Origin of the sequence: Jannaschia marina, assembly GCF_013404595.1 — a bacterium.
Lineage (GTDB): Bacteria > Pseudomonadota > Alphaproteobacteria > Rhodobacterales > Rhodobacteraceae > Jannaschia > Jannaschia marina.
Genome location: NZ_JABVAX010000003.1, coordinates 1 through 225,894, shown reverse-complemented (window position 1 = coordinate 225,894; position 225,894 = coordinate 1). Strand labels below are relative to the sequence as shown.

At 68.9% G+C, this 225,894-nt stretch carries 212 protein-coding genes, 1 tRNA gene and 1 pseudogene (1 of these 214 only partly in view); 100 read left to right on the top strand and 114 right to left on the bottom strand.

Annotation, left to right across the window (positions count from 1 at the left end; translation table 11 throughout):
- From HSX43_RS07510 to HSX43_RS07500, 3 genes are all read right to left on the bottom strand, one after another.
- On the bottom strand, window positions 1-733 hold the 5' portion of the coding sequence (locus HSX43_RS07510; protein WP_179379488.1) for a fumarylacetoacetate hydrolase family protein. 116 nt of this gene lie to the left of the window's left edge; only the first 733 of its 849 coding nucleotides appear in the window; its start codon is at window positions 731-733; its stop codon lies beyond the left edge, outside the window.
- A 54-nt stretch (window positions 734-787) separates the two neighbouring features.
- On the bottom strand, window positions 788-2,563 hold the full coding sequence (locus HSX43_RS07505) for an IlvD/Edd family dehydratase (RefSeq protein ID WP_235962558.1): 1,776 nt from the start codon (window positions 2,561-2,563) through the stop codon (window positions 788-790).
- Window positions 2,564-2,642: 79 nt separating this feature from the next.
- Entirely contained in the window at window positions 2,643-3,383 is a 741-nt protein-coding gene (locus tag HSX43_RS07500; protein ID WP_179379486.1) for an SDR family oxidoreductase, read from the bottom strand.
- A gap of 81 nt (window positions 3,384-3,464) precedes the next feature.
- On the opposite strand from HSX43_RS07500, the gene HSX43_RS07495 reads away from it, so the two are divergent.
- Window positions 3,465-4,334: an NAD(P)-dependent oxidoreductase gene (locus tag HSX43_RS07495; RefSeq protein WP_179379485.1), complete on the top strand. Its 870-nt coding sequence runs from the start codon at window positions 3,465-3,467 to the stop codon at window positions 4,332-4,334.
- Here HSX43_RS07495 and HSX43_RS07490 read toward each other — a convergent pair.
- Window positions 4,318-4,989: a GntR family transcriptional regulator gene (locus HSX43_RS07490; RefSeq protein WP_179379484.1), complete on the bottom strand. Its 672-nt coding sequence runs from the start codon at window positions 4,987-4,989 to the stop codon at window positions 4,318-4,320. The genes HSX43_RS07495 and HSX43_RS07490 overlap by 17 nt on opposite strands.
- A gap of 173 nt (window positions 4,990-5,162) precedes the next feature.
- Here HSX43_RS07490 and HSX43_RS07485 point away from each other — a divergent pair, with 173 nt between their 5' ends.
- From HSX43_RS07485 to HSX43_RS07435, 11 genes are all read left to right on the top strand, one after another.
- Complete coding sequence (locus tag HSX43_RS07485) at window positions 5,163-6,188, top strand: TRAP transporter substrate-binding protein (RefSeq protein ID WP_179379483.1); 1,026 nt, start codon at window positions 5,163-5,165, stop codon at window positions 6,186-6,188.
- A 147-nt stretch (window positions 6,189-6,335) separates the two neighbouring features.
- Window positions 6,336-7,172: a TRAP transporter small permease subunit gene (locus HSX43_RS07480; protein WP_179379482.1), complete on the top strand. Its 837-nt coding sequence runs from the start codon at window positions 6,336-6,338 to the stop codon at window positions 7,170-7,172.
- A gap of 1 nt (window position 7,173) precedes the next feature.
- The gene (locus tag HSX43_RS07475; RefSeq protein ID WP_179379481.1) at window positions 7,174-8,802 is read left to right on the top strand and encodes a TRAP transporter large permease; all 1,629 of its coding nucleotides are present in this window, start codon (window positions 7,174-7,176) and stop codon (window positions 8,800-8,802) included.
- A gap of 10 nt (window positions 8,803-8,812) precedes the next feature.
- Window positions 8,813-9,607: a hypothetical protein gene (locus HSX43_RS07470; RefSeq protein ID WP_179379480.1), complete on the top strand. Its 795-nt coding sequence runs from the start codon at window positions 8,813-8,815 to the stop codon at window positions 9,605-9,607.
- Window positions 9,604-11,106 carry a UxaA family hydrolase gene (locus HSX43_RS07465; RefSeq protein ID WP_179379479.1) on the top strand — a complete coding sequence of 501 codons (1,503 nt, stop codon included), beginning with the start codon at window positions 9,604-9,606 and terminating at the stop codon, window positions 11,104-11,106. The genes HSX43_RS07470 and HSX43_RS07465 overlap by 4 nt, the downstream gene beginning before the upstream one ends.
- Window positions 11,103-12,149: a Gfo/Idh/MocA family protein gene (locus tag HSX43_RS07460; protein ID WP_179379478.1), complete on the top strand. Its 1,047-nt coding sequence runs from the start codon at window positions 11,103-11,105 to the stop codon at window positions 12,147-12,149. The genes HSX43_RS07465 and HSX43_RS07460 overlap by 4 nt, the downstream gene beginning before the upstream one ends.
- Window positions 12,146-12,967 carry a shikimate dehydrogenase family protein gene (locus HSX43_RS07455; RefSeq protein WP_179379477.1) on the top strand — a complete coding sequence of 274 codons (822 nt, stop codon included), beginning with the start codon at window positions 12,146-12,148 and terminating at the stop codon, window positions 12,965-12,967. The genes HSX43_RS07460 and HSX43_RS07455 overlap by 4 nt, the downstream gene beginning before the upstream one ends.
- 13 nt (window positions 12,968-12,980) lie before the next feature.
- Window positions 12,981-13,865 carry a phytanoyl-CoA dioxygenase family protein gene (locus HSX43_RS07450; protein WP_179379476.1) on the top strand — a complete coding sequence of 295 codons (885 nt, stop codon included), beginning with the start codon at window positions 12,981-12,983 and terminating at the stop codon, window positions 13,863-13,865.
- Between the two features lie 3 nt (window positions 13,866-13,868).
- A complete protein-coding gene (locus tag HSX43_RS07445; protein WP_179379475.1) occupies window positions 13,869-14,750 on the top strand; it encodes an NAD(P)-dependent oxidoreductase in 882 nt (293 codons plus the stop codon).
- A gap of 1 nt (window position 14,751) precedes the next feature.
- Window positions 14,752-15,666 (top strand): DMT family transporter, encoded by a 915-nt coding sequence (locus HSX43_RS07440; RefSeq protein WP_179379474.1) that lies wholly within the window; start codon window positions 14,752-14,754, stop codon window positions 15,664-15,666.
- A gap of 1 nt (window position 15,667) precedes the next feature.
- The gene (locus tag HSX43_RS07435; protein ID WP_179379473.1) at window positions 15,668-16,258 is read left to right on the top strand and encodes a LysE family translocator; all 591 of its coding nucleotides are present in this window, start codon (window positions 15,668-15,670) and stop codon (window positions 16,256-16,258) included.
- 2 nt (window positions 16,259-16,260) lie between these two features.
- Here HSX43_RS07435 and HSX43_RS07430 read toward each other — a convergent pair whose 3' ends face one another.
- From HSX43_RS07430 to HSX43_RS07385, 10 genes and pseudogenes are all read right to left on the bottom strand, one after another.
- Window positions 16,261-17,085, bottom strand: coding sequence for an alpha/beta hydrolase (locus tag HSX43_RS07430; protein ID WP_179379472.1), 825 nt, complete (start codon window positions 17,083-17,085; stop codon window positions 16,261-16,263).
- 16 nt (window positions 17,086-17,101) lie between these two features.
- The gene (locus tag HSX43_RS07425) at window positions 17,102-17,803 is read right to left on the bottom strand and encodes an ABC transporter ATP-binding protein (RefSeq protein ID WP_179379471.1); all 702 of its coding nucleotides are present in this window, start codon (window positions 17,801-17,803) and stop codon (window positions 17,102-17,104) included.
- Window positions 17,800-18,537, bottom strand: a complete 738-nt coding sequence (locus tag HSX43_RS07420) for an ABC transporter ATP-binding protein (RefSeq protein ID WP_179379470.1) — start codon at window positions 18,535-18,537, stop codon at window positions 17,800-17,802. Before HSX43_RS07420 ends, HSX43_RS07425 begins: the two co-directional genes overlap by 4 nt.
- Before the next feature lies 1 nt (window position 18,538).
- Window positions 18,539-19,480, bottom strand: a complete 942-nt coding sequence (locus tag HSX43_RS07415; protein WP_235962557.1) for a branched-chain amino acid ABC transporter permease — start codon at window positions 19,478-19,480, stop codon at window positions 18,539-18,541.
- Complete coding sequence (locus HSX43_RS07410; RefSeq protein WP_179379469.1) at window positions 19,480-20,409, bottom strand: branched-chain amino acid ABC transporter permease; 930 nt, start codon at window positions 20,407-20,409, stop codon at window positions 19,480-19,482. Before HSX43_RS07410 ends, HSX43_RS07415 begins: the two co-directional genes overlap by 1 nt.
- 50 nt (window positions 20,410-20,459) lie before the next feature.
- A complete protein-coding gene (locus HSX43_RS07405; RefSeq protein ID WP_179379468.1) occupies window positions 20,460-21,629 on the bottom strand; it encodes an ABC transporter substrate-binding protein in 1,170 nt (389 codons plus the stop codon).
- A 52-nt stretch (window positions 21,630-21,681) separates the two neighbouring features.
- A complete protein-coding gene (locus HSX43_RS07400) occupies window positions 21,682-22,920 on the bottom strand; it encodes a flavin-dependent oxidoreductase (RefSeq protein WP_179379467.1) in 1,239 nt (412 codons plus the stop codon).
- Window positions 22,920-23,384 (bottom strand): cupin domain-containing protein, encoded by a 465-nt coding sequence (locus HSX43_RS07395; RefSeq protein ID WP_235962556.1) that lies wholly within the window; start codon window positions 23,382-23,384, stop codon window positions 22,920-22,922. Before HSX43_RS07395 ends, HSX43_RS07400 begins: the two co-directional genes overlap by 1 nt.
- Window positions 23,385-23,465: 81 nt before the next feature.
- Window positions 23,466-24,668 carry a kynureninase gene (gene kynU, locus HSX43_RS07390; protein WP_179379466.1) on the bottom strand — a complete coding sequence of 401 codons (1,203 nt, stop codon included), beginning with the start codon at window positions 24,666-24,668 and terminating at the stop codon, window positions 23,466-23,468.
- Window positions 24,665-24,868 (bottom strand): annotated as a pseudogene (locus HSX43_RS07385) (tryptophan 2,3-dioxygenase family protein); the annotation flags it as partial. The pseudogene HSX43_RS07385 and the gene kynU, both read right to left, overlap by 4 nt.
- Window positions 24,869-25,168: 300 nt before the next feature.
- Between HSX43_RS07385 and HSX43_RS07380 the strand changes: the two are divergent.
- Window positions 25,169-25,405 (top strand): Lrp/AsnC family transcriptional regulator, encoded by a 237-nt coding sequence (locus tag HSX43_RS07380; RefSeq protein ID WP_179379465.1) that lies wholly within the window; start codon window positions 25,169-25,171, stop codon window positions 25,403-25,405.
- Here the strand turns inward: HSX43_RS07380 and HSX43_RS07375 are convergent.
- The 8 genes from HSX43_RS07375 to HSX43_RS07340 all read right to left on the bottom strand — a co-directional run bounded on the left by HSX43_RS07375 (window position 25,300) and on the right by HSX43_RS07340 (window position 32,285).
- A complete protein-coding gene (locus tag HSX43_RS07375; protein ID WP_179379464.1) occupies window positions 25,300-25,872 on the bottom strand; it encodes a hypothetical protein in 573 nt (190 codons plus the stop codon). The two genes, HSX43_RS07380 and HSX43_RS07375, sit on opposite strands and share 106 nt — an antisense overlap.
- Window positions 25,873-25,886: 14 nt before the next feature.
- A complete protein-coding gene (locus HSX43_RS07370; protein WP_179379463.1) occupies window positions 25,887-26,663 on the bottom strand; it encodes an enoyl-CoA hydratase-related protein in 777 nt (258 codons plus the stop codon).
- A gap of 60 nt (window positions 26,664-26,723) precedes the next feature.
- Window positions 26,724-27,233, bottom strand: coding sequence for a DUF2087 domain-containing protein (locus HSX43_RS07365; protein WP_179379462.1), 510 nt, complete (start codon window positions 27,231-27,233; stop codon window positions 26,724-26,726).
- Window positions 27,234-27,409: 176 nt separating this feature from the next.
- Window positions 27,410-27,865 (bottom strand): cytochrome c-type biogenesis protein, encoded by a 456-nt coding sequence (locus HSX43_RS07360; RefSeq protein WP_179379461.1) that lies wholly within the window; start codon window positions 27,863-27,865, stop codon window positions 27,410-27,412.
- Window positions 27,862-29,832, bottom strand: coding sequence for a heme lyase CcmF/NrfE family subunit (locus tag HSX43_RS07355; RefSeq protein WP_179379460.1), 1,971 nt, complete (start codon window positions 29,830-29,832; stop codon window positions 27,862-27,864). Before HSX43_RS07355 ends, HSX43_RS07360 begins: the two co-directional genes overlap by 4 nt.
- Before the next feature lie 79 nt (window positions 29,833-29,911).
- The gene (locus tag HSX43_RS07350) at window positions 29,912-30,415 is read right to left on the bottom strand and encodes a holin family protein (RefSeq protein ID WP_179379459.1); all 504 of its coding nucleotides are present in this window, start codon (window positions 30,413-30,415) and stop codon (window positions 29,912-29,914) included.
- The gene (locus HSX43_RS07345) at window positions 30,406-31,017 is read right to left on the bottom strand and encodes a holin-associated N-acetylmuramidase (RefSeq protein ID WP_179379458.1); all 612 of its coding nucleotides are present in this window, start codon (window positions 31,015-31,017) and stop codon (window positions 30,406-30,408) included. The genes HSX43_RS07350 and HSX43_RS07345 overlap by 10 nt, the downstream gene beginning before the upstream one ends.
- 65 nt (window positions 31,018-31,082) lie before the next feature.
- Window positions 31,083-32,285, bottom strand: coding sequence for a cytochrome b/b6 domain-containing protein (locus tag HSX43_RS07340; protein ID WP_179379457.1), 1,203 nt, complete (start codon window positions 32,283-32,285; stop codon window positions 31,083-31,085).
- 138 nt (window positions 32,286-32,423) lie between these two features.
- On the opposite strand from HSX43_RS07340, the gene fabD reads away from it, so the two are divergent.
- The 15 genes from fabD to HSX43_RS07265 all read left to right on the top strand — a co-directional run bounded on the left by fabD (window position 32,424) and on the right by HSX43_RS07265 (window position 45,490).
- The gene (fabD, locus tag HSX43_RS07335; protein WP_179379456.1) at window positions 32,424-33,362 is read left to right on the top strand and encodes an ACP S-malonyltransferase; all 939 of its coding nucleotides are present in this window, start codon (window positions 32,424-32,426) and stop codon (window positions 33,360-33,362) included.
- Between the two features lie 13 nt (window positions 33,363-33,375).
- A complete protein-coding gene (gene fabG, locus HSX43_RS07330) occupies window positions 33,376-34,113 on the top strand; it encodes a 3-oxoacyl-[acyl-carrier-protein] reductase (protein WP_179379455.1) in 738 nt (245 codons plus the stop codon).
- Between the two features lie 267 nt (window positions 34,114-34,380).
- Window positions 34,381-34,614 carry an acyl carrier protein gene (locus HSX43_RS07325; protein ID WP_179379454.1) on the top strand — a complete coding sequence of 78 codons (234 nt, stop codon included), beginning with the start codon at window positions 34,381-34,383 and terminating at the stop codon, window positions 34,612-34,614.
- A gap of 219 nt (window positions 34,615-34,833) precedes the next feature.
- Window positions 34,834-35,643: a glutamate racemase gene (locus tag HSX43_RS07320; protein WP_179379453.1), complete on the top strand. Its 810-nt coding sequence runs from the start codon at window positions 34,834-34,836 to the stop codon at window positions 35,641-35,643.
- A 9-nt stretch (window positions 35,644-35,652) separates the two neighbouring features.
- Window positions 35,653-36,108, top strand: coding sequence for a cytochrome c maturation protein CcmE (gene ccmE, locus HSX43_RS07315; protein WP_179379452.1), 456 nt, complete (start codon window positions 35,653-35,655; stop codon window positions 36,106-36,108).
- A 4-nt stretch (window positions 36,109-36,112) separates the two neighbouring features.
- Entirely contained in the window at window positions 36,113-36,973 is an 861-nt protein-coding gene (locus HSX43_RS07310; protein WP_328795170.1) for a DMT family transporter, read from the top strand.
- A gap of 203 nt (window positions 36,974-37,176) precedes the next feature.
- Window positions 37,177-38,313 carry an OmpP1/FadL family transporter gene (locus tag HSX43_RS07305; RefSeq protein ID WP_179379451.1) on the top strand — a complete coding sequence of 379 codons (1,137 nt, stop codon included), beginning with the start codon at window positions 37,177-37,179 and terminating at the stop codon, window positions 38,311-38,313.
- 112 nt (window positions 38,314-38,425) lie between these two features.
- On the top strand, window positions 38,426-39,343 hold the full coding sequence (locus HSX43_RS07300) for a DMT family transporter (RefSeq protein WP_179379450.1): 918 nt from the start codon (window positions 38,426-38,428) through the stop codon (window positions 39,341-39,343).
- Entirely contained in the window at window positions 39,340-40,194 is an 855-nt protein-coding gene (locus tag HSX43_RS07295) for an ATPase (protein WP_179379449.1), read from the top strand. Before HSX43_RS07300 ends, HSX43_RS07295 begins: the two co-directional genes overlap by 4 nt.
- Window positions 40,195-40,226: 32 nt before the next feature.
- Window positions 40,227-41,144 carry a homoserine O-succinyltransferase gene (locus tag HSX43_RS07290; protein ID WP_179379448.1) on the top strand — a complete coding sequence of 306 codons (918 nt, stop codon included), beginning with the start codon at window positions 40,227-40,229 and terminating at the stop codon, window positions 41,142-41,144.
- 418 nt (window positions 41,145-41,562) lie between these two features.
- Window positions 41,563-42,516, top strand: a complete 954-nt coding sequence (locus tag HSX43_RS07285) for an alpha/beta fold hydrolase (RefSeq protein WP_179379447.1) — start codon at window positions 41,563-41,565, stop codon at window positions 42,514-42,516.
- A complete protein-coding gene (locus tag HSX43_RS07280; RefSeq protein WP_179379446.1) occupies window positions 42,509-43,333 on the top strand; it encodes a hypothetical protein in 825 nt (274 codons plus the stop codon). The genes HSX43_RS07285 and HSX43_RS07280 overlap by 8 nt, the downstream gene beginning before the upstream one ends.
- Window positions 43,334-43,380: 47 nt before the next feature.
- Window positions 43,381-44,253 carry a polyphosphate kinase 2 gene (gene ppk2, locus HSX43_RS07275; RefSeq protein ID WP_179379445.1) on the top strand — a complete coding sequence of 291 codons (873 nt, stop codon included), beginning with the start codon at window positions 43,381-43,383 and terminating at the stop codon, window positions 44,251-44,253.
- A complete protein-coding gene (locus tag HSX43_RS07270; RefSeq protein ID WP_179379723.1) occupies window positions 44,246-44,863 on the top strand; it encodes a TetR/AcrR family transcriptional regulator in 618 nt (205 codons plus the stop codon). The genes ppk2 and HSX43_RS07270 overlap by 8 nt, the downstream gene beginning before the upstream one ends.
- A gap of 300 nt (window positions 44,864-45,163) precedes the next feature.
- A complete protein-coding gene (locus HSX43_RS07265; RefSeq protein WP_179379444.1) occupies window positions 45,164-45,490 on the top strand; it encodes a hypothetical protein in 327 nt (108 codons plus the stop codon).
- Between the two features lie 57 nt (window positions 45,491-45,547).
- Here the strand turns inward: HSX43_RS07265 and xseA are convergent, their stop codons facing one another.
- Complete coding sequence (gene xseA, locus HSX43_RS07260) at window positions 45,548-47,110, bottom strand: exodeoxyribonuclease VII large subunit (RefSeq protein WP_179379443.1); 1,563 nt, start codon at window positions 47,108-47,110, stop codon at window positions 45,548-45,550.
- Window positions 47,111-47,146: 36 nt separating this feature from the next.
- Window positions 47,147-47,350, bottom strand: coding sequence for a hypothetical protein (locus HSX43_RS07255; RefSeq protein WP_179379442.1), 204 nt, complete (start codon window positions 47,348-47,350; stop codon window positions 47,147-47,149).
- A 132-nt stretch (window positions 47,351-47,482) separates the two neighbouring features.
- Here HSX43_RS07255 and purD point away from each other — a divergent pair, with 132 nt between their 5' ends.
- The 3 genes from purD to HSX43_RS07240 all read left to right on the top strand — a co-directional run bounded on the left by purD (window position 47,483) and on the right by HSX43_RS07240 (window position 49,682).
- Entirely contained in the window at window positions 47,483-48,742 is a 1,260-nt protein-coding gene (purD, locus tag HSX43_RS07250; protein WP_179379441.1) for a phosphoribosylamine--glycine ligase, read from the top strand.
- Window positions 48,739-49,107, top strand: coding sequence for a DoxX family membrane protein (locus HSX43_RS07245; protein ID WP_179379440.1), 369 nt, complete (start codon window positions 48,739-48,741; stop codon window positions 49,105-49,107). The genes purD and HSX43_RS07245 overlap by 4 nt, the downstream gene beginning before the upstream one ends.
- 233 nt (window positions 49,108-49,340) lie before the next feature.
- Window positions 49,341-49,682, top strand: coding sequence for a hypothetical protein (locus HSX43_RS07240; RefSeq protein ID WP_179379439.1), 342 nt, complete (start codon window positions 49,341-49,343; stop codon window positions 49,680-49,682).
- A 140-nt stretch (window positions 49,683-49,822) separates the two neighbouring features.
- Here the strand turns inward: HSX43_RS07240 and HSX43_RS07235 are convergent, their stop codons facing one another.
- Window positions 49,823-51,205: a M20/M25/M40 family metallo-hydrolase gene (locus tag HSX43_RS07235; RefSeq protein ID WP_179379438.1), complete on the bottom strand. Its 1,383-nt coding sequence runs from the start codon at window positions 51,203-51,205 to the stop codon at window positions 49,823-49,825.
- Window positions 51,206-51,358: 153 nt separating this feature from the next.
- Between HSX43_RS07235 and HSX43_RS07230 the strand changes: the two genes are divergently transcribed.
- The 6 genes from HSX43_RS07230 (at window position 51,359) to HSX43_RS07205 (ending at window position 57,660) form a co-directional block, all read left to right on the top strand.
- Window positions 51,359-51,916, top strand: a complete 558-nt coding sequence (locus HSX43_RS07230) for a 5-aminolevulic acid synthase (protein ID WP_179379437.1) — start codon at window positions 51,359-51,361, stop codon at window positions 51,914-51,916.
- Between the two features lie 113 nt (window positions 51,917-52,029).
- On the top strand, window positions 52,030-53,256 hold the full coding sequence (gene hemA, locus HSX43_RS07225; RefSeq protein ID WP_179379436.1) for a 5-aminolevulinate synthase: 1,227 nt from the start codon (window positions 52,030-52,032) through the stop codon (window positions 53,254-53,256).
- 139 nt (window positions 53,257-53,395) lie between these two features.
- On the top strand, window positions 53,396-54,709 hold the full coding sequence (locus HSX43_RS07220) for a helix-turn-helix domain-containing protein (RefSeq protein ID WP_179379435.1): 1,314 nt from the start codon (window positions 53,396-53,398) through the stop codon (window positions 54,707-54,709).
- Window positions 54,710-54,787: 78 nt separating this feature from the next.
- Complete coding sequence (gene ispG / locus HSX43_RS07215) at window positions 54,788-55,921, top strand: flavodoxin-dependent (E)-4-hydroxy-3-methylbut-2-enyl-diphosphate synthase (protein WP_179379434.1); 1,134 nt, start codon at window positions 54,788-54,790, stop codon at window positions 55,919-55,921.
- 63 nt (window positions 55,922-55,984) lie between these two features.
- Complete coding sequence (locus HSX43_RS07210) at window positions 55,985-57,118, top strand: DNA cytosine methyltransferase (RefSeq protein ID WP_235962554.1); 1,134 nt, start codon at window positions 55,985-55,987, stop codon at window positions 57,116-57,118.
- The gene (locus HSX43_RS07205; RefSeq protein ID WP_179379432.1) at window positions 57,115-57,660 is read left to right on the top strand and encodes a GIY-YIG nuclease family protein; all 546 of its coding nucleotides are present in this window, start codon (window positions 57,115-57,117) and stop codon (window positions 57,658-57,660) included. Before HSX43_RS07210 ends, HSX43_RS07205 begins: the two co-directional genes overlap by 4 nt.
- A gap of 392 nt (window positions 57,661-58,052) precedes the next feature.
- Here the strand turns inward: HSX43_RS07205 and HSX43_RS07200 are convergent, their stop codons facing one another.
- Both HSX43_RS07200 and HSX43_RS07195 read right to left on the bottom strand, forming a co-directional pair.
- A complete protein-coding gene (locus HSX43_RS07200; RefSeq protein WP_179379431.1) occupies window positions 58,053-58,742 on the bottom strand; it encodes an RraA family protein in 690 nt (229 codons plus the stop codon).
- 100 nt (window positions 58,743-58,842) lie between these two features.
- Window positions 58,843-59,781 carry a hypothetical protein gene (locus HSX43_RS07195; protein WP_179379430.1) on the bottom strand — a complete coding sequence of 313 codons (939 nt, stop codon included), beginning with the start codon at window positions 59,779-59,781 and terminating at the stop codon, window positions 58,843-58,845.
- Window positions 59,782-59,918: 137 nt separating this feature from the next.
- Between HSX43_RS07195 and infC the strand changes: the two genes are divergently transcribed.
- From infC to HSX43_RS19930, 3 genes are all read left to right on the top strand, one after another.
- A complete protein-coding gene (gene infC / locus HSX43_RS07190; protein WP_328795221.1) occupies window positions 59,919-60,503 on the top strand; it encodes a translation initiation factor IF-3 in 585 nt (194 codons plus the stop codon).
- A gap of 146 nt (window positions 60,504-60,649) precedes the next feature.
- Entirely contained in the window at window positions 60,650-61,090 is a 441-nt protein-coding gene (locus HSX43_RS07185; protein WP_179379429.1) for a universal stress protein, read from the top strand.
- A gap of 45 nt (window positions 61,091-61,135) precedes the next feature.
- Window positions 61,136-61,780, top strand: coding sequence for a methyl-accepting chemotaxis protein (locus tag HSX43_RS19930; RefSeq protein ID WP_179379428.1), 645 nt, complete (start codon window positions 61,136-61,138; stop codon window positions 61,778-61,780).
- A gap of 5 nt (window positions 61,781-61,785) precedes the next feature.
- Here the strand turns inward: HSX43_RS19930 and HSX43_RS07175 are convergent, their stop codons facing one another.
- From HSX43_RS07175 to HSX43_RS07160, 4 genes are all read right to left on the bottom strand, one after another.
- Window positions 61,786-62,346 (bottom strand): sugar O-acetyltransferase, encoded by a 561-nt coding sequence (locus HSX43_RS07175; protein WP_235962553.1) that lies wholly within the window; start codon window positions 62,344-62,346, stop codon window positions 61,786-61,788.
- Window positions 62,343-63,134, bottom strand: coding sequence for an FAD binding domain-containing protein (locus HSX43_RS07170; protein ID WP_179379427.1), 792 nt, complete (start codon window positions 63,132-63,134; stop codon window positions 62,343-62,345). Before HSX43_RS07170 ends, HSX43_RS07175 begins: the two co-directional genes overlap by 4 nt.
- A gap of 10 nt (window positions 63,135-63,144) precedes the next feature.
- Window positions 63,145-65,508, bottom strand: a complete 2,364-nt coding sequence (locus HSX43_RS07165; protein WP_179379426.1) for a xanthine dehydrogenase family protein molybdopterin-binding subunit — start codon at window positions 65,506-65,508, stop codon at window positions 63,145-63,147.
- A gap of 136 nt (window positions 65,509-65,644) precedes the next feature.
- Window positions 65,645-66,130: a (2Fe-2S)-binding protein gene (locus HSX43_RS07160; protein WP_179379425.1), complete on the bottom strand. Its 486-nt coding sequence runs from the start codon at window positions 66,128-66,130 to the stop codon at window positions 65,645-65,647.
- A 96-nt stretch (window positions 66,131-66,226) separates the two neighbouring features.
- On the opposite strand from HSX43_RS07160, the gene HSX43_RS07155 reads away from it, so the two are divergent.
- Window positions 66,227-66,688, top strand: coding sequence for an NUDIX hydrolase (locus HSX43_RS07155; RefSeq protein WP_179379424.1), 462 nt, complete (start codon window positions 66,227-66,229; stop codon window positions 66,686-66,688).
- A gap of 9 nt (window positions 66,689-66,697) precedes the next feature.
- Here the strand turns inward: HSX43_RS07155 and HSX43_RS07150 are convergent, their stop codons facing one another.
- The 6 genes from HSX43_RS07150 to HSX43_RS07125 form a co-directional block, all read right to left on the bottom strand.
- On the bottom strand, window positions 66,698-67,669 hold the full coding sequence (locus HSX43_RS07150) for a molybdopterin-binding protein (protein ID WP_179379423.1): 972 nt from the start codon (window positions 67,667-67,669) through the stop codon (window positions 66,698-66,700).
- Window positions 67,666-68,619, bottom strand: a complete 954-nt coding sequence (locus HSX43_RS07145) for an XdhC family protein (protein ID WP_179379422.1) — start codon at window positions 68,617-68,619, stop codon at window positions 67,666-67,668. The genes HSX43_RS07150 and HSX43_RS07145 overlap by 4 nt, the downstream gene beginning before the upstream one ends.
- A 96-nt stretch (window positions 68,620-68,715) precedes the next feature.
- A complete protein-coding gene (locus tag HSX43_RS07140) occupies window positions 68,716-70,905 on the bottom strand; it encodes an OmpA family protein (protein WP_235962552.1) in 2,190 nt (729 codons plus the stop codon).
- Between the two features lie 253 nt (window positions 70,906-71,158).
- Window positions 71,159-72,403 (bottom strand): vWA domain-containing protein, encoded by a 1,245-nt coding sequence (locus HSX43_RS07135; RefSeq protein ID WP_179379719.1) that lies wholly within the window; start codon window positions 72,401-72,403, stop codon window positions 71,159-71,161.
- 55 nt (window positions 72,404-72,458) lie between these two features.
- The gene (locus HSX43_RS07130; RefSeq protein WP_179379421.1) at window positions 72,459-73,337 is read right to left on the bottom strand and encodes an AAA family ATPase; all 879 of its coding nucleotides are present in this window, start codon (window positions 73,335-73,337) and stop codon (window positions 72,459-72,461) included.
- A gap of 85 nt (window positions 73,338-73,422) precedes the next feature.
- Window positions 73,423-73,998 carry a YceI family protein gene (locus HSX43_RS07125; RefSeq protein ID WP_179379420.1) on the bottom strand — a complete coding sequence of 192 codons (576 nt, stop codon included), beginning with the start codon at window positions 73,996-73,998 and terminating at the stop codon, window positions 73,423-73,425.
- Between the two features lie 191 nt (window positions 73,999-74,189).
- On the opposite strand from HSX43_RS07125, the gene HSX43_RS07120 reads away from it, so the two are divergent.
- Together HSX43_RS07120 and HSX43_RS07115 are read left to right on the top strand one after the other, a co-directional pair.
- Complete coding sequence (locus HSX43_RS07120; protein WP_179379419.1) at window positions 74,190-74,483, top strand: Dabb family protein; 294 nt, start codon at window positions 74,190-74,192, stop codon at window positions 74,481-74,483.
- Window positions 74,480-75,601, top strand: coding sequence for an aminodeoxychorismate synthase component I (locus tag HSX43_RS07115; protein WP_208454524.1), 1,122 nt, complete (start codon window positions 74,480-74,482; stop codon window positions 75,599-75,601). Before HSX43_RS07120 ends, HSX43_RS07115 begins: the two co-directional genes overlap by 4 nt.
- A gap of 61 nt (window positions 75,602-75,662) precedes the next feature.
- Here HSX43_RS07115 and HSX43_RS07110 read toward each other — a convergent pair whose 3' ends face one another.
- The gene (locus tag HSX43_RS07110; RefSeq protein ID WP_179379417.1) at window positions 75,663-76,577 is read right to left on the bottom strand and encodes a PRC-barrel domain-containing protein; all 915 of its coding nucleotides are present in this window, start codon (window positions 76,575-76,577) and stop codon (window positions 75,663-75,665) included.
- A gap of 240 nt (window positions 76,578-76,817) precedes the next feature.
- Between HSX43_RS07110 and rpsF the strand changes: the two genes are divergently transcribed.
- The 5 genes from rpsF (at window position 76,818) to HSX43_RS07085 (ending at window position 80,995) form a co-directional block, all read left to right on the top strand.
- On the top strand, window positions 76,818-77,171 hold the full coding sequence (rpsF, locus tag HSX43_RS07105; protein WP_179379416.1) for a 30S ribosomal protein S6: 354 nt from the start codon (window positions 76,818-76,820) through the stop codon (window positions 77,169-77,171).
- A 12-nt stretch (window positions 77,172-77,183) separates the two neighbouring features.
- Complete coding sequence (rpsR, locus tag HSX43_RS07100; protein ID WP_179379415.1) at window positions 77,184-77,411, top strand: 30S ribosomal protein S18; 228 nt, start codon at window positions 77,184-77,186, stop codon at window positions 77,409-77,411.
- A 12-nt stretch (window positions 77,412-77,423) separates the two neighbouring features.
- Complete coding sequence (gene rplI, locus HSX43_RS07095; protein ID WP_179379414.1) at window positions 77,424-78,062, top strand: 50S ribosomal protein L9; 639 nt, start codon at window positions 77,424-77,426, stop codon at window positions 78,060-78,062.
- 158 nt (window positions 78,063-78,220) lie between these two features.
- Entirely contained in the window at window positions 78,221-78,931 is a 711-nt protein-coding gene (locus HSX43_RS07090) for a class I SAM-dependent methyltransferase (protein WP_179379413.1), read from the top strand.
- 99 nt (window positions 78,932-79,030) lie between these two features.
- Window positions 79,031-80,995: a bifunctional 2',3'-cyclic-nucleotide 2'-phosphodiesterase/3'-nucleotidase gene (locus HSX43_RS07085; protein WP_179379412.1), complete on the top strand. Its 1,965-nt coding sequence runs from the start codon at window positions 79,031-79,033 to the stop codon at window positions 80,993-80,995.
- Between the two features lie 72 nt (window positions 80,996-81,067).
- Here the strand turns inward: HSX43_RS07085 and HSX43_RS07080 are convergent, their stop codons facing one another.
- Window positions 81,068-82,573, bottom strand: coding sequence for a malonate--CoA ligase (locus HSX43_RS07080; RefSeq protein WP_179379411.1), 1,506 nt, complete (start codon window positions 82,571-82,573; stop codon window positions 81,068-81,070).
- A gap of 106 nt (window positions 82,574-82,679) precedes the next feature.
- Between HSX43_RS07080 and HSX43_RS07075 the strand changes: the two genes are divergently transcribed.
- Window positions 82,680-83,867, top strand: a complete 1,188-nt coding sequence (locus HSX43_RS07075; protein ID WP_179379410.1) for a PQQ-dependent sugar dehydrogenase — start codon at window positions 82,680-82,682, stop codon at window positions 83,865-83,867.
- Window positions 83,868-83,946: 79 nt separating this feature from the next.
- Here HSX43_RS07075 and tig read toward each other — a convergent pair whose 3' ends face one another.
- The 4 genes from tig to HSX43_RS07055 form a co-directional block, all read right to left on the bottom strand.
- Complete coding sequence (gene tig, locus HSX43_RS07070) at window positions 83,947-85,275, bottom strand: trigger factor (RefSeq protein ID WP_179379409.1); 1,329 nt, start codon at window positions 85,273-85,275, stop codon at window positions 83,947-83,949.
- A gap of 165 nt (window positions 85,276-85,440) precedes the next feature.
- Window positions 85,441-85,938, bottom strand: a complete 498-nt coding sequence (locus HSX43_RS07065; RefSeq protein ID WP_235962551.1) for a MarR family winged helix-turn-helix transcriptional regulator — start codon at window positions 85,936-85,938, stop codon at window positions 85,441-85,443.
- Window positions 85,939-86,028: 90 nt separating this feature from the next.
- Entirely contained in the window at window positions 86,029-86,301 is a 273-nt protein-coding gene (locus HSX43_RS07060) for an FAD assembly factor SdhE (protein ID WP_235962550.1), read from the bottom strand.
- Window positions 86,298-86,678, bottom strand: coding sequence for a helix-turn-helix domain-containing protein (locus HSX43_RS07055; protein ID WP_179379408.1), 381 nt, complete (start codon window positions 86,676-86,678; stop codon window positions 86,298-86,300). Before HSX43_RS07055 ends, HSX43_RS07060 begins: the two co-directional genes overlap by 4 nt.
- A gap of 76 nt (window positions 86,679-86,754) precedes the next feature.
- On the opposite strand from HSX43_RS07055, the gene HSX43_RS07050 reads away from it, so the two are divergent.
- From HSX43_RS07050 to HSX43_RS07015, 8 genes are all read left to right on the top strand, one after another.
- Window positions 86,755-87,957, top strand: a complete 1,203-nt coding sequence (locus HSX43_RS07050) for a pyridoxal phosphate-dependent aminotransferase (RefSeq protein ID WP_179379407.1) — start codon at window positions 86,755-86,757, stop codon at window positions 87,955-87,957.
- On the top strand, window positions 87,954-88,697 hold the full coding sequence (locus HSX43_RS07045; protein ID WP_179379406.1) for a DUF4344 domain-containing metallopeptidase: 744 nt from the start codon (window positions 87,954-87,956) through the stop codon (window positions 88,695-88,697). Before HSX43_RS07050 ends, HSX43_RS07045 begins: the two co-directional genes overlap by 4 nt.
- Window positions 88,694-89,095, top strand: coding sequence for a hypothetical protein (locus HSX43_RS07040; RefSeq protein ID WP_179379405.1), 402 nt, complete (start codon window positions 88,694-88,696; stop codon window positions 89,093-89,095). The genes HSX43_RS07045 and HSX43_RS07040 overlap by 4 nt, the downstream gene beginning before the upstream one ends.
- A 37-nt stretch (window positions 89,096-89,132) precedes the next feature.
- Window positions 89,133-89,549: an NUDIX hydrolase gene (locus HSX43_RS07035; protein WP_179379404.1), complete on the top strand. Its 417-nt coding sequence runs from the start codon at window positions 89,133-89,135 to the stop codon at window positions 89,547-89,549.
- Window positions 89,550-89,598: 49 nt separating this feature from the next.
- Window positions 89,599-90,381, top strand: a complete 783-nt coding sequence (gene xth, locus HSX43_RS07030) for an exodeoxyribonuclease III (RefSeq protein ID WP_179379403.1) — start codon at window positions 89,599-89,601, stop codon at window positions 90,379-90,381.
- 66 nt (window positions 90,382-90,447) lie between these two features.
- Window positions 90,448-91,491: an aldo/keto reductase gene (locus HSX43_RS07025; protein ID WP_179379402.1), complete on the top strand. Its 1,044-nt coding sequence runs from the start codon at window positions 90,448-90,450 to the stop codon at window positions 91,489-91,491.
- Window positions 91,492-91,493: 2 nt separating this feature from the next.
- Complete coding sequence (locus tag HSX43_RS07020; RefSeq protein WP_179379401.1) at window positions 91,494-91,937, top strand: GNAT family N-acetyltransferase; 444 nt, start codon at window positions 91,494-91,496, stop codon at window positions 91,935-91,937.
- A gap of 1 nt (window position 91,938) precedes the next feature.
- On the top strand, window positions 91,939-92,814 hold the full coding sequence (locus tag HSX43_RS07015) for a hypothetical protein (protein WP_179379400.1): 876 nt from the start codon (window positions 91,939-91,941) through the stop codon (window positions 92,812-92,814).
- 6 nt (window positions 92,815-92,820) lie between these two features.
- On the opposite strand, the gene HSX43_RS07010 is transcribed toward HSX43_RS07015, so the two are convergent.
- The 3 genes from HSX43_RS07010 to HSX43_RS07000 all read right to left on the bottom strand — a co-directional run bounded on the left by HSX43_RS07010 (window position 92,821) and on the right by HSX43_RS07000 (window position 94,762).
- Window positions 92,821-93,276 carry a DUF1499 domain-containing protein gene (locus HSX43_RS07010; protein ID WP_179379399.1) on the bottom strand — a complete coding sequence of 152 codons (456 nt, stop codon included), beginning with the start codon at window positions 93,274-93,276 and terminating at the stop codon, window positions 92,821-92,823.
- Between the two features lie 41 nt (window positions 93,277-93,317).
- Window positions 93,318-94,547 carry a glycerate kinase type-2 family protein gene (locus HSX43_RS07005; RefSeq protein WP_235962549.1) on the bottom strand — a complete coding sequence of 410 codons (1,230 nt, stop codon included), beginning with the start codon at window positions 94,545-94,547 and terminating at the stop codon, window positions 93,318-93,320.
- Window positions 94,548-94,677: 130 nt separating this feature from the next.
- Window positions 94,678-94,762, bottom strand: a tRNA-Leu gene (locus HSX43_RS07000).
- Window positions 94,763-94,893: 131 nt separating this feature from the next.
- On the opposite strand from HSX43_RS07000, the gene HSX43_RS06995 reads away from it, so the two are divergent.
- Both HSX43_RS06995 and HSX43_RS06990 read left to right on the top strand, forming a co-directional pair.
- Window positions 94,894-95,403, top strand: a complete 510-nt coding sequence (locus HSX43_RS06995) for a Hint domain-containing protein (RefSeq protein ID WP_179379398.1) — start codon at window positions 94,894-94,896, stop codon at window positions 95,401-95,403.
- A gap of 213 nt (window positions 95,404-95,616) precedes the next feature.
- Entirely contained in the window at window positions 95,617-96,114 is a 498-nt protein-coding gene (locus HSX43_RS06990; protein WP_179379397.1) for a Hint domain-containing protein, read from the top strand.
- Here HSX43_RS06990 and HSX43_RS19595 read toward each other — a convergent pair.
- Both HSX43_RS19595 and HSX43_RS19590 read right to left on the bottom strand, forming a co-directional pair.
- A complete protein-coding gene (locus HSX43_RS19595) occupies window positions 96,111-96,968 on the bottom strand; it encodes an NAD(P)H-hydrate dehydratase (protein ID WP_328795154.1) in 858 nt (285 codons plus the stop codon). The two genes, HSX43_RS06990 and HSX43_RS19595, sit on opposite strands and share 4 nt — an antisense overlap.
- Window positions 96,965-97,633, bottom strand: a complete 669-nt coding sequence (locus tag HSX43_RS19590; protein ID WP_235962548.1) for an NAD(P)H-hydrate epimerase — start codon at window positions 97,631-97,633, stop codon at window positions 96,965-96,967. Before HSX43_RS19590 ends, HSX43_RS19595 begins: the two co-directional genes overlap by 4 nt.
- 156 nt (window positions 97,634-97,789) lie before the next feature.
- Between HSX43_RS19590 and HSX43_RS06980 the strand changes: the two genes are divergently transcribed.
- The gene (locus tag HSX43_RS06980) at window positions 97,790-98,128 is read left to right on the top strand and encodes a P-II family nitrogen regulator (protein ID WP_179379715.1); all 339 of its coding nucleotides are present in this window, start codon (window positions 97,790-97,792) and stop codon (window positions 98,126-98,128) included.
- 35 nt (window positions 98,129-98,163) lie between these two features.
- Window positions 98,164-99,567: a type I glutamate--ammonia ligase gene (gene glnA / locus HSX43_RS06975; RefSeq protein WP_208454511.1), complete on the top strand. Its 1,404-nt coding sequence runs from the start codon at window positions 98,164-98,166 to the stop codon at window positions 99,565-99,567.
- 77 nt (window positions 99,568-99,644) lie between these two features.
- On the opposite strand, the gene HSX43_RS06970 is transcribed toward glnA, so the two are convergent.
- On the bottom strand, window positions 99,645-100,385 hold the full coding sequence (locus HSX43_RS06970; RefSeq protein WP_179379396.1) for an anti-sigma factor: 741 nt from the start codon (window positions 100,383-100,385) through the stop codon (window positions 99,645-99,647).
- Window positions 100,386-100,388: 3 nt separating this feature from the next.
- On the bottom strand, window positions 100,389-100,910 hold the full coding sequence (locus HSX43_RS06965; RefSeq protein WP_328795152.1) for an RNA polymerase sigma factor: 522 nt from the start codon (window positions 100,908-100,910) through the stop codon (window positions 100,389-100,391).
- A 145-nt stretch (window positions 100,911-101,055) separates the two neighbouring features.
- On the opposite strand from HSX43_RS06965, the gene pcaC reads away from it, so the two are divergent.
- Genes pcaC through pcaG form a run of 3 tightly spaced genes read left to right on the top strand, consistent with a single transcriptional unit; the run spans window position 101,056 to window position 102,694 of the window.
- A complete protein-coding gene (gene pcaC / locus HSX43_RS06960) occupies window positions 101,056-101,433 on the top strand; it encodes a 4-carboxymuconolactone decarboxylase (RefSeq protein WP_179379395.1) in 378 nt (125 codons plus the stop codon).
- Window positions 101,430-102,149 (top strand): protocatechuate 3,4-dioxygenase subunit beta, encoded by a 720-nt coding sequence (gene pcaH, locus HSX43_RS06955; RefSeq protein ID WP_179379394.1) that lies wholly within the window; start codon window positions 101,430-101,432, stop codon window positions 102,147-102,149. The genes pcaC and pcaH overlap by 4 nt, the downstream gene beginning before the upstream one ends.
- Window positions 102,146-102,694: a protocatechuate 3,4-dioxygenase subunit alpha gene (gene pcaG, locus HSX43_RS06950; protein WP_179379393.1), complete on the top strand. Its 549-nt coding sequence runs from the start codon at window positions 102,146-102,148 to the stop codon at window positions 102,692-102,694. The genes pcaH and pcaG overlap by 4 nt, the downstream gene beginning before the upstream one ends.
- A gap of 91 nt (window positions 102,695-102,785) precedes the next feature.
- Here pcaG and HSX43_RS06945 read toward each other — a convergent pair whose 3' ends face one another.
- Both HSX43_RS06945 and HSX43_RS06940 read right to left on the bottom strand, forming a co-directional pair.
- The gene (locus tag HSX43_RS06945) at window positions 102,786-105,233 is read right to left on the bottom strand and encodes a GcvT family protein (protein WP_179379392.1); all 2,448 of its coding nucleotides are present in this window, start codon (window positions 105,231-105,233) and stop codon (window positions 102,786-102,788) included.
- Complete coding sequence (locus HSX43_RS06940) at window positions 105,230-107,653, bottom strand: GcvT family protein (protein WP_179379391.1); 2,424 nt, start codon at window positions 107,651-107,653, stop codon at window positions 105,230-105,232. Before HSX43_RS06940 ends, HSX43_RS06945 begins: the two co-directional genes overlap by 4 nt.
- Window positions 107,654-108,009: 356 nt before the next feature.
- Between HSX43_RS06940 and aroQ the strand changes: the two genes are divergently transcribed.
- Genes aroQ through mnmH form a run of 3 tightly spaced genes read left to right on the top strand, consistent with a single transcriptional unit; the run spans window position 108,010 to window position 110,140 of the window.
- A complete protein-coding gene (gene aroQ / locus HSX43_RS06935; RefSeq protein WP_179379390.1) occupies window positions 108,010-108,444 on the top strand; it encodes a type II 3-dehydroquinate dehydratase in 435 nt (144 codons plus the stop codon).
- Entirely contained in the window at window positions 108,437-109,045 is a 609-nt protein-coding gene (locus HSX43_RS06930) for a nucleoside/nucleotide kinase family protein (RefSeq protein ID WP_179379389.1), read from the top strand. Before aroQ ends, HSX43_RS06930 begins: the two co-directional genes overlap by 8 nt.
- A gap of 42 nt (window positions 109,046-109,087) precedes the next feature.
- Entirely contained in the window at window positions 109,088-110,140 is a 1,053-nt protein-coding gene (mnmH, locus tag HSX43_RS06925) for a tRNA 2-selenouridine(34) synthase MnmH (protein ID WP_179379388.1), read from the top strand.
- 88 nt (window positions 110,141-110,228) lie between these two features.
- Here the strand turns inward: mnmH and selD are convergent, their stop codons facing one another.
- The gene (gene selD, locus HSX43_RS06920; protein ID WP_179379387.1) at window positions 110,229-112,391 is read right to left on the bottom strand and encodes a selenide, water dikinase SelD; all 2,163 of its coding nucleotides are present in this window, start codon (window positions 112,389-112,391) and stop codon (window positions 110,229-110,231) included.
- 147 nt (window positions 112,392-112,538) lie between these two features.
- On the opposite strand from selD, the gene HSX43_RS06915 reads away from it, so the two are divergent.
- Window positions 112,539-113,585: an ester cyclase gene (locus HSX43_RS06915; RefSeq protein WP_179379386.1), complete on the top strand. Its 1,047-nt coding sequence runs from the start codon at window positions 112,539-112,541 to the stop codon at window positions 113,583-113,585.
- A 15-nt stretch (window positions 113,586-113,600) separates the two neighbouring features.
- On the opposite strand, the gene HSX43_RS06910 is transcribed toward HSX43_RS06915, so the two are convergent.
- Window positions 113,601-114,608, bottom strand: a complete 1,008-nt coding sequence (locus HSX43_RS06910; RefSeq protein WP_179379385.1) for a LacI family DNA-binding transcriptional regulator — start codon at window positions 114,606-114,608, stop codon at window positions 113,601-113,603.
- Between the two features lie 161 nt (window positions 114,609-114,769).
- On the opposite strand from HSX43_RS06910, the gene HSX43_RS06905 reads away from it, so the two are divergent.
- From HSX43_RS06905 to HSX43_RS06880, 6 genes are all read left to right on the top strand, one after another.
- The gene (locus HSX43_RS06905; RefSeq protein ID WP_179379384.1) at window positions 114,770-116,263 is read left to right on the top strand and encodes a sugar ABC transporter ATP-binding protein; all 1,494 of its coding nucleotides are present in this window, start codon (window positions 114,770-114,772) and stop codon (window positions 116,261-116,263) included.
- A gap of 16 nt (window positions 116,264-116,279) precedes the next feature.
- Window positions 116,280-117,302 carry an ABC transporter permease gene (locus HSX43_RS06900; RefSeq protein ID WP_179379383.1) on the top strand — a complete coding sequence of 341 codons (1,023 nt, stop codon included), beginning with the start codon at window positions 116,280-116,282 and terminating at the stop codon, window positions 117,300-117,302.
- Window positions 117,303-117,331: 29 nt separating this feature from the next.
- Window positions 117,332-118,381, top strand: a complete 1,050-nt coding sequence (locus tag HSX43_RS06895; protein ID WP_179379382.1) for a substrate-binding domain-containing protein — start codon at window positions 117,332-117,334, stop codon at window positions 118,379-118,381.
- Between the two features lie 83 nt (window positions 118,382-118,464).
- Window positions 118,465-119,241: an ATP-binding cassette domain-containing protein gene (locus HSX43_RS06890; protein ID WP_179379381.1), complete on the top strand. Its 777-nt coding sequence runs from the start codon at window positions 118,465-118,467 to the stop codon at window positions 119,239-119,241.
- Window positions 119,238-120,359: an ABC transporter permease gene (locus tag HSX43_RS06885; RefSeq protein ID WP_328795147.1), complete on the top strand. Its 1,122-nt coding sequence runs from the start codon at window positions 119,238-119,240 to the stop codon at window positions 120,357-120,359. Before HSX43_RS06890 ends, HSX43_RS06885 begins: the two co-directional genes overlap by 4 nt.
- Before the next feature lie 53 nt (window positions 120,360-120,412).
- Window positions 120,413-121,549, top strand: a complete 1,137-nt coding sequence (locus tag HSX43_RS06880; protein WP_179379380.1) for a substrate-binding domain-containing protein — start codon at window positions 120,413-120,415, stop codon at window positions 121,547-121,549.
- 60 nt (window positions 121,550-121,609) lie between these two features.
- Here HSX43_RS06880 and HSX43_RS06875 read toward each other — a convergent pair whose 3' ends face one another.
- Together HSX43_RS06875 and HSX43_RS06870 are read right to left on the bottom strand one after the other, a co-directional pair.
- A complete protein-coding gene (locus HSX43_RS06875) occupies window positions 121,610-122,620 on the bottom strand; it encodes a LacI family DNA-binding transcriptional regulator (RefSeq protein WP_235962547.1) in 1,011 nt (336 codons plus the stop codon).
- A 35-nt stretch (window positions 122,621-122,655) separates the two neighbouring features.
- Window positions 122,656-123,672: a LacI family DNA-binding transcriptional regulator gene (locus tag HSX43_RS06870; protein WP_179379379.1), complete on the bottom strand. Its 1,017-nt coding sequence runs from the start codon at window positions 123,670-123,672 to the stop codon at window positions 122,656-122,658.
- 128 nt (window positions 123,673-123,800) lie between these two features.
- Between HSX43_RS06870 and HSX43_RS06865 the strand changes: the two genes are divergently transcribed.
- The 5 genes from HSX43_RS06865 to HSX43_RS06845 all read left to right on the top strand — a co-directional run bounded on the left by HSX43_RS06865 (window position 123,801) and on the right by HSX43_RS06845 (window position 128,872).
- Window positions 123,801-124,883, top strand: coding sequence for an ABC transporter ATP-binding protein (locus tag HSX43_RS06865; protein ID WP_179379378.1), 1,083 nt, complete (start codon window positions 123,801-123,803; stop codon window positions 124,881-124,883).
- A 34-nt stretch (window positions 124,884-124,917) separates the two neighbouring features.
- A complete protein-coding gene (locus HSX43_RS06860; RefSeq protein WP_179379377.1) occupies window positions 124,918-126,252 on the top strand; it encodes an extracellular solute-binding protein in 1,335 nt (444 codons plus the stop codon).
- Window positions 126,253-126,389: 137 nt separating this feature from the next.
- The gene (locus tag HSX43_RS06855) at window positions 126,390-127,304 is read left to right on the top strand and encodes a carbohydrate ABC transporter permease (protein ID WP_179379376.1); all 915 of its coding nucleotides are present in this window, start codon (window positions 126,390-126,392) and stop codon (window positions 127,302-127,304) included.
- Complete coding sequence (locus HSX43_RS06850) at window positions 127,304-128,176, top strand: carbohydrate ABC transporter permease (RefSeq protein ID WP_179379375.1); 873 nt, start codon at window positions 127,304-127,306, stop codon at window positions 128,174-128,176. The genes HSX43_RS06855 and HSX43_RS06850 overlap by 1 nt, the downstream gene beginning before the upstream one ends.
- Window positions 128,177-128,182: 6 nt before the next feature.
- Window positions 128,183-128,872, top strand: a complete 690-nt coding sequence (locus HSX43_RS06845; RefSeq protein ID WP_179379374.1) for a cytochrome b561 domain-containing protein — start codon at window positions 128,183-128,185, stop codon at window positions 128,870-128,872.
- An 11-nt stretch (window positions 128,873-128,883) separates the two neighbouring features.
- Here HSX43_RS06845 and HSX43_RS06840 read toward each other — a convergent pair whose 3' ends face one another.
- From HSX43_RS06840 to HSX43_RS06825, 4 genes are read right to left on the bottom strand one after another with little or no spacing between them, the layout of a single operon-like run.
- Window positions 128,884-129,216, bottom strand: coding sequence for a hypothetical protein (locus HSX43_RS06840; RefSeq protein WP_179379373.1), 333 nt, complete (start codon window positions 129,214-129,216; stop codon window positions 128,884-128,886).
- A complete protein-coding gene (locus HSX43_RS06835; RefSeq protein WP_179379372.1) occupies window positions 129,213-130,097 on the bottom strand; it encodes an NAD(P)-dependent oxidoreductase in 885 nt (294 codons plus the stop codon). Before HSX43_RS06835 ends, HSX43_RS06840 begins: the two co-directional genes overlap by 4 nt.
- Entirely contained in the window at window positions 130,094-130,597 is a 504-nt protein-coding gene (locus HSX43_RS06830; RefSeq protein WP_328795143.1) for a gluconokinase, read from the bottom strand. Before HSX43_RS06830 ends, HSX43_RS06835 begins: the two co-directional genes overlap by 4 nt.
- Window positions 130,594-131,361, bottom strand: a complete 768-nt coding sequence (locus HSX43_RS06825) for an SDR family oxidoreductase (protein ID WP_179379371.1) — start codon at window positions 131,359-131,361, stop codon at window positions 130,594-130,596. Before HSX43_RS06825 ends, HSX43_RS06830 begins: the two co-directional genes overlap by 4 nt.
- A 98-nt stretch (window positions 131,362-131,459) precedes the next feature.
- Between HSX43_RS06825 and HSX43_RS06820 the strand changes: the two genes are divergently transcribed.
- Window positions 131,460-132,497, top strand: coding sequence for an L-idonate 5-dehydrogenase (locus tag HSX43_RS06820; protein WP_179379370.1), 1,038 nt, complete (start codon window positions 131,460-131,462; stop codon window positions 132,495-132,497).
- On the opposite strand, the gene HSX43_RS06815 is transcribed toward HSX43_RS06820, so the two are convergent.
- A complete protein-coding gene (locus HSX43_RS06815; protein ID WP_179379369.1) occupies window positions 132,494-132,910 on the bottom strand; it encodes a GlcG/HbpS family heme-binding protein in 417 nt (138 codons plus the stop codon). The two genes, HSX43_RS06820 and HSX43_RS06815, sit on opposite strands and share 4 nt — an antisense overlap.
- Window positions 132,911-132,986: 76 nt before the next feature.
- Between HSX43_RS06815 and HSX43_RS06810 the strand changes: the two genes are divergently transcribed.
- Window positions 132,987-133,883 carry an SMP-30/gluconolactonase/LRE family protein gene (locus HSX43_RS06810; RefSeq protein WP_179379368.1) on the top strand — a complete coding sequence of 299 codons (897 nt, stop codon included), beginning with the start codon at window positions 132,987-132,989 and terminating at the stop codon, window positions 133,881-133,883.
- Here the strand turns inward: HSX43_RS06810 and HSX43_RS06805 are convergent.
- From HSX43_RS06805 to HSX43_RS06780, 6 genes are read right to left on the bottom strand one after another with little or no spacing between them, the layout of a single operon-like run.
- Complete coding sequence (locus tag HSX43_RS06805) at window positions 133,880-134,536, bottom strand: aspartate/glutamate racemase family protein (RefSeq protein ID WP_179379367.1); 657 nt, start codon at window positions 134,534-134,536, stop codon at window positions 133,880-133,882. The genes HSX43_RS06810 and HSX43_RS06805 overlap by 4 nt on opposite strands.
- Window positions 134,533-135,831, bottom strand: coding sequence for a TRAP transporter large permease (locus tag HSX43_RS06800; protein ID WP_179379366.1), 1,299 nt, complete (start codon window positions 135,829-135,831; stop codon window positions 134,533-134,535). The genes HSX43_RS06805 and HSX43_RS06800 overlap by 4 nt, the downstream gene beginning before the upstream one ends.
- Window positions 135,828-136,541, bottom strand: coding sequence for a TRAP transporter small permease (locus HSX43_RS06795; protein WP_179379365.1), 714 nt, complete (start codon window positions 136,539-136,541; stop codon window positions 135,828-135,830). The genes HSX43_RS06800 and HSX43_RS06795 overlap by 4 nt, the downstream gene beginning before the upstream one ends.
- Window positions 136,542-136,596: 55 nt before the next feature.
- Window positions 136,597-137,583: a TRAP transporter substrate-binding protein gene (locus tag HSX43_RS06790; RefSeq protein WP_179379364.1), complete on the bottom strand. Its 987-nt coding sequence runs from the start codon at window positions 137,581-137,583 to the stop codon at window positions 136,597-136,599.
- Complete coding sequence (locus HSX43_RS06785; protein ID WP_235962546.1) at window positions 137,580-138,848, bottom strand: NAD(P)/FAD-dependent oxidoreductase; 1,269 nt, start codon at window positions 138,846-138,848, stop codon at window positions 137,580-137,582. Before HSX43_RS06785 ends, HSX43_RS06790 begins: the two co-directional genes overlap by 4 nt.
- Window positions 138,841-139,701, bottom strand: coding sequence for an MBL fold metallo-hydrolase (locus HSX43_RS06780; protein WP_179379362.1), 861 nt, complete (start codon window positions 139,699-139,701; stop codon window positions 138,841-138,843). The genes HSX43_RS06785 and HSX43_RS06780 overlap by 8 nt, the downstream gene beginning before the upstream one ends.
- A gap of 125 nt (window positions 139,702-139,826) precedes the next feature.
- Between HSX43_RS06780 and HSX43_RS06775 the strand changes: the two genes are divergently transcribed.
- The 4 genes from HSX43_RS06775 (at window position 139,827) to HSX43_RS06760 (ending at window position 144,324) form a co-directional block, all read left to right on the top strand.
- Window positions 139,827-141,119, top strand: coding sequence for a hypothetical protein (locus tag HSX43_RS06775; RefSeq protein ID WP_235962545.1), 1,293 nt, complete (start codon window positions 139,827-139,829; stop codon window positions 141,117-141,119).
- Entirely contained in the window at window positions 141,116-141,859 is a 744-nt protein-coding gene (locus tag HSX43_RS06770) for a COG3904 family protein (protein WP_179379361.1), read from the top strand. Before HSX43_RS06775 ends, HSX43_RS06770 begins: the two co-directional genes overlap by 4 nt.
- Before the next feature lie 70 nt (window positions 141,860-141,929).
- Window positions 141,930-142,784, top strand: coding sequence for an SDR family oxidoreductase (locus HSX43_RS06765; RefSeq protein WP_179379360.1), 855 nt, complete (start codon window positions 141,930-141,932; stop codon window positions 142,782-142,784).
- Window positions 142,777-144,324: an alpha-amylase family glycosyl hydrolase gene (locus HSX43_RS06760; RefSeq protein WP_179379359.1), complete on the top strand. Its 1,548-nt coding sequence runs from the start codon at window positions 142,777-142,779 to the stop codon at window positions 144,322-144,324. The genes HSX43_RS06765 and HSX43_RS06760 overlap by 8 nt, the downstream gene beginning before the upstream one ends.
- A 12-nt stretch (window positions 144,325-144,336) precedes the next feature.
- Here HSX43_RS06760 and HSX43_RS06755 read toward each other — a convergent pair whose 3' ends face one another.
- Genes HSX43_RS06755 through HSX43_RS06745 form a run of 3 tightly spaced genes read right to left on the bottom strand, consistent with a single transcriptional unit; the run spans window position 144,337 to window position 147,828 of the window.
- Complete coding sequence (locus HSX43_RS06755; protein ID WP_235962544.1) at window positions 144,337-145,380, bottom strand: DUF1513 domain-containing protein; 1,044 nt, start codon at window positions 145,378-145,380, stop codon at window positions 144,337-144,339.
- Complete coding sequence (locus HSX43_RS06750) at window positions 145,370-146,308, bottom strand: imelysin family protein (protein WP_179379358.1); 939 nt, start codon at window positions 146,306-146,308, stop codon at window positions 145,370-145,372. The genes HSX43_RS06755 and HSX43_RS06750 overlap by 11 nt, the downstream gene beginning before the upstream one ends.
- Window positions 146,305-147,828: a di-heme oxidoreductase family protein gene (locus tag HSX43_RS06745; protein WP_179379357.1), complete on the bottom strand. Its 1,524-nt coding sequence runs from the start codon at window positions 147,826-147,828 to the stop codon at window positions 146,305-146,307. The genes HSX43_RS06750 and HSX43_RS06745 overlap by 4 nt, the downstream gene beginning before the upstream one ends.
- A 64-nt stretch (window positions 147,829-147,892) precedes the next feature.
- Here HSX43_RS06745 and HSX43_RS06740 point away from each other — a divergent pair, with 64 nt between their 5' ends.
- Window positions 147,893-148,279: a hypothetical protein gene (locus tag HSX43_RS06740; RefSeq protein WP_179379356.1), complete on the top strand. Its 387-nt coding sequence runs from the start codon at window positions 147,893-147,895 to the stop codon at window positions 148,277-148,279.
- Window positions 148,280-148,288: 9 nt separating this feature from the next.
- Here HSX43_RS06740 and HSX43_RS06735 read toward each other — a convergent pair whose 3' ends face one another.
- The 12 genes from HSX43_RS06735 to hemN all read right to left on the bottom strand — a co-directional run bounded on the left by HSX43_RS06735 (window position 148,289) and on the right by hemN (window position 161,493).
- The gene (locus HSX43_RS06735) at window positions 148,289-148,558 is read right to left on the bottom strand and encodes a DUF1289 domain-containing protein (protein ID WP_179379355.1); all 270 of its coding nucleotides are present in this window, start codon (window positions 148,556-148,558) and stop codon (window positions 148,289-148,291) included.
- Window positions 148,559-148,642: 84 nt separating this feature from the next.
- The gene (locus HSX43_RS06730) at window positions 148,643-149,914 is read right to left on the bottom strand and encodes an imelysin family protein (protein WP_179379354.1); all 1,272 of its coding nucleotides are present in this window, start codon (window positions 149,912-149,914) and stop codon (window positions 148,643-148,645) included.
- Between the two features lie 69 nt (window positions 149,915-149,983).
- A complete protein-coding gene (locus tag HSX43_RS06725; RefSeq protein WP_179379353.1) occupies window positions 149,984-150,136 on the bottom strand; it encodes a hypothetical protein in 153 nt (50 codons plus the stop codon).
- A gap of 196 nt (window positions 150,137-150,332) precedes the next feature.
- Complete coding sequence (locus HSX43_RS06720; RefSeq protein ID WP_179379352.1) at window positions 150,333-151,817, bottom strand: mannitol dehydrogenase family protein; 1,485 nt, start codon at window positions 151,815-151,817, stop codon at window positions 150,333-150,335.
- Entirely contained in the window at window positions 151,817-152,584 is a 768-nt protein-coding gene (locus HSX43_RS06715) for an L-iditol 2-dehydrogenase (protein WP_179379351.1), read from the bottom strand. The genes HSX43_RS06720 and HSX43_RS06715 overlap by 1 nt, the downstream gene beginning before the upstream one ends.
- The gene (locus tag HSX43_RS06710; protein ID WP_179379350.1) at window positions 152,581-153,585 is read right to left on the bottom strand and encodes an ABC transporter ATP-binding protein; all 1,005 of its coding nucleotides are present in this window, start codon (window positions 153,583-153,585) and stop codon (window positions 152,581-152,583) included. The genes HSX43_RS06715 and HSX43_RS06710 overlap by 4 nt, the downstream gene beginning before the upstream one ends.
- Before the next feature lie 32 nt (window positions 153,586-153,617).
- Window positions 153,618-154,451 (bottom strand): carbohydrate ABC transporter permease, encoded by an 834-nt coding sequence (locus tag HSX43_RS06705; protein WP_179379349.1) that lies wholly within the window; start codon window positions 154,449-154,451, stop codon window positions 153,618-153,620.
- 3 nt (window positions 154,452-154,454) lie between these two features.
- Entirely contained in the window at window positions 154,455-155,378 is a 924-nt protein-coding gene (locus tag HSX43_RS06700; RefSeq protein WP_407929365.1) for a carbohydrate ABC transporter permease, read from the bottom strand.
- A 175-nt stretch (window positions 155,379-155,553) separates the two neighbouring features.
- On the bottom strand, window positions 155,554-156,843 hold the full coding sequence (locus HSX43_RS06695; protein ID WP_179379347.1) for an ABC transporter substrate-binding protein: 1,290 nt from the start codon (window positions 156,841-156,843) through the stop codon (window positions 155,554-155,556).
- 95 nt (window positions 156,844-156,938) lie between these two features.
- A complete protein-coding gene (locus tag HSX43_RS06690) occupies window positions 156,939-157,964 on the bottom strand; it encodes a LacI family DNA-binding transcriptional regulator (protein WP_179379346.1) in 1,026 nt (341 codons plus the stop codon).
- A 79-nt stretch (window positions 157,965-158,043) separates the two neighbouring features.
- Window positions 158,044-160,071, bottom strand: a complete 2,028-nt coding sequence (gene paaZ / locus HSX43_RS06685; protein WP_179379345.1) for a phenylacetic acid degradation bifunctional protein PaaZ — start codon at window positions 160,069-160,071, stop codon at window positions 158,044-158,046.
- Window positions 160,072-160,152: 81 nt separating this feature from the next.
- Window positions 160,153-161,493 (bottom strand): oxygen-independent coproporphyrinogen III oxidase, encoded by a 1,341-nt coding sequence (gene hemN, locus HSX43_RS06680; protein WP_179379344.1) that lies wholly within the window; start codon window positions 161,491-161,493, stop codon window positions 160,153-160,155.
- A gap of 99 nt (window positions 161,494-161,592) precedes the next feature.
- Between hemN and fnrL the strand changes: the two genes are divergently transcribed.
- The 9 genes from fnrL (at window position 161,593) to ccoS (ending at window position 170,399) form a co-directional block, all read left to right on the top strand.
- On the top strand, window positions 161,593-162,324 hold the full coding sequence (fnrL, locus tag HSX43_RS06675; protein WP_179379708.1) for a transcriptional regulator FnrL: 732 nt from the start codon (window positions 161,593-161,595) through the stop codon (window positions 162,322-162,324).
- A gap of 93 nt (window positions 162,325-162,417) precedes the next feature.
- Entirely contained in the window at window positions 162,418-164,028 is a 1,611-nt protein-coding gene (gene ccoN, locus HSX43_RS06670; RefSeq protein WP_179379343.1) for a cytochrome-c oxidase, cbb3-type subunit I, read from the top strand.
- Window positions 164,029-164,032: 4 nt separating this feature from the next.
- A complete protein-coding gene (gene ccoO / locus HSX43_RS06665; protein WP_179379342.1) occupies window positions 164,033-164,869 on the top strand; it encodes a cytochrome-c oxidase, cbb3-type subunit II in 837 nt (278 codons plus the stop codon).
- A gap of 9 nt (window positions 164,870-164,878) precedes the next feature.
- The gene (locus HSX43_RS06660) at window positions 164,879-165,058 is read left to right on the top strand and encodes a cbb3-type cytochrome c oxidase subunit 3 (protein ID WP_179379341.1); all 180 of its coding nucleotides are present in this window, start codon (window positions 164,879-164,881) and stop codon (window positions 165,056-165,058) included.
- A 108-nt stretch (window positions 165,059-165,166) separates the two neighbouring features.
- Window positions 165,167-166,054 (top strand): cytochrome-c oxidase, cbb3-type subunit III, encoded by an 888-nt coding sequence (gene ccoP / locus HSX43_RS06655; RefSeq protein WP_179379340.1) that lies wholly within the window; start codon window positions 165,167-165,169, stop codon window positions 166,052-166,054.
- Between the two features lie 104 nt (window positions 166,055-166,158).
- Window positions 166,159-167,688 carry a cytochrome c oxidase accessory protein CcoG gene (gene ccoG / locus HSX43_RS06650; protein WP_179379339.1) on the top strand — a complete coding sequence of 510 codons (1,530 nt, stop codon included), beginning with the start codon at window positions 166,159-166,161 and terminating at the stop codon, window positions 167,686-167,688.
- Window positions 167,678-168,142 (top strand): FixH family protein, encoded by a 465-nt coding sequence (locus HSX43_RS06645; RefSeq protein ID WP_179379338.1) that lies wholly within the window; start codon window positions 167,678-167,680, stop codon window positions 168,140-168,142. The genes ccoG and HSX43_RS06645 overlap by 11 nt, the downstream gene beginning before the upstream one ends.
- Window positions 168,139-170,244 (top strand): heavy metal translocating P-type ATPase, encoded by a 2,106-nt coding sequence (locus HSX43_RS06640; RefSeq protein WP_179379337.1) that lies wholly within the window; start codon window positions 168,139-168,141, stop codon window positions 170,242-170,244. The genes HSX43_RS06645 and HSX43_RS06640 overlap by 4 nt, the downstream gene beginning before the upstream one ends.
- Window positions 170,241-170,399: a cbb3-type cytochrome oxidase assembly protein CcoS gene (ccoS, locus tag HSX43_RS06635; protein ID WP_179379336.1), complete on the top strand. Its 159-nt coding sequence runs from the start codon at window positions 170,241-170,243 to the stop codon at window positions 170,397-170,399. Before HSX43_RS06640 ends, ccoS begins: the two co-directional genes overlap by 4 nt.
- Window positions 170,400-170,408: 9 nt before the next feature.
- Here the strand turns inward: ccoS and HSX43_RS06630 are convergent, their stop codons facing one another.
- The 19 genes from HSX43_RS06630 to HSX43_RS06540 all read right to left on the bottom strand — a co-directional run bounded on the left by HSX43_RS06630 (window position 170,409) and on the right by HSX43_RS06540 (window position 195,410).
- Window positions 170,409-171,557: an acetate/propionate family kinase gene (locus HSX43_RS06630; RefSeq protein WP_179379335.1), complete on the bottom strand. Its 1,149-nt coding sequence runs from the start codon at window positions 171,555-171,557 to the stop codon at window positions 170,409-170,411.
- The gene (locus HSX43_RS06625; protein WP_179379334.1) at window positions 171,554-172,915 is read right to left on the bottom strand and encodes a bifunctional enoyl-CoA hydratase/phosphate acetyltransferase; all 1,362 of its coding nucleotides are present in this window, start codon (window positions 172,913-172,915) and stop codon (window positions 171,554-171,556) included. Before HSX43_RS06625 ends, HSX43_RS06630 begins: the two co-directional genes overlap by 4 nt.
- Window positions 172,912-175,203 (bottom strand): DUF3141 domain-containing protein, encoded by a 2,292-nt coding sequence (locus HSX43_RS06620; RefSeq protein ID WP_179379333.1) that lies wholly within the window; start codon window positions 175,201-175,203, stop codon window positions 172,912-172,914. Before HSX43_RS06620 ends, HSX43_RS06625 begins: the two co-directional genes overlap by 4 nt.
- A gap of 9 nt (window positions 175,204-175,212) precedes the next feature.
- Window positions 175,213-175,977 (bottom strand): enoyl-ACP reductase FabI, encoded by a 765-nt coding sequence (gene fabI / locus HSX43_RS06615; protein WP_179379332.1) that lies wholly within the window; start codon window positions 175,975-175,977, stop codon window positions 175,213-175,215.
- 54 nt (window positions 175,978-176,031) lie between these two features.
- Entirely contained in the window at window positions 176,032-177,933 is a 1,902-nt protein-coding gene (locus HSX43_RS06610) for a V-type ATP synthase subunit A (protein WP_179379331.1), read from the bottom strand.
- 1 nt (window position 177,934) lies between these two features.
- Window positions 177,935-178,621 (bottom strand): hypothetical protein, encoded by a 687-nt coding sequence (locus HSX43_RS06605; RefSeq protein ID WP_179379330.1) that lies wholly within the window; start codon window positions 178,619-178,621, stop codon window positions 177,935-177,937.
- A 3-nt stretch (window positions 178,622-178,624) separates the two neighbouring features.
- A complete protein-coding gene (locus tag HSX43_RS06600; protein ID WP_179379329.1) occupies window positions 178,625-179,287 on the bottom strand; it encodes a hypothetical protein in 663 nt (220 codons plus the stop codon).
- Window positions 179,287-179,730: an ATP synthase subunit C gene (locus HSX43_RS06595; RefSeq protein WP_179379328.1), complete on the bottom strand. Its 444-nt coding sequence runs from the start codon at window positions 179,728-179,730 to the stop codon at window positions 179,287-179,289. Before HSX43_RS06595 ends, HSX43_RS06600 begins: the two co-directional genes overlap by 1 nt.
- Window positions 179,727-181,523: a V-type ATP synthase subunit I gene (locus HSX43_RS06590; RefSeq protein ID WP_179379327.1), complete on the bottom strand. Its 1,797-nt coding sequence runs from the start codon at window positions 181,521-181,523 to the stop codon at window positions 179,727-179,729. The genes HSX43_RS06595 and HSX43_RS06590 overlap by 4 nt, the downstream gene beginning before the upstream one ends.
- Entirely contained in the window at window positions 181,520-182,116 is a 597-nt protein-coding gene (locus HSX43_RS06585; RefSeq protein WP_179379326.1) for a V-type ATP synthase subunit D, read from the bottom strand. Before HSX43_RS06585 ends, HSX43_RS06590 begins: the two co-directional genes overlap by 4 nt.
- Complete coding sequence (locus HSX43_RS06580) at window positions 182,094-183,452, bottom strand: V-type ATP synthase subunit B (RefSeq protein WP_179379325.1); 1,359 nt, start codon at window positions 183,450-183,452, stop codon at window positions 182,094-182,096. The genes HSX43_RS06585 and HSX43_RS06580 overlap by 23 nt, the downstream gene beginning before the upstream one ends.
- Window positions 183,453-183,851: 399 nt before the next feature.
- Window positions 183,852-185,216, bottom strand: a complete 1,365-nt coding sequence (locus tag HSX43_RS06575; RefSeq protein ID WP_179379324.1) for an HlyD family type I secretion periplasmic adaptor subunit — start codon at window positions 185,214-185,216, stop codon at window positions 183,852-183,854.
- A complete protein-coding gene (locus HSX43_RS06570; protein ID WP_179379323.1) occupies window positions 185,213-186,958 on the bottom strand; it encodes a type I secretion system permease/ATPase in 1,746 nt (581 codons plus the stop codon). Before HSX43_RS06570 ends, HSX43_RS06575 begins: the two co-directional genes overlap by 4 nt.
- A gap of 71 nt (window positions 186,959-187,029) precedes the next feature.
- Entirely contained in the window at window positions 187,030-190,233 is a 3,204-nt protein-coding gene (locus HSX43_RS06565; protein ID WP_179379322.1) for a beta strand repeat-containing protein, read from the bottom strand.
- A 348-nt stretch (window positions 190,234-190,581) separates the two neighbouring features.
- Complete coding sequence (locus HSX43_RS06560) at window positions 190,582-191,559, bottom strand: LysR family transcriptional regulator (protein ID WP_179379321.1); 978 nt, start codon at window positions 191,557-191,559, stop codon at window positions 190,582-190,584.
- A gap of 156 nt (window positions 191,560-191,715) precedes the next feature.
- Window positions 191,716-192,369, bottom strand: a complete 654-nt coding sequence (locus tag HSX43_RS06555) for a Crp/Fnr family transcriptional regulator (RefSeq protein ID WP_179379320.1) — start codon at window positions 192,367-192,369, stop codon at window positions 191,716-191,718.
- Window positions 192,370-192,548: 179 nt separating this feature from the next.
- Complete coding sequence (locus HSX43_RS06550) at window positions 192,549-193,343, bottom strand: methyltransferase, TIGR04325 family (RefSeq protein WP_179379319.1); 795 nt, start codon at window positions 193,341-193,343, stop codon at window positions 192,549-192,551.
- Window positions 193,340-194,809: an oligosaccharide flippase family protein gene (locus HSX43_RS06545; RefSeq protein ID WP_179379318.1), complete on the bottom strand. Its 1,470-nt coding sequence runs from the start codon at window positions 194,807-194,809 to the stop codon at window positions 193,340-193,342. The genes HSX43_RS06550 and HSX43_RS06545 overlap by 4 nt, the downstream gene beginning before the upstream one ends.
- Entirely contained in the window at window positions 194,796-195,410 is a 615-nt protein-coding gene (locus HSX43_RS06540) for a sugar transferase (RefSeq protein ID WP_235962543.1), read from the bottom strand. The genes HSX43_RS06545 and HSX43_RS06540 overlap by 14 nt, the downstream gene beginning before the upstream one ends.
- Before the next feature lie 284 nt (window positions 195,411-195,694).
- On the opposite strand from HSX43_RS06540, the gene HSX43_RS06535 reads away from it, so the two are divergent.
- On the top strand, window positions 195,695-195,850 hold the full coding sequence (locus HSX43_RS06535; protein WP_179379316.1) for a hypothetical protein: 156 nt from the start codon (window positions 195,695-195,697) through the stop codon (window positions 195,848-195,850).
- Here the strand turns inward: HSX43_RS06535 and HSX43_RS06530 are convergent.
- Genes HSX43_RS06530 through HSX43_RS06520 form a run of 3 tightly spaced genes read right to left on the bottom strand, consistent with a single transcriptional unit; the run spans window position 195,832 to window position 207,850 of the window.
- Window positions 195,832-198,324 carry a condensation domain-containing protein gene (locus tag HSX43_RS06530; protein ID WP_179379315.1) on the bottom strand — a complete coding sequence of 831 codons (2,493 nt, stop codon included), beginning with the start codon at window positions 198,322-198,324 and terminating at the stop codon, window positions 195,832-195,834. The two genes, HSX43_RS06535 and HSX43_RS06530, sit on opposite strands and share 19 nt — an antisense overlap.
- Window positions 198,321-206,063, bottom strand: a complete 7,743-nt coding sequence (locus HSX43_RS06525; protein ID WP_179379314.1) for a non-ribosomal peptide synthetase/type I polyketide synthase — start codon at window positions 206,061-206,063, stop codon at window positions 198,321-198,323. The genes HSX43_RS06530 and HSX43_RS06525 overlap by 4 nt, the downstream gene beginning before the upstream one ends.
- Window positions 206,060-207,850 carry a non-ribosomal peptide synthetase gene (locus HSX43_RS06520; protein WP_179379313.1) on the bottom strand — a complete coding sequence of 597 codons (1,791 nt, stop codon included), beginning with the start codon at window positions 207,848-207,850 and terminating at the stop codon, window positions 206,060-206,062. The genes HSX43_RS06525 and HSX43_RS06520 overlap by 4 nt, the downstream gene beginning before the upstream one ends.
- A 653-nt stretch (window positions 207,851-208,503) precedes the next feature.
- On the opposite strand from HSX43_RS06520, the gene HSX43_RS06515 reads away from it, so the two are divergent.
- From HSX43_RS06515 to HSX43_RS06500, 4 genes are all read left to right on the top strand, one after another.
- The gene (locus tag HSX43_RS06515) at window positions 208,504-209,928 is read left to right on the top strand and encodes a hypothetical protein (RefSeq protein WP_179379312.1); all 1,425 of its coding nucleotides are present in this window, start codon (window positions 208,504-208,506) and stop codon (window positions 209,926-209,928) included.
- A 128-nt stretch (window positions 209,929-210,056) separates the two neighbouring features.
- The gene (locus HSX43_RS06510; protein WP_179379311.1) at window positions 210,057-210,947 is read left to right on the top strand and encodes a glycosyltransferase family 2 protein; all 891 of its coding nucleotides are present in this window, start codon (window positions 210,057-210,059) and stop codon (window positions 210,945-210,947) included.
- Window positions 210,934-212,178: a glycosyltransferase family 4 protein gene (locus tag HSX43_RS19925; RefSeq protein ID WP_179379310.1), complete on the top strand. Its 1,245-nt coding sequence runs from the start codon at window positions 210,934-210,936 to the stop codon at window positions 212,176-212,178. Before HSX43_RS06510 ends, HSX43_RS19925 begins: the two co-directional genes overlap by 14 nt.
- Before the next feature lie 24 nt (window positions 212,179-212,202).
- Window positions 212,203-214,197 (top strand): hypothetical protein, encoded by a 1,995-nt coding sequence (locus HSX43_RS06500; protein ID WP_179379309.1) that lies wholly within the window; start codon window positions 212,203-212,205, stop codon window positions 214,195-214,197.
- Here HSX43_RS06500 and HSX43_RS06495 read toward each other — a convergent pair.
- The 10 genes from HSX43_RS06495 to HSX43_RS06450 all read right to left on the bottom strand — a co-directional run.
- Complete coding sequence (locus tag HSX43_RS06495; protein ID WP_179379308.1) at window positions 214,135-214,842, bottom strand: 4'-phosphopantetheinyl transferase family protein; 708 nt, start codon at window positions 214,840-214,842, stop codon at window positions 214,135-214,137. The two genes, HSX43_RS06500 and HSX43_RS06495, sit on opposite strands and share 63 nt — an antisense overlap.
- On the bottom strand, window positions 214,839-215,975 hold the full coding sequence (locus HSX43_RS06490) for a glycosyltransferase (RefSeq protein ID WP_179379307.1): 1,137 nt from the start codon (window positions 215,973-215,975) through the stop codon (window positions 214,839-214,841). Before HSX43_RS06490 ends, HSX43_RS06495 begins: the two co-directional genes overlap by 4 nt.
- A 4-nt stretch (window positions 215,976-215,979) precedes the next feature.
- Window positions 215,980-218,169 carry a GumC family protein gene (locus HSX43_RS19920; RefSeq protein ID WP_179379306.1) on the bottom strand — a complete coding sequence of 730 codons (2,190 nt, stop codon included), beginning with the start codon at window positions 218,167-218,169 and terminating at the stop codon, window positions 215,980-215,982.
- Window positions 218,166-219,362: a polysaccharide biosynthesis/export family protein gene (locus tag HSX43_RS06480; protein WP_179379305.1), complete on the bottom strand. Its 1,197-nt coding sequence runs from the start codon at window positions 219,360-219,362 to the stop codon at window positions 218,166-218,168. The genes HSX43_RS19920 and HSX43_RS06480 overlap by 4 nt, the downstream gene beginning before the upstream one ends.
- Before the next feature lie 357 nt (window positions 219,363-219,719).
- Window positions 219,720-221,132, bottom strand: a complete 1,413-nt coding sequence (locus HSX43_RS06475) for a mannose-1-phosphate guanylyltransferase/mannose-6-phosphate isomerase (protein ID WP_179379304.1) — start codon at window positions 221,130-221,132, stop codon at window positions 219,720-219,722.
- 427 nt (window positions 221,133-221,559) lie between these two features.
- Window positions 221,560-222,531 (bottom strand): ABC transporter ATP-binding protein, encoded by a 972-nt coding sequence (locus HSX43_RS06470; RefSeq protein WP_179379303.1) that lies wholly within the window; start codon window positions 222,529-222,531, stop codon window positions 221,560-221,562.
- Complete coding sequence (locus HSX43_RS06465) at window positions 222,528-223,508, bottom strand: ABC transporter ATP-binding protein (RefSeq protein WP_179379302.1); 981 nt, start codon at window positions 223,506-223,508, stop codon at window positions 222,528-222,530. The genes HSX43_RS06470 and HSX43_RS06465 overlap by 4 nt, the downstream gene beginning before the upstream one ends.
- Window positions 223,505-224,392 (bottom strand): ABC transporter permease, encoded by an 888-nt coding sequence (locus HSX43_RS06460; RefSeq protein ID WP_179379301.1) that lies wholly within the window; start codon window positions 224,390-224,392, stop codon window positions 223,505-223,507. The genes HSX43_RS06465 and HSX43_RS06460 overlap by 4 nt, the downstream gene beginning before the upstream one ends.
- Window positions 224,389-225,051 (bottom strand): ABC transporter permease, encoded by a 663-nt coding sequence (locus tag HSX43_RS06455; protein ID WP_179379300.1) that lies wholly within the window; start codon window positions 225,049-225,051, stop codon window positions 224,389-224,391. Before HSX43_RS06455 ends, HSX43_RS06460 begins: the two co-directional genes overlap by 4 nt.
- A 51-nt stretch (window positions 225,052-225,102) precedes the next feature.
- Window positions 225,103-225,894 (bottom strand): IS3 family transposase (locus tag HSX43_RS06450; protein WP_179379299.1); only part of this gene is annotated, 792 nt, incomplete at its 5' end.

Genomic DNA, 225,894 nt, shown 5'->3' with positions numbered 1-225,894 from the left:
GGGGCGTACCGGTGGAGATCACGTCGCCCGGATGCAGCGTCATCAGCTGGCTCAGGTGGCTGATGCACTCGGCCACGGTGAAGATCATGGTCGAGGTATTCCCCGTCTGCATCCGCTTGCCGTTCACGTCGCAATACATGTCGAGGCTCTGCGGGTCGCCGACCTCGTCGCGGGTCACGAGCCAGGGGCCGATCGGCCCGAAGGTGTCGCAGGATTTGCCCTTCGTCCACTGCCCGGTCAGCTGTGTCTGGAAGTGCCGCTCGGAGATGTCGTTGACCACGCAATAGCCCGCCACGTAGTCGAGCGCCTCCTCGGGCGTGACGTATTTGCAGGGCTTGCCGATCACCACGCCCAGTTCGACCTCCCAGTCGCCGTGGGTCGAATTGCGCGGCAGGACGACGTCGTCGTTCGGGCCGACGACGGCGGACGTCGCCTTGTGGAAGAGGATCGGATGCTCGGGGATGTCCGCCCCGGTCTCGGCCGCGTGGTCGGAGTAGTTGAGCCCGATGCAGAGGAACTTGCCGATCCCCGCAACGCAGGGGCCGAAGCGGACGGGGCCGTCGACTTTCGGAAGCTGCATGGCATCGACCTTCGAGAGGATCTCGAGCGACATGTCCGTCAGCGCCTCGTGGGCGATGTCGGCCACCTCTTCGGAGAGGTCGCGCAGATCACCGTTGTGGTCGATGAGGCCGGGCTTCTCGGCCCCGGGTTCGCCGAAGCGGCAGAGTTTCATTCATGATCTCCCTTGTCGGATCGCGTGAAGATAGTCACGCAAAATTTTGTTTTATCAGTGATTGTCGCGCGGCACGCCCTTTTGCGCCGTGGCGCGATAAACATCCGCCCCGCGCAGGACCATGCCCTCCGAGAGCGGGCCAATCCGATCGCGGAAGATCTCCTGCCAGGGGGTCTCGCTCTCGGGGGTGAAGGGGCGCGGCGGCAGCGCGGCGCGCCGTTCGGCCAGCGTGGCCTCGTCGACGATCATATCGGCGGTGCCCTTGCGCAGGTCGATGCGGACGCGATCGCCCGTGGCCACGAGCGCCAAGCCCCCGCCCGCCGCCGCCTCGGGCGATGCGTTCAGGATCGACGGGCTGCCCGAGGTGCCCGACTGCCGCCCGTCGCCGATGCAGGGCAGCGCGTGGATGCCCTTCTTCAGCAGGTACGCCGGCGGCCGCATGTTCACGACCTCGGCCGCGCCGGGATAGCCGATGGGTCCCGCACCGCGCATGATGAGGATGCAGTTCTCATCGATATCAATGGCTTCATCGTCGATCTTCGCGTGGAAATCCTCCGGCCCGTCGAAGACGATCGCGCGGCCCTCGAAGGCCTCGGGGTCATCGGGGTTCGACAGGTAGCGGTCGCGGAATTCCTTGGAGATGACCGAGGTCTTCATGATCGCGCTGTCGAAGAGGTTGCCTTTGAGGTTGAGGAAACCGGCCGCCTCGAGCATCGGTGCGTCGATCGGCTTGATCACGTCGGGCAATTGGCTCTGCAGGCCGTCGCAGTTCTCGGCGACCGTCTTGCCATTGGCCGTCATCGCGTCCGGGTGCGGCAGCATCCCCGCGGCGATCAACTGACCGGTGACGGCAGGCACCCCGCCGGCATGGAAATAGTCTTCGCCCAGATACTTACCGGCCGGCTGCAGGTTCGTCAGGAGCGGGATGTCATGGCCGAGCGCCTGCCAGTCGTCGTTGTCGAGCGCCACGCCCATGTGCCGCGCGACGCCGTTGAGGTGGATCGGGGCGTTGGTGGATCCGCCGATGGCGGAGTTGACGACGATCGCGTTCTCGAAGGCCGCACGGGTCATGATGTCCGAGGGCTTCAGATCCTCGTGCACCATCTCGACGATGCGCTTGCCGGTCTCGTAGCTGATGTGGCCGCGCTGCCGGTAGGGAGCCGGGATCGCGGCACTTCCGGGGAGTTGCATGCCCAGGGCTTCGGCCAGCGAATTCATCGTCGTGGCCGTGCCCATCGTGTTGCAATACCCGACGGAAGGCGTTGAAGACGCGACGATTTCCATGAAACCAGCATCGTCGATCTCGCCCGCGGCGTGCATCTCACGCGCCTTCCAGACGATGGTGCCCGACCCGGTGCGCTCGCCCTTGAACCACCCGTTCAGCATCGGCCCGACCGAGAGGGCGATGGCCGGTATGTTGACCGTCGCGGCCGCCATCAAAAGGGCGGGTGTGGTCTTGTCGCAGCCGATCATTAGCACAACGCCGTCAAGAGGATAGCCGTTGAGCGTTTCGGTGAGCGAGAGATAGGCGAGGTTGCGGTCGAGCGAGGCCGTGGGGCGTTTGCCAGTCTCCTGAATGGGGTGCACGGGCACTTCGAGCGGCACGCCGCCCGCGGCGATGATGCCGTCCCGCACGCGCTTGGCGAGCTCGATGTGGTGGCGATTACAGGGGCTTAGGTCGCTACCGGTCTGGGCGATGGCGATGATCGGCTTGTCGCCCTGCAATTCCTCGCGGGTAATGCCGTAGTTCAGGTAGCGCTCAAGGTAGAGCGCGGTCATCTCGCGGTTGTCGGGATTGTTGAACCACAGGCGGGAGCGGAGCTTGGTCATGGCGTCGGGCTCACTTTTTGACATTTCGTACAGACTTCGGACCCCGGTTTGAACGTTTTGTACAAAATCCGGGCCCCGGTCACTGCCCCGACCAGCCGCCATCGATGATGTGCGGATGGCCGGTGGTGAAGGCGCTCTCGTCCGAGGCGAGGTAGGTGACGAGCGCGGCGATCTCGGTGGCGGTCGCGACGCGGCCCATGGGCTGGCGGGCGACGAATTGCTTCATGGCCTCCTCCTCGCTGCCGAGCTGCTGACCGAGGGTCTTCACCCGGTCGTGCCAGGAGGGCGACTCGACGGTGCCGGGGCAGATCGCGTTACAGCGGATGCCCTGCTTGATGTAGTCGACGGCGACCGATTTCGTCAGGCCGATCACCGCGGCCTTGGTCGTGCCGTAGACGAAGCGGTTGGGCGCGCCGATGACCGAGGAGCAGGCCGAGGACATGTTGACGATCGACCCGCCGCCCTTCGCCAGCATGATGGGCAGCGCGGCGCGGATCGTGCGGAACATGGATTTGACGTTGAGGTCGAAGCCCATGTCCCAGTCGGCATCGCTCGCGTCGAGCGCGTTGCCGTGGTGGACGAAGCCCGCGCAGTTGAAGAGGACATCGGGCTGCGCCCGGCCCACACCGTCGAGGACGCTGGCGTCGTCGCGGGCGTCGAGCACGTAGGTCTCGCAGTCGAGACCCGACAGCAGATCGGCATTCACATCGGTCGCGAAGACCTCGGCCCCCTCGGCGATGAACATCTCGGCGGTGGCCCGTCCGATGCCCTGCCCGGCGGCGGTGATGAGGGCGCGCTTGCCCTTGAGGCGATCTGTCATCGGTGAACTCCGGTTCGAGGGGCCCGCTTGTGCATCGGGCTAAGTGGTTTCTAATGTGAGCGCAAACACGAAGGATGCCCCATGACGAAGCTCACCCTCCTCGGAACCGGCCTGATGGGCGCGCCGATGGCGCGCAACCTGTTGAAGGCCGGGCATGATCTGACGGTCTGGAACCGCTCGCGGGAAAAGGCCGATCCGCTGGCCGCCGACGGCGCGACGGTGCGCGACACGGCCGCCGAGGCCGTCGCGGGGTCTGGCATCGTGATCTCGATGCTCTCGGACGGGCCGGCGTCGGACGCGGTGCAGGAGGGGGCGATGGACGCCTTCGCCAAGGGGGCGATCTGGGTCGAGATGGGGTCGATCAAACCCGCGGAGGCGCGGGCCCACGCCGCGCGGTTCGCGGAGGCCGGCCTGGGTTACGTCGACGCGCCCGTCTCGGGCGGGACCAAGGGCGCGGAGGGCGCGACGCTCGCCATCATGGCCGGCGGCGACGCAGAGACCTTCGCGGCGGTCGCGCCCGTGCTGTCGGACCTCGGGCGGCCCGTCCACGTGGGCCCCGTCGGCGCGGGGCAGCTCTCGAAGCTCGCCAATCAGGCGATCGTGGCCTGCACCATCGGCGCGGTGGCGGAGGCGATGCTGCTCCTGCGCGAAGGCGGGGCCGACCCGGCGGCGGTGCGCGACGCGCTGAAGGGCGGTTTCGCCGACAGCACGATCCTGCAGCAGCACGGGGCGCGCATGACCGAGGGCGATTTCGTGCCCGGCGGGCTGACGAAGTTCCAGATCAAGGATCTCGACAACGTGCTGGACGAGGCCGGCGGCCTGAGCCTGACGCTGCCGACCGTTCAGGCGATCAACGACCGGTTCAAGGTGCTTCGCGACGAGATGGACGGGGGCGATCTGGATCATTCGGCGCTCTTCCTGCAACTCTGCGCGCTCAACGGTCTTCGCTGAACGCGCGGTCGGTGTGCCGCGCCTGATGGGCGTGGATCGCCGCGCGCAACGCCGCCTCGTCCTTGTCGGTCGCCGCGTCGACGATGGCCTGATGCTCGTGGATGATGCGGTTGAAGTAGCTCGGCACGCAGTGCGACTCGAGGCCGACCATCTGCTGGCGGAACTGCATGTAGACGTTGTCGAAGGTCTCCAGAAGCGGCGGCAGGCGGCACTCCGAGAGGAGCGTGCGGTGAAAGGCCAGCTCGGCATCCGACCAGATGCCGACGAAGGGAATGCGGTCCTCGGCGCGCGCGAACTGCTGCTCGATGTGCATGAGCCGGTGGTGCGCGGCGGCGAGCGCGGCCTCCCAGGAGATGCCCCCGTTCCTCATCGAGGCCACGGCCCCCTCCTGCTCGAGCAGGACGCGGAAGCGGGCGATCTCGGCGCGCTTCTGCACGCTGACCTGCCGGGCGCGAAAGCCGCGCTGGATCTCGAAATCGACGAGCCCGATCTTAGAGAGCTGCAGGAGGACGTCGCGGACGGTGTTGGCCGAACAGCCGTATTCTTGATGGAGCGACGACGGCATCAGCTTGGCCCCCGGCGCAAAGCCGCCGGTGAGCAGCCGATGCTGCAAATCGGCATAGATTTCAGGCGTTCCGATACGGCCGTCGGGCATGGCAACTCCCCCTGAAAATTTTGATATTCCGAAAAATGTCAGGTTGTCCACTGATTTTCATTTTCTCTGTTGCCATGCCGGGAATCGTCGTTAGGCTCCGGATCAGGCGATCCGTGTGGGAGACCCGGAGACCCGGGTTCGGATCGGCTCAACGACCTTTCAGGGAGGAAAACATGACGAAATTCACTCTGGCCGCGCTTGCGGCCGCGACCACGGCCCTCACGGGGGCGGCCGCCCTCGCGCAGGACAGCACGACGCTGCGCATCCAGACGCATTATGCGCCCGAGACGGTCTCGGGCCAGCTCGCGCAGGAGTTCTTCGACAAGGTCGAGCTGATGTCGAACGGCGAGATCCAGATCGAGGCCTTCTTCTCGGCCTCCGTCGTCGGACCGACCGAGACCTTCGACGCCGCGGCGACCGGCATTCTCGACTGCGACATGACGGGCGCGGGCTACCAGACCGGCAAGAACCCGGCCTTCCAGTTCGTGGGCGACATCATGGGCGGCTACGACACCCCCTATCAGCAGCTTTCGTGGCTCTACTTCGGCGGCGGACGCGAGGCGGCGGACCCGCTCTACAACCAGTACGACATGCAGCTCGTGGGCTGGTGGATCTACGGCCAGGAGAGCCTCGTCTCGACCTCGCCGATCGCCGGGCCGGATGACCTGCAGAACTGGAAGTTCCGCTCGCCCCCCGGCATGGAGACCAAGATCTTCGAGAAGCTGGGCGCGTCGCCCATCGTTATGGACTTCACCGAGATCTTCACCGCCCTCGAAACCGGCATCATCGACGGTGCCGACGCGTCGGGCATCGCCAACAACGTGGGCCTCGGCCTCTACGACATCGGCAAGCACACCAACTTCCCGGGCTTCCACTCGATGCCGTCGGACCACCTGGCCTGCAACAAGGCCGTCTGGGACGCCATGCCCGAGCACCATCAGCAGATCATGCTGACGGCGATGGACAGCCTCGCGCTGCGCACGGCGCTGACCTTCGAGAAATCGAACGCCGAGGCGGCCGCCCAGCTGGCCGAAGAGGGCGTGACGATCTACGAATGGTCGCCCGAGGATCTGCAGACCTTCCGCGACGCGGCGCAGTCCACCTGGCCCGAGTTCGCGACCACGCCGGAGGCCGAGGCCCTCGTCGAGGCGCATCTCGAGTACCTGGGTCAGCTCGGCCTCGTCTCGGGCTCCGAGTGATCCGGGCCTGATCCGAGCGAACGCGCGCGGCCCCGCCCCGGGGCCGCGCATCCCGACGGCCCCGCCGCAACGCGGGCCGGTCAGCCGTGCGGGCCCCGCCGAGAGGGCAAGGGCCCCGGCAGACGAACGACCCCAGGAGGCGCGCCGATGTCCGACGTCCACGAGACACCCAAACCGGAGCCGTCCTCGACGGCGATCGAGTGGATCATGCCGGTGCTCTTCATCCTGGTCTTCGGATGGGTCACCTGGAACGGGGCCAATTACATCATCACGCTCCCGGGCGAGGAGGCGACCCACGCCGCGCTGATCCGCCGCTACGGGACGCCCGACATCCTCGACTGGATCGCCCTGATCCTGTCGCCGCTCATCTTCGCCGCGGGCGTCGCCACCGTGCGCCGCGCCCCGATGGAATGGGAGGATTTCAGCGTTCCCGACCGCGTCAGCGTCTTCATCGGGCGCATCGCCATGATGCTCATCGCGATCCTCGTGGGCGTGATGTTCTACGAGGTGATCCTGCGCTACGCCTTCGAGAAGCCCACGCTCTGGGCCAACGAGATGTCGCTCTGGCTCGCCATCTTCATCTTCCTGCTCGCCGGGCTCTACGCGATGCAGCAGCGCAGCCACATCCGCATCTACCTCCTTTACGACGTCTGCCCGCGCTGGCTGCAGCGAGTCTTCGACGTCATCTCGACCGCGCTCATCGTGCTCTTCGCCTTCATGCTCTTCTGGGGCGGCTACGGCGAGGCCTCGGCCAAGTTCCTGCGGTGGGAGACCTTCGGCACGGCCTTCGACCCGCCCCTTCCGGCGACGATGAAGCCAATGGTGCTGATCGTCGTCGCGCTCGTCGCGCTCCAGGCGATCTTCAACCTCGTCCGCGACTGGAACAACGAACCGGTGATCCACACCGCCGCCGACGACATCGACGAGGACGAGCTGCGCCGTCTGCGCGAGAGCGTGGGCCAGACCGAGACGAAGGACAGCTGACATGGATATCGGAACGATCTCGCTGATCCTGCTGATCGCGCTGATGCTTCTGCTTGCGATCGGGATGCCGCTCGGCATGGCCTCGGCCGTGCTCGCCGTCCTCGTGCTCGTGCTGAAGTTCGAGCCGAACCTGCTGCTCGCGCCGTGGGAGTTCGGGGAGGGAATGCTGACCGGGCGCTTCGGATCAGGCCCACTCAATATCCTGGCCCAGAAAGTCTACGGGACATTAACCAGTTACGTCCTCATCTCGATCCCGCTCTTCATCTTCATGGCGGCCCTGCTGGAGCGGTCGGGCATCGCAAAGGACATGTACAACAGCCTGAACGTCTGGCTGAGCCGCACGCGGGGCGGCATCGCCATCGTCACCTCGATCATGGCGGTCATCATGGCGGCGATGTCAGGCATCATCGGGGGCGAGGTCGTCCTGCTGGGCCTGATCGCCCTGCCGCAGATGCTGCGCCTCGGCTACGACCAGAACCTCGCCATCGGCACGATCTGCGCGAGTGGATCCCTCGGGACGATGATCCCACCCTCGATCGTGCTCATCATTTACGGCCTCATCACCGAGACCTCGATCGTCGCGCTCTTCACGGCGGCCTTCGTGCCCGGTTTCATGCTGGCGACCTTCATCATCATCTACATCGTCATCCGGACGCAGATTAACCCGGCCCTTGCCCCCCTGCCCCCGGCCGACCCGAACGACCCGCCCACAGGCGAGAAGACGAAGCTCTTCTTCGCGTTCCTGTCGATCCTAGGCGCGGGCTTCACGGCGGCACTCTTCCTGCGCGCCGCGTTCTTCACGGTCACGGGGCAGAACGCCGTGGTCGAGGGCGTGGACCCGATCACCCTCGGCCAGCCCCATCACGTCCTCTGGACGGGCGTGGCACTCGCCGTCTTCCTTGGCCTGATCTTCTTCGTCTTCGGCAAGGCGCGCGCCGCCCGGGGCTGGAACATGGGCAAGGGTCTCGTCGCGCCCATCGTCGTCATCGGCGTCGTCATGGGCTCGATCTACGGCGGCATCTCGGGCATCACCGAGGCCGCGGCCATGGGTGTCGTCGCGGTCTTCGTGATCTCGATCTTCCGGGGCGAGGCCTCCTTCGATCTGATCTGGGACAGCCTGATGCGCACGCTCAAGTCGACCGGCACGATCATCTGGGTGACCATCGGCGCGGCCGCGCTGGCCGGGGCCTACACCATCGCGGGCGGCCCGACCTACGTGGCGAACCTCATCGCGGCGTCGGAATTGCCGACCATGGGCATCCTTCTGGTGATGATGCTCATCCTCCTCATCATGGGGGCCTTCATGGACTGGGTGGGCATCGTGCTCCTCATCATCCCGGTGTTCCTGCCGATCGTGCAGCGGCTGCCCATCGAGGAGATCGGACTGCTGGGCCAGGTGGATCCGAAGTATCTCTCGGTCTGGTTCGGTGTGCTCTTCTGCATGAACATGCAGGTGAGCTTCCTGTCGCCGCCCTTCGGCCCGGCGGCCTTCTACCTCAAGTCAGTGGCCCCGCCGCATATCTCGCTCACCGACATTTTCCGCGGGTTCCTGCCGTTCATCTGCATCCAGATCCTCGCGCTCTCGGTGCTCCTGATCTGGCCGCCGATCATCGAGGTGCTGCTCGACTAGGAGGTGCCGGGTGTACGACACACAACGGACCTACGCCGACCTGCGCGACGCGATCCGGCGCGCGCCTGCCGGCATGGTGCGGGAGGAGGCTCTTCGCCCCTGGCTCGACGGCGCGGGGTCGGAACGGCGCTGGCTTGCCGACCTGCGCGACAGGCTCGATGACCCGCCGGTCGCGCTGGAGGTCGAGACGTCCTGTCGTCTCTATGCCCTGTCGCGCTGCCTCGACGCGCTGATCCGGCGGCTGAGCGCGGAACCGGCGGACACCGGGCCGGACGCCTATGTCGCCCTGCTGACCGGCCTCGGCCTCGACATCGTGACGCCGGTGGCCTTCCACCCGTTCTGGTGCGAGATCCATCGCGTGATACAGGCCCCCGACCCGGATCGCCCCCCGACCCTGCGCCACGTCCACTGGCCCACGGCGATGCTCGGCCAGCTGATGATCCAGCGTGCCGGGGTGACGGCCCGCGCCGGGCGCGCCCATCTCCACAAGGCCCGGGCCGAAGGCGGCGTCCTCTACTGGTGTTCCGAGCGCAACCGGCCGCGCGCAGACCTATCGGACGGCTGGGGCCACAATTCGCAATGGGGCACCCGCCTGCGGGAGGATCACGCGATGCCCGACGTTCTGATCTACAACCTGCGCAACGACCCCGAGGTGGCGTCCCCCGATCCGCTGTCGGAGCTGTCGCCCCGCACACGGGCCGAATTGCTGCGCCATCGTTGCTTCGTGACCGAGAGCCCCGACGGTCACGACCACCCCGACCTCTGGCCCTACGACAGCAGCCTGACCGAGCCCCGCCACCCATGACCGACACGATCCGCCTCTCGCCCCTCGACAACGTCGTCACCGCCGTTCGCCCGCTCGAAGCGGGAACCCGGGTCGAGGGGGTGACCACGACCGCGCTCATCCCCGCGGGCCACAAGATCGCCACGGCCCCCGTGGCGGCGGGCGCGGCGCTGCGCAAGTTCGGGCAGATCATCGGCTACGCCAGCGTCGACATCGCGCCGGGCGACCACGTCCACACGCAGAATTGCGCCTTCGCGGCCACAGACGTGGACTACGAGTTCGGCACCGACCTCGCGCCCGCGACCCCGGCGACGGGCGACAGCTTCCTGGGCTACCGGCGCGAGACGGGCCGCGTGGGCACGCGTAACTACATCGCCGTCGTCACCAGCGTGAACTGCTCCGCCACCGCCGCGCGCCGGATCGCCGACGCCTTCGGCCCCGAGGAGTTGGCCGCCTATCCCAATGTCGACGGCGTCGTGGCCTTCGTCCACGGCACGGGCTGCGGCATGGCCGATGCGGGCGACGGCTTCGAGGCGCTGCAACGGGTGATGTGGGGCTATGCCCGGCACCCGAACCACGCGGCGGTGCTCATGGTCGGGCTCGGGTGCGAGATCAACCAGATCGACTGGCTGCTCGACGCCTGGGGCCTGAAGCAGGGGCCGACCTTCCAGACGATGAACATCCAGAACGTCGCCGGCCTGCGCCGCACGGTCGAGGCGGGCATCGAGAAGGTCCGCGCGATGCTGCCGATCGCGAACGAGGCCCGGCGGGAGCCCTGCCCGGCGTCGGAGCTGATGGTGGCGCTGCAATGCGGCGGTTCGGATGCCTGGTCGGGGATCACGGCGAACCCGGCGGTGGGCCATGCCTGCGACCTCCTGGTGGCGCAGGGGGGCACGGGCGTCCTGGCCGAGACGCCCGAGATCTACGGGGCGGAGCATCTGCTGACCCGCCGCGCCGTCGACCGCGCGGTCGGCGAACGCCTGATCGAGCGGGTCGAATGGTGGAAGGACTACACCGCGCGCAACCGCGGCTCGATGGACAACAACCCCTCGCCCGGCAACAAGAAGGGCGGGCTGACGACCATCCTCGAGAAGTCGCTCGGCGCGGCGGCCAAGGGGGGCACGACCCCGCTCACGGGCGTCTACCGCTACGCCGAGGCGGTGACGGCGCGGGGTTTCACCTTCATGGACAGCCCCGGCTACGACCCCGCCTCGGTCACGGGCCAGATCGCCGCGGGTTGCACGCTCGTCTGCTTCACCACGGGTCGCGGCTCCGCCTTCGGCTCGAAGCCCGCGCCGACGATCAAGGTCGCCTCGAACCAGGCGCTCTTCGACCGGATGCCCGAGGACATGGACGTGAACGCGGGCGACGTCCTCTCCGGCGCGGCTTCGGTGGAGGCGAAGGGCCGGGAGATCTACGAGACGTGGCTGCGCGTGGCGAGCGGGGAGGCCTCGAAATCGGAGGCCCAGGGCCTCGGGGACTACGAGTTCGTGCCCTGGCAGATCGGAGCGGTGATGTGACCCGTCTCCTCCTCGCCGGCACGGGCCTCATCGGCGCGCGGCACCTCGCCCATATCGAGGCGCATCCCGCGCTGACGCTCGCGGGCATCGTCGACCCGGATCCGGCGCGGCGCGCGCATCCCTCGGCCCCCGGCTTTCCCGACCTGGAGAGCGTCGACGTGCCGGTCGACGGCGTCGTCCTCGCCACGCCGACGGCAACCCACGCGCCGCTCGCCATCGCGGCCGCCCGGCGGGGCTGGCACGTGCTTGTCGAGAAGCCGGTGGCCGAGACGCTGGAGGCCGCCGACGCCATGATCGCGGCGGCGGAGGCGGCCGGCATCCGGATTCTCGTCGGGCATCACCGCCGCCACCATCCGCGCGTGGCCAGGCTGCATGAGATCGTGACCTCGGGCCGCATCGGCACGCCGGTCGCCGCCTCGCTCCTGTGGCTCATGCGCAAGCCCGACGACTACTTCGACGTCGGCTGGCGCGCGGGGATCGACGGGGCCCCGATCAAGCAGAACCTCATCCACGACGTCGATACGCTGCGCTGGCTCTTCGGAGAGGTCACGGAGGTCGTGGGCCTCGCCTCGAACGCGGTGCGGGGGGCCGCCCGGCCCGAAAGCGGCGGGGCCGTGCTGCGCTTCGAGGGCGGGGCGACGGCCACGCTCACCTATGCCGATACCACGCCGACACCCTGGGGCTTCGAGGCCGGCACGGGCGAAAGCCCCCACATCCCCCACACCGCGCAGGACAGCCTGCGCATCGCGGGCACGGCGGGCGGCGTCGAGTTCCCCTCGCTGCGGGTCTGGTCCGGGGCCGCGCACTGGAACGAGGAACCGAAACCGTCGGAAACGGAGGTCGAGGAGGCCGTGCCCCTGATCCGGCAACTCGAGCACTTCGCAGAGGTCATCGCCGGCCGCGCCGCGCCGATCGTCGACGCGGCGAGCGCGAAACGCACGCTCGACGTCATCCTCCGGATCGAGGGAACGGCCCTGCCTCTTCCTGCCGGAAATACTCCACGGGGGTCCGGGGGTGTGACACCCCCGGTGGCGGCCCGATGAACACCCTCGTCTGCGGCCTCATCGGCGAGAACATCGGCAATTCGCGCCTGTCGCGTGCGCTCGAGCTGATGTGCGCCGACGCGGGGATCGACTTCCGCTTCACGCTCATCGACACCAAGGGCGTCGCGGAGTTCGACTTTGACGCGCAGGTCGATCTCTGCCGCGCCGACGGCTGGACCGGGGTCACGGTGACGCATCCATGGAAGACCCACGCCGCCCGCTGGGCCGGGGACGCCATGGTCGCGGGCACGCGCGACCTCGGGGCGGCGAACACGCTGACCTTCGTGCCGCGGCGGGGACACAACACCGACTACACCGGCTTCCGCGCGGCCTACGCCCATGTGCTCGACCGCCCGCCGGGGGCCGTTGCCGTGGCCGGCGCCGGTGGCGTGGCGCGGGCGGTGGTGCCCGCGCTCGTGGAGCTTGGCGCGGGGCCGGTCCGGATCTGGGACCGCGACGCGGAGCGCGCCCGCGCGCTCGCCCGGGACACCGGGGCGGAGGCCATCGCGATCGAGGACGCGGCAGGGGCCGTCGCGGAGGCCGAGGGCCTCGTCAACTGCACGCCGATGGGCATGGCCCCCTACGGCGGCAGCGCCTTCGACAAGGCCTGGCTGGGGCCGCAGGCCTGGGCCTTCGACGCGGTCTACACGCCGACCGACACACCCTTTCTCATCGCCGCCGCCGATGCGGGGCTCGCGGTGATGACGGGCTTCGACCTCTTCCGCTTCATGGCGATGCAGAGTTTCGAAGCCTATACCGGCCGCGTCCCCGACCCCGCGGCCACCCTGCCGAAGCTCGATACCCTGCGGCCCCGCTGATGGAGGTAACGACATGGAAGTTCTGACCCAAGACCAGAAGGCGGCCTATGACCGCGACGGATATCTCGTGCTCGAGCGGCGGCTCTCGCCGACGCAACTGGCGACACTCCACGCCGAGATCGACCGCTACACCGCCAAGGCACGCGGCCTGACCGAAGGCACCGAAGAGCTTGACCTCGAGGACAGCCACACCCCCGACGCCCCGCGCGTCCGCCGCATCAAGCTGCCGCATACCCACTCCGAGGTGTTCCGCGACCTGATGGTCTCCGACACGATCCTCGCGCCCGCGCGTGACCTGATCGGGCCCGACATCCGTCTGCACACGACGAAACTCAACATGAAGGAGGCGGGGCACGGGGCAGCAGTGGAATGGCACCAGGACTTCGCCTTCTACCCGCATACCAACGACGACGTGCTGGCGATCGGGGTCATCCTCGATGACATGGGGCCGGAGAACGGGCCACTCTCGGTCTTTCCGGGCTCGCACCGGGGCCCGATCCACGACCATCACGAGGGCGGCTATTTCGTCGGTGCGATGGACCTCGGGCGCGACGGCTACGACATGGCCGACGCCGTGCCGCTCATGGGGCCGGCCGGGTCGATCAGCATCCATCACGGGCGGATCGTGCATGGCTCGGCGCTCAACACCTCCACGCAGGCGCGGCGGATCCTCTTCTACGAGATGATGGCGGCCGATGCCTGGCCGATCATGGGGTCGATGACGAAGTTTTCGGACCTCGCCGACTACGACAGCCGGATGCTCTGCGGTCAGTCACGGCAGCCGCGCCTCGCCGACGTGCCGGTGCGCGTGCCCCTGCCGGCACCGCCCATCGGCAAGACGATCTACGAAATCCAGAAGGGCCTGAAGACGCGGGCCTTCGAGACGATGAAGGAATAGGACATGGCGAAAATCGGGTTCATCGGCCTCGGCCTCATGGGGTCGGCAATGGTGCAGCGGCTCCTCGACTGCGGGCACGAGATGACGGTGCTCGGCAACCGTGACCGCAGCGGCGTCGAGGCGGCCCTCGCCCGGGGCGCGTCGGAGGCCGCCACCGCGCGCGATCTCGCGGCGGCCTCGGAGATCGTGATGCTCTGCGTCGGCACCTCCGATCAGGTGGAGGGCCGGATGCGCGGCGACGACGGCGTGATCGCGGGGCTCGCCCCCGGCACGGTGGTGATCGACTTCGGCACCTCCCTGCCCGGCTCGACCCGCGCGCTCGGTGCGGAGGTCGCGGAGGCCGGGGGCACCTACCTCGACGCGCCGCTCGGCAAGACGCCGAGCCACGGGCGCGAGGGGCAGCTCAACATCATGTGCGCGGGCGACAAGGCGGCGTTCGACAAGATGCGCCCCGTGCTCGACGACCTGGGCGAGAACGTCTTTCACCTGGGCGACCTCGGCAACGGGCACACGATCAAGCTCATCAACAACTTCTTCGCCATGACCACCGCCAACGCCATGGCCGAGGCCTTCGCCATGGCCGAGCGCGCGGGCGTCGGGCGGCAGGCCGTCTACGACGTGATGTCGGCGGGGCCGCTGCGCTCGGGCATGATGGATTTCGTGAAGGGCTACGCGCTCGACGGCGACCCGACGCAGCTCGCCTTCTCGGTGCGCAACGCGGCGAAGGACGTGGGTTATTACAAGGCGATGGCCGAGGAGCTCGGCGCGGCGACCATCATGTCGAACTGCGCGCGCGAGGCGCTGACCACCGCGGTCGAGGACGGGCGCGGCGACGACATGGTGCCGCAGATGGTCGAATTCTACGTCGACCGCTTCAAGGGCTGAAATGGCCGCACCCGCCCCCGTCAGCCACCTGGCCCGCGCGCGGGAGGACCGGCCGGGGCGCGGCATCCTGCTGATGCTGCTGGCCTACCTGCTGTTCGCGGGCACCGATACCTCGGTCAAATGGCTCTCGCTCGCCGGGCTTCCGGCGCTGCAGCTCGCCTTCATGCGGTTCGCCACGCACCTGGCGCTCTCGACGGGGCCGATGATCGGCTCGACGGATCACTCCGGCTGGACGGCCCCGCGGGCGCAGGCGCTGACGATGCTCCTGCGCGGCGCGCTCCTGATGCTGTCGACGGTGACGAACTTCATCGCGCTGCGCTATCTCGACCTCACGGTTTCGGCGGCGATCATGTTTTCGGCCCCGATCCTCGTCTGTGCGCTTTCGGTGCCGCTCCTGGGCGAGCGTGTGGGGCGCTGGCGATGGGGCGCGATCCTCCTTGGCTTCGTCGGCGTGCTGATCGTGGTGCGGCCCTGGTCGGCGGAGTTCCACTGGGCCGCGATCTTCAGCCTGACGGCGGCGACCTCGCTCGCGCTCTTCTCCATCCTGACGCGGCGGCTCGCCGGCGTCGCGGCCCCCCGCACGATGCAGCTCTATGCGGGGCTCGTCGGCACGCTCGTCCTTGCCCCGGTCGCGCTCTGGCTCTGGGAGACGCCGCAGAGCACGCTCGACTGGACACTCCTCTTCGCGGTCGGGGCCTTCGCCTGGGCGGGGCATCACTTCTTCGGGCAGGCGCATGGCTACGCCGAGGCGAGCGTGCTGATGCCCTTCAGCTATTCCTTCCTGATCTATCTCTCGCTGAGCGGGTTCCTCGTCTTCGGTACCCTGCCCGACGGCATGACGCTTCTCGGGGCGGGCGTGATCGCGGCGGCGGGGCTCGTCATCTGGTGGCGCGAGCGGGTGCCGCGCGGGGTCTGAGATGCTGACCTTCGCCGCCGCCGTCTTCTTCCTGATCGTGACGCCCGGGCCGGGCGTGCTCTCGACGGCGGGTGTCGGCTCGGCCTTCGGGGCGCGGGCGGGAACGCGCTATGTCGCCGGGCTCTTCATCGGGACGAACATCGTCGCGCTCGGCGTGATCTCGGGCGTGGCCGCCGTGCTGCTCGCCTGGCCGCCCCTGCGCGTGGCGCTCTTCCTCGCCTCGACCGGCTATCTGCTCTACCTCGCACTGCGCATCGCGACGGCCGGCACCAGAATCGCGATCATCCCCGCGACCCGCGCGCCGGGCATCCGCGACGGGCTGGCGCTGCAGGCGATCAACCCGAAGGCCTATGCGGTGAACACGGCGCTCTTCGCCGGTTTCACCTTCCTGCCCGACGCGCCGGCGACGGAGGCGGTGCTGAAGCTGCTGATCGTCAACGCGATCTGGCTGCCGATCCACTTTGCCTGGCTCGGCCTCGGCATCTGGCTGCGCAGCCTCGATCTGAGCGGCGGAGCGCAACGGGCGATCAACCTGGCCATGGCGGGGTCGATGCTGCTGGTGGTCGGGCTGGCGCTCTGGTCGCTCGTCTGACGCTAGACGGCCACGTCCCCGACGAACGCCTCGGTGATGGCGCTTTCGGCCTCGGTCAGCCCCTCGATGACCGAGAAATGATGGTGGTCGCCGTCCACCACCGCCCGCGTCAGGGCAAGGAGGCCGGGCCAGATCGCGTCGATAAGCCGGGTCTGGCGCAGGAACTCCGGCCGCTCTCCGCCCCCGACCCAGGCGGTCAGCCGGGTGCCCTCCATGGGGCGCAGGAGCGCCGGGCTCTCGGCGCTGGCCTCGGCCTCGTCGAGATGCAGCGTGGCGTTCATCTCCGTCTGCATGAGCGGCCGCAGGTCGTGCAGCCCGCTGATCGAGAGGACGTGTTCGACACGTTCCGCCACGCCGAGATCGAGGGGACTGTCGGTGCAGACGAGCCGGGTGACGAGGTGCCCCCCCGCGGAATGGCCGGCGAGCCGGATCGGCCCACCGACCCGCGCCGCGGCGACCGCGATGCCGCGCGCGACCTGCTCCGCGATGGCCGTCAGGCGGGCCTCGGGGGCAAGCACGTAGCCCGGCAGCGCCACGGCCCAGCCCCGGGCGGCTGCGCCCTCGGCCAGATGCGTCCACATCGCGGGTTCCGTGCGCATCCAGTAGCCGCCGTGGACGAAGACGGCGAGGCCGCGCGGCGGATCTTCGGGCAGCACGAGGTCGCAAACCTCTCGCGGATGCGACCCGGTCTCCAGCCGCTCGACACGGGCACGGGCGCGGAAGGCCGCGGCGGCCTCGCTCCAGAGCCCGGGCAGCGCGTCGGACCCCGGCACATGCGCCATGTTCGCATAGGCGTCATCCCAATCGTCGATCACGGGCGAATACATCGGCGGCTCCGTCGGCTCAGAGGTGGAGGAACTGTTCGACCGTGGCGCGGTCGGCGGCGAAATCGTCGGCGCTGCCGGTCCAGACGATCCGGCCCTTCTCGATCACGGCGTAGTGGTCGGAGATCCGCGCGAGCTCGCCCAGGTTCTTGTCGACCAGAAGGATGGTCAGGCCCTCGGCCTTGAGCCGGCCCAGCATCGTCCAGATCTCCTCCCGGATGAGCGGGGCCAGCCCCTCCGTCGCCTCGTCGAGGACGAGGAGGTCGGGGTTCGTCATCAGCGCACGGCCGATGGCAAGCATCTGCTGCTCCCCGCCCGACAGCTGCACGCCGTAGTGGGCGCGCCGCTCGGCGAGACGGGGAAAGGCGTCGAAGACGCGCGCCTCGGTCCAGCCATTCGCGCGGGGCCGCGCGGTGGCGCGCAGGTTCTCGGACACGGTGAGCGACGGAAAGACCTGCCGCCCCTCGGGCACGAGGCCGAGCCCCGCGCGCGCCATCCGGTAGGGCGCGGCCCCGGTCAGGTCTTCGTCCCCCACCTCAACCCGGCCGGAACTGGGCGACAGAAGCCCCATGAGACAGCGGATGGTCGTCGTCTTGCCCATGCCGTTGCGGCCAATGAGCGTCGTGACCGCGCCCCTGGGCACGGTAAGGTCGACGCCGAAGAGCACCTCCGCGCGTCCGTAGCCTGCATGCAGATCGGTGATGCGGGCAAGCGCGCTCATGCCTCGGCCCCGAGGTAGGCGGCGCGCGCGCCGGGATCGTCCCGCACCTCGGCCGGTGGACCGCTTGCGATGATCCGCCCGTCGACCAGCACCGAAAGACGGTCGGCGAGGCGGAACACGGCGTCCATGTCGTGCTCCACGAGGAGCATGGGCACTTCCGCGCGCAACTCGGCCAGAAGGTCGATGAGCGCCGCGCTCTCGGTCCGGCCGAGGCCCGCCATCGGCTCGTCGAGCAGGAGAACCTTCGGGCGCGCGGCGAGCGCGATCGCAAGCTCCAGAAGGCGCAGCTCCCCGTGCGACAGATCGGCGGCGCGGGCCTCCATTCGATCCGCGAGGCCCACGCGGGTCAGGACGGCGGCGGCCGCGTCGTTGAGCGCCGCGTCGCGCGCGGCCGGGGCGAAGAAGCGCATCGAGCCGCCCGCCTTGGCCTGGGCCGCGATGGCGACGTTTTCGAGGACCGAGAAGCTCGGCAGGATCGAGGTGATCTGGAACGTGCGCCCGAGGCCCGCCTGAACCCGCTGCCAGACGGTGAGGCCGGTCACGTCCCGTCCGCCGAGACGGACCTCGCCCGCGTCCGACCGCAAGACGCCCGAGATCTGGTGGATGAGCGTCGTCTTGCCGGCCCCGTTCGGACCGATGATCGCGTGACATTCGTTCGGGCCGAGGGCGAGCGAGATGTCGTCGCTGACCCTAAGCGCGCCGAAGCTCTTGGACAGGTGGCGGATCTCCAGCATCTCAGCCGGCCCCCTTTGCGCGCGGGGCCATGAGATCGGCGAGCCCGCCCTTGGCGTAGAGCACGAGGATGACGAGGAGCGGGCCGTAGATCAGCCGCCACTCGTGGAGCAGAGAGCTGAGGATTTCCTCCATCAGGACGATGAAGAAGGCGCCGAGCAGCGCGCCGTTGCGCGTGCCGAGACCGCCGAGGACGACCGCGACGATCAGGTCGCCCGACCGCTGCCAGGTGGCGATCGCGGGGCTCACGAATTCGGCGTATTGCATCATCAGAAGGCCCGAGACCCCGGCGATACAGGCCGCGATGACGTAGGCGACGAGGCGATAGCGCGTGATCGGGTAGCCCATGACCTCCGCGCGCTGCGGGTTGTCGCGCGCTGCGCGCAGCACCCGCCCGAAGCGCGAGAGCCCGATCCGGTGGACCCCGGCCCAGGTCGCCAGAAGGGTGGCGAGGACGAAGAAATAAAGCCCCTCCCCGTTCTGCACCACGTCGCTGCCGAAGAGGGTCGCGAGCGACCAGAGCGTCAGCCCGTCGTCCCCGCCGTAAGCCGCGAGAGAGGTGAAGGTGAAATAGATCATCTGCCCGAAGGCGAGCGTGATCATCAGGAAGTAGACCCCGCTGGTGCGCAGCGCGAGCGCCCCGGTGATCAGTGCCACGAGCGCGGTGACGGCGAGGGTGAGCGCGAGGAGGATCAGGATCTCCTCGATCCCGCTTTCGAGGGCGATGGCGGCCGTGTAGGCCCCCACGCCGATGAAGGCGGCGTGGCCGAGGCTGACCATGCCCCCCTGCCCGATGATGAGGTCGAGCGAGATGGCCGCGATGGCGAGCAGCATCGCCTTGATGAGAAGACCCATCAGGTAATCTGCCCCGACGAGCGGCAGTAGGAGCGGCAACGCGAGGAGCGTGGCGAAGATCGCCGCCCCGATCATCCGGTCGCGGGCCATCAGGCGACCACGCCCTTGGCCGGCAGGAGACCCTTCGGACGGAAGACGAGGATGGCGGCCATGAGGATGTAGATGAGCATCGAGGCCAGCGCCGGCCCGACCTGGTTGGCCATGGACGGCCCGAAGAAGAGCGACATGAGGTCGGTCGCCACGCTGCGCCCGAGCGTGTCGATCAGGCCCACGAGGATCGCGGCGACGAAGGCCCCGCCGATGGAGCCGACGCCCCCGATGATGATGACGACGAAGGCGATGATGAGGATGTTGTCGCCCATGCCCGGCTCGATGGCGAAGATGGGCGCCGCGATGATGCCGGCGAAGCCCGCGAGCATGGCCCCCACGCCGAAGACGACGCGGAAGAGCTGCGTGACGTTGACGCCGAGGGCGGCGACCATTTCGGGCGTGGTGGAGCCCGCGCGGACGAGCATCCCGATCCGCGTGTAGCTGATGGTCGCGAAGAGCCCGATGGCGACGGCAAGGCCCACGCCGATCGTGGCGAGGCGGTAGACCGGGTAGCGCAGCTGTTCCGTCAGCTGGATCGCGCCCGACAGGAAGGCGGGCGTTTCGATCGAGAGCGTCGTCGGCCCGAAGAGCACCTTGGCCAGTTCGTTGAGGAAGATGATGATCCCGAAGGTTGCGAGCACCTGATCGAGATGCGGGCGCGCGTAGAGGTGCCGGAAGACCGCGTATTCGAGCAGGAGCCCGATTGCGAGCGCCGCGAGGAGCGACAGCGGCAGGGCCAGCGCGAAGCTGCCCGTGAGGCCGGTGAAGGCGAAGATCAGGTAGGCCCCGACCATGTATTGCACGCCATGGGCCAGGTTGATGAACCCCATCACCCCGAACACGAGCGTGAGCCCCGCCGCGATGAGGAACAGCAGCAGCCCGTATTGCAGCCCGTTCAGGCAGAGGATGAGGAAGAGGGTCAGGGACATCGGTTCACGGCGTCATACGGGGCCGGCCGGGTCGGGCCGGCCCCGGGAGATCACATGTCGCACTCGGCGTGGAAGCTGTCGGCGTAGTCTTCCGCCACCGTGCGCACGAAGGAGGTGTGGAACTGCCCGTCCTCGCGCTTGACGATCTCGAGCTTGTGGAAGTCCTGCACCGGGTAGTGATTGTTGTTGAATGAGAAATCGCCTCGGACAGAGGTAAAATCTGCCGCGCGCAGGGCATCGCGCACCGCGTCCTTGTCGGACATGTCGCCGCCCGTCGCGGCCAGCGCGCTTTCGATCAGGTTGGCGGTGTCGTAGGCCTGCATCGCGTAGGACCCGGGGATGTAGCCGTAGGCCTCCTCGAACGCCGCGACGAACGCCGCGTTGGCTTCGTTCGGCAGGTCGGGTGCCCAGCTTCCGGCGGCGAGGAAGCCCACGGCCGCATCCTTCTGGCCGGGCAGCGTCGTCTCGTCGGTGGTGAAGACCGACATGAAGCGCATGGTCTCCGAGAGGCCCGCCTCGTCGAACTGGTTGACGAGGCGCACGCCCATGCCGCCCGGCATGAAGGTGAAGATCGCATCGGAGCCGGACGTCGAGATGCGGGCGAGCTCGGCCGAGAAATCCTGATGCCCTAGCGGGGTGAAGACCTCGTCGCTCACCGTGCCCTCGAAGGTCTGGCGGAAGCCGTCGACGTTGTCGCGCCCAGCCTGGTAGTTTGGGGCCATGACGAAGACGTTCTCGAAACCCTCCTCGTTGGCGATCAGGCCGCTGACTTCGGCGTTCTGATTGTTCTGGTAGGAGGTGGCGAAGAAGTAGGGGTTGCAGTTGCGGCCCGCGAAGGTCGAGGGGCCGGCATTCGGGCTGATGAGGAAGGTCTCGGATTCGACCACCGGCTTGAAGATCGCCTGCAGCATGTTCGAGAAGACCGTGCCGACGACAAAGTCGACCTCCTCGCGTTCGATGAGGGTGTTCGCCTTCAGGAGAGCGACGTCGGGCTTCAGCTCGTCGTCCTCGACGATCAGCTCGACGCCGAGGCCGGCCAGTTGCCCCTCCTTCTGATCGAGGGCGAGCTGGAAGCCGTCGACGATCTGCTGGCCGAGGGCCGCGGGCGGGCCCGACAGGGTCACCACCATGCCGATCTTGAGGTCTTCGGCGAGCGCCGCGGTGCTGGCGAGGAGCGAGAAGGCGAGTGTGCCGGCCCCGAGGTGTTTTATCTTGGTCATTTTGGTCCTTTCCCTGTCTTTACAGTTTTTTATGAGTTGTTCTTCATGTCGTCTAGCGCGCGTCGCCGGTGGCGAACCCCGCGAGTTTCGCATAGCCTTTCACGATGGCCTCGCGGTCCGCATGGCTCAACACGTCGTCGATATGGTCGAAGCCCGCGGGGCTGAGTTTCTCGACCTCGTCGATCACCCGTTCGGGCCCGCCGATGCGGTTCTGGCGCACGATCGCGGCCGTCTTCGGCAGGCGTTCGGCCTCGTAGCGGTAGAGCGCCTCGCGCGGGTGCCCGGCGGCGACGAAATGGTCGGCAAGGGCGCGCGCGTCCAGAATGGCCTGCGCCGCCCCGTTGGAGCCGACGGGATACATGGGATGCGCCGCGTCGCCGAGGAGCGTGACACGCCCGTGCGTCCAGCGCGGCAACGGATCACGATCGGCCATGGGGTATTCGTAGATCGCCCCGCTCGCCCGCACGAGCGCCTCGATGTCGATCCCGGGCACGTGGAAGCGCCGCGCATAGGGCAGCACCTTCGAGAGCGGCGCGCGCGTCGACCAGCTTTCGCGCGGCGGCGGCGTGACGCTCGGGTCGGCGATGCGCACGTTCACGACCCAGTTCGTCAGCTGCGTCTTCCCCTTTGCCGGTGCGATCGGATAGAGGACGAGCTTGCCCGCAAGTCCCCCCGCGATGGCCATGGTCTCTCCGTCCTCCCAGACGGGCCAGTCGGTCGCGCCGCGCCACATGGCGACGCCGTTCCAGCTGGGCGGCCCCTCGTCGGGGTAGAAGGCGCGACGGCCGGCGCTGTGGATGCCGTCGGCGCAGATCAGCACCTCGCCGCGCAGGTCGAGCGAGCCGGAGCCGTCGCGCGCGTCGGTGAAATGGGCGGTGACGCCCGCCTCATCCTGCACGAAGCCCGCGAGCCTGTGCCCGGTAATGAGGGCATCCGCGCCCAGACGCTCCCGCGCGGCGTCGTAGAGGACCTTCTGAAGCCGTCCGCGATGGATGGAGAACTGCGGGTGGGCATGGCCCGCGTGGATACCGCGCGGTTCGCGCCAGATTTCCTGCCCCCGCCGGTTCAGGTAGCGCAGCTCCCGCGTGCGCAGGCCCACGGCGTCGAGCCGGTCGAGGAGGTCGAGCTCCGCCAGCTCGGCGATGGCGTGGGGCAGCGTGTTGATGCCGACGCCGACCTCCCGCACCTCGGCGGCCTGTTCGACGATGGTGGCCGCGATGCCGCGTGCGTGCAGCATGAGCGCCGTCGTCAGCCCCCCGATGCCCGCGCCCGCGATCAGAACCCGCGCCATCAGCCCTCCGCGTCTTCGGATGGCGGCGGCGGCAGGAAGTCGATCGCATGGGCGGCGGAGACGGAGACGACCTCGGCCGGGTCGGCTCCGGGGCCGAGATTGTGGAGCGCCCAGAAGAGATCGTAGAGGCGCAGTGTCGGCGTCACCCAGAAGAGCGTTTTGATGGTCTGGTCGGACTTGTTGAAGATCCCGTGCGGCACGCCGCGCGGCAGGGTAATGAGATCCCCCGGCTCGCCCACGGCCTCCTTCCCGTCGAGCAGGAAATCGAAACGGCCTTCGAGGATGTAGAGATACTCGTCCTGATCCGGGTGGATATGGGGCGGAACGAAGGTGCCCGGCGGCAGGGTCGCGTGCCACGAGAAGCAATCCTCGGTGCGGGCCTTCGGCACGTAGGTCTGCCCCAGGATGTTCCAGGTGATCCCTTCGAGCCCCCGGCCCGACCCCACGACGCCCGCGTCCATCATACCCGATCCCCCTTCGTCATAACATGCCCCGCGGCGCATCATGCGCCAGAGGTGGCGCGGCGCGCCATGGAAAAATGCCCCTCATGTCACGCGCCCCGTGCGCCTGTAGGCCGGGTCGTCCCAGAGGCGGTCGTCGAGAACCGCCTGCAGGATGTCGACCGCGCCGCGCACGTCGCCCGCGTCGATGTAGAGAGGCGTGAAGCCGAAACGCATGATGTCGGGCGCACGGAAGTCGCCCACGACACCGCGCGCGATCAGCGCCTGCATCGCGGCGTATCCGTGCTCGAAATGAAACGACACCTGGGAGCCGCGCATCGCGGCGTCGCGGGGGCTCGCGAGCGTCAGGGCCGGGCAGCGGGCCTCGACCTCGGCGATGAAGAGCTCGCAGAGCGCAACGCTGGCGGCGCGCAACTCCGCCATGTCGACGCCCTCCCAGACCTTCAGCGCCTCCTCCAGCGCCGTCATCTGAATGACTGGCGGCGTGCCGACGCGCATCCGCTCCACGCCGGTCGCGGGGCGGTAGCCGCGCTCGAAGGCGAAGGGCGCATCGTGGCCGAGCCAGCCCGCAAGCGCGGGCTCGATCTCGGGCGCGATGTCGGGGCGGACGTAGATGAAGGCCGGCGCGCCCGGACCGCCGTTGAGGTACTTGTAGGTGCAGCCGACCGCGAATTCGCAGCCCGAAGCGGCGACATCGACCGGCATGGCCCCGGCGCTGTGCGCCAGATCCCAGAGCATGACCGCCCCCGCCGCCTGTGCCCGCTTCGTCATCGAGGCCATGTCGTGCATCCGGCCGGTGCGGTAGTCGACCTGCGTGATCATGGCGACGGCCACGTCCTCGCCCAGCGCGTCCATCACCGCCTCGGCCTCCACGATGCGCAGCTCGTGCCCCTGCCCCAGCTGCGCGATGAGGCCCTGCGCCATGTAGAGATCGGAGGGGAAGTTGCCGCTGTCCGACAGTATCACCTTGCGATCCGGCCGCATCCGGACGGCAGCGGAAAGGGCCTGGTAGACCTTGATCGACAACGTGTCGCCCAGAACCACCGTCCCCGGCTCCGCGCCGATGAGCCGGCCCACGGTGTCGCCCACGCGCATGGGCTGGCCCATCCAGTCGTCGGCGTTCCACCCCCCGATGAGATGGCCACCCCATTCCTCGGCCATCATCCGCGCCACCCGGTCGCCCACGCCCTTCGGCAGAGGCCCGAGGGAGTTGCCGTCGAGGTAGATCACCCCCTCGGGCAAATCGAAGCGGTCCTTCATCGGCAGGGTCCGCGTGGTGTCCTTCATAGCTGCCCTCTCACATGCCAAAGCTCCGGGAAGAGCTCGACTTCCAGCATCCGGCGCAGGTAGCTGACCCCGGCAGTCCCGCCGGTGCCGCGCTTGAAACCGATGATGCGCTCGACCGTGGTGACGTGGTTGAACCGCCACCGCCGGGCATAGTCTTCGGGATCGGCGGGCTTCTCCGCAAGCACGTAGAACACCCGGTGTCACCAAAGTCTTCGCTGTCTCGAAACGCTGGTCGCTTCGAGCCGGCTCGACCGAATTTGACCCCGGACGTGACGAAGACTGCCACGTCAGCAGGGCGCAGGGGCAACACCTGCGTCTTTGACGACAGAAGACACGGATTCCGCAGGCGCTTGTCACCGTCGCGGATGGTGCGAGCGACGCTCGCGCCCTACAACCAGACGTGCCGGAGCGTCTTCGCCGACGTGCTCCCGAAGACGCCGACCGGCGAGATTCAGCGGTGCTCCCCAAGGCCCCGCGACCAAGACCTGAGGAGAGGCCCGATGCATTGCGTATTCGTCCAAGTGAAATGCCGCCCCGGCACCACCTACAAGGTGGCCGATGCGCTCGCCCTGCGGGAGTTCCACTCGGAGATGTATTCCACGAGCGGGCAGTTCGACCTGCTCCTGAAGATCTACGTTCCCGAGGGGGAGGACGTGGGCAAGTTCATCAACGACAAGTTCGAGGGCATCCCCGCCATCGAGCAGACCTTTACCACACCGACCTTCAAGGCCTTCTGAGCGCCCGGCAAGTCAGGCAAAAATCGCGGAATATAGCAGCGATACGGCCCCACGGCAGGGCTCTGGCCAAGACCTGCGCGAACGGGATCCCGGCGCAGGACGGTACGCTTCGCATTGGCGGCAAGATCGGCGGGACGGACGAAGAGGTGTTCGGGAGCCACGATTTCATCGGCCGGATGGATCAGGCCCTGCGCGTCACGCAGCTGATATGATTTGTGCGCGACAAGCGCAAATACCACGCGCGGTAGCGAGAGTACGAGGTCGACCGCCGCGTCCCCGGCCGGCACTTTTCCGCGATGTAGATTCTGGTCGTCGCCGGGCTGATCGAGACGACGGCGATGATCGGTATGGGGTGAGAGCGCCGGAGTGCGCTCCTTGCGCCGGTCATCGTCGGGCTTGACCCGGCCACCCTGCCAAACGGCATCCCCGGACCGGAAGTGGGAGATGGCCGGGTCGAGCCCGGCCATGACTGCCCTCCGCCCTAGCGGCCCTCGAATTTCGCGGCGCGTTTCTCGAGGAAGGCCATCACGCCCTCCTTGAAGTCGCGGGAGTGCCCGGCCTCGCCCTGCAGCTTGGCCTCGAAGGCGAGCTGCTGGTCGAGGTCGTTCTCGTAGGAGCCGCGGATCGCGCGTTTCACGTTCCGGTAGGCGAGCGACGGACCGGTCGCCAGATGCTGGGCCCGCTCCTGCCAGACGGCCTCGAAGCGATCGTCGGGCACCGCCTCCCAGATCATGCCCCAGTCGCTCGCCTGCTGCGCGCTGACCGGCTCGGCGAAGAGCGCGGCTCCCATGGCCTTCGCCATGCCCATCTGCCGCGGCAGCCAGTACGTGCCACCCGCATCCGGGATGAGGCCGATGCGCGTGAACGCCTGCAGGAAGACCGCGCTCTCGGTCGCGATCACGACGTCGCAGGCGAGCGCGAGATTCGCCCCCGCCCCCGCCGCCGGGCCGTTGACGGCGGCGATCGTCGGGATCTGGCAGTCGAAGATGGCCTTGAGCATCGGCTCGTACTCGTCGCGCAGCGTCCGCTCGAGATTGAGGTTGTTCACGTTCGCCCGGTCGCCGAGGTCCTGCCCCGAGCAGAAGGCCTTGCCCTTGCCAGTCATCACGAGGACGCGCGCGTCCGTCTCGGCCGTGCGCACCGCGTGCAGGATCTCGGCGCGCATCTGCGTCGAGAGCGCGTTCATCACCTCGGGGCGCTGCAGCGTCAGCACGGCGATGCCGTCGCGTGTGTTCAGGCGGATCGTCTCATAGTCCATGGGGGCCTCCATCGCTGCCGCGACCCTAGGCGGGGACGCGGCGCGACGAAAGAGCCAACCCTACGGCACGACGAGACGGATGAGCGCACGCTGCGTCGGGTCCGGTCGACGGTTCAGGCGGCGGTATTCGCTGCCGTCGAGCGTCCGCGTCAGCATCCCCTCGCCCACCATCTCGCGCCGGATGCCGGCGGCGTCGCGGAAGGTGCAGAGCTCGTGGATCTCCTCCGAGATCTCTCGCTCGTTGCGCACGCTCTTCGGGTCGAGCCGGGCCCAGATCGGCCAGAGGCAGAGCATCCGCAGGCTCCGCTTCGTCGGCCAGCCGGTGAAGCGGCCCGCACTGTCGAAGCGCGCGGCGGCCCGGCGCACGCGCGCCAGATCGGGCGGCGTCTCGGCCGGGGTCTCCGCCCAGCCGTGGGCGGCCTTCAGATGCTGAAAATTGCGGTACCCCGCCGCCCGCGCGACCGCGTTCAGCGTCGTCTGATGCGGCGTGTCCGGCGAGAGCTGGTTGCGCAGGCTGCGTGCAAACAGGCTCACGTCCTCGATCGTGATGGGGATTGCGTCCCTCGGCATGATGTCTCTCCTGCCGTCGTCGGGCCTTCGCATGGAAGGTCGGGGGGTCGCCCTTGCCCGTCTGACGACGGATCGGATGCACCGTGGATCGAAAGGATCGCGTGTCGATGGGCAGGTTCAGCTTGGGCGGATGCCCGGCGACGCCTCGGTGAACTGCGGACCGTGCGACGGCGCTATCAGCTTCGCGGCCCCTCGTCCAGAAGGGCCTTCAGCCGCGCCTCCTCCTCGGCGTCGAGCGTATCGACGTGGCCGCGTTGCCGCGTGATGGCGACGCCTGCCACCGCCCCGCCGAGCAGCAGAAGGACGAGCGGCGCGATCCAGAGGATCACGTTCGCCCCGCCCTTCGTCGGTTCCAGCAGGACGTATTCGCCATATCGGGCCACGAGGTAGTCGATGACCTCCGCGTCGGTGTCGCCCGCCGTCAGGCGCTCGCGCACGAGGACGCGCAGCTCCCGCGCCAGCTCCGCCGTGCTCTCGTCGATCGATTCGTTGCGGCAGACGAGGCAGCGCAGATCCTGCGACAGCGCCCGCGCCCGCGCTTCGAGTGCCGGGTCGTCGAGCTCCTCCCCGGGTTCGACCGCATGGGCGGGCAAGGCCATCAGCAGGGAAAGTGCCGGCGCCAGTATCCTCATTCCGCGGGCACCCCCTGCGGCATCTTGCGGCGTGCGCCGGCGGCGACCCGGTAGCGCCGGTCCGAGAGAGAGACGAGCCCGCCGAGCGCCATGATGATCGACCCGCCCCAGATCCAGTTGGCGAAGGGCTTGATGTAGACCCGGACCGTCCAGCCGCCGCCCGTCTGCGCATCGCCGATCACGGCGTAGACGTCGCGCGCCACGCCGCTGTCGATGCCGGCCTCGGTCGTGGGCATCTGCGCAACCGGATAGACGCGCTTCTCGGGGTAGAGATGGCCGATCTCGGCGCCGTCCTCCCAGGCGGTGAGGTCGGCGCGCGTGGCGAAGTAGTTCGGTCCCTGCACGCGGGTGACGTCGTTGAGCACCACCTCGTAGCGTCCGATCGTCAGCCGGTCGCCGATGTCGAGGACGGCGATCTCCTCCTGCTCCCAGGCGGTCAGGGCAGCGACGCCGAAGATGGTGACGCCGAGCCCGCCGTGCGCGAGCGCCTTGCCCCAATCGGCCCCCGGAAGCCGTGTCACGCGGCCGAGCCGGTCCGACCAGCGGCCGCGCCCGGTGCGCAGCGCGAGGTCCACGATCGCGCCCGCGACGAGCCAGACGCCGAGCCCCGCGCCGAGCGGCCCGCCGAGCGACCGCCCCGTCTGCATCGCCCAGACGAGCCCCGCTACGGCGAGCGCGAGCAAGAGCGCCGGCAGCAGATTGCGCAGCACCCGGCCCCGGCCCCGCTTCCACGGCAGGATCGCGCCCACCGGCAGGAGCGCGGCCAGCGCGATGACGAAGGGCGTGAAGGCCGCGTCGAAGAACGGCGGGCCGACCGAGAGCGTCCGGTCGAAGAGGAGGTCCGCGACCAACGGCCAGATGGTGCCGATGAAGACTACAAAGCAGCTGACCGCAAGGAGGAGGTTGTTGACCACGAGCGCGGATTCGCGGCTGACGACGCCGAAGACACCCTTGGCCTGCATCACGGGCGCGCGCAGCGCATAGAGAAGGAGCGCGCCACCGGTGAAGAACCCGAGGATCATCAGGATGAAGACGCCGCGCTCCGGATCGTTGGCGAAGGCGTGGACGGAGGTCAGCACGCCCGAGCGCACGATGAAGGTGCCCACGAGCGAAAAGCCGAAGGCGAGGATGGCGAGCAGGATGGTCCAGGCCTTCAGCGCCTCGCGCTTCTCGACGACGATGGCCGAATGCAGGAGCGCGGCGGCGATGAGCCAGGGCATGAACGAGGCGTTCTCTACCGGATCCCAGAACCAGAACCCGCCCCAGCCGAGCTCGTAGTAGGCCCACCACGAGCCGAGCCCGATCCCGATCGTCAGGAAGAGCCAGGCCGCCAGCGTCCAGGGCCTTACCCAGCGACCCCAGGCGGCATCGACGCGTCCCTCGATCAGGGCGGCGACGGCGAAGCTGAACGCCATCGAGAGGCCGACGTAGCCGAGGTAGAGAAACGGCGGATGGAAGGCGAGGCCCGGATCCTGCAGAAGGGGGTTGAGGTCCTCTCCGTTGAAGGGCGGCGTCTCCAGACGGATGAACGGATTCGAGGTGAAGAGGATGAAGGCGTAGAAGGCGACACCGACACTCGCCTGCACGCCGAGGACGCGCGCGCGCAGTGTCGCCGGAAGCTGTCCGCCGAACCAGGCCGCCGCCGCCCCGAAGAGCGCGAGGATCAGCACCCAGAGGAGGAGCGACCCCTCGTGGTTTCCCCAGACGCCCGAGATCTTGTAGAGCATCGGCTTGTCGGTGTGCGAGTTCAGCACCACGAGACGCAGCGAGAAGTCGGACATCACGAAGGCATAGGTCAGCGCCGCAAAACTGAAGGCGACGAGGGCGACCTGTGCCGTCGCTGCCGGCGAGGCGACGGCCATCCAGCCGCTCCAGCCCTTCCAGGCCCCGATGAGGGGCACGACGGTCTGCACGATCGCGACGGCGAAGGCCACGATCAGGGCGAAATGTCCAAGCTCTACGATCATGCCCCCGGTCTACTCCACACGCCCCCCCGCGCCAATGGGGCGCGGCGCGGGGTCGCGGGCCGTACGGGTCACATCAGCGTCAGTCGCGTGCCTCGCTCCAGGCGCGCAAGGCGGCGTTATCCTCGGAACCTTCCCCGTCGCTGGCGTGCCAGGCGGAATGGACGGGCTCGGGTCGCGGAGCCGCCCGCCGGACGCGCACGTAGTGCAGCTCCCGCGCGCCGAAGTAGAAGCCGACGATCGCACCCAACAGCCACCAGAGCGGATCGGGCACGAAGGCGAGTCCCTCCATGCGCGCGGAAAACCCCAGCGGGTCGACCATCGCGTAGACGAAAAGCCCCAGCGTCCCCATGGCCAGCATCGGGCGCGGCAAACGGTTCAGCCCATCCACCACCCGGTCGAAGACCCCGCGCTTCGGCAGGGCGAACTCGTCGCCGAGCTGCTCGAGCGCCGCGCGCTGCGCCGCATGGCCGAGCCGCTGCCCCTCGGTCGCGTTCGGATGGAAGACCTCGGCGATCCCCTGTGCCGCGCGCCCCAGCGTCTCGACCGCGCCGGCCCCGCGGGTGAGCCCGCCGATCACGCCCACTTCGCCACCCGCGCGCGGTGCTGCGCCTCCGTCAGGTGGAAGCGCGGCGAGATGAACTCCTCCGCGCGGTTGATCCAGCCGCCCTTCCCGCCATCGCGGCGGCGCGCGTACTTGCGCGACGAGGGTCGCCGGTCGGCCAGCGCGTAGTACCAGTTGCGCCGTGCGATCCCGTAGGCATCGGCCAGATGCGCGGGGGCCTCGGCGGCTGCCTGCCGCGCGGCCGCGGCCGTCTCGGGCCCGATCCGTCCGTCGACCGTGACCTGTCGGCCCATGCGCCGGAGAAGCCGCTGTAGGATCTTCACCGCATTCGCGCCCGCGTTGACCTGCATATCGAAGACCGACGGCTGCAGCGCCTCGGGCAGCAGGTGGATACGCGGTTTCCGGAAGTAGTGATCGACGAAGATGTCGATCGCCCGGTCGCGGTCGAGCGCGCGCACGTCGGCGGTATCGACATCTCCGTCCCCATCGAGGTCGAGGCCGAGGCGACGCATCGTGTGGATCGTGACACCATGGTTGGTGGCCCCGCCCGGATCGTCGGGGTCGTTGACGTACCCGCCCTCGCGGGCGACGATTTCTTCTGCGATGGCGCGAACCGACTGCATGGTCCGACCCTCCCATGCTCGGTTGCGTGAGCGACGGAAGGTCGGGGCGAACGGTTAACGGCAGGTTACTCGGCGCGGACCGCCGTGAGCGCCACGTCCATCGTCACGCCGAATCCCACGCTCGATTCGTCGGGGTAGGCCGTCTCGCCCATCCCGAAGTCGCGCCGGTCGAGCCCGGCGGTGGCCGTCATCTCGGCCCGCCCGTCGGTCAGGTCGAGCGTGAAGGGCAGCGTGAGCGGCACCTCGACCCCGCGCAGCGTCAACGTACCGTCGGCGACATAGGCGTCCCCCTCGGGGCGCAACTCGGCCACGTAGGTCGCGGTCGGATGCTCGCCAGCGGCCAGGAATTCCGCGCCCGTCGCCTGATCCGTGACCGAGCCGAGCGTGAGCGAGCCGGTCGCCACCGAGACCTCGACCGTTCCGTTCGTGTCGTCGGCACGGGGCTCCGGGTCGAAGTCGATGGCCGCCTGCCAGTCGGCGAAGCTGCCGGTCACGGGCGTCCCGAGCTGCGTCACGGTGATCGAGAGCGTCCCCTCCTCCACCGTCCAGTTCGAGACGCCTGCGACCTCGGCCGTGCCCGTCGCCGCCGCCTCCCGGGACGGCACGAGCGCGAGCCCGACGCCCAGCGTCGCCAGCCAGACCGCGACGGCTCCGACGAGCGGCAGAAGATGGCTCCGCGCCGCCGACAGGGGCCCGGGGTCGGCCCCCTTCCACATCCGGGCGAAAGTCAGATCGCGGTCGAGGATGACATGCTTCAAGGTGCCGACAATGTGCAGGACGAGCGCGCCGACGAGCACCTTGACGAAGGTCGTGTGCAGCACGCCCAGCACCTTCGACAGCACAGCATCCGGCCCGAGGCCCGGCAAACCCTGCCCGAAGGGCCACCAGATCGGCGCGAAGCCCTCTGCCGTGGCGTGATGCGCCCAGCCCAGGAGGGGCACGATCACCAGCGAGCCGTAGAGCAGCCAATGCACGAGCGCGGCTAGCATCGCCTCCGCCCCGCCGTGGAGCGGGCGCGGACGCGGCTGGCTCAAGGCCCAGAGGATCCGCGCGAGCGCGACGAAGAAAATCGCCACGCCGACCGTCTTGTGGAATGAAAACAGCCAGGCCTTCCGTGCGAGCGCGGCGTCGGTGTCGAAGGGCGCGTCGTAGGCAAGCCTGCCGAGCACGAGCGCCGTCGCGATCAGAAGGGCGATCGCCCAGTGGAACCCGCGCTCGACCCAACCATAGGTCGAGAGGGTATTGGTCGCTTCGGTGCGTCGGGTCACGGGCGGTCTCCGTCTTGATCCGGTCAGAGCGTAGCACCTCGGTGCGCGCGCACCATCGGGGAATTGCGCACAGGACCCGTGCGGGCTTCACAGGGCCCGGCCGCGTCGTTAGACCGGCCCGAAACCAAGGGGGATCCGATGACCAGAGCTTTCGTCTTTCCCGGCCAGGGTGCCCAGACCATCGGCATGGGCCGCGATCTGGCCGACGCCTATCCGGCCGCCCGGGCCGTCTTCGAGGAGGTCGACGCCGCCCTGGGCGAAAAGCTGTCGGACCTGATCTGGTCGGGCGAGGCCGAGACGCTGACGCTCACGGCCAATGCCCAGCCCGCGCTCATGGCGACCTCCATCGCCGCCCTCCGCGCGCTCGAAGCCGAGGGGATCACGGTCGAGGGTCACGCGGCCTATGTCGCCGGGCATTCCCTCGGCGAATACTCCGCCCTCGTCGCCGCCGGATCGCTCAGCCTGTCGGACGCCGCGCGCCTCCTGCGGATCCGGGGCGAGGCGATGCAGAGTGCTGTTCCCGTGGGCGTCGGCGCGATGGCCGCGCTCCTCGGGCTCGGGTTCGAGGATGCACAGGCGGTGGCCGAAGAGGCCGCGGGTGACGAGATCTGCCAGGCCGCGAACGACAACGATCCCTCGCAGGTCGTCGTCTCTGGCCATAAGGCGGCTGTGGAACGCGCGCTCGACATCGCCAAGGCGAAGGGCGCGAAGCGCGCCATGCTTCTCCCGGTCTCGGCCCCTTTCCACTGCGATCTGATGGAGCCTGCGGCGGCCGCCATGGCCCGTGCGCTCGACGACGTGGCGATCGCGGCCCCCTCGGTGCCGCTCGTGGCCAACGTCACCGCCCGGCCGGTCACCGACCCGGACGTCATCCGCAGCCTGCTGGTCGATCAGGTCACCGGCTCCGTCCGCTGGCGCGAGAGCGTGGGCGAGATGGCGAACCTCGGCGTGACCGAGATCTGGGAGATCGGGGCGGGCAAGGCGCTCTCGGGCATGATCCGCCGCATCGACAAATCCGTCGCCACCCGCGCGGTGGGCACGCCCGCTGACGTCAACGCGGCGAAAGACGCACTTTAAGAAAGGCCCATAGATGTTTGACCTGAATGGAAAAGCCGCTCTCGTCACCGGAGCGTCCGGCGGCATCGGGGCCGAGATCGCCCGCGCGCTCCACGCACAGGGCGCGACCGTCGGCCTCTCGGGCACGCGGGAGGATCCGCTGCAGGCACTCGCGGGGGAACTCGGCGAGCGCGCCCACGTGCTGCCCTGTAATCTCGGCGACGCCGACGCCGTGACCGCCCTCCCGAAGGAGGCCGCGGCCGCGATGGGCAGCGTCGACATCCTCGTCAACAACGCGGGCATCACCCGCGACAACCTCTTCATGCGCATGTCCGAGGAGGAATGGGCCGATGTCCTGAACGTGAACCTCACCTCCGCCTTCCGGCTCTCGAAAGGCGTATTGCGGGGCATGATGAAGGCCCGCTGGGGCCGCATCATCAACATCAGCTCCATCGTGGGCGCGACGGGCAACCCCGGCCAGGGCAACTACGCCGCGTCCAAGGCCGGCATGGTTGGGATGGCGAAGTCGCTGGCCTACGAGGTGGCAAGCCGGAACATCACGGTCAATACCGTGGCACCGGGCTTCATCGCGACGCCGATGACCGAGAAGCTCACCGACGACCAGAAGGCCAAGATCAACGAACAGATCCCCGCCGGTCGCATGGGTACCCCGGCCGAGATCGCCGCCGCCTGCACCTATCTCGCCTCCGAGGAGGCGGGCTACGTCACCGGCGCGACGCTGCATGTGAACGGTGGCATGGCGATGCTCTGACCTTGCCTCGCCGAAACGTTATTTTCCGCCTTCTCAACACCTTCCCGCCCGTTCTTCGGCACCACAGGCAAGCCCCCGCCGCCGCCCGGCGGGGAGGCGCGAACGGGTCCGGCATCCGGACCACAAAGGATTTGCCATCGGAGTCCCCCGTGATATAGGCGGCGCACGCGAGCGGGGGCTCCCGCAGCCCGGACATCGGGCAGCCCGGCATGGGGCCACGGCCATGCACAATCGCCCGGATGGGCCACGAGATGATGAGGTAGAGATATGAGCGATATCGAGGATCGCGTCCGCAAGAAGGTCGTCGAGCACCTTGGCGTCGAAGAGGACAAGGTGACCGAGAACGCGTCGTTCATCGACGATCTGGGGGCCGACTCGCTCGACACGGTCGAGCTCGTCATGGCCTTCGAGGAAGAGTTCGGGATCGAGATCCCCGACGACGCGGCCGAGTCGATCCAGACGTTCGGCGACGCCGTCAACTTCATCAAGTCCAACTCCTGATCCGACCCGGATCGTCGGTTGACAGGTTTCGAAGGGCGCCCCGCGGGGCGCCTTTTTGTTTTCGGCTCGCCGTTCGCGAGGTCTGTCGGCGGTTTTTGCGCCGCGGCGTCCGGGCCCGATGGACCTCCCCCGATGTGGGTCGTATGGCTGGGCCGTGCGACACCGCCCCGGGCGGATCGCGGTTGATCTGCGTCTGATGGCGACGGAAGGATAGGCGACATGAGCGTGGGCATCTTCGACAGCGGCCTCGGCGGCCTGACGATCTGGGATGCCGTCACGCGTGCTCTGCCCGAGCTTACCGTCACCTACTACGGCGACAATGCCCACGCGCCATACGGTGTGCGCGAGATGGACGACATCCATGCGCTGACGAACCGCGCCGTGCACGACATGTGGGACAAGGGCTGCGACCTCGTGGTGCTCGCGTGCAACACCGCCTCGGCAGCCGCCCTGCGCCGGATGCAGGAGGCCGGGGTGCCCGAGGGCAAGCGCGTTCTCGGCGTCTTCGTTCCGCTGATCGAGGCGCTGACCGAGCGCAACTGGGGCGACAATTCCCCCCCGCGGGAAGTCGACGTGCAGCAGGTCGCGCTCTTCGCGACCCCCGCCACGGTGGCGAGCCGCGCGTTCCAGCGCGAGCTCGCCTTCCGCGCGATCGGCGTCGATGTGGAGGCGCAGGCCTGCGCCGGCGTCGTCGACGCGATCGAGGACGGCGACATGATCCTGGCCGAGGCCCTCGTGCGCAGTCACGTCGATGCGCTCCGCCGCAAGATGCCCGCGCCCCAGGCGGCGGTGCTGGGCTGCACGCATTACCCCCTCGTACAGGAGGCCTTCCAGCGCGCTCTCGGCGACAAAGTGAAGCTCTTCAGCCAGGCCGACGTTGTGGCCGCCAGCCTCAGCGACTATCTTGCCCGCAGGCCCGAGATGGCCCGCGGGGGCGCGGCCCGGATGTTCACCACCGGCGACCCCGAGACTGTCTCGGCCCGGGCGACCCAGTTCCTGCGCCGCCCCCTGACGTTCGAAGCCGCCTGAGGGATCGAGATGCGTTCCTTGAAAAAGACCCGCCGCATCCAGATCATCGCGCTGGCCGCCCTGGCGCTCGCCGGGTCCAGCGCGCTGATGATCTACGCCTCGCAGGACAGCTTCAATTTCTTCCGCTCTCCCTCAGAGGTGGCGGCCACCCCGCCGCCCCCGAACGAGACCTTCCGGATCGGCGGCCTCGTCGAGGACGGCAGCCTCGTGCGCGGCGAAGGCACGGCGATCACCTTCCGCGTGACCGACGGCGGGGCCTCGATCCCGGTGAGCTATACCGGCGTCCTGCCCGATCTCTTCGGCGAGGGTGAGGGCATGGTCGGCACCGGGCGCTTCGACGGCGAGGTCTTCGCCGCGACGGAGATCCTCGCGCGCCACGACGAGACCTACATGCCCAAGGAGGTCATCGAGGCGCTCAAGGACCAGGGCACCTACGTGGACCCGGACGCGACGCCCGAAAGCTGACCGCGTGACGCCCGAGACCATGCGCGCCGCCGTCTGGATGATCGGCAGCGTCCTCAGCTTCACCTCCATGGCGGTCGCGGGCCGCGTCGTCTCCACCGACCTCGACACCTTCGAGATCATGCTGTTCCGCTCCTGCGTCGGCGTCGTCGTGGTCCTGACCCTCGCCTTCGGAACGGGCCGCTGGCGCGAGATCACGACGCGCAACCTGCCGCTGCAGGTGGTGCGCAACATCACCCATTTCACCGGGCAGAACCTCTGGTTCCTCGCCATCACGCTCGCGCCGCTCGCTCAGGTCTTCGCGGTGGAATTCACCTCGCCGCTCTGGGTTCTGCTTCTCGCGCCGCTCATCCTGGGCGAGCGGGTGCGCCCGGTTCAGCTCGCCGTCGCCGCCATCGGCTTCGCCGGCGTGCTGCTGGTGGCGCAGCCCTTCTCCGGGAACGTGTCCATCGGCCTTCTCTGGGGCGGGCTCGCGGCGGTCTTTTTCGCGCTGACGAACCTGCTGACGCGGCGGCTGACGCGCGACGAGACCGTCACCGGCATCCTGTTCTGGCTGACCACGCTACAACTTCTCTTCGGCCTTGCCTGCGCGGGCTACGACGGCGACATCGCCCTGCCCACGGCCGCAACACTGCCGTGGGTCGTGATCATCGGCCTTGCCGGTCTCTGCGCGCATTGGTGCCTGACGAATGCTCTCAGCCTCGCCCCGGCCTCGACGGTCATGCCGATCGACTTCGCCCGCCTGCCGCTCATCGCGGTGATCGGCGCGCTCTTCTTCGCCGAGGCGCTCGACCCGCTCGTCCTTCTCGGCGGGGCGATCGTCTTCGGCGCGGCCTGGGCGAATCTGCGCCTCGCCCGCGCCGTCTGACCCGGGGCAGAACGGCGAATTGTTGCCGAGTTGCCGCAATTCGACCGGGTCCACTGGCAAAACAATCCGTGACGTAGGGTCCGATTTGACCGGATCGGTCCTATTCCCCAAGGCTCGAGACAGGACAGGCGCCCGGTCGGAGGAGGATCGCGGCGACGGCTGACATCGGCTCACACTCAGGGCCCACAAGGGAAGACAGCACAATGAACCGTTTCACGCTTGCCGCAGTGGCAACGATCGTCGGCACTGGCAGTGCCATGGCCGGCGGGCTCGACCGCTCCGGCCAGAACATCAACCTTCTGTTTGAAGAGGGCAACATCGCCGAGCTGACCTTCGGCTATGTCGCGCCCGATCTGTCCGGCGACGACGGTCCGCTGGCCGGTCCGCTGGCCGGGCGCTCGTCGGGCGACGCGGCCGGCAACTACTTCCAGGGCGCGCTCGGCTACAAGCAGGACATCAACGACCGGCTGTCTTTCGCGGTCATCGTCGATCAGCCCTATGGCGCGAACATCGCCTACCCGGCCTTTGTCCCGCCGGCCGGCGGCGGCAGCGCCCTCCTCGGCGGAACCACAGCGACGCTGGACTCGAGCTCGGTCACCGGCCTGCTGCGCTACAAGTTCAACGACCGCTTCAGCGTCCACGGCGGCATCCGCGCCCAGCAGATTAACGCCAGCGTCGACCTGCGCGGTGGCGGCTACGGCCCACTCAACGGCTATTCGGCCGACCTCGACGGCGACACGGCCTTCGGCTTCCAGATTGGCGGTGCCTACGAAATCCCGGAGATCGCGCTACGGATCGCGGTAACCTACTTCTCCGAGATCGACCACGATTTCGACACGCAGGAGAACATTGTCCCGGGCGTGACCTCCAACACCGAGGTGACGACGCCCGAGGCGGTCAACATCTCCTTCCAGACGGGTATCGCGAAGGACACGCTGCTCTTCGCCTCGTTCCGCTACGCCGATTACAGCGTCGTACAGGTCACGCCGACGCAGTTCGGAATCAACACCGGCGGGGCCAGCCTGACGAACATCGACGATGCGCGCGACTATACCATCGGCATCGGCCGCCGCTTCAACGACAAGTTCGCGGGCTCCGTCACGCTGAACTACTCGGACGGCGGGGCGGACGACCAGGTGTCGCCGCTGGCCCCGTCGAACGGCAGCTACGGCATCACGATCGGCGGTTCCTACCAGGTCAATCCGAACATCAAGCTCTCGGGCGGCGTCAACTACACCCGCATCGGCGATGCCGTGCCCACTGTCGCCGGTAACGAACTGTCCGACTTCGAAGACAATTCGGCGGTCGGTGTGGGCTTCAAGATCGGCTACACCTTCTGATCCTTCCGCACCGCACAGCACCACCGAGCGCCCCGCCCCGACCGGCGGGGCGCTTCGCGTTTGGCGCATGTTCCGGGTAGCGCGCAGGCACGACAATGCCTAGCCCTGCCCCATGAGCACCCGCGACATCCCCAACACGGCCTGGGCCGGCCTCGCCCTCCTCTCCCTCATCTGGGGCGGCAGCTTCCTCGCGATCCGCACCGCGCTCGACGAAATCCCCTTCGTCACCTCCGTCGCCTGGCGTGTGGGCGTCGCGGCGCTGGTCCTCTGGGTCTACGTCGCCCTCCGTCGTCTGCCCCTGCCGCGGGAGCCGCAGCTCTGGGGCGCGCTTCTGGTCATGGGCGTGCTCAACAACGTTCTGCCCTTCTCGCTCATGGCCTGGGGTCAGCTCTATGTGGAGACGGGGCTCACCTCGATCCTGAACGCGGGGACGGCGGTGTTCGGCGTCCTCGTCGCCGCGCTCCTTCTCTCGGACGAGCGGCTGACGCTGCGCCGCGCGGCCGGGGTCGGCATCGGCTTCTTCGGGGTCGCCACGGCGATCGGTCTCGAGAACCTGACAACGCTCGACCTGCGCTCGCTCGCACAGCTCGCCATCGTCGCGGGGACGCTCTCCTATGCCTTCGCGGCCGTCTGGGGGCGGCTCCGGCTGCAGGGCCTCGCCCCGCAGGTCGCGGCCGCCGGAATGCTGACGGGGTCTAGCCTCGTGATGGTGCCCGCGGCACTTCTCCTCGACGGCTTCGTCCTCCCGCGGGCCCCCACGACCTGGCTCGCCATCGGCTACTACGCGGTGATCGCGACGGCTGTGGCCTACCTGCTCTATTTCCGCGTCCTCGCCCGCGCCGGGAGCGGCAACACCATGCTCTGCACCCTCGGCATTCCACCGGTCGCGATCCTGCTCGGGGCCTGGGTGAGGGACGAGGTGCTCTCGCCCAACGTCTACCTGGGCTTCGCTCTGCTCGCCCTCGGCCTCGCGCTGATCGACGGGCGGATATTGCGCGTCTTCCGGGGCCGCGCTACGCCCGGTCCATGATCTACGACAGCCCCGAGGCCTGGCAGCAGGCGACGTCCAAGCGCATCTCCCTCTTCGGCATGTCCGGGCTGGGGAAGACCCACATCAGCCAGATCCTGCGCGAGGGCGGAGAGTGGTTCCACTACTCGATCGACTACCGCATCGGCACCGGCTACCTCGGCGAGCATATCAACGACGACCTGAAGCGGCACGCGATGAAGGTGCCCTATCTGGCCCGTCTGCTGAAGACCGACAGCCTCTCGCTGCGGCCCAATATCACCTTCGAGAACCTCTCGCCGCTCTCCGCCTACCTCGGACAGCCCGGGAACACGGCCAAAGGGGGGCTTCCCTTCGCCGAGTACGCCCGCCGGCAGGAGCTGCACCACCGGGCGGAGGTCAATTCGCTCCTCGATACGCCGCATTTCATCGAACGCGCGCGCGAGATCTACGGCTACGACAACTTCGTCTGCGACACCGGCGGCTCCACCTGCGAAGTCGTCGACCCGGACGATCCGGACGATCCGGTGATGCAGACGCTCGCGGCGCACACGCTCCCGGTCTGGATCGAGGGCACGCCCGATCACGTCGAGACCCTCGTGGCGCGCTTCGCGAAGGCCCCGAAGCCCATGTGCTACCGTCCCGCGTTCCTCAATGCGATGTGGGACGCCCATGGCGGCGGCGACGTCGACCCGAACGCCTTCGCTACCGCGACCTACCGCGATGCGATCACGGCGCGGCATCCGCGCTACGCCGCGATGGCCCGCAACTGGGGCATCACCGTGCAGGCGGCCGACGTCGCCACCGTCCGCGATGCCGCCGATGTGATGGCACTGGTGGCGGACGGCATTGGCAAAGCCCGGCGCAGCGCCTAACTCAGGTCTTCCCGAGAGCCCGGACCGACACGATGCCCATCACCCTGCCCCGCGACCTGCCCGCCTACGACGTTCTAGACGGCGAGGGCGTCATGGTCATGTCCGAGGATGCGGCCACGCGGCAGGACATCCGGCCCCTGCGCATCGGGCTCCTGAACCTCATGCCCATGAAGATCACGACCGAGACGCAGTTCGCGCGGTTGATCGGGGCCACGCCGTTGCAGATCGACCTGACGCTCATCCGCATGTCCGAGCATCAGTCGAAACACACCTCGCCCGCCCACATGGAGGAGTTCTACCGCCCTTTCCAGGCGGTGAAGAACCAGAAGTTCGACGGCTTCATCATCACCGGCTCCCCGATCGAGCACCTCCCCTTCGAGGAGGTGACGTATTGGGACGAGCTGCGCGAGATCATGGACTGGACGCAGACGAACGTGCACATGACCTTCGGCGTCTGCTGGGGCGGCATGGCGATGGCCTGGCACTTCCACGGGGTCGAGAAACATCTCCTGCCGCAGAAGCACTTCGGCTGCTTCCGCATCCGGAACGAAGACCCGGCCTCGCCCTACCTGCGCGGCTTCTCCGACGATTGCGTCATCCCCGTCTCCCGCTGGACGGAGGTGCGCCGCGACGCGGTGGAAGCGGCCGGCATGAAGGTCCTGCTCGGGAGCGACGAGACCGGACCCTGCCTCATCGAGGACGTCTCCCATCGCGCGATCCACATCTTCAACCACTTCGAATACGACAGCGACACGCTGCAGCGCGAATACGAGCGCGACGTGGCGAACGGCACGCCGATCAACGTGCCCGGCAACTACTACCCCGACGACGACCCCGCGCGCCGGCCGCTCAACCGCTGGCGCAGCCACGCGCATCTGCTCTACGGCAACTGGATCAACGAGATCTACCAGACGACCCATTTCGACATGGAGATGATCGGCCGCGCGTGAAGATCGCCACCGTCGCTTCCCGCGCACCGCACCCGGCCGCTTCTTCCCCGGGCCGCCGCCGGACGCCCGCCGTCCGTTCCGCGGCAGCATCCCGGTCGAGCTGCCGACCGTCATGCTGCTCGACGGAACGCCGGACGACGCAGCCATCGCCAGCGCCCGGACCGCACGGATCGCCGATCACCTGCGCGCCGCCGTTCCGCGGCCTGCCGGCCGACAAAGGCGGGGACAGGCGCATCCGGGATGCCGCCGGCGACCCCCTTCGCTCTGCGGATTTCGACCCGGGAGGCGCAACCACGCCGATCTCTTCGATCGCAGGCTGGCGGGCGCAGGCGCTTGTCCTACCTTTTCGACCGGAACGTTATACGCTGGAATGGGTGGATCCGGGGCCGCCCCTGCCGCCGACCACCGACGAGACAAAATGATAAAGCCCTTCTTCGCCGGTGCCGGCGCCACCCTCGGAACCCTGGCCCTGCACGGCCGCGCCGCCGCCCGCGAAGCCGCCTTCGAGGCCGCCTTCCCTCCCGAGGGCCGGATCCTCGACGTCGGCGGCGTGCCCGTCCATGCCGTCGTGCGCGGCACCGGACCCGATCTCGTGATGATCCATGGGGCCTCGGGCAACGCCCGCGATTTCACCTTCGACCTGATGGGCCGGCTCGCCGGACGCTACCGCTGCATCGCCTTCGACCGGCCCGGCCTCGGCTACACCGGACACACCTACGCGCGCTACGGCGCGCGCTTCGGCTCGGCGGCGGAAACCCCGGCGGAACAGGCCGCCCTCCTCGCCGCTGCCTATGCCCGCGTCGGCCGCGGCGCGCCCCTCGTCCTCGGGCACAGCTTCGGCGGGACCATCGCCCTGGCCTGGGGTCTCGACCACGCGGCGCGCGGGCTTGTCCTGCTCGGGGCGGCCTCGAACATCTGGGAGGGCGGGCTCGGGCCGCTCTACGCGCTCAACGCCTCCGCTCCGGGCGGCGCGCTGGCCGTGCCGCTGCTGACCGCGACGGTCTCGGAGGCGCGCCTGCGCCGGATCACCGCCGCGATCTTCGCGCCGGATCCGATCCCGGAGGGTTATTTCGCCCATGTCGGCGCGCAGCTGACCCTGCGGCGCGACAGCCTGCGCACGAACGCGCGGCAAGTGAACGGCCTGAAACCGCACATCGCCGAGATGGAAAGACGCTACGCCACGCTCGACCTCCCGATCGAGATCGTCCACGGCACCGCCGATACCATCGTGCCCGCCGACATTCACGCCAAGGTTCTCATCGACATGCTGCCGCACGGACGGCTGACGCTGCTCGACGGTGTCGGCCATATGCCCCACCACGCCGCGCCCGCACCCGTGATCGCCGCCATCGACCGGCTGCGGGATGCGTAGGCGCACGCGCCGGACGCTTCTCGGGTTCTTCCTGCCGCTCCTCCTCGGCTGGCCCACACATGCGGAGGCCGCGCCGCCGCCGGCCAAGGTCGAGCGCCTGATCTGCGTTCTCCTCCACCGGGAGTTCGAGCCCTATGCCCCGGGTCTCGCCCCAGAAGGCAGGATCCCCGCCGCCGCGCGTGCCGCAGAGGAAGTCGCCCGCGCCGCCCTCGGGTCCATGGATCTCGACGAGCGACGCCTCGTCTGGAACCGCAACTGCGCCGGCGCACCGGGACGCGACAACTGGGCCACGCTCTACGTGGCCCGCGACACGCTCATCCTACGGGTCGAAGACGGGATGCTGCGCGTGCTGGGTGAGATCGGCCCCGACTTCGTGCCCCGGCTGCGTGCGGCCCTCGACGCCGCACCGGCCGTCACCACGATCGGCCTCGCCAGCCCGGGCGGCAACATCGCCGCCGCGTTCGACGCCGCCGAGCTGATCCACGCGCGTCGGCTCGATACCACGCTCGTCGGCAACTGCGCCTCGGCCTGTGCTTTCGTCTTTCTCGGCGGTCGGGCGCGCACGCTGCCCGACGGGTCATGGCGGCTCGGCTTTCATCAGGCGGCCTGGCCCGACGGCACCGCGATCTCGTTCATGAATCTCATCCAGCTGCGCATGTTCGCGGGTGTCGGCGCGCGGGGCGTCGACGCGATCGAGGTGATGCGGTGGATCAACGGCACGCCACCCGACGCGATGTTCTATCCCGACCGTGCCGCGCTCTGCACCGCGGGCATCGCGCCGGTTCCGGGCTGCGGGCTCAAGGGCCCGGGCCGTTGACGCGCGGCCTCCGGCCTGCACAATCGCCGCCCAACAAGGAGACAGCGATGCCCAAGCCCTTCGATGCCGCCATCACCTGTTATTTCGAGGACGAGGCCCCCGCGGCGATCCGCGAGGCGATCGAGGGGGGCGACAAGAACGACGTCATCATGGACGCCTATCCCTACGACGACCGCATGGAGAAGGATCGCTATAAGGCGGAACTGGCTGCCCTTCAGATCGAGCTCGTCAAATGCCAGTCGTGGGTGCGGGACAACGGCGCGCGGGTGGTCGTGGTCTTCGAGGGGCGCGATGCGGCCGGCAAGGGCGGGACGATCAAGCGCTTCCGCGAGAACCTGAGCGCCCGCATCGCGCGGGTCGTCGCCCTGTCGAAGCCGACCGAGACGGAAGCCGGCCAGTGGTACTTCCAGCGCTACGTCGCCCAGTTGCCGACGGCCGGGCAGTTCGCGCTCTTCGACCGATCCTGGTACAATCGCGCGGTCGTCGAACATGTCTTCGGTTTCTGCAGCGAGGATCAGCGCGAACACTTCTTCCACCAGCTGCCCGCCTTCGAGGATATGCTCGTCGACGATGGCGTCATCCTCGTGAAGCTCTGGCTCAACGTCGGCCGGGCCGAGCAACTGCGCCGCTTCCTCGCCCGCGAAAGCGATCCGCTCAAGCAGTGGAAGCTCTCGGCGATCGACGTGAAGGGCCTCGCCAAGTGGGATGCCTACACCGCCGCCATCGGCGAGACCTTCGAACGGAGCCACACCGCGGTCGCGCCCTGGACGGTGGTGCGCTCCGACGACAAGCGCCGCGCGCGGCTGGGCGCGATCCGCTCCGTGCTGACCCGGATCCCCTATGCCGGGCGCGACGACAGCGCACTCGACATCGACCCGAAGATCGCGGGCGGGCCCGAGCTTTGGCTTGCCGGTGCCTAAACGCGGCTACCACCACGGCAACCTGCGCCAGGCGCTCGTGGATGCCGCCCTCTCGCTCATCACCGAGAAGGGGCCGACGGGCTTCACTCTCTCGGAGGCCGCGAAACTCGCCGGGGTGACGCCCGCGGCCGTCTATCGGCATTTCGAGGGCCGCGAGGATCTGATCGTCGAATGCGCGCTGCAGGGGCACGAGATCTTCGCCGACCTGATGGAATTCGCCTACAAGGGCGGCCAGCCTTCGGCCCTTGCCGCCTTCGAGGCCACGGGCCGCGCCTACCTCGCCTTCGCGCGGAAGTATCCCGGGCATTACATGGCGATGTTCGAGTCGGGCCTGAGCCGTCATGCGACCCCCGAACTCAGCCGCGCCGTCGGCCGTTCCCGCGGGATCCTCGAAATGGCGGCCGAGGCCCTCTCCCGCCATATCCCCGAAGACCGCCGCCCTCCGGCGACGATGTTCTCGTCGCACATCTGGGCCATGTCCCACGGCGTCGTGGAGCTCTTCGCGCGCGGGAACCCGGGCGGCAATGCGCCCTTCCCGCCCGAAGACCTGCTCGAGGCGGGCATCGGGATCTATCTGCGCGGGCTGGGACTGGTGAAACCCGATTCCTGACCACCCGCCTTCCCCCGCCTCTCATCCGAGTATTTGGAAAGCGCAGAAGGCCGGTTTGTTTCAAATCGTCCGCGGTTTTCACGCCGGCGGGAGAATGGGATCGCGGGCCGTGAGGGCGGTGCGGACGGGGGTAAGCTCTGTGCATGAGTGCACGCATTTTGCGCGATTCTCACGCGTCCGTTCATTGAAGGTGATGAACCCCGCCCGTAAATCTCTCACATCGGCAGGGCACACCGCCCCGCACACCCCAACCGGACCCGCCGCAACCACAGGGTCCACCGCATCAAAAGGACCAAGACCATGAAAACCCTCATCGCTTCCGCCCTCGTCGCCACCGCCGCCCTCGCCGCGCCGGCCGCGGCCCAGGTCGCCCAAGGCCCCGCCGCCGCGATCGCCCACTTCAACGCCGACTTCGACACCCAGGACGGCATCCGCGTGCTCAAGTCGGACGGCAACGGCGTCACCGTCTCGACCCGCTCGGGCGCGGCCTTCGGCCTCTTCAACGGCCAGGCCGACAGCCAGGACGGCGTCCGCGGGCTGAACGGCGCGACGGCCTATTCGGGCGCGCCCAGCGTCGGCGGCGACATCTTCGACCGCATCCGCGCCGAGAGCGCCGAAGGCGAGTAAGCCGCACTCAAAACTTGAACGGCCCCGCCCCGGCGGGGTCGTTCGCATTTCGAGGGGTCAGAAAAGGCTGCCCTGATCGGGCGGCGACGCCTTCGGGCCCTTGCGGGCACCGCGCGGGGCAGAACCGTCGGTCACCGCATCGAGCCGCTTGCGCCCCGCGAACTCGAGCGTCACGCGCCCCGCGGCCTGCGCGCCCGCGTGATCGAGCACAGCGTCGTCCGGCCCCCGCACCAGCACGTAGCCGCGATCGAGCGTCCGCTCGAAACTGAGGCTCTGCAGGAGACGGTCCAGCGCATCGAGTCGCGTGCGGAGTTGGCCCTGCCGCGCTCCGGCCCCGCGTGCGAGTTGCGCAAAACCGGCTTGCGCGGCCCGGCGTCCACGCTCGACGGCCCGCACCAGCGGTTCCGGGCGGAGACGGTCGGCCAGCCGTCGCGTCTCTCTCTCCCGCATCGCGAGCGCCCGGCCGACCGCAGGCCCGAGCCGGACCACGGCCTCCGCTAGCCGACGCCGCCCTTCAGTGAGACGCCCCCCGAGTGCCCCAGGCGTCACCCGTCCCTCCAGCCGCGAGAGCCGCACCCGGGCCTGCCCGGTGCGATTGCGCAGCGCCATCGGCAGGCGTTCCGCCGCGAGATCAAGCCGCTGCCGCGGACCGGCCAGCACCGCATCCGCCCGCGGCAGCCCGCGTGACAGATCGGCGAGCCGCTGCCCCTTGCCCGCCACGAGCGCCCGCGCGGCACGGGCCTGACGCAGGCCCAGCTGATCCACGTGCGCCATCAGGTCGAGCCGTACCGGCACCGCCATCTCGGCCGCCGCGGTGGGCGTGGGCGCACGGCGGTCGGCGGCATGGTCGATGAGCGTCGTATCCGTTTCGTGCCCCACGGCCGAGATGAGGGGGATCGCGCTGTCGGCGGCGGCGCGCACGACGATCTCCTCGTTGAAGCCCCAGAGATCCTCGATCGACCCGCCGCCCCGCGCCACGATCAGGAGATCCGGCCGCGGCAGCGCGCCACCCGGCGTCAGCGCATTGAACCCCCGGATCGCGTTGGCGACCTCAGGCGCGCTCGCCTTGCCCTGGACCGCGACGGGCCAGATCAGCACCTTTGACGGGAAGCGGTCGCGCAGGCGATGCAGGATGTCGCGGATGACGGCCCCCTGCGGCGAGGTCACGACGCCGATCACCCGCGGGAGGAACGGCAGCGCCTTCTTGCGCGACGGCTCGAAGAGACCCTCGGCGGCGAGCGCCGCGCGCCGTTTCTCGAGCATCGCCATGAGCGCGCCGGCCCCGGCGACCTCCATCGCGTCGACGTTGAGGTTGTATTTCGACTGTGCGCCGAAGGCCGAGAGCTTGCCGGTCACGACGACTTCCATCCCCTCCTCCGGCTCGACCGAGAGCTGGGCGATCTGCCCTTTCCAGGTCGTGCAGGCGAGAACGTTCCGATCGTCCTTGATGTCGTAGTAGAGATGCCCGGAGCGGGCGCGAAAGATACGCCCGATCTCTCCCTTCACACGGACCCGGCCGAAGCGGTCCTCCAGCGTGCGCTTCACCGCGCCCGAAATCTCGGAGACGGTGTATTCGGCCTCGTTGCGGCGGGGGCTCGGCTCGTCGATCAGATCGTCCATGCCCCACTTCTAGCCGCCGCCGCCACGGCCCGCCAGTCAGCCGTCGCCGCAGTCCGAGCAGCAGGTGCTGCAGGCGATCACGCTGTCGAAGGCGTCCTGCGCGCGGCCGAGCGCGGTGTCGCACTGCGCCGCCTCGCCGAGCGCCTTGCGCTTGTCGTCGTTCGGGAGGAACTGGCAGCTCTCGGCGTGCATCACGTGGCTCCCGTCGTCGCGGGTTTCCGTGTTGACGTAATACTTCATCGGTTTCTCCCGTTGCAGGTCTCGCACCTCAACGCGTCACGGGCACCCCGGGGTCCACCTCGGGCCGACAGCCGCTTGTTCTCGCCCCCCGGCGACCCTAAACCCCGGATGCGGCAAGAACAGGGGCACGACATGAACATCCTGATCCTCGGGTCCGGCGGGCGCGAACACGCCCTCGCCTGGGCGGTGCAGCAGAACCCGAAGTGCGACCGCCTCGTCGTCGCCCCGGGCAACGCGGGCATCGCGCAGATCGCGGAGTGCGCCGCGCTCGACATCCTCGACGGGGCGGCCGTCGCGGGCTTCGCCGACGAGGAGAGCATCGACTTCGTGATCGTCGGCCCCGAGGCCCCGCTCGCCGCGGGTGTTTCGGATGCGCTGACGGCCGCCGGGATCGCCGTCTTCGGGCCCTCGGCCGCGGCCGCGAAACTCGAGGCCTCGAAGGCCTTCACCAAGGAAATCTGCGATGCCGTCGGGGCCCCGACCGCCGCCTACGGCCGGTTCGACGATCTGGACGCGGCGCGCGCCTACCTCGCCGACCGCCCGCTGCCCATCGTCATCAAGGCCGACGGTCTCGCGGCGGGCAAGGGCGTGACCGTCGCCGCGACGCCCGAGGAGGCCGAAGGCGCGCTGACCGACATCTTCTCGGGCGTCCACGGGACGGCGGAGGTCGTCATCGAGGATTTCCTGCGCGGCGAGGAGGCGAGCTTCTTCTGCCTCGTCGACGGCGAGACCGTCCTGCCCATCGGGACCGCGCAGGACCACAAGCGCGTCGGCGACGGCGACACCGGGCCGAACACCGGCGGCATGGGGGCCTATTCGCCCGCGCCGGTGATGACGGCGGCGGTCGAGACCCGCGCACTGGAGGAGATCGTGCGCCCGACGATGGCCGAGATGGCGCGCCGTGGCACGCCCATGCGCGGTGTCCTCTTCGTCGGGCTGATGATCGAGGACGGCGCACCGAGCCTCGTGGAATACAACGTCCGCTTCGGCGATCCCGAATGCCAGTGTCTGATGATGCGGCTCGGCGGGCAGGCGCTCGACCTGATGCTCGCCTGCGCCGAGGGCCGGCTGGACGCAGCGCAGGTGCATTGGGCCGAGGATCACGCGATCTGCGTCGTCATGGCCGCGCGCGGTTATCCGGGGGCGTATGAGAAGGGCAGCGTGATCTCTGGCCTCGATGCCCTGCCCCGCGACAGCCGCAACATGGTGTTTCACGCCGGGACCGCGCGCGCCGAGGGCCGCACGGTCGCCGCCGGCGGTCGCGTCCTCGGTGTCACCGCCCGTGGCGACGCGCTGGCCGAGGCGCAGACCCGTGCCTACGCGATGGTCGACGCGATCGATTGGGAAGACGGCTTCTGTCGCCGCGACATCGGCTGGCGCGCCCTATCGTGACATGGCGCGGCCCGGCCCTTCTGGGCGCGCGCATCCTGATCGCCGCGCTCTTTGCGGCCGGAGCGGTTCAGAAGGCGGTCAATCCCGAAGCGGCACAGGCCCTTCTCGAGGGGGCGGGATTGCCCGGCGTCCTCGTCTGGCCGGCGCTTGCCTTCAACGCCGCCACAGCGCTCGCACTGCTCGCGAACTGGCGCGTCGCCCCGGTGGCACTCGCCCTCGCCGCCTATTGCGCGGTCACGAGTGTCTTCCACCTGATCCCCTCGGATCCATGGCAGATGTCGATCTTCGTCAAGAACTGGGCCATCGCGGGCGGCTGCCTCGCGCTTGCGGTGGCCGGTGCTGAACCCACCCGCTCCGGGCGCTGAAATCGGGCCCTTTCTTCACGCGCCGGTGTTCATGCGATCACGAGACGTGAGGGCGGTGCGCGCCTGTCGTTTTGATGTGCGCAGATGAACTGAAATCTCGCAAATCTCACGACTTCGTTCATTGAGGGTAAGGTTCTGCACCCGCATATCAGCGGCATCACCGGATCGCACAGAGCGACCGCACCCCTGAAGGCCCGCCGCAACCACCGGGCTCCGAACAAAGGACCGAAGACATGACCCTCAAGATCAAAGCCATCGCCGCCTCCACCCTCGTCGCGCTGAGCCTCGCCGCGCCCGCCACGGCCGACGTCGCTGCCGGCTCCGCCGCCGCCATCGCGCACTTCAACCAGACCGCCGACAGCCAGGATGGCGTGCGCGTCCTGAAGACGGGGGCCGGGGCCGCGGTCTCGACCCGCTCGGGCCAGAACCTCGAGGCCTACCGCGTCTTCAACCGCAACGCCGACAGCCAGGACGGTATCCGCGGCCTCAACGGCGCGACGCTCTACGACGGCACGCCGTCCCGCGCGGCTGCCATCTTCTCGGACATCGCCGCGGCGAGCGCCGAGGACGAGTAAACCCTTCGGCGCGCCCCGCCTCCCCCGCCGGGGCGCGCCCTCTCGCAACTCTCCGTTTCGCGGGGCATGACCCCGCGCCTCAGGTGCGTTGCGGCACGGTGGCCCTCGCCCGGATCGATCCGGGCGGGGGCCGCCAGTTTTCAGGCATCTGCAATTCGCCCGAGCACACGCGCCCAGCTGCGCACGCCCTTGTGGAAGCTCTCGACGTCGTATTTCTCGTTCGGCGAGTGGATCGCATCGTCGTCCCGCGCGAAGCCCGTCAGAAGCGACTCCATCCCGAGGATCGTCTGGAAATACCCCGCAATCGGAATCGAGCCACCGGCCCCGATCTGGCCCGCGCTCTCGCCCCATTCCTCGGCCAGTGCCGCCTCGGTGGCCGCGAAGATCGGGCTGTCGGTGTGCATCCGGGCGGCCGGGGCCGCGCCGTGGCCGGTGAAGGTGACGTGGCAATCGGGCGGCAGTTGCGCGATCACCCAGTCGCGGAAGGCGCCGCGCAAACGATCCGGGTCCTGCCCCCCGACGAGGCGGAAGCTCACCTTGGCCGAGGCTTCTGCCGGCAGCACCGTCTTGAATCCGTCGCCGGTGTAGCCCGAGGTGATGCCGTTGATCTCGGCCGTCGGCCGCGACCAGAGCATCTCCAGCCCCGAGCGCCCCGCCTCGCCCGCCGGATGCGACAGGCCGACCTCGCCCAGGAACGCCTCGGTCGAGAAGCCGAGCCGGTCCCAGGCGCTCTTGGTCTCGGCCCCCGGCTCGCCCACGCCGTCGTAGAAGCCGGGAATGGTCACCCTGCCCTGCGCGTCGTGCATCTCGCCCAGAATGCGGGTCAGCACGCGGGCCGGGTTGATCGCCGGACCGCCATAGATCCCCGAATGCAGGTCGCGGTCGGGTCCGGTGATCGTCAGCTCCTCCCCCAGAAGCCCGCGCAGGGTGGTGATGATCGCCGGCAGCCGGTCGTCGAAGAGCCCGCTGTCGCAGATGAAGGCGACCTCGGCGCGCAGCTCCTCGGCGTTTGCCTCGAGGAAGGGGATAAGCGACGGCGACCCCGATTCCTCCTCCCCCTCGAAGAGCACGGTGACGCGGCACGGTAGCTCGCCCGTTTCGGCCTTCCATTGCCGGCAGGCCTCGAGAAAGGTCATCAGCTGACCCTTGTCATCCGAGGCCCCGCGCGCCCGGATCACCCGGCCCTGTGGCGTCTCCTCGATGGCCGGGTCGAAGGGATCGCGGTGCCAGTGGGAAAGCGGATCGACCGGCTGCACGTCGTAGTGGCCGTAGAACAGTACGTGCCGCGCCCCCTGCCCGCCGTGCGCCACGACCATCGGATGGCCCGTCGTCGTGCGCTTGGAGGCCTCGAACCCCAGATGCGACAGCTCCGCCACAAGCCAGTCGGCGGCGGTGTCGCAGTCTTCCGCATTCGCCGGGTCGGTCGAAATGGACGGGATTCGCAGAAGCTCCATCAGGCGCTCCAGCGCCTGCGGCAGGTCGTCGTCGATGCGGGTGAGGATGGCGGGGATCGGGTCGGTCATTGGGGGCTCCGGGAGGATCGGCAGGTGTCACGCTTTCAGCGTGAGCGCGCAACGTGTCGGTGTCCAGCCTCGCGCACAGCCAAAAGCCCACGCGGATCTGGGCAAGCGCGCCGGGACGGTCTAGGTCAGGGAAACAACCAGACGGAGACCCCGATGCCGCGCCTGCCGCTTGCCGCCCTCGCCCTCAGCCTCGCGCTGCCCGCCTCCGCACAAGAGGCCCTCGATCAGGACGCGGCCAAGGCCCAGCTGTTCGGCACCCGCAGCGTGCAGGTCGCCATCACCGCGCACCCTTTCCTGAGCGAGGCCGATATCGGCACGCTGCGCGCGCTGCCCGGCGTGGCGCAGCTCAAGTACTACGGAGCAATGGCGGCGCATCCCTCCGAGGGGCTGCAGTCGGAGCGCACGCGCGGGGCGTTCAACTTCCACTCGATCGACGCGGCCCGCGCCGCGGCCGTCGCCGCCTGTGGCCAGGGCTGCGTCGTCGTGGCCGAAATCCTGCCGCGCGGATACGAGGCCGGCCGCTCCTTCACGCTGAACCAGGATGCGTCGAAGGCGGTCGCGGGTCGCGATTTCCGCCGCGCGGGCCAGAACGCCGCCCTCGCCATCAGCCGCAGCACCGGGGCCTGGGGTCTGGGCGACGGCCCCCAGGCCGCCATCGCCACCTGCGCCGCGGGCGGTGCAAGCGATTGTGAGGTCGCCGTGAGCCGTTGAGGGTTTGCGACAATCTGTATTCTGGATTTATTCCAACTCCGGGGCTATCTGCCCCGAAGCGCCGGGACGAACGGGTCCACCCGCCCTCCGGCAGCCCTGACGAGAGAGAGACCATGACGAACTACGCGGCCGCCCTCGACACGGCACTCCAGGCGCTCCACGACGAAGGCCGCTACCGCACCTTCATCGACATCGAACGTCGTCGCGGGCAGTTCCCCCACGCGGTCTGGACGCGCGCCGACGGCTCCGAGCAGGACATCACCGTCTGGTGTGGAAACGACTATCTGGGCATGGGCCAGCATCCTGTCGTCCTTGCGGCCATGCACGAGGCGCTCGACGCGACCGGCGCGGGATCGGGCGGAACACGCAACATCTCGGGCACCACGGTCTACCACAAGGCGCTCGAGGCCGAACTCGCCGACCTGCACGGCAAGGAAGCCGCGCTCGTCTTCACCTCGGCCTATATCGCGAACGACGCCACGCTCTCGACCCTGCCCAAGCTCTTCCCGGGGCTCATCATCTATTCAGACGCGCTCAACCATGCCTCGATGATCGAAGGCGTGCGTCGCAACGGGGGCGCGAAACGAATCTTCCGGCACAACGATGTGGCGCATTTGCGCGAACTCCTTGCCGCGGACGATCCGGCTGCCCCGAAATTGATCGCATTTGAATCGATTTATTCCATGGACGGGGATTTCGGCCCGATTGCCGAAATCTGCGATCTGGCCGAGGAATTCGGCGCGCTGACCTACATCGACGAGGTTCATGCCGTCGGGATGTACGGACCCCGCGGGGCCGGCGTTGCAGAGCGCGACCGCCTCATGCACCGCATCGACATCATCAACGGCACGCTCGCCAAGGCCTATGGCGTCATGGGCGGCTATATCGCCGCCTCCGCGCGGATGTGCGACGCCGTCCGCTCCTACGCGCCGGGTTTCATCTTCACGACCTCGCTCACGCCCTCTATCGCCGCCGGGGCCGCCGCTTCCGTCAAACACCTGAAAACAGACCAGAACCTGCGCGACCTGCACCAGGAGCGCGCGACCGTGCTCAAGCTGCGCCTGCGCGGCCTCGGCCTGCCGATCATCGACCACGGCAGCCATATCGTCCCCGTTCACGTGGGCGATCCGGTGAAGTGCAAGATGATCTCCGACCGCCTCCTCGCCGACCACGGCGTCTACGTGCAGCCGATCAACTTCCCGACCGTGCCGCGCGGCACCGAGCGCCTGCGCTTCACCCCCTCGCCGGTTCACACACCGCCCATGATAGATGCACTCGTGCATGCGATGGACGACCTTTGGTCGCATTGTGCGCTAAATCGCGCCCAGGCCGCAGGGTAACCATTCTCTCGCATTGTGAGCGTTTTGCTGCTACGCTAAGGCAGGCAGTAGGGGAGCGATGGGGAGTCGTTTTCCACAATCACAATCGGAAACGCGCACGATAAAGAGGCGCGTCCAGAGATTTAGGGGCAGGCCCATCATGTTTGGCCGGAAGTCGAAATTCCTATCGAAGGTCGAGAACCCGGACCGCGGTTACGACAGCTACGAGATGCGCCTCGGGGATGAGATGCGCGGCGAACGGGCCACACTCGGCAAGTCGCTCATGGACGTTCAGCGCGAACTGCGGATCAAGGCCAGCTATATCGCCGCCATCGAAAACGCCGACCTCTCGGCGTTCGACTCGCTCAGCTTCGTTGCCGGCTATGTCCGCAGCTACGCCCGCTACCTCGAAATGGACCCCGAGATCGTCTTCGCCCGCTTCTGCGAGGAATCAGGGTTCGGGGGCTTCTCCGCGCTCAAGCCGATGGAATCCGAGGCCTCGCGCCGGAAGGCGATGTTCGATCAGCCGGTGCCCAAGGCCCGCGGCCTCGCCATCGGGCGCGGCGCGCAGAAGGCGGCGAAGGCCCCGGTTCAGCCCGTCGACCCGATCCTCGGGGCCGGCAATCCCTTCGCCAACAAAGCCACGCCCGTCTTCGCGGGCTTCGAGCCCGGAGCTCTCGGCTCGATCGCGGTCCTCGTCGCGCTCGTCGCGGGGCTGGGCTACGGCGGCTGGACCGTCGTTCAGGAGATCCAGCGCGTGCAGGTCGCCCCCGTCGAGCAGGAGCCCGAGCTCGTGGCCGAGCTCGATCCGCTCCAGCCCAACACCCCGCAGCTCGAGGCCCCAGAGACCACCGGCGTCTCCGCCCCCTCCCAGGACGCGCTGGCGCGGCTCTACCGGCCCCAGGCCCTCGACGCTCCCATCCTGACGGCGCGTGACGCGCCGATCTCCACGATCACGCCCGGCAGCTTCGGGGCCCTCGCCTCCGCCGAACCGGCGGGTCTCTCGGGCCCCGACGCCAATCCCGAAGCGATCAACGCCTCCGTCAACACCGCGCTCGCCGAGGCGCTCGGCAATGCCACGCCGGGCGAAATCCCGGCCCCCAGCACACCGCGCGTACTGGCCGAGGCTCCGGACGCCGTCGTCCTCGTGGCCGTGCGCTCCGCCTGGGTCCGGGTTCGCTCGGCCGAGGGCGACACGCTCTTCGAGAAGGTGCTGGAGCCGGGCGAGACCTATGAGGTTCCCGTCGCCGAAGCCCCCGCGACCCTGCGGACGGGCAATTCGGGTGCGATCTACATGTCCGTCGCCGGACAGACCTACGGCCCCGTGGCCCCGGGCCCTCAGGTCGCCAACGCCGAAATCACCGCGGCCACCGTCGTCGAGAGCTACGAGGTCGCCGATCTGGACGGGGATTCGGACCTCGCCCGCGTCGTGGCCGAACTGTCGCTTCCCGCCGAAACGCCGACCGACGAATAGGCAGCGGGGCGCGCGCCCGGTTGCACCCCCCGCCTCCGGGGACTAGCTGTCAGGCAAGCCCTGTGAGCGAGGCCGGCCATGCACGACACCCTCCATTCCATCCGCCCCTGGCGTCAGATCGACCGCCGCAAATCCCGCCGGATCATGGTCGGCGACGTCCCGGTGGGCGGTGATGCTCCGATCTCCGTCCAGACGATGACGAACACGCTGACGACCGATGTGCCCGCGACGATCGCCCAGGTGCAGGCCGCAGCCGAAGCCGGAGCCGATATCGTCCGCGTCTCCGTCCCCGACGAGGCCTCGTCGAAGGCCCTCCGGGAAATCGTGCGCGAAAGCCCGGTGCCCCTCGTCGCCGACATCCATTTCCACTACCGCCGCGGGATCGAGGCCGCCGAGGCCGGGGCCGCCTGCCTGCGGATCAACCCCGGCAACATCGGCTCGCCCGACCGCGTGAAGGAGGTCATCCAGGCCGCCCGCGATCATCAGTGCTCTATCCGGATCGGGGTGAACGCGGGGTCGCTGGAAAAGCATCTGCTCGAGAAATACGGCGAACCCACGCCCGACGCGATGATCGAAAGCGGCCTCGACCATATCCGCATCCTGCAGGATAACGACTTCCACGAGTTCAAGATTTCCTGCAAGGCGTCCGACGTCTTCATGGCCGCCGCCGCCTACCAGGGCCTGGCCGAGGCCACCGACGCGCCTATTCACCTCGGCATCACCGAAGCCGGTGGCCTGACCTCCGGCACGATCAAATCGGCCATCGGGCTCGGCAACCTGCTGTGGATGGGCATCGGCGACACCGTCCGCGTCAGCCTCTCGGCCGATCCGGTCGAGGAGGTGAAGGTCGGCTACGAGATCCTGAAATCGCTCGGCCTGCGCCACCGCGGCGTGAACATCATCTCCTGCCCCTCCTGCGCGCGGCAGGGCTTCGACGTCATCAAGACGGTCGAGAAGCTGGAGACGCGGCTGGAGCACATCAAGACGCCCATGTCGCTCTCGATCATCGGCTGTGTCGTCAACGGCCCGGGCGAGGCGCTTATGACCGACGTGGGCTTCACCGGCGGCGGCAACGGATCGGGCATGGTCTATCTGGCGGGCAAGCAGAGCCACAAGATGTCCAACGATCAGATGATCGACCACATCGTCGAGCAGGTCGAGAAGCGCGCCGCCGAGATCGAGGCCGAAGGCGCGCAGGCGGCGGCGGAATAGCCCGCCGCACCTCGACAGGCGCGGTCCGCCGACCTACACAAGATCATGCCCCGCGACACCCGAATGCCCCCCAGATATGCCGAGTTCTTCGCGGGCGGCGGCATGGTGCGCGCGGCCCTGTCCGGCACCTGGGACTGCGCCTTCGCCAATGACATCGACCCGATGAAATGCGCAGTCTACGCCGACAACTTCGGCACAGACGGCCTCGTCGAGGGCGATGTGGCCACGCTCGACCCGATGCTCCTGCGGCAGCCGATCGACCTCTACTGGGCGTCCTCTCCCTGCCAGGATTTCAGCCTCGCCGGCAACGGCAGCGGCCTCAACGGCCTGCGCAGCGGCGTCTTCCTCACCTGGATCGACGCGATCCGCCCGGCGATCGAGGCGGGCCACGCGCCGGCCCTCATCGCCTTCGAGAACGTCATGGGCCTCGTCACCCGAAACGGCGACCGCGACTTCGCCGCCGTCGTCACGGCCCTCTCGGATCTGGGCTACCGTGTCGGCGCGCTCGAGATCGACGCCCGTGACTTCCTGCCCCAGAGCCGGCCCCGCCTCTTCGTGGTCTGCGCGCGCGACGACCTCGACGTCGCTGGCCTTACGACGCCTGCACCCTCGGGCCCGTACCACACCCGGCGGCTTGCCGAATTCGTCGTCCGGGCCCCCGCCGTCCTGCGCAAACGTTGGCTCTGGTGGCGACATGCCCCTCCAACGGCCCCCGCCCCGAGCCTCGCGCGGATGATCGACGCCGCGCCCGATACGCCCTGGTTCGACGCTTCGATGCGCCGTGCGCTCACCACGATGATGTCGCCGCCGAGCCTTGCGCGCCTCCGCTCCGCCCGCGCCGCCGGGGGCCTGCAGGTCGGCACGCTCTACCGCCGTGGCCGCCCCGACCCGGCCGGCGGCACGCGCCAGCGCGCGGAGGTCCGCTTCGACGGCATCGCCGGCTGCCTGCGCACGCCCGCGGGCGGCTCCTCGCGCCAGACACTGCTGCTCGTCGAGGGGCGCAAGCTCCGCGCCCGCCTCCTGTCGACGCGGGAGGCCGCGCGCCTCATGGGCCTGCCCGACGGCTACCGGATGCCCGCGAACTACAACGCCGCCTACAAGGTAGCCGGCGACGGCGTCGCGGTTCCGGTCGTCCGCTACCTCGACGAGACGCTGTTCCAGCCCGTCCTCGCCCGCGCGCTCCTGCCCGCCACATGAGCGCCGAACAGGCCTTTCGCAAACAGGCCCTCGCCGGCCTCACCGATGCCACCGGCGTCTACGCGCTCTGCGACCTCGACGGGCAGCCGATCTACGTCGGTCAATCTGTCGACGGCATCCGCAGCCGCGTCCGCCGGCACCTGACCTCGGCGCGCTCCGACGTGATCGCCAATCGCCAGATCGACGTCTGGGAGGTTGCCTTCGTGCGCGCCTGGGAAGTCGAGGGCCGTGCCGAGATCGCCGCGATGGAGCGCCGCGTCTTCGCCCATTTCGACGCGATCCTGCCCCTGATGAACGGGGCCGCGCTCTCCGATGCCCTGCCCGTCGATCCGCCACCCGAACCGGGCCAGACCGTCCAGGTCATCCCCGAGCGGGAGCGACTCGATCGGCTCACACCCGACCGTCGCCTCGCCCGACAGATCAACCAATATGAGCTGCTGGTCGACTACATCCTGACGGTCAAGAACGCCCCGCATCTGAAGAAATCCCTCGACGCGCATTTCTCGCGGCTGGTGCGATATCATCAGATGTTTCTGACGTAAGGCGTGATCGTATGGATGTGGGTCCAGTGCGAGTTCGGTCAGAGTGCTCTGTCGATCGCCTGGGCAGGGACAGACTGACAGAGGGTGAACCACCGAAGGCACCACCGGGTCCGGCCCGCTGGCTCTCGCGGCGGCACCGAACGGATGAACGTCCGGTCCGCGTCATGGCCCGCATGCCGGGGATCTCGTGAAGCGCAGCGTCATGGCCGACAATCCCGGAAGCCTCGGGGAGTAGGCGACGAGCGACCGTGGATGGATTCGCGACCGCCCGCCGAACGGCGGGACGGGCCACCTCTCTCCTTTCGGGCGAGCAACAAGAAATCCGCTATCGCCCACGGCAAGCTCGACAAAGGTACCGACGCGCGTCACGCGCGATGCCGCACGGCCTGCCCTCAGACCCACTCCACGTCGTCGCCACGCTCCAGCATCTCGGCGATGAGACCGAGCTCACAAAGTCCGTCCGCCACTTCTGCATCGAGCGCGGTCTCCGCCGCAGCCACATCCGCCACGGCGACGGTCACGGTGTCGATCATGCCGAAGGGGACGACGACCACGCCGTCCGCATCGGCGACGATCATGTCGCCGTTCTCCACCCTTTGGCCGCCGACATTGGCCGGCAGGCCCAGTGTCCCCGGCCCCCGCGCGACCGGCGAGCCGGGGGTCAGCCCCGCGCACCATGCCGGCAGGCCGACGGCGAGGAGCCCGGCGTGATCGCGCAAGGCACCATCCGTCACGAACCCCGCGGCTCCCGCGTTGCGCAGCATCCCCAGGGCACGGTCGCCGGCGGCGGCGCATCCGAGATAGCCCTCCGCGGAGGCCACGACGACGTCACCCGGCCGCACGAAATGGATCGCCGCAAGCGTCGCCAGAAGGTCGCCGGGCCGGTTGCCCGCCACCAGGGCCGGGCCGCAGACCGCCGCCTCCAGCCCGGGACACGGAGAGATCGCCGCCGCCATCGCCCCCGCCCCAAGCATCGCATCGAGCACGAACCCCGTGGGATACCCGCGCAACGCGTCGATCTGTTCCTGGGTGGGCCGGCGCAGGTCGCGCGCGATCCGCAGCGGCTTCGGTTCCTCGATCATCGCGACCTCCTCGCGGCAGGATGCGCGCGTGCCCCTCGGTCTGGCAACGAAAAAGGGCCGCGCGATGCCTCGCGCGGCCCTTCGACGATAGAGGTGACGATCACTCGATCTCGAGGCGAGTCTTCACCTGCTCGATCACGCCGTCGATAAGCTCCGGGTTGTCCCGGGCGGACTCGATCGCGGTGGTGAGCGACGTCTTGGCGAGCGCGTTCAGGTCCGAGCCGTCGACGTATTCGATCAACGCATCGGCATCGAAGCCTTCGGGCGTCAGCAGCGTGTCGAGATCCGCTTCGGCAGCGGCCGGAGCTTCGGTGCCCTCGGTCGCAGCATCGGCAGCCTCTCCGACATCGCCGGTCGAAGCTGTGGTTTCGGTCGTCGCCTCGGCGTCCGGGGCCGTCGTCTCTGTCGTTGCCGCCGTGTCGGCATCAGCCTCGGGCGTGGCTTCGGTCGTGACCTCCGCATCGCCGGAGCCCTCGGTTTCGCCGACGACCGCATCCGCCGCCGCGTCGGCTGCAGCATCCGCTTCGGCAGCCGCGGTTTCGGCGGCATCCCCGGCGTCGGCCGCGGCACCTTCGACGGCATCGGCGGTCGCATCGGCTGCCTCGCCTGCCTCGGTCACGGCCTCCTCCGTCGCGTCGGCGGCGACATCGGCGGCACCGGTTGCCGTGTCGGCCAGGCTCTCGGCGGCATCGGTGACCGCGTCGGCGGCTCCCTCGGTCGCCTCGGTCAGCGCGGCGGCCGCGCCCTCGACGGCATCCCCGGCCTCTTCGGTCAGTGTCGCCGCAGCTTCTCCGGCCTCAGCGGCGGCCTCTTCGGTGGCGTCCGCGGCGGCCTCGCCGGCGGCTTCCGCTTCGGCTGCAGCCGCATCGGCCGCCTCGCTCGCGGTTTCGGCGGTGTCTTCCGCGATCTCTTCGGTGGCGGTGGCGGCATCTTCCGCGGTCTGATCGACGGCGGTTTCCTCCGGCGCGCCGGACAGGAAAATCCAGGCAAGGGCCGCGACGACCAGAACGGCCAGACCGACGATAACATTACGTGACATGAGACTCTCCCCAAGGTGGTTGTGTGCACCCGCTCTTGCCGCATTGCCGCATCGAGGACAATCACCATGCAGGACCGGCTGCCGGACCGACGAATCGCCGCCCGTCCCGCCTTGAAGCGGCTCCGATCCGGCGCTAGATTAACGACCTAATTCAATATCCCGAAAGGACCACCACCATCGCCCGCAGACCCCATAACGCGCCCCCGCAGCGCGACACCGGCCCCCGCGTCAACGATCGCATCCGCGCCGTCGAGATCCGCCTGATCGGCCCCGAAGGCGAGAACGTGGGCGTCGTCAGCCCCTCGCGCGCGCGCCAGATGGCCGAGGATGCCGGGCTCGACCTCGTCGAGATCAGCCCGAATGCCACGCCGCCCGTCTGCAAGATCATGGATTTCGGCAAGTTCAAATACGAAACCCAGAAGAAAGAGGCCGAGGCCCGCAAGCGCCAGAAGACGATCGACATCAAGGAAGTGAAGTTCCGTCCGAACACGGATACGAACGATTACGACGTCAAGATGCGCAACGTGTTCCGCTTCCTCGAGAACGGCGACAAGGTGAAGGTCACGCTCCGCTTCCGCGGTCGCGAGATGGCGCACCAGAACCTCGGGCGCGAGCTTCTGGAGCGTGTGGCCGAGGACACCAAGGAGATCGGCAAGGTCGAGAACTTCCCCAAGATGGAAGGCCGCCAGATGGTGATGATGATCGGGCCGACTCAGCGTTAGGTCGCCGCTCGGAACAGGCATCGAACGGGGCACCTTCGGGTGCCCTTTTTCTTGCCCGCGATCGGGGCGACGATTGATATGGATCATGGCTCGGGCGGTCCGCACGGCGCATCTTCCGCCCAAAGAAATGACTGGAGGCACCCCCCATGTTCAAGACGATTCTCCTCGCCTACGACGGGTCCGAACACGCGGACCGCGCCCTGACCGCCGCCGCCGAGCTCACCCGCGCCCTCGGGGCCGACCTGCATGTGGTCAGTACGCCGGAGCCCGATATGCCGCCGGTCGTACTGGCCCCCTACGGGGCCATCGTCGACGCACCGCCGACCGACGCGCAGATCGCCGAGGCCGGGGCAAAGGTGACCGGGCAGGCCCGCGCCGCTCTCCGCAAGGAGGGAGTGGACCTGACCGACAGCCACATCCTGCGCGGCGATGCGATCGCGAACATCCTGTCGATCGCCGACGCCTGTGACGCCGATCTGATCGTGATGGGACGTCGCGGCCTCGGGACGCTGCGCGCGCTCGCCCTCGGCTCGGTCAGCCAATCGGTGACCCATCAGGCACGGCTGCCCGTCCTGACCGTCGCGTGACGGCGGATTAACCCCGTCTTGACGACTTTCTGGCAGGACGGTCCCATGACCGATCGCCCGCCAAGCTTCCGCGATATCGCCGCGACCACCTTCCAGGCGGTCGGCCCGTCGCGGATCGCCGTGCTCACGATCCAGGCGATGCGCGCGGACGATCTGACCTGCTCCGGCCGCCGCGCCACGCTGAAGGAAGCGGTCGCGCGGATCGAGCGCGCCTTTGCGATGCTCGACACCGGATTTGCCGCGGCGCTCGCGGCAGTGGGTTTCGAGGAGCCGCGGTCGCTTGAACGCGCCCGGGCCGAGGCCCGCTCGGTCGTCGCGTCAATCCGTGCGGCCCTGCCCGCCGATGCGCTGCCCACCCGCGATGCCCTGCCGGACCCGGAGGCCTATCGCACCCTCTGCCTCGACAGGGTCGATCCAACGGTCACGGCCTTCCTTACGCTGATGATCCAGGCGATGAACGACGCACAAGACCGCGTGGACACGGCGCACCGGGGCGAGGCGATCCGCGCGGTGCAAAGTGCGCGCTCCGTGGGCCGGTCCATCCAGATGGTCGCACTCAACGCCGCGATAGAAGCCTCAAACAGCGGGGCCGACGGGCGCGGTTTCATGGTCATCGCCGAGGAAATCAGAACGCTCGCGGATCGCACGCAGACCATCCTCTGCGAAGTTGCAGAAGGTCTTCGCAGCTAGGCCCGCTATTGGGATGCAGATCCCCCGATCGCGCGCTCCGGATTGCCCGCGACCCGAGCGCCGCTTTCCACGTCGCGTGTCACCACCGACCCGGCTCCGATAATCGCCCCTTCGCCGATCGTCACGCCGGGCAAGACGATCGCGCCACCCCCGATCCAGACGTTCCTGCCGATGACGACCGGGAGGCCGCGCTCGATGCCCTGGGCCCGGCGGGCGGCGTCGCGGTGATGATCGGCCGTGTAGATCTGCACGCCGGGGCCGCACATCGTCCCACCGCCGATGGTGATCATCGCGCTGTCGAGCAGGGTGCAGCCGGCGTTGAGATAGACGCCGGGACCGAGCGAGACGTTGACCCCGTAGGAGCAATGGAACGGCGCTTCGATAAAGACCCCCGCACCGACCTCGGCGAAGAGGCTGCGCAGCTCGGGAGCCATGGAGCCCCGCGCCTCGGGCGGAAGCGTGCCGTGGGCGTGGCAGGCGGCCCGTGCAGCCGCCCGCAAGCTCTCATAGGCGGGTGTCAGGCAGTCGTACCACTGCCCGCTCCGCATCACCTCCTGCGGCGTCAATGCGCGGCTTTGACCGCCCGTGCCGTCATCACCTTGACGAGATGGGCGCGATAGGCCCCGTCGCCGTGCAGGTCGGAAATCATGCCGCCCGCGTCCGGCGCGGAGAGCCCGGAGACCGCCTCGGCCGAGAAGTCGGAGGACAGGGCCGCCTCGGCCTCGGCCCAGCGGAAGACACCGTCCGACGAGGCCCCGGTCACCGCCACACGCACACCGTCCGAGAACTTGGCCACGAAGACCGCGACCAGCGGGAAGCGGGAGGCGGGTTGGATGAACTTCTCGTAGGCCGCCGCCTCGGGAACGGGGAATTTCACCTCGGTGATGATCTCGCCCTCGTCGAGCGCGGTCTCGAACATGCCCTGGAAGTAGTCATCGGCCGCGATCTCCCGGTCGGGCGTCACGATCACGGCGTTCGCGGCCAGGGCTCCGGCCGGGTAGCAGGCAGAGGGGTCGTTGTTAGCGAGCGAGCCGCCGATCGTGCCCCGGTTCCGGACCGCAGGATCGCCGATGCGCGCTGCAAGGGACGCGAGCGCCGGGAAGCCCGTAGCCTCACGCGCGACCGTCGCATGGGTCGTCGCGCCCCCGATGCAGATGCGGCCCGCGTCGTCGGTGCAGATGCCCTTGATCTCGGCCACGCCCGAGAGCGCGACCATCTTGCCGGCCATGGCAAGCCGGGCCTTCATCGTCGGCAGGAGCGTCTGTCCCCCGCCGAGCGCCTGTGCCTCGTCGTCCTTGAGGGCCGCGACGGCCTCCTGCAGGGTCGACGGTTTCACCAGTTCGAAATCGTACATCTCTGTCTCCTTAACCCTGCATCGCCGCCCAGACCTTCGCGGGCGTCAGCGGCATGTCGATATGGCCCACGTCGTGCCCGGCGGAGGCCAGCGCGTCGATGACGCCGTTGACGATGGCGGGCGGCGAACCGATGGCACCCGCCTCGCCACAGCCCTTCACCCCGAGCGGGTTGTGCGTGCAGGGCGTCTGGCAGGAATGGTCCACCTGGAACATCGGCAGGTCCGAGGAGCGCGGCATGGAGTAGTCCATGTAGCTCGCCGAAAGGAGCTGCCCCTCCTCGTCGTAGGCGCAGTTCTCGAAGAGCGCCTGACCGATGCCCTGCGCGAGACCGCCGTGGACCTGACCCTCGACGATCATCGGGTTCACCACATTGCCGAAATCGTCGGCTGCCGCGAAGGACAGGACCTCCACGCGTCCCGTCTCCGGGTCGACCTCCACCTCACAGGCGTAGGCCCCGGCCGGGTAGGTGAAGTTGTTCGGATCGTAGAAGGCCGTCTCCTCCAGCCCCGGCTCGATCTCCTCGAGCGGGTAGTTGTGGGGCACGTAGGCGGCGAGCGTCACGTCGCCCCAGGCCATCGACTTGTCGGTGCCGGCGACGGTGAATTGTCCGTCCTTCAGCTCGATGTCGCCCTCGGCGGCCTCCATGATGTGGGCCGCGATCTTCTTCGCCTTGGCGATGATCTTCTCGGTCGCGCGCACCATCGCGGAGCCGCCGACGGCCAGCGAACGGGACCCGTAGGTGCCCATGCCCATCGGGGTGTTCGCGGTGTCGCCGTGGACGATCTCCACCTGGTTTTCGTCGATCCCGATCATGTCGGCCACGACCTGCGCGAAGGACGTCTCGTGCCCCTGTCCGTGGCTGTGGCTGCCAGTCATCACGACGAGGCCGCCGGTCGCGTTCACCCGCACCGTCGCGCTCTCGTAGAGGCCGGCGCGGGCCCCCAGCTGCCCGACGAGGGACGAGGGCGCGATGCCGCAGGCCTCGATGTAGCAGTTGAGCCCGAGCCCGCGCAGCTTGCCGCGGCTCTCGCTCTCCTTGCGGCGCGCTTCGAAGCCGTCGCGGTCGATCATCTCCAGCAGGCGATCCATCGTCGCGCCGTAGTCGCCGGTATCGTACTCCACGGCGACCGGCGTGGCATAGGGAAACTCGGTGACGAAGTTCTGCCGGCGCAGGTCGACAGGGTCGACGCCCAGCTCCCGCGCGGCCTTGTCGATGACGCGCTCCAGCTGGAATGTCGCCTCGGGGCGTCCGGCCCCGCGATAGGCATCGACGGGCACGGTGTTGGTGAAGACCGCCTTCACGTTCACGTAGATGAGCGGCGTCTTGTAGTTGCCGGCCATCAGCGTGCCGTGCAGCCAGGTCGGGACAGAGGGCGCGAAGGTCGAGAGGTAGGCTCCCATGTTCGCGTGGGTCTCGGTGCGGATCGCGGTGAAGTTGTTGTCGGCATCGAGCGCGAGTTCGATCTTGGTGACATGGTCGCGGCCGTGCGCGTCGGACATGAAGGCTTCCGACCGCGAGGCCGTCCACTTGACAGGGCGTTCGCAGGCCTTGGCCGCGAAGGTGCAAAAGGCCTCCTCGGCGTAGTGGAAGATCTTGGTGCCGAAGCCGCCGCCCACGTCGGGGGCCACCACGCGCAGCTTGTGCTCGGGGATGCCCAGCACGAAGGCCCCCATCAGGAGGCGGATGACATGTGGGTTCTGCGACGTGGTGTAGAGCGTCGAGCTGTCGTCGTGCGCGGCGTAGTCGCCCACGGCCACGCGCGGCTCCATCGGATTGGCGACGAGGCGGTTGTTGACGAGCTCGAGCGTCGTCACATGCGCGGCCTCGGCGATGGCCTTGTCCACGGCCTCCCGGTTTTCCTCCACGAAGCCCCAGTCGTAGCAGAGGTTCGAGGTCAGATCGTCGTGAACCTTCGGTGCGCCGTCGGCCAGCGCCTTCTTCATGTCGATCACGGCCGGCAGGTCGGAGATGTCGACCTCGATCGCCTCGCAGGCGTCACGGGCGATGGCCGCGCTCTCGGCGACGACGGCGGCGATCGGGTCGCCGACGTGGCGCACCTTGCCCTCGGCCAGGACGGGGTGCTTCGGCTCCTGCATCGGGTTGCCCTGCCTGTCGGTGATCTGCCAGCCGCAGGGGATGCCGCCGACGCCCTCGAAATCCTTCGCGGTGAAGACGCGCACGACGCCCTCCATCGCCTCGGCCGCGCTCGTGTCGATCCCGTTGATCGTCCCGTGCGCCACGTCCGAGCGCAGGAAGGCCACATGGGCCTGCCCGGCGACGTTGATGTCATCGGTATAGCGCCCCTTCCCCGTCAGAAAGCGCACGTCCTCCCGGCGCTTGGGGCTCGCTCCGATTCCGGTGTCCTTCGGCATCTCTTCTCTCCTCCCGATGGCGCGGGGGGCCCAGGCCTCGCCCCGCTCTGGCTGTCAGGTTGGGGGGCGCGGCTCCTCCCTTCCGCGCCCCGAGGGGTTCCTCACCGCATCCGGTGACCCGCCCCTGTCTCTTGCGTCACTCGGCGGCGACGGGGGCGACGTCCTGCCCCGAAGCGGCCATGACCGCCTTCACGATGTTGTGGTAGCCGGTACAGCGGCAGATGTTGCCTTCGAGGTAATGGCGCACCTCGGCCTCGGTCGGCTTCGGGTTCTCCTTGAGGAGCGCCGCCGCCGACATGACCATGCCCGGCGTGCAGAAGCCGCACTGGAGACCGTGGTAGTCCTGGAACGCCTGCTGCACCACGCCGAGCGAGCCGTCGGCATTCGCCATCCCCTCGATCGTCGTGACCTCCGCGCCGTCGAGTTCCTGCGCGAGCGCGGTGCAGGCCTTCACGGCCTCGCCGTCCACGTGCACGACGCAGGCTCCGCATTGCGACGTATCGCAACCCACGTGCGTCCCCGTCAGGCGCAGCCCCTCGCGCAGCCATTCGACGAGGAGCGTGCGCCCCTCCGCCTCGGCCGTCCGGGTCTTGCCGTTGACGGTCATGGTGACCTTTGCCATTGGTCGTCCTCCCTGTTCTTGCCGCGCAGTCAAGCACAGCCGGCGGCCTCTGGGAACCGGACAATTTCGCCGCGCCGCAGCCAAACCGGAGGACCCGTGCCAGAGATCCCGATCCGCGCCTTCATCGTCTCCTGCGTCGTCCTCCGTCCGGGGCCGCGGGGGCACGAGGTTCTGCTGATGCGCCGCATGCAGACGCTCGCCGGAGCCTGGTGCCAGATCGCCGGCAAGATCGAACCGGGCGAGACCGCCTGGGCCGCCGCGTTGCGCGAGATGAGGGAGGAGACGGGCCTCGTGCCCAACACCTTCTATTCCGGCGACTGCCTGGAGCAGTTCTACGAGGCCGACCGGGACGCGATCACCGTCGCGCCCGTCTTCGTGGCCCTCGTCGGGCGCGAGGCCGAGGTCACGCTGAACGACGAGCACGACGCCTTCGAGTGGCTCTCCTTCGAGTCCGCGCGCGACCGCGTCGACTTCGGCGGCCAGCGGCGGATCCTCACCGAGATCGAGGAAAGCTTCGACCGCCGCCGTCCGCCGGACTGGCTGCGGATCGGGATCTGAAAGCGCGCGCTACCCCCGCTCCCGCGGCTGCGGGCGCGTCGGGATCTCGCCCAGCAGCCCGCCCACGCCCATCGCCGCGATGTCACCGCCCGCGACCGGCACACCGCAGACCACGCGCTCCAGCACCCAATCGGCTCCGTTGAGCGCCGGCGAGCGGGCGCAGCCCGGCAGGCCGATGACCGACGCGTCCCCGAGATCGCCCAGAAACAGCAGGTTGCCCGGATCGACCGGCATCCCGAACCGCGTGAGCCGCCCGCCCGCCGCCCGCAGGGCCGCAGGACCGACATCGGCCGCATCCGACGTCGCCGAGGCCGTCAGGATCAACCGCAGCGGTGTCGCGGCCCCGGAGAGCGCGGCGGCAAGCCGGTCGGACGCATGGGCCACTTCGGTCACCTGCGCGTCAACACCGAGACGCGTCAACCGGTCGATCACGGGGGAGAGCTTCGGGGCCGCGTCGCCCGGGAGCCGCGTGACGATCAGATCGGCCCGGCCCACCACCGGCGCACGCAGCGCGAGTGCTCGACCGGCCGTGCAGACCGTGGAGACGACCTCGCCCGGCACGGCGAAGGGGATGATCTTGACCGTCGCGACCATCGTGCCCGACGCAACGCGCTGCCACTCCGGCAGGGTGGCGATCGTCACGTCCGACGACACCGCATTGACCGCGTCGATCCGCGCGCGGTCGATCTCCACGATGCCCGACGCAGTCGCATGGATGTTCGCCCGCCCCGTAAAGGCCGGTCGCACCTCGAGCCCCGCTCCCGCGACCGCAGCCGCAACCCGCGCCGCAGCCGCGTCTTCGCCCAGATCGCCCGGCTCCATGCGGGCGACGACGACCTCCGGGAGACCGGCCTGTCGCAGGCGGAGAACGTCCGCAGCATCGAGCGCACGTCCCTTGCGCAGCCGCTCGCCTGGCAGCACGACGGAATGGGCCAGCACCGCCCCTTCCGCCGCCTCCACAGGAACCGGTCCGAACTTCATGGCCGCCGGAGCGCCTGCGTCATCGCCGCCAGCACGGCGACGGCGATCTCGCCCGGCGTCTTCGCTCCGATGTCGAGCCCGACCGGCGCGTCGATCCGGTCGAGCGCCGGCCCGAGGTCCGAGAGCCGGTCGCGGCGCTTCGCATGGGTCCGCGTCGAGCCGAGCGCGCCGACGTAGAAGGCCGGGCTGTCGAGGGCGATCCGCAGTGCCGGATCGTCGAGCTTCGGATCGTGCGTCAGCAGGACGACGGCCGAGCGGGCGTCGGGCGCGAAGGCCGCCATCGCCGCGTCGGGCCAATCGTGGACGAGCGCCGTGTCGGGGAAGCGATCGGCAGAGGCGAAGGCCTCGCGCGGGTCGATGACCGTGACATCGTAGCCCGCGATCCGCGCCATGGGCACCAGTGCCTGCGCGATGTGAACCCCGCCGACGACGGCCAAACGCAGGGGCGGTGCATGGAGCGTCACGAAAGTTTCTTCGTCGGCCTCGAACCCGCTGCGGTCGTCACGCAGGCGCTCCGCCACCTCGTCCACCAGAAACGCGCGCCCGTCGCCGAGTTGCTTCACCTGCCCCACGGCCTCGCCCCGCGCGCGCCGGGCCACGAGATCCTCCAGCAGGTCGACCGTCAGCGCCCCGCCAACCGGTTCGAGCAGTACCCGGATCCGTCCGCCACAGGCCAGCCCGACGGCAAAGGCCTCGTCGTCGGACACGCCGTACTCCAGAACGCGGTGGTCCAGATCGCCCATCGCATCGAGCGCCTCGGCGACGACCGCCCCCTCGACGCAGCCGCCCGAAACCGACCCCACAAGCTCCGCCGCCTCGGAGATCGCCAGCTGCGCGCCGCGGGGACGCGGCGCGCTGCCCCATGTCTCGATCACCGTCGCGAGCGCCGCCCCCTTGCCCGCACGGGCCCAGGCCAGCGCCGCCTCGGGCGCGCCGTCGATCATCGCCATAGCCGCTTCATCCAGCCGAAACCCCCACGCCCGCAGCATATGCAAAAGGCCCGCCCCCGGAAAGGGACGGGCCAGCGTCTTGCAGGACGGGGCCGCTCAGTTGGCGGCGGCGGTCTGCAGAAGGTTGGTGATCTGCCGCACGGTCGCGCGGCGATTGGCTTCCTCGTCGGCCTGGGTCTGCACCTTCAGGAAAGATTCGCCGTATCCCTGCACGACCATGTTCTCGACCGGGACACCGAAGTATTCGTTCAGCGCCAGCGCGAGGCTCTCGGCCCGACGGTCGGAGAGAGCGAGGTTGTAGGCCGCGTCGCCGACGGCATCGGTGTGCCCCTCGACCAGGAAGACCTCCCGCGGGTTCTCCTCGATCGCGGCCAGCACCTCGTTGGCGAGGCCACGCAGGTTACCGGCCTGCTCCGGCGCGATCGCGGCCGAGCCGCTGGCGAAGGTCACGGAGCTGACCTCGAAGGCCGGCGCGAGCGCGCGCACCTCGGCGATATTGCGCACCTGGGCGAGGCTGAACCGGCGGTCCACCTGCTCCTGCTGACGCAGGGCCGCGGCGAGCGGGTCCTCGCTGTCGGTCGACCGGCTCGACACCACCGGCTCGGGCAGCGTCGCCACGTCGACCGGCTCGACCTCGGCGGTGTCGTCGATCAGCAGGTAGCGCTCGCCGCCGTCCGTGATCAGCTCGCGTCGCAGCACACGCAGCGAGGCATCGCGGATCGTAACGACACGACTGCCGTCCTCACGCAGCACGGTCTGACGGGTGGAGCCGTCGTCGAAGCGCTCGGTGCGGACGTTGGAGCCCGGGCGGCGCAGCAGCACGTCATCGTCCTTCAGGACGCGCAGGCCGCCGTCTTCCTGTTGCACGACGACGCGGTCGCCGGAGTTCGACACGACCCGGGCCCGGTTGTTCTGGTTGACCAGAACAGCCCCCACGGCCAGAGCGCCGAGCGCGCCGAGCAGCAGACGATCGTTGTCGTCGAAGCCGTCATCGTCGTCGTCCTCGGTCACCACGGCCTGCGTCTCGAAGTCCTGGTCGGACGTCCGGACGTCCTCCTCCGCGACGACCTCTTCCTGCACCTCGGCATCGGCCGAGGCCTCGTCACCGGCCTCTGCAGCCGCGGCGGCCGCCGCCGCGACGCTTCCGCCGCCGAGCAGGGTGCCCAGCGCGGCTTCGGCCTGCTGACGCGCACGCTCCTGTTCCTCGCTCAGTTCGGGCTCGGGGCGGGAGGCGACTTCCTCGGCGATCTCGCTTTCGGTCTCGGTCTCGACGAGGGGCGTCTCTTCCGTGGCGGGCGCATCGCCCTCTTCCTCGGCGACGGCTTCGGTCTCGGCCTCCGTCTCGTCGGTTCCCGTCTCCGCATCGGCAGCGGACTCCGTGGATTGCTCCGTCTCCGTCTCGGCCTCGGCGTCGGTCGCCGCTTCGGCCGCATCCTCTTCGGTGGCGTCCTCCTGCCCGGCATCCGCTTCCGCGGCTGCCTCGTCTTCGGTGGCAACTTCCTCTTCTGTGGCGGCCTCGTCGGTGGCCTCTTCATCGGCCGGCGCGTCGGCGGCATCGGAGGCCGCTTCATCCTCGTTCGCCGTTTCGGCGTCGGCGGCAGCATCGCCGTCCTCTGCGCCGTCGACCTCTGCGCCGTCGACCGTCTCGGTCTCCGCTTCGGTTTCCGTTTCAGCTTCGGAAGCCGCTTCGGCGTCCTCGTTGGCTTCGGACTCGGCTTCCGCCTCTTCGGCGGCTTCGGCCTCGGCAGCGGATTCGGCCTCCGCAGCTGCCGCAGCCTCTTCTTCGGCCTGACGTTCTGCCTCTGCTGCGGCTTCCGCTTCTGCCTCTGCTTCCGCCTCTGCCGCAGCTTCCGCCTCGGCCTCTACTTCGGCAGCCGCTTCGGCTTCGGCCGCTGCCTCTTCCTCGGCCTGCGCCGCGGCTTCCGCTTCTTCCTCGGCCTGGCGTTCGGCCTCGGCCGCCGCCTCTGCTTCGGCTTCCGCTTCGACTTCCGCTTCCGTTTCAGCCTCCGCTTCTGTTTCAACTTCCGCGTCGGCCTCCGCTTCTGTTTCAACTTCCGCGTCGGCCTCGCTCTCTTCCGACGCGTCTTCGGACACCTCGGGCGTGCGCTCGGCAACGCAATTGGCGAGACCCTCGGCGTCGGATCCGAATTCAGCCGTACAGGCCGCAATGATCTCATCCGCCGTCTGCGCGGCGAGAGGGGCCGCGAAGCCCGGGACAAGCATGGACACGCTGGCGGCGAAGGCCACCGTGCGGTTGAAGGGGGTTCGGCGGTTGAGGCGGGGCATGGAAGCCTCCTTGTTGTCAATGTCGTGCAGAACAAACACCCCCTGCATGGCGCAGTTCCAAATCACCCCGCCGTTATCCGATAGCACGCCGATCGTCGCCGACATGGCTCCGAGAGCGCAGCGCCGACATGGACGTGAGCGCGATCATAAATATCTGTTTACATGTCGTTTTCTGACTTTGCCCGGCACCACCCGGACGAAGGCTCCAGCTGGTCACATTGTTTCGAGCCGCGTAACACCCGCCCGGCGACGGTCAGGACACGGCCTCGCGCAGGCGTCGCAGCTCACCCGTGTCGTCGGGCCGCGAGAGGGCCTCGGCCAGTCCCTCGAGCGCGGCGATGGAATGACCCGCACGCAGGCTGTCGACATGGGGCAGAAGGGCCTGGATGCCGGCCGCCCGGGGCGCGAACCCGTCGAACCGCAGGAGCGGGTTGAGCCAGATCACCCGCCGCGCCGTGAGGTGAAGCCGCCGTGCCTCGAAGGCAAGCCGCGCGGGGTCTCCCCGGTCGAGCCCATCGGTCACCAGAAGCACGACCGCGCCCTGCCCCAAGACGCGACGCGACCAGTCGTGGTTGAAGACATGGAGCGTCTCGCCGATGCGGGTGCCGCCCTCCCAGTCCTGCGCCTCCGCCCCGGCGGCGGCGAGCGCGGCGTCCACGTCCCGGGTGCGCAGGTGCCGGGTGATGTTCGTCAACCGCGTGCCGAAGGTAAAGGCGTGGACCTCGGCCCAACCCTGCCCCTGGCGGTTGGCGACCGCGTGGAGGAAGTGGAGCAGCGCCCGGCTGTAGGACGACATGGACCCCGAGATGTCGCAGAGCGCCACGAGGTTTGGCCAGCGGATACGGGGCGACGCATGATGAAGGCGCGGCAACCCGCCCCGGCGCAGGGCCGAGCGCAGGGTCGCCCGCCGGTCGATCCGGCCCGTGGAGGCGGGCGCGATCCGGCGACTGCGCAATGGCTCCACCGGCAGCGTCAGCTGCGCGAGCACCCGCTTCGCCGTCGCCATCTCGGCCGTCGACATCTGCTCGAAGTCGAGGGTGCGCAGGCGCTCGCGCGCGCTCGCCGTGGCCGTCGCGTCGAGCTGCATCTCCTCGGCCGGCGGCCCCTCCTCCTCCCGCACCGGCGCGGCGGGTTGGTCGAGCAGCGCCTCGGCCGCACGCTTCTCGGCCGGTTTCGGGCCGCGCTCCTCCTGCACGCCACGAACCGTGGGCGTGAGCATCGCCATCATGTGTTCGAGGTATCGCGGGTCGCGCCAGTAGAGGCGGAACAGCTGCGCGAAGATCGCGCGATGCTCGGGCCGCTGGACGAAGACCGCCTGAAGGACGTGGAAGAAATCCGCCCGCTCGGTGAAGCCCGCAGCGGTCACGGCCCGCACGGCGAGCAGCACGCGGTCGGGCCCCGCGGGCAGCCCGGCGCGGCGCAGCGCCGCGGCGAAATGGGCGATGTTCTCGGCCAGACGCGGATGGTCCGGCAATTCGAGGGCGGCGTGCTCCATCAGAGCACCCGTCCCCTGCGGTCGGGTGCCAAGGCATCTCCGGCCGAACGGCCGATCTTCACGCGAGTTCCGCCCGCACCTCGTCGAGGATGCGTTTGGCCTCCGAGCCCTGCAGCTTCTGGATGTCGTCCTGATACTTCAAGAGCGCGCCGAGCGTGTCGGCGATCACCTCGGGCGACAGTTCGATCATGTCGAGCGCCAGAAGGCATTTCGCCCAGTCGATCGTCTCGGCGACGCCGGGTTTCTTGAACAGATCCTCCGTGCGCAAAGCCTGCACGAAGGCCACGACCTCGCGGCTCAGGCGCGCGGCGGCCTCGGGCGCGCGGGCAGCGAGGATCTCCATCTCGCGTGCGTGACTCGGGTAGTCGACCCAATGGTAGAGGCAACGGCGCTTCAGGGCGTCGTGCACCTCGCGCGTGCGATTGGACGTCAGGATGACGATGGGGGGCTCGGGCGCGGTGACCGGCCCGGTCTCGGGGATGGTCACCTGGAAGTCCGACAGCGCCTCCAGGAGGAACGCCTCGAAGGGCGCATCCGTGCGGTCGATCTCGTCGATCAGGAGGACCGGCGCGCCGCCCGGCTGGGGCCGCATCGCCTCCAGAAGCGGGCGCGCGATCAGGAAGTCGTCGGAAAAGAGGTCGGGCGCGGCCTCACCCGTCGTCTCGGCCCGGCGCAGGGCGAGCATCTGGGCCGCGAAGTTCCACTCATAGACCGCCGAGGCGGCGTCGAGCCCCTCGTAGCACTGCAGTCGAATGAGCCGCCGCCCGAGGCTCGCGGCCAACGCCTTGGCGACCTCGGTCTTGCCGGTGCCGGCCTCACCCTCGAGGAAGACGGGCCGCCCGAGCGTGAGCGCAAGGTAAATCACCGTGGCGAGCGACCGGCCGCACACATAGGATTGATCGGCAAGGCGGGTCTGGACGTCGTCTATCGAGTTCATCCGCGCATGGGGCATCTTGCGCCCGCCCGGGTCAAGCCGGATGGACCGGGACCGCCAGCCGGGCCGGCGATCCCGGGCGACGGGATCAGGCGTCGGCCTTGCCGGCCTCGATGGAGATCGTCACCTCGACTTCGTCCGAGACGAAGGGCGCGAAGGCCCCGGCGTCGAAATCCGAACGCAGAAGCGTCGTGGTGGCGTCGAAGCCGAGCCAGGGTTTCTGCTGCTGCGGATGGTCGCCCATCTGGTTGAGCGTGGCCTCGAGGGTGACTTCCTGCGTCACGCCGCCGAGCGTCAGGTCGCCCGTTATGTTGGCGGTGTTCTCGCCCGTCACCTCGATTCCGGTCGAAACGAAGGTGACCACGTCGTTCGCGGCCGCATCGAGGAAGTCGGGCGAGGAGAAGTGCTCGTCGCGCTTTTCCCAGCCCGTAAACATGGCCGACGCCGGGATCGAGACCTCGACCGAGGAGTTCTCGGGAGCTTCGGCGTCGAACTCGATCGTGCCTTCCCAACCCGAGAACATCCCGAAGGTCGTGGAGTAGCCGAGGTGGTTGTAGCTGAAGAGCGTCTGCGCGTGGCTGGCATCGACCTCGTAGGTCTCGGTGTCGGCAAGGGCGGGTGCGGCGGCGAGCATCAGGGCGGCGGCGGTGGTGGTCCGGATCATGGCAAGGTCCTTTCGAGCGGGTTCGGATTGCGTGGATCATCCCCGATCAAAAAGATGTGCGAAACCTCGAGACTTTCAACAGGCCCTGTGCGGCGCCGCACCGCGCCCCAAGCAAACGTGATCGGGCTTTCGCCGGCTGTCGGCTTTGTCTAGCGAGGCCGCAGTATCCGCAGCTCTCCGGAGGATCGCCCGTGCCCGCTCGCCCCGCCATTCGCCACGTCGTCTTCTTCAGCGCAAGGGACGCCGCCGACATCGACCGGATCGTCGCGGGCCTGTCGATGCTGGCCGAGATTCCGCATTCCGAGCTCTTCGAGGTGCGGCGCAACACGCGGGCCGATGCGCTCTCGGGCGAGGTCGACGTGGTGGTCTACGCCGAATTCGCGAGCACCGAGGCCATGGAGGCCTACAAGGCGCATCCGATCTACCAGCAGTCCATCGACGTGGTCCGCCCCCTGCGCGAGCTGCGCATCGCGGCGGACTTCTGAGGGTGGCGCGCGTTCTCTTCGACCGTGGGCCCAGGCCCGGCGGCACCCTCTTCGAAGCCCCGCGCGCGGTAATCCGGGCGGACACCGCCGAGGAGGTAGAGGGTGCCTTCGCCCGCATGGAAGCCGCCCGTGCCGAGGATCTGTGGCTCGCGGGTGCGGCGAGCTACGAGCTGGGCGCGGCGCTCCTGCCGAAACTTGCCGGGCCCCGCCGCGCCGAGGTGCCCCTTCTGCAATTCGGCGTCTTCGACAGGCCCTCCGCGCCGCCCGCGGCGGCCGGCGACGGCGATCTGACCACGCCCGAGCCGCTCTGGACCTTCGCGACCTATAAGACGGCCTTCGAGCGGGTGCAGGCCTATATCGCGGCCGGGGACATCTATCAGGCCAATCTGACCTTCCCGCTAAGCGCGCGGTGGTCCGGCGACCTCCTTGGTCTTCATGCCCGCCTCGCCGCGCGGCAGCCGGTGCCCCACGGCGCGCTGGTGGACCTCGGCGGGCCTGCGCTCCTGTCGCGGTCGCCGGAGCTGTTCTTCCGGGTCGCGGGCGACGGCACGCTCGAGGCGCGGCCGATGAAGGGCACCGCGCGGAGGGGCGCGGACGCGCCGGCGGATGCTGCACAACGCAGGTGGCTGACGACATCCGAGAAGAACCGGGCCGAGAACCTGATGATCGTGGATCTGCTGCGCAACGACATGGCCCGGGTTTCCGACGTCGGCAGTGTCGCGGTGCCCGAACTCTTCGCCGTCGAGACCTATGCGACCCTGCACCAGATGACCTCCCGCATCACCTCGCGCCTTCGCGGGGGCACCGGCCTGTCGGACCTCTTCACGGCGCTCTTTCCCTGCGGCTCGGTTACCGGTGCGCCAAAGATCCGGGCGATGCAGATCATCGAAGAGCTGGAGGCCGGCCCACGCGGGGCCTACTGCGGGGCGGTCGGATGGATCGCCCCGAACGGCGCGATGGAATTCGGTGTCTCGATCCGAACCCTGACGTGCCACGCGGATGGACGGGCGGAGCTTTCGGTGGGCGGCGGCATCGTCCACGACAGCACCGCGCGGGACGAGTACGACGAGGCGCTGTTGAAGGCGCGATTTGCGCTGCTGGACACGGCGCGGGCCTGATAAAGAGACCCCGGAGGCATATACCCCCGGAGTCCGATCCTTTCGGCTTGCGGGCCCTGCGCTATTCCGCAGCCTCTTCACCGGGAGCCGACAATTGCTCGATCTCGGCCTGTGTCAGCAGCGTCACTACGGCGATCTCGTCAGCGTCGGCCTCGATGATGCGCACGTCGGTCATCGGCAGCAGAACCTCCGTCTCCCCGAGCCCGAGGAAGCCCCCTACTTCAGCGACGACGCCGAGCACCTGGCCGTCGCGGGAAATCATCACGTCGACGACCGACCCGACGGTTTCGCGCACGACACCCGGACCCATGACGGCCGCGTTGAACTCCATGTCACCCTCGTTGGCCCAGGTCGCGTCGTCCACGCCGGCCGCCAGCGTAAAGATTTCCGCGTCGGCAAGCATGGCCAAGCTGAGCGCGCCGGTCATGTCGAGCATCGCCGCGTCTTCCGGGCCGGCGGCGTCTTCGCCTTCGGGAGCCGCATCGCCGTCAGCGGCCGCCTCGCCGTCTTCGGCGGCCCCGTCCTCGGCGGCCGCCTCGTCTTGCGCCCCTTCGGCCGCGGCTTCATCACCTTCGGCATTCTCGTCCGACGCAGCGCCGTCTTCGCTCTCCGCCGCCGCATCGCCGTCTTCCGCCGCGTCGCCGGTCTCCGCGGAGCTCTCGCCGTCTCCTTCCGCCTCCCCGGCTGGCGCATCGCTCTCGCCGTCGGTCTCTGACGCGGGATCGGCCCCATCGGTGCCCGCCTCGGCGTCCGGCGCTTCCCCGTCGCCGGCGTCGTCCTCGGCGGCGGCATCCCCCTCTGCCTCGCCGTCTTCGGACCCGGTCTCGCCGGTGCCGGCATCCTCCGCGGCGTCGCCCTCTGCCGTCTCCTCTGCGGTGACCGCCTCGGTCTCCTCGCCCTCCGTGGCGTGGCTGTCGGCGTAGGCCGGCGCGGCAAGGGCGAGCGCAATGGCGGTCGTTCCGAAAATGCGAAGCATATCAGTCTCCTAAATGTACGATGTCTCTGCCGAAAGAACCATCAGGCGGTGATTCCGTTCCCCCGCCCCGACAAAGACGACGCGGGAGCGGGCGGATGGCACCGCGACGGGTTGCGCCCGCAGTGCAGATCGCTATATCCCGCCCATCCCGCCACGCCTTTGAACCGCGTGGTCTCTCGTGTCCGGGGGGCGGGATCAGCCCCGGGCTATGAAACGCGCGACGACAAAACAGGAGTTCGCATGCCGCTCTACGAGCATGTCATGATTTCGCGGCAGGATCTGTCCACCGCGCAGGCCGAAGGCCTTGTGGAACACTTCAGCACCGTCCTCGCGGACAACGGCGGCACCGTCGTCGAGAGCGAGTACTGGGGCGTGAAGACCATGGCCTACAAGATCAACAAGAACCGCAAGGGCCACTACGCCTTCCTGCGCACCGACGCCCCGTCGGATGCCGTGCAGGAGATGGAGCGTCTGTGCCGACTGCATGACGACGTCATGCGCGTGCTGACCGTGAAGGTCGACGCCCACGAGGAAGGTCCTTCGATCCAGATGCAAAAGCGCGACGAGCGGTCCGACCGCCGCGAACGCCGGTAAGGAGAGAGACACATGGCTGCCAAACCCTTCTTCCGCCGTCGCAAGTCCGATCCCTTCGAGGGCCCGAATGCCCCGAAGATCGACTACAAGGACACCCGTCTGCTGCAGCGCTACATCAGCGAGCGCGGTAAGATCGTTCCGTCCCGCATCACGGCCGTCTCGGCCAAGAACCAGCGCAAGCTGGCGCGTGCCATCAAGCGCGCCCGGTTCCTGGCTCTGCTGCCCTACGCCGTCAAATAAGGAGACCATGCAATGCAAGTGATCCTTCTGGAGCGCGTGGCCAAGCTGGGCCAGATGGGCGACGTCGTTGACGTCAAGCCCGGGTACGCGCGCAACTTCCTGCTCCCGCAGGGCAAGGCGCTGTCTGCCTCCGAGCAGAACGTCAAGGCGTTCGAGGGCCGCAAGGCGCAGCTCGAAGCGCAGAACCTCGAAACCCGCAAGGAAGCCGAGGCCCTGGGCGAGAAGCTCGCCGGCGAGCAGTTCGTCATCATCCGCTCGGCCTCCGACGCCGGTTCGCTCTACGGCTCCGTCACCACCCGTGACGCCGCCGAGGCCGCGACCGAAGCCGGGTTCACAGTGGCCCGCGGCCAGGTCGCGCTCGGCGCACCGATCAAGGAGCTCGGGCTGCACACCGTCTTCGTGCGCCTGCACCCCGAGGTCGAGGTCGAGATCGAGCTGAACGTGGCCCGCTCGCCCGAAGAGGCCGAGCTTCAGGCCGCCGGCAAGTCCATCCAGGAACTGGCCGCCGAAGAAGAGGCCGCCGCCGAGTTCGAGATCTCCGAGCTCTTCGATGACATCGGCTCCGCTGCCGACGTCTTCGATGGCGACGACGCCGGCCCGGTCGAGACGCCGGAAGGCCAGAGCGACGACGGCGAGGAGCAGCCGGACTGATCCGGTCGCCACTGCCGATCGACATCGGGCCGTCCTTCGGGGCGGCCCGTTTCGTTCGGAAGGCACCGGCGGGTCAGCGCCTGCCGAGGGGTGTTCGGTTTGCAATCCGGCCGCCCCTGCACCCTGATCGTCGGAAGATGGCGAGAAGGAACTGACCCATGGATGTCTTCGGCGAGGCACTTCGAGCCTATCACGCGGGTCGGACGGAAGAGGTGATCCACATCACCCGCGACGACGGCTGGGTCGACGATCACAGCCCCGGGGTCTATTTCCGCGACGCCCCCTCCCCCGTCGAAGCCGCCGCGCTCGCCCATGCCGAGGGGCCGCTTCTCGACGTCGGCTGCGGGGCCGGACGGCACCTTCTCTGGTGCGCCGGCCAAGGCATCGCTGCTCACGGCATAGACGTCTCGCCGGGCGCGATCGCCGTCTGCCGGGAGCGGGGGCTCGAAAATGTGGTGCTCCACGACATCATGGGCCCCGATCAACCGAACCTTCCGGAGCGGCCCCGCACCATCACGCTTTTCGGCAACAACGTCGGCATCGGGGGAGATTTCGCGGGGGCGGTTGCGCTCTTTGCACGCCTGCACCGGATCGCCGCGCCGAAGGGGCGGCTCCTCCTGACCGGAATCGACATCGCCCGGACGGACGAGCCCGCGCATCTGTCCTATCACGCACGAAACCGCGCGGCGGGGCGTAGGCGCGGAGAGATCGGCATGTCCTTCGCCTACGACGGGCAGGTCGCGCCGGAAATACCATGGTATCACCCGGAACCGAACGAGGTGGACGACTTGGCACAGGCGAGCGGATGGACGGTCGCACAGCTTGCGCGCGTCGGGCCCTTTTTCTGGGCGATGCTCGAACGGTCGTGACGAAGAGGCGGGCAAGGCTTCGCCCGGATCTGGGCAAAAGGTTCACATCCCCGCAACATCCGGCGCTAGACTGCGACTCGTGCAACACGGAGATCGACCATGCCCCTTACCCGCCGCCGCTTCCTCACCTCCACCGCCGCCGCCGGAGCCGGGCTGGTCATGGTCCACCCCTTCGCCGCCCGCGCGCAGGCGAACCAGGCGCATCTGCGCATTGCCGAGACGACCGACCTGCATGTCCACGTCTGGCCCTACGACTACTACGGCGACCGGGAGGTCGACACGGTCGGACTGGCGCGTACGGCGAGCCTGATCGAACAGGTCCGCGCGGAGTCCGCCAACAGCCTCGTCCTCGACAACGGGGATTTCCTGCAGGGCAACCCGATGGGCGACTTCATGGCCTACGAGCGCGGACTCAAGGAAGGCGACGTCCACCCCGTCATCACGGCGATGAACACGCTGGGCTTCGATGCGGCGACCATCGGCAACCACGAATTCAACTACGGCCTCGACTTCCTGATGAAGGCCCTCGGGGGCGCGGATTTCCCCGTCGTGCTCGCCAACGTCGCCACCGAACAGGGCGAGAGCGCGCTCGACGACAAGACACTCGTGCCGCCCTACGCCATCATCCAGCGCGAGATCGTCGATGGCGCGGGCGAGGCGCATCCGATCATGATCGGCATCATCGGCTTCACGCCGCCCCAGATCATGCAGTGGGACCGCCGCCACCTCGAAGGCAACGTGAAGGTCCGCGACATCATCAAGACGGCCGAGACCTTCGTGCCCCAGATGAAGGAGGTCGGCTGCGACATCATCATCGCGCTCGCCCACTCCGGGATCGGCGGGGCCGTGGCCGAGGACATGATGGAGAACGCGGCCGTGCCGCTGGCCGCGGTTCCGGGCATCGACGTCGTGCTGACCGGGCACCATCACCAGGAATTCCCGGGTGAGGCCTACGCCGGCATCGAGGGCGTGGATGCGACCGCGGGCACGATCCACGGCAAGCCCGCCGTGATGCCCGGCTTCTGGGGCAGCCACATGGGCCTCGTCGACCTGATGCTGGAGCGCGACGGCGGCGAATGGCGCGTGGCGGCGACCGCGTCGGAGCTGCGGCCGATCGCGTTGCGGGGCGAGGATCGCAGCTGGACGCCGCAGGTCGAGAGCGACGCGGCCGTCCTCGAGGCGACCCGCGCCGACCACGAGGCCACGCTCGAATACGTGCGCCGCGCCGTGGGCAAGACGGATGCGCCGCTCCATTCCTACTTCGCGCTCGTTGCCGACGACCCTTCGGTGCAGATCGTCTCGATCGCACAGAAATGGTACGTCGAGCAGCTTCTGGCCGGGACGGAACACGCGGGCCTGCCGGTCCTCTCGGCGGCCGCGCCCTTCAAAGCGGGCGGTCGCGGCGGACCGGAGTACTACACCGACGTGCCCGCGGGCGACGTGGCGATCCGCAACGTGGCCGACCTCTACCTCTACCCGAACACCGTGCGCGCGGTGAAGGTGACGGGGCAGCAGGTGAAGGACTGGCTCGAACGCTCCGCCGGCATGTTCAATCAGGTGGAGGCGGGCGCGACCGACGCCCCGCTCCTCAACCCCGAGTTCCCGAGCTACAACTTCGACGTTATGGACGGGGTCGAATACCGCATCGACCTGAGTCAGCCCGCGCGCTTCGACCGCGAGGGGGCCGTCGTCAACCCCGATGCCAACCGGATCGTGGATCTGACCTACCAGGGCGCACCGCTCGACATGGACGCGGAATTCGTGATCGCCACCAATAACTACCGCGCCTCGGGCGGTGGCTCCTTCCCCGGCGCGGACGGCTCGACCATCATCCTCGAGGCCCCCGACACGAACCGCGACGTCATCGTCCGCTACATCGTCGAGCAGGGCACGATCAGCCCCTCGGCCGACGGCAACTGGGCCTTCGCCCCGATGGAGGGGACGACGGTGCTTTTCGAAACGGGGCCGGCGGGGGCGGGCTACTCCGAGGGCGTGCCCGGCGTGACGCTCGAGGAAGTGGGCGTGACGGACGAGGGCTTCGCGCAGTTCCGCATCCCGCTCTGAGCCGGCCGGGCCGGGGGTTTCACACCCCCGGACCCCCGTGGAGTATTTCCGGCAGGAAGATAGAGAGCCGGGTCAGGACTGCCTCAGCAGTTGCGCATAGGTCGCGCGCAGCGCCGCCTTCCGGACCTTGCCCATGGTATTGCGCGGCAGTTCGTCGACCACGAGGAGCCGCGCGGGATGCTTGTAGCGGGCGAGCCCTGCGCCGAGGGCGTCGCCGATCGCATCGAGATCCGGCGTCTCGTTCGGTTGCGGCACGAGAAGCGCAACCGGCGCTTCGCCGAAGTCCGCATGGGGCACGCCGATCACCGCCGACTCGAGCACGCCGGGCTGCGCGTCGAGCAGATCCTCGATTTCCTTCGGATAGACATTGTAGCCGCCCGAGATCACCAGATCCTTCGCGCGACCGACGATGGTGACATAGCCGTCCGCGTCCTGCGTCCCGAGGTCGCCGGTCTTGAACCAGCCGTCGGGGCCAAGCTCCTCCGCCGTCTTCTCCGGCATGTTCCAGTAGCCCTGGAAGACGTTCGGCCCCCGCACCTCGATCGTGCCCGTCTCGCCCGGGGCGACCGGCGCGTCGCGCTCCATGATCCGCAGTTCCACCCCCGACAGCGGCAGGCCCACGGTCCCCGCGCGGCGGTCGCCGTCGTAGGGGTTTGAGGTGTTCATGTTGGTTTCGGTCATGCCGTAGCGCTCGAGGATGCGGTGGCCCGTGCGGGCCTCGAAGCGCCGGTGCGTCTCGGCCAGGAGAGGCGCGGAGCCTGAAACGAAGAGGCGCATGTGCCCCGCCACGTTCCGGTCGAAGCAGGCATCGTCGAGAAGACGGGTGTAGAAGGTCGGAACGCCCATCATCGCGGTCGCGTGCGGCATATGGTCGAGCATCGCCCCGGCGTCGAACTTCGGCAGGAAGATCATCGCGCCGCCCGCGACGAGCGTGACGTTCATCGCCACGAAAAGGCCGTGTGTGTGGAAGATCGGCAGCGCATGGAGGAGCACGTCGTCTTCGGTGAACCGCCAGTGTTCGGCGAGCGTCTCTGCATTCGACAGGAGGTTCCCCTGGCTCAGCATCGCCCCCTTCGAGCGCCCGGTCGTGCCGGAGGTGTAGAGGAAGGCGGCGAGGTCGTCCGCCCCGCGCGGGACGGTCTCGAAGGTTTCGGGACGGTCGGCGGCGGCCTCGGCCAGCGTGCCGTCGCCCTGCGCACCAAGCGTGAGCAGCGTTGCCGCGCCGGCGGCGGCCGTCATCTCCTCCCGTCGCGCGGGGTCCGTCACGAAGAGGCGCGCGCCCGAGTCGGAGACGAAATACTCCGTCTCCGCCGCCGTATAGGCCGGGTTCAGCGGCAGCACGATCAGGCCCGCGCGCGCGCAGGCGGCGACGATGGCCAGCGCCTCGGGCGACTTCGCCACCTGCAGCGCGACCCGATCTCCGGCCCGTGCCCCCGCCGCGGCAAGCGCATGGGCGTAGCGCGCGGAGGTCCGGTCGAAGGTGGCATGGGTGATCGTCGTGCCGTCGGCGAGGTGCAGGAAGGGTGTCTCGCGATGGGCGTTCGCGCCGAAGAGGCGGTCGTAGAGCGGGTTCGTCATGGGCGCGATCCTGCGCCAGTGGCGCGGGGGCGTAAAGCGGTCGTGAGGTGACAGGCCGCTCCCGCGCCCTAGTGTTCGCGACAGCTGCAAACACCGGAGACCCGCCATGCGCCCCCTGCCCCTGATCGCCACGCTCCTTGCCCTGCCCTCTGCCGTGCTGGCGCAGGGTTTCGAATACGGCGAGCGGAACACGGACTTTCCGCCCGCCTTCCCCGAGCAGACCCGCGCGCCGCTCGCGACGAGCGACGTGACGCTGCAGACCGAGGTGCTGGCCGACGGGCTCGACCATCCGTGGGGCATCGCAACCCTGCCCGGCGACGCAGGATGGCTCGTGACCGAGCGCGCCGGGCGTCTGCGCCACCTCGCGGCCGACGGGACGCTGTCTGACCCGATCGAGGGCGTGCCCGAGGTGCTGCCGCAGGGCCAGGGTGGGCTTCTCGACGTCGCGCTCGCCCCCGATTTCGCCGAGAGCGGTCTTGTGCTGCTGACCTATGCCAAGCCGGTCGAAGGCGGGAGCGTGACGGCGGCGGCCCGCGCGGTGCTGTCGGAGGACCGGACCGCGCTGTCGGACGTGACCGACATCTTCGTGCAGGACCCGCCCTCACCCACGGCCAAGCACTACGGCAGCCGGATCCTGGAACTGCCCGACGGAACCTGGGCGGTGACCTCGGGCGAGCACTCCTCCGATGCGGAACGGCCCTTCGCGCAGGACCTCGACAAGACCTACGGCAAGGTCATCCGCGTGAACCTCGACGGCACGGTCCCCGAGGACAACCCCTTCGTCGGACAGGAGGGCGCGGTCGACACGATCTGGTCCTACGGGCACCGCAACATCCAGGGAGCGGCAATGGATGCAGACGGCACGCTCTGGACGATCGAGCACGGCCCGAAGGGCGGAGACGAGCTGAACGCGCCGGAGGCGGGCCTCAATTACGGCTGGCCGGTGATCTCCTACGGGAAACGCTACCGCGGCGGTGCCATCGGTTCGGGCGAGGCGGTCGCCGAGGGCATGGAGCAGCCGGTCTACTTCTGGGATCCGGTGATCGCGCCCGGCGGCATGGCCTTCCACGCGGGCGAGACGTTCGGCGACTGGAACGGCGACGCGCTGATCGCGTCGCTCCGGCCGGGCGGCGTGGTGCGGCTTAAACTCGAGGACGGGCGCGTCGTGGGGGAGGAGCGCCTTCTGATGGAGCTCGGACGGGTGCGGGACATCGAGGTGCTGGAGGACGGCAGCTTCCTCGTGCTGACCGACCGCGACAATGGCGCGGTGATCCATGTAACGCCGGCCGGATGACGTGAACGCCGCCTTGTAAGATTCTGAAAATAAAAAGGCCGCCCCAACGGGCGGCCTTGTCACATGATCGCAGTCCGGCTCAGACCTCTTCGAGCTTCTCGACCTCCGCCTGCAGCTCGTCCTTGGTGACGGACTTCTCGCTCACCTCCGCGCGCTCGAGGATGACGTCGATGACCTTGTCCTCGAAGAGCGGCGCTCGCAGCTGCTGTTGCGCCTGCTGGTTCTGCTGGATGAACTGGAAGAACTCGCGCTCCTGACCGGGGTACTGGCGCGCCTGGGTCATGATCGCCTGGGTCATTTCGGCGTCGGAGACCTCGACCTTCTCCTTCTGGCCGAGCTCGGCGAGCAGGAGGCCCAGACGGACGCGACGGGTCGCGAGCTTCTCGTGCTCCTCGGTCGGCTCGATCTTCTCGTGATCGTGGCCCTGCACGTCGGGGTTCTCCTCGTGCCAGAGCTGGTGCGCGATCTGGCTGGCTTCGGCCTCGACGAGCGAGGGCGGCAGGTCGAAGGTGACGAGCGTGTCGAGTTGATCGAGAAGCTGGCGCTTCACCACCTGGCGCGCGGCCGTCGCGTATTCGGCGCTCAGGCGCTCCTTGATCTGCTCCTTCAGGGCATCGAGGCTCTCGGCCCCGAACTGCTTGGCCATGTCGTCGTCGATCTTGGCTTCGGCGGGCTTCTTCACTTCCTTCACCGTACACTCGAAGACGGCGGCCTTCCCCGCCAGATGCTCGGCCTGATAGGCCTCGGGGAAGGTCACCTCGACGACCTTCTCCTCACCGGCCTTGAGGCCGATCAGCTGATCCTCGAAGCCAGGGATGAAGGAGTTGGAGCCAAGCTCCAGCGGGTAGTCCTCGGCGGCACCGCCCTCGAATGGCTCGCCGTCGACCTTGCCCAGGAAGTCGATCACGACCTGGTCGCCCTTGGCGGCCTTGCCCTTCTTCGTCACGAAGGTCTTTGCGTTCTGCGCGAGGCCCTTCAGCGCCTCTTCGACCTCGCTGTCGGCCGGGTCGACGACCAGCTTCTCGATCGCGACGCCCGAGAAGTCGACCTCGGGCACGTCCGGCAGCGCCTCGTAGCTCACGGCCACGACGACGTCGTCGCCTTCCTTCCAGCCATCCTGGTTCTGCATCTCGATCGCCGGCTGCATCGCGGGGCGGTCGCCCGTCTCCTCGAAGTGCTTTCCGAGGGCGCCGTCGATGCTCTCCTGCATCGATTCGCCCAAAAGGCGCTGACCGAACTGCTTCTTGAGGAGCGCCATCGGCACCTTGCCCTTGCGGAAGCCCTTCATCTCGATCTCGGGCTGCGCCTCGGTCAGCTTCTGATTGACCTTCGCGTCGAGGTCGGCGGCGGGGACCGTGATGGTGTAGCCGCGCTTGAGGCCTTCGTTCAGGGTCTCGGTCACCTGCATGGATGTGTCCTTACGTCGGTTGAAGGGCCGACGGGATGACGGCCCATATGCAAAAACCCCGCCCCGGGGGGCTGGGTGAAATCGCAAGCTCTCTATGTGCGGGGGGGCCGGGGCGCAAGCCGATTTGACCGCCCGGCGGCAGGTGCGGCCCGCGCCCTGCGCGCGTCAGTAGATGTAGCGGATCTGGTCGGCCCAGTAACGCTCGACCCGGCGCAGCGTGCCCACGATCTCGACCAGGCCCGCGTCGGAGAGAACGCCGGTATGGCGGATTCCTTCCGCGTGGCGCAGGAAGAGCGTCTCGACCGCGTCTCGCACCTCGCGCCCCTTGGCCGTCAGGCGCACGCGGACGGCGCGACGGTCGATCTCGCAGCGCTGATGGTGCATGTAGCCCATCTCGACGAGCTTCTTGAGATTGTAGCTGACGTTGGAGCCCTGATAGTAGCCGCGGCTCTTCAATTCGCCCGCCGTCACCTCGTTGTCGCCGACGTTGAACAGCAAAAGCCCCTGAACCGCGTTGATCTCCAGGATGCCGACGCGCTCGAACTCGTCCTTGATGACGTCGAGCAGCAGGCGATGCAGCCGCTCCACCAGGGTCAGCGCATCGAGGTAGCCGGACATGAAGTCGGGCTGGTTGCGCGGCTTGAAATTCTCGAGGCGACTCATGCGGCAGGATCTCATGCTGGGTCTGGGACTGCCTCGGTCTTCTCACCCAAATCCTGACATTTCGTTAAAACGCCGGAAATTCGCCACAGATTAGCCGCGAATACCTGCGGCCCGCTCCCCGAGCTCGGCCACGAGGGGCGCGAAACGCGGGGGCGGAGCCGCCGCGCCCGTCACCCAAGCATAGAGATCGTGGTCGTTCTCGCCCAGCAGCGCCTCGAAGACCGAAAGCGCGTCCTCGTCCATCGTGGCAAGTTCGGCGTCGGCGTAGCCGCCCAGGATCAGGTCCATTTCCTTGATCCCGCGCCGCCATGCCCGGATCTTCAGGCGCTTTCGGCGGACTTCGGTCCCCTCTGCGGCGCTCAAGCCTCTTCTCCCGCCGTGGCCCTCAGCCGCGCCTCGAGGAGACGCAGGCGCTCGGCGATCTCGACCGCGTCGCGGCGCAGACGCTCGACGTCCGCCAAGAGATCGCCGTCGATGGCACTTGCCACCGTTTCGACGGGCCCGTCGCCGACGCCGGTCAGAAGCCAGGCCAGCGAGACGTTCGTCATGCCCGCGAGGGTCGAGACCCGGTTGGCGCGCGGCTCGGCGCGGTCCTCCTCCCAGGCGCGGATCGTGCGCGGCTTGACGCCGAGCCGCCGCGCCAGTTCCGTCACATCAAGGCCCGCGGCCTCCCGCGCGCCGGTCAGGCGGTCGCCGAAGGTCGTCGCTTCGGGGTCGAACCATTCGCTGTCGGTGGGCATTGCAGGCGCTCCTTGATCGTGGATTGCCCGCACCCTAGGAAGTTGCAGACCCGTTGCAAACCCGGAGACCGACCCAATGGCGTTCCTGTCCGACACCCTGGCCCGCGTGAAACCCTCGCCGACGATCGCCGTGACGAACAAGGCACGCGAACTGAAGGCGGCGGGCCGCGACGTGATCGGCCTCGGTGCCGGGGAGCCGGACTTCGACACGCCACAGAACATCAAGGACGCGGGGGCCCGCGCCATCGTGGAGGGCAAGACCAAGTACACCGCCGTCGACGGCATCCCCGAGCTGAAGGAGGCGATCTGCCGCAAGTTCAAGCGCGACAACGGGCTCGATTATCGGCCCGCGCAGGTCACCGTCTCGGGCGGCGGCAAGCAGGTACTCTACAATGCGCTCGTCGCGACGCTGAACCCCGGCGACGAGGTCATCATCCCCGCACCCTACTGGGTCAGCTATCCCGACATGGTGCTGCTGGCCGGGGGGGAGCCCGTGACCGTGGCCGCCGGGATCGAGACGAATTTCAAGATCACGGCCGAGGCGCTGGAAGCCGCGATCACGCCCAAGACGAAGTGGCTCATCTTCAACTCGCCGTCGAACCCGACGGGCGCGGCCTATTCGGCCGACGAGCTGAAGGCGCTGACCGACGTGCTCCTGCGTCATCCGCAGGTCTGGATCCTGACCGATGACATGTACGAACACCTCGTCTTCGACAACTTCGTCTTCGCCACCCCGGCGCAGGTGGAGCCCGCGCTCTATGGCCGCACGCTGACGATGAACGGCGTCTCCAAGGCCTATTCCATGACGGGCTGGCGCATCGGCTATGCCGCCGGCCCGGAGGAGCTGATCGCGGCGATGCGCAAGGTGCAGTCGCAGTCGACGTCGAACCCCTGCTCGATCAGCCAGTATGCCGCCGTCGAGGCGCTCGACGGCACGCAGGAGTTCATCCGTCCGAACCAGGCGCTCTTCAAGGGGCGGCGCGACCTCGTGGTCGGTGGGCTCAACGCCTGCCCCGGCATCACCTGTCCGAAGCCCGAGGGCGCGTTCTACGTCTACCCCTCGATCGCCGGCTGTATCGGCAAGACGAGCTCCGGCGGCGTGGAGATCACCGACGACGAGACCTTCGCGACCGCGCTTCTGGAGGAGGAAGGTGTGGCCGTCGTCTTCGGCGCGGCCTTCGGCCTCAGCCCGCACTTCCGGGTGAGCTATGCCACCTCGGAGGAGGCACTGACCGAAGCCTGCACCCGCATCAAGCGGTTCTGCGAGGGGCTGGTGTGAGAGCGTCGATCGGTGCCTTCGGCGTCCTGGCCGTTCTGGGCGCCCCCATCGCCGCCGAGGAGACGCCCGACGTCGAGGCCTTCGTCGAGGGCAACGTGCTTTCGATCTTCTACCATGAACTCGGTCATGCCCTGATCCACATCGAGGAAGTGCCGATCTTCGCCCAGGAAGAAGACGCCGCGGACGTCTTCGCAGTCATCCTTGCGGAAGCGGCCTGGGCCCAGGAAACGGCGCTGGACCTCGCCTACGACTTTGCGCTCCTCTTCGAGGACGACGCAATCGTACGGGCCGAGAACGGCGAGGGACCGTCGTGGTGGAGCACGCACGGCCCCGACGAGCAGCGGTTCTACAATACGGTCTGCCTGTTCTACGGCGCGGACCCCGACAAACGGATCGACTACGCCGTCGACATGGGACTGCCCGAGGAGAGGGCGGACTTCTGCCCCGAGGAGTTCGATCAGGCGCGGGCGGCCTGGGGCGGCGTCCTCGACGTGGCGATGGAGCGGGGCCCCGGAGATACGCTGCGCCTGCAGCCCGACCCGCCGGGCCGGATCGGCGCGGTCCTGACCGAAGAGGTCACGGCACTCAACGAAATGCTGCAACTCGCCGCTCCGCTCGACATCCGGGTCGAGAACTGCGGCGAAGCGAACGCGTTCTACGACCCGGGCGAGCGAACCGTCATTTTCTGCACGGAATACGAGACGAGCCTGATCGAAAGCGGACGGAGGATATACGAGTGACGAATGGCGGCCTTCCCCCCTATTACTTCCGCGTCAAGGACAACGGCGCTCTCGTGTTCCGCGTCGATGCGGAGAACCGGCAGCGGCGGTTGGAGCTCGATCAGATCGCGACGGTCAACATCAACAACGGTCAGGTGAAGCCGCAGGGCGACACGCTGCTGACCCCCGACGACGAGGCCGCGATCGCGGCGTGGATGGAGGCGCGGACGGCGGAACTCGCCGCGCGCGACGTCGACGACATTCTGCGCGCCGTCGATCACCTGAACCTGACGGCGCACTGGGCTCAGTCCCGCGCGACCGAGGACCAGCTCGACATGGTGACCGACCGCCTTCTGATGGCAATGCACGACCTGCGCACGGTGCTCGTGAAGAAGCGGGCCGACAAGCTGCTCGGGTGAACGTCGTCGCCGCTGTCCGCCCGAGGAGGAGCGCCGCATGACCGACCGACCGAAGCTCGGGGCGATCGCCGTCGTGCAGCGCGGCGATGCCGTCCTCCTCGTCCAGCGCGGCAAGGCTCCGAACGCCGGTCTCTGGGGGTTCCCCGGGGGCCACGTGGAACTCGGGGAGACCGCGCTCGAAGCCGCCGAGCGCGAACTGCTGGAGGAGACGGGCGTCGTGGCGCAAGCCGCAGGCTACCTGACGAATGTCGACGTGATCGAACACGACGAGGGCGGAGCCGTCCGCGTCCACTACCTCCTGGCGGCAGTGCGATGCACCTATGTGTCCGGGGCACCCGTCGCCGCCGACGACGCGGTGGATGCCCGCTGGGTGCCGGTGGCCGAGGTGCGCGCCGGTGGCCTGCCCTGCGCGCCGCGCGTGGCGCATGTTCTCGACGCGGTCGGCGCCCCGTGACAGGCCCGCGCCCCTGCCCTAGACCGGGGCCAAGACCGGAGGGCCGCCCATGAAGATCGCCACCTACAACATCAACGGCATCAAGGCCCGCTACGAGACGGTGGCGACCTGGCTCCGGGAGGACGCGCCCGACGTCGCCGTCCTGCAGGAGATCAAGTCCGTCGACGAGAATTTCCCCCGCGAGGTTGCCGAAGACGCGGGCTACGCGTTGCATACACACGGACAGAAGGGCTTCAACGGTGTCGCGCTCCTCTCGAAGACGCCCGTGGAGGACGTCACGCGCGGCCTGCCCGGTGACACGGACGACGAACAGGCACGCTACATAGAGGGCACTGTCATCGGCGAGAACGGTGCGGTGCGCGTCTGCGGTCTCTACCTGCCGAACGGAAACCCCGCGCCGGGGCCGAAGTACGACTACAAGCTCGCGTGGATGGCGCGACTGGAAGCGCGGGCGAAGGCGCTTCTGGCCGAGGAGACGCCCTTCCTGATGACGGGCGACTACAACGTGATCCCCGACGCCCGTGACGCGAAACGCCCCGAGGCCTGGGAAAAGGACGCGCTCGGCCTGCCCGAGACGCGGGCAGCCTGGCGGCGTCTCCTGAACCTCGGGCTGACCGAGGCCTTCCGGGCGCGCACGCAGGCAGCCGGACATTACTCCTTCTGGGACTATCAGGCGGGGGCCTGGAACCGGAACGACGGCATCCGCATCGACCACTTCCTCCTCTCGCCCGCCATCGCCGACCGGATGCGCGACTGCACGATCCAGTCGGAGATGCGCGGTCGCGACAAACCGTCGGATCACGTCCCGGTGTGGCTCGACCTCGATCTCTGAACGCCGCGGGCTGGACCTTCGGCGCGGGCACGCGCATCAACGCCGCATCTGACGAGAGGATGATCCATGCGCACCGTGCCCCTTGGCCGCCACGATACGATTTCCGAGATCATGCTCGGCACGATGACCTTCGGCACCCAGACGCCGGAGGCCGAGGCCCACACCCAGATGGACGTGGCCGCCGATGCCGGCGTGACCTGGCTCGACACCGCCGAGATGTACCCGGTGAATCCGGTGCGTGCGGAAACGCTGGGACTGACCGAGGAGATCGTCGGCAACTGGGGTGCCAAGGGCAACGCCGGGCGGCTCCGGATCGCGACGAAGCACTCCGGGGAGGGTTCGCACGCACGCGACGGCGCGCCGATCACCGGCGGGAGTATCCCGGAGGCGATCGAGGGATCGCTCAAACGCCTGAAGTCCGAGGTGATCGACCTCTATCAGTTTCACTGGCCGAACCGGGGCAGCTTCCAGTTCCGCAAGTACTGGAGCTACCGTCCGGAGGGGGAGCGCGCGGCCATCCTGCAGAACATGGCAGATTGCATGGGCGCGCTGGAGCGCGAGGTCGAGCGCGGTACGATCCGCGCATTCGGCCTCTCGAACGAGGGCACCTGGGGCATGGACCAGTGGCTGATGCTCGCCAGCGACGAGGAGGGCGACGACGGCCCGGCGCGGCCCGTCTCGATACAGAATGAATATTCGCTGCTCTTCCGGCTGGCCGATACGGACCTGACCGAGATGATGACCCACGAGAACGTCACCATGCTCGCCTTCTCGCCGCTCGCCACCGGCCTCGTCACCGGCAAATACCAGAACGGGGCCGTCCCCGACGGATCCCGCAAGGCGATCAACGGCGATCTCGGCGGGCGCTGGTCCGATCGGGTCGAGGACACGGTCGACGCCTATCTGCGGCTCGCCGCGGAACACGACATCGACCCGGTGCACATGGCGCTTGCGTGGCTGCAGACGCGGCCCTTCGCCTGCTCCGCGATCCTCGGCGCGACGACGGTGACGCAGCTCGAACACGGGCTCAAGGCGCAGGACATGGTGCTGTCCGACGAGCTGGTCGCGGCAATCGACGATCTGAACCGTGCGCATCCGCTGCCCTACTGATGATGCCGATCCGCCCTGCCAGGACCGGCGACGCGGCAGCCTGCGTGGCGATCCTCGCGGAGTGGATCGAAGCGACGCCCTGGATGCCGCGGCTGCACTCCGACGACGCGATGCTGACGTTCTGGCGCGGACGCCTGGCGGCCTGCCCGGGCTGGGTGGCGGAGGACGGGGAAGGCATCGCGGGATTCTGCCTACGCGACGAAACGGTCGTGACCGCGCTCTACGTCCGTGCCATGGCTCGCGGGCGCGGACACGGCCGGATGCTCCTCGCGGCGGCGATGGCGGGGCAGGAACGCGTCACGCTCTGGACGTTCCGCGCGAACATGCCGGCACGAACCTTCTACGCCACCGCCGGCTTCCGCGAGATCGCCCGCTCGGAGGGCGACAACGAGGAGGGGCTGTCCGACGTACGGCTCGCATGGGATGCGGACGAAAAAAGGACATGACGTGAAAGCCTGGGATCTCGAACTTTCGCCCACCGCGCGGCGCGACCACCCGGACGCGCTCGGCTGGTGCTTCGGCCTGCCACCCGGGATCGCGCCCGGCCAGTGGCCGCTCGACCCGAACACCGGCTATCCGATGCAGCACGGCTTCACCCTGCGACTGCCGGAGGGTTATGCCGCGCCGGGCAGCGACGTCCACGCGATCGCCTTCTTCGGCACCCCGGCAGATCAGAACGACGGCGGGCCGGTCATCACCCCGGGCGTCCGGGACGTCATCCTGTCGCCGGAGGCGACAGCGCCGGCCGACGCCGATCTGCGCGTCCTCTGGGAGCAGGCGCGCGGGGCGCATCCGCGCCTGCATCGAATGTGGGACATCCTCGACCTCGCCTGGGCCGTCGTGCCGCTCACGGAAGACGAGTTCGACGGCCCGCCCTGCCCCGTGCCGGAAACCCACGATCTGGCCATCCTGCGCGGGGTGCCGCGCCCCGGCTGGCTCGACGGGGGATCCGCTCTGGCGACATGGCGCTTCCACGGCGACTGGGCGCTGACGCGACCGGAGGCGGGGCGGCGCGTGACCCGCACGATCCTCGCCACCGCCCGGGCGAATGACCCGAACGCCGGCAAGAAGCCGGTGGCGAGCTGGGATGTGAACTCGGGCGGCTATGTCGACGCCTTTGACCCGGACACCTTCGAGATCCTCGATTGGGCCAAGGGGTTCGGACCGAACCATCTCGGCGGCACGATGATGCCGTCGCAAGGCATCCCCCCGGGGGTCGGCCCCGCCTACATCGAGTTCGGGGAGGATTTCGGCGGCTGGAACTTCGGCGGCGGCAACGCGCAGCTCGATCTGCGCAGCTACGCCTTCGACTGGGCACAGTAGGACGGCTCACTCCCCGACGGCGGCGAGCCAGCGTTCGACCCGGGCCTCGTTAACCCCGAGATCGGAATGGCCGAAGCGCGACCGGCTGTAGAGCCGCAGCGCCACGTCCTCGCCCGCGGCCGTCGCCGTGACCGAAATCGCATCGGGGTAGCCCATGAGCGGCGTCCGTTGAACGTAGGTGACGTGACCGTCTTGCGGGCTGCCGGCGAGCCGGGTCACGCCCTTCTCCGCCGTGGCAATCGCATCGAGCTGCGCCAACGCGGCCTCGGGCGTCGCGCCGGTCACGATCACCGGCGCGCGGTCGCCGCCCTCGGAGACGAGGTAGTCGTTGGGCTTGCCGCTGCGCGTCACCGTCGCGGGATCGACGTGCCAGGCCGTGGCGTCCATGGGCGCGAAGCGAACGTAGGCCGCGCCGGCGGCGGCACCGGCCACGGCAAGGAAGAGAAGGGAGCGGATAATCATGTCCGCAGACATAGCATCCGCCGCGCGGCTGTCAGCCCCCGTCAGCCGACGCGCAGGATCTGCAGGTCGGCGACATTGGTGCCCGTCCCGCCCGTCATCAGAAGGTCGCCCGCCGCCGCGAGCAATGGATAGCTGTCGTTGCGTGCAAGCGCCGCGTCGAGGTCGAAGCCCGCCGCCGCGATCCGCGCCAGCGTTCCGTCGTCGACCAGCGCCCCGGCGGCATCCGTGGGGCCGTCGCGCCCGTCGGTGCCGCCCGAGAGGAACGCCCAGGGCCGCCCCAATCCGTCAAGGGCGCGCGCCACGCGAAGGGCGAGCTCTTGGTTGCGGCCGCCGCGCCCGTCGCCGCGCAGCACCACGGTCGTCTCCCCGCCCCAGAGCGTGAGCGCCGGGCCATCGGCCGCGCGGCCCGCGACGCGCGCGGCCGCCTCGGCCACGTCGCCCTCCAGCGGGACGGGGTCGAGCGTGGCCCCGGGTGCCGCGGCCAGCATCGCCTCGGCCGAGAGCCGGTTCGAACCGATCAGCCGGGTCTCGACGGGAGGCACCGGCTCCGCCACGTCCCGTGCGAGCGCGCGACGGCAGCTTTCGGGGATGCGCCCCCAGAGGTCGGCGCGCTCCAGCACCGCGCGCGCCTGCAAGGGCGGTCCGAGGGGTGGCACCGTCGGGCCCGAGGCGATCGCGGCCAGATCGTCGCCCACGACATCGGAGAGGATGAGCGCCTGCATCGTCGCAGGCGCGCAGGTCCGGGCGAGGCCCCCGCCCTTCAGCCGACTGAGGTTCTGACGCACGAGGTTCATCGCCGTGACATCAAGACCGGCTCCCAGCAGCAAGCGCGAGACCTCGGCCTTTTCCTCGAGCGTGACGCCCGGTGCCGGTGCCACCGCCAGCGCAGAACCGCCGCCCGAGATGAGCGCGAGGCAGCGCTGCCCTTCGGTCAACCTCTCCACGGCATCGAGGACGGCTGTACCGGCCTCGGCGCTGCCGGCGTCGGGCACGGGATGACCACCGAGAATCACGCGTGCGCCGTCGAGTTCCGCTGCGTTCTCCGGGTTCGTGACCACGAGGCAGGGCGTGCCGGGGAAGCGCGTGAGCGCGGCGCGCGCCATGGCGATCGCCGCCTTGCCGAGAGCGACGATCAGATCGGGCGTGGTCACCTCAGGCAGCGCGTCGGTCACCGCCGCCGCCGGATCCGCCCGCCGCACACCGGCCTCGAAAATCTCGATCATGTCGTCGCGCATCCGGCCCTCCATCCCCTCGACGTCCAATGGCCCCATGACGCCGGGGAAGGTCAAGACCCGCCGGGCCGCTGCGCATCATCCTCGGGCGCGACCCGAGGATTTCCCGATCCGGACCAGCGCACGGGCCGGGTCAGGCCCGACCATGACGGTCGACGCGAGAAACCTGTGGTGCGGGTGAAGGGACTCGAACCCCCACGCCTTGCGGCGCCAGATCCTAAATCTGGTGCGTCTACCAGTTCCGCCACACCCGCACTGATGTCGCAGTAGCACCGGTCAATTCGACAGGAAAGGCCCAGAAGAGTCCCGCATCTTGCCCAGATCGTGCCCCAATTAACCATCAGGTAACTTTTACTGCCAAAGCCATACCGACAGGATCACTGCCATGACCGTCCAGCTCCGCCAGAATGCCGAAACCCTTGCGAAGACCGACGCCGCCGTCGTCGTCGCGCAAACGATCAAGGGCGGCATCGCCCGGGGCACCGTGATCCTGACCGCCCGGGGCGAAGTCCCCGTCGAACACCTGCGGGCCGGCGACCGCGTCATCACCCGCGAGCGCGGCATGTCCGTCCTCAAGGCCGTGACCGGCCTGACGGCCGCGGCCTGCTCCATCCGGACCGACAGCCTGGGCCTCGGCCGGCCCGAGCGCGACACGACCGTCGCCTGCGATCAGCACATCGCCGTGCGCGACTGGCGCGCCGAAGCGCTCTTCGATGCCGGTGCCGCCCTCGTCCCCGCCCGTCGCCTGGCCGACGGCAAGCAGATCGCGGCCTTCGGAGAGGCGGACTTCTTCCGCCTCGACTTCGGCACGCCGCTGACCGTCTACGCCAACGGCCTCGAAACGCCGGTCGGCCGCACCGAGGACGGCATCGTCGACATTTCGACGGCGGGCTGACGCCAACCCGATACGTTTCCCGACTGGCAGGTCGCGACGTCGACCCGGATGCAGGCGCGTCCGGGTCTTTTTCATGTCCGAATTGTGGCAACCCTCACCGGGGCGACACATCGAAGCCCGCCGATCGCCGGAGATGGCAGAAAAAGGCTGCACCGCGCGCGGGGCACGTCCTAGGCTCGAGGCATAACAAGCGAACAATCGCACGAGCAGCAGATGAATATCCTACCCCCCCCGCCGGCTCCGCTCGGCGTGCCGGTCCTGGCCGACCAGAGCCTGCGCCACGCCCTTCCGGCCGGCAGCCGCATCCTGACCGCCAAGGGCGAAGTGCCCGTCGAGAGCGTCGCGGCCGGCGACCGCGTCATCACGCGCGACCACGGCATGGCGGTCGTGCGCGAGGCGATCCGCGTCGACGCGCCGCGTGGCGCGCCGATGGTGCGCCTTCCGGCCCATGCGCTCGGGCGCGGACGTCCGGAGCGCGACGTCCTCCTGCCACGGGATCAACCGGTCGTCCTGCGCGACTGGCGCGCGAAGGCGATCTTCGGCGCGAAGGAGGCCCGCGTCGCGGCGCAGCGTCTCGTGGACGGTGCGATCATCCGGTCCGACGTCTCGGACGGAAGCGCCCTCTGGTGTCTGGTGCTCGACACGCCCTCGGCCCTCTACGTGGACGGGCTGGAGCTGGTCTCGGGCGCGCTCTCGGCGGTGCGCGTCTAGTCGGGCCGCAGAGCCCGCAGCACAGCCGGCAGCGCCTCGGGCAAGTCTTCGGCGATGAGCCCCGGGCCGACGCGAACCGCGGCCTCGACATGCAGCCAGACGCTCGCCACCGTCGCCTCGGCCGGGGTGCCTCCCCGTGCCAGCAGGCCGGCGATGAGACCGGCCAACACGTCCCCCGCGCCCGCCGTCGCGAGCCACGGCACGGCCCGGTCGCCGTCGGCCCGATGAAGCCAGGTCCGACCGTCGGGCTTGGCCACCGCCGTCTCCGCCCCCTTGAGCAGAACGACGCAGCCGGCCCGCTCCGCCGCATTCCGCACCGCCCGGGGCTTGTCGGTCTCCGCCTGCGCCGCGAGGTCGGGGAAGAGCCGGGCGAACTCGCCGCCATGCGGGGTCAGAACGCAGCGGTCGTGGAGCCCCGCGAAGGGGTCCGCCCGCCTGGAGAGGAGCGTCAGCGCGTCGGCGTCGAGGACCGCTGCACGCTTCGACGCCAACGCCACATCGAGGAGGCCCGCCGCCCTCTCGTCGAGCCCGAGCCCCGGCCCGAGGCAGAGCGCGTTGAACCGCCGGTCGTCGAGCAGCGCCAAAAGGTCGGCCCCGCCGTCGCAGCGGCGCAGCATCACCGCCGTCAGCTGCGTCGCGCACTCGAGGAGCGCGGAGCCGGGAGCGGCGCAGGTCACCAGCCCCGCCCCGATCCGCAGGCAGGCCCGCGCCGCCAGCCGCGCCGCCCCCGTGCGCCCGAAGCCGCCGGTCAGGACGAGCGCCGCGCCGTGGTCGAACTTGTGGCCCGACCCGGACTTCAGGACGGCTCGACGCAGATCATCCGGCAAGGTGCCTTCGAGGATCGTCGTCGTCACAGCCCGATGTCCACGACCCGGACCGTGCCGCAACGCCCGGGCCCCGCACCCTGCCGGTGACCGGGTTTCTCCGTATGGAAGGTCACGGTGAGATCGGCGGCGAGGAAGAACGGCTGAAGCTCCGCGCCCGTGTCCGCGTCGAGGCCGGTCGGGACGTCGATCGCCACCACCGGCGCGCGGCACCAGTTCCGCTCGTAGTAGACGCGATGCAGCATCGACGTCACCGCCTCCGGCAGCGCGCGGGTCTGGCCGATGCCGAAGATCGCATCGACCCAGAGGTCCGGGTGACGGGCGAGGCGCGCGTCGCGCGGGTCCTGCTGCGGCGGGAAAGGGTGCACCGGGCCGATGTCGCGCCAGCGATCGTGGTTCGTGCGCGCGTCGAGCGGCAGGCGGGCCGGATCGCCCCAGAGGAACGTCTCCACGTCCCATCCGCGCGCCGCCAGAAGGCGCGCGACGACGAACCCGTCGCCTCCGTTGTTGCCCGGCCCGCAGAGGACGACGGCGCGATGGGGCCCGTCGGCGAGGACGGGGTATTCCGAGAGAATCGCCTCGACCGCCCCCTGCCCCGCACGCTCCATCAGCGCCTCTCCGGTGACCGTGCCCGCGTCCATCGCACCGCGTTCGAGGGCGCGCATCTCGTCGCTCGTGAGAACGGGTTTCGACATATCTTCGCCAAACGCCTGTTTTTTAATCGCATCGCCCAAACATTGATCGCGTCGTCGGGATTCCACCGGCGCAACCCTGCCCCGCCGAGCCTATGCGATTGTCGCCCCGCGTCCAGACTGCGAAGCCGTCGGCAAGACTTCGGGAGGATCCTGCGCATGAAGAAGATCGAGGCCATCATCAAACCGTTCAAACTGGACGAGGTGAAGGAGGCCCTTCAGGACATGGGAATCCAGGGCCTGTCGGTGACCGAGGTCAAGGGTTTCGGCCGCCAGAAGGGCCACACCGAACTCTACCGCGGGGCCGAATACGTGGTCGACTTCCTGCCGAAGGTGAAGATCGAGGTCGTCCTCTCCGACGATCTGGTCGAGCCGGCGGTGGAGGCGATCATCGCCGCCGCGCGCACCGACAAGATCGGGGACGGCAAGATCTTCGTCTCCCCCGTCGAGCAGGCCATCCGCATCCGCACCGGCGAGACCGGCGACGACGCGATCTGACACCAGACACGAGATTACCAAGGGAAAGGGAAATCATGGCAAACGCCCTGACGAAACTCATCAAGGACGAAGACGTCGAATACGTCGACATCCGCTTTACCGATCCGCGCGGCAAACTTCAGCACGTCACCGTGATGGCCGACCTCGTGGACGAGGACTTCATCGAGGAAGGCTTCATGTTCGACGGTTCGTCGATCGCCGGCTGGAAGTCGATCGAAGCCTCGGACATGAAGCTGATGCTCGACATCGACAGCGCCTACGTCGACCCCTTCTACGCCGAGAAGACCGTCTGCGTGCATTGCTCGGTCGTGGAACCCGACACCGGCGAAGCCTATGAGCGCGACCCGCGCGGTACCGCAGAGAAGGCCGAGGCCTATCTCGTCTCCTCGGGCATCGGCGACAAGTTCTTCTGCGGTCCCGAGGCCGAGTTCTTCCTGTTCGACGACGTGCGTTTCTCGAACTCGATGAACAAGGTCGGCTTCGAGGTCGACGCGGCCGACGCCGCCTGGAACACCGGCACCGAATACGAGATGGGCAACATGGGTCACCGCCCGGGCGTCAAGGGCGGCTACTTCCCCGTCAACCCGACCGACGGTGCCATGGACCTGCGCTCCGAGATGCTCTCCACGATGAAGCGCATCGGCATGAAGGTCGACAAGCACCACCACGAGGTCGCGTCCTGCCAGCACGAGCTGGGCCTCATCTTCGACAGCCTGACGAAGCAGGCCGACGAGCTGCAGAAGTACAAGTACGTCATCCACAACGTCGCCCACGCCTACGGCAAGTCGGCGACCTTCATGCCGAAGCCCATCGCGGGCGACAACGGCACGGGAATGCACGTCAACATGTCGATCTGGAAGGACGGCAAGCCGCTCTTCGCCGGCGACCAATACGCCGACCTGTCGGAAGAGGCGCTCTTCTTCATCGGCGGCATCCTGAAGCACGCGAAGGCCCTCAACGCCTTCACGAACCCCTCGACCAACTCCTACAAGCGCCTGATACCGGGCTTCGAGGCCCCCGTGCTGCGCGCCTATTCTGCCCGCAACCGCTCGGGCTGCGTCCGAATCCCGTGGACGGAGAGCCCGAAGGCCAAGCGCGTCGAGGCCCGCTTCCCCGACCCGTCGGCGAACCCCTACCTCTGCTTCGCGGCCCTGCTGATGGCCGGCCTCGACGGGATCAAGAACAAGATCCACCCGGGCGACCCGTCGGACAAGGATCTCTACGACCTGCCCGCCGAGGAACTGGCCGCGATTCCGACCGTCTGCGCGTCGCTCCGCGAGGCGCTGGAGGAGCTCGAGAAGGATCACGACTTCCTGATCGCCGGCGACGTGTTCACCAAGGACCAGATCGAGGGCTACATGGCGCTCAAGTGGGACGAGGTCTACGCCTACGAGCACACGCCCCACCCGGTCGAGTACCAGCTCTACTACTCCTGCTGAGAGCGGCGGGCGCGACCCGCGAGTATCGAACGGAAAAGGCGGCCTCCGGGGCCGCCTTTTTCATGTCCGTGGCCCCGTCAGAGCGCGGCGCGAAAGCGCTCGGCCGCGGCGGCGATCAGATCCCGGTCCTCCCCGCCGATCAGCAGGAAGCCATAGCCGCCGTCGACCCAATGCGCGGCGGCCATCCCTTCGAGGACCGTCGCCGTCGTGGGGCGATCTTCGGCGTCGGGCTGGGCGACGATACAGAGCGCGACGGGAGTACCGGCCGGGCCGACGTAGGCCAGCTGGATCAGGGGCCGCCCCTCGTAGCCCAGCATCTGCCCGCGCCGGAACGCGAGATCCGTCTCGGCGAGCGCACCCGACAGGTCGCGCCCGAGGCGCGTGCCGAGACCGGCCAGCTGCGCCTCCGCGACATCGGGTGCCGGAGCCGCCATGGCCAGCGTCTCGGGCACGTAGAGGGCCTGATAGGACGCTACGTCGTCCATCCAGCCCGGCTCGGCGGCGTCGCGGGCGATCGTCGCCGGCAGAAGGCTTCCAAGGCCGATCCCGATGACCGCCGCCACCGCGACGGCAGCGCCCTGCGCCCGGCCGATGACGGGCCGCATCGCCTGCTCGGGCGGCAGGTCCGGCATCGCCGGGGCCGCCGACAGAAGATGGTCCATCGCCCCCGGCAGGCCCTCGGTCAGCCCGGCGAGCCGCTCCATCCGCGCCGCAAGCATGGGGTCGGACGCCACGGCCGCCTCGACGTCCCGCGCCAGTGCGGCCCCGGCCTCGCCGTCCAGAACGGCGGTCAACTCCTCGTCGGTGAAGTCGCGCATGGTCTAGCTCGTCCCCGTCTTCGCATCTTCCATCGCCTCGGATACCTTGCGGCGGGCCGTCGACAGCCGACTCATGATCGTCCCGATCGGAACCTCCAGGATCTCCGCCGCTTCGGCATAGCTGAAGCCCTCCACGTAGACGAGTGTGACACTTGCCCGCTGCGCCTCGGGCAGGGCCGATATGCGGGACAACACCTGGCCCACGAGAATATTCGTCTCCGCGCCCGGCCCGGGATCCGGCAGGGCGATGTCCTCCACCGGTTGCAGGCCCCCGCCCCGACGCACGGCCTGCGACCTCAACTCGTTGAGCCAGATCCGCTGCGCCATCTTGAAGAGCCAGCTGTCGAGCCGCGTGCCCGGCGTGTAGCCCGCGGCCTTGTCGAGCGCGCGAAGGCAGGTCGCCTGCGCGAGGTCGTCGGCCGCATCCCGGCTCGACGACAGGATCAGCGCGAACCTCCACAGCCGCGGATAGAGCACCGGCAGACCCGCGCGGATCTCGCGTTCAGAAGACCTTTTGCCGAACACCCGTCGTTCTCCGATCCCGTCCCTGCATGACAGCATGGTCACGGGAAGGGCACAGTCAACCGCACGTCCGCGTGACCGCCGCGCACGGGCGCACGAACTCGCGATTTCCCTTGCCTTGCCGCCAAGGCGCGGGATCAATGCCGCCATGACCGATCGACGACAGACGGGCGAGGCCACGCGCCGCGCCGTGCTGGGCGACGCCCATGTGGACCGGACGGAGGCTGCGGCCAGTGCGCTCGACGCGCCGTTTCGCGATCTCATCACCGAGGGGGCCTGGGGCACCGTCTGGGCGTCGGACGCCATCAGCCTGCGGGAGCGGTCGATGCTCACGCTCGCCCTTCTCGCCGCGCTCGGCAATTTCGACGAGATCCCGATGCACGTCCGCGCCACCGTCCGGACAGGCGCGAGCGCCAGCGATCTGGCCGAGGCGATGCAGCATGTCGCCATCTACGCCGGCGTTCCGCGCGCCAACCATGCGCTGAAGCTCATCCGTAAAACCCTTGCCGAAATGGAGGCCGAGTGAGCGGCGTCTTCACCGGCCGCCTGCGCACGCGCGCCACCGGCCTGCACCCGCCGGCCGACGCATCCGCCTATCGCAGCACCGCGTTGCGCAGCCCGCGGCACGCGCCGATCCAACTTCCTTCGACCGCGTCGGAGGAGACGGGGCCCGTCTTCGGCCATGACCTGATCGGACCGACCGACGCCGACCTGACGCGCAACTTCGGCCCAGGCGGCGCGATCGGCGAGCAGATCATCGTCACCGGGCACCTGCGGGACGAGGGCGGCCGGCCCGTGCCGCAAGCCCTTATCGAGATCTGGCAGGCCAACGCGGGCGGGCGCTACAGGCACCGAAACGACGGCTACACCGCACCGCTCGACCCCGGCTTCGGCGGCTGCGGGCGCTGCCTGACCGACGCGCAGGGGGCCTATGCGTTCCGCACGATCCGGCCCGGGGCCTACCCCTGGCCCAACGGCGGGAACGACTGGCGACCCGCGCATATCCACTTCTCCGTCTTCGGGGCCGCGTTCGGGCAGCGCCTCGTCACGCAGATGTACTTCGAGGGCGACCCCCATATCGCGCTCTGCCCGATCGTGCAGTCCGTGCCCGACGCGCGCGCCATCGACCGGCTGACCGCGCGCCTCGACATGGACGCGACGATCCCCTTCGACGCCCGCGCCTGGCGTTTCGACATCACCTTGCGGGGCCTCGACGCCACGCCCTTCGAGGGCCGCCCATGACCCGCGAAAGCGCCAGCCAGACCGCGGGCCCCTACCTCCACATCGGGCTTGCGCCGAATGCGGCCGGGCTGCCGATGTTCGGCGGCGACCTCGGCGCACGCATGGTCGGCGACGGTGCCGAAGGGACGAGGATGGTTCTGACGGGTGAGATCCGCGACGGGTCCGGTGCCGCGGTCACGGATGCGCTCGTCGAGATGTGGCAGGCGGATGCGGCCGGTCACTGCCCCGCGCGGGATCCGGCCTTCACCGGTTGGGGGCGGACGACCTGCGACACTGCGGGCCGCTTCCGTTTCGAGACGCTGCGCCCCGGAGCCCTCGACGGTCAGGCCCCGCATGTCACGCTCTGGATCGCGGCGCGCGGCATCGGCCTCGCCCTGCAGACCCGTGTCTACTTTCCGGATGCCCCGGAGAACGCGACCGACCCCGTGCTCTCGCGCGTCCCCGAAAGCCGCCGTGACACGCTGATCGCCGCCGCGACCCCCGAGGGCTACAACATTAAGATCACCCTTCAGGGCGCTGACGAGACAGTCTTTTTCGATATATAGAAAAGGCGGCCGCACGAACGGCACCGCCTCTCCGTCTTCCTGCCGGACATACTCCGGGGAGCGCGAGGGGCTGGCCCCTCGCACCGCCATCTTACATCTTCAGCCGCTCGCCCTTCGGGTCATACATCGGCCTGAACGACGCCTCCGCCGCGACGCGCCGCCCTGCAACCTCGATCTCGTAGGTGGACGACAGGCTGTCGTCGATGCTCTCGCCCTCGCAGGGCACGTAGCCGAGCCCCATGGCCCCGCCGAGCGTATGGCCATAGGCCCCCGAGGCGATATGACCGACGATCTTGCCGTCGCGCACGATCGGCTCGTTGTGGTAGAGCATCACCTCCGGGTCGGTCACCCGAAACTGCAGCATCCGGCGCTTCAGCCCTTCCTCGCGCTTCTTAAGAACGGCGTCCTTCCCGATGAAATCGCAGGATTTCTTGGTCTTCACCGCGAAGCCCAGCCCGGCCTCAACCACGTGATCTTCGGGCGTGATGTCGTGGCCCATGTGCCGGAACGCGCGCTCGATGCGGCAGTTGTCCATCGTATGCAGGCCCACCGGGCGCGCACCGGTCTCCGCCTGGATCAGCGTCTCCATGACGTGGGCGGCCATGTCGGAGGGGATGTAGACCTCCCACCCGAGTTCACCCACATAGGAGACGCGATGGGCGCGGGCGAGGCCCAGGCCGATGTCGATGTCCTGCGCGGTGCCAAAGGGGAAGGCCTCGTTCGAGAAGTCCGCCGGGCTGATCGCCTGCAACACCTCGCGCGAGCCGGGTCCCATCACGGCAAGCACAGCCTCTCCGGCGGTGATGTCGGTGATGAAGACGGCATCCTCCGGGTCCTCGTGGCGGCGCAGCCAGGCCATGTCCTTCACCAGAGTCGCCGCCGGCGTGACCATGAGATAGCTGAATTCGCTCAGGCGCGTCACGGTAACGTCGGCCTCGACGCCACCGCGGGAGTTGAGCATCTGCGTATAGACGATCTTGCCGGGCTCGACCGACATGTCCCCCCCGCAGACGCGGTTGAGGAACGCCTCGGCGTGCAGCCCGTCGATCTTGATCTTGCCGAAGGACGACATGTCGTAGAAGCCGCATTTCTCGCGGATGAGGGCGTGTTCGTGGGCCGCGTTCGCGAACCAGTTCTGCTTGCCCCAGGCGTAGCGGTATTCCCGCGGCTCGCCCGGCCAGGCGAACCAGTTGGCCCGCTCCCAGCCCGCGAATTCTCCGAAGACCGCGCCCAGCTCTTCAAGCTGCGCGTGGAAAGGCGAGCGGCGGATGCCGCGCGCGGTCTCCTTCTGGCGGAAGGGCCAATGGTCGGCGAAGAGGAGACCCAGGCTCTCGGTCGCGCGCTCCTTCAGGTAGCGGCGGTTGCGCTGGAAGGTCTGGTTGCGGGCGACGTCGACCTCGACAAGGTCGAAGGGCATTTCGCCGCCATCCATCCACTGCGCGAGCGCCATGCCGGCTCCGCCGGCCGACTGGATGCCGATGGAGTTGAAACCTGCGGCGACCCACATGTTCGGCACCTCGGGCGACGGCCCGAGGTGGTAGGCGTCATCCGGCGTGAAGCTCTCGGGACCGTTGAAGAACGTGTGGATCCCCGCCTCGGCCAGCATGGGCACGCGCTCGACCGCCTTCTCGAGGATCGGCTCGAAATGGTCGAAATCGGGCGGCAGCTCGTCGAACTCGAAGCTCTCGGGGATGCCGTCCATGCCCCAGGGCTTGGCCTTGGGCTCGAAGGCCCCGAGCAGGATCTTGCCCGCGTCCTCCTTGTAGTAGGCACATTCTTCGGGCACCCGCAGCACCGGCAGGCGGGCGAGCTCGGGGATGTTCTCCGTCACGATGTAGAAGTGCTCGCACGCATGGAGCGGCACGTTGACGCCGGCCATCCTGCCGACCTCGTGGGCCCACATGCCGCCGCAGTTGACGACGTGCTCGCAGGTGATCGAGCCCTGCGCGCCATCGGCCTCCCACTCCACGGAACGGACGGTGCGGTGATCGGACGTCATGCCGGTGACGCGCGCGCCCTCCACGATCTGCACACCGTTCTGCCGCGCGCCCTTGGCAAGCGCGAGCGCGATGTTGGCCGGGTCGCCCTGACCGTCGCCCGGCAGCCAGACGCCACCGTGCACCCCGTCGAGGTTGATGTGCGGATACTTCTCCAGCACGCCATCGGGCGTCAGTTCCTCGACCTCCACGCCGAAGGCGCGCGCCATGGACGCGGTCCGCAGAAGCTCCTCCTTGCGCGCCTCCGAAAGTGCGACGGAAACGGAGCCGTGGTGGCGCAGGCCGGTGGCGACGCCGGTTTCCGCTTCAAGTTTGGCATACAAGTCATTGGAATATTTCGCGAGACGCGTCGCCGGCTGCGACGAGCGCAGCTGCGCGATCAGGCCCGCGGCATGCCAGGTGGTGCCGGAGGTGAGCTTCTTGCGCTCGAGGAGGACGATGTCCTTCCAGCCCTGCTTCGCCAGATGATAGGCCACGGAACAGCCGATGACCCCGCCGCCGACAATGACGACGCGGGCATGGTTCGGGATGTGCTTGGTCATGCGCGGATCCGATCGTTCTCAGCGTCCCACATCGCGCCATCGGCGTGCACGGTCGCGTTCACCTTGTGGCCGAAGACCTCGACCTCGACGGTCTGGCCCTCCGAGCCGCGGGGCAGCATCGCCATGGCAAGCGGCTTGCCGACGCGATGGCCGAAGTTGGCCGAGGTAACCTCGCCCACGATCTCGCCCCCCGCCCGGATGGGCGACATGGGCAACGGGTCGTAACCGATGTCTTCGAGCACCAGCACATGCAGGCAGCGCGCCGGATCCTCCCCGCGGTCCTCCTTGCGGATGAAGCGGTCGGCCCCGACCTCGCGCAGCGTATAGCCGGGCGACAGGTCCGTGCCCCAGGCGCGGTAGCCTTTCTCGATGCGCATGGAGTCGAGGGCGAACATGCCGAAGGGCTTGGCCTCGGTCTCCATCAGGGTGGCGTAGATCGTCGGCATGTCGTCGCGCGCGCCATGGATTTCCCAGCCGAGTTCCCCGGCAAAGCTGACCCGCTGCAGGCGGACCGGCTTGCCGCAGACCGTGGTTTCCTGAACCGACAGCCAGGAGGCCGAGAGATCCCCCTCGGTCATCGGCGCGAGGATGTCGCGCGACGTCGGGCCGGTGACGAGCAGGCAGGACATGTCCTCCGACCGGTCGGTCAGCGTCAGCCCCTCGGGCATCGCGTGGGTGAGGAGGTCGCGGTCATGATCGCGCGCGACGGCGGCGGTGATCAGCGTGAAGCGATCCTCACCCCAGCGGCTCACCGACATCTCGGTGGCGAACTTGCCGGTCGGTCCGTTGAAGTAGCAGAGCGTCATGCGACCGACCTTCGGCAGACGGCCGGCAATCATACCGGCAAGCCAGTCGGCGGCCCCCTCGCCCTCGAGGTCGAAGCGGGAGAAGCCCGACAGGTCGAGGACGCCGGTGCCCGTCTTCACGTTCTCGACCTCCTCGGCGACGCGCTTCAGCCACGGCCCCTCGCGCTTCCAGGTCTGGGTCGATTCCCAGCTGGTGTCGTCCCCCTCCTGCGCGAACCAGGTCGCCCGCTCCCAGCCGCCGAAGGGCGCGAACTGCGCGCCCTGCGCCGCGAGCGTCTCGTGGTTGGGCGAGGTCAGCATGTTCGCGCCGGCGGGCCAGCGCATGTGCTGGAAGTGCATCCCGTACTCGTGGCCATAGACCTCTTCGGCCTTGGCCTTGCAGTAGGCGGGATCGGAGGCATAGGCCCCGAAACGGCGCGGATCGACATCGAAGCAGTCCCAGTCGGGCGCGCCCTTGACGATCCAGTCGGCCAGCACCTTGCCCGCGCCGCCGCCCTGGGCGATGCCGAAGGTGAAGACGTTGGCGTCGTAGGCGTTCTTGACGCCCGGCATCGGCCCGATCAGCGGCAGACCGTCAGGGCTATAGGGGATCGGTCCGTTGATGACCGAGCTCACACCCGCGGTGGCCAGCGGCGGCACGCGCTCCATCGCATCCGCGATGTAGTCCTCGATCCGATCGAGGTCTTCCTGCCAGAGCTGGAAGGAGAAATCCTCGGGCATCTCGCCGCCGTTCTCGGGGCCCGTCCAGACCGACACGCAGTTGCGCTCGTAGGGCCCGAGGTTCAGGCCCGTCTTCTCCTGCCGCAGGTAGTAGGAGATGTCCGGGTCGCGCACCATCGGCAGCTTGCCGCCGTGTTCCTTGGTCCATTCCTCGATCTCGGGAATCGGCTCGGTCAGCAGGTACTGGTGGGACATGACGACCATCGGCAGCGGCGGGCGGCCGTATTCCTCGAACCACTTGCCCACGCGGGCGGCGTAGTAGCCGGCGGCGTTGACCACGTAGTCGCAGGCGACATCGCCCTGCTCGGTATGGACGATCCAGCCTTCGCCGGCCTGCGTGACGCCGGTGACGGGGCAGTTGCGGACGATCTTCGCGCCGAGGTCCCGCGCGCCCTTCGCCAGCGCCTGCGTCAGCTGCGCGGGGTCGATGTCGCCGTCTTCCGGATCCCAGAGACCGCCGACGAGGTCGTGCGTCTCGCCGATCGGGTACTTCTCCTTCATCTCCTCGATCGTCATCCGGGTCATCTTCAGACCCTGGAGGTCGCCCATGGCGCGGACGTGCTCGAACTCCTCCATCCGCTCCTGGCTGTGCGCGTAGCGGATCGTCCCCGAGACGTGGTAGTTCATCGGGTAGTCGACCTCTTCGGCCAGACCGCGATAAAGCGCCATAGAGTAGCGCTGGATGTTCATGATCGCCCAGGAGCCGGCGAAGTTCGGACAATTGCCCGCCGCGTGCCAGGTCGAACCGGCGGTCAACTCGTTGCGCTCGAGGAGGAGGCAATCCGTCCAGCCGAGCTTGGCAAGATGGTAGAGCGACGACACGCCGACCGCGCCCCCGCCGATGATGATGACTTTGGCCTTTTCGGGCAGGCGGCCCTTCTCGGTGGTATTCATGTGATGCTCGCTTGGGTGGCCGGGGCCGATGCGGGAAAGCGGACTGCGGGCGTCTGGTCGCAGCCGGTCGTCTCAGACGGCGGCGCGATCCGGCGGAGCGTCCATCGCGTGCATCAACTCGACGGCGACGGAGATCCGCGTCCGATCCCCAAGGATCGGGCCAAGACGAGCAGAAAGACTGATACGAGTCGGATAGGTCAAACGATACCTCCGGTCTCAAAATCCACGATCGGTCCAAATCCCGCAAGCGGTCGCATCAATCTGGACCTAAGAAAATCCCGCGCCCTAAGTCCACACGTTTCGGCGTTGGAATGATCCGGCCCTTCGGCTACGACGGGTCAACGAAAGGCGGGACGATGACCAAGACGCTGATCCTGAACGGTCCGAACCTCAATCTGCTCGGGCAGCGACAGCCGGAGATCTACGGTGCCGAGACGCTCGCCGATGTGGAGGCGGCCTGCACCGACCTCGCGCAATCGCTGGGCCTCGGGCCCGTCACCTGCCGGCAGTCGAACCACGAGGGCGAACTCGTCGACTGGATCCAGGAGGCGCGGGGCACGCAGGATGCCATCGTCATCAACCCCGGAGCCTATTCGCACACGTCCATCGCGATCCTCGATGCGCTCAACGCCTTCGAGGGCCGCGTCGTCGAGGTGCATATCTCCAACATCCACGCGCGCGAGGCCTTCCGGCATCACTCCCACGTCTCGGCCCGCGCGGATGCGGTGATCGCGGGCCTCGGGACCGAGGGGTATCTGGCGGCGTTGCGCTATCTCGCGCGCCTTGGCTGAGATCGCCGCACTGGCGCAGCGCCTCGCCGCGCTCCCGCCGGGCCGCCGCCTGATCGCGGTCGCAGGGCCGCCCGCCGCCGGCAAGTCCACGGTGACCGCGCCGCTCGCCGCGGCTCTGACGCGAGCGGGACGTGCCGCGCAGGTCGTGCCCATGGACGGCTTCCACCTCGACAACGCGACACTGGATGCCCGCGGACTCCGCGCGCGCAAGGGCGCGCCCGAAACATTCGACGTCGCCGGTCTCCTCGCCCTCGTCCGCGCGATCCGGGCCGGGGGCGACGTGCCCTTTCCCACCTTCGACCGCGCCGCCGACGCCACGGTGCCGAACGGCGGCCTCTTCACCGCCGAGATCGCCCTCGTCGAAGGCAACTACCTGCTGCTCGACGAAGCGCCCTGGCGTGCGCTGCATCCGCTCTGGGACGCGACGGTGATGCTCGACGTGCCCGAGGGCGTCTTGCGAGACCGGCTCCTACGCCGCTGGACGGACCTCGGTTTCGACGTCGACACCGCCCGCGCCCGGGCCGGGGCCAACGACCTGCCGAACGCGCGGCGCGTCCGCGACGGCTCGATCGCCGCCGATCACGTGGTCGCGAACGTCTGACGGGACATTGACCTTTCGCGCACCGCGCCGCACCTCACCCCCATGGATTTCACGCTGACCGCCCTGCCCGCCGCCGCGCCGCCCGATTTCGACGACGTCATCGACGTCCGCTCGCCCGCCGAGTTCGCGGAGGACCATATCCCCGGCGCGATCAACCTGCCCGCGCTGTCGGATGCGGAGCGGGCCGAGGTCGGCACGATCTACGTCCGGCAGGACCGGTTCCTCGCCCGCAAGATCGGCGCGGCCCTCGTCTCGCGCAACGTGGCCGCGCAACTCGAAGGGCCGCTCGCCGACCGCGATGGAGGCTGGCGGCCGCTCGTCTACTGCTGGCGCGGGGGGCAGCGGTCGGGCTCGGTCGCGACCATCTTCGAGCAGATCGGCTGGCGCGTGGCCCGCCTCGAGGGCGGCTACAAAGCCTATCGCCGCAAGGTGTCGGAACGGCTCTACGAGATGCCGCTAGGCCTGCGCCTCGTCCTGATCGAGGGGGGAACCGGCACCGGCAAGACGCAACTGCTGGAGCATCTCGCACGTCTCGGCACGCAGGTGATCGACCTCGAAGGCCTCGCGAACCACCGGGGCTCGAACTTCGGCGGCTGGCCCGGTGGACAGCCTGCGCAGAAGATGTTCGAAAGCCGCCTCGCCGCGGAAATCGCGGCGCTCGACCCGGCGCGTCCCGTCTTCGTCGAGGCGGAGAGCAACGCGATCGGTCGCCTGTTGCTGCCGCCCACCCTCTGGACGGCGATGAACGCGGCCGAGGTCGTCACGCTCCGCGCACCGCTCGCCGGACGCGCGCGGTTTCTGACGACGACCTATCCGGACCTGACCGCGGATGCGGAGCTGCTCCGCAAACGGATCGAGACGATGCGCCCCTATCAGCCTGCGGACCGCATCGCCGCTTGGCATGCGCTGGCCGCCGAAGGGGCTTATGCGTCCCTCGCCGAAGGGCTGATCGCGCACCACTACGACCCGCGCTATCGCCGCCCGACCGGAGCCACCCGCCACGAGATCGGCAGTGTCGAGATGACGGATGTGAGCGACGCGGAGCTGGCGCGGGCGGCGGAAGAGATCGTGAAGCTGGCCGGGCCGTCAGACTAGGCGACGTCCGGCTCCGCGTCATACTCGGGCTCGACCCGAGGATCTCCCGATATCCGGTTCCATCCGACGTGCCGCGCCGCCAGAGCCCTCACCGACAGGTGACGCCCGGCATCCCCTCGACGAACTTCCCGATCCGGGCAGCCCCGTGCCCCGCCTCGCGCAAGGCCGCGACCAGACCTTCCGCCTCCGCCGACGGGACTGCCGCGAGCAGGCCCCCGGCCGTCTGCGGGTCGTGCAGGAGCTCCAGGCGCGCGCCCTGCCCACCCGTGACCGGAGCCGCCGCCCGGTTCGCGGCATGGAGCGAGGAGACGTGGCCTGCCGCCGAAAGATCGAGCGCACCGCCGTAGACCGGCACCGCCGCCAGATCGAGCTCGGCAGCGACCCCGCTTGCCCGGCAGATCGCCATCAGATGGCCGGCAAGGCCGAAGCCGGTCACGTCGGTCATCGCCCGCGCGCCCGAAAGCAGGCGTGCCGCATCGCCCTGTGGCCGCGTCATCGTCGCGAAGAGATCGAGCACGTCGCGCCCCCGCGCCGCGCCGGCCATCTCGGCGGCGAGGATCACGCCGCTGCCGATGGGCCGGGTCAGCACGATCGCGTCGTCCGCGCGCGCGCCGTCCTGCCCGATGGGGGCGCTGGCGAGGCCCGTGACGCTGAACCCGATGGTCATTTCGGCTCCCATCGTCGAATGGCCGCCCACGAGGTCCGCCCCGGCGGCCGCGAAGACCTCCGACGCGGCCCCGAGCACCTCGCGCAGGCTGCGGGCCTGCAACGTCTCCGAGAGGCGCGGCAGGGTCACCTGCGCCACGGCTGCCTGCGGCTCGGCCCCCATGGCCCAGATGTCGCCGAGTGCGTGGACGGCGGCGATGCGCGCCATCAGCGCCGGATCGTGGGTGAAGGCGCGCAGGTGATCAGTCGTCATCACCTGCCGCCCCGCCCCGTGGCGCAACACCGCCGCATCGTCGCCGGGGCGCGAGAGCACGTCGTCCCGCGCCACCGCGGGGATCGCGGCGAGCGCAGAGGCCAGTGCCCCGCCCGCCACCTTGGAACCGCAGCCGGCGCAGAGCATCTTCGGGCCCTCGGCCCCCGCGGCGCGTTCCTTTGGCGGCGCGGGCGGCCCCATCGCCGGCAGCCTGGTCAGCCGGTCCATGAAACTGCGGTCGATGTGGTCCTTCCGGCGCCAGAGCGCCGGCCCCGAGAACGTGAGCCCCGCCTTCTCGGCCAGCGCGGACTTTCCGCCGAGCGAGATGAGCTTCAGGTAGGTCGATTGCGGCCGGAAGATCCGCCCCGGCCGCCCCTGCAGGGCCGCGCGCAGGTTCGCGTGCAGAACGGGGGCCGCGCGCACGGCGAAGACCCCCGCCTTGGGACGCGGTGCATGGACAATATGCGCGCAATCGCCGGCGGCGAAGAGGTCGGCGTGGCCCTCGACGGCGAGGGTTCGCCCGACGCGGATGAACCCGTTTTCGAGCGGCAGGCCGGTGTTCGCGATCCAGCCGTGCGGCCGCGCGCCCGCGCAGCCGACGGTGAAGACCGAGGGCACGGTGCCGCCTCCCTCGAGAACGACGGCATCGGCCTCGATCCGCGCGACCGTCGCGCCGGGCCGCAGGATGACTCCGAGGTCGGCCATCGCCTCTCCCAGCACCCGCCGCGCCCTTGGCCCCGTGCCTGTGATGTCCGACGCGGCTTCGATCACCGAGACCTCGGGCGTCCGCCCCGCCGCGCGCATCGCGTGCGCCATGGCGAGCGCCAGCTCCACGCCCGCGACGCCGCCGCCGATGACGGCCACCTGCGGCGGGCGGCTTTCGTCCGTCACCTCGGCCAGAAAGGCCCGCCAGCGGGCCGCGAAGGGGCCGAGCGGTTTCGCGCCCAGCCCATGCTCCGCGAAGCCCTCGATCTCGGGCATCTCGGCGGTGATGCCCACGTCGATCGAGGCCACGTCGTAGTCGAGCCAGCCCCAGTCGCGGATGTGGACGCGCTGCGCCCCGGCCTCGATCCGGTCGACGGCTCCGTCGATCATCCGCGCGCCGGCGAACCGGGAGAGGCGCACCAGGTCGATGTCGAGGTCGTCGCGTCCGTAGTGCCCCGCAACATGGCCCGGCAGCATCCCCGTGTAAGGCGCGGTCGGGCCGGGATTGATGACCGTGAGCCGCGCGCCCGGCAGCGGATCCATCCCCCAGGCCCGCATCACGAGCGCATGGGCATGACCGCCACCGATCAGAAGCAGGTCGCGCGTCAGGGGAAGGTCGGTCTGCATCTGCGGCTCCGGCGTTGATGACGGGCAGTTGCCCGCAATCCGACGCGGAGGTCAAACCCGCGGCCATCGCAATCGCGTGTGCGCGCGGTTGCGCCGCAGCGTGGGGCGCGGCAAGGCTGTGCCGAACGCCAGCCGCCCGGAGCCCCGATGACACCCGACGACCTCAAGGCCCGCCTTCACGCCTATCGGACCGCGATGGAAACCGCGCAACCGGAGACGCTGCAGGCCGCACTCGACGCGACCTTCGCGCCCGACGCCACGTTCCGCATGTGCCATCCCTTCGGCACGCTCGAAGGCCCGGCCGCCTTCCGGGAGGCATGCCTCGACCCGCTTCTGGCCGCCCTGCCCGACCTCGAGCGGCGCGACATGATCCTGATGGCCGGCACCACCGAGCAAGGCGACGATTGGGTCGGCTGCATGGGCAGCTACATGGGCAGCTTCCTCGCCCCCTTCCTCGACATCCCGCCGACGGGCCACCTCGCCCACATGCGTTACCACGAGTTCTTCCGCATCGAGGCGGGGCACGTGACGGAGGTTCAGGCGATCTGGGACATTCCGGAGTTGATGATGCAGGCCGGGGCCTGGCCGATGGCACCGCAGCTCGGGGCTTATCTGAACACGCCGGCACCCATGTCGGGCGACGGGCTTGCCGTTGCGGGCGACGGTCGCGCGGCGCTCAAGCGCGTGGTCGACATGCTGACCGACCTCTGCAAGCACCCCGCCGACCCGGACCCCGCGGTGATGAACCTCGACGCGCATTGGCACCCGCGCGTCAACTGGTACGGACCGGCGGGTATCGGCACGGCACGCGGCACGGCGGGCTTCCGGCACTGGCACCAGATCCCGTTCCTCAACGCCATGCCAGACCGCAAGCTCGATTCGATGGGCGACCTGATGTCCCACTGGATCGGCGAGGGCGACTACGTTTGCGAGACAGGCTGGCCCAACATGCGGCTGACGCTCTCGGAGGGGGGCTGGATGGGGATCGCACCGCCGGGCAAGGAGGTGCTGCTGCGGTCGCTCGACTTCTGGCGCGTCGAGGGCGACCTGATCCGCGAGAACTGGGTGCTCGTCGACCTGCTGGACCTCTACCGCCAGATCGGCGTCGACGTGCTGGGCCGGATGCGGGAGTTCAACAAGGCGCGGCCCGGTGGAGTGATTGCCTACCCGGATGCGATGGGCGTGCGGCGCTAGGGACGCACCACCCCTTCACACCGTCGCCCCGGGAACGAGCGGCGTCGGCAGGACCTGCACGTCCCGCACCGCGTCTCCACGAAGGCGCATCACCATCGCTTCCGCGGCCAGCTTGCCGAGGCGCGCGGCCGGAATCTCCGTCGTCGTCAACCGATGCGGCAGGATCGCCGCCGCCTCCATCGCGCCCCAGCCGGCGACGCCGATATCACCGGGCACCGAAATGCCCTTGGCGCGCAGATAGGCCATACCGCCGATCGCCATCTCGTCGTCGTGGAAGTAGAGCGCGTCTAGATCGCGCCGCCGCGACAGGATCGTCTCCGTCCCGATGTAGCCCGCGTAGAAGCCGGGCCGGTCGTGCATCACTTCCGACGCGACGAGCGCCGCCCCCGCGTCCTGCAGGGCCGCCTCGAAGCCCGCCTGCCGAGCGCGGGCCATCGTGTCGACGCCGGCGAGCGCGCCGACGTAGCCGACCCGTCGCCGGCCCCGCGACGCGACGAAGCGGCCCATGTCGTAGCCGCTGTCGTGGTGGGAGAAGCCGATGGACATATCGAGGGGCGCGGTCGTGAGATCCCAGATCTCGGTCACCGGCACGGCGAGGTCGCGCAGGAGCGCCTGCGTCTCCGCCGTGTGCCGGGTGCCCGCCAGAAGGACACCCGCCGGTTGCCATGACGCGAGCGAGCGGATCCAGAGTTCCTCGTCGGCGGGCACCTGATCGTGGCTCCCGATCATGGTCTGATAGCCGAGCCGCGTGAAGTTCGCGTTGAGCGCCTCCAGAACCTGCCCGAAGAGCGACGAGGTGAAGCGCGGCACGCAGACGCCAACGAGCGTGCTGGCCCCCGCCGACCCGAAGGCCGCGGCAAGCCGATTCGGGAGGTAGTTGAGCCGCGCGGCCTCGGCCATGACCTTGTCGCGCGTCTCCTCGGAGAAGCCCGTGCCCCCGCGCAACACGCGGCTGACGGTCATCTTCGAGACGCCCGCACCGCGGGCGATGTCTTCAAGGTTTGCCTTTGTTCTACGGGCCATCGGCCGGCGTATGCTCCCTTTCGGATCTTGTATCAGGTGATGCGATAGTTATCGATAACAAAATATCTTGACAGCTTGCGTCTTCCTCCGAATGCTATGTCAACGTTACCGGTAAACCAAGGGCGGGAGGGCCAGTGGAGCCGCGTAGCCGGGAGAATGACATGCAGCCCAGCGATGGCCTTTTCTTCGACAGCATCGTCAAGACCTTCGGCGGCACCCATGCGCTTTCGGGCGTGTCGCTCAAGGTCGAGCGCGGCGAGATCGTCGCCCTCCTGGGCGAGAACGGGGCCGGCAAGTCGACCCTCATCAAGACGCTCGGCGGCATCCACGCGCCCGACAGCGGCGACGTCCTCGTCGACGGCACGCCCTATCGGCACGTCGCCGGCAAGGTCAGCCAGAAACAGGCCGTCGCCTTCATCCACCAAGATCTCGGGCTGATCGAATGGATGTCGGTCGCCGAGAACATCGCGCTCGCCATCGGCTACGAGCGCCGCGCCGGCCGCATCGACTGGCCCGCGACCGAGGCCCGCGCCCGCGCCGCCCTCGCCCATGTCGAGGCCGATTTCGAGCCGACGACGCGGGTGGCCAACCTGAGCCGGACCGAGAAATCGCTCGTCGCCATCGCCCGTGCGCTGGCCGTCGAATGCGACTTCCTCGTCCTCGACGAGCCCACGGCCTCCCTGCCCGCCGACGAGGTGGAGCGCCTGTTTCGCGCATTGCGACCCTTGCGTGACAAGGGTGTCGGTATGATCTACGTCTCCCACCGCCTCGACGAAATCTTCCAGATCGCGGATCGCGTCGCCGTTCTGCGCGACGGCAAGATGGTCGGGATGCGCGACATCGCCCATACGAATGCAGAGGACCTCGTCAGCCTGATCGTCGGGCGCAAGGCCCGCGAAATTGCCCGCCCGGACGCGCAGGAGGGGGCGGAAGTTCTCTCCGTCGCCAACCTCTCGACCCGCAACGTCGAGGACGTGTCGTTCAAGGTGCAGCGCGGGGAACTCGTGGGGCTCGTCGGCCTGCGCGGCGCGGGGCACGAGGACGTGGGCCGCGCGCTCTTCGGGCTGGTCGACCACGCGGGCGAGGTGCGCCTCGACGGGACTACGCCCGACCTGACGAACGCGCGCACGGCCATGAAGTCGGGCATCGGCTTCGTCGCGCGCGACCGCGTCGTCGAGAGCATCGCCCCTGCCCTCACGATCCGCGAGAATGCCTTCCTCAACCCCGAGGCCACGGGCCGGAGCCTCTTGAGCTTCCTGCGCCCCGCTGCCGAGGATGAGATGACCTCCAAGCTGGGCAAGCGCGTCGGCCTGTCGCCCAACGACCCGACGCTGGCCATCGAGGCGCTGTCGGGTGGCAACCAGCAAAAGGTCGTCGTCGGCCGCTGGCTCGATACCGGGCGCCGCTTCCTGATCGCCGAAGACCCGACCGCCGGTGTCGACGTGGGCGCGAAGGCCGAGATCTATCATCTGCTCTACGAGGCGCTCGCCTCGGGCATGGGCGTCCTCGTCGTCTCCACCGACTTCGAGGAAATCGCCAACATCTGCCATCGCGCCATCGTCTTCAGCCGGGGTCGCATCGTCGACGAGCTGAAGGGCGTGAGCCTGTCCACCCAATCCCTGATCCAGGCCGCCTCGGCCTCTGACGCCGCCTGACCCCCGGAGACCGACCATGAATTCCGTTGAATCCGACGCCCTGGAGCCCACCCGTGACGAATTGGTCGGCCTGTCGCTCGGCGCGAAGTTGATCCGGCTGATCCCCGTCTATGGCCTTCTGATCCTGATGGTCGGGCTGATCCTCTTGTTCTCGATCCTGCTGCCGAACACCTTTCCCACCGTCCTGAACCTGCGGGCGATCATTTCGGACAAGGCGATCATCGCGATCCTTTCGCTCGCCGCGATGATCCCGATGGTCGCGGGGCGCATCGACCTGACGGTGGGCTACGGCATCGTGCTCTGGCACATCCTCGCGATCTCGCTGCAGACGCTCTACGGCATCCCCTGGCCCATCGCCTGCGTGATCGTCCTCGCCCTCGGGGCCTTCACCGGCCTTCTGAACGGGTTCCTGGTCGAGATCGCCAAGATCGACGCCTTCATCGCCACGCTGGGCACGGGCACCGTCCTCTACGCGCTGGCGCTCTGGCACACCGGCGGGCGGCAGGTGGTGGGCGTGCTGCCGCAGGGGTTCTACGACCTCAACGGCACCTTCGTCTTCGGCCTGCCGATCACCGGCTTCTACGTGCTCGCCATCACCGTCGCGCTCTGGCTGGTGCTCGAGTACACGCCGATCGGCCGCTACCTCTATGCCATCGGCGCGAACCCGAAGGCGGCGGAGCTGAACGGCATCCCCACGCGCAAGTTCGTCGTCGGGGCCTTCATCACCAGCGGGACGATGACTGCGCTCGCCGGCGTCCTGCTCGCATCGAAGCTGCGCATCGGGCAGGCGAGCGTGGGCCTGGAATTCCTGCTGCCGGCGCTCGTCGGGGCCTTCCTCGGCTCGACCACGATCAAGCCCGGGCGCGTGAACGTCTGGGGCACCATCGTCGGCGTGGTGATCCTGGCGGTCGGCATCTCGGGCATCCAGCAGTTCGGCGGCTCCTTCTGGGTCGAGCCGATGTTCAACGGCCTCACCCTTCTCATCGCCATCGGCATCGCCGGCTACGCGCAGCGCAAGAAGGGTGCCGCGCACAAATAGGGTTCAACGTTTCCAAGGGAGGAAGAACGATGAAGAGAAGAACGATCCTGAGCACGATGCTCGCCACGACCGTGGTTGCCGGCCTCACACTGCCCGCAACCGCGCAGGAAGCCTTCGACGGCCCGACCGAAGGACCGGCGGGCGCGGACGGCAAGACCATCGTGGTGCTGGCCGGCGACCTGAAGAACGGCGGCATCCTCGGCGTGACCGAGGGCGTGGAAGAGGCCGCCGGCACCATCGGCTGGGAGGTCCGCGTGCTCGACGGGGCCGGCTCCGTCCAGGGGCGCACGGCGGCCATCGGACAGGCGGTCGCGCTGCAACCCGACGGCATCGTCATCAACGGCTTCGACGCGGTCGAGCAGCAGGCCGCGCTCGAAGCGGTCGTGGCCGCCGAGATCCCGATGGTCGCCTGGCACTCAGGGCCCGTGATCGGCTGCGACGCGCCGGGCGGCATCTTTGCCAATGTCTCGACCGACGCGATGCGCGTCTCGGAAGTGGCCGCGGAATGGGCCATCGACGAGGGCGGAGAGGACATCGGCGTGGTGATCTTCACCGACAGCACCTACCAGATCGCCATCGACAAGGCCGACCGCATCAAGGAGACGATCGAGGCCGCCGGCGGCACCGTGCTCGAATATGTCGACACGCCCATCGCCGACACCTCGAGCCGGATGGGACCGCTGACCACCTCGCTTCTGCAGAAGTACGGCGACCAGTGGACCCACGCGCTCGCCATCAACGATCTCTACTTCGACTTCATGGGCCCGGCGCTCGCCGCCGCGGGCTTCTCCCCCGAGGACGGCCCGCAGGCCGGATCGGCGGGCGACGGCTCGGAAGCCGCGTTCCAGCGTATCCGCGCCGAGCAGTATCAGGCGATCACCGTGGCCGAGCCGCTCAACCTGCAGGGCTGGCAGCTCGTCGATGAGTTGAACCGCGCGATCCAGGGCGAAGCCTGCTCGGGCTACGTTACCTCGCCCGCGCTGGTCACGACCGAAGGGCTCGCCAAGCTCGGCGAAAGCAACGCCTTCGATCCCGATGTGCCCTACCGCGAGGCCTACACGGCCATCTGGCAGCAGTAGAGCGACCCGACCGGGGCGGCACGGCCGCGTGTCGCCCCTCTCTTTCGATCCGAAGTGTTAACGATACCAAGCGGAGGACGCCCATGACGACCACCGACCCGATCATCGAGATGCGCGGGATCACCAAGCGGTTCGGGGGCGTGACGGCCCTGAACGACGTGGACCTGCGCGCCTACCCCGGCGAAGTGCTCGCCATCGTCGGCGACAATGGGGCCGGCAAGTCGACCCTCATCAAGGTGCTGACCGGGGTGTATCAACCCACCTCCGGGACGATCCACTACGAGGGCAAGCCCCTCGCCATGGCGAGCCACGCCGATGCCATCGAGAACGGCATCGACGCGGTCTATCAGAACCTCGCCATCGCCGATCACCTGACCCCGGCCGAGAACCTCTTCCTCGGCTCCGAACTGACGCGCAGGATCGCCGGGATCACCTTCCTCGACAACCGCGCCATGAAGGAACAGGCCACCGCCGTTCTGAAGGACCGGCTGGGCGTGCAGCTGAAGTCCATGGACGTCGCCACCGAGAGCCTCTCGGGCGGGCAGCGGCAGGCCGTCGCCATCGCCCGCGCCGTCCGGCACGAAGATCTGAAGGTCCTCGTCATGGACGAACCCACCGCCGCCCTCGGCCCGCAGGAGACGGCGCGTACGCTCAAGCTCATCCAGACGCTGAAGGCGCAGGGGCTGGCCGTGATCCTGATTTCCCACGCCCTCGACGACGTCTTCGACGTCTCGGACCGCATCCACGTGATGCGCCGCGGCGAATGCGCGGGCGTCGTGCGCACCGCCGAGACGACCAGTGAGGAAGTCCTCGGCCTGCTGACCGGAGCGACCAAGATGGCGAAGGAGGCCATGCTGTGACCGACGCGACCGCCCCCACCCCACGCCCGGGTCTCGCCGCCCGGATCGAACCCTATATCGGCATCCTGGGTCCCATGGTGATGATCGCGCTCATCGCGCTCTTCATGGGTGTCGTGGAGCCCGCACGGTATTTCCGCGTCTCCAACATCAACCAGATCCTGCTCGACGCGGCGCTCTACATGCCGATGGCCATGGCGATGACCTTCGTCATCACGCAGCGCGGCATCGACCTGTCGATCGGCTCGGTCGCCGCGCTCTCGGCGATCATCATGGCCTTCCTCATCAAGCAGTACGACTTCAGCGCGCCCGTCGCCTTCGTCATCTGCCTGGTCCTCGGGGCCGGCATGGGGCTCATCAACGGGCTCGTCATCACCCGCTTTCGCGTGCCCGACCTGATCGGGACGCTGGCGATGGACCTCGTCTACCGCGGCTTCGCCCTGGTGTTGGCCAAGGGTCTCGTCCTCGCGCGCTTCCCCGACCTCATCACCGAGATCGGGCGCGGACAGTCGCTGATCTTCCTGCCGACGCCGGTGGTCATCGGCCTCCTGACGCTGGTGGCGGGCTACGTCGCCCTGCGCGCCACGCATTTCGGCCGCTACACCATCGCCATCGGTTCGAACCCCGAGGCGACCGAGATGACCGGGATCAGCGTCGACCGCCACCGCGTCTATGCCTATGTCCTGATGGGCACGATGGCGGCGCTGGCGGGCGTGATGCTGACGGGCAAGCTGAACGCGGTGCAGGCCACCTCGGCTCCCTACTTCAACCTGCACGTCATCGCGGCCGTGGTCGTAGGCGGGACGTCGCTCTTCGGTGGCCGCGCCTCGATGATCGGATCGCTGGCGGGGGTTCTGCTCCTGTCGATGATGATCAACGCGCTCGTCACCCTGCGCATCGAGTTCTTCTGGCAGTCCGTCGCCTCGGGCGTGGTCATCATCACCTCGGTCGCGATCTACACCTGGCTGCAGAAGAAGGACCGCGACGGCTCGGGCGGGATCCGGGCGATCTTCGACAACCCCGACAACCGGAAGCTCACGATGCTCGCGGGGCTCATCATCGCCGCGCTCATCCTGCTTCTCGGCCTCGGGGCCGCCACCGCAACCGCCCCCGCGGCGTGACCAACCACCCGGGGGGCAATCCCGCCCCCTTCATCTTTCTGGGAGGAAACAAGATGAAAACGATCACCACACTTCTGATGACCAGCATCCTGGCCGCCGGCATGGCACAGGCCGACGGGCATCTGCCGCTCAAGACGCTGCCCGACGACGGGGACCGCGATTACTGGCTGCCCGAGCAGGTGAACGCCGAGGGGACGCTCGACGCGCTGCAGGCCGTCGTCGGCGCCGAGGCCGAGCCCTTCAAGGGCACGCTCGAGAACCCGCTCCAGATCGCGCTGATCTATCCGTCGGCCGACACGTCGGACTTCTGGGCGCGCAACTACCTGGCGCTGACCAAGCGGCTCGACGAGCTCGGCATCGCCTACGAGACGACCGAATTCGCCAGCCGCCAGATCGAGCATTCGCTGCAGGCCACCTACGCCAGCCAGGTGGATCAGGACGCGGATCTCTACGACTTCGTCATCTTCGGCCCCTCGGAACTCGCCACGCAGGCCGACAACATCGACAAGCTCGCCGCGAACCCAGACATCACCACCTTCGTCTGGGCTTTCCACACGCCGCTGCAGTACCTCGAAAACCAGCCGGCCAACTGGTTCGACTTCTCCTCGGCCGCCGGCGCGCTGATCATCTGCGACTACATGGTCGAGCGTCTGGGCAACGACGTGACCTATGCCATGAACCGCGGCATCCCGGGCATCACCGACAATCAGCGTTCGGGCGACTGGGCCGCCTGCGTCGAGGAGAAGGGCAACTGGGAGCTCGCCTATGAACACTACGGCGAATACACCCGCGAGGGCGGCTTCGAGGGCACCTCGCTCATCCTGCAGGCCTACCCCGAGGCGACCGTCATCCATAACGCGAACACGGCCATGTCCATGGGCTCTGTCGAAGCGCAGCTGGCCGTCGACAAGGCGGGCGACGTCTTCTCGACCGGTTGGGGCGGCACCGGGCTCGAACTCGACGCGATCCGCCGGGGCGAACTGGATGCCACGCCGATGCGCATGGGGGACGACGTGGGGGCCGCGACGGCCGAGGCGATCAAGTACCACCTGGAGGAGCGGGCGGAAGAGCTGCCCTTCGTCTTCCTGGGCCGGATCCAGATCGCCCACGACCAGATGTCGGCCGAAGAGCTCGACGCGCTCCAGACCGAAGCCTTCCGTTTCTCGGGCGTCGGCGCGCTCGAACGCTAAGGCCGCGCAGCCTCTCCCCCTGAGCGGCCGGGCCATCCCTTCGGGGGTGGCCCTTTTGCGTCAGCTTCGGACGGTCGACTGTCCGACCTTCAGGACGGGCGTGATCCGCGTCAGCGCCGGGCCAGCCGGCGCGCCGATCAGGTCGAGGACGAGGCTCGCGGCCTCCTCCCCGATGCGGGCCGGCATCGGATCGACGGTGGTGAGCGTCGGCACGCAGATGCCCGCGATGTCGTAGGCCCCGAAGCCCGCGACCGCGATGTCGCCCGGGACGTCCACACCACGGCGCTGGCATTCGGTGAGCGCCCCAAAGGCAGAGAGATCGGAGACACAGATCACCGCGTCCGTGTCCGACTGGCTGTCGAGGAGATGGGCCATCGCCACGGCCCCCTCGTGCATGGAAATCGGCGGCTGCCCCGCCCGGATCAGGCGGCCCGCGTCGAGGCCTCGCGCCTCCATCGCCGCGACGAAGCCGCGCCGACGGTCGGAACCGCGGGTGTCGCCATCGACGTCGCCGCCGATGAAGGCGATCCGGCTCAACCCCTGCTCCACCAGATGCGCAACGAGTAGGTCCATGCAGGCCGCGTTGGAGAAGCCGACGACATGGCCGATCGGGTCGGGCGGCAGATCCCACGTCTCGATCACCGGGACGCCCGACTGCGCCAGGAGCCTGCGGGCGCGGTCGGTGTGGCGGCCGCCGGTGACGACGACGGCCTCGGGGCGGCGGCTCAGGAACTCCTCGATGAGCTGCTCTTCGCGCAGGATGTCGTAGTTCGTATGGCCGAGCAGAACCTGATAGCCCGATTGCGACAGCCGGGTCGTCATCGCCTCGACGGTGCCGGCAAAATTGCCGTTGTTGATCGAGGGGATGGTGACGGCGACGAAATGGCTGCGCTGGCTACGCAGGTTGGCGGCGGTGCTGTCGAAGACGTAGCCCAGGTCGTCCGCCGCAGCCCGGATCCGCTTGCGCGTCTCGTCGCCCACCGAAGCGTCGCTCTTGAAGGCGCGGCTCACGGTCATCACCGAGACGCCGGCCGCCTTCGCCACGTCTTTCATCGTCGGGGTGCGCGCCATGTCCTGCCTCATGTTAACGATACCATAAGACCGGATCAGGCCCCGGCTTGCAACCGCGTCGTCCCGCCCGGCTGCACCTCGACGGCGAGGGGCGTGGCCCGCGCGCCGCGCACGCCGTTGAGCCGCGCAAGCAGACTGCGCGCCCCCATGACACCCATCTGCCGGCGCGGGGTGGAAACGGTCGTCAGCCGCACGGGCAGCACCGTGTTGAGACCGAGCGCGTTGAACCCGACGATCCCGAGATCGCCGGGAACGCCGCGCCCCGCCGCCTCGGCCGCCGTCAGGCCACCGAAGGCCATCAGATCGTTGAGAAAGAAGATGACGTCGGGCTCCCCTTCCGTGAGGGCGGCCCGCAGTCCGGCCGCCCCGACCCGGAACGGATTGTCATGGGTCAGAACCGGCCGCAGAAGCGGCGTGTCGAAGACCGAACCGACCCCAACCGCCCGCGCATCCGCCCGCGGATCCGTTCCCGGGCTCGCCCCCACGAAAGCGGGTCGCCGGTATCCGAGGCCCTTCACGTAGGCGGCCACCTCGGCCCCCGCCGCGCGATGGTCGACACCGACGCAGATGTCGATCGGGTCGGGCGCGAAATCCCAGGTTTCGAGCGTGGGTATACCGGCGTCACGCAGCATAGGTTTCAGATCGGGGTGGTGATGCACCCCCGTCAGCACGAGCGCGGCGGGCCGCCACGACAGAAGGCGCGACACCCACCGCAATTCCCGCGCCTCGTCGTATTCGGTCGTGTCGATGACGGTGGAGTAGCCGGCCCGCTCGAAGGTGCCTCGCATCCCGTCGAGAATATCGGCGAAGACGTCGTTCACGAGCGTCGGCAGGGAAATCCCGATCAGGTCGGCATTGGTCTGCGAAAGAGCCCGCGCGTTCGAGTTGGGCACATAGTTGAGACGTCGCGCGATCTGCAGAATCGCCTCGCGCTTCTTGGCCGAAACGCCCTCCACCCCGCGCATGGCCCGGCTCACCGTCATCACGCTCACGCCCGCCTCTGCGGCGACCGTGTAGATGCCGGAGGTCGATGTCCGCGGACGGCGCGTCATGCAACTCGTTCTCACCGAAAAGTTTTAACATTGGCACGTTAACGTTAACGTTGTTGCCGCACAAGCCGCCTTCCCCGATGACAGATGGGTTGTAAAGTTAACGATACCAACTGGCATGGGAGGGCCGGGTGCCTGAAATCGTCTTCGACAACGTCGAGAAATCCTTCGGTGCCGTCCGCGTGCTCGAACCGTTCAACCTGCACCTCGACGACAGCGAGTTCACCGTGCTCGTCGGCCCCTCGGGCTGCGGCAAGTCGACGACGCTGCGCATTCTGGCCGGTCTCGAAACGCTCTCGGGCGGGGAAATCACCTTCGATGGCAAGCCGATCAGCCATCTCGATCCGAAGGCCCGCGACATCGCGATGGTGTTTCAGGACTACGCGCTCTACCCGCACATGAACATCGCACGGAACATGTCCTTCGCGCTGCGCCTCGCGAAAGTCTCGAAGTCCGAGATCGACGATCGCGTGAAGCGCACGGCGGAGCTTCTCAACATCGCCCACCTCCTCGACCGCAAGCCGGCGGAGCTTTCGGGCGGACAGCGCCAGCGGGTCGCCATGGGCCGGGCGATGGTGCGCGACGCGGGCACGTTCCTCTTCGACGAGCCGCTCTCGAACCTCGATGCCAAGCTGCGCGCCAAGATGCGCACCGAACTCGCCGAGATGCGCAATACGATCGACAAGAACATGGTCTACGTCACCCACGATCAGGTCGAGGCGATGACGCTCGGCGACCGGATCGTCGTCATGGCGAACGGCCGCATCCAGCAGCAGGGCACGCCCGAGGAACTCTTCAAGTCGCCCGTCAACAGGTTCGTCGCGGGGTTCATCGGCAGCCCGACGATGAACTTTCTCGACGGCGAGTTGACGGAGGCGGACGGCGCGCTCCGCGTCCGGGGCGACGGCTTCGACCTGCCACTGCCCGAAGCCCTCGCCACGCGCGGCCGCGCGCACGCTGCCCGGACGGTCACACTGGGCCTGCGCCCGTCGTCGGTCACGCTCGACACCGTGCCCGGCGCGGAGATCGAGCTGCGCGTCGTCGTCTCGGAGTATCTCGGCGCGCAATCTGTCCTGGTGACCCGCTGCGGCGACGAAGAAGTCCTCGTGGAAGCCAACAGCGCGACGCCGATCGCGCCGGGCACGACCCGCGCCTTCGGCGTGCTCACCGATGAATTGATGATCTTCGACCGCGAAAGCGGGCTCAGGATCTGATCGATAACGACAGCATCTTCAGGGAGGAAACCAAATGCTGCATCTCAAGACCACGCTCAGCGGCGCAGCCGTCGCCGCGCTGACGGCGACGACGGCGCTCGCCAACCCCTATGCGCCCTATGAGGGAACGACCCTCGTCGTGAACTTCCCCGCGCACCCGCACTACGACGCGGCGATCAACGTCCTCGACCAGTTCACCGAGGAGACGGGCATCGAGGTCGAGGTCGACCAGCTTCAGTACCTCAAGATGCGCGAGCGTCAGACGCTCGAGCTAACAAAGGACGAGGGCGACTACGACCTCATCTCCTACGTTGTCTTCTCCAAGGCCGACTACGTTTATGCCGACCAGCTGGAGAACCTCGCCAAGTACTTCATGAACCCGGCGCTGGCCGATCCGAACTATGACCAGTCGGACCTCATCACCGGCTATGTCGAGAACATCGGCGTCGCCGGCGGGTCCAAGGGCTATCTGCCCGGCCAGCTGGGCTCCGCCTTCGGCATCCCCTTCGGTTCCGAGACCTCGGTGCTCGCCTACCGCAAGGACATCTTCGAGAAGCACGGGATCGAGGTGCCGACGAACTACGACGAACTGCTGGAAATCGCCTGCCAGATCCCCGAGCTGGAGCCCGGCATGGGCGGCATGGCCTCGCGCGCGGCTTCCGGCCACCAGGCAAGCCACGCCTTCCTGCTGCACCTTGCCCCGCTCGGCGGTCGGGTCTTCGACGACAACTGGGAGCCGATCATCAACAACGAGGCAGGCGTCGCCGCGGCCAACGCGCTCAAGACCATCGTGGATTGCGGCCCCGAGGGTGGCACGACCTTCGGCCCGGCCGAGGCCGCCGCGGCCTTCAAGCAGGGTCAGGCCGCGATGTTTATGGACAGCATCGCCTTCGCGGCGGGCTTCGAAGACCCGTCGCAGTCGACCGTCGCCGGCAACGTCGGCTATGCGATGCACCCCGAGGGCGTGCGCCGCGGCAGCCAGACCGGCGGCTTCGGTCTCGCCATCCCGTCGAATGCGCCCAACAAGGAGGCGGCCTTCCTGCTGATGCAGTGGCTCACCTCCAAGAAGGGCGACCTGGCCGTGGCGATGGAGGGCGGCAACCCGTCGCGCTTCTCGACGTACCAGAACGCGGAGCTGAACGAGAAGTATCCCTACTCGGCCACCTTCGGCGAGGCGCTAGAGTTCGCGGACCCCGACTGGCGCCCGATCATCCCGACCTGGGGCCAGATCAACGCCGACATCGGCACCACCATGAGCCAGGTGCTGACCGAAGGGCTCGACCCGCAGGAAGCCCTCGACGGCGTGGCCGAGCGGGCCCGCGCGACCATGGAGGAAGCCGGCTACTACGCCTGGCAGGACGCCGAGTGATCGCGCCCAGCTGACAGAGGGTCCGGCGCTCCGGCGCCGGTCCCCGCACCGTCATCCTCGGGCTCGACCCGAGGATCTCCCGACCAAGAGGTCCTCGGGTCGAGCCCGAGGACGACGCCACCCCGACGGGAAAGACCATGCTCGCCAACGCCAATCGCCTGACGCCCTACCTCTTCCTTGCGCCGGCTGTCGCGATCCTCGTGGTCGCCCTGCTCTATCCGGTCGGCTACATGGTCTGGGCCAGCTTCCTCGACTGGAACCCGAGCCAGCGCATCGGCGAGGCCGAGTTCGTCGGCCTGCGCAACTACGTCAATCTCCTCGGCGACGAGGCCTTCCTCGAAAGCCTCGGCGTGACACTTCGCTTCGCGGCCATCGTCGTCACCGTCGAGATGGTGCTCGGCGTGGGCCTCGCCCTTCTCCTCGACCGGCAGCTCAAGGGCATGTCGATCCTGCGGACGGTCTTCATCCTGCCGATGATGATCGCGCCGATCGTGGTCGGCCTAATGTGGCGCTACATGTACCACCCCACGGTGGGCATCCTGAACCGGACGCTGAAGTCCATGGGCCTCGACCCTGTGCCCTGGCTTTCGGACGGTGGCTGGGCCTTCACCTCGGTCGTCATCGCCGACATCTGGCAGTGGACGCCCTTCATCTTCATCCTGGCGCTCGCCGCGCTGCAGTCGTTGCCGCGTTCCGCGATGGAGGCCGCGCGCATCGACGGGGCGACCGGCTGGCAGCTCATCCTCTACATCAAGCTGCCGCTGATGCTGCCCGTCCTGATCGTGACCGCGCTCCTGCGCCTGATCGACGCCTTCAAGGTGCTGGAGGTCATCCTCGTGATGACGAACGGGGGGCCGGGCCTCTCGACCGAGATCCTGGCGCTGCGCATCTCGCGCACGGCATCCGAGTTCCGGGAGCTGGGCTATGCCGCCGCCATGTCGAACCTGCTCCTGATCCTGCTGATGGTCCTGACGCTCGCCATGTTCTTCTACGGCAAGGTCATGGACGCCCGCGCCGCCCGCATCCGCGCCGAAGCCGAGGAGGACGCCTGATGGCCGCCCGCGACACCAACGCGCCGAACCCGGCGTTCTATGCCCTCCTCGTCGCGCTCGTCGTGATGTCGGCGGGGCCGATCGTCCTGATGCTCGCGACGTCGTTCAAACTGAACGTCGACATCATGTCGAGCACTGCCGGCCTCTTCTTCATGCCGACGATCCAGAATTACGAGACCGCGCTCTGCGACATGCTCTGGTACGAGGTGGAGCACATCCGCCGCTGCGACCCGACCTTCGGGCGCGCGCTCGTCAACTCGCTCATCGTGGCCACGGTCTCCACCGCGCTGACGCTCATCATCGGCTGCATGGCCGCCTATGCGCTCGTCCGCTTCCGCTTCATGGGGCGCGATACCGTGTCGATGACGACGCTGATGATGCGGATGGTACCGCCCGCCGTCCTCCTCGTGCCGGTCTTCGGCATCTGGACGTTCCAGTACGGCATCGACGGCACACGGATGGGCCTCATCTTGATCTACACGGCAATGAACCTGCCGTTCGTCGTCTGGATCCTGCAGAGCTTCATCGTCCAGGTCCCGATCCAGCTGGAGGAGGCCGCGCGCATGGACGGGGCGAACCCGTTCCAGACGTTCTTCCTCGTGGTCCTGCCGCTCATCAAGCCGGGGCTCGCCGCCGCCGCGATCTTCACGTTCCGCGTGGCCTGGAACGAGTTCCTGCTCGGCAACGCGCTCGCCGATCGCAACAGCCGGACGGTACCCGTCACCATCGTCAACAGCCTGACGGAATACGACATCGACTGGGGGGTCATCATGGCGACGGGAATGCTCCTCGCCGTGCCGCCGATCATCTTCACCTTCGTCGCCTCCCGCCAGATCATCACCGGCATGACCGCCGGGGCGGTCAAGGGGTGAGCGCCGATGTGGGAGTGGCTCCTCCAACCCATCGATGCGGGCCGGGCCCATGACCTTGGCGCGGTGATCTCCTGGCACGGGCGGATGATGACGCTGGCCTGGGGGGTGATCGCACCGCTCGCCGTTCTGGTCGCGCGTTACATGAAGGTCATCCCGGGGCAGGATTATCCCGCCAACCTCGACAGCCAGGTCTGGTGGAACACCCACCGCATCGCGCAGGTCGTGGCCGTACTGCTGATGTTCCTCGGTGTCGCGATCATCCTGCGCTCGCCCGGCGCGACCTCGACCACGGGGACGCTCTGGCTCCATCACTGGATGGGCTGGACGATGGCGAGTTTCGGCGCACTGCAGGCCGCCTCTGGGTTCCTGCGCGGCACCAAGGGCGGGCCGACCGACCCGATGGGGATGCGCGGGGATCACTACGACATGACCGTCCGGCGCATCGTATTCGAGGTGGTCCACAAGGGCCTCGGCTACGGCGTGCTGGCCCTTGGTGCGCTGACGATCCTGACCGGCATGTGGCAGGCCAACGGGCCGGTCTGGATGTGGATCGTCATCCTCTCCTGGTGGCTGCTTCTGCTGCTCGTCGCGTGGTTCCTGCAGCGTCTGGGCCTCGCCATGGACAGCTATCGCGCGATCTGGGGACCGGAGACGCCGCAACCGCGCAACTTCGGTCGCCCCTCCCACGGAGAGTAGCGGTCGCGCCGTCAGAGCGGGAAGGCGTGCGCCGTCGTGACGTGGTGATGGATGCGCCCCTCGAAAAACCGCGGCAGCAGCGCCTCGGTCGCGGCCTTGCCTTCGGTGCGCGCGGGGCTGGCGAGCGCGGCCTCGACCGCCGCTATATCGGGATAGTCGACGGCAAGGATGAGCGGAAACTCCGGCGCGCCGGGATCGCGGGCGTCCCCGAAGGTCACGCGAACGGCCAAAGCGCCCGGAAAGGCTTTCCACTTCGGCAACAGCTCTTCAAGGACGGCCGCGCGGAAGGCGGCCTCCTGGCCTTCGGTCACGGTGCCTTCGAACAGCGCGTAGCGGGTGATCATGGCGCAAGCTCCTCGGGGCCATTGAAGAATTCCATCAGCGCCGCCTGATCCTCACCGCCAAGGCCCGCCGCCGTCATCAGGCGGTGCACCTCGGCGCACAGCGCGGTCATCGGCATGGGGGTGTGCGTGCGGCGCGCGAGATCCTGCGCGCCGTTCAGGTCCTTGACCATGTTGTCGATCCGGCCCGTCCGACGGTAGTCGCGCTCCACGTAGCGGGGCATGTATTCCTGCAGGATCGAGCTGTCGGCCCGCCCGCCCTTCAGCGCCTGCGGGATCTTCGCGGCATCGACGCCCGCGTCCTGCGCGAGCTTCGTGGCCTCGGCCACGGCCAGGAAGTTCAGCCCGCACAGCACCTGGTTGATGAGTTTCGTCGTCTGCCCCGCGCCGACCGGGCCCATGTGGGTATAGTTGGTGGCGACATGCCGCAGCACCTCATGGGCGTCCGCCACGTCCTGCGCGTCGCCCCCGGCCATGAGCGTCAACTCTCCGATGAGCGCCTTGGGCGCGCCGCCCGACAGCGGGCTGTCGACCCAGCGCAGGCCCGTCTCGCTGGCTTTCGCGGCAAGATCCTTCGTTGCGTCGGGGTCGATCGAGGACATGTCGATGACGAGCGTGCCGGGCTTCGCGCCCGCGGCCACGCCATCCGCGCCGAAGACCGCGGCCTCGACGATATGCGGGCCATTGAGCGAGGTGATGACATAGTCGACCGTCGACGCCGCATCCGCCGCCGAGGTCGCGGCCGTCGCGCCCTTGTCGACAAGCGCCTGCACGGCCTGCGCGTTCAGGTCGAAGACGGCGAGGCTCTGTCCGGTCTCCACGAGGCGCGCTCCGATGGCGCCGCCCATGGCGCCGGCCCCGATGAGGGCGATCTTGAGGGTCATGTCCGTGTCTCCTTCAGGGCGGCGACCGCCTCGGCGACGAGCGCCTCGGGGGTCTTGTCGATGTCGATCGTGACGACCGGCTCATCCGGGGCCGGCATCTCGAGCGTGGCGAGCTGACTGTCGAGCAGCTTCGTCGGCATGAAGTGCCCTTCCCGGTTCTTCATCCGCTCCGAAAGAACGGCATAGCTGCCGTGAAGATGGAGGAAGAACACGTCCGTCCCCGCCGCGGCTGCGATCCGCTCACGGTAGGCGCGCTTGAGCGCCGAGCAGGCGATGACGCGCGGCGGCACCCCCTGCCCGAGCGTCTCGCCCACCTGCTGCAGCCACGGCCAGCGATCCGCGTCGGTGAGCGGCTCGCCCCGCGACATCTTCTCGATGTTCGACTGCGGATGCAGGTCGTCGCCGTCGACGTAGGTGCCGCCCAAAGCCGCTGCCACGCCCTCGGCCACGGTGCTCTTGCCGCAGCCCGAGACCCCCATGACGACGATACGATCCCTCACAGCGATGCCGTGATCCCGCCGTCCACGAACACCGTCGTGCCGTTGACGAAACTCGACGCCTCCGACGACAGGAAGATACAGGTCCCGACCAGCTCCTCGACCTTGCCCCAGCGCCCCGCAGGCGTGCGGTTCGATAGCCATTCCGTGAACTTCGGGTCGTCGACCAGCGCCTGGTTGAGCGGCGTCTCGAAGTATCCGGGGGCGAGGCCGTTGCACTGCAATCCGTGCTTGGCCCAGTCGGTCGCCATCCCCTTGGTGAGGTTGGCGACGGCCCCCTTGGTGGCGGTGTAGGGCGCGATGCCGGGCCGCGCGAGCGCGGTCTGGACGGAACAGATGTTCACGATCTTCCCGGCCCCACGCCCGATCATGTGACGCGCGACGGCCTGTCCGACGTGGAAGACGCTGGCGATGTTGGTCTGCAGGAGACGCTCGAAGGCATCGGCCGGAAAATCCTCCAACGGCGTGCGGTGCTGCATCCCGGCGTTGTTCACGAGGATGTCGATCGCCCCGGTCCCGGCCTCGAAGCCGTCGACGGCGGCGCGGACGGCGTCGTGGTCGGTCGCGTCGAAGGCGAGCGTCTCGACCGTCGCCCCCTCGCCGCGCAGGGTGTCCGCCGCCGCCTCGAGCTTCGCCGCGTCCCGCCCGTTCAGCACGACGGAGGCCCCGGCGGCCGCCAGCCCGCGCGCCAGCGCGAACCCGATGCCCTGGGACGACCCGGTGACGAGCGCGCGTTTGCCGGTCAGATCGAAAAGAGAGAGGCTCATGGCAAAGTCCTTGGTCTCGACAGCTGTGGTTGGGCCGTTTATGTTATCGTTAACAACTCCGAGTCAACCGCTCGCCCCAACTTCGCAGGTCCGGCCCCATGCATAGCAAATCCATCGTCATCCATGCCCCGCACGACCTGCGCGTCGAGAGCGCGGAAGTCGCGCCGCCGGCGGCCGGCGAGGTGCAGATCCGGATGGCCGCGGGCGGTATCTGCGGATCGGACCTGCACTACTACCACAATGGCGGCTTCGGCACGATCAAGCTGCGCGAGCCGATGGTGCTCGGCCACGAGGTCGCCGGCCACGTCGCGGCGCTCGGCGAGGGCGTGACCGGCGTCGAGGTCGGCCAACTGGTCGCGGTCTCGCCCTCCCGGCCCTGCAACCGCTGCAAGTTCTGCCTCGAGGGCGCGCAGAACCAGTGCCTCAACATGCGCTTCTATGGATCGGCCATGCCGTTCCCGCACATCCAGGGGGCGTTTCGCGAAGTCCTGAATGTCGACCCCGCCCAATGCGCGCCAGCCACAGGTCTGACGCCGGGCGAAGCGGCGATGGCCGAGCCGCTCGCCGTTTGCCTGCATGCGACGCGGCGGGCGGGCAACCTCGTGGGCAAGTCCGTCCTGGTGACGGGGTGCGGGCCGATCGGCATCCTGTCGATCCTCTGCGCGCGGCGTGCGGGCGCGGATTTCATCGTGGCGACGGACCTCTCGGATTTTACGCTCGAAATGGCCCGGCAGGTCGGCGCGGACGTGACCATCAACATGGGAGCCGAGACCGACGGCCTCGCCCAGTTCACGCCTGACAAGGGCACCTTCGACGTGCTCTATGAATGCTCCGGCGCGGCCCCTGCCCTTGCCGCGGGCATCCACGCCATGCGCCCGGGCGGCACGATCATGCAACTCGGCCTCGGCGGCGACATGTCCCTGCCGATGCAGGCGATCACGGCGAAGGAGCTGTCGCTCAAGGGCTCCTTCCGCTTCCACGAGGAATTCCACACCGGCGTCAGCCTGATGCAGAAGGGCCTGATCGACGTGAAGCCGCTCATCACGCACACTGTCGGCATCGACGAGGCGGTGGCGGGTTTCGACCTCGCCGGTGACCGCAGCCGCGCGATGAAGGCGCAGATCAGCTTCGCCTAGACCTCGGCTCCGACGGCGCTGAGCGCGGCCTCGGCGACCGCGATGTCCTGCTCGCCCGTCCCGGAGCCGACACCGATCCCGCCCAGGAGCACTCCGTCGATGCGGATCGGCAACCCGCCCGGCAGACCCGTGACCACTCCGTCGGTCGCGGCGGCGATCGCCGGGCGCACGTCCTCGGGGATGTTCGTCGTCGCCGCCCCGATGCTCGCCGCCGTGAGGGCCTTCGCGCGGGCCGACTTGCGGCTCAGGAACTTCGCCCCGGTCATCCGAACTTCGGCCAGCAGCTCGCCGCTCGCGTCGACGATGACGATGCACTGCGGCTGGCCGATCTCCTCCGCCCGGCCGATGGCGGCGGCGAGCATCTGCATTGCGCCCGCATGGGTCAGGAGGCGGGTCTCTTGGGTCGCGGGCATGGCGGCTCCGGGGTTTGACGGCTGAATATGTTAACGATACCAATCTGGCACGGCAGCAGCACGGAGGACAACGCCCATGTCAGATTTCGAGATCGTCGATCCGGCCTTCGGAACCTATGTCCTCGGCAACGCGCCGCTCAAACAGCTCGCCACGGGCTTCGACTGGGTCGAGGGGCCGGTCTGGTTCGGCGACGCGGACTGCCTCCTGTTCTCGGACATCCCGAACAATCGCATCCTGCGCTGGACCGAGGGGACAGGCATCTCCACCTACCGCGCGCCCTCGAACTACTCCAATGGGCACACCCGCGACCTTCAGGGTCGGCTCGTCAGCTGCGAGCACGGCACCCGGCGCGTGACGCGGACGGAGCATGACGGCTCGATCACGGTCATCGCCGATGGTTTCGACGGCAAGCGGCTCAACTCTCCGAACGACGTCATCGTGAAGTCCGATGGCTCGATCTGGTTCAGCGATCCGCACTACGGGATCAAGACCGACTACGAGGGCTACAAGTCGGAACAGGAGCTGCCCTGCGTCGTCTACCGAGTCGATGCGGAGACGGGCGAGATGCGCGTGATGGTCTCTGACATGAACTGCCCCAATGGGCTCGCATTTTCCCCTGACGAGAGCCGCCTCTACGTCGCCGACACGGGACGGATGTTCTCGGACGATCCCCAGCACATCCGCGTCTACCCCGTGGAAGGCGAGGGCCTCGGCGCGGGCACGCTGTTCCACACCGTCGCGCCGGGCTGCGCCGACGGGTTCCGCTTTGACGAGTTGGGCAACCTCTGGACCTCCGCCGGCGACGGCGTGCATTGCATCGCGCCCGACGGCCGACTTCTGGGCAAGATCCGGGTGCCGGAGGTCGTCTCGAACATCTGCTTCGGCGGGCGGGCGAAGCATCAACTCTACATCACCGCCTCCACGAGCCTCTACCGCATCACGCTGACGGTCAGCGGCGTGCAGCGGCCCTAGAGAAACGCCGGGGTCACCGTCCCCGGTCGCAGACCTTCGATCAGGCTCAGGATGTCCGTGACCGGCAGATCCGTCGCCGTGCGGATTGCGGCCTTGTAGGGCGGCAGGTTCGTGCATTCGAGGAGGATGTGCCGGTGGCGCGCGGTCTGCCGGCCCCGGACGAGCGCGACGAGGTCGGCCCCCGCCCGTGCCTGATCAAGATCGGGCAGGTCGTTCGCGATGACGCGCCGAAGGTGGTCGTCGTCGGGCAAGCCGATCACGTCCACGGCCGCCCCGCCCAGATGCGCATTCGTCAGGCGCGCGGCGTCGAAGGTCACGACAAGGATTTCGCCGGCTGCGTGTCTTCGTAGCAAATCGGGCAGAGCGCATAAAGCGGAGGCCGTGAAAGGCCGGTCAGTCCGCGCGGCCAGATGCGACTGCCAAGGGGCGAGAAACCCGCAGGACGTCGCGATGACGTCGCCCTTGGCTGCGTCCATTGCACGCTCGAACGGCGCGATGTCGACCTGCTCCGGTCGATCCGTGACCACCTGCCCTACCGTCGCGCGCGGCACGCGCAGGATCTCGGGCGGCTCGACGTAGGTCTCGGCGCAGGTCACGTCCCCCGGAATGCGTGGGAACGCCGTATCCAGCTGCAGGACCGTGAGCGCCGTCACCGCAGGTTGTTCGGCAGCCAGGTCGCGAGGCCCGGAAACGCCACCAGCAGCACGATCATCAGGAGCATCAGCCCGACCATCGGCAGCGCCACCTTGGAGATGTAGCCGATCTCGTGCCGGGTCATCCCTTGCAGCACGAAGAGGTTGAAGCCGATGGGCGGCGTGACCTGCGCCATCTCGACCACGACCACGATGAAGATGCCGAACCAGATCGGGTCGATCCCCGCCTGCCGGATCATCGGCTCCACGATCGCCATGGTCAGGACGACCGAGGAGATGCCGTCGAGGAACATGCCCAGGATGATGTAGAAGACCGTGAGCGCCGCGATGAGCGCGATCGGGGACAGGCCGATGCCGTCGATCCAGGCGGCCAGCGCGCGCGGCAGTCCGGTGAACCCCATGCTGAGCGACAGGAAGGCCGCGCCCATCAGGATGAGCGCGATCATGGCCGAGGTGCGGGTCGCGCCCATGAGGCTCGCGAAGAAGGAGGCTGAGGTGAGCGAGCGCTGGAACGCGGCCAGCGTCAGCGCGCCCAGCACGCCCACCGCCGCGGCTTCGGTCGCGGTGGCCCAGCCGAAGTACATCGAGCCGATGACTGCGAAGACGAGGCAGAGGACGGGGATGAGGAACCGGCTCTCGCGCAGCATCTCGGAGAGGGACATCGGGGCTTCCCCTGCCGGGCGCTGCCCCGGCCGCAGGAGGTGCCAGCCGACGATGTAGGACATGAAGAGCCCGGCCAGCACGAGGCCCGGCACGATGCCCGCCATGAAGAGCTTGATGATGCTCTCGTTGATCGAGACACCATAGACGATCAGCGTGAGCGACGGCGGGATCATCAGGCCGAGCGTCGCCGCGCCCGCAAGCGTGCCCACGATCATGTATTCGGGATACCCGCGCTTGCGCAGCTCCGGGATCGACATCTTCCCCACGGTCGTCAACGTCGCCGCCGAGGAGCCGGAGACGGCCGCGAAGATCGTGCAGCCCGCTATGTTGGTGTGCAGCAGGCCACCGGGCAGGAAGCGCATCCACGGGGCGAGGCCGCGGAACATGTCTTCGCTCAGGCGCGTGCGATAGAGGATCTCGCCCATCCAGATGAAGAGCGGCAGCGCCGTGAGCGTCCAGCTGCTCGACGAGGCCCAGATGACTGTGATCATCGCGTCACCCGCGGGTCGCGTCGTAAAGAGCTCCATGCCGACGAAGGCCACGCCCATGAGCGCCAGTCCGATCCAGACCGAGGAGCCGAGGAGGGCGAAGAGCACGAAGAGAAAGACGATCGTGGCGTAGGCTTCGGTCATTCCACCGCCTCCGTCACGATGGGGTTCGCGCCCGTCACCGCCAGACGTGTCAGCGTGTCCCAGAGCGCGATCGCGAGAAGGACCGACCCGATCGACATGGCGAGTTGGGGCACCCAGAGCGGCGTGTAGGTCAGGCCATCGCCCGCCGCGGCCATCGTCTCGCCCCAGGTCCTCGGTGCCTTCGACGGCAGCGACAGGAGCGAGACCAGCCACTCGGGGATCCGGTCCTGGCCCTGCGTGCGGTCGTTGAGGAGGGCAGAGAAGCCGTTGGCCTTGATCGCGTAGCGCGCGAAGTAGGTGGCGATGACCGCCGCGCCGAAGACGGCGAGCGGATCGAGCCAGCGCCGAAGCCGGTCGTTCGCGTTCAGGACGATCGACACGCGGATATGCGCCCCCCGCATCAGCGCATGGGCCAGCGCGAAGAAGGATGTGGCCGCCATGGCGTAGCCCGCGAACTCGGTCGTCCCCGGAAGGGAGGTGCCCGTCCAGCGCGCGAGCATCTGCGTGACGATCAGGCCAAGGATCGTGACCATGAAGAGCGCCGCCACGCAGCCCGCGGCGAAGTAGACGCCGTCGAGCACCCGCCAGACCGGGGCGAGGACCCGCGCCGCACGGGCGCGGGCGGCGAAGCAGGCCAGCGCGATCAGGCTCGGCAGCCCGAAGAGCCAGGCCCAGAGCGGCAGGCCCAGGAAGGGTGCCCAGTCGGTCATTCGGATGTCCCCGATGGAAGACGGGTCGGCCCGCGCGGGACCGGCCCGTCGCGCCTCACTCGGCGGCGTAGGCGTCGAGGATGGCCTGCCCGGCCTCCCCGGTATCGGCGAGCCAGGCTTCGGTCATCGTGGCCCCGATCGCTTCCAGTTCCGCCAGGAACTCCGGCCCCGCGTCGGTCACCTCCATCCCGTTCTCCGCGAGGCCGTCGAAATAGAAGTTGGTCAACTCCTCGGACTTGGCGAGGCAGCTCGCCCCGGTCTCGTCGGCGGCGCGCTGGATGGCGGCCTGCGTGTCGGCATCAAGCCCGTCCCAGACGGTCTTGTTGACCATGACGTAGTTGCGCGGCAGCCAGGCGTTGACCTTGTAATAGTGGCTCAGATGCTCCCACACCTTGCGGTCGTAGCCGGTCGAACCGGAGGAGATGAACGCCTCCGCCACCCCCGTCGCGAGCGCCTGGCTCAGCTCCGCCGCTTCGATCTGCACGGGCACCATCCCGAGCTCTTCGGCGAAGGTGGCCGTCGCCGTGTTGTAGGAGCGGAACTTGAGGCCCTGCGTGTCGGCCGATGAGGTCACTTCCTTGTTGAAGTAGAACCCCTGCCCCGGCCACGGGCAGGTGTAGAGCGTCACCAGCTGCTGTGCAGCCAGTTCCTCGTTCACGACGTCCTTCGCGGCCTGCCATAGCTTCTCGTTCGCCTCGTAGCTCGTCGCCACGAAGGGCAGGTTGTCCCACCCAAGAAGCGGCGTCTCGTTCGCGTGACCCGACATCAGGCGCTCGCCGATCGGCACCTGCCCGGTCTGGATCGCGCGCTTGATGTCGCCGCCGCCGAAGAGCGAGCCGCCGGGATGCACGGTGATGTCGATCGCGCCATCGGTGTACTCGCGCACCTTGTCGGCGAAGATCACGCCCTGTTCGGAGTGGAAGTTCGAGGCCGCATAGGCCATCGGCATGTCCCAGGTCTGGGCGTGTCCGTCGGCCAGCGCGGGACCCGCGGCAAGGGCGGCCAGCGCGGTGGCCGTGGCGAAGGTCTTCGTCGGTGTCATCTGTCTCTCCCAGTCGTCGTGCCGTCTCTCGCGGCGTATTTGCGGAGGTCGAAAGGACCGAGGTCGATGTTCGGGGCCTCTCCTCCGATCAGTCCCGCGATGATGCGACCCGTTTTGGGGCCACCTGTCAAGCCGACGTGCTGATGCCCGAAGGCCGCGAAACTGCGCCCTTTGCCCCCCATCGGCCCGATCAGGGGCAGGCTGTCGGCGGTGGCCGGACGGTGGCCCATCCACTCGGTCGTGTCGGACCAGGTGAGGCCGGGCAGCAACGCCGCCACCTGCCGACGCAGGAAGTCGAGCGGCGCATGGCGCGGCCCGGCGTCGAGACCGCCGAACTCGATCACTCCGGCGGCGCGCAATCGCCCCTCCATGGGTGTCAGGACGAACTTGCCCGCGGCGACCATCATCGGATCGCGCGGCATCACCGAGGGGTCGTGAAACTCGATATGGTAGCCCCGCTCGCTCTCGAACGGCAGGCGAAGGCCCAACTTTTGCGCAATCGGTTTCGACCAGGGCCCGAGGGCGAAGACGATGCGGTCGGCCCGCAGCGGACCCTCGGGCGTGTGCAGCGCCGTCACCTCGCCGCCGGCGACGTCGATGTCGGTGATCTCGGTCAGGGCCAGATGCCCGCCCTCGGCAACGAAATGGTCCGCCAGCGCCGCGACATAGGCCCCGGGGTCGCTGATCCGCCCGTGATCGCGGCAGCGCACGACGGTCCCGAAGGCGCCGGCAAAGGCGGGATCGGCCGTCCCCTCCTCCACCTCGAAGCGGACGCCCGCGGCGCGGCGTACCGACCAGGCGTAGCCATCGGCCTCGAAGGCAGCACAGTCGGCGTAGCCGAAGCAATAATCGTCACGGCTCAGGTAGCGCTCGGCCGGCGTGCCGTTTGCCAGCGCCGCGTGCTGATCGGCACTGTCGAGGAGGAGCGCGCCCATGGCCGCGGCGTAGCGCCGGACGTGGGCGTCGGTCGCGTGCGACAGGTAGCGCGCGAGGAACGGCACGAGCCGCGGCAGGTAAGTCCAGCGGAGGAAAAGCGGCTGATCGGGCGACAACAGCATCCCCGGCGCGCGGCGCATGAGCCCCGGCGTCGTCACCGGCACCACGCCCCCGGCGGCCAGCACGCCGCCGTTGCCGTGGCTCGTGCCCCGCCCCGGCCCCGCGCGGTCGAGGAGCGTCACGCGATGCCCGGCCCGCTGCAGCCAGATCGCCGTCGAGACACCAACGATCCCCGCGCCGGCGACGATGACGTCGAGCGGCTCAGCCAAGGGGCAACCGCAGGCCGTCGCGCCCGATGTGCAGCGGCCCGTCCCAGTGTTGCCGGACGGCGGCGACCCAGTCATCCTCGGTGATCCCCGGCAGGCCGTCGGGCACGAAGTGGTTGAGCGCAAGCGCCTTCACCCCGGTACGCGCCGCGAGCGCCCCAACCTCCTCGGCCGGCGTATGGGCGCGCAGGATGTGCGCCTTCAGCCGCGGGTCGGGATGCGCAAGACCCGCGATCACCGCATCGACGCCCCGCGTCAGCATCGCCTCGTGGACGAGGAGGTCTGCCCCGGCGACGAAGGCATCCCACCCCGCGAAGGGTGCGGTGTCGCCCGAGAGGACGACCCGGCGCGCGCCGTCCCAGAGCCGCAGCGCGTAGCTTTCCTCGATCGGGGGATGCGCGTTCAGGATCGCCTCGATCCGAAGGGGGCCGTCGCGCCACACCTCGCCCTCCGCCATCTCGCGCAGGTCAGCCACGGGCGCGAGCGGCACGCGGCCTTCGTCGGCAATCCTGAGGTCGATGTCGAAGGCCATCGCATCGAGAAACCGCTCCCAATACTGCCGCAGCCCCGGCGGCCCGAGGATGGGTACGGGCCGCGTCAGACCGGCCGTCCAGGCGGTGTGCAGAAGCGGCCCGAGTTCGAGGTAGTGGTCGGAATGGAGATGCGTCACGAGGATCAGGTCGATCCCGGTCAGGGCCACGCCCTGGTCGCAGACCGCCCGCGTCACCCCGAGCCCCGCATCCACGAGGATCGTCCGCCCCCCGAGGCGCAGCAGGATCGACGTCGGCATGTTCGAGCCCGGCCGGATCGCCGGTCCGCCCTTGACGCCCAAAAGCGCGATACACGGCTCGTCCATGCGGTCCCTCCCCGTCCTCGGGTCCAGAATGACGGCACGGGCGGGCGACGCAAGGGCCTGCGACTTGCCATCCGCCCCCCCTGCCCCCACTCTCTGACGGTCGAGATGCCAGGGGGGCCAGGACAATGAGCCGAGATACCAAGGGCCTGCGCCACGCCCGCGAGGTCGAACACCACCTCGGGTGGCTCGACAGCTTCACCTCCGCCGCCCTCGGCGTGCTGGCCGTGGCCTCGGGCATCTACACCTACCTCGGCGTGCGCGGGCTCCTGAGCGACGGTGGCGCGCTCTCGCTCTTTGCCGCCGTCGCCTATTCGGCGGCGGTCTCGACGGGCATCTTCGTCTTCTGGTCCTACCTGCTGCGCCTGCTGCCCGCGATGCGGACGGCGGCGACACGGCTCTGGCTGACGCTCGCCATGGTGATCGGCTCGGCCGCGATCGTCGCGATGTCGTCCTGGCTGAACGCGGCGGCCCTCGCCGGGTCGGCCGCGGTGGAGCAGCATCTGGCGCGCACGGTGCAGGACTATCAGGCCTCGCTCGAACGCGCGCACGAAATCACGCTGCAGGGTCAGGCGCTCGCCCTCGACGTCGGCCGCACGCGGCAGGGGTTCGACGACCTCTCGGAGCAGGAAGCGGGCGGCGGCCTGTCGGGTCTGGCGGGACGCGGGGCCGTCTTCCGCGTGCTGACCCAGAAGTCCGACGAACTGGCCGCGCTCGAAGAGCTGATCGCCGCGCAGGAAGGGCGCGTGGCGGCGGCCTTCGCCGAGGGCAACGCGATCCTGAGCCGCATGCGCGCGCTCACGGTCGCCGCCGGGTCGGTCGAGGACCGCTCGGTCGAGTTTTCGGAAGAAGCCGTGCGCCTCACCGGGGTCATCACGACGCTGAGGCAACTGTCGGTCGCCCCCCTCGTCGACCGGGCGGCACGCGATCTGGCGCAATCCGTCGTGCTGCCACGGCTCGACGCGGGCGACGCTGGCGGACAGGCCGCGCAGCAGGCCACGATCACATCGCTCCTCGAAGTGCTCGCGCGGCGGGCCGAAACCTTGCAGACGGCCGCCTCCGAAGTGCTGGCGCTGGAACCGGCGGCGGAGGTCGTCTACACGCCGATCTCCACCGCCGATGCCGTCATCCGCTATGCCCGCAACTTCGCCCCCTCCTGGGCCGGGGCCATCGCGATCGACCTTCTACCGGCCGTGCTCGTGCTGATCGTGGCGGTGGCGCAAGCCGCGATCCGCGTCGGGCGCGACCCGGCGGAGCCGGAGGACGCGATGACCGTGGCCGAACTACGCGCCGCGGTGATCGCCCTGCGCGACATCGACGACGTCGATCCGCGCGGCCCCACGGCGCAAGTCCTTCTCGACGAGGGGCCGGACATTCCGACGGTCAAGCGCGGCCCGCGCCCGCCCGAGGCCGCGGAATGAGCACGCCCGAGACACCGGATGCCTCGCCCGAACGGCGAACGTTGCGATGGCTCCTCGGCGGGCAGATCGTGCTCGCCGTCCTGCTGATCGGGATCGACCTCGCCCCCGGCCTCCCGGGCCTCGTCTCGCCGTCGAGCGCGCCGGAACTCGATGCGCCCACGCGGCCGGGCGACCAGACCCGCCGCTACCGCCCGACCGCGCCGTCGAACCCCGGGCCGGGCGTCTCGTCCGACATGCCGCGCCGCCTCGTGGCCGAGATAACCGAAGCCGGACTGCGACTGCGCGGGGCCATCGCCCCCGGCGACGGCGCGCGCATCGTGACGGAATTGCGGGCCGCCGCGCCCGGGACCGTCACCCTCGACAGCCCCGGCGGCAGCGTCTCGGATGCGCTCGAGATCGGCCGCTTCCTGCGGGACGCCGACGTCACCACCCGGATCGAGGATGGCGCGGTCTGCCTCTCGGCCTGTCCCTACGCATTTGCCGGGGGAACGACGCGGGAGGTTGCGGAGGGTGGACGGCTCGGCGTGCACCAGCACAGCTTCGGTGAATCCACCGTGCTGCCCGCCTTCCTCGCCACCGAGGACATCCAGCGTGGGCAGGCCGAAGTCCTCGCCCACCTCGACGCCATGGGGATCGACCTGCGCATCATGGGGCCGGCGATGGCGACGCCGGCGAACGAGATCTACATCCTCACGCCGCAGGAACTCTCGGACTGGAACGTCGTGACAGCGCCCGAGTGAGCCCCCGACGGAACGCATCGCGCGGCAGGCGGTTGAGGCAGGACACTCCTGCAATTCGAGAGGTTCCAAGATGAACGAGCACGTCAAGATCCCCGCCCAGGCCCAGGATGCGATGCCCGCGGCCGAGCACGAGATGACGCCCGCGCCCGACTACATGCCGCGCCACCCGGGCGTCGGCAAACTCAAGGACAAGGTCGCGCTCATCACCGGCGGCGACAGCGGGATCGGCCGCGCCGTGGCCGTCCTCTTTGCCCGCGAAGGCGCAAAGGTCGCCATCGCCTACTACGACGAGGACCGCGACGCCGAGAAGACGCGCGAATTGATCGAGGCCGAGGGCTCCGAGGCGCTGCTCCTGCCCGGCGATCTGGGAGACAAGGCGGTGGCGACGGCTGCCGTGGACAAGACGGTCGAGCGGTTCGGCGGGCTCGACATCCTCATCAACAACGCCGCGATGCAATGGCTCGACGAAGACCTGACGGAGCTTTCCGAAGAGCGTCTGCGGCGGACCTTCGACAGCAACGTGATGGCGTATTTCTTCTGCACGCAGGCCGCGTTGCCGCACCTGAAGGAGGGCGCCGCGATCGTGAACACCTCTTCGGTCAACGCCTTCGCGGGCATGGGCTCCCTCATCAGCTATTCGACCACGCGCGGCGCGAGCCTCGCCTTTTCCCGCTCGCTGGCCGAAAACCTCGTGGAGAAGGGCATCCGCGTGAACACCGTGGCCCCCGGCCCGATCTGGACGCCCTTCATCCCGGGCACGATGCCGGCCGAGGCGGTCGAGGACTTCGGCTCCAAGGTTCCGATGGGCCGCGCCGGGCAGCCCTGGGAAGTGGCGACGAGCTTCCTCTTCCTCGCCTCCTCCGACGGCAGCTACTTCAACGGCCAAACCCTGCACCCGAACGGGGGCATGATCGTCGGTGCTTAGGGGCGACTGGCCGAAGAACCCGGCGATCTATCAGGTCTACCCCCGTTCCTTCCTCGACACGACGGGGTCGGGCGAGGGCGACTTGGCCGGGATCACGCGCAAAATGAGCTGGATCGCCGACCTCGGGGTCGATGCGGTCTGGCTCTCGCCTTTCTTCGTCTCCCCCATGGTCGACGGCGGCTACGACGTGGCCGACCACAAGGCCGTCGATCCCCGCTTCGGGACGATGGCCGACTTCGAGGCACTGGTCGAGGCGGCGCACGGCGCGGGCCTCCGCGTGATGATCGACCAGGTTCTCAACCACACGAGCGACCGGCACCCCCTTTTCCAGGCCGCGATCGCGGGCGACGAGTTCGCCGCCGACTGCTATCTCTGGCGTGACCCGAAGCCCGACGGGACGCAGCCCAACAACTGGCTCAGCCAGTTCGGTCAGCCGGCCTGGACGTGGAACCACCGGCGGCGGCAGTACTACTTTCACCAGTTCCTCGCCGTGCAGCCGAGCCTCAACCTGCGCAACCCGCACGTGCAGGATCTGCACCGTGACGAGATCACCTTCTGGCGCGGCAAGGGCGTCGACGGCTTCCGCTTCGATGCAGTGACGTCCTACCTCTTCGACGAGAGCTTGAAGGACAATCCGCCCGCATCGCCCGAGGTGCAGGACAGGGTCTCGGGCGCGAACTTCGTGCCCTACACCTATCAGGACCATGTCTACGACATGCTGCCCGGCGACGGCGCGGCCTATGCCGAGAAGCTGCGCGACTGGGCCGGGGACGACGCCTATCTGATCGGGGAGAGCACCTCGGGCAATCAGCAGCTGACGCTCGCGCTCGCCTTCACAGAGCCCGGCCGCCTCGATGGGTGCTACACGATCGACATGCCCGAGAAGGGAGCCACGCCGGAGGTCCTGCAGGCGATCTTCGACCAGATCGACGACCCGGCCCGCGTGCCCAAGTGGCTGTCGAGCCACGATCAGCCGCGCCACGTCTCGTCGGCGGGCGACGGCACCGACCGGGACGCACGGTTCTTCGCGCTGATGATGGCGGCGCTTCCCGGACCGTGGCTTCTCTTCCAGGGGGAGGAACTGGGTCTGCCGCAGGCCACGCTCTCGCAGGAGGAGACAGTCGATCCGCTCGATCTGCTCTACTGGCCCGACGGCCCCGGGCGCGACGGCGCGCGCGTGCCCCTGCCCTGGTCGGACGGCCCGAACTGCGGCTTCACCGGCGGCACGCCCTGGCTTCCGATGCGCTGGTCCGACGATCGAAGCGTCGCCGCCCAGTCCGAGCAGTCGATCCGCGGGTTCTACCGCGAGGTCATCGCCGCGCGGCGCGACGCCGGCTGGGGCGACGGGCGGGTGACGGCGCATGGGCTGGAGGACGATCTTCTGACGGTCGAGACCGAGGCGGCGGACACCCGCTGGCGCGTCCGCATCAACTATGGCCCCGAGACCGTGGAGACCGACGACGGCCCGCCGTTTCTGTCGAGCCAGCCCAGCACCGGGGCCGTCATGGGGCGCAGCGTCGCCGTCTGGAAGGCCGGCTGAGGCACCCCACGCTCAGAGCGAGACGAGGTGGTTGTCCCAATTGCACGGGTGCTTCCGCGTGCCCCTCTCCGTCAGGATGCCGCCCAACCCGTCGGTAAAGGCGAAGCCCCCGCCGGCCGCGGTGACGCCGCAGATGTCGGGCCGGTGCAGCAATTCGATCTCCGCGCCGTCCCAGATCGCCGCCCGATTGCCCCGGGGGGCCGTCACGGCGAGGCGCGTGCCGTCCCTGGACCACGCGACCGAACCCACATAGCCCGCGAAGCCGGGGGCGAGATGCGCGCCATACACCGTCGGCGGGCCACCGCGGCGATGCGTGGCGAACATCGGGACCGTCTCTTCCGGGGCTCGCTCCGATTGGAGGCCCATGCCGACTGTGCCGTCCGCCCGCGCGGCAATGTGCCGGATCGAGAGCTTCGGGTCAGGCAGTTCGATCCGCTCCACCACTGCACCGTCGTCGAGATAGGCGAGGTTTGGGCGCATCTTATCGAGGTTGAGCTTCTCGCGCCCGTGCGCCGGGTGCGTCCGGATCCCGCCGTTCGCGACCGCGAGAATCTCCGTCCCCGGCAGGCGGATCACCTCATGCGGGCCGATGCCGCCCGAGGCCACCTCCCCGATGCGCCGATAGCCTGCATCCGCATCCCAGAACCCGATGCGGCCCGCGCCGCTCGCGTAGGCGTTCTCCGTCGTCGCGAGGACGCGCCCGCCGTCGAGGAACGCGCCGTGGCCATAGAAGTGCCGCCCGTCCGGAGCCGCGAGCCGGCGCACGACCTGGCCGTCCGAGCAGTCGAGGACGAGCGCGAAGGTGCCCGGACGGCGCGCGAAGGCGACGGCCTCGGGCCGGGTCGGATGGGCCGCGGCCGCGTGGCCCCGCGCCGTAAGCGGCACGCGGAAAGCGATGTCTCCGCCATCCGTCAGGCCGCAGAGCGCGTAGTCCCCGCTCGGCTCCCGCGCGGCGGCGAGGAAACGCGCCCCGCCAAGGGCCGCCCAGGCCGGGGCGACGGTGCTGGCCGCTCCGGCGGCGAGGAAGAGACGACGCGACCACATCTCAGTCGCCATCCGCCGAATTGAACCCCTGCGCGATGCCGAGGCCCTGACCGATCTCGACGTCGGCGACTTGCCGGATCGCGTCCACCGCCGTCTGCAGCGCCTCAACCCGCAGACGCCCTCCGGGCTCGGCCACCTGGCTCAGATCGGGCGTGTCGACGCGACGCGCGGCGTCGAGCGCGCGGGCGAAGGCGGCGTCGGTCTCGGGCGCGTCGGCCATCGCCGCGGCCAGCTCGCGCATGCCCTCGAGCGCGGCGACGACCATCGCAAGCGAAAGGCCCGACCGCCGCAACTCCGCCCGGGCGGGGCGCGGTTCGGCGAAGGTGCCGAGCGGCGCTCCGAGGCGGCGGTCCGACAGATGCTCGAGCCCGGACATGAGCGCGGTGAAGAACGCGGCCCGCACCTCGCTCTCGTCGAGAAAGCGCGCGTTGCCCGCTGTGCCGGGCGTGCGCATCAGATCGGCGAACCCGTTCGTCCAGCCCGTCTCGATCCGGGCCGCGGTATCGGCAAGATCGCGGGTGAGCGCGCGGGTGAGCGCGCAAGGCTCGGCCTCCGCCTCCCAGATCAGCCGTTCGAGCGCGCCGAGCCCGCGCGCCGCCGCCGAGGCCCGGGCGATGCCCTCCGGCGTCCAGCCCTCCGCCCCGCGCTCGCGCAGGAGCGCGAGGCCCCGCCGCGTCGCATCCCGTCCGTCGGGCCAGAAGAGCACGACCTGTCCCCTGCCCTCTGCCTCGACCGGACCGAGGGTCAGATGCGACATGGCGGCCCATGCGGTCGCCGCCGGCGCGTAGGCGGCCTTGAGCGCATCGACGTCGCAATCCGTCTGCGCCAATGCTTCGGTCGCCCCGGCGAAGGCCGCGACGCGGGGCAGCACATGGTCGTCGAGCGGATTCGCGGCGGCAGGGGCGGTAAGGGCGAGGACGAGGGCGAGCGAGCGGATCATAGCGACTCCAGGAAAGCGATGAGGGCGGCGCGGTCGGCGGGCGGGAAGGCGGCGAAGCGGTCGCGGGCCCCCTGCCCCTCGCCGCCGTGCCAGAGAATGGCCTCGGTGAGCGTCCGCGCGCGCCCGTCGTGCAGGAACTGCCGCTGCCCCGCGACCTGCTCCGTCAGGCCGAGACCCCAGAGCGGCGGCGTGCGCCATTCGGAGCCGCTGGCCTGCCCGGCCGGCAGACCGTCGGCGAGCCCCGACCCCATGTCGTGAAGCAGGAAATCGCTGTAGGGCCAGATCAGCTGGAAGCTGTCCTCCGGCCGGTCGGTCAGGCGGTGTGTGACGAACTTCGGCACGTGGCACGCCGAACAGCGCGCGTCGTGGAAGAGCGCCTTGCCGCGCAGCACCTCGGGGTCGGAGACGCGCGCGCGCTTCGGCACGGCGAGGTTGGCCGAGTAGAAGGTCACCAGATCGAGGCTCTGGCGCGATACTTCGAAGCCCCCCTGCTCCGCGTCGCGCCCGTCGGGAGCGGCACGGCAGGCGACCTGCGCATCGGTGCAGTCGCCCGCCGGATCGGGTCTTAGCGGCGTGGCGATACCGATGTCGGCGTTGAAGGCATCCGCCGCCTGCTGGCGCAGCGTCGGCGTGGTCGCGCGTACGCCGAAGCGGCCGAGCATTTCGACCTCGTATTCGGGCGACCAGACGAGATGCGGCCGTCCCGACACCCCGTCGCCGTCGCGGTCCTCCGGGTCGGCATAGGCAAGGATGTCCGCCGCCGGGATCGCCTCCACGAGGCCAAGGCCGATCATCTGCGGCGCGACGCGCGGGCTGATCGCCGTTCCGGGGTCGAGCGGGCCGTATGCCAGATCGTCGAGCGACCAGACCGGCCGCCGCAGCGCCACAGTCTCGCCGCCCGCGAGCATCACGCGCTCGGCCTCCTCCCAGGTGACGCGGATGCGCCCCTCGGCCGGGACACCGGCGATCGAATTGTCGGAAAACTGATGGCCGTAGACCGGATCGGGATCCGCGCCGAGGTAGCGGGCGAGGCCCTCCGGATCGGGCACGGGGATGCCGAGGCGGACGACGAGACTGCCGGCGTCGTCCTCGGCGTTGGCCGGCGCATGGCCCCGACCATCCTTGATGTGGCAGTCCTGACAGGAGCGCATGTTGAACATCGGCCCGAGCCCGTCGGAGGCGATGGTCGAGGCCGGGGCCGTGACCCAGAGGCGCTCGAAGAGGCCGTTGCCGACGGCGAAGTCCCCCTCCTGTGCGAAGCTGAGGTTGGCCTGCGGCAGGCTGAACGCCTGCGCGTCCGACCGGCGGCGCACCGATCCGGCACCGCCGGGGTTCGCCTCGAACCGCTCGGCGTGAGAGAAGTCGTCGGGCGGGGCCGTGATTGCCCCGACGCGCGCCGTCTCGGCCTCGGTGCGCGGCTCGATGGAAAGATGCGGCTCGGCGGGCCCATCGGCCACAGCCGGCAACGTCAGAAGTGTCGTCGGGACAATCACGCAGAAGAGGCGACGAAGGGGGTTCATAAGGCTCGCAAAGTTGACTATGTTAGTCGGGTATCAGGAACCCACCGCGACGTATAGGTGCCATTTGGCCGCTCTCCAGCCGCTCCCCGCCGAGACCCGCAGCGCGCCGCCGCCGGCCATCGCGCTCCTCCGTCTGGCCGCCCTCGACTGTCGCGCCGCTCCACGGCAGGCACTCCACGCCTGCGCGGTTCTCGCGCACGAAGCGGGGCCGATCGAGCACTGCATGATGCTGGCCCGTGCCCTGCAAAGCGCGTCGGACCGCCGGTTCGTGCTATGGGAACCGGGATCGGAGGGCCTCTCCTTCGACGAAGGCTGGCTCATGGCGCTCCTCGAGGCGCGCACGCGCGGCGACGGCGACAGCGAGCGGTTCCTGCTGGCCCGCCGCGTGCGCCCGCAGGCCTGGCCGGTGCTGCGGCTCCTCCTCGACGGGATGTGCGACACGCTGCGATAAAGGGGGCTCTCACCCGGCCTTGCGCACCACCGAGGGCACCTTGCGCCCCTTCTTGAGCGCGCGCTTCAGGTAAGCGGGCCGCCAGTGCGCGTAGCGCCCCATGGCCGACTGCTGCGCCATGACGAGCGCGATGAAGCCCTCCATCCGCGAGGGCTTCTTGAGCGATTTCCCGACCTCTTTCTGTGCCTTCGTCATCGAGCAGCCGATGCAATGCGCTCCGGCCGGACCGGTGCGACGGAACTTGCAGACGCCGATGCAGGGAGAGGACAGTTTGGCCATGCGAAACCTCTTTCGCGAAGATCGTCGGGCATCCGACGACAGGTAGCGGCCGCGCCCCGGCTTTCGAGGCGCGGCCAAGGGTGGCTATTCGAAGACGGCCTCGGGATTGTCGAGGCTGTCGGAGCCCTCGAAGGCGATCTCCTCCTCGCCGAGTGCGGCGACCGCGCGCTCGATCTCCCGCGTCTGGGCCACGAGCCCGTCGATCGCGGCCTGAATGAGCGCGCCGCCCGCTTCGTTGTCGGGGTTGAGCATCATGTCATACTTCAGCCCCGCCTCCGCGGCGAGCTTCATCTCGGTCATCTCCATCTGGGTGACGTCGAGCGCCGCGCCGAGCGCGGCCGCGACGTCCGGATCGCTGGCGGCGACGAGATCGCGGAGCGAGGGGCCGGAGGTCACCGTGCCGTCCACGCCCACGTAGGAGCCGTTATAGACGTTGCGGATTCCGAGCGCGTCGTAGAAGTGGTCGTTATGGGTGTTGTCGGCGAAGCAGGAGTGTTCCTCCTCCGGGTCGTTGAGCAGGAGGCCCAGCTGCATCCGCTCGCCCGCCTGCTCTCCGTAGGAGAGCGAGCCCATGCCGGTCAGGATGCGGTTCACCCCGTCGGCGTCGGCCATGATCTCGGCGCGTGCCTCGCCGCCCTCGGCCCAGGCCTCGGCCATGAAGGTGAGATCGCTGACCAAAAGGTCGGTGGCGGCCTTGAGGTAGGCTCCGCGACGGTCGCAGTTGCCGCCGGTGCAGGCGTCGCCCGCGGCGTAATCCGTCCACGGCCGCTGGCCCGCGGTCGCGTCGTAGGCCCCGAGATCCTGCCCCCAGAGCAGGAACTCGATCGCATGATAGCCCGTCGCGACGTTCGCCTCGGCCCCTCCGGCCTCGTGCAGCACATCGGCGAGGAGCGCGGGCGTGATCTCGTTCGCGTCGACCTCCTCGCCCGAGAGCGTGAACGTCGCGTTGGCGATGACGTTCAACCCGGCGGCCGGGTTCTCGTCGTAGCCCTCGGTCGGGGCGCTGCCCTCCGCGGAGACATAGTCGATCAGCCCCTCGTCGAGCGGCCAGGCGTTCACCTTGCCCTCCCAGTCGTCGACCATCGGGTTGCCGAAGCGATAGACCTCGGTCTGCTGGTACGGCACGCGGCTGGCGAGCCAAGCGTCGCGCGCCGCCTGCAGCGTCTCTGCCGAAGGTGCGGCAAGAAACGCGTCGACGGTCGTCTGCAGCGTCTCGGCGGTGGCGAGGCTGTCGCCGTAGGCCGCCGCCGCGATGTCGGCGTAGGTGGTCAGAACGGCCTCCTCTGTCGCATGGCCGTCGGCAACGGCCGGGGCCGCGAAGGCGGTGCACAGGAGTGTGGTCGTCAGGTATCGCATGGTCTCTCCAAAGGTTGGCAGCGAGTGGGTCGCGCGGTCGGTGATGCGGAAACGGCCGCCGTCACATCCTCATCGCGGAGCGGCATCCAGCCGGTCGAGAAGCGCCTCGACCTGAAACTCGATCGGCACCTGGCCATCGAGAAGCATCCGGATCAGGGCTCCCCTCCGGACCTCGGCCGGAATGGGGGACGTCTGTTTCTGCGGGGCCGTCGGTCTCTGCACGTCGGGTCCTTCGGAAAGAGGGGGCTGTCTGTCCGGCTGGTCCGAGGGATCGGATTGGCTCCGTCAATTCTGACCAATTAAATCAGATAAAGCAAGCCAAGAGAAAAGTCGCCACGCCAAGCCCCGGATCGCGCACCGGTGGCGGCGCGAAGATGGCATGACGGAAACGGCGCGGCGACGGGGCTGGCCCGCGTGGTCAGGCGGCGGCGTAGGCCGCGAGCGTGGCGCGCACGCCGTCCGTTTCTAGGCGCGTGCAGGCGCTCTCGAAGGCCGACACGAAAGCGGGGCGCAGATGCGCCGCCCCGTAGATGTCGGACTGCCCGAGCCAGGCCTCCGGCCGGTCGCGCGCGGCCCGCGCCGCCGAGGCGAGGCTGTCCCAATTGGGATCATTCGCCTCGATCCGGCTGCCGTCCTCGCGGGTGCCGCGGCACATGCGGCACCAGAGCGCCTCCACGAGGGCGAGCCCCGCAACATCCTCCCCTGCGTCAAGACGGTCACTCAGGATCGGCAGGACGAAGCCCGTGTGCCGGGACGAGCCGTCGAAGGCGACCCGGCGCACGGTGTCGCGGATCTCGGGGTTGGCGAAGCGCCGTTCGATCAGCGCGAGATAGTCGCCCGGCGTCACCCCGGGCACCGGGTCGACATGGGGCAGGATCTCCTCGACCTGCACCTTGCGAAAGAAGGCGCTCAGATCCGCGTCGGCCATGCAGTCGGCGATGGTCGGAATGCCCAAGAGCTCGCCCGCATTCGCGAGCACCTGGTGACCTGCGTTGAGGATGCGGATCTTCATCGACTCAAAGGGATGCACGTCAGCCGTGAGCGTGGCCCCGACGACCTCCCACGGGGGGCGGCCGGCGCAGAAGTCGTTCTCGATGACCCATTGGCGGAAGGTCTCGTGCGTGACCGGGGCCGCGTCCTCCACCCCGAGCGCGCGCGCGCGGGCGATCTCCGCCGGGCCAGTCGCAGGAACGATGCAATCGACCATGGAGTTCGGGAAGCACGCCGCCTCCTCGATCCAGTCGGCGAGGGACGGGTCGCTCAGCCGGGCGAGGCCGAGCACCGTGCGGCGCAGAACCACGCCGTTGTCGCGCAGGTTGTCGCAGGATTGCAGGGTGAAGGGTGCCTGCCCCGCCGCGCGCCGGTTCCGCAGGGCCGCGACGATGGCTCCGAAGGCGGTGCCGGGCCGGTCTGGCGTCTCGGCGTCCTGCCGGATTTCGGGATGCGTCGGATCGAAGCCACCCGCGGCGTCCTGATAGTAGCCTCCCTCCGTCACCGTGAGCGAGACGATGCGGATCTCCGGGTCGGACATGGCGGCGATCAGCGAGCGATTGTCGGGCTCCACCGGAAGGAAGTCGATCATCGAGCCCACGACCTCGGCCGAAGTGCCGGAAGGGTCGAGTTCGATCAGCGTCGTCAGACAGTCCTGCGCCAAAAGCCGCTCCCGCATCCGCACGTCGCCCCGCCGGACGCCTGCGCCGATGATCGCCCAGTCGTGGGCAAGCCCCTGCTGCATCAGACGGTGGAGGTACCAGGCCTGATGCGCGCGGTGGAAGTTGCCCGTGCCGATATGGACGATACCGGCCGTCAGCTTCGACCGGTCGTAGGTCGGGACGGAGATGCCCGGGGGAAGCGCGCCGAGCGTCGCATCGCTCAGTGCCACCGGAGAGACATGCCTGTTCATCAGCTCATCCACTGCCCGCCATCCACGTTGTAGCATTGGGCGACGACGTATTCGGCCTCGTCCGAGGCGAGGAACACGGCCATACCCGTCAGATCCTCCGCGCGGCCCATCCGGCCGTAGGGCACACACGCCGCGACTTCCTTCTTCTTCTGGCCCGGCGCCTTGCCCTCGTATTTCGCGAAGAAGGCGTCGACACCGTCCCAATGCTCACCGTCGACGACGCCAGGCGCGATGGCGTTGACGTTGATGCCGTGGGAAATGAGGTTCAGCCCCGCAGACTGGGTGAGCGAGATCACCGCGGCCTTCGTCGCGCAGTAAACGGCGACGAGCGGCTCACCCCGGCGGCCAGCCTGGCTCGCCATGTTGATGATGCGCCCGCCCTGCCCCGCGGCGATCATGTGCCGCGCGACCGCCTGCATGGTAAAGAGCGTGCCGGCCACGTTGATGCCGAAGACGCGGTCGTAGTCGGCACGCGTGATCTCGACGAGCGGCGCGGCCGTGAAGAGGGCCGCGTTGTTGACGAGGATGTCGATGCCGCCGAGGCGACGGGCGGTCTCGGCCACCGCCGCCTCGATGCTGTCCTGATCGGAGACGTCCATATGCACCGCCTGCGCGCCGATTTCGGCGGCAGCGGCCTCGGCCCGGGTGATGTCGATGTCGGCGATCATCACCTCCGCGCCCTCGCGGCGGTAGGCCCGCGCGAAGGCAAGGCCGATGCCCCGAGCGGCCCCGGTGACGAGGGCGCGTTTTCCGTGCAGCCGGCTCATGCCATCCGCTCGCCCGCAGCGTCGAACCGGTGCAGAAGATCCTCGCGCGGCGTCATATGGATGGTATCGCCATTGCGGAAGCTCACCTCGCCCGTCGCCCGCACCGTCAGCGTCTCGGCGAGGCCAGTGTCATGGACATAGAAGAACGTGTCCGAGCCCAAATGCTCGGCCACCCCAACCTTGCCCGTCCACGTGCCCTCGCTCGCGCTGACGGCAATATGCTCGGGGCGGATGCCGATGGTTTGCGCGCCGTGCTTCGCGGCCTCCTCACCGGTGATGAAGTTCATCGTCGGCGAGCCGATGAAGCCCGCCACGAAGAGGTTGCGCGGCGTTCGGTAGAGCTCGAGCGGGCTGCCGACCTGTTCGATGTGGCCCGCCCGCAGAACGACGATCTTGTTGGCCATGGTCATGGCCTCGACCTGATCGTGGGTGACGTAGATCATCGTCGTCTTGAGCCGCTCGTGCAGCTCAGAGATTTCGAGCCGCATTCCCACGCGCAGGGCGGCATCGAGGTTCGAGAGCGGCTCGTCGAATAGGAACGCCGTCGGCTGGCGCACGATGGCACGGCCGATGGCGACGCGCTGCCGCTGCCCGCCCGAAAGCTGGCCCGGGCGCTTCTCGAGATAGTCACCGAGGTTGAGGATCGACGCCGCGCGGTCGACCGCCGCGTCGATCTCCCCCTGCTCCATCTTGGCCATGCGCAACGGGAAAGCGATGTTCTTGCGCACCGACATGTGCGGATAGAGCGCGTAGGTCTGGAAGACCATAGCGAGACCGCGCTTCGACGGCGAGACCTCGGTCACGTCCTCTCCGTCGATGAGGATGCGGCCCGAGGTGGTCTCCTCCAGCCCGGCGATCAGGCGCAGGAGCGTGGACTTGCCGCAGCCCGAAGGCCCGACGAAGACCGCGAATTCCCCGTCCTCGATGGTGAGGTCGAGCGGCGGGATGACCTCCGCGTCCCCGAAGGACTTGGTGACGTTTTCCAGAACGATGCGTCCCATGATCTTTTCCTTTGCCCGCGCGGCGCGGATTTCTATTTGACGGCCCCGAAGGTCAGGCCCTGAACGAGTTGCTTCTGACAGAACCAGCCGAGGACGATGATCGGCCCGACGGCGGCGGCGGAGACGGCGGAGAGGCGCCCGAAGAACAGCCCCTCCGGCGCGCGGTTGCCCTCGATCAGCTTCGAAAGCGTCGCGGCCTCCGTCGTCGTCAGGCGGACGGTCCAGTAGGCCTCGTTCCAGCAGAAGATGAAGCACAGGAGCGCCGTCGAGACGATGCCGCCCCAGGCGAGCGGGATCAGGATCTCGCGGATCTCGCCCCATGTGCTGACGCCGTCCATCTGGGCGGCCTCGATGATCTCGCGCGGGATCTCCTTGAAATAGGTGAAGAGCATCCAGATCACGATCGGCAGGTTGATGAGCATGAGCACGACGATCACCATGAAATGCGTATCGAAGAGACCGACGCTCTTGGTGATGTAGGTCATCGGGTAGAGGACCGCCGCCGCCGGCAGCATCTTGGTCGACAGCATCCACATCAGTACGTCCTTGGTGTGGCGGCTGGGATTGAAAGCCATGGCATAGGCGCAGGGGATACCCACGGCGAGCGCGAAGGCGGTGGCGAAGACCGAGGTGATGACCGAGTTCCGGGCGAAGCGCCAGTAGTCGTAGTTGTCGGTCATGTTGAGATAGTTATCGAGCGTCGGCGTGAAGAAGAGCAGGTACTGCGGCTTCACCGCGTCGGCGTCCGTCTTGAAGCTGGTCAGGACCATCCAGAAGATCGGGAAGAAGAACAGGAGGGCGACGATCCAGGCGAGGGTCGCGCGGCTGATGCGTCCCGTCCTGGAGCTTTGTGCGACGATGGCCATGGGTCACTCCATCAGGGTCTTGCCGATCATCCGCAGAAGGAAGATCGCGACGATATTTGCGAGGATCACGGCGAAGATGCCGGTGGCGCTGGCCGCGCCGATGTTGTTGTTGGCGAACTCGCCGATCAGATACGGCAGGTTCTTGTTGCCGTTGCCGCGGCTGACGATCTCGATCTCCGCGTAGAGCGACAGGTGGAAGATCGCCTGGATCATCACGACGATCGCGATGGGCCGACCGAGGTGCGGCAACGTCAGGAACCGGAACTGCGACCAGGCTCCCGCCCCGTCGAGGATCGCGGCCTCCTTCTGCTGCTGGTCCTCGGACTGCAGCGAGGTCATGAAGATGAGCACGGCGAAGGGCGTCCACTGCCAGGTCACCATGATGATGACGGCATAGGCCGAGGTCTGCGTCGCGCGGAAGGAGATGGGCGAAAGCTCGGGCCAGAGGCCGAAGAAGGCTCCGAGCACCGGCAGGTTCTGCAGATCCCGGATCAGGGCGTTGATCCCGTCGACGGCGATGCCCTGAAGCCCGAGCACCGGATCGAGGATCATGTTGATCCAGAGCACCGCGTTCACCGCCGGCATCACGAAGAAGGGCGAGATCAGCAGGACGCGCACGATCCCGCGCCCCGGGAAGGCCTTGTTGATGAGAACGGCGATCAGCACACCGAGGATGACGGTCAGGAACAGGATCGAACAGACGATCAGCAGGCTGTTCTGCACGGCGAGGAGGAAATCCTTGTTGCCGAGAACGAAGTCGTAGTTGCCGAACCCGCGCCAGTTCTCGATCGAGGGCGTCGTCCATTCCGGACGGCGCAGGCTGTTGAGCACATAGCGGATGAAGGAGAAGAAGAGCGTCATCCCGAGCGGGATCAGCATCCAGACGAGCAGTAGCACGACGGCCGGGCTCTGAAGCAGGCGTGGCATTGTTCGTTTCGACATGATCCTATCCCTCCGGTGAAACGGCAGTTTCACCAAACGTCGCCGGTTGCGTCCATGCGGTCGGGTGATGCGGCGCGTCCCTGCCTGTGGATTGGGACGCGCCGCGGGAGGAAGGGGCCGCCGCATCGGCGGCCCGTTCACTGTCCGTGGAGCGCAGGTCTCAGTAGCCCGCTTCCTCCATGATCGACTCTGCGGCGGCCTGCGATGCGGCCAGGGCCTCGTCGACCGATTTTGCGCCCGAGAGGGCCGCGGCCATCTCCTGCGCGACGGCGGAGCCGACTTCCGGGAACTCCGGGATCGCCGCGAACTGAACGCCGACGTAGGGCTTCAGATCGGTCGCTTCGGGCGCGGCCGACTCGATGGCCGCAAGCTCGGCCTCGGCGAAGGCGGCGACCTCCTGGAATTCCGGGTTGGCGTAGGTCGAGGCGCGCTGGCCCGTCGGAACGCTGGCCCAACCGAACTCCGGGTGATCGGCGACCGCCTGGACATAGTCCTTGGAGGTGGCCCACTCGATAAACGCCTTGGCCTCTTCCGCGTTCTCGGTGCCCGACGGCACGGCCATCGCCCAGGCCCAGAGCCAGTTGGCCCCGACCGGGTTGCCGGCGTTCGGCGACTGTGCATAGGCGACGCCGTCGACCTCGAGGAAGGACGCCGCGATCGTGGCGTCGATCCACATGCCGCACTTGCCTTCGTTGTAGAGCGCGAGGATCTCGTTGAAGGAGTTCCCTTCCGAGCCCGGCGGGCCGTAGTTGCCCAAGAGATCGACGTAGAACTCGATCGCGGCCTTCCACTCGGGCGAGTCGATCGTCGGCTGGAAGTCGGCGTCGAACCAGGCCCCGCCGAAGGAGTTCACCATCGTCGTGATGAAGGCCATGTTGTCGCCCCAGCCGGGCTTGCCGCGCAGGCAGACGCCGTAGACGCCGTTCTCGGGATCGTGGATCGCCTCGGCGGCGGCCTTGATGTTCTCCCAGCTGTCGTTGTCGCTGATCGAGACGCCGGCCGCGTCCATCAGGTCCTTGCGGTACATGACCATGGAGCTTTCGCCGTAGAACGGCGCGGCGTACATCGTGCCCTCGTGCGACAAGCCCGCACGGATCGCCGGCAGGATGTCGTCCGTGTCGTAGTCGTCGCCGAACTCGAGCGGCTCGATCCAGCCGGCCGCGCCCCAGATCGGCGCTTCCTGCATACCGATGTTGATGATGTCGTACTGCCCGCCGCCGGTGGCGGTGTCGGAGGTCACCTGCTCGCGCAGGACGCCCTCTTCGAGCGAAACCCAGTTGAGCGCGACGCCGGTCTCCTCGGTGTAGGCCTCGGCCACCTTCTGCATGTTGATCATGTGACCGTTGTTGACGATCGCGATCGTCAGCTCTTTCGCGTGGCCGTCCGCAAAGACCGGGCCCGCGACAAGCGACAGCGCCGTCGCTGCACGAAGTGCGTGCTTGATAGACATCCGACTCCTCCCTGATTTGGATGTTATGGCGAGACGCTACTCTCGGGGTCCGCGCGCCGTCAATAAATTTTTTACGCGCGATAATTTTTTTCCTATCACGCCGAAGCCCGCATGATGAGCTTGCCCTCGAAGAGCGTCGTCTCCGCGGGGGCCTCGCCGCCCTCGACGAGATCCATCAGCGTCTGCACCGCGTGCCGCGAGACAGAAGCGTAGTCCTGCGCCACCGTCGTCAGCGGTGGGCAGGTGAAGCGCGAGAACGGATGGTCGTCCTGCCCGGCCACCCGGATCGCCGCGCCCTCGTCGCGCCCGACCCGAAGTCCGCGCTCGTAACAGGCGGCGAGAAAACCGATGGCGAGCCGGTCGTTGCTGCACAGGACGGTATCGGTCGCGAACCGGCGCGCGTCGAGCGCGGCCAGCCCGCCCTCGTGGCCGATCTCCTCGAAGGCCCAGCCCGATCCGGGCACCGACACGACATGGGGCTCGAAGCCGCGGACCTCCATCGCCTCGACATAGGCCTGGCGGCGCTTCTTGGCGTTCGGGTTCGCCGGGGTGGCCATTTCGAAGAAGCTGGGCGGCTCCGCCGTGCGGCAGAGGTATTCCACGATGAGGTTGGTGAACTGCGGATTGTCCGAACCCACAAAGGGAGCCCCGACGCCCGGCAGGCTGCTGTCGAAGAGGACGGTCGGCACGTCGGTGCAGAATTTCTCCACGGCGGCACGATCCGAGGCGCGCCCAAGCGGCGCGAGCAACACGCCCGCCGGTTTGAGCGACCGCAGCCCGTCGAGGATCTCACCTTCGAGCGCAGGATCGCCGTGGGAGCTGTAGAGCGTCGGGCGATAGCCTGCGTCGATGCAGCGCTGTTCGATATTGCGGGCGATCTCGGCAAAGAACGGGTCGGCCAGATAGGGCACCACGATGCCGACGTTCTTCGTCAGCTTCCGGTTCTGGTTCATCGCATAGATGTTCGGGCGGTAGTCATGCGCCTTGAGCGCCGCCTCGATTCGCTCGCGGGTGGAGGTCTTGACGCTCTCCGGGTCGTTGAAGAACTTCGAGACCGTCGGCCGCGACAACCCGATCGCCGCCGCGAACTCCTCCATGTTGCGAATGGTCTTGGTGCTCATCTGCCCACCTTTTTTACAAGGGCTAACGAGGCAGCGGTTAAAACTCAACACGCAGTTGGCGCGCGCAAATTTCCGTTCTTTACGCGTCCGCCCGTGCAACCATCGTCAGAAGCTCATAGGTCGCGACCTCCGCGTTCTCCGCGTCGAGCACCCGCGCGTGCCAGCGGACTTCGCCGTATTCGGGCACGCGGGGGTGCCGCGCCATGACGGTCAGTTCGACGCGGATCCGCGTGCCGGGCACGACCGGCTTCAGGAAGCGCAGCGCGTCGAGGCCGGTGTTCGCGAGCACGGGACCTTCCGCCGGCTCGACGAAAAGCCCGGCCGCGAAAGACAGGAGCAGATAGCCATGGGCCACGCGGCCCGGGAAGAACGGGTTTCGACGGGCGGCGGCCTCGTCCATGTGGGCATAGAAGGTATCGCCGGTGAAATGGGCGAAGGTCTCCAAGTCTTCGAGCGTCACCTCCCGTGCGTCCGTCGTGAGCGACAGGCCCGGCGTCAGGTCGTCATAGCGCAGGCGGAAGGGATGCGTCTTCGCAGGCGTCCTCGGTGCACCCGGAACCCAGCGACCGGTCACGGCGGCAAGGTGCGCGGGGCTGCCCTGCACCGCCGTACGCTGCATGAAATGGGTCACGCCGCGGATGCCACCCAGTTCCTCGCCACCGCCCGCGCGGCCCGGTCCGCCGTGGACCATATGCGGCATGGGGGCCCCGTGGCCGGTCGATTCCGCCATCGCGTCGCGATCGTTGAAATAGAGCCGCCCGTGCCAGGCCCCCGCGACTTCCACGACACGACGCGCAACCTCCGGGTCGTGCGTGATGACCGAGGCCACAAGGCTCCCGCCCCCGCGGTTGGCGATGGCGACGGCATGATCCAGATCGCGGTACGGCATGAGCGTGCTGACGGGGCCGAAGGCTTCGACGCCGTGGACGGCGCGTGCCGCATCGGGATCATCGCAGCGCAGGAGCGTCGGCGCGACGAAGGCGCCGCCCGCGACGCCTTTGCCCAGAGGCTGGGTTACGCTCCCGAATGCGAGCGCTGTCTCCGACCGCAGGGTCTCGACCTTTGCGAGCACGTCGGCTTTCTGCGCTCCGCTGACGAGAGCACCCATCCGCACGTCCGCCTGGCGGGGATCGCCCACCGTCGTCTTGGCAAGCCGCGCCGACAGCGCCTCGGTCAGCGCGTCGAGATGGGTCGCGGGCGCGAGGATGCGGCGGATCGCAGTGCATTTCTGCCCGGCTTTCGTCGTCATCTCGCGATGCGCCTCCTTCACGAAGAGGTCGAACTCCGGCGTGCCCGGCGCGGCATCGGGGCCGAGGATCGAGGCGTTGAGGCTGTCCTGCTCGGCCGTGAAGCGCACGCCCGCGCGCAGGAGCTCCCCATGGGATCGCAGCTTCAGCGCCGTCTCGGCCGAGCCGGTGAAGGTGACCGCATCCTGCGGCCCGAGGTGATCGAGCATGTTGCCGAGGCCGCCCGCGACCATCTGCAACGCACCCTCGGGCAGCAGACCCGCTTCGAGGATCATCCGCACGCAGGCTTCGGTCACGTAGGAGGTGGCCGTCGCGGGCTTCACGATGCTCGGCACCCCGGCAAGGAGCGCGGGCGCAAACTTCTCGAGCATCCCCCAGACGGGAAAGTTGTAGGCGTTCACATGGACGGCGACGCCCCGCAGCGGCGTCCAGACGTGCTGCCCGAGGAAGCTGCCGTCGCGCGAAAGCTGCTCGACCGCGCCATCGACGAGGACCGTGTCGTCGGGCATCTCGCGCCGGCCCTTGGAGGCGTAGACGAACATCGTGCCGATGCCGCCGTCGATGTCGAAGAGATGGTCCTTCGCGGTCGCGCCGGTGTCGTAGGACAACTCGTAGAGCGCCTCGCGCCGGTCCTGCAGATACAGCGCCAGCGCCTTCAGGAGGCGCGCGCGATCGTGGAAGGACATCTGCCGCAGAGCCGGGCCGCCGCGGTCGCGCGCGTAGGCCAGCATCGCGGCACTGTCGAGCGGGGCACCGCCCGCGCGCGCGATCTGCGCTCCGGTGATCGCGCTCTCGATGGGGCGGGCATCTGCGCCCGGCCCGATCCAGCGCCCCGCGGCGAAGCTCGAAACATCCAGCATGGGCCGGCCCTCCTCCCGATCCGTTTCGGAAGGTATTATCGACCGATCGGTCGGCTTTGCAAGCGGTGCGCCCGCAGGGCGTCAGACGGCGAGGCTGTGACGGCCCTCGTCGGCGATGTAGGCGTCGATCTCCATGGCGATCATCCGGGCCAGATACGCGTTCTCCCGCGGCAGCCGGATCGCGCCGCCAGGCAGCTCGTCGATCGCGGCACGCCAAGGCGCAACGGCTGCTCCGAGCAGGCCGCGCACCCGTTCGGGACGCGAGAACTCCGCCGGATCGACCGCGAGATCGCACAGCAGCCGCTCGATCATCGCCCCGCGCAGCAGGTCGTCGGCGCTGAACCGGTGCCCGCGCGCGGCGGCCAGCCGGCCGTCGGCGATCCGTGCGGCCCAGGCCGCTGTATGGGCCGCGTTCTGCACGTAGCCGTGGGGCAGACGCGAGATGGACGACGCTCCGAGACCGACGAGCGTGGGGCTCGCGTCGGTCGTATAGCCCTGGAAGTTGCGATGCAGGACGCCTGCCGCCGCCGCACGAGCCATCGGATCGTCGGGGCGTGCGAAATGGTCGATGCCGACGGCGACGTAGCCCGCCTCCTGCAGGGTTGCGGCGGCGCGGGCGGCGAGATCGAGCCGCTCGACCGGCGTGGGCAGCGTGTCCTCCTGGATCATCACCTGGCGCTTCGACGCCCAGGGCACATGGGCGTAGCCATAGAGCGCAAGCCGGTCGGGGGCCATTTCGAGCACGATGTCGAGCGTCCGGGCGAGCGACTCGGACGTCTGGTGCGGCAGGCCATAGAGCAGGTCGATATTGAGACTGCCGACGCCCCGGGCACGCGCCCCGTCGACGACCGCACGGGTCTGGGCGATGGATTGCGGCCGGCCGATCGCGGCCTGCACCTCGGGCTCGAAGTCCTGCACGCCGAGGCTCGCCCGGGTCATGCCGGCGGCGGCGAAGGCATCGAGACGGGCGTCGTCGATCTCGGTCGGGTCGATCTCGACCGACATCTCGGCTCCTTCGGCGCGGGGAAACCGGGCGTCGAGGCGGGCCATCAGCTGCGCCAGCAGGTCCGGCGGCAGCATCGTCGGCGTCCCGCCCCCGAGGTGCATGTGGCTGACCCGGCGCGGCCGGCCGATGGCGTCGGCGACGAGGTTCACCTCACGCATCAGGATGTCGATATAGGGAAAGAGCGGCGCATCCGTCTTGGAACCTTGCGTCCGGCAGGCGCAGAACCAGCAGAGCCTGCGGCAGAACGGCACGTGCACGTAGAGCGAGATCGGCTCATTCGGCAATCGGCCGAGCCAGGTGCGCGCCTCGCTCTCGCCCACGATGCGGGAGAACTGGGTCGCCGGCGGGTAGGAGGTATAGCGCGGCGCGCGGGCGGCGAGGGCGCGGGCGGTCAGCTTGGGATCAACCTGTGTCATGTTGCCGCCCTATCCCGGGACGGTCCGGTCGTCCTTGATGCAGGTCAATCGACATGACAGGTTGCGATGACACAACCACACTTCAAGGGGTTCAACGGGATGTCTCGGATCGACCTCGACCTTGCGAAGCAGTCCTGCGCGGGCTGCCCGATTCGCCACCGCGCGGTCTGCGCGACCTGCGAGCCCGACGAGCTCGACCAGCTCGAGGCGATGAAGTCGTACGGCACCTGGTCGGCCGGCGAAACCATCGTGCTCGAGGGCGAGAAACTGCCCTTCGTGGCCTCGGTCGTCTTCGGCTGCGCCACGCTCACGCGCTCGCTTGAGGACGGGCGGGTGCAGATGCTGGGGCTTCTCCTGCCCTCCGATTTCCTGGGCCGTCCGGGCCGCGGAACCGCCCCCTACGAGGTGGTCGCCGCCACCGACCTGACGCTCTGCATGTTCGAGCGCGACGCCTTCGAACGCCTGATCGAGGACACGCCGCACCTGGCGCTTCGCCTTCTGGAAATGTCGCTCGACGAACTCGACGCGGCGCGAGACTGGATGCTCCTCCTCGGGCGCAAGACCGCGCGCGAGAAGGTCGCCACCTTCCTCGCCTACGTCCTGAAACGCGCGTCGACGGCCCATGGCCCGCTGCGGGCCGACCTGCCGCTCAGCCGGGGCGACATGGCGTCCTATCTCGGCCTGACGATCGAGACGGTGAGCCGGCAGATGACGGCCCTGAAACGCGAGGGCATCATCGATCTCGAGGGCAAGCGAGGACTTCTCTGCCCCGACATGGCGGCGCTCCTGATCGAGGCCGGGGACGACGACGACGGCGCGGTCATCGCCTGACCGCGCGTCAGCGCACAGAGGATTGATTCAAGTCAAGGACCGGCTCCGAGAGCCCGTGGCATCCGTCCTTTCGAACGACCGGAAGGAAGACAGATGAACTCGGACGTCCTCAAGCTGGTGGCCCTTGGGTTGCTGGTTCTTTTTGCCGCCATCGCCGCCGATTGGGCCCGCGATGTCGCCTACATGGTCCACGCGATCATGATAATGCTGATCGCTGCGGGCCTGTTCGTATGGACCCTCAGGACAATGCCCGCGATGGGAGCCCCGATCGAGGCCAGACCGGCACCGACGGGCTATATGGACGGTCCCGTCCGCGCCGGTGTGATCGCCACGGCCTTCTGGGGCATCGCCGGCTTTCTCGTCGGCACCTTCATCGCCTTCCAGCTGGCCTTCCCCGGGCTCAATTTCGACTGGGGCCAGCCCTTCACCAACTTCGGACGCCTGCGCCCGCTCCACACGAGCGCGGTGATCTTCGCCTTCGGGGGCAACGCGCTGATCGCGTCGTCGCTCTACATCGTGCAGCGCACCTCGGGCGCGCGGCTCTGGGGCGGCAACCTCGCCTGGTTCGTCTTCTGGGGCTACAACCTCTTCATCGTGCTGGCGGCGACGGGCTACCTGCTCGGGGCCACGCAATCGAAGGAATACGCCGAGCCCGAGTGGTACATCGACCTCTGGCTCACGATCGTCTGGGTCGTCTATCTCGCCGTCTTCCTCGGCACGGTTCTGAAGCGGCGCGAGAAGCATATCTACGTCGCCAACTGGTTCCTGCTGAGCTTCATCGTGACCGTCGCGATGCTGCACATCGTCAACAACCTGGCCATCCCCGTCAGCCTCTTCGGCTCGAAGAGCGTGCAGGTCTTCGCGGGCGTACAGGACGCCATGGTGCAGTGGTGGTACGGCCACAATGCCGTGGGTTTCTTCCTGACCGCCGGCTTCCTCGGGATGATGTACTACTTCGTCCCGAAGCAGGCCGAACGGCCGGTCTATTCCTACAAGCTCTCGATCATCCACTTCTGGGCGCTGATCTTCCTCTACATCTGGGCGGGTCCGCACCACCTGCACTATACCGCGCTGCCCGACTGGGCCTCGACGCTCGGCATGGTGTTCTCGGTGATCCTGTGGATGCCGAGCTGGGGCGGCATGATCAACGGCCTGATGACGCTCCAGGGCGCATGGGACAAGATCCGTACCGACCCGATCATCCGGATGTTCGTGGCCTCGCTCGCCTTCTACGGCATGTCGACCTTCGAGGGTCCGATGATGTCGATCCGCGCGGTCAACAGCCTGAGCCACTACACCGACTGGACCATCGGCCACGTCCACTCCGGCGCACTCGGCTGGAACGGCCTCATCACCTTCGGCGCGCTCTACTTCCTGACGCCGCGCCTGTGGGGCCGGAAGCAGATGCACAGCCTGGCCGCGATCAACCTGCACTTCTGGCTCGCGACCGTCGGCATCGTCCTCTACGCGGCGTCGATGTGGGTGACCGGTATCATGGAAGGCCTGATGTGGCGCGAGGTCGACGCGAACGGCTTCCTCGTCAACTCCTTCGCCGACACCGTCGATGCCAAGTTCATCATGTACATCGTACGGGCTCTGGGCGGGGTGCTCTACCTCGCGGGGGCCGGGGTGATGGTCTGGAACATGTGGATGACGATCCGGGCACCGCGTGCCGCGTCCGCCGTCGCCACCCCTGCGGAGTAAACGAATGACCAAGGATCCGAGAAACCCCGACTACGACCCGGCCGACGACCCCAAGGTCGTCACCGCCGGAGAGGGTGTCACCGAGGGCAAGGTCCCCAACGAGCTGCCGCCCGAAACCGAGACGATCACCTTCCACCAGCGCCTGGAGCGCAATGCCACGCTCCTGCTCGCCGCCTCCTTCGCGGTGGTCACGGTGGGCGGGATCATCGAGATCGCTCCGCTCTTCTGGCTCGAGAATACGATCGAGAACGTGGAGGGGATGCGCCCCTACAGCCCGCTGGAGCTGGCCGGGCGCGAGATCTACGTGCGCGAGGGCTGCTATGTCTGCCACAGCCAGATGATCCGGCCCATGCGCGACGAGGTCGAACGCTACGGCCACTACTCGCTGGCGGCCGAGTCGATGTACGACCACCCGTTCCAGTGGGGCTCGAAGCGGACGGGGCCCGACCTCGCCCGCGTCGGCGGCCGCTATTCGGACGAATGGCACGTCGACCACCTCCTCGACCCGCAGAGCGTCGTCCCCGAGAGCGTGATGCCGAAATACGCCTTCCTCGCCGACGCGCGGCTCGACCCCGAGCAGATCGGCGATCTCGTGGCCACCCACGCCTTCGTCGGCGTGCCCTACGACGACGAGATGATCGACGCGGCCGTCGCCGACGTGCGGGTGCAGGTCGATCCCTTCGGCGACACCGACGGGCTGCTCGAGCGCTACCCGGGCGCGCAGGTCCGCAACTTCGATGGGCTCGACGCGCTGACCGAGATGGACGCGCTCATCGCCTACCTTCAGATGCTGGGCACGCTGGTCGACTTCTCGACCTTCACGCCCGACGCCAACCGGTAAGGGGCTGACATGGAAACCTATTCCTTCCTGCGCGAACTCGCGGACAGCTGGGTCCTGCTCGCGCTGACCGTCTTCTTCCTGGGCGTCTGGGTCTGGGCCTTCCGGCCGGGCTCCCGCGCGCTGCACGACGATGCGGCCCACGTCCCGTTCCGCCATGACACACCCTCGGACGAGGAGGACGCCCCGTGACGACCGACCGCAAGACCCCGCGCCCCGCGACGGCGAAAGGCCCCGTGCCCTGCGCGAAGGCCTGCCCCGGCTGCACCTGCAAGCCCCCCCTCCCGAAGGAGACCCGAAATGGCTGACAAGACCCGCATCGACCCGACCACGGGCGTCGAGACCACGGGCCACGACTGGGACGGGATCGAGGAGCTAAACACACCCCTGCCGCGCTGGTGGCTCTGGACCTTCTACGGCACCATCGTCTGGGGGGTGATCTACGTGATCCTCTTTCCGGCCTGGCCCCTCGTGACGCAGGCCACGGGCGGCGTTCTCGGCTGGTCCTCGCGCGGTGAGGTCACCGCGGATATCGAGCGCGTGAACCTGTCGAACGCCGAACTGACCGAGAGCCTCGCCACGGTCGACCTCGCCGTGCTGGACGAGAACGGGCCGCTGCACGACTTCGCCGTCTCCGCGGGCGAGTCGGTCTTCCGCAACAACTGCTCGCAATGCCACGGGGCCGGAGCGGCCGGCGTCGCCGCGAGCGGCTACCCGAACCTGCTCGACGACGACTGGCTCTGGGGCGGCACGCTCGAGGACATCGCCTTCACCGTGCGCCACGGCATCCGCAACGAGGAGGACGGCGAGGCCCGCTTCTCCGAGATGCCCGCCTTCGACTGGCTGGAGGAGGAGCAGATCACGGCCATCGCCGCCCACGTGCGCAGCCTTTCGGACCTCGAACACGACGCCGCGGTCGCGGCCGAGGGTGCGACGCTCTTCGTCGAGAACTGCAGCTCCTGCCACGGCGACGACGGGCGCGGCGACCGTGAGGTGGGGGCCCCGAACCTCGCCGACGCCATCTGGCTGCGCGGCAGCAGCCAGGAGGCGATCGAGGCGCAGCTGATCGCGCCCCGTCACGGCGTCATGCCCCCCTGGGGCGAGCGTCTGGGCGAAGCCCAGGTTCGCGCCGTCTCGGCCTATGTCCACGCCCTCGGCGGCGGGGAAGAGCAGGTCTCGGGCGACTGAACCAACAACCGCGCGCGCGGCCGCAAAGACGGCCCCGCTTGAGCGAGGTCAAGGCACCGCCCGCGCGGATCGGCGATCACGGGGGACAAACCATGGAACGACCAATGAACGACAACCCCCCTCTCTTTGCGCCCACCGAGCCGATCTTCCCGCGCCGCGTCAGCGGCTTTTATCGTACGCTCAAGTGGTGGATCCTCTTCGCCACGCTCGGCATCTACTATCTGACCCCCTGGATCCGCTGGGACCGGGGGCCGAACCTGCCCGACCAGGCCGTCCTCGTGGATCTGGCCAACCGGCGCTTCTATTTCTTCTGGATCGAGATCTGGCCGCACGAGTTCTACTTCGTCGCCGGGCTTCTCATCATGGCGGGGCTCGGGCTCTTCCTCTTCACCTCCGCGCTCGGCCGGGTCTGGTGCGGCTACACCTGCCCCCAGACCGTCTGGACCGACCTCTTCTTCGCCGTGGAGCGCTGGATCGAGGGCGACCGGAACGCGCGGATACGGCTCTGGAACGCCCCCTGGGATACCCGCAAGGCAAGCCTTCGGCTGACGAAATGGGCGGTCTGGCTCCTGATCGCGATCTGCACGGGCGGGGCCTGGGTGTTCTATTTCGCCGATGCGCCGACGCTTCTGCGGCAACTCGTCGCCTTCGAGGCTCCCTTCGTGGCCTATGCGACGATCGGCGTGCTTACGGCGACGACCTTCATCCTCGGCGGCTTCCTGCGCGAGCAGGTCTGCATCTACATGTGCCCCTGGCCGCGCATCCAGGCGGCGATGGTCGACCCGGGCACGCTGACCGTCGGCTACCGCGAGTGGCGCGGTGAGCCGCGCGGCAAGGGCAACGCCAAGCGCGCCGCCGTGGCCGAGGACGTCGACAGCCAGGGCGCGCGCGTCCGCTACGGCGCTGCGCTCGACAAGGACCACGCCGCGCCCCGCATCTCGCGCGAGGGCGAGACGCTCGGGGACTGCATCGACTGCATGGCCTGCGTGAACGTCTGCCCAATGGGCATCGACATCCGCGAGGGGCAACAGATGGAGTGCATCACCTGCGCACTCTGCATCGACGCCTGCGACGACGTGATGGCCAAGATCGGCCGGCCGCGCGGGCTGATCGACTACCTCGCGCTGGAAGACACGCCGCCGACCGTCCCCGCCCCGGAGGGCTGGCAGCCGACAGCCGCGTGGCGGCATGTCCTGCGCCCGCGCACGATCGTCTATACGCTGGCCTGGGCGGCCATCGGCGTAGCGCTCGTGGTGGCCCTCTTCGTGCGCCCCGAGATCGACGTCACCGTGGCCCCGGTGCGCAACCCGACCTTCGTGACGCTCTCCGACGGGTCGATCCGCAACGCCTACGACCTGCGGTTGCGCAACAAGCATGCCGAACCCCGCGCCTTCCACGTCGCCCTCTCCGCCGACACCGTCCTGCGGATCGCGCTCGAGGGCGAGGACGATCTGGTCGTCGACGTTCCGGCGAGCGCGACCGTGCGGCAGCGGATCTACGTGACCGCGCGACCGCAGGATCCGGCCGCGGCCGTGGACCACACGGACCTGCGGCTCTGGATCGAGGATCTCACCTCGGGCGAACGCGCCCATGCAGACACCATCTTCAACGGGAGGGAGAGCAATGACGACTGAGACCGGAAAGGGCCTGACCGGCAGACGTGTAGCCGCACTCTTCGTCGGGGGCTTCGCCATCATCATCGGCGCGAACGTCACCCTCGCCGTGAATGCGGTGCGCAGCTTCCCCGGGATCGAGACGAAGAACGTCTACGTCGTGAGCCAGCACTTCGAGGCGGCCCGCAAAGCGCAGGACGCGCTCGGCTGGGACGTCGACGCGACCTGGACCGACGGCACCCTGCGCCTCGCCGTGGCGGACGCGGAGGGTCCGGTGCGCCCGCGCATCGACCACGCCACCTTCGGTCGCGCCACCACGACGGCCGACGACGTCGCCCCGGCCTTCGATTGGGACGGCACCGCCTGGCGGGCCCCGGTGGACGCGCGGGCCGGCAACTGGAACCTGAGGGTCGAGATGACGGCCCCCGACGGCACGCCCTTCCGCCGCCGCATCCCCGTGCGGGTGCCGCGATGACCGCCGCCTGCCCCGCCTGCGCGGTCGCGCCCGTGGGCGACGGCCCCGCCCCGGACGCCGAAGGAGAGGTGCTGCACCTCTCGCTGCCCGACATCCACTGCGCGAGCTGCATCCGGGGGGTGGAGCGCACGCTCGCCGCCCTGCCCGGCGTGCGTGCGGCGCGGGTCAACCTCGGCCGGCGGCGCGTACGCGTCGTCACCGCGCCCGAGCTCGACCCGGGGGACGTCTGCGACGCCCTGAGCGGGGCGGGCTACACCGCGCTGGAACTCGACGAGGCCGCTCTCGCCCCCTCGGGCGACCCGGCGGCGCGGCTCCTGCTTGCGCGGATCGCGGTGGCGGGCTTCGCCATGATGAACGTCATGGGGCTGTCGATCGCGGTCTGGGCGGGCGCAGAGGAGGCGACGCGCGCTCTCTTCCACTGGATCGCGGCGGCCATCGCCCTGCCGGCGCTGGCCTTCTCGGCCGTGCCCTTCTTCGCCTCCGCGCGCGATGCGCTACGCGCGGGCCGGCTCAACATGGACGTGCCGATCGCGCTCGCCATCGCACTCGCCGGCGCGACCTCGCTCTACGAGACGATCACGCACGAAGGCACCCACGCCTGGTTCGAGGCCGCGCTTTCGCTGACGTTCTTCCTGCTGGCTGGACGCTATCTCGATCTGCGGGCCCGCGCCGCGGCGCGGTCCGCGGCGGCCGAACTGACGGCGCTCGAAGTGCCGCGCGCCACGCGGATCGAGGGCACCGCCCGACGCGTCGTCGCCATCGCCGACGTGCGCGCCGGCGACCGCCTCGCACTGGCACCGGCCGACCGCGCGCCGGTGGACGGCACCGCCGAGAGCGCCGCGCTGATCGACCGATCCGCCGTCACCGGGGAGGCCGACCCGGTCGCGGTGGATGCCGGCGGGGCGATCTGCGCGGGCGAGATCGTGCTGGGCAGCCCGCTCACGCTCCGCGCCACGGCCCGGGCGGAGGACAGCACCCTGCGCCGCCTCGCCCGCCTCGTGGAGATCGCCGAGACCGGCCGCCACCGCCATCAGGGCATCGCCGACCGGGCCGCGCGCATGTATGCGCCCCTCGTCCACCTGCTGGCGGGGCTCGCCTTCGCCGGCTGGTGGTTCGGCACGGGGAGCGTCGGCACCGGCATCGCCGTGGCGACGGCGGTTCTCATCATCACCTGTCCCTGCGCGCTCGGGCTCGCCGTGCCCACCGTCACGGCCAGCATGACCGGCCGCCTCTTCCGGGGCGGCATCCTCCTGAAGTCCGACACCGCGCTCGAACGGCTGGCCGAGATCGACACGGTCGTCTTCGACAAGACCGGAACACTGACCGAAGGCCGGATGCAGGTCGCGCTCGACGGGGCGGCGGCCGGGGTGGCCCGCGCCCTCGCCCAGGCCTCCGGTCACCCGGTCGCGCGTGCCGTCGATGCGGCGCTGGCCGGACACGTCCCTGCCCCGCTGACCGACCTGCGAGAAGTGACGGGCGAGGGTGTCCACGGCCTCTGGGACGGGGCTCCCGTCTTCCTCGGGCGCGGGTCCGCGGGGACGGAGCTGCATCTGCCCGACCGCGTCGTGCCCCTGCCGCTCGAGGAGGTGCTGCGGCCCGGCGCGGAGGAGGTCGTCGCCGATCTGCGCGCTCAGGGCCTCGACATCCACATGCTGACCGGTGATACGGCGGCCCGCGGCGGAGCGCTTGCCGGACGGCTCGGCATCACCGAGGTCGCGAGCGCGGTCTCGCCCGAGGGCAAGGCTCGGGCCATCGCAGCCCTCGCGGACGGCGGCCGCCGCGTCCTGATGGTGGGTGACGGCATCAACGACGCCGCCGCGCTCGCCGCGGCCCATGCCTCCCTCGCGCCGGCTTCGGCCCTCGACGCGGCGCGCGTGGCGGCCGACGGCGTCCTCCTCGGCGGCGACCTGCGCGCGATCGCGCGGACGACACGCACGGCGCGCGGGGCGCTCGCGCGCATCCGGCAGAACCTCTGGATCGCATCGCTCTACAACGCGATCGCCATCCCGATCGCCCTCGCCGGCCTCGCCACGCCGCTCGCGGCGGCGATCGCCATGTCGACATCCTCGGTGACGGTCGTGCTGAACGCGGTGCGGCGATGAACGTGCTCGTCGTGCTCATCCCCGTGTCGATCGCACTCGGCGCGCTTGGTCTTCTCGCCTGTCTCTGGACGTTGCGCCACGGGCAATACGAGGATCTCGAGGGGGACGCGGCCCGCGTGCTGCTCGACGACGAGACCGAACCGCCCGAGACCTGAGGCCTTCGCTCAGGCGATCGCCCGGGCCACGGCGCGGGCGATCACCCGCTCCTCGTCGGTGGGGATCACCAGCGCGCGGGTCGCGCCCGCCCCGATCTCGCGCGCGTTCGCGTCGTTCGCCGCGGCATCGAGCGACAGCCCGAGCCAATCCATCCCCTGGAGCACGCGCGCCCGGATCGGGGCCGCGTTCTCGCCGATCCCGCCGCAGAAGACGAGCGCATCGACGCCGCAGAGCACGGCCGCCATCGCGCCGAGCTCCCGACGGATCCGGAAGACGTAGTAGTCGATCGCCTGCATGGCTTCGGGCCTGTCGGACGCCAGAAGCGCGCGCATGTCGTGGCCGATGCCCGACAGACCCGTCAGCCCGCTTTCGCGGTAGAGGATCGTCTTGATCTCGTCCGCGCCGTGCCCCGTTTCGAGCAGGTAGAGCACGACGCCCGGGTCGAGCTGCCCGCAGCGGGTGCCCATCGGAAGCCCGTCGAGCGCAGAAAACCCCATGGTCGACCCGACGCTCCTGCCGGCCCGGACGGCGCACATCGATGCCCCGTTCCCGAGGTGCGCGATGACGACCCGGCCCGCGTGGAGATCGGGATAGTCCCGCGCCAGCACGCCGGAGATGTAGTCGTAGGAAAGGCCGTGAAACCCGTAGCGCCGCACCCCGGCCTCGTAGAACCGCCGCGGCAGGCCGAACGTGTCGTTCACCCAGGGATGGCCGCGATGGAAGGCCGTATCGAAGCAACCGACGTGGACGGCCCCGGGAAAGGCCTCCGCGGCGGCCGCCACCATCGACAGGTTGTGCGGCTGATGCAGCGGGGCGAGCGGGATCAGCGCGGCGAGGCGCTGGCGGATCCCCGCGTCGAGACGGACGGGAGCGTCGAACTCCACTCCGCCATGCACGATCCGGTGCCCGACACCGACGACGCGCCGGCCGTCGAGCGTGGGCGATATGGCGGTCAGGATCGCGGTGAGCGCGGCGGCGTGGTCCGCGCCGCCGATCTCGCGCACGTCCTTCGGCTCGCCCTCGATCACCAGTCGGGCGGCGGGGCCGAGGTTCTCGACCTGACCCTCGAGCAGGAGCGCCGGCTCGGCCGCCGCCGCCCAGACGGAGAACTTGACCGAGGAACTGCCGGCGTTGAGCGTAAGGAGCGTATCGGTCATCGGCGTGCCGCCTGCAGCGCCGCGATGGCGCAGGAGGCCAGGCGCGCGGTCTCGTCGTCGGCCCGGCTCGTCAGGATGATCGGAACCTGGGCCCCCATGACGATGCCGCCGGCTTCGGCGTGGGCGAGGAAGGTCAGCTCCTTGGCGAGCATGTTGCCCGCCTCGAGGTTCGGCGCGAGGAGGATATCGGCCCGCCCGGCCACGAGCGAGGTGATGCCCTTCGCCCGCGCGGCCCCGACATCGACGGCGTTGTCCATCGCCAGCGGCCCGTCGACGAGCCCGCCCGTGATCTGCCCGCGGTCGGCCATCTTCGAAAGGCCCGCCGCATCGAGCGTCGAGGGGATCGCCGGGTTCACCGTCTCGACGGCCGAGAGCACGCCGACGCGGGGCGTCTCGACCCCGAGGGCGCGGGCGAGGTCGATGGCGTTCTGCGCGATATCCGCCTTCGCGAGGAGATCGGGCGCGATGTTGATCGCCGCATCGGTAATCATCAGCAGATGATCGAGGCCCGGCACGTCCATCACGAAGACATGGCTGAGCCGCCGCCCCGTCCGCAACCCGCCGGTGCGGGCGACCACGGCCTTCAGGAGGACGTCGGTGTGAAGGTGCCCCTTCATCACCGCCCGCGCCCGCCCCTCGTGGACGAGGGCGACCGCCCGGGCCGCGGCCTCGGCATGGTCGGCGACCGCGACGATTTCCTGACCGGCGAGATCGAGACCCTCGGCCTCCGCAGCATCGGCGATCCGGGCCGGGTCGCCGACGAGAATGGGCGCGATCAGCGTGTGTCGCGCGCCGAGCATTGCCCCGCCGAGCGCATCGGGCGTCTCGGGTGCGACGACCGCCGTGGGGATCGGCGGCAGCGGCTCGGCCAGCGCGAGCAGGCGTTCGAAGTGCAGGTGGCGGCGCACGGTCAGCCCCGGTACGGCCCGCGTGTCGACCGGGATGGCCCGCGCGGGGGCCGTGACCTCGGCCTCGCCCGTGACGAGACGTCCGTTTGGCCCCTCGACCCGGGTCGCGAAGCGCAACACCCGGTCGGGCAGCTTCTCGATGAGGCGTACATGCGCCGTCAGCGTGTCGCCGGCCCGCGCCTCTCCGGTGAAGCGCAGGGTCTGGCTGCGATAGACGGTGCCGGGCCCGGGCAACAGGTTGCCCAGGACGGCCGAAATGAGCGAGGCGATCCACATGCCGGGGGCCACGCCCTCCGGTCTGCCATCTCCGTCGCCATCGCGGTCCGGCAAATGCAGCGCGTTGAAACTGCCCGAGGCGTTGGCGAAAACGAAGAGATCCTCCTCGCGGCACAGACGTTCGAGCCTTGCTTCCGCACCCGGCTCCAACAGATCCCAGGGCCCCCCGGTCATTCGGCGGCCGTTTGCGGGGCGTCGTTCAGGAAATGGTGAATCCGCTGCAACGCCGCGCGGCTTTCCCCCGTCAAATCGTCCTCGCCCCCCAGCACGAAGGCGATGATGTCGCGCGCCGTATTCCGGTCGCGCTCGGTACGGATGAGATCGGGCAGCGTCTCGATCGCGCGCTCCGTGTCGAACCGGACGATCAGCAGTTGCCGATGGATGAGCTTCGCCCGGGCCGCTGCCTCCATCCCCCGGAAAGGCGCGCGCGTCGTCAGCGCCGCGGAGGATCGCTCGAGCCGGTCGAGCCGCACGCGGCCGCGCGGCCCGGCCAGGAGAAGGAGCAACCGGACGATCCCCGCGGCCGCCCCGCCCTCCGAGGCGCAGGCGATGGCCGCCTCGACCGTGGGGGCCAGCTCCTGCCGGGGGGTCGGACGGCGGGTGTGGTCGAAGGGCTTGCCGTAGGCCATCGCCCACGGATTTGCCCAGGTGGCCAGGAAGGCGATCTCAGTGGCCGCCTCCTTCCAGTCGCGGGCGGCGTTCCAGCCGGCCTCCGCCATGTCGGCCCAGAGCCGTTCGACCAGCAGGAAGGGGTTGTCCGCCGCCACCGGCGTCCGCGCCCGGGCGAGCGTCTCCGCCGTGCGCTCGATCCACCCCATGCCGGGACGGTCGCTGGCGAAGGCACGACGCATCGACCGCGCCGGATGCGCCGCGCGCATCCGCCCCGCCAGTTCGGGATCTACCGCCCGCTTCAGCATCGGCGCGACCGCCGTGTCGTAGACCTCGGCCAGAGCCTCGGAGGCCCGGGCGGCCCCGGCGAAGGCGGCCTCGTCGGCGCGCCCGCCGGTGACGGCGGAAAGCTCCTCGAAGCTGCGCCGCGCAAAGCTGACTTCGAAACGCTTGTCCTCGCCCCGCCCCTGCACGTCTTCGATCACCATCTCGTAGAGACCCGGCGGAAAGGCCTCGAGCGTCTTGAGCGTGGAGACGAATTCCTCGTGCTCGCGCCGCGCGACCGAGGAAGAGACGAAGATGCCCAGATGCCCGATCGTCTCGTGCACGACGTAGATGATCCGCTGCCCTGCGATCTCGATCTCGCGCTCGTCGGCGTAGGTGTCCATGATCCAGTCGAGCGCCTGCGCGGGCGGCGTGATGTTGTCGCCCTGCGAGGCGAAACAGATGATCGGCGCGCGGATGGCCTTCAGGTCGATCGGCACGCCCGGCTCCAGCTGCGCCTCGTTCTTGGCGAGGCGGTTGCCGACGAAGAGGTTCTCGACGATCCAGCGGATCTCCTCGCCGGTCATCATGTAGAAGCAAGTCCACCAGCGCTCGAATTCGAGGAAACGCGCGGGCCCTCCGTCGATGTCGCGAAAGAGGTCGTAGTATTTGCGCAGCCAGTTCCGCCCCGGGTTCTGTGCCTCGAAGTTCACCACGAGGTTCGCCCCGTCGAAGACGCCGCCGCCCAGGTCGGAGGCCAGAAGCGCCGGTGTCACCCCGCCGAGGAGACCGCCGGCGTAGCGCATCGGGTATTCCCCGATCCGGCCGGCCCAGTAGGACATGGGCGCGCCGTTCAGGATGATCGGCCCCGTCAGCGCCGGATGCGTCGCGGCGAGAACGGCCGTGGCCCAGCCGCCCTGACAGTTGCCGACGATTGCCGGGGCCGGGCTCTCGGGGTGGCGGCGGCGGACCTCGGCCACGAAGGCGGCCTCGGACCGGGTCACGTCGGCGACGGTCTGGCCCGGCTCGGGCATCTGATGGAAGGCCACGAAATAGACGGGGTGTCCGTCGGCCAGCGCGACGCCGACCTGGCTTTCCAGCTTGAACCCCCCGATGCCCGGCCCATGCCCCGCGCGCGGGTCGATGATGACATAGGGCCGTTTCCCCTCGCCCTCCGGCGGGCTGCCCTCGGGTGGCGTGATCTTGAGCAGCGCGTAGTTCGACGGCCGGTCGAGCGTCGCGCCTTCGAGGATCGTCTCGTAGTCGTAGATCAGGACCGGCGGCGCGCCCGCGGCCTCATGGGCGATCTGCATGTCCGACCATTGCCGCAGCGCATCGAGTGTCAGGACCGTTCGTTGCCCCGCGTCCTGCAGGTAGCCCTGCCATGCCGCCGCGAGGGCGACGGGGGTTCGCAGGTCACGCAGGCCGGCACCGATCCGCGCCGCCTGCGCCCCGACCTGCGCCGCCGTGGCCCGGCCGGCCGTTAGGCCATCCTTCCCCCGCACGCCCGCCGCCTGCGCGAGGAACGCCTGCTGCAACGCGAAGTCGTCCCGCGCGTCGCGTCCGGTGTAGTCTGCCATCCGCTGCATGAGAGCCTCCTAGCCGATGATCTGATAGCCGCCGTCGATAGGATGGACGACTCCTGTGACGTTTTTTGCCTCGTCGCTGGCGAGGAAGGCGGCATAGGCCCCGACGTCCTCGATCGTCGCCAGCGTCCGGGTCGGGGCCTTCGCGGCCGCCCGTGCGAGCATCTCGTCGAAATGCGCGATCCCGCTCGCGGCGCGCGTGGCCAGCGGTCCGGGCGACAGCGCGTGGACGCTGATGCCCTTCTGCCCCAGTTCCGCGGCCGCGTAGCGGGTGACCGATTCGAGCGCGGCCTTGACCGGGCCCATGATGTTGTAGTCCTCGACCACCTTCTCGGATCCGTAGAAGCTGACGGTCATGCAGGTGCCGCCCCGCGGCATCAGCGGCTCTGCCGCGCGGATCATCCGCAGGAAGGAATGGACCGAGACGTCCATCGCCGCCGCGAACCCCTCGGCCGAGCAGTCGACGACACGGCCATGGAGATCCTCCGCGCGGCAGAAGGCGATCGAATGGAGCAGGACATCGAGACTCCCCCACTGCGCGGCGATGCGGGCGAAGAGGCTGTCGAGCTGTCCGTCGACGGAGACGTCGAGCGGCGCGACGATCTCCGCCCCGAGCGCTTCGGCGAGCGGGCGGACGTGCGGCTCCGCCTTCGCGTTCAGATAGGTGATCGCCAGCTCCGCGCCCCGCGCCCGCAACGCCCGGGCACAGCCCCAGGCAATCGACTGGTCGTTGGCAACGCCGACGACGAGGGCCCGCTTGCCGGTCAGATCGAACATCGTCCGTGCCTCATGGTTGCATGGGTCGAGCATATTGCACATGCAGCATCGCCGCTACCGCGGCGCGGCATTTTCGCCGTCGGAGCGCGCGCCCGGCGGCTCCGCGTCGGCAGGGACATCCGGTGCCTGCATGCCGACCCTGGCGATCCGCGCGTCGATCCGGCCCAGCAGGTCGTCATAGGCCGGCGTGCCCGAAGCGGCGTAGTGGAAGTTCTTGAAAAGCCCCGTCAGTTCGGTGAACCAGGTTCGCGCTTCGGCCTTGCCCGGGAAGGTCGGCCTCCCGTCGGCCACGGTATGGACGCGCTCGAAGACCGCCTTCTGCCGCGCGAGGGGCACGCGCGAGTCGACCTCGTCGAAGGCGTCCTGCTGAAGGTAGACCATGTCGACGAAGAGTGCCTGCTGGTGCGTGACGAAATCCTCCATCGTGACCCCCTCCTCGCCCGTCACCTGCATCATCTGCTCGACCTGCGCGCCACGCTCCAGCAGCGATTGCAGCGTCTTCACCCGGTCGATCCAGCCGGCCCCCAGGGTATCGGCGTACCAGCCCTGCATCTGCTCGAGGTAACGCGACCACGACATCAGGGGGTCGACCGCGGGATAGAACCGCTTGTAGGCGCGCTCGGACGACAGGCCGAGGAAGCATTTGACCGTCGAGAGCGTCGATTGCGTGACCGGTTCGTCGAAATTGCCGCCCGCCGGCGAGACGGTGCCGATCATCGTCAGGCTGCCGCGGTCGCCGTCGTTGGTGCGCAGGACGCCCGCGCGCTCGTAGAGACCCTTGATCGAGCTTTCGAGGTAGGCCGGGAAGCCCTCCTCGCCCGGGATCTCCTCGAGCCGGCCCGAGGTTTCGCGCATGGCCTGCGCCCAGCGGGACGTGCTGTCGGCGATCAGGAGGACGTCGAGCCCCATCTGACGATAGTATTCGCCGAGCGTGATGCCGGTGAAGATCGACGCCTCGCGCGCGGCCACCGGCATCGAGGAAGTGTTGCAGATGATGATCGTGCGATCCATCAGGCTCCCGCCCGAGGTCGGATCCGTCATGCCCGGATACTCCTGGATCGTCTCGACCACCTCGCCCGCGCGCTCGCCGCAGGCCACGACGATCACCACGTCGACCTCGGCGTTTCGCGCGATGACGTTCTGGAGCACCGTCTTGCCCGCGCCGAACGGCCCGGGGATGCAGGCGGTTCCGCCGCGGGCGATGGGGAAGAACGTGTCGATGAGCCGCTGCGCCGTGAGCACCGGCTCGGTCGGAAACTCGCGGCGGGAGACGGCCCGCTTCAGGAGCGCGGACGGCAGGGCGCGGCGCACGGGCCAGGTCTGGACGAGCGAGACCTCGCGTTCCTGACCGCCTGCCGACCGAAGCCGCGCCACCGTGTCGCGCAGCCTTCCCGGGCCCTCGCGCAGCCAGGCCACCTGCCAGTCTCCGGCCCAACCGAAGGGCACCATGATCTTGTGCGCGAACCGCCCCTCGGGAACCGTCCCGAGCGGATCGCCGGCGCGGAGGGTGTCGCCCACCGTCACCCTTGCGGTGAAGTTCCATTTCACGTCGGTCCCGAGCGGCGCGACCGCCGCGCCCCGGGGCAGGAAGATGCCGTATTCGGCAGCCACCTGCGCCAGCGGGGCCTGCAACCCGTCGTAGACCGAACCGAGGAGGCCGGGGCCAAGCTCGACCGACAGAAGCTCGCCCGTCTGCTCCACCGGGTCGCCCACGGCGATGCCCCGCGTGCTCTCGTAGACCTGCGCGTCGGCCGTCGCCCCGCGCACACGCAGGACCTCGGCCTTGAGCCGCTCCTGCCGCTCCGATCCGCGCGGTGGGGGCAGGATATGGACGACCTCGTTCTTCGTGAGCCGGCCGGGCGTGCCGTCGGGCCCGGGTCGGGCCTCGATACGCACGAGGTCGTCTTGCACGGCGACGATCCGGGCGGTCGGGTTGTCGGGGGAAGGGTCGGTCATGTCATCGTTCCTGTCGGGGGAGGCCCGTGAAGCCCGCCAGCGCCTGGGCCGTCAGCGCGTCGAAGCGGGCCGTGGCCGCGCGGGCGTCGGCACGGGCCCAGCGGTCGAAGATGGTCCAGCGCAGCACGTAGAGGACCACGGCCTCGAGGTCGAAATGGTGCCGCATGGCGTGGCGGGAGAGTTGCGCGTGGGCGATCTCGAGGATCTTGCGTTCGGCAGGCAGGGGCGCGCGGGCATCGATGAGGGCCGCAAGCTCCCGCAGGCCGGGCACCCGTAGCTCCAGCGCGAAGGTCGGGTCGCTCCAGTTGGCCGCGACGATCCGTGCGAGGCGCGACGGCGACCACCCTGGCGGCGGCGGACCCGCCCCGTCGCGGCGCATCCGCAGCGCGGCGACGGCCGTGCGCAGGTCGAGCCGCTCGCGGATCACGGCCCGGAGCGTCGCGCTTCGGGTGGCCAAGGTCGCCGCGCGGGCGCGATGGGCGAGTTCGCCCGCGTCCTCGTCCATGGCGTAGCCGCCCCAGTCGAGCAGTCGCTCGATCCGGTCCAGCACCGCGCGATCCTCCGGCGCGAGCACGGCGAGCCGCTTCTCCAGCCGCAGTCGGGACAGGGGCGGCTGCTTGGCGCGAAACAGCCGTTCGGGCCCGGGCAGACCGGCCATGAGCGAGACATATGCGTCGGACTGCGACATGGGCTAGCGCAGCACCCCTTCCATCACCGCGCGGAACCGCGGCTGCAGATGCTGCATCAGCAGGCTGGCGATCGCCGCATCCGAGAGGTCGATCTCGAGGTCCTCCCCGTCGACCCGGACGCGGATGCCGGCCTCGAGGTCCTCCGCCGCGTGCAGTTCGATCCCCTCTCGCAGCATCTCGGCGGTGAGACCGAGGACGAAGCCAGTGAGCCGGCTGCCCCGCACGCTGCCCGGATCCGCGCGGATCGCATCGGGACCGACGACCTCGGCCGGGAGGATGACCGCGGCCCCGTCGTCGCCCGCCGGGCGCGCACGGCCCGCGACCTCGAGGACCATGTCCCTGATCGTGTCCGGATCGGCGCTGGCCTGCGTGACCATGGCGCGCACATCGGCCTCGAATTGACGCATGAGGCCGGACTTCATGGTAAGCACAGCGTCGCGCATGGCGATTTCCAGCGCCTCCTCGCCAGCCTTGCGGTAGGCGTCGGTCTCGCGCCGGGCCGAGGTTTTCAGCGCCTCGGCGTCCGCCGTCGCGTCGCGCAGGACGCGCGCGGCCTCCGTTTTCGCCTCCGCCGTCAGCCGGGCGGCCTCGGCCTCTCCGGCCGCCACGCCATCGGCGCGCAGCCGCTCCAGCAGCGCCTCGACGCCCTTCGAGACCGCCGCCATCAGGCGATCCCCGCACTGACGACGAGGGCGAAGACGAAGGCGAAGACACCGAAACCCTCGATGATCGCCGCGGGCGCGAGCGACAGGCCGAAGATCTCGGGTTTCTCCTTCGAGGCCGCGATGGCCGCGGCGCAGGCCCGGCCCTGATAAACCCCGCAATAGAGAAGCGCGATGCCCGACATCAGACCGACGCCGAAGAGCCCGCCCGCGTTCAGCGCCGTCACCTCGCGGTTCAGGGTGAACATGATGACGATCCCGTAGATTACGAAGGTCGACGGAAAGGCCGAGATGCCGACGAACCGGCCGTAGCCGCCGTCGACCTCCGTCATCGCGCCGATGCTCGCCTGTCCGGCGATCGAACAACCGATGGCGCTTGCCACCGCGCCCAGCGCCATGGGGGCGAAGATGCCCGTCCAGCCGAGGGCGAGAACCAGTTCGTTCATTCCTGAACCTCCTTTCGGGCCAGGGGTCGGAAGGCAGTCCCCTCCTCCGGCAGGCCCCATTTGAAGAACTCGATGTAGTTGAGCCGCAGCCCGTGAACGACGCCCGACATCAGCGCGAGGCCGAAGTTGAGCACATGCCCGAGCGCGAGGATGAGAAGCGCGAGCAGAAGCCCCACACCGGGCACCGCGTCGCGGACCTGGGCCGCGAGATCGTTGAAGGTGAGCGCGAGCGAGGCCGAGGCGAGGCCGAGCGCGAAAAGCCGCATGTAGCTCAGCACGTCGCCGAAAAGGCCCATCGCACCGCTCAGGGCACGCAGGCCGTCGACCGCGCGCCAGGCCCAGTCCGAGGGTGCCGCGACGGGCCTGTCCGACGCGAAACCCGCGACCGCGACGAGACCACCCGCGAGGAGGCCAGTACCCAGGGTCGCCAAGCCGCCGTCCCGGTCGCCGAGCCAGAGGACCAGCCCGCCGAGGATCGCGGCGATCCATCCAAGACGTGCGATCGCCGAACGGCGGTCGCGGTGGACCCAGGCGCTCATCGCGAGAGCGAAGACGAGATGCGCGACGCCGACGCCGATGGAGAGCCGCATCATCGTGTCGAAGTCGTCGAGGCTCAGCACGGCGAACGCGCCGAGCGGGCTTGCCGGATCGGGAGCCACGCCGAAGTAGCTGCCGACGAGGGCACCGTAGAGCACGGTCGCGACCGCGACGACGAACCCCAGTCGCCGCCATCCGCGCAGCGCCGTCGAGCGATCGAGCCGTCGCCAGCCGATCAGCAGCCCGCAAAGAAGCAAGAGCCCGTAGCCCGCATCCGCCACGATCATCGCGAAGAAGAGTGCGAAGGACCAGGTCAGGATGCGTGTCGGATCCCAGTCAATCGCGCTCGGCACCTGATAGAACATGGCGAGCGAGACGCCCGCGGCGGCCTCGGGCGGCTGCTCGAGCTTGGTCGGCGGCACTTCGTTCCAGGCGGGCTCTTCCACGATCGTCGCCAGGCCCTCGGCTTCGGCACAGGCCTCGACGGCGGGCATGTCGTCCGCCGGCACCCACCCCTGAGCCGCGAACAGGCGATCGGCGTCGCGGGTCTGGTAGGCGGCGAAATCGAGTTCCGCTCGGCTCTCCGCCGCGCCCATGTCGGCGCGCAAGAGATCGAGGTAGCGGGTCAATGCCAGACGTTCGTCCTGCAGCCGCTCCAGGCTCAGTTCGGCCTCCTCGAGATCGCGCTCGAGCGCCGAGAGGGGGCGACTGCCCATCCGCACGCGTGCCACCGGCAGCAGATCGGCGGGCGGGGCCTGCGGCGCGATGACGGCGACGTAGTCGAAACGCTGATCCGAGGCCACGACCTCCCACGGCAGGTCGAGCGCGTCGAGGGCCGCGCGCTCCCTGACCGGCAGCCGATAGAACCAGAGACGGGGCGCACCGGGCCGGTGCGCGGGACCGAAGTCGATCTCCCCCCAGGGCCTGACTTCGGCGATCTGTTCGGCCAGCACATCGCGTCGGTCGCGGGCGGCCCGCATCCGCTGCCGCAGGTCGAGGACGCGGCCCACGAAGGTCGTCGCGTCCCACTCCGGGTCGTGGCGTACCTGCCGGCGGTCACCTGCCACCTGCGCCAGGAACCGAAGCGCCTTCGTCGCCTCCTCCGCTCCGCGAACCGGTGCGGCCTCGGGCGGCACTTCGGCGGCGGAGACCGGAATGAGGTGCATGCAACCGAGATCCTGCAGCTGCCGCAGCACCTCGACCTTCCGCACCGCCTTGCCCGCGAGGGTGACCTTCAGCATCCGCGCGATGCTCATACGCGCACCCTCTTGCGCTTGGAGAGCTTCGAGCGGACGACCGCCGCCATCGCCTCGTCGGAGAGCGCGATGCGGATCCGCTTGATGTTGGACCGCGCCCCCGGGATGAGTACCTTGTCGAAGAGGTTCACGCGCTGCGTCACGGTCGCGACCGCCGCCTCCAGCAGGCGCACTCTCTCCCGCGCGACCTCGACACGCAGCTTGGCCTCCAGCATGTCGTGCAGGAGGCGCGCGACGTCGTCGACCCAGTGCGGCTTGGTCATCGGATCGTAGGGCCGGACGGCGACCTCGACCCGTTCCAGCACAGGCAGCCTGGTGCCGACGACGTTCTCGGTACCGAGATGGTGATCCTTGAGGGTCACCAGCTCGTCGAGATCGACCCGCTCGTTCCCGAGCATCGGCAGATCGCGCCCGACCGCCGCGGCGAAGTCGCGCACCCGTTTCTCGAGCGCGGCGACCTTTGCCACCGCCGTCGCGCGCTCGCCCATGAGCTGCTGGCGTTTCAGGTCAAGCGAGGGCAGGAACCGCTCGTAGGTCCGCAGGGCGGCCTGCTCGCGGGCGAGCGACGACTTATTGAGCTGCAAGCGGGCCATCGGCCTCCTTCGGGAAGTAGGCATCCACGAGGGTCTGCTTCATCAGGAGCTGCTCGGGACGGAAGCACTCGGCCAGCGTCACCCAGCAGAGGTCGAGCGCCTCTTCGAGCGGCAACGCGATGTCGAGCTTCATGAACCGCTCCCGGAAGAGCGCGCCGAACTTCAGCACCTGACGGTCGTAGTCCGACAGCTCGAACGCCATCGCCTGCTTCTGGGCCGCGTCGCGGGCCTCGGAGTAGAAGCGGATCATGGTGTTCATGATCTGGCCGTGATCTTCGCGCGTTTCCTTGCCGACAACGTTCTGCTTGAGCCGCGAGAGACTGCCGAAAGGGTCGATGACGCCGGAGTGCAGGTAGAACTGACCCTCCGTGATGTAGCCGGTATTGTCGGGTACCGGATGGGTGACGTCGCCGCCCGGCATGGTCGTCGCCGCGAGGATCGTGACGGAGCCGCCCTTCGCGTAGTCGCAGGCCTTCTCGTAGCGGCGCGCGAGCTGCGAGTAGAGATCGCCCATGTAGCCGCGGTTCGAGGGCACCCGCTCCTGGCTGATGCCGACCTCCTTCATCGCGTCCGCATAGGCCGTCATGTCGGTCAGGAGAACGAGCACGCGCTTGCCCTGCTCGACCGCGTATTTCTCGGCCACGGCCAGCGCCATGTCGGGCACAAGGAGGCGCTCGACCAGCGGATCCGACGCCTGGTTCACGAACATCACCGTCCGTGCGAAGACGCCCGCATCCTCGAACGCCTGCCGGAAGGCGTGGTAGTCGTCGAAGATGAGGCCGAGGCCGCCGAAGACCACGATATCGGCGTCGGCCTGGATGCCGATGCGGGCGAGGAAGGGATTGAAGGGTTCTCCCGAGACCGAGAAGATCGGGATCTTCTGGCTCTCGACCAGCGTGTTGAAGACGTCGATCATCGGCACGTCGGTGCGGATCATGCGGCGCGGCACCCGCCGCTCGGCCGGGTTCACCGAAGGCCCGCCGATGTCGTAGCGCGGCTCTGCCGAGAGGTCGGGGCCCCCGTCGATCGACGCGCCCGCTCCGTCGAAGACCCGCCCGAGAATGTTTTCGGAGAACGGCACCTGCATCGGATGGCCGAGGAAGGTCGCCGTAGCGGCGGTCGAGATGCCTTTCGTCCCGGAGAAGACCTGAAGCGTCACGTCCTCCCGGTCGATGTCGATCACCTGCGCGAGCGAGCGCGCGCCCTCCGTCCCCTCGATGACGGCGAGATCGCCGAAGCGTACGGCGACGTCCGCCCCCTCGCCCGTCGGCACGCGGATACGCATGGTATCGCCCACGATCTCGAGCACGCGGGTGTAGCGGGTCAGGTCACGCATCGGAGACCCGTTTCGATCGTATACGTATCACGAGTGTTCCGCCCTCATTCCATCGATTTCGATTGAACCGATACGGTGGGTCCGGGCGGGTGCGGATCAGCCGCCGTCCGCCGTGGAGCCGTCACTCGTTATGCGTCGCTCGCAAGCTAGCCGATCCTGCGATGCCGCGGACAGCGGCAACCGGGAAAGCTTGGTCGTCGAGGTCCGAGCCGTTCGACCGCAGGAGACGCACCGGACTTTTGAACGACTGTCGCCGCGCCGGCAAGAGCTTCCCGCCGGTCTTTCGAGATTGACCGGCTGTCGCCCCGCGCGCCTTGGCCGACACCACACGTGGACAACCTGCATCCGGCGGCAGCGGGGTTCACTGCCGCCGGATCGCGGGCCGGCGACGTGCCGCGCTCACTCCTGCTCGATGAAGGTGCGCGCGATGCGCTTCCGGAAGGGGCTGATGAGATAGTTCAGCGCCGTCTGCTCCCCGGTCGAGAAGAAAAGGTCCGCCGGCATCCCGGGTACCAGGTCGAGCGCGGCGACCGGGGCGGGCTGCATCTCGTCAAGGACCGTACGCACCAGGTAGAAGCGATCGCCCGTGCGCTCGTCGAGCAGGCTGTCGGCGGAGATGTCGGTGATCTCGGCGCTGGCCTCGGGGATGTCGCCCTGCTCGTAGGCAGACAGACGCACGCGCGCCCGCTGACCGATTCGCAGCGCCTCGATGTCGCCGGTGTTCACGCGGGCCTCGACCACGAGGTCGCCGTCCTCGGGCACGATGTCCATCAGCTGTACACCCGGTCGCACGACACCGCCGACGGTGAAAAGCGAAAGGTCGACCACACGGCCCGAGACCGGCGCGACGATGCGCACGCGCTCGAGCCGGTCCAGGACGCCTTCGTACTGCGGACGAAGGGCCGCAACCTGCGCATGGATGGCGGCGATCTCGGACGCGGCGGTCTCCTGGCGCAGACGGGTCTCACCCAGGGCGGCGAGGCGGAGCGACCCGATCTGGTCGGTCAGCTGCGCCTGCTGGGTGCGGAAGGAGGCATCGGCCCCGCGCAGCCGTTCGATCTCGATCTCTCGGGCGTTCACGCGCGGGGCGACGACGAGGCCGCTGGCCAGAAGACTGCGAAGCCCCTCGAGCTCCTTCAGTCCGATCTCAAGCTGGCGTCGGTTGAAGTCGCGCTGCTCCTCGAGGCCGGCGATCTGCGCGTTCAGGCTGTCGATCCGCTGCGCGAGAATCGCCTCCTCGCTCCGACGAGCCGAAAGTTCCCGCGTGAAAAGCTCCTGCTGCGCTACGAAGGCCGCGCGCCAGTAGGCCTCGGGCACGGGCACCGCGCCGACGATGGCCGACCGGTCGAATTGCTCCGCCCCGGCGAGCTGTGCGCGCAGCCGGGCCTCCCGCACGGTGAGTTCGCCCAGTTGGCTGCCGAGGACGTCGAGGTCCACGGCGATCTCCGCGCCGTCAAGCTCGGCTAGAACCTGGCCCGCCTCCACCATATCACCGTCGGCCACGTGAATCGCGCGGAGAATGCCGCCGTCGATGTGATCGACGGTCTTGCGGTTGCCCTCCACGACGAAGGAGGCCGGTGCGACGATGGCCCCGTCGAGCCGCTGGGTGGCAGCCCAGAAGACGGCCCCGCCGGCAAAGAACAGCACGACGAGAAGGCCGGCGAAGACGAAACCCGCGATGCGCGGGGTCGCTCCCAAAATCTCGGCATCCTCGATATAGGGCGCGGGCGCGGGGGGACGGGCATTGATGGTCATCGGGGTCATGTCAGGGCTCCTGCGGTTCGGGGCGTGGGGGTGGCGGTGACGGGGCGTGCCGCACCGGAAGTCTGGATGACGTTGCGCCGGGTGGCGCGCAGCACTTCGTCCCGGTCGCCGAAGGCAGCCTGGCGGCCGCCCTTGAGGATCAGGACCTTGGAGACGGCCTGAAGCGTGCTCGGCCGGTGAGTCATCACGATCGTGATCGCCCCCCGGGCCTTGGCCGCGAGGATCGCGCGGCGCAGCGCCGTCTCGCCCGTGGTGTCGAGGTCGGAGTTGGGCTCGTCGAGGACGAGGAGGAACGGATTGCCGTAGAGCGCCCGCGCCAGCGCGATGCGCTGCCGCTGGCCGCCAGAGAGGTGGAACCCCTGACCGAGCTGCGTCTCGTAGCCGTCGGGCAGCGCGGTGATGAGGTCATGTACATCAGCCTCCTGCGCCGCAGAGAGGACTTGCGCGTCGTCGATCTCGGTCGCGAAGCGGGCGATGTTCTCGCGGATGGTGCCGTCGAAGAGCTCCACGTCCTGCGGAAGGTAGCCGACATGTCGGCCGAGGATCTCCGGGTTCCAGATGGCCGTGGGCGAGCCATCGAGGCGAACGTCGCCCTTTTGCGGCATCCAGATCCCGGCGAGCATCCGCGCCAGCGTCGACTTCCCGGCCCCGCTCGGACCGATCACCGCGACGGTATCACCTGCCTCGAGATTGAACGAAAGGCCGGTGAGCGTGGCATTGCGCGCTTCGGGCGGGCCGGCCTGCGCGATGGCGACGTCGAGCGTGCGGAAGGGGTTCGGCAAGTTCAGGCGACGCGCATACTCAGGGTGGTCCCGCGTGAGCGCGTCGATCCGCGCGTAGGATCCGCGCGCCGCAAGGAAGCCACGCCACTGGCCGATCAACTGGTCAATGGGCGCGAGCGCGCGGGCGAGGATGATGGTCGAGGCGATCATGACACCGGCGGTGGACTGACCCAGGATCGTCAGCGCCGCGCCGAGGCCCAGCATCCCGGATTGCAGCGCCATGCGCAGGGATTTCGACAGCACTAGGAAGCTCGTCACCCGATCGCCGGCCTGTGTTCTGTGGCGATGTCCGGCAACCTGCAACGTGGCCCAGCGGCGCGCGAGCGCGGCCCGCATCCCCATGGCCTGTGCCAGTTCCGCGTTGCGCTCGGCCGTCCCGAAGAGCGCATCGGCCCGCCCGCGCGCCTCGGAGGCGGCCATCGTGGGGCCGTGGGCACGGGCGTTGTTGACGAGCGCGAGGATCGTGAGCGTCAGCGCCCCGACGAGACCGAGCGCCCCGAGGTAGGGGTGCAGCGCATAGAGGATGAAGAGATAGATCGGGATCCACGGCGCATCGAAGAAGGCGGTGGGCGTCGTACCCGAGATGAAGTCGCGAAAGCCGTTGATGTCGGCCGTCAGCGCCTCGCCCGAGCGGGCCCGGCTCAATACTCGGCGGCGCATGGCCGCGCGCAGGATCGGCGTGCCGATCCGGAACTCGAATCGCGCGCCGAGGCGCGCCAGGATGCGCATCCGCACGAGATCGAGGAGTGCGGTGACGACGAAGACGCCGCCGAGCAGGACGCTCAGGGCGATCAGGGTGTCGAGGTTCTGGCTGGTCAGGACGCGGTCGTAGACCTGCAGCATGTAGAGGGGCGCGGCGAGCATCAGAAGGTTCAGGACCAGGCTGAAGAGAGCCACCCCGAGGAAGCCGCGGCGCAGGCTCTTCCAGGCGTGGCGAACGGGGGAGGAACGATCGGGCATGGGAGATCTCCGGTTGGGCACGGGAAGGTGGGACGGCGGCGGGGGCCGCCGTCCCGAGTCAATGGTCTGGCTCAGGCGAGGAAGTCGTCTTCGCTGAACTGGGTGGCGTCGACGCCCACCAGCCGAACCGTCGACCCGTCCTCGAAGGTCAGCAGCGCATCGCTGCCATCCTGGGTCAGGGCATCGGAGGCCGAGAAGTCGGGCCCGAAGTCGTCGATCTGCAGCCGGTCGGTGCCGAGCTGGAAATCGGTCACGACGTCGTTGCCGTCGCCCGGCGCGAAGCGGAAGGTGTCCGCCCCCGCGCCCCCGGTGAGGATGTCGTCGCCACCCTCGCCCGACAGCAGGTCGTCGCCGTCACCGCCGACGAGCCGGTTGTCAACGTCGGAACCGATGAGCACGTCTGCATCGTCCGAGGCGGTGACGTTCTCGATCGACGACAGGACGTCGACTTCAAGCACCTCGTCGATGACATCGGCACCGACGACGCCAATCTCGCCCGGCCCTGCATCAACGTCGAGCGTGGCACCCGCGTCGATCAGCGTATCCTGCACGACCGGCCCGTTCGCACCCGCCGGAGCATTGTGCAGGTGGATCGGCGAGACGACCCCCGGGATCGGCGTTGCGAGATCCGCATCGCTGATCCCCTTGACCGACAGATCGCTCGAGTAGGTCACCTCACCCGTCTCAAGGTTCTGGATGATGGTGACGGTGGCCTGACCGGTGGCTTCGCTGTCCGAGATCGGATCGGGTTCCTGCGCGGCGTCGAGGCCGCCGGAAAGCTCGATCGTGCGGATCCCGTGCTCGGTGACGTCGGAGTCGACCGCGAGCTGGCCGCGGATCTCGCCACCGGGGAAGTCAGTCGTGTGCACGTTGTAGTAGAGGTTGCTCTCCAACGCTTGCTGCACGAAGGCCGCCCCGTCGGCGATGGCCGAGCCGAACTGAGCCGGATTTGCCACGACGGCATTCTGCACGCTGACCGAGAAGCCGGTCTCGCGCGTGGCGGTCCCGTTTCCGTTCGCGCCCAGATCGACGGTGACGCCCACATCCAGGTCGGAGAAGTCGGCCGTGTCGATACCATCTCCCCCGTCGAGGAAGTCGTTGCCGATCCCGCCGACGAGGACGTTGTCTCCCTCGCCCGCGATCAGCACGTCGCCGCCGCCGCCGCCGTCGATCACGCCCTCGATCCGGCCGAGGTCGACGAGGATGTCGTCGCCGTCGCCCAGAAGGACGTTGCCGTCGAGTAGACCGTCGTCATCGTTGACGATGGTCACGGCGGCCGCGTCGGTCGCGTCGATGGCATTCACCGCGCCGCGGACGACGCCGTCGTTGACGATCGCGCCGAGAAGATCGACATCGCCGTCCACGCGGATACCTGCGGCGGCCTCGTTGCCCTCGGCACCGGCGATCAGCCCGTCGTTCTGGATCAGTCCGGCGAAGCTCGCGTCCTCGACGTTCGAGAAGACCCGCAGACCGTCGCCGATCTGGTTGCCCTCGGTGGCGTCGCCGCGACCCTGGATCGTGCCGCTGTTCTCGACGATGGCCGAGACGACATCGCCGTCCACGTCACCCGTCTGCAGCGAGACGCCGGAGCCGTTGTTGCCTTCGCCCGCATCGACCGTGCCGGTGTTGGTGAAGCTGTACTGGTCGGCGGTGCCGTCGGAGTAGACCGTGCCGTTCCGCTGGTTGCCGGTGCCGAGGATCTCGCCGGTGTTGACGACCGAGAGGCCCTCGCCGTCGATGTTCACCGCCCGGCTGTCCGAGGTCACGAGGCCCTCGTTCACGAAGGAGCCGCCGGTGTGGTCGCCGGTGCCGAAGTAGACGCCGTTGTTGGCGCCCGCGAAGGTGCCGCCGGCCTCGTTGCGCAGCTCGCCCTGGAAGTTCACGCCGTTGACGGCGCGGAACGCACCCGTGGAGCCCTGGTCGCTTTCGGAGGTGACGGTGCCCTGGTTGGTGATCGTGCCCTCGAAGAGCGCGGGCGCGAAGCCTTCCTCGACGCGCACGCCTTCGAGCCGGATGCCGTCGCCGGCGGTGCCACCGGCCGGTGAGGCCTGACCGCGACCGGCGATGAGGCCGGCGTTGTCGATGCTGACCTCGCCGTTGCCGTCCTCGGCGAGCGAGAGCGACACGCCCGATCCCTGGTTGCCTTCGCCGGCATCGATGGTGCCGGTGGTGGCGTTGGTGATCGAGAAGTCGCGGGCGGTGTCGTCCGAATAGACGGTGCCGTTGCGCTGATCGCCGGTGCCGAGGATATCGCCGGTGTTGACGAGATCCACGTCCGAGCCGTCGATGTTCACCGCGCGGCTGCCCGACTGGATGGTGCCGGCATTGACGATGTCGAGATCGTGCTCGGCGTTGCCCACGTAGAGACCGTTGCGTGCGCCCTCGATCACACCGGTCGTGGTGTTGACGATGGTGCCCTCGGCTCCCACGCCGTCGGCGATGCGCAGGCCGGCGGCCGTGCCCTGTTCGCTGTCGGAAGTGATGAGACCGGCGTTCACGATGTCGGTGCCCGACACGGTGCCCTCGGCCCCGTTATTGATGCGAATGCCGTCACCGGCCTGGCCTGTGTTCGCCGCCGCCTGGCCGCGGCCCTCGATGGTCGCGCCGACGCCGTTGAAGATGGTGTTCGACACCACGTCCCCGGCTTCGTCACCCACCTGCAGCGAGATGCCCGCGCCGAGGTTGCCTTCACCCGCGTCGATCGTGCCGCCGGTGAAGTTCGAGATCGAGACGTCCTCGGCCCCGGCGTCGGTATAGATCGTGCCGTTGCGTTGGTCGCCGGTGCCCAGGATGTCACCGAAGTTGCGCACCGAGACGCCTTGGCCCTGAATGTTCACCGCGCGGCTGTCGGAAGTGATGACCCCGCCGCGGAAGTTGTCGAGCGTGCCCGAGCTGTTGGCACCCGAGAAGCTGACACCGTTGAAATCGCCCGAGATCGCGCCGAAGTTGCGAACCGCGGCGCTGCCTGTGACGTCGATGGCGGTGGCCAGCGCGTCGGGGCCGGAGTTCGCGTCGATCGACCCGGAGCGGAAGTTGAAGACCTGCGCGTCCTCGCCAGGGACGGCGACGGCGGCGGGCGCGTTGTTGGTCTGGATCTGGCCGAAGTTCAGCAGACGCGACAGATCGTTCTGGAGAATGAAGGCCGGAGTGTTGTCGACGATCGTGCTCTGGAAGACGCCGTTGGTCAGCGTCTGACCGTCGCGGACGGTTTCCTGCGAAAGGGAGGATGTCTGGAGAAGACGGGCCCGGAGGCCGGCAAGGAAGTCGGATAGCATGGTAAGCTCCATCTGGTTTCTGCGTCGGGCCCGGAGAGACGGGGCGATCGCTGATCCAAGGGCTAGAAAGCGCGCCGAGTCGGCGAAAATACCGAAGTCGAATGGCCCCCATAGGCAAATGCGATAGTCACGCGTGCTGTGATCGGCGCATGGGCGACAGGGCCAGGTCCGCATGGGTTTTCTCGGGCTTGGCGGCACAGCCCTTTTCCATTCACCCACGGACATTCACGAAAACGTCGCCACTCGTGTTGGCTTTTGAAGCCGTAGATCCGTCTCCTGGGGCGGCGAAACGTAATGCGCCGCCCGGGGGAACGGGCGGCGCGGATCTGTCGGATCGGGGTCGATGTGTCAGACGCGAAGAGGCTCGGGCAGCGGGCGCGGGGTGAGCCGGGCGGCCGGGACCTGCGTACCGGCGGGCGGGTTGTCGGCGATATAGGCACGCATCGCCTCCACGACCTCGTAGCGGGGGCATCCCGGTCGACTGATCGCGCCGAGCTCGCGCAGGTTGCCCGCGTCCCGAAAGGGCACGAAGGCGAGGCCGAACCCGTCGGCCATGAATTGCATCGCGGCAACGCCGTTTACCAGCGTGCAAGCGTCGTTCTGCGCGACATGGCGGCACACGGTCTCGAACCGGGCGGTGCGCACGTCGATGCCCACCCGCGCCGCATTGTCGGCATCCGAGGTCGGCAGATCCGCCTCGAGGTCATAACCGAAGGGCGTATCAAACCGGATGAGCATGTCCGGCGGCACGTCACGGGCATGGATGCCCTGCGATTCCGACAGCGAATGACCGGTCGGTACGGCCAGATAGGCCGGCTCGAGCCAGAGCGGGGTGAAGGCCATGGGAGCAACGCTCTCGGCGTACAGGGCCGTGTGGCTCTTACGGGCCAGAAAGGCGACATCGACCGCCTTCGTCTCGACCATTCGCGCCAGGGCGGCGGGCTTCTCCTCGACGATCACAAGCGGCAGACCCGGGTAGAGCGTGGCGAGCATCTGGCGGAAGTAGCCCGAGAGATACGCCGCCAGAGTAGGTGTGAGACCCAGCCGAACGGGAGCGGCGTCGACCGACTTCATGGCGCTGGCCCGATCGTGGATCCGGTCGGCGAGCGCGATCATCTCGCGCGCGATCTCGACGAGTTCCTCACCGAAGGCGGTCAGGGTCACCTCGGTACGCCCCCGTTCGAAGATCTTCTGTTCGAGGGTCGTCTCGAGTTTCTTGATCTTGCTCGACAGGGCGGGCTGGCTGATGGCGGCGATGTCGGCGGCGCGCGTGAAGTTGCGGTGGTCCGCAACGGCGATGAGATGACGGAGATCTCTGAGATTCATGGACTCACCAGGACTGCAACTGCTTCTTTCCTAGGGAGTGGATGCGCGGGTGAACAAGTCGCCGGTGCCCGGTTTCGCCCGCTTGTGAAGGGACGTGAACGCAAGCCGTCCCGGCGGCGGGTTCGCCGGTCGGATTTAGTCTCTCGAGCTGTCCTCTCAGCGGACGACGTCCCCGCAGTCCAAGTAGGAGGGATTGAAGCCTGTGAGGGCAAGCGCTCCGGCGAGATCGTCGAACCGCACATGTCCCTTGCGAAAGGTGAGCACCCCGTCCTTGCGCAGTTTGCCAAGGACGCGGTTCACGTGGACCGCGCTCATCCCAAGTGCGTCGGCGAGATGATACTGCGACAGCGGGCACGGATACCCCGTGTCATCCGCAAGCCCCACTTTGCGCAGCCTGCTCCAACATTCGAGGAGGAAAAGCAGGATCCGTTGGGTCGCATCGCGCCGGCCGAGACTGACGAGGCGCTCGATCATCATGCTTTCGTTCATCAGCGCCGACGCGCGCAGCAACGCACGCAGATCGGATGGTGTGTTGAACGACTCTGTCAGGCTGCCCTTTATCAGCTTCGCCGCGCGGATCTTCGTGATGGGTTGGATATTGTGGTCCGACCGACCGAGCAGGACAGTCCTGAGCCCCAGAATGTCTCCCTGTATCTGAAAGCCGATAATCAGGCGTTCACCCGAACTGAGCATCTTATAGGCGCAGGTCCAGCCTTCGCGGAGAACGTAAGCTGCAGGCTCCAACTGTCCGTCATGAACCAGATCGACACCCGAAGGATAGTCCCGGGTGTGACCGGCCAGCCCCTCCAAGGCCGTCCGACTGTCATCGAACCCCGGCCTGACACAGGGGGATGCCCACTGCGGCGGCGTATCGCCGCCATATACGCTTCTCGCAACCATACGATTAATTAACAAAACAACGTTAATGGTCGTGACTTAGCATAGTATTTCCTTTCAGGGTATTGACCGTCACGAATTCGTGAAATCCGTCACATTCGACCTTTCCGTTCCAGCACGACGCCGCAGCTCGTGCTCGCCTCGATCCAGGGATGCGTCGATACGGAATGGGACAGCGCTGTGATGGTCCAACGGTCGAGCGTGCGGTAGTCCATCGCTGCGATCTCGGCCTCGAACTCCGTCCGGTTCCTGATCTGGTAAGGGACGCGCGACATCCCGATCCGCTCGAGGGTGAACCGGGTCGGCCCCCGCCCCACGGCCACCTTGTTGAGCAGGATGAACCGCGGCCGCGCGGGCAGGTCGGCCACGAAGCGCTCGAAAGGCATGTCGAGATACTGCAGCAGCCCGGATGCCAGCAGGACATCCGCCTCGGGCGCATCGGCGAGCCGGTCGACGAACCGCAGCGCAGCGGGCAGGTCGCCCCCGGCCTGTCGGGCGCGGGCGAGCCGGACGGTGGCCGGCAGGTCGTAGACCGTCCACTCGACCGCGCCGAGATCGAGAAGCGGCTCGAAGGCCAGATACTTGCTGCCCATGTGCCCGCCCGCGTCCAGCAGTGCGGGATGATCGGGCAGGATCCGCGAGAGCCAGTGGATGATCGGGTAGTCCCACGTCGCGCGCCGGCGCATCACGTCGAACGACAGCTCGGACGCGGCATCGTCGTCGTATCCCGGCGCATCCCCGCAGGCCGCCATCGCGGCCGAACGATCCGTGAAATGGCCGGTGAACCGGGGCGCTCGGCGCGTCTTGCGCAGGGAACGGGCCACGGCGCAGCCCGGCAGTGCCCGGCCGACCGAGGCGGCACGCCGCAGATGCGATCGCCAGGTCACGACAGCCGCCCGCGCCGCTGCAGCACGCCGGCCCGCAGCGCAGGCGTCATCAGAAGCGCGAGCCCACCGAGGACCGCAGCGCCGGCAAGACCCGAGACCCCGGCTTGCACGACCTCTGGCCAATCGACCAGTGCCGGATGCGCCTTCAGCAAGGCGATCGTTGCCGTGCCGCACCCGAGGGGCAGCACCGTCGACAGGAGCGGCCCGCCCACGATGCGCCAGCGCACCGACGCGAAGCGCGCGAAGAACCAGACCGTCGAGACGAGCACCACCACCGAGACCGCGACCTGCGACCAGGCAAGGGCGTGCAGACCGGCCGGTGCCGCCGCGAGCGTGAGCGCCACCGAACAGACGAAGATGACCGCCGTGAACCAGGGCAGACGCCCCGCCTGTCCCATGACCGACATCAACGGTTCGGTCATCACGCCGGGCAGCAGCAGGAGCCGCGAGAGCGCGAGGATGGCGACGAGCGGCGCGGCGGCGGCCCAGTCGGGCCCGAGGAGGCCGCCGACGATCTCCTCGCGCATCAGCATTGCCCAGAGGAGGAGCGGCGCGCCCAGCATGACCACGCCGTAGAGGAGCCGCGCGGCCGCGACGTTGACACGGTTGGCGGGGTTCTGTTCGCCGGCGTCCCGCGCCCGCCGCAGAAGTGACCACGCCATGATCTGCCCCGGTACGTTGATGAGTTCGGCCAGCGCCCCGACGAGCCGGTCGGCCGCGCGGAAGATCCCGGCGGCGGCCGGCCCGAGCACGGTGCCGACGATCAGGGTGATGAAATGGAGCCGCAGGTGGATCAGCATCCGCGCGCTGAAGATCTGCGCTGAAAAGACGCGGAGCGCCTGCATCTGCGCGCGCGGTAGCCCGCGACGGGGCAGTTGCCGGGTGATGAGGAAACTGCCGGTCAGCGTGACGGCGACCGTGGCGAGCCGCCCGTAGATCAGGGCGAAGACGCCCGCGCCCGCGGTGAGCGCCGCGAGCGTCGTGACCAGCGCGGCACATTCGCCGGCGATCTCGCAAAGCGCGGCGGCCCGGATCCGGCCGAGCCAGATCAGGAGGCCCTTCTGTGCCGAGGCCGCATTCGCCAGGGCGACCCAGAGCCCGAACCACAGCATCAGCGCCACGAGGTCGGGGGCGAGACCGAAGACCTGACCGGCGGTCAGAACGGCCGCACCGCCCGCGACGCCGATCGCGGCCCCGGCGAGGACGGCGACGTAGAGCACCTGCAGCGGCACGGTGATGTCGCCGGACCACGACAGGATGAACGGAGCCCAGCCCGCCTCGGCCACCCGCAGAAGCAGGGCCGCGACGGCGGAGGCCAGCGCGAAGATGCCGAACTCCGCAGGGCCTAGGACACGGGCCGCGACCACGAAAACGACGAATTGCGCCAGCAGCGCGAAGGCCCGCTCGAGGACGCTGAACGTCACGTCCAGCGCAGCCTTGCGCGGGCGGACCTCAGTATGCGCCATGACCGGTGAGGACCACGCGCACCGTGCGGAACAGGATGCGCAGGTCGCCCATGAGCGTGCGGTTCAGGTTGTAGTTCACGTCGAGCGCCACACGCTCCTCGTAGGTCGTGTGATTGCGGCCGCTGACCTGCCAGAGCCCGGTGATGCCCGGAACGGCGGCATAGTAGTGCACGACGTCGGCCCCGTAGTTCTCCAGTTCCTCCTCCGTCACCGGACGCGGCCCCACGAGGCTCATCTCGCCGCGCAGCACGTTGAAGAGCTGCGGCAGTTCGTCGAGGCTCGACACCCGCAGGAGATGCCCGACCCGGCTGATGCGGGGGTCCTCCTTGAGCTTGCGCGTCCGGTGCCACTCGGCGCGGCGGGCGGGACATTCGGCAAGGCACGCCGCGAGGATCTCCGCGGAGTCGCGATGCATCGTGCGGAACTTCAGACACCGAAACGACCTGCCCCCCTGCCCGACGCGCCAATGCCCGAAGAGGACGGGGCCGTCGCCGCAGGCCAGTAGAGCCAGAGCGATCATCCCCATCACAGGGGCGAAGAACAGGAGCAGAAGCGCCGCGCCGACGACATCCATCGCCCGCTTGGCCACGGGACCGTTCATAAATCGTTTCAGCGGGTTGGCCGTACTCGCGGAACGAAAGCCGCCGGAAAATCGCGCGGCGGGCGGGTCTCGCCTTGCCCCAAGAAGTCGCTCGTTCATCTCTATCCCCCTAAAATCCTCGTTAAAATCAAACTGACGCCACGATATTCCCCCTGCGGCGCACCAAACGTTGTCTCGCTATGTGATCCTTGCTAGGCGCCTCCGCATAAAGCACCATGAGCCCCTATCGCGCGCCGCCGACATGATCAGTCGCGCCGAGCCGACAATTGCAGGAACGTTGACAGATGAAGCAGGACGGCTCCGTTGTGGATCACACACCAGAGCGCGCCTCCGCCCGGTCGGGCAGCGACGAAGCACGTCTCGGCCGCACGCTCCGCATTGCGGCGATCGCGGTCTGCGTGATTGTCTGGGCTGGGGCGATCTATCTGCTTTTCGCATAGCGGCCCTCCATTTCGTTCAGCAGCCGCTCGATCTCGCGGGCGGCCTCGGCGACGCCGATGTTCCGGCCCTGGGCGATCGAGAGTTCCGGCAGGTTGACGATGCGCAGGTCGCCGCGCACCAGGTCGGCCCAGCCCATGGTCGGATCGAAGGCGCGGCCCTGCGGGGCGTCGCCCGTCACGAAATGCAGGACGGTGCCCTCGTAGGGGTCGGGGCGGTGCGCGTCGCGCGCGCGGCTCAGGTAGTTGATGAACCCCTCCTGCTCGGCGTCGAGGTCGGTGTGGCGCACGCGGTCCATCAGCCCGAGCCGGATGGCGAGCCCGAGGAGTCCCGAGCGCCGCAGCGGCCCGACGCTTCCGAGGAAGGCGGCGAGCGAGATGTCGCCGCGCCTCAGGAAGCGCAGGCGGTTGCGCCAGGCGTGCACGCGGTCGAGGAAGGACGCCCAGCGGGAGGTGCCGATGCGCACGGCATAGCGCGGCTCCCAGACGTCCTTGAGGATGACGGCGGCGACCTCCTCGCCCTCGGCCTGTAGCTGCCGCGCGACCTCCACCGCGATGTTGCCGTGCACGCAGACCCCAAAGAGCGCGTAGGGCCCCTCGGGCTGCGCGGCGCGGACGGCCTCGACGTAGGCGCTCGCGATTTCGTCGAAGCTGCGCGCGGGCAGCGGCTCGTCGCGGCTGGCGTCGTAGATGCGCACGGCGGTCGCGGGGCGCAGGTCGATGAAGGTGTTGCTGAGCGCGAAGACGGTCTGGGCGTTGTTGATCGCGATGATCGGCAGGCCCGCGCCCTCCGTCTGCAGCGGCAGGACGCGCCAGTCGCCGGGCGCGGGTGCGGCCTCGCCCGTTTCGACCTGTCGTGTGAGCCGCCAGGCCAGCGCGCGCAGGGTGGGCGCGTGGTAGACGTCGGCCAGGCTCAGCCGTTGGCCGAACTCCGCCTCGATCCGGGTGAGCATCCGCACCGTCAGGAGGGAGTGGCCGCCCAGGTCGAAGAAATTGTCCGCGGGCGCGACGCGCGGCAGGCCCAGGATGTCGCACCAGATGCGCGCGACCGCGTCTTCGACGTCGCTCGCCTCGGTCGGCACCTCCGAGGGCACGGGGGCCGTGGCGGCTTCGGGCGCGCGGGTCGGCAGGTGGGGCATGTCGGCCAGTCGGCCCTGCGGCGTGTCGAAGGCGAAGGCGAAGGCCGCCTGCCAAATCTCCAGGAGCGCCTGCGCCGTCTCTTGCGTGAAGAGGTCGGCGCTGTATTCCAGCGTCATCCGCCAGCCGGTGGGGCGGCCGATGAGGATGAAATTCAGGTCGTAGATCGTGCCCGGCGCGTGGGAGGGCGCGCTCGCGAGTTCGAAATCGCCGTAGCGCGCGGCCTCCAGGAAGACGTTCTGCAGGATGAAGTTGACCGAGATCAGCGGCGTGCGCGCCGGGTCGCGCGGCGGGTTGAGCACCTCGACCAGCTTGTTGAACGGCACGTTCTGCGCCATCAGCGCCTCCTGCACGACGGTGCGGGCGCGGGCGAGGTGATCGGCGAGCGTCGCGTCATCAGGCGTGGGGAAGCGCATGACGACATTGTTGATGAAGACGCCGATGAGTGGCTCCAGGTCGACCTCGGTGCGGCCGGCGACCTGCGTGCCCATGACGACCTCGTCCGCGTCGGTGCTGCGCCCGAGCGCGGCGCTCAGCACACCTGCCCCGAAGGCGAAGGGCGAGAGGCCCTGCGCCTGCGCGGCGGCCTTGAGGCGCTTGCCGAAGACGGGCGGCAGATCGGTCATCACCATGTCGCAGGCCGCGCCGCGCGCCGCCGGGCGGGGCTTGTCGGGGGGCAGTTCGAAATAGGGGGCATCGGCCAGGCGGTCGCGCAGCGGGGCGACGTCGGCGGCAAAGGCGTCGCTGTCGAAATAGGCGCGCTGCCAGAGGGCGTAGTCTCCGTATTGCAGCGGCAGCTCCTCCATCGCGGGGCCGCCACCACCCATGTGCGCGGCGGCGCGGGTGCCGACCTCCCGGCCGAGGACGCCGATCGACCAGCCGTCGAAACAGCTCTGGTGGATGGTGATGGCGAGGAGGGCGTCGTCCTCGGCGAGGCGGATCATCGTCGCCCGGATGAGGCCCGGCTGCGTCAGGTCGAAGGGGAGCACGGCGGCCTCGGCGGCGATCTCCTCGATACGGGCGGGCTGGTCTGCGGGGGCGACCGCGCGCAGGTCGATCTCGGCAAGATGGAAATCGACCCGATCGGCCACCTGCTGCACCGGGCGGCCCCCCTCCTCCGCGAAGGCGGTGCGCAGGATCTCGTGCCGGGCGATCACATCGCGGAAGGCGGCCTCGAAGGCGGCAGCCGTGAAGCGGCCCTTGACCGACCAGCGCACCGCGACGTTGAGCGCGGGCGTGCCCGGGGCCATGCGGTCGAGGAACCAGCACCGCTCCTGCGAGGCGGAACAGGGGAAGCGCGTTGGCGCGAGCGCCTCGGTGTCGGGGGTCATCACGTTCATGACGCCACCTCCACCGTGCGCGCCGCGCCGCGGCGAAAGTCCTTGAGCGAGGGGGCCTTGGCGGCGCCCGTGCGGCTCTCGGCGAAGGCGGCGACGGACTTGATCGTCGGGTGCTGCATCAGGTGCCGGGCCTCGATGCCCATGTCACGGTCGAGGGTGCGGGCTGCGATGCGGAAGATCGAAAGCGAATCCGCCCCGAGTTCGAAGAGGTCGTCCTCCGTCCCGATGCCGTCCACGCCCAGCACCTCCTGCCAGATGGCGAGCAGGTCGCGCTCGAGATCGGTCGCGGGCGGGGTGGCGGCGGCGCGGATGGGCGCGGCACCCACCTCCGGCAGGGCGCGCCGGTCGAGCTTGCCGCTTCCGGTCAGGGGCAGCGCGTCGATGCGGCGCAGACCCGTGGGCACCATGTAGGCCGGCAGGCGCTCGGCCAGGCGCGCGGCCATGTCGGGCAGCTCGGCCCCGGCCACGTAGAACCCGGCGAGCATCGGCCCGGCCGGCCCGTCGCGCAGGCAGGCGGCGGCCCCGGTGACGCCCGGCAGGCTACGCATCGCGGCCTCGATGTCGCCCAGTTCGATGCGGAAGCCGCGCAGCTTCACCTGCCCGTCCTGGCGCCCGAGAAGGCGGATCGAGCCGTCGGGCATCCGCCGCGCCAGATCGCCCGTGCGGTAGAGCCGCTGCGTCCGGCCGTCGATTTCGACGTCGCGGAAGGCGGCTTCGGTCAGGTCGGGGCGGTTGAAGTAGCCGGTCGCCACCCCCGCGCCGCCGATGTTGAGCTCGCCGACCGCGCCGACGGGGGCCAGCCGGTCACCGCCGTCGAGGACGTGCATCGCGGTGTTGAGCGTGGGCGTCCCGATGTCGATGGGGCCGTCGCCGACCTGTCCGCAGGACGACCAGATCGTCGTCTCGGTCGGCCCGTACATGTTCCACAGCTCGCAGCCGAAACCGCGCAGCGCATCGGCGAGGTCGCGGGGCAGCACCTCGCCGCCGACCATGATCTTGAGGTCCGCGTCGGGCTCCATCCCCGCTTCGAGCAGCATCTGCCAATAGGTCGGCGTGGCCTGCATCACGGTGACGTCGCCCTTCAGCAGGCGGGAGACGATGGGGAAGGTCTCGCGCACGTCCTCCTCGCGGGCGAGGACGAGCGTGCCGCCGGTGACGAGCGGCAGGAAGAGCTCCAGTGCGGCGATGTCGAAGGCGACGGTGGTGACGGCCAGCATCGTGTCGCCCGCGCCGAAACCCGGCCGTTCGGCCATCGAGAGGAGCAGCGTGGCCAGCGCATCATGGGGCACCTCGACGCCCTTGGGCGTGCCCGTCGTGCCGGAGGTGAAGATCACATAGGCCGCATCCGTGTCCCGCCCCGAGAGGAGCGCGGGGTCGGCGGCGTAGTCGCCGCCGGCGTCGATGCAGGGGATCGCGCCCGCATTCTCGGGCGCATCGCCCAGATGCAGGATCGCGCCGACCTCCGCCGCCTCCAGCACGGCGGCCCGCCGCGCGGCGGGATGCTTCGGGTCCATCGGGACATAGGTGAGGCCCGCCTTCATCACAGCGAGGAGCGAGGTGACGAGCGTGACGCTCCGGTCCTGCAACACGGCCACGCGGCCCCCGGCGGGCAGCCTGCGGGCAAGTTCGGCGGCCAGCCGGTCGCTCGCGGCGTCGATCTCGGCGTAGCTGTGGCGCCCCGTGGCATCCTCCACCGCGATGGCGTCGGGGGTGGCGGCAGCGCGGGCAGAGACCATCGCGTCGGTGCGCAGGGGCTCCGGCAGACTGCGCGTCTCGGGGGTGCCGAGGGCGGCGATCCGGGCCTCTTCGCTCGCATCCATCAGGGGCAGCGTGCCGAGCGTGGCGTCGAGATGCGCGGGCAGCGCGCTCAGGAGCGCATCGTAATGGGCGCACCAGCGCGCGACGGTCTCCGCGTCGAGGATGTCGGTCGCATAGGTCAGGTCGATGCGCAGCCCCTCGCCCCCCTCGGTCACGTTGACGACGAGGTCGAAGTTCGTGTGCGCCCGCGGGTTGCTGGCCAGATCGGTCTGCAGGCCGGGGAAGCCGAAATCGTCGGGCTGCTGATCGAGGTTGAATTGCACCTCGGTCAGCGGCTGGCGCGTCGGGTCGGGGCGGGCCCCGAGCGACTGAATGATGTCACCGTAGGTCGTGTCGCCATGGTCGAAGCAATCGAGGATGCGCGCCGAGACGGCCGAGAGCGCGTCGGCGGCGGTGGCATCGCGGTCGAGCGCCATGGGCACGGGCAACAGGTTGACGAGGTGACCGACGAGCCGGTCGTCGGGCAGCGCCGTCTGCCCGGCGGTCGGCACGGCGAGGACGACGTCGCCCCCCGGGGCCAGACGGTCGACGAGCGCGGCGAGCGTGCCCGAGAGCGCGGCGAAGAGCGTGATGCCCCGCCCGGCGGCGGCGGTCTTGACGGCCTGCGCCACGTCCTTGCCGATGCGGTGCACATGCGTCGCGCCGGCGAAGCTGCGGTGGCCCGTGCGCGTGCGGTCGGTGGGCAGGTCGGGCAGCTCCGGCAGGGCGGGGAAGGTCTCGGCCCAGAAGGCGGCGGTTGCGGCGGGCGTCTCCTCCGTTCCGGTGCCGCGTGCGTAGTCCGCGAAGCTCACGGGGGCGGGCAGGTCGGCCTCGGACCCTTTCGCATGGGCGGTGTAGAGCGCGGCCAGGTCCTCGATCATCAGGTAGGTGGACCAGCCGTCGCAGACGATGTGATGCGTCGTCAGCACGAGCACATGCTCCTCCGCCCCGAGACGCGCGAGGCGGGCGCGGATGAGCGGCCCTTCGGTCAGGTCGAAGGGCGTCGTCGCGTCCTCGGCCAGGACGGCGTCGAGTTCGGCACGGGTCATGTCCTGGGGGGGAGCGGTCACGGAGACGCTTTCCATGACCCGTGCCGTCTCGCCGCTCGGCGAGAACCGGAGCCGCAGCGCGTCGTGCCGGGCAATCACGTCGTTGAGGGCGCGTTCGAGCGCGGGCGCGTCGAGGGTGCCGGTGAGCGAGAGGCTCACGCTTTCGATGAAGACGCCCGAGGCGGCATCGCCCATCTGGGCCGCCATCCAGATCTCCTTCTGGGGCGGGGTGAGCGGCAGCACACGGGGATCGGCCAGGATGCCCACGGCCTGCAGCCGGTCGAGCGCGCCTTCGAAGACCTCGACCACGCGGTCGAAATCCTCCTCCGCATGGGCCGTCGTGGCAAACCAGGGGTAGCCGTCGTGCACGTGGATGCCGCCGAGGCGCATCAGCGGGTAGATCAGCGCCGCGCGCGGGTCGAGCGACGTCAGGTCCACGATCATCCAGCTGGCGTAGCCAGTGACGGCGCGCGGCAGGCCACGGGCCTCGAGCGCGTCGTTCATCGCGTCCTTCATCGCCGCGGTGCGGTCGGCGACGCGGCCATAGAGCTCATCGCCCGCGGCCTCGACGTGGTCGAGCACCGCCGACATGGCTGCAAGCACCAGCGGGTGCCGCACGAAGGTGCCGGCAAAGAAGGTGGGCGCGACCTCGGGCTGGCTGTCATCGCCGAAGGACCAGTGGCCGCCGTCGAGCGCATCGAGGAACCGCCCCGATCCGGCGAGGACGCCGACGGGCATGCCCCCGCCCACGACCTTGCCGTAGGTGGCCATGTCGGGCGTGATCTCCCAGACCTGCGCCATGCCGCCGCGCGCGACGCGGAAGCCCGTCACGATCTCGTCGAAGATGAGCGCGACGCTGGCCTTCTGGGTGATCTCGCGGACCTCCTTGCAGAAGTCGTGGGGCCGCAGGTCGGGGCGGCGGCTCTGGATCGGCTCCACAAGGACGGCGGCGATCTCGTCGATGTTGTCGCGGATCCAGTCGCGGGCCGCGTCCGAGCCGTAGTCGAGCACGACCATGTTCGAGACCGAGTGATCGGGCACCCCGGCCACCGCCGGCAACGCGGTGGGGTCGCCCGCCTTGCGGCCCTTCACGAGCACCTCGTCGAACTGGCCGTGGTAGTCGCCCTTGAAGGTGACGATCGTGTCGCGTCCGGTGACGGTGCGCGCGAGCCGCATGGCCGCCATGACCGCCTCGGACCCGGTGTTGCAGAAGGTGACGCGGTCGTGCCCCGTCACCCTGCGCACCTTGGCGGCGACCTCATGGGCGAGCGGCGTCTGCGGCCCGATGGCGAAGCCGAGGCCCATCTGCGCGGCGACGGCCTCGGTCACGAAGTCGGGCGAATGGCCGAAGGCCGTCTGGCCGAAGCCGTTGACGAAATCCACGAAACGGTTGCCGTCGGGGTCGGTCAGGTAGGCGCCCTTCGCCTCCTCGGCGATGACGGGGAACGTCAGCTCCTTCCACTCGGGGCGGAAGCCGGCGGCGGTGCGCGGGTCGGCGAGCGCGCGGCGCCCCTCCTGCGCGCGGGCCTTCGACGTTGGGTAGGCGGTGGAATATTCCGCGCAGAGCGTGTCGACGAAGGCCTGCTGCGCCGGGGTCAGCGCGGCCTGCGCGGCGGCCCGGCGGTTGAGGTCATGGCGCGACGTCCCCGCCTCGGCACTGGCGGCGACAGGCGCGCGCCCCCTCCGCTCGGGGGCGGCTTGGGTCGGAGCGGCCGTCGGCGCTCCGGACTGACCCAGATTGCGCATCTGGCTTTCGAAGAGGGCGAGCATCGCGTTCGTCTGCGCCTGCATCAGCGCGGCGGCGTCGTTCGTCACGGCGGAGGGGACAGGCGGGACAGACGGCATCGCCTGCGCTCCCTCCGCCGCTGGCTCGATCTCAGGCTGCGATGGGGATTGGGGCAAAACCTGATCGAGATGGGTGACCAGCGCGTCGACGCTGGGAAAATCCTTCATCAGCTGGCGGAACGTCAGCGACACGTCCCACGTGCGGCCGAGCTTCTGCGTCAGCTGGCCGAGGAGGAGCGAGTCGAACCCGAGTTCGAGGAAGGTCGCGCCCGCGTCCTCGGCGGTGAAGCTGTCGCCCGAGAGGTAGGCGAGATGGGCGAAGACCTGATCGCGCAGGGCCTCGGTGCGGTCGGCGGGGGCGGAGACGGGTGCGGACATGGCGGGACTCGTTTCTGTGGCAAGCGGTGTGGGGGCGAGGGCCGGCGTGGCGCGGGTCAGCGGCACGGGCGGCTCGACCCAGTGACGCGATTTCTCGAAGGGATAGGTCGGCAGCGAGATGCGGCGGGCGTCGCCGTCGCGCATCGGGGCCCAGTCGATGGGTACGCCCGCCGCCCAGAGGCCGCCAAAGGCGCTGGCAAGCATCGGGGCATCGCCCTCGGGATCGGTATGTTCGGGCAGCGACTGCAGGATGGTGGCGCGGTCGCCACGTCCCGTGCTCTGCGCGGCGAAGGCCCCGAGCGTGCGGCCCGGCCCGACTTCCACGAGCGCGGGCGGCATGTCGGCGCAGAGCGTGCGGATCGCCGTCTCGAAGTTCACGCAGGCCCGGCAGTGCCGCGCCCAATAGGCGGGGTCGGTGGCCTCTGCCGTCGTGATCCAGGTGCCGGTGACGCAGGAGACATAGGGGATCGTCGGCGCGGCGAAGTCATGCGTGCGGGCCTCGGCCTCGAGCGCGGCGCAGACCGGATCCATCATCGCGGAATGGAAGGCGTGGGAGGTGTGCAGGCGCGTGCAGGCGATGCCCTGCGCTTCGAGGTCGGCGCGGAAGGCGTCGATGGCCTCGTCCGGTCCGGCATAGACGGTGAGCTTCGGCGCGTTGCGCGCGGCGAGGTCGATGCCGGCGGGCACGCGACCGGCCAGATCGTCAACCCCCGCGCGGACCGAGAGCATCCCGCCTGCGGGCTGATCCTGCATCAGCCGGCCGCGCGCGGCGATGAGCGCGAGGCCCGTCTCGAAGGAGAAGACCCCGGCGAGCGTCGCGGCCACGAATTCGCCGACCGAATGGCCGATCATCGCGGCGGGGGCGACGCCCCGGTCCTGCCAGAGGCGGGCGATGGCGTATTCCACGAGGTAGAGCGCGGGCTGCGTCACCCGCGTATCGCGCAGGACGCGGGCGGCCGCCCCGGGGTCGTCGCGATAGAGGAGCGCCGCGAGGTCGAGGCCCAGAAGCGGCTTCAGGATCTCGCTGCCGGCGTTCAGGATGCGGGCGAAGGTGGGGTCGTCGCGGTAGAGCGTCGCCCCCATCAGCGGATATTGCGCCCCCTGCCCCGGGAACATGAAGACGACCGGCGGTGCATCGGCCTGCGCCTCGGTGCCGCGCCCGGAGGCGCGCAGGGCGGCGATGGCCCCGGCCGTGTCGCGCGCCACCACCGCGCGGCGATAATCGAAGGCGCGGCGGCCCTCCTGCAACGTGAGTGCCACGTCGCGCAGCTCAGGTGCATCGGCGGCCTCCAGCCGGGTGGCGAGGGCCTCGGCCTGGGCCGCGAGTGCCGCGTCGGAGCGGGCCGAAAGCGGCAGGACATGCAGCGCCTCCGTTTCCGGCGGACGCACCGCGCGCGCGGGGGCTTCCTCGAGGATGACATGGGCGTTCGTGCCGCCGACGCCGAGCGCGCTGACCGCGGCGCGGCGGGGCCCGTCCTCGACCCAGTCGGTCGCCTCCCGCTCGATGCGGAAGGGGCTGCCGTCGAGGGCGATCATCGGGTTCGGCGCGCTGTAGTTCGCCATGGGCGGCAGCACGCGATGCCGCAGGGCCAGCGTCGCCTTCATCAGCCCGATCACGCCCGCGGCGGCGTCGCAATGGCCGATGTTCGCCTTGACCGAGCCGAGCGCGGTGCGCCCCGGCGCGACGCCGGCGAAGGCCTGGCTCAGCCCCTCGAACTCCACCGGGTCGCCCAGCGGCGTGCCCGTACCGTGGCACTCGACGTAGCCGATGCTCTCCGGCCCGATGCCCGCCGCGCCCTGCGCCTGCGCGATGGCCATGGCCTGGCCGGTGACGCTGGGCGCGGTGAAGGCGATCTTGTCGGACCCGTCGTTGTTGAGCCCCGTGCCCCGGATGACGGCGTGGATCGGGTCGCCGTCCTCCAGCGCGTCCTCGATCCGGCGCAGGGTGACGACGCCGCAGCCGTGGCCGAAGACCGTGCCGCTCGCTTCCGCGTCGAAGGGGCGGCAGCGGCCGTCGCGGCTGACCATGCCGCCCTCCTGGTAGAGGTAGCCCCGTTCCTGCGGGAAGGTGATCGAGACGCCCCCGGCGAGCGCCGTGTCGCATTGGAACGCCGCCAGCGCCTGGCACGCCTGCGCGACGGCTACGAGCGAGGTGGAGCAGGCCGTCGAGACGGTCATCGCCGGCCCCGTCAGTCCCAGCCGGAAGGCCACGCGGGTGGCCAGCGTGTCGCCGAGGGCGCCCATGAACTGCTGGTAATCGCCGAGCTGGTAGGTGGAGACGAAATCCTCGATCGCGGCGCGATCGTGCAGGATGTTGTTCAGGAAGTAGGTCGACATCGAGGCCCCGCCGAAGACGCCCACGGGGCCGTCCGCCCGTGTCGGGTCCAGCCCCGCGTCCTCCAGCGCCTGCCAGCAGCATTCGAGGAAGACGCGGAACTGCGGGTCCATCTGCGCGGCTTCGCGCGGGTTCATCCCGAAGAAGGGTGCGTCGAACATGTCGGCCCCGTCGATGGCGGGGCGGACAGGGACGTAGGCGTCGCTCGCGCGCTGCGCATCGGTGAAATTGTCGGCCAGGGTGTCGGCGGCGTGGGGCCGGATCAGGTCGCGCCCCTCGCGGATCGCCGTCCAAAACTCGCCCATCGAGCCGGCCCCGGGGAAGCGTCCGGCCATGCCGGTGATCGCGATCGCGCCGGCAAGGTCCATCGTGGTTTCCGTGTTGACGTCTTTCATCCCTGTCCCCTCCGCCGGGCCATCCGCATTCGTTGTGCCGCCACCGCGTCGATGGCGGGGGCCTCCCCAAGAAGCCGCTCCAGGTCGCGCAGGCGCGGCGCCTGGAAGAGCTTCGCGATCTCGAAGGTCCGCCCGAGCCGCGCCTGCAGCGCCGCATGGGCGGCGATCAGCTGCAGCGACGTGCCGCCGAGGTCGAAGAACGTCGCCTCGGTGTCGGGGATCTCGCGCTCCAGCACCTCGGACCAGACGGCGCGGATCGTCGCGCGCAGGCCCGCGTCCGCCGGAGCCGCGGCCCGTGCCGGGCGTGGCGCGTCGAGCTCCGCGGCAAGCCGCTTGCGGTCGACCTTGCCCGACCCCGAGAGCGGCAGCGCGTCGCGCAGGTCGATGCGAGCGGGCACGGCCGCCTCCGGCAGGCGCGTCCGCAGCCCGGCCAGCACCGCCTCGACCGTGGTGCCCGCGTCGGCGACGACGAAGGCCACGATCCGGCGGCTCCCGTCCTCGCGCCGGGCGGCCAGCGCGGCCGCATCCCGGATCGCGGGATCCGCGCGCAAAGCGTGTTCGACGCTGTCGAGTTCGACGCGCTGTCCGTTGATCTTGATCTGGCGGTCGGCCCGACCGTGGAACCGGATCAGCCCGCCCGCGTCCCGCACGACGAGGTCGCCGGTGAGATAGAAGAGCCCGTCCTGCCCCGGCACCGGCACGAAGGCCGCCGCCGTCAGATCGGGCCGCCCGAGGTAGCCGAGCGCGACGCCCGGCCCGCCAACGGCAAGCTGCCCGATGGTGCCGTCGGCCACCGGTGCCCGCGCCTCGTCGAGCACCAGAAGCCGGTCGCCCGCCAGGCCGTAGCCGATGGGCACCGGCCCGCCGTCCCAGCGGTCGTCGATCGGGAAGCAGCAGGTGAAGACCGTGTTCTCGGTCGGCCCGTAGCCGTTGATCATCCGCAGGTCGGGAAGCGCCGCGCGCATCCGCTCCACATGGGGCTGAGAGAGGACGTCGCCGCAGGGAAACACCTGCTGCAGCGGTGCGAGGATGCGGGGGTCGCGCTCGGCGATGACATGGAAGAGGCCCGCGGTCACATAGGCGATCGTGACGCCGTGGTCGGCGATGACCTGCGCGATGCGGTCGAGCGACGGCACCGCGTCGGGCAGGATGACGAGCCGGCCGCCGTTGAGAAGCGCACTGTAGATCTCGCCGATGCTCGCGTCGAAGCCGACGGCCGCCATGTTCAACATCACCTGGTCCGGCCCGAGGTCGGCATAGCTCTGCCCGCGTACCAGCCGGCAGACGCCGCGATGGGCGACCATCACGCCCTTGGGCCGCCCGGTGGAGCCCGACGTGTAGATCACGTAGGCGAGATCGTCGGCACGGAGACCGGGATCGGGCACAAAGCACGCGGTCTCGTCCGCGATCAGCGTCAGCGGCAGGACGGGGCATCCGCGGGGGGCGACCTCCTTCGCGAGCCCGGCAAGGTCGGGGGAGCAGACCAGCGCGGCAATCTCCGCTTCTCCCGCCACCGTCGCGGCCACCTTGGGTCCGGCGGGATCGAGCGGTACGAAGGCGGCCCCGATGGAGACCGTGGCCAGTTGCGCCGCGACCCCGAGGATCGACCGCCCGCAGAGTAGCCCGACGCGCGCACCCGGCGTCACGCCGGCGGCCCGCAACGCGGTGACGTGGCTTGCGACGAGGCGACCGAGTTCGCCGTAGGTGAGCGAGATATCGTCCTGCACGACGGCCGTGTCGTCAGCGCAATGAGCCACCTGAGCGGCAAAGAGCGCGGGAATAGTCATCTCGCGCGCGTAAATGTCATGCGAAACGAAGATCGAATTTCTTGACTGATTACCCACTGGATCACGTTCCACAATTCAGCGCCGGATGCGCAGTTCAAAGATACCAAGCCCTTCCCGTTCGAAAGGCGGGATCACAAAAGAGGAGACATCCTCCAATTCAGGAAGGATCGGCAACAACGTCAGTGCTGCGGGATATCCGGCGAGCCGGGAAAACAAAAATACTATACGTTTTCCCGGGCCCGTCGGACGAAAATTAAAAATCGAATACTTCGATGGCGGTCAACCAACAGGAGCGGGACGACCGCTGTAAATGCTCAGTCCCCTACATAGATTTCGGTCTGTCGTTCATTTCAATGTCTCTCAGTAAGTGGCGATTCTCCGCTCGCGCCACTTACCTATGTTAACTTTCCGTTAACCTCTACTGCTTCATATTATTTTATTGTTTAAAATCAATTATTTGATATCAATAAAGTATAGATATCCTTACCTCCGAACCCACACTTATTTGAAGCTGTCAAAGAAAATCTGCTTGGGAAATTTCCACTTTTCGGCAGAATACCTCCACCGAGTCGGCGAAAATGCGCCGCAGTTGAAAACACGTCGGCACCGCTGCCGCCACACCTCTCGCTGCGCAGTCGAGGCGTATCAGACCAATGCAACTCTATCCGGCAACACCTGTCTTCCTCGTGCTTCTGGCCCTCTGCGTGATCGGGGGGCCGCGCCGCCTGCTGATCCTGCTGTCGGCGATGCTTCCGTTCGGGATGTTCGCCGCCCTGTCGCTTCCCGCGGTCGGCGGCCTGTCGATCCTCGCGGTCAACCTCACGGCGGCGGTTCTGGCCGGGTTCGGCGCGCTGGCCCTGATCGGAAATCTCATGCGCGGCAGGTCGATCACGGTCGAGCCCGCCGCGATCGCCCTGCTTCTGTTCACCGCCTATGCCATCTTTTCCGCGACGGTCCTCGTGCGCCTCTTCGCCGGGGAGATGATGGTCTTCCCCCTTTCCCGCAACGAGACGGGTGTTCGAGTCAGCGTCCTGTTTTCGTGGGGGAAAGTCTGGCTCGGGCCGACCTCGTCCAATATCTCCCAGACCTTCTACGTCGCGCTCGCCTGCGGGTTCTTCATCGCCGCCTGCCGCGCGCTCGCCGCGCAGGGGGCAGCCTTCGGTGGGCGCTGCATGGCAGTCGCGGCGAGCGTCAACATCGCACTCGGCTCACTCGATCTGGCCGGCCTCGACGATCTTCTCTCCTACGTCCGGACCGCAAACTACACCTTGGCCAACAGCGCGTCGGTCAACGGTCTGGCCCGCATCATCGGCGGCTACTCGGAAGCAGCCAGCTTCGGGACGGCCAGCGCGGTCTTCTACGCCTATTTCGCCTCGGCCGCGACCAACGGCGGGCGCAGGACCGACACCCTCCTGGCCGCCGGCAGCGCGCTTTGCACCGTCCTGGCCCTGTCGTCGACGGGGCTGATCGCCCTGGCCGTCACGACCTTGCTGCTTGCGATCCGGGGGGTGGCGCGCCTGCCGTCGCGGGTGACGGCCGAGACCGTGCTGCGCCTCGTCGCGGGGCTGCTGACGATGGCGCTGACGACGGCGGCGGTGCTCCTTCTCACCGATGCGCCCGACATCATCATGGCGGTCCTCGACGACCTGATATTCGAGAAATCGTCCTCCTCCTCGGGCCAGGAGCGCATGGCCTGGTCTCTGGGCGGCCTCGCGGCGCTACGCGACACCTGGGGGCTCGGAGCGGGGACCGGCTCGATCCGATCGAACGGGCTCGTCTTCGTGCTGCTCGGCAGCGTCGGCCTCCCCGGCACGGCCCTCTTCGCGGCCTTCCTCTGGCTCGCCTTCGCGGGTCGCGCCGCCCCCGGTCAGGAGGCCCATCTGTCGAACGCCCGCCTCGCCGCCGTCGCCGTTCTCGTCTCGATGCTGCTCGCCGCGACCGTGCCCGACCCGGGTGTACCGCTGATCCTGCTGGCGGCCATCGCGGTCACGGCGCGGCGCGCACGCCCCGAGCCGGCACTCCGCTCTCCGGTCCTAATTCTGCGTCGACCGATTTTCACCCGATCAAACCCTGTCTGATTTATTTATTTTCGACACCGCTATGCTAGTCTTGCGAAATTGCACCGCGATTCTTTTCGAAAAAACTACCGCCCGAAGATATTGAAAGGACCATTACCCGTGCCGTTTCCGATTAAGCCCATGTTCAAATGAAACTCACCGTCGCGATCGCGACCGCAGGCCGCCCCGACATAATGGCGCAGGCTATCGGCGACCTCGGTCGACAGAGCCGTCCGCCCGACCGCATCGTCGTCTCGGCCCCCGCGTCCGAAGACGTCGGCCCCGTCCCCTGGACCGCGCCGCCCGTCGAAATCCTGCTCGGCACCCGCGGCCTCACGCGGCAGCGCAACGCGGTGCTCGATGCCCTCGAAGACGAGGACGCCGTGCTTTTCCTCGACGACGATTTCGTCATGGCCCCCGACTATCTTGCCGAGCTCGACGCGCTCCTGACGGCTGCGCCCGAAATCGTCGCCGTCACCGGCACGGTGCTCGCCGATGGCATCAAGACACGAGGCATTTCCCATGACGCGGCCCGCACGCTTCTCACGCAAGCCGCGCCGATTGGCACCGGCCTTCACCCCGTCAACAACGGCTACGGCTGCAACATGGCGTTCCGCGTCACGCCGATCCGCGACCACGGGCCGCGCTTCGACGAGCGGTTGCCGCTCTACGGCTGGCTCGAGGACGTGGATTTCTCGCGCAAGGTCGCTCGGCACGGTCGCTGCGTGCGGGCCGAGGCCCTGCGCGGCGTACATCTCGGCACCAAAGGCGGACGGACGAGCGGGCTGCGGCTCGGCTATTCGCAGATCGCCAACCCGGCCTACCTGACGCGGCAATCGACTATGCGACCCGGCCACGCGATCCGGCTCGCCGCGCGCAACGTCGCGGCCAACCTCGGGCGCGCGCTCTGGCCCGAACCCTGGGTCGACCGGCGCGGACGGCTCCGCGGAAACCTTCTGGCGCTCGGCGATCTCATGCGCGGGCGGGTCGATCCGGGCCGGATCCTCAGCCTCGGGGACGCGGGCCGTGGCACCTCCTGAACGCGTCGTCCTCCTCAACGATTTCTCGACGGGCCGCGGCGGCGCGGGCTACCTCGCCGATGCGCTGACGCGCGGCCTGGCCCAGCGCGGAGTGCCGGTCACCTTTGTCGCGGGCGACGGCGGACGCACCGACTGGCGCGAAGGCGTAACCCAGTTGGCCCTTGGCCAAAGCGCCCTTCTCGACGGCAACCGGGCGGTTCAGGCGATGCGCGGCCTCCGGAACCGGCCTGCCGCCGCCCGCATCGGCGACTGGATCGCGCGGAACGATACCGGGGGCACCGTCTATCACCTCCACAACTGGTCCAATATCTTCTCGCCGTCCGTCTTCGATGCGCTGGCCCCGGTCGCGCGGCGCGTCGTCGTCCACGCGCATGACTTCTTCCTCGCCTGCCCGAACGGCATGTTCCTCGACTTCCCGCGCGCGGAGGTCTGCCCCCGGACGGCCCTCTCCCCGGCGTGCCTCTCCACACAATGCGACAAGCGCAACTACGCCCAGAAGCTCTGGCGCAGCGCGCGGCACAAGCGACTGACCGCGGCCCTGCGACCCCACCTGCGACAGGCGACATTCGTCGCCATTCACGGTGCAATGCGCCCCCGGCTGCGGGCGGCGCATCGCATCGAACGCCTGACGGTGATCCGCAACCCGGTCACGCCCTTCGGCCCGACGGTGACCGCGCCGCAGGCACAACGCGGGATTGCCCATATCGGCCAGGTGCAGAGGCTCAAGGGCGTCTACGACCTCGCCGAGGCCGGCCGGCGGCTCGACGCGACCGTCGACTTCTTCGGGACCGGCGAAGATCTCGCGGATCTGCGCGCCCGTTACCCCGAACACCGCTACCACGGGTGGACCGACCGGGCCGGCATCGCCGCGGCGATGGCCAGGACGCGCGCCGTCGTCGTGGCGACGCAAAGCCCCGAACCGTTCTGCCTGTCGGCCTTCGAGGCCGTGGCGACCGGCCTGCCACTCGTCGTCTCCGATGCGATCCTGGCCGCGCCGGAGCTCACCCGGGACGGGGCGGCCCTGCCCTTCGCCTCAGGCGACGTCGGATCGCTCACCACGGCGCTCGGGCGTCTCCTGAGCAACGACCGCCTCGTCGCCGCACTCGCTGCAGCCGCCCGGCACAGCCCCGTGGACCAGACGCTCGACAGCTGGGTCGATGCCCATGCCGCGCTCTACCGGTCCGTGCTGTCCCCCAACCCAGAGAGGGAGCCTACCCTTGTTCTGTCCTGACGCGCTCGCCTTAAGGGGCTTTCCATGATCTCGCGCCGGCTTCTGATGCGCGCCGCGGGGGTCGCCGCCCTCGCCGGCGTCGCCACGCGACCATCGGCGGCACAGGGCACGCCCGGGCTTGCCGATCTCAAGCGGATCCCGCCGGCGCAATCCCCCGTGCGTATCGAGGGACAGGGCTGGTTCGACGCGGTGCCCGCCGAGGGGGAAGCAGACGGCATCCTTCGCATCGCCGGACCCGACGGCGCGCAATGGGTACGCCGGGGAGGTGACGGCACGCTCGATCCCCGCTGGTTCGCCGACGGGGCCGACGGGGCCGACGACGCGCCGATGATCCAGCGCGCCTGCGATCACGCGGCGCGCTTCGGCCCCTTCCTGATCGATCTGGGCAACCGTCGCTATCGCTGCGAAACGCCGCTCTCGCTCGATCCCACCCGCGTCGCCCTGCGCGGGGTCGACGCACTCCTCGACTTCTCGAGCCGGACCCCGCCGCCACCGGGCGACCCGCTGCTCACGCTCGATCGCATCGCCGAAGGCAACGGCTGGCGGATGGCGGACGGTGCGTTTTCCGCAGGGGCCGAGGCCGCCCCGCTCGCCACCTATCTCACCCTGCCCGACGACGGGCGCTATCGCGTCGAGTTCACCGTCGGCACGCTCGGATCCCAGTCCGACTACCCGTCGCTGACGGTCGAGATGTCGACCGTCCGCGCCGATGTCACCGCGGGGCTGACGGTAATCGCGCCGGGTCGCTACACCTTCGAGGTCGACGGCCCGCTCACCGCGGCGCGCCTCACCCTCTCGGCCAGTGCGGACGTCCGCCTCGACGCGCTGACTGTCACGGCCGAGGGACGGCGGGAGTGCATCCGCGTCACAGCGGGCACCGACAGCCCGCAATACGGTCACAAGTGGATCGAGGGGATCGACGTGCTCGGCCCCGGACCGGGCGGCGGTCTGCATGGCATTCGGTTCGAGACGCGGGAGACGGCCAAGTCCTCCCGCCTCGCGCTCCGGCAGGTCAGCGTGCGCGGCTTCGACACCGGCCTCGTCTTCTCGCATCGCGCCTATCTCATCCACGGCACCCGCCTGCGCATCGCCTGCGACACGGGCCTCCACTTCCTCGGCGGGAGCGAGGACGCGGGCGAGCTCATCACCCTCACCGACAGCGTGATTGACGGCGGGCGCATCGCGCTGCGCAACGACGGCGGCGAATTCGTGATGACCGGCTGCGCCATCGACTTCGTCGATCAGGTCATGGTCGGTGCCGGCCGTCTCACGCTGCAGGGCTGCCACCTGGAGGTGAACCGCCCCAAGGCCGCCGACGCCCCGCTCTTCGACGTGACCGAGGGGGTCGTCGCGATCACCGGGGGTTCCTTCGGCGTGACCGGTCACGACTTCGAGGCCGGCAACGCCTGCGACCACATCTTCGAGCTGCGCTCCCGCGCGGCGACGGCCACGATGTCCGACGTCGCCGTCTACAACCTGCGCAGCCAGAGCAACGCACTCGCCGGCGGTCCGGGCTGGCTCGACGTGGCGCGGGTGCGCGGCCGCCGGCCCCGGCATATGGCCCCGATCGTGCAATTCGATCCGGCCCGCAACTGCCTCGGCCCGCTGCCTCTCGACCTGCGCACGAGTGCCACGGCCGACGGCACATTCGAACGCTTCCCGACCGCCGAGCCGCGCTTCAAGGTCTCGCCCGCCTTCCGCTACGTGTGGCTCTTCGGGACGGCCCCTGCGGGGGTCGAACTCGGCGCGGCGCTCCAGGTGAAGACGGATCGGCCTGGGCAGATGCTGTTGCTGCTGCAGGCGTTCAATGGTGCGGCCCGCGTGCCCATCGGCGAGAGCTGGCCCGTCGATGTCACGACCGAGTGGCAGCGCCTTGCCGAGCACACCGGGGACAGCCACCCGACGGTGCCCGCCGGTGGGCGTGTGCCCGCAGGCTATCAGGCCATCGCGCTGATGCTAGACCTTTCGGGCCTCGAGGGGACGGTCGAGATCGCGAACCCCTTCGTCACAGCGACCTGAGCGCCGGGTCACCCGCACGCGGCGCCCCTCGGCCCGGACGGCGAGCGCCCCGGCGACACCCTCGCCCGGTGCGAGGTCGAGGAGCGTCCAGGCCCCCGGGACGTCTCCTGCGCAGGACAGAAGGCGCGGCGCGGCGTCGAGCGTGACCGTGAAACTGGCAAGGTCGGTCATCAGCCCCGTCCCCACGGCCTTCAGCCAGGCCTCCTTGCGCGTCCAGCAGCGATGGAAGGCCCGGACGGCCCTCCCCTTCGGCAATGCGCGGAGCGCGGCATACTCCGAAGGCGCGAAATGGGTGCGGGCCACGCCCATCTCGATCGGGCGCACCGCCTCGATGTCGACCCCGAGCGCCAGATCCGCCCCCGGCAGCACGGCCAGCATGGCCAGGTCGCCCGTGTGGCTGAGATTGAAGGTCAGCCCCTCGACCTGCGGCTTGCCGTGCGGGCCATAGCGGAAGGCGACCTCCGTCGGATGGAGGCCCAGATATCCGGCGAGGATACGGCGCAGCCGGCCCCGCCCGGCGATGTAGCGGTCCCGGTCGCGGGCGAAGACGAAGCGGCTCGCGCGGACATGCTCCTCGGGGCTGAGCGGTCCGGGGTCGGGCGCGCAGAGCGGCCAGTCCCAGAGATCGACGGCCAGCGCACTCATGGGGTGCCCGTCCGCGCCGCCTTGGCCGCCCGGGCCACGTCGATTGCATCCTGCAATTCGCGCCGGAACCGGTCGGCGGCGAACCCGCGCGCATGGGCGGCGATCGCCTCCGCGTCGAACTGCGCGCGCCGGGACTCGAAGTCCTGAACCGCGGCGCGCAGGGCCTCGGGCGTCTGCTCGTGGAAGAAGAGCCCCGTCACGCCGTCCTTGACCGAGTCGAGCGCCCCGCCCCGGCCGAGCGCGATGACCGGCGTGCCGCAGGCCATGGCCTCCACCGGCACGATCCCGAAATCCTCTTCCGCCGGAAAGATCAGCGCCCGTGCCCCGCGATAGAGATCGGGCAGGTCGGCGTCCGGCACCCGGCCCAGAAGCTCCACGTTCGGCCCCGCCATCGCTTCGAGCCGCGCCGCATCCGGCCCCGAGCCCGCGACCTTCAACGGCAGGTCGAGCCCGCGGAACGCCTCCACCGCCAGATCGGCGCGCTTGTAGGGCACGAGCTCCGACAGGAAGAGGTAGTAGCCACGCGCGCCCGCCTCCCGCGGTCCGAAGCGATCGAGGTCGACGGGCGGATGCACCACCGAGGCCTCCCGCCCGTAGGTCCGGTTGATCCGCGCGGCGATGAACCGCGAATTGGCCACGAAGGCATCCACGCGCGCCGCCGACGTCACGTCCCAGAGCCGCAGCCGGTGGGCGAGGCGCGAGAAATACGCCCGCTTCAGCCGCCCGAGCGTCGCGCGATAGGTCGGGTAGTGATCCCAGATGTAGCGCATGGGCGAATGGCAGTAGCAGAGGTGCGTGGCGTCCGGCCGGGCGATCACGCCCTTCGCCGGCCCGGACTCGGACGACAGCACGAGGTCGTAGGCCGACAGGTCCAGCTCCTCCAGCGCGCGGGGCATGAAGCCGAGATACTTCTGGTAGTGCCGCCGCGCGCCGGGCAACCGGGCAACTGACGTCTCCGTGATCCGCGCCTCCTTCAGAAGCGGGCTGAGCGTCGCGCGGTCGACCACATGGGTGAAGACGTCGGCGTCGGGGTAGAGGCGCAGCATCTCCTCGAGCACCCGCTCGCCGCCGCGCATCCCCAAGAGCCAGTAATGCACCAGCGCGACCCGTTTCGGGGCGGGGAGCGACGACATGCGTCTACCCCTGCGCCGGCACGTCGAAGGCGGCGGGCGCGGGCGGGGTGCGCCGTGTCAGCCCCAAGGCCATGGCGTTGCGTCCGCCGAACGACAGGACGGCCCCGGCCACGTTCGCCCCCGACTTCAGCAGAAGATCCGCGGCAAGGGCCACGACATAGGACCGGGAACGGTGGGAGCGCGCGACCAGCAGGACGCTGTCCGCCTGCGCCGCGATCCTGCGCGTTATGGCGGATTCGTTCACCGGCGGCGCGTCGACAATCACCACGTCGCAGTGGCGGACCGGCCCGCTGGCGGAGGAATAGGCCACCGCCATGGCTTCGGCGCGGGCGCGCAGGTCTTCCCCCGACTCCAGCCGATAGAAAAAGAGGTTCGGTTCGACCTCCGTGCCGTCCGCCACCGCGCGCCCGCTGCCGAGGCGCTTGCGAAGTGCCGTGCGGCTCGGGTCGGCTTCGACGATGGCGACGCGTTCGCCGGCCCGGGCCGACAGCCGCGCGAGGCCGAGCGCCGTGGTCGTGGCTCCGGCCCCCTCTTCCGAGCCCGTCACCAGAAGCACCTGTCCGCGCGTCCAGTCGGTCGCGCGCAACGTTCCGTGCAGCATCGTCAGCGCCTGCACGTAGCGCGACGGTTTCACGCGCCTGAGGTGTCGCGTCTGCCAGGCCCCGGCCCGGCCGAAGAAACGACCGCGCCGCCAGACCTCGGGCACCACGCCGATCACCGGAAGGTTCGTCAGACCCGAAAGATCGCGCGCCGTCCGCGGGGCCGGGTCGTTCACTTCACGGATGAGCGCCGCGACCATCCCCAGAACCGTCCCCAGCACCAGCGCGACCGCCAGGATCAGCTTGCCGCGCGGCCGCGCGGGGGCGAGCGCCGGCTCGGCCCGGGTGATGACGCGGGCGTCGGGCCGCTGGAACTCCAGCTGCTGCGTCGTTTCCTGGAAGCGGGCCAGGAAGCTCTCATAGACCTGCCGCATCGCGCTCGCGGATCGGCTGAGCTGGCTCAGGCGCACCGAGGCGCGCGACAGGTCCACCTGCAGGAGTTGCGCCGTCTGGATGTCGGCCGCGATCGAAGCTTCGCGACCGTAGGCCTGCGCCACTTCGGCCTCGAGTTCGGCCACCCCGGCGCGGATCGCGTCGAGCCGGTCGCGACGCAGATCGTCGAGCGCCAGTTGCACCTCCAGCATCTCCGGATGCCGCGGCCCGAGACGGGTGGCCAGCTGCGCGCGCTCCCGCTCCAGCGCCGCAAGCTCCCCGTCGAGCCGGACGAGGCGCGGCGTGTCGAGCGCGGCGGCGGCCCCTTCGGGCCCGGTCTCCGCCATCAGGCTGCGGGTGTGCGAAAGACGGGCCTCGGCCGCCGCGCGGTCGTCGCGGGCGGCGACGATCATCCGGTTCATCTCGGCGAGTTGAAGCGCCACGCTCTGCTCGTCGCCCCCCTCCTCGATGACCTGCTGCGCGGTGAAGTCGACGACCGCGTCCTCGGCTTCTCGCAGCTGCGTCTCGAGCTCGATCAACCGGTTGTCGAGCCAGGCGATCGCCCGCTGCGTGGCCGAGAGTTTCGCGTTCAGCTGATCCTGGATGTATTGTTCGGCCACGGCATTCGCCACGGCGGCGGCCAACTCCGGGTCATGGGCGCGCATCGACACGCTGATGACATAGGAGATGCCGTCCTGATAGGCGCTGAGGTTGCGGCGCACCTTCCAGATGACGATATTGCGTCGGTCGGCTTCGGTCAGCCCGGTCTCGGGCGTGCCTTCGGCCTCGGGCATCGGCTCCGCCCATCCGAGCCGGATCATCGCCCGGTCGATCAGCGACGGCCCGCTGTCGAGCGTCGGATCGAAATCCGGATGCGTGACGAGGCCCAGATCGTCGACCACACGGCCGAGCAGCACGTTCGAACGCATCACCGCGATCTCGCCGGCAACGACCGAATTGGTGACGTTGAGGTCCGAGACCACCTGTTCGACGCCCACGACACGCTCCTGCCGGGTATCGAGCAAGACCTCGACATAGGAAAAATACGACGGCCGGATCAGCTTGACGGAGGCATAGGCCAACGCTCCGGCAAGCACGACGCACAGGAGGATGATCCACTTGCTCCGCCGCAGGCCCGCCAGCAGCGTGCCGAGTTCGATCCCGCCGTCCTGCGGTTCGGGCGTCGGGCGAAACGGCTGGGACGGAGGCACGCGCTGGTTCACTGGATGGGCTCCATCTGCGGCAGATCCTCGAGCGCCGCGCGCACGATCACGACGTCCCCCGGCAACACGGCATCCGTCGCGGAAAGCTCGATCGCCGCGCCCGTGGCGTCGGGCCCGCCGCGCCTGACGAAATAGGTGAGCTGCACCTCCGCCGCGGCGTCCGTGAAATGTTCGGACCAGGCGCGCAACAGCGCGATCCGGTCCAGCACGCCCGCGCGATCGGCCTCCAATTGAGCCGTCCGCAGGCTGCTTTCGGCGAGCGCCTCGCGCCAGGTCTGCATCCGGCGGTAACCGAGGTTCAGATCCTCCCGCATCAGACCAAGCCGGAAACGGCGCGTCGCCGCGAGATCGGTGCGCAGGCGCAGCATATCCGTCTCCTCGTCGGCAACCCGCCGGCGCAGGTCGGCCAGCGCCGTTCCGGCCAGCAGGCCGCGTTCGTTGAGGTCGATCGAGCCGGCGAGTTGCTCGTCGTAACTGCGGATGCGCCGCGCCTGGGCCTCGATCTGGCTCTCGGTCAACTCCACCTGAAGCGTGATCTCGGTCAGCGCGTCGGAGATCAGGCGGCGCTCGGCCTCGAACTGCTCCTGCTCGGCGGCGATGATCGCATCGGCCTGCCGGATCAGCGTGGCGACGAGCGCGGCCTCCGCCTCCGCGTGGACGGGCGTGTCACCGACTTCGATCCGAGCCGACCCCGCGAGTTGAGTGTCGAGCCGCGCTGTCTCGATCGCCTCGCGCAGGAGCGCCGCATCGAGGCGTGCAAGCTCGGCGCGGAGCGCGATCCGCTGGGTGGCACGCGCTTCCTCGCCGCCCGACTGCCGTACCGGCCCGCCAGCGAGACCGACGGCCACCTCGACCGTCATATCGGCGTGGTGCTCGTAGAGACCCGGCGTCTGCACGTCCCCGACCACCGAAATCGGGCGCAGGCTGACGACCGAGATCTCGAGACGGGGCGCGACGAAGATGTCGCCGTCGACATAGGCCGCGGCGATCACCTCCCGCGCTTCGGAAAGCGGTTTGCCGACCAGCGCGAAGGTTCCGAGATACGGAAGCTGCACCGCCCCGTCGTTGCCCACGCTGAGTTCGAACGGCCCCTCCCGATCATCGAGGAAATCGATCAGAAGCTCATCCCCGACGGAGACTTCGTAACTTGAAAGGTCAGATGCGGTTTCCTGCGCGTGCCCCGAAAGAGGCATCAGCAACCCCAAAGCGACAGCCGCGCACAGGGAAATGCTCCGGATAATCGGCGTCAGCCCCGCCAAGGAACGCAATTGGTCCATCTCACACCTCCTCGAGCCGGAAATGAGCTCTCGGTGCGGGCAAAGGTTGGCGAAATTGCCAAAACGCGGATACAGAATGAAACAACTAACTCGGCACCCGGGTCGTCCCGCGGATCACATGACAATGCAGGTCGCGGTCAATTCGTTAACTAACATAGATCAACTTCCCGCGGCGAAGTCGGAAACAGCCGCGGTCCCGCCACGGACAATCCACGCGCGAGATAAAACACACCACACGCCGTTGTACGGTTCCGTATCTTTTGCCATCTCGAGCTAACCCCGGGCGTAGACATCCTCGTAGCGGATGATGTCGTCCTCCCCGAGGTAGGACCCGGTCTGGACCTCGATCAGCACCATCGGCACCTTGCCCGGGTTCTCCATCCTGTGGCGGGCGCCCAGCGGCACGTAGATCGACTCGTTTTCGCTCACGAGCTTCACCTCGTCGTCCACCGTCACCCGGGCCGTGCCCGATACCACGATCCAGTGTTCGGCCCTGTGCACGTGGCTTTGCAGACTGAGCGCCGCACCCGGATGAACGTGGATCCGCTTGACCTGGAACCGGTCGGCCAGCACCAGCGTCTCGAACCAGCCCCAGGGACGATGGTCGACCGGGAACTGCTGCGCCTGCTTCGCGCCCCGCGCCTTGAGAACCGACACGGCCGTCTTGACGTTCTGTGCCTGCGAGATGTCGGCCACCATGACGGCATCGCGCATCGCGATGGCCACGGTGTCCTTCAGCCCGATGCCCACGAGCTCGATCTCGTCGGACTCCGATCTCAGAAGGCTCCGCTCGCAGTCGAGGGCCGTCGCGAGACCGGCGGTCGCGTTCCGGGCCCCGTCCTGCTCCGACTCGAGCCAGACCGCCTCCCAACCGCCGAGGTCCGACCAATGGCCCTCGAAGCGCACCACCGAGACCGCCTCGGCCTTCTCCATCACCGCGTAGTCGATGCTGTCCTCGGGGATGCTGGCCCAGAGGCGCGGGTCGAGCCGGGTGAAACCGAGGTCCGCCTGCGCTGCGTCGAGCGCCATCTGTGCGCCCTGCAGGATCGCCGGAGCGTGGGTACGGAACGCCTCGATCAGGGTCCGTGCCGAAGCCAGCACGACGCCCGCGTTCCACATGTTCGCCCCGTCGGCGAAGAGCGTCTCGGCGCGCGCCGCGTCCGGCTTCTCGATAAAGCGGCTCAGGCGATGGACGCCCGGGGCGGTTTCCTCGCCGAGCTCGAGCCAGCCGAAGCCCGTCTCGGCCCGGGTGGGCCGGATACCGAAGGTTACGATCTGTCCAGCCTCGGCGGCGGGTCGTCCGGTCTCCACGGCGGCGCGGAAGGCCCCCGGGTCCGCAACCGCATGGTCGGAGGGAACCAGCAGGATCAGCGCCCGCGGGTCGATCCCTGCCGCGAAGAGAGCGGCGGCGGCTGCCGCCGGCGCGGTGTTTCGCCCCTCCGGCTCGATCAGGATACCGGCTGGCGTCACGCCCACGCGTTCGAGTTGCTCGGTCACGATGAAGCGGAAATCGTTGCCGGTGATGACGACGGGATCTCCAAATCCCTCCCCCCTGAAGCGCCTGGCCGAGGATTCGAAAAGACTATTGTCACCGATCACATCGGTAAATTGTTTCGGAAAGCTCTGGCGCGACAGCGGCCAAAGACGCGTGCCGGATCCGCCGCACAGAAGAATGGGTATTATCATGGAACAACCTTTTTCTAATCATTAAACAAGCTGGGCGTTGACCGATTGCAGTCGCCCGCCCCACCACGGATACAATTTCGTCCGGCAAAACGCCGGTCGGTCGGGACCGTAAATTAAGGGTAGATGCCCCGCGGCGTCTCGGTCAACTCCGGCGCAGTTCCGATGGACGCGGCGGCTGGTGAGAAGACCGCGATCAGAGTCTTGGCGGGTCTCGGTTGCCGGTGGACGACCCGCGTAAGGATCAGGTTGTGGAACAGGAACAGCCAGTCGCGATGAACCCGCTCCCACGCCGCCGCGCAAAAAGATGCAATGACATCAGGGGCGCAAGATGTGGTTTCGCGGATCGAAGGTCTTCGACGCATTCCTTCCGTTCATGAACCTTGTACGGGTATCGGGACCAAGATAGTGACTTGCGATCACCGCCCGCTCAATCGCCGCTCGGACCCGGGAAGTGGCAGGCGGCGCGGTGACCCGGGCTCTTCTCTTCCAACGCCGGCCGCGTCTCGCGACAGAGGGCCTCGGCACGCGGACAGCGGGAGGCGAACATGCAGCCGGGCGGCGGGTTCAGCGGGTCGGGCGTCTCCCCCGTCGCCTTGACCGCCGACCGCCCCCGGCGACGCCGGTCGATCGAGGGCACCGCCGCCAGAAGCGCCTGCGTGTAAGGGTGCAGCGGGGCCGAGAACAGCGGGCCGCGATCCGCCTCCTCCACAATGCGCCCCATGTACATCACCGCCACGCGGTCCGACATGTGCTGCACCACGCCGAGGTCATGCGAGATGAAGAGGAACGTGAGGCCAAGCTCCGCCTGCAGACGCCTGAGCAGGTTCAGGATCTGCGCCTGTACCGCCACGTCGAGCGCCGAGACCGCCTCGTCGCAGACGATCAGCTCGGGGCGCGTGGCCAGCGCACGCGCGATGCCGATCCGCTGCCGCTGCCCGCCCGAGAACTGATGCGGAAAGAGCGCCTGTTGCTCGGGCCGCAAGCCCACCTGCGCGAAGAGCTCGGCCACGCGATCCGCGCGCTCCGCCTTCGGCGGCGTGTTGAGCGCATCCATCGGCTCGCGCACGATGGCCCCGGCCCGCAGGCGCGGGTTGAGCGAGGAATAGGGATCCTGGAAAATCACCTGGACGCGGGCCCGGGCCCGGCGCAGCGTCTCGCCCTCGAGCGTCAAGAGGTCCGTCCCGTCGAGCCGCACCGCCCCCTCGCTCGCGGGTACGAGGCGCGCGGCGGCCAGCGCGGCGGTCGTCTTGCCCGACCCGCTCTCGCCCACCAGCGCGAGCGTCTTGCCCCGCGGCAGCGACAGCGACACGTCGTCGACCGCATGGAGCCAGGCCGAGCGCCCCCAGCCGCCCTTGATGCGAAACCGCACCGAGAGGTTCTCGATCTCCAGAAGGCTCATGCCCGCTCCTCCAGCCAGCAGGCCGCGCGCTGCCCGGCCGGGCAGTCGAAGGCGGGCGGGCGCGCCCCGTGGCAGCGGTCGTGAACATGGGCGCAGCGCGACGCGAAGAGACAGGCCGACGCCCCTAAGGACGCCAGCGGCGGCACGATCCCCGGGATCTCGGTCAGGTCGCCGCGCGCCGCCTCCGGGTCGGCGGTCAGATGCGGCACGCAGGCGATGAGGCCGCGCGTATAGGGGTGGCGCGGGTCGTCGAGAATGGCCTCCACCGGCCCTGCCTCGGCGGCGCGACCCGCGTACATGACGACCACGTCGTCGGCCATCTCGGCCACCGCGCCCATGTCGTGGGTGATCAGGATGAGCGCCGTCCCGGTGTCATGCGCGAGGTCGCGCAGCAACTCGAAGATCTGCGCCTGCACGGTCACGTCGAGCGCCGTCGTCGGCTCGTCGGCGATGATGAGGCGCGGCGCGCAGGCCAGCGCCATGGCGATCATCACGCGCTGCCGCTGCCCGCCCGACATCTCGTGCGGATAGGCGGTGACGCGCGACCGGGCGTTCGGAATGCGCACCGCATCCAGAAGCTCGACGGCGCGGGCGGTGGCGTCCCGGCCCGTCATCCCCCTGTGCCGGCGCAGCACCTCGGCGATCTGCTCGCCCACGGTGTAGACGGGGTTGAGCGAGGTCATCGGCTCCTGGAAGATCATCGAGATCTCGTTGCCCCGGATCTGCCGCAGCCGCGCATCGGGCAGCGTCGTCAGGTCCGCGCCGTCGAAGGTGATCGACCCGGCCGCCACCCGCCCGACATCCGGCAACAGGCCCATGATCGCCAGCGCCGTCATCGACTTGCCGCAGCCCGATTCGCCCACGAACGACAGCGTCCGCCCGGCCTCCAGCGTGAACGACAGGTCGTCGATCACCGGGGCCGGCCCGGCGCGCAGCGCAAGTTCGATGCGCAGGTTCTCGACCGACAGGAGGCTCATCGCGCGCGCAGCTTCGGGTTCAGCGCGTCGTTGAGCCCGTCGCCCACCAGGCTGATGGCGAGGACGGTGACGAAGATGGCGATGCCGGGCACGGTCACGGTGTAGCTCGCGTCGAGGATATAGGGCCGGTTCGCCCCGATGATCTGCCCCCAGGAGGCGACGTTCGGGTCGGTCAGGCCGAGGAAGCTGAGCCCCGCCTCGAAGAGGATCGCGCTGCCGACCATGAGCGCGGCCTGCACGATGATCGGCGGGGCCGCGTTGGGCAGGATCACGCGGAAGATCAGCCGGCCGTTGCGCACCCCGCCCGCGCGGGCCGCGGCGACGTATTCCAATTCGCGGATGCGCAGGAACTCCGCCCGCGTGATCCGCGCCACCGCCGGCCAGGAGACGAGGCCAATGGCGAGCGTGATCATAGGCAGCGACGCCCCGAAGAGCGCGACGATGACCATCGAGAAGAGAAGCGTCGGCAGCACCTGGAAGAACTCGGTCAGCCGCATCAGCGCCTCTTCCACGAGGCCCCGGAAGAACCCGGCGAGCGCGCCGACCGTGATCCCGATCGTGACCGTGACGAGGGCCGCGGCAAGGCCCACGGTGATCGAGACGCGCGCGCCGTGGATCATCAGGGTCATGATGTCGCGCCCGAGGTAATCCGTCCCGAAGAGGTAGCCCTGCTCCCCCGGTGGCGAGAAGGGTGTCCAGACCATCATGAACGGGTCCTCCGGGTAGAGGAGCGGGCCGAAGGCCGCGATCCCGATCACCGCGATCAGCACGACGAGCCCGGCGACAGCGGCGTGGTTGCGGCGGAACATCTCGAAGGCTTCGGCAGCGGGGGAACGCGGCTTTTCCACCGGCGGCGCGCCCGCCATGTCCGGACGGTCGGTCATGCGCGCCCCCTGAGGCGCGGGTCGAGCGCGCGCAGCACCGCATCCGTCACCAGGTTGCCCACGATCACGACGAGCGCCGAGAAGAACAGGATGCCGAGGATCGTCGGAGTATCCCGCGCGAGGATCGACGTCAGCGCCAGCTGCCCGAGCCCCGGCCAGGAATAGACCGTCTCCACCAGCACGGCCCCCGAGATCACCGCGCTGAACTGCAACCCCGCCAGCGTCACCACGGGCGGCAGCGCGTTCTTGAGCGCGTGTTTCATCGTCACCTCCCGCCCCGTCAGCCCCTTGGCGCGCGCGGTGCGGATATAGTCGGAGCCCAGCACCTCCAGCATCGACGCCCGGCAGAGCCGCGAATAGAGCGCGAAGAAGATCGTCGAGAGCGTCACCATCGGCAGCACCAGATGATGCGCCACGTCGAGCGCCCGGGCGAAGAAACCGCCCGTCACCGTCACGTCCTGCATACCCGCCACAGGAAAGAGCGGGATCTTCAGCGAGAACGCGATGAGGAGCAGGATGCCCGTCCAGAAGACCGGCGCCGCGTAGCCGAAGAGCGCGAAGAGCGTCACGAAATGGCTCAGCAGCCCGCGCGGATTGCGCGCCGCATAGACCCCGAGGAGCGTGCCGACGACAAGCGCCAGAAGCTGCGCCGAGACCACGAGGAGGAGCGTGGAGGTGCTCCCCGATCCTTGGACAGGATCTGGCGTTTTCTAAGCTACTCTCTGGGCCTCCTGGTCGGGTTGCATGATCGTCGTGCCGGCGCGGTAGACCACGTCCGGTGGTTGTCCGTCGAGGGCGGCGTGAGGCCGCCGGTGGTTGTAGAAATTGAACCAGGTCTGAAGGCCTGCGCGAGCCTCGGACCCTGTCTCCCAGGCGTGCAGGTAGACGCACTCATACTTCACCGACCGCCAAAGGCGCTCGATGAAGATGTTGTCGAGGAAGCGGCCCTTCCCGTCCATCGAGATGCGGATGCCCGCCTTCCGCAGCGGGTCGGTCCACGCGAAGGCCGTGAACTGCGAGCCTTGGTCCGTGTTCATGATCTCTGGCGGGCCGAAGTGCGCGATAGCCTCGTCGAGCGCGTCGGCGCAGAACTCGGCTTCCAGCGTGTTCGATAGTCGCCAGGACAGCACCCGGCGGCTGTGCCAGTCCATGATGGCCACGAGGTAGAGGAAGCCGCGACGCATTGGAATGTAGGTGATGTCGGCGCACCAGACCTGGTTCGGCCGATCGATCGCCAGCCCGCGGAGCAGGTAGGGATACGGCCGTCGTCCCTTGTCCGGCTTGCTGGTGTTCGGCTTCCGGTAGATCGGCATCAAACCCATCAGCCGCATGAGCCGCCGCACGCGCTTCGGGTTCACGGCATGACCCTCGTTGCGCAAGTGCCATGTCATCTGGCGCACGCCGAAGAACGGCGTCTCCATGAACTGCCGGTCGATGATCCGCATCAGCACCAGGTTCTCGACCGTCTCGCCCGCCGGCCGGTGGTAGAAGCTCGACCGCGG

Excerpts from the sequence above, each read along its gene's own strand:
- HSX43_RS06515 (WP_179379312.1), top strand. The coding sequence starts at position 208,504 with ATGCAACTCTATCCGGCAACACCTGTCTTCCTCGTGCTTCTGGCCCTC.
- HSX43_RS06800 (WP_179379366.1), bottom strand. The coding sequence starts at position 135,831 with ATGACCGAAGCCTACGCCACGATCGTCTTTCTCTTCGTGCTCTTCGCC.
- pcaC (WP_179379395.1), top strand. The coding sequence starts at position 101,056 with ATGACCGATCGACGACAGACGGGCGAGGCCACGCGCCGCGCCGTGCTG.
- xseA (WP_179379443.1), bottom strand. The coding sequence starts at position 47,110 with ATGGACGATCTGATCGACGAGCCGAGCCCCCGCCGCAACGAGGCCGAA.
- HSX43_RS06470 (WP_179379303.1), bottom strand. The coding sequence starts at position 222,531 with ATGAGCCTTCTGGAGATCGAGAACCTCTCGGTGCGGTTTCGCATCAAG.
- HSX43_RS07165 (WP_179379426.1), bottom strand. The coding sequence starts at position 65,508 with ATGCCGAAGGACACCGGAATCGGAGCGAGCCCCAAGCGCCGGGAGGAC.
- HSX43_RS07365 (WP_179379462.1), bottom strand. The coding sequence starts at position 27,233 with ATGCCGAGGGACGCAATCCCCATCACGATCGAGGACGTGAGCCTGTTT.
- HSX43_RS06480 (WP_179379305.1), bottom strand. The coding sequence starts at position 219,362 with ATGCCTCTTTCGGGGCACGCGCAGGAAACCGCATCTGACCTTTCAAGT.
- HSX43_RS07210 (WP_235962554.1), top strand. The coding sequence starts at position 55,985 with ATGCCCCCCAGATATGCCGAGTTCTTCGCGGGCGGCGGCATGGTGCGC.
- HSX43_RS07480 (WP_179379482.1), top strand. The coding sequence starts at position 6,336 with ATGTCCGACGTCCACGAGACACCCAAACCGGAGCCGTCCTCGACGGCG.
- HSX43_RS07085 (WP_179379412.1), top strand. The coding sequence starts at position 79,031 with ATGCCCCTTACCCGCCGCCGCTTCCTCACCTCCACCGCCGCCGCCGGA.
- HSX43_RS06580 (WP_179379325.1), bottom strand. The coding sequence starts at position 183,452 with ATGCGTGACCTGACCCGCTACACCCGCGTGCTCGAGATCGTGGGCGAT.
- fabD (WP_179379456.1), top strand. The coding sequence starts at position 32,424 with ATGACCAGAGCTTTCGTCTTTCCCGGCCAGGGTGCCCAGACCATCGGC.
- HSX43_RS07380 (WP_179379465.1), top strand. The coding sequence starts at position 25,169 with ATGCATTGCGTATTCGTCCAAGTGAAATGCCGCCCCGGCACCACCTAC.
- HSX43_RS07305 (WP_179379451.1), top strand. The coding sequence starts at position 37,177 with ATGAACCGTTTCACGCTTGCCGCAGTGGCAACGATCGTCGGCACTGGC.
- HSX43_RS06690 (WP_179379346.1), bottom strand. The coding sequence starts at position 157,964 with ATGAGCACCAAGACCATTCGCAACATGGAGGAGTTCGCGGCGGCGATC.
- xth (WP_179379403.1), top strand. The coding sequence starts at position 89,599 with ATGAAGATCGCCACCTACAACATCAACGGCATCAAGGCCCGCTACGAG.
- HSX43_RS07395 (WP_235962556.1), bottom strand. The coding sequence starts at position 23,384 with ATGATGGACGCGGGCGTCGTGGGGTCGGGCCGGGGGCTCGAAGGGATC.
- HSX43_RS06625 (WP_179379334.1), bottom strand. The coding sequence starts at position 172,915 with ATGACCGGGGGGCCCTGGGATCTGTTGGAGCCGGGTGCGGAAGCAAGG.
- HSX43_RS06790 (WP_179379364.1), bottom strand. The coding sequence starts at position 137,583 with ATGACACCGACGAAGACCTTCGCCACGGCCACCGCGCTGGCCGCCCTT.
- HSX43_RS07370 (WP_179379463.1), bottom strand. The coding sequence starts at position 26,663 with ATGGACTATGAGACGATCCGCCTGAACACACGCGACGGCATCGCCGTG.
- HSX43_RS07185 (WP_179379429.1), top strand. The coding sequence starts at position 60,650 with ATGTTCAAGACGATTCTCCTCGCCTACGACGGGTCCGAACACGCGGAC.
- HSX43_RS07170 (WP_179379427.1), bottom strand. The coding sequence starts at position 63,134 with ATGTACGATTTCGAACTGGTGAAACCGTCGACCCTGCAGGAGGCCGTC.
- hemN (WP_179379344.1), bottom strand. The coding sequence starts at position 161,493 with ATGACACAGGTTGATCCCAAGCTGACCGCCCGCGCCCTCGCCGCCCGC.
- HSX43_RS07110 (WP_179379417.1), bottom strand. The coding sequence starts at position 76,577 with ATGCTTCGCATTTTCGGAACGACCGCCATTGCGCTCGCCCTTGCCGCG.
- HSX43_RS06870 (WP_179379379.1), bottom strand. The coding sequence starts at position 123,672 with ATGACGCGCCGTCCGCGGACATCGACCTCCGGCATCTACACGGTCGCC.
- HSX43_RS07080 (WP_179379411.1), bottom strand. The coding sequence starts at position 82,573 with ATGACGAACCCGCTCTACGACCGCCTCTTCGGCGCGAACGCCCATCGC.
- HSX43_RS06875 (WP_235962547.1), bottom strand. The coding sequence starts at position 122,620 with ATGGCGCGCACCCCGACGATGAAAGACGTGGCGAAGGCGGCCGGCGTC.
- HSX43_RS07420 (WP_179379470.1), bottom strand. The coding sequence starts at position 18,537 with ATGCTGGAGATCCGCCACCTGTCCAAGAGCTTCGGCGCGCTTAGGGTC.
- HSX43_RS07090 (WP_179379413.1), top strand. The coding sequence starts at position 78,221 with ATGGATGTCTTCGGCGAGGCACTTCGAGCCTATCACGCGGGTCGGACG.
- HSX43_RS06820 (WP_179379370.1), top strand. The coding sequence starts at position 131,460 with ATGCATAGCAAATCCATCGTCATCCATGCCCCGCACGACCTGCGCGTC.
- HSX43_RS07360 (WP_179379461.1), bottom strand. The coding sequence starts at position 27,865 with ATGAGGATACTGGCGCCGGCACTTTCCCTGCTGATGGCCTTGCCCGCC.
- pcaG (WP_179379393.1), top strand. The coding sequence starts at position 102,146 with ATGACCCGCGAAAGCGCCAGCCAGACCGCGGGCCCCTACCTCCACATC.
- HSX43_RS06500 (WP_179379309.1), top strand. The coding sequence starts at position 212,203 with ATGATCTCGCGCCGGCTTCTGATGCGCGCCGCGGGGGTCGCCGCCCTC.
- HSX43_RS07195 (WP_179379430.1), bottom strand. The coding sequence starts at position 59,781 with ATGTCACGTAATGTTATCGTCGGTCTGGCCGTTCTGGTCGTCGCGGCC.
- HSX43_RS07435 (WP_179379473.1), top strand. The coding sequence starts at position 15,668 with ATGCTGACCTTCGCCGCCGCCGTCTTCTTCCTGATCGTGACGCCCGGG.
- HSX43_RS07485 (WP_179379483.1), top strand. The coding sequence starts at position 5,163 with ATGACGAAATTCACTCTGGCCGCGCTTGCGGCCGCGACCACGGCCCTC.
- HSX43_RS06735 (WP_179379355.1), bottom strand. The coding sequence starts at position 148,558 with ATGGCCAAACTGTCCTCTCCCTGCATCGGCGTCTGCAAGTTCCGTCGC.
- HSX43_RS07055 (WP_179379408.1), bottom strand. The coding sequence starts at position 86,678 with ATGCCCACCGACAGCGAATGGTTCGACCCCGAAGCGACGACCTTCGGC.
- HSX43_RS06825 (WP_179379371.1), bottom strand. The coding sequence starts at position 131,361 with ATGAGCCTCTCTCTTTTCGATCTGACCGGCAAACGCGCGCTCGTCACC.
- HSX43_RS06970 (WP_179379396.1), bottom strand. The coding sequence starts at position 100,385 with ATGCGCGACTTCACCGACGAGGAGTTGACCGCCGTTCTGGACGGCGAG.
- HSX43_RS06700 (WP_407929365.1), bottom strand. The coding sequence starts at position 155,378 with ATGCCACGCCTGCTTCAGAGCCCGGCCGTCGTGCTACTGCTCGTCTGG.
- HSX43_RS07005 (WP_235962549.1), bottom strand. The coding sequence starts at position 94,547 with ATGGGGCCATTGGACGTCGAGGGGATGGAGGGCCGGATGCGCGACGAC.
- fnrL (WP_179379708.1), top strand. The coding sequence starts at position 161,593 with ATGTCTCGGATCGACCTCGACCTTGCGAAGCAGTCCTGCGCGGGCTGC.
- HSX43_RS06610 (WP_179379331.1), bottom strand. The coding sequence starts at position 177,933 with ATGACCGACCCTTCCCCCGACAACCCGACCGCCCGGATCGTCGCCGTG.
- HSX43_RS07415 (WP_235962557.1), bottom strand. The coding sequence starts at position 19,480 with ATGGCCCGCGACCGGATGATCGGGGCGGCGATCTTCGCCACGCTCCTC.
- HSX43_RS06590 (WP_179379327.1), bottom strand. The coding sequence starts at position 181,523 with ATGAGCATCGCGCGGATGCTGAAGGTCACCCTCGCGGGCAAGGCGGTG.
- HSX43_RS06850 (WP_179379375.1), top strand. The coding sequence starts at position 127,304 with ATGGCCGCCCGCGACACCAACGCGCCGAACCCGGCGTTCTATGCCCTC.
- mnmH (WP_179379388.1), top strand. The coding sequence starts at position 109,088 with ATGGATTTCACGCTGACCGCCCTGCCCGCCGCCGCGCCGCCCGATTTC.
- fabG (WP_179379455.1), top strand. The coding sequence starts at position 33,376 with ATGTTTGACCTGAATGGAAAAGCCGCTCTCGTCACCGGAGCGTCCGGC.
- HSX43_RS06475 (WP_179379304.1), bottom strand. The coding sequence starts at position 221,132 with ATGATAATACCCATTCTTCTGTGCGGCGGATCCGGCACGCGTCTTTGG.
- HSX43_RS06520 (WP_179379313.1), bottom strand. The coding sequence starts at position 207,850 with ATGACTATTCCCGCGCTCTTTGCCGCTCAGGTGGCTCATTGCGCTGAC.
- rpsF (WP_179379416.1), top strand. The coding sequence starts at position 76,818 with ATGCCGCTCTACGAGCATGTCATGATTTCGCGGCAGGATCTGTCCACC.
- HSX43_RS07495 (WP_179379485.1), top strand. The coding sequence starts at position 3,465 with ATGACGAAGCTCACCCTCCTCGGAACCGGCCTGATGGGCGCGCCGATG.
- HSX43_RS07505 (WP_235962558.1), bottom strand. The coding sequence starts at position 2,563 with ATGACCAAGCTCCGCTCCCGCCTGTGGTTCAACAATCCCGACAACCGC.
- HSX43_RS06540 (WP_235962543.1), bottom strand. The coding sequence starts at position 195,410 with ATGAACGGTCCCGTGGCCAAGCGGGCGATGGATGTCGTCGGCGCGGCG.
- HSX43_RS07020 (WP_179379401.1), top strand. The coding sequence starts at position 91,494 with ATGCCGATCCGCCCTGCCAGGACCGGCGACGCGGCAGCCTGCGTGGCG.
- HSX43_RS07235 (WP_179379438.1), bottom strand. The coding sequence starts at position 51,205 with ATGACCGACCCGATCCCCGCCATCCTCACCCGCATCGACGACGACCTG.
- HSX43_RS07440 (WP_179379474.1), top strand. The coding sequence starts at position 14,752 with ATGGCCGCACCCGCCCCCGTCAGCCACCTGGCCCGCGCGCGGGAGGAC.
- HSX43_RS07280 (WP_179379446.1), top strand. The coding sequence starts at position 42,509 with ATGCGTAGGCGCACGCGCCGGACGCTTCTCGGGTTCTTCCTGCCGCTC.
- hemA (WP_179379436.1), top strand. The coding sequence starts at position 52,030 with ATGACGAACTACGCGGCCGCCCTCGACACGGCACTCCAGGCGCTCCAC.
- HSX43_RS06755 (WP_235962544.1), bottom strand. The coding sequence starts at position 145,380 with ATGGCGACTGAGATGTGGTCGCGTCGTCTCTTCCTCGCCGCCGGAGCG.
- HSX43_RS07465 (WP_179379479.1), top strand. The coding sequence starts at position 9,604 with ATGACCGACACGATCCGCCTCTCGCCCCTCGACAACGTCGTCACCGCC.
- HSX43_RS06490 (WP_179379307.1), bottom strand. The coding sequence starts at position 215,975 with ATGTCGTCGCTCCCCGCCCCGAAACGGGTCGCGCTGGTGCATTACTGG.
- HSX43_RS06585 (WP_179379326.1), bottom strand. The coding sequence starts at position 182,116 with ATGGCCCGCTTGCAGCTCAATAAGTCGTCGCTCGCCCGCGAGCAGGCC.
- HSX43_RS06860 (WP_179379377.1), top strand. The coding sequence starts at position 124,918 with ATGCTGCATCTCAAGACCACGCTCAGCGGCGCAGCCGTCGCCGCGCTG.
- HSX43_RS07220 (WP_179379435.1), top strand. The coding sequence starts at position 53,396 with ATGTTTGGCCGGAAGTCGAAATTCCTATCGAAGGTCGAGAACCCGGAC.
- HSX43_RS07290 (WP_179379448.1), top strand. The coding sequence starts at position 40,227 with ATGCCCATCACCCTGCCCCGCGACCTGCCCGCCTACGACGTTCTAGAC.
- HSX43_RS06910 (WP_179379385.1), bottom strand. The coding sequence starts at position 114,608 with ATGGCCCGTAGAACAAAGGCAAACCTTGAAGACATCGCCCGCGGTGCG.
- ccoG (WP_179379339.1), top strand. The coding sequence starts at position 166,159 with ATGAACGACAACCCCCCTCTCTTTGCGCCCACCGAGCCGATCTTCCCG.
- HSX43_RS06905 (WP_179379384.1), top strand. The coding sequence starts at position 114,770 with ATGCAGCCCAGCGATGGCCTTTTCTTCGACAGCATCGTCAAGACCTTC.
- ccoN (WP_179379343.1), top strand. The coding sequence starts at position 162,418 with ATGAACTCGGACGTCCTCAAGCTGGTGGCCCTTGGGTTGCTGGTTCTT.
- HSX43_RS07050 (WP_179379407.1), top strand. The coding sequence starts at position 86,755 with ATGGCGTTCCTGTCCGACACCCTGGCCCGCGTGAAACCCTCGCCGACG.
- selD (WP_179379387.1), bottom strand. The coding sequence starts at position 112,391 with ATGCAGACCGACCTTCCCCTGACGCGCGACCTGCTTCTGATCGGTGGC.
- HSX43_RS06620 (WP_179379333.1), bottom strand. The coding sequence starts at position 175,203 with ATGCAGCGGATGGCAGACTACACCGGACGCGACGCGCGGGACGACTTC.
- rpsR (WP_179379415.1), top strand. The coding sequence starts at position 77,184 with ATGGCTGCCAAACCCTTCTTCCGCCGTCGCAAGTCCGATCCCTTCGAG.
- HSX43_RS07455 (WP_179379477.1), top strand. The coding sequence starts at position 12,146 with ATGAACACCCTCGTCTGCGGCCTCATCGGCGAGAACATCGGCAATTCG.
- HSX43_RS07405 (WP_179379468.1), bottom strand. The coding sequence starts at position 21,629 with ATGACCAAGATAAAACACCTCGGGGCCGGCACACTCGCCTTCTCGCTC.
- HSX43_RS06880 (WP_179379380.1), top strand. The coding sequence starts at position 120,413 with ATGAAAACGATCACCACACTTCTGATGACCAGCATCCTGGCCGCCGGC.
- aroQ (WP_179379390.1), top strand. The coding sequence starts at position 108,010 with ATGACCAAGACGCTGATCCTGAACGGTCCGAACCTCAATCTGCTCGGG.
- HSX43_RS07240 (WP_179379439.1), top strand. The coding sequence starts at position 49,341 with ATGACCCTCAAGATCAAAGCCATCGCCGCCTCCACCCTCGTCGCGCTG.
- HSX43_RS06510 (WP_179379311.1), top strand. The coding sequence starts at position 210,057 with ATGAAACTCACCGTCGCGATCGCGACCGCAGGCCGCCCCGACATAATG.
- HSX43_RS07425 (WP_179379471.1), bottom strand. The coding sequence starts at position 17,803 with ATGAGCGCGCTTGCCCGCATCACCGATCTGCATGCAGGCTACGGACGC.
- HSX43_RS06815 (WP_179379369.1), bottom strand. The coding sequence starts at position 132,910 with ATGCCCGCGACCCAAGAGACCCGCCTCCTGACCCATGCGGGCGCAATG.
- HSX43_RS06600 (WP_179379329.1), bottom strand. The coding sequence starts at position 179,287 with ATGGCGGCGGTCTCGAAGGGCGTCGAGGCGCTGCTGGAGCGGCTGCGC.
- HSX43_RS07255 (WP_179379442.1), bottom strand. The coding sequence starts at position 47,350 with ATGAAGTATTACGTCAACACGGAAACCCGCGACGACGGGAGCCACGTG.
- HSX43_RS06570 (WP_179379323.1), bottom strand. The coding sequence starts at position 186,958 with ATGCCCGATCGTTCCTCCCCCGTTCGCCACGCCTGGAAGAGCCTGCGC.
- HSX43_RS07200 (WP_179379431.1), bottom strand. The coding sequence starts at position 58,742 with ATGATCGAGGAACCGAAGCCGCTGCGGATCGCGCGCGACCTGCGCCGG.
- HSX43_RS07325 (WP_179379454.1), top strand. The coding sequence starts at position 34,381 with ATGAGCGATATCGAGGATCGCGTCCGCAAGAAGGTCGTCGAGCACCTT.
- HSX43_RS06840 (WP_179379373.1), bottom strand. The coding sequence starts at position 129,216 with ATGATCACCCGCTACGCGCTGTTCGAAGGCACCGTGACCGAAGGCCAG.
- HSX43_RS07025 (WP_179379402.1), top strand. The coding sequence starts at position 90,448 with ATGCGCACCGTGCCCCTTGGCCGCCACGATACGATTTCCGAGATCATG.
- HSX43_RS07265 (WP_179379444.1), top strand. The coding sequence starts at position 45,164 with ATGAAAACCCTCATCGCTTCCGCCCTCGTCGCCACCGCCGCCCTCGCC.
- HSX43_RS06900 (WP_179379383.1), top strand. The coding sequence starts at position 116,280 with ATGAATTCCGTTGAATCCGACGCCCTGGAGCCCACCCGTGACGAATTG.
- HSX43_RS07145 (WP_179379422.1), bottom strand. The coding sequence starts at position 68,619 with ATGGCGATGATCGACGGCGCGCCCGAGGCGGCGCTGGCCTGGGCCCGT.
- HSX43_RS06710 (WP_179379350.1), bottom strand. The coding sequence starts at position 153,585 with ATGGGACGCATCGTTCTGGAAAACGTCACCAAGTCCTTCGGGGACGCG.
- HSX43_RS06545 (WP_179379318.1), bottom strand. The coding sequence starts at position 194,809 with ATGGCGCATACTGAGGTCCGCCCGCGCAAGGCTGCGCTGGACGTGACG.
- ccoP (WP_179379340.1), top strand. The coding sequence starts at position 165,167 with ATGGCTGACAAGACCCGCATCGACCCGACCACGGGCGTCGAGACCACG.
- HSX43_RS19590 (WP_235962548.1), bottom strand. The coding sequence starts at position 97,633 with ATGTCGAAACCCGTTCTCACGAGCGACGAGATGCGCGCCCTCGAACGC.
- HSX43_RS07300 (WP_179379450.1), top strand. The coding sequence starts at position 38,426 with ATGAGCACCCGCGACATCCCCAACACGGCCTGGGCCGGCCTCGCCCTC.
- ccoO (WP_179379342.1), top strand. The coding sequence starts at position 164,033 with ATGACCAAGGATCCGAGAAACCCCGACTACGACCCGGCCGACGACCCC.
- HSX43_RS06750 (WP_179379358.1), bottom strand. The coding sequence starts at position 146,308 with ATGATCCGCTCGCTCGCCCTCGTCCTCGCCCTTACCGCCCCTGCCGCC.
- HSX43_RS06535 (WP_179379316.1), top strand. The coding sequence starts at position 195,695 with ATGAAGCAGGACGGCTCCGTTGTGGATCACACACCAGAGCGCGCCTCC.
- HSX43_RS06775 (WP_235962545.1), top strand. The coding sequence starts at position 139,827 with ATGAGCCGAGATACCAAGGGCCTGCGCCACGCCCGCGAGGTCGAACAC.
- HSX43_RS07010 (WP_179379399.1), bottom strand. The coding sequence starts at position 93,276 with ATGATTATCCGCTCCCTTCTCTTCCTTGCCGTGGCCGGTGCCGCCGCC.
- HSX43_RS06810 (WP_179379368.1), top strand. The coding sequence starts at position 132,987 with ATGTCAGATTTCGAGATCGTCGATCCGGCCTTCGGAACCTATGTCCTC.
- HSX43_RS19930 (WP_179379428.1), top strand. The coding sequence starts at position 61,136 with ATGACCGATCGCCCGCCAAGCTTCCGCGATATCGCCGCGACCACCTTC.
- HSX43_RS07490 (WP_179379484.1), bottom strand. The coding sequence starts at position 4,989 with ATGCCCGACGGCCGTATCGGAACGCCTGAAATCTATGCCGATTTGCAG.
- paaZ (WP_179379345.1), bottom strand. The coding sequence starts at position 160,071 with ATGCTGGATGTTTCGAGCTTCGCCGCGGGGCGCTGGATCGGGCCGGGC.
- HSX43_RS06495 (WP_179379308.1), bottom strand. The coding sequence starts at position 214,842 with ATGAGTGCGCTGGCCGTCGATCTCTGGGACTGGCCGCTCTGCGCGCCC.
- kynU (WP_179379466.1), bottom strand. The coding sequence starts at position 24,668 with ATGAAGGACACCACGCGGACCCTGCCGATGAAGGACCGCTTCGATTTG.
- HSX43_RS06990 (WP_179379397.1), top strand. The coding sequence starts at position 95,617 with ATGAATATCCTACCCCCCCCGCCGGCTCCGCTCGGCGTGCCGGTCCTG.
- HSX43_RS06915 (WP_179379386.1), top strand. The coding sequence starts at position 112,539 with ATGACACCCGACGACCTCAAGGCCCGCCTTCACGCCTATCGGACCGCG.
- HSX43_RS07285 (WP_179379447.1), top strand. The coding sequence starts at position 41,563 with ATGATAAAGCCCTTCTTCGCCGGTGCCGGCGCCACCCTCGGAACCCTG.
- rplI (WP_179379414.1), top strand. The coding sequence starts at position 77,424 with ATGCAAGTGATCCTTCTGGAGCGCGTGGCCAAGCTGGGCCAGATGGGC.
- HSX43_RS06720 (WP_179379352.1), bottom strand. The coding sequence starts at position 151,817 with ATGAACAGGCATGTCTCTCCGGTGGCACTGAGCGATGCGACGCTCGGC.
- glnA (WP_208454511.1), top strand. The coding sequence starts at position 98,164 with ATGGCAAACGCCCTGACGAAACTCATCAAGGACGAAGACGTCGAATAC.
- HSX43_RS06630 (WP_179379335.1), bottom strand. The coding sequence starts at position 171,557 with ATGACCGATACGCTCCTTACGCTCAACGCCGGCAGTTCCTCGGTCAAG.
- HSX43_RS06605 (WP_179379330.1), bottom strand. The coding sequence starts at position 178,621 with ATGTCGCAGTCCGACGCATATGTCTCGCTCATGGCCGGTCTGCCCGGG.
- HSX43_RS06530 (WP_179379315.1), bottom strand. The coding sequence starts at position 198,324 with ATGAACGTGATGACCCCCGACACCGAGGCGCTCGCGCCAACGCGCTTC.
- HSX43_RS06855 (WP_179379376.1), top strand. The coding sequence starts at position 126,390 with ATGCTCGCCAACGCCAATCGCCTGACGCCCTACCTCTTCCTTGCGCCG.
- tig (WP_179379409.1), bottom strand. The coding sequence starts at position 85,275 with ATGCAGGTGACCGAGACCCTGAACGAAGGCCTCAAGCGCGGCTACACC.
- HSX43_RS07160 (WP_179379425.1), bottom strand. The coding sequence starts at position 66,130 with ATGGCAAAGGTCACCATGACCGTCAACGGCAAGACCCGGACGGCCGAG.
- ccoS (WP_179379336.1), top strand. The coding sequence starts at position 170,241 with ATGAACGTGCTCGTCGTGCTCATCCCCGTGTCGATCGCACTCGGCGCG.
- HSX43_RS06715 (WP_179379351.1), bottom strand. The coding sequence starts at position 152,584 with ATGAGCCGGCTGCACGGAAAACGCGCCCTCGTCACCGGGGCCGCTCGG.
- HSX43_RS07125 (WP_179379420.1), bottom strand. The coding sequence starts at position 73,998 with ATGATCCGGACCACCACCGCCGCCGCCCTGATGCTCGCCGCCGCACCC.
- HSX43_RS06560 (WP_179379321.1), bottom strand. The coding sequence starts at position 191,559 with ATGAATCTCAGAGATCTCCGTCATCTCATCGCCGTTGCGGACCACCGC.
- ccmE (WP_179379452.1), top strand. The coding sequence starts at position 35,653 with ATGCGTTCCTTGAAAAAGACCCGCCGCATCCAGATCATCGCGCTGGCC.
- HSX43_RS06745 (WP_179379357.1), bottom strand. The coding sequence starts at position 147,828 with ATGAACCCCCTTCGTCGCCTCTTCTGCGTGATTGTCCCGACGACACTT.
- HSX43_RS07375 (WP_179379464.1), bottom strand. The coding sequence starts at position 25,872 with ATGGCCGGGCTCGACCCGGCCATCTCCCACTTCCGGTCCGGGGATGCC.
- HSX43_RS06465 (WP_179379302.1), bottom strand. The coding sequence starts at position 223,508 with ATGAGCCTCCTGTCGGTCGAGAACCTGCGCATCGAACTTGCGCTGCGC.
- HSX43_RS07065 (WP_235962551.1), bottom strand. The coding sequence starts at position 85,938 with ATGAGTCGCCTCGAGAATTTCAAGCCGCGCAACCAGCCCGACTTCATG.
- HSX43_RS06890 (WP_179379381.1), top strand. The coding sequence starts at position 118,465 with ATGACGACCACCGACCCGATCATCGAGATGCGCGGGATCACCAAGCGG.
- HSX43_RS06835 (WP_179379372.1), bottom strand. The coding sequence starts at position 130,097 with ATGACCCTCAAGATCGCCCTCATCGGGGCCGGCGCCATGGGCGGCGCC.
- HSX43_RS07450 (WP_179379476.1), top strand. The coding sequence starts at position 12,981 with ATGGAAGTTCTGACCCAAGACCAGAAGGCGGCCTATGACCGCGACGGA.
- fabI (WP_179379332.1), bottom strand. The coding sequence starts at position 175,977 with ATGTTCGATCTGACCGGCAAGCGGGCCCTCGTCGTCGGCGTTGCCAAC.
- HSX43_RS07295 (WP_179379449.1), top strand. The coding sequence starts at position 39,340 with ATGATCTACGACAGCCCCGAGGCCTGGCAGCAGGCGACGTCCAAGCGC.
- HSX43_RS07140 (WP_235962552.1), bottom strand. The coding sequence starts at position 70,905 with ATGCCCCGCCTCAACCGCCGAACCCCCTTCAACCGCACGGTGGCCTTC.
- HSX43_RS06765 (WP_179379360.1), top strand. The coding sequence starts at position 141,930 with ATGAACGAGCACGTCAAGATCCCCGCCCAGGCCCAGGATGCGATGCCC.
- HSX43_RS06995 (WP_179379398.1), top strand. The coding sequence starts at position 94,894 with ATGACCGTCCAGCTCCGCCAGAATGCCGAAACCCTTGCGAAGACCGAC.
- HSX43_RS06525 (WP_179379314.1), bottom strand. The coding sequence starts at position 206,063 with ATGAAAGACGTCAACACGGAAACCACGATGGACCTTGCCGGCGCGATC.
- HSX43_RS06460 (WP_179379301.1), bottom strand. The coding sequence starts at position 224,392 with ATGACCGACCGTCCGGACATGGCGGGCGCGCCGCCGGTGGAAAAGCCG.
- HSX43_RS07355 (WP_179379460.1), bottom strand. The coding sequence starts at position 29,832 with ATGATCGTAGAGCTTGGACATTTCGCCCTGATCGTGGCCTTCGCCGTC.
- HSX43_RS07075 (WP_179379410.1), top strand. The coding sequence starts at position 82,680 with ATGCGCCCCCTGCCCCTGATCGCCACGCTCCTTGCCCTGCCCTCTGCC.
- HSX43_RS06730 (WP_179379354.1), bottom strand. The coding sequence starts at position 149,914 with ATGCGATACCTGACGACCACACTCCTGTGCACCGCCTTCGCGGCCCCG.
- HSX43_RS06980 (WP_179379715.1), top strand. The coding sequence starts at position 97,790 with ATGAAGAAGATCGAGGCCATCATCAAACCGTTCAAACTGGACGAGGTG.
- HSX43_RS06660 (WP_179379341.1), top strand. The coding sequence starts at position 164,879 with ATGGAAACCTATTCCTTCCTGCGCGAACTCGCGGACAGCTGGGTCCTG.
- HSX43_RS06845 (WP_179379374.1), top strand. The coding sequence starts at position 128,183 with ATGTGGGAGTGGCTCCTCCAACCCATCGATGCGGGCCGGGCCCATGAC.
- HSX43_RS07400 (WP_179379467.1), bottom strand. The coding sequence starts at position 22,920 with ATGGCGCGGGTTCTGATCGCGGGCGCGGGCATCGGGGGGCTGACGACG.
- HSX43_RS06645 (WP_179379338.1), top strand. The coding sequence starts at position 167,678 with ATGACGACTGAGACCGGAAAGGGCCTGACCGGCAGACGTGTAGCCGCA.
- ispG (WP_179379434.1), top strand. The coding sequence starts at position 54,788 with ATGCACGACACCCTCCATTCCATCCGCCCCTGGCGTCAGATCGACCGC.
- HSX43_RS06770 (WP_179379361.1), top strand. The coding sequence starts at position 141,116 with ATGAGCACGCCCGAGACACCGGATGCCTCGCCCGAACGGCGAACGTTG.
- HSX43_RS07500 (WP_179379486.1), bottom strand. The coding sequence starts at position 3,383 with ATGACAGATCGCCTCAAGGGCAAGCGCGCCCTCATCACCGCCGCCGGG.
- HSX43_RS06780 (WP_179379362.1), bottom strand. The coding sequence starts at position 139,701 with ATGGACGAGCCGTGTATCGCGCTTTTGGGCGTCAAGGGCGGACCGGCG.
- HSX43_RS07430 (WP_179379472.1), bottom strand. The coding sequence starts at position 17,085 with ATGTATTCGCCCGTGATCGACGATTGGGATGACGCCTATGCGAACATG.
- HSX43_RS07410 (WP_179379469.1), bottom strand. The coding sequence starts at position 20,409 with ATGTCCCTGACCCTCTTCCTCATCCTCTGCCTGAACGGGCTGCAATAC.
- ppk2 (WP_179379445.1), top strand. The coding sequence starts at position 43,381 with ATGCCCAAGCCCTTCGATGCCGCCATCACCTGTTATTTCGAGGACGAG.
- HSX43_RS07150 (WP_179379423.1), bottom strand. The coding sequence starts at position 67,669 with ATGAAGTTCGGACCGGTTCCTGTGGAGGCGGCGGAAGGGGCGGTGCTG.
- HSX43_RS07205 (WP_179379432.1), top strand. The coding sequence starts at position 57,115 with ATGAGCGCCGAACAGGCCTTTCGCAAACAGGCCCTCGCCGGCCTCACC.
- HSX43_RS06895 (WP_179379382.1), top strand. The coding sequence starts at position 117,332 with ATGAAGAGAAGAACGATCCTGAGCACGATGCTCGCCACGACCGTGGTT.
- HSX43_RS07230 (WP_179379437.1), top strand. The coding sequence starts at position 51,359 with ATGCCGCGCCTGCCGCTTGCCGCCCTCGCCCTCAGCCTCGCGCTGCCC.
- HSX43_RS06565 (WP_179379322.1), bottom strand. The coding sequence starts at position 190,233 with ATGCTATCCGACTTCCTTGCCGGCCTCCGGGCCCGTCTTCTCCAGACA.
- HSX43_RS06705 (WP_179379349.1), bottom strand. The coding sequence starts at position 154,451 with ATGGCCATCGTCGCACAAAGCTCCAGGACGGGACGCATCAGCCGCGCG.
- HSX43_RS06945 (WP_179379392.1), bottom strand. The coding sequence starts at position 105,233 with ATGACCAAGCACATCCCGAACCATGCCCGCGTCGTCATTGTCGGCGGC.
- HSX43_RS06940 (WP_179379391.1), bottom strand. The coding sequence starts at position 107,653 with ATGAATACCACCGAGAAGGGCCGCCTGCCCGAAAAGGCCAAAGTCATC.
- HSX43_RS06595 (WP_179379328.1), bottom strand. The coding sequence starts at position 179,730 with ATGAACGAACTGGTTCTCGCCCTCGGCTGGACGGGCATCTTCGCCCCC.
- HSX43_RS06795 (WP_179379365.1), bottom strand. The coding sequence starts at position 136,541 with ATGACCGACTGGGCACCCTTCCTGGGCCTGCCGCTCTGGGCCTGGCTC.
- HSX43_RS07345 (WP_179379458.1), bottom strand. The coding sequence starts at position 31,017 with ATGCAGTCGGTTCGCGCCATCGCAGAAGAAATCGTCGCCCGCGAGGGC.
- HSX43_RS07035 (WP_179379404.1), top strand. The coding sequence starts at position 89,133 with ATGACCGACCGACCGAAGCTCGGGGCGATCGCCGTCGTGCAGCGCGGC.
- HSX43_RS07445 (WP_179379475.1), top strand. The coding sequence starts at position 13,869 with ATGGCGAAAATCGGGTTCATCGGCCTCGGCCTCATGGGGTCGGCAATG.
- HSX43_RS06640 (WP_179379337.1), top strand. The coding sequence starts at position 168,139 with ATGACCGCCGCCTGCCCCGCCTGCGCGGTCGCGCCCGTGGGCGACGGC.
- HSX43_RS07320 (WP_179379453.1), top strand. The coding sequence starts at position 34,834 with ATGAGCGTGGGCATCTTCGACAGCGGCCTCGGCGGCCTGACGATCTGG.
- HSX43_RS07130 (WP_179379421.1), bottom strand. The coding sequence starts at position 73,337 with ATGAACTCGATAGACGACGTCCAGACCCGCCTTGCCGATCAATCCTAT.
- HSX43_RS06575 (WP_179379324.1), bottom strand. The coding sequence starts at position 185,216 with ATGACCCCGATGACCATCAATGCCCGTCCCCCCGCGCCCGCGCCCTAT.
- purD (WP_179379441.1), top strand. The coding sequence starts at position 47,483 with ATGAACATCCTGATCCTCGGGTCCGGCGGGCGCGAACACGCCCTCGCC.
- HSX43_RS06695 (WP_179379347.1), bottom strand. The coding sequence starts at position 156,843 with ATGTCTATCAAGCACGCACTTCGTGCAGCGACGGCGCTGTCGCTTGTC.
- HSX43_RS07475 (WP_179379481.1), top strand. The coding sequence starts at position 7,174 with ATGGATATCGGAACGATCTCGCTGATCCTGCTGATCGCGCTGATGCTT.